Origin of the sequence: Nonomuraea sp. NPDC059007 (genome assembly GCF_042740555.1) — a bacterium.
Lineage (GTDB): Bacteria > Actinomycetota > Actinomycetes > Streptosporangiales > Streptosporangiaceae > Nonomuraea.
The window spans coordinates 168548-395011 of sequence record NZ_JBHYJD010000005.1 but is presented as its reverse complement, the minus strand read 5'-3'; the positions used below and the strand labels follow the sequence as shown (position 1 = coordinate 395011).

General features: G+C 71.6%; 208 protein-coding genes (2 of these 208 only partly in view). 112 read left to right on the top strand and 96 right to left on the bottom strand.

Translation table 11 applies throughout. From position 1 onward, the window contains the following. From ACFWY5_RS11115 to ACFWY5_RS11095, 5 genes are all read right to left on the bottom strand, one after another. Positions 1-616 carry the 5' portion of a LysR family transcriptional regulator gene (locus tag ACFWY5_RS11115; RefSeq protein ID WP_379625667.1) on the bottom strand. 317 nt of this gene lie to the left of the window's left edge, so the window shows 616 of its 933 coding nt (coding positions 1-616); it begins with the start codon at positions 614-616; the stop codon falls past the left edge of the window. A gap of 239 nt (positions 617-855) precedes the next feature. Further along, complete coding sequence (locus ACFWY5_RS11110; protein ID WP_379631415.1) at positions 856-1530, bottom strand: hypothetical protein; 675 nt, start codon at positions 1528-1530, stop codon at positions 856-858. Further along, positions 1527-2579 carry a VWA-like domain-containing protein gene (locus tag ACFWY5_RS11105; protein ID WP_379631413.1) on the bottom strand — a complete coding sequence of 351 codons (1053 nt, stop codon included), beginning with the start codon at positions 2577-2579 and terminating at the stop codon, positions 1527-1529. The genes ACFWY5_RS11110 and ACFWY5_RS11105 overlap by 4 nt, the downstream gene beginning before the upstream one ends. Beyond that, positions 2576-3640, bottom strand: a complete 1065-nt coding sequence (locus tag ACFWY5_RS11100) for an ATP-binding protein (RefSeq protein ID WP_379631411.1) — start codon at positions 3638-3640, stop codon at positions 2576-2578. Before ACFWY5_RS11100 ends, ACFWY5_RS11105 begins: the two co-directional genes overlap by 4 nt. Positions 3641-3708: 68 nt before the next feature. Continuing rightward, positions 3709-4626, bottom strand: coding sequence for an NADP-dependent oxidoreductase (locus ACFWY5_RS11095; RefSeq protein ID WP_379631409.1), 918 nt, complete (start codon positions 4624-4626; stop codon positions 3709-3711). A 67-nt stretch (positions 4627-4693) separates the two neighbouring features. Between ACFWY5_RS11095 and ACFWY5_RS11090 the strand changes: the two genes are divergently transcribed. The 4 genes from ACFWY5_RS11090 to ACFWY5_RS11075 all read left to right on the top strand — a co-directional run bounded on the left by ACFWY5_RS11090 (position 4694) and on the right by ACFWY5_RS11075 (position 8319). Further along, complete coding sequence (locus tag ACFWY5_RS11090; protein WP_379625656.1) at positions 4694-5104, top strand: winged helix-turn-helix transcriptional regulator; 411 nt, start codon at positions 4694-4696, stop codon at positions 5102-5104. A gap of 77 nt (positions 5105-5181) precedes the next feature. Next, positions 5182-6300: a sugar ABC transporter substrate-binding protein gene (locus ACFWY5_RS11085; protein WP_379631407.1), complete on the top strand. Its 1119-nt coding sequence runs from the start codon at positions 5182-5184 to the stop codon at positions 6298-6300. A 1-nt stretch (position 6301) separates the two neighbouring features. Continuing rightward, positions 6302-7072 (top strand): ATP-binding cassette domain-containing protein, encoded by a 771-nt coding sequence (locus ACFWY5_RS11080; RefSeq protein ID WP_379625652.1) that lies wholly within the window; start codon positions 6302-6304, stop codon positions 7070-7072. Continuing rightward, on the top strand, positions 7069-8319 hold the full coding sequence (locus tag ACFWY5_RS11075) for a sugar ABC transporter permease (protein WP_379631405.1): 1251 nt from the start codon (positions 7069-7071) through the stop codon (positions 8317-8319). Before ACFWY5_RS11080 ends, ACFWY5_RS11075 begins: the two co-directional genes overlap by 4 nt. A gap of 9 nt (positions 8320-8328) precedes the next feature. On the opposite strand, the gene ACFWY5_RS11070 is transcribed toward ACFWY5_RS11075, so the two are convergent. Beyond that, positions 8329-9771: a hypothetical protein gene (locus tag ACFWY5_RS11070; RefSeq protein WP_379631403.1), complete on the bottom strand. Its 1443-nt coding sequence runs from the start codon at positions 9769-9771 to the stop codon at positions 8329-8331. A gap of 47 nt (positions 9772-9818) precedes the next feature. Here ACFWY5_RS11070 and ACFWY5_RS11065 point away from each other — a divergent pair, with 47 nt between their 5' ends. After that, positions 9819-10592 carry a putative hydro-lyase gene (locus ACFWY5_RS11065; protein ID WP_379631401.1) on the top strand — a complete coding sequence of 258 codons (774 nt, stop codon included), beginning with the start codon at positions 9819-9821 and terminating at the stop codon, positions 10590-10592. Here the strand turns inward: ACFWY5_RS11065 and ACFWY5_RS11060 are convergent. Continuing rightward, positions 10555-12726 carry an excinuclease ABC subunit UvrA gene (locus tag ACFWY5_RS11060; protein ID WP_379625644.1) on the bottom strand — a complete coding sequence of 724 codons (2172 nt, stop codon included), beginning with the start codon at positions 12724-12726 and terminating at the stop codon, positions 10555-10557. The two genes, ACFWY5_RS11065 and ACFWY5_RS11060, sit on opposite strands and share 38 nt — an antisense overlap. 48 nt (positions 12727-12774) lie before the next feature. Here ACFWY5_RS11060 and ACFWY5_RS11055 point away from each other — a divergent pair, with 48 nt between their 5' ends. Beyond that, positions 12775-13386, top strand: coding sequence for a TetR/AcrR family transcriptional regulator (locus ACFWY5_RS11055; RefSeq protein WP_379631399.1), 612 nt, complete (start codon positions 12775-12777; stop codon positions 13384-13386). Here ACFWY5_RS11055 and ACFWY5_RS11050 read toward each other — a convergent pair. Further along, positions 13328-13924, bottom strand: coding sequence for an AAA family ATPase (locus tag ACFWY5_RS11050; protein WP_379631397.1), 597 nt, complete (start codon positions 13922-13924; stop codon positions 13328-13330). The two genes, ACFWY5_RS11055 and ACFWY5_RS11050, sit on opposite strands and share 59 nt — an antisense overlap. A gap of 85 nt (positions 13925-14009) precedes the next feature. Here ACFWY5_RS11050 and secY point away from each other — a divergent pair, with 85 nt between their 5' ends. Beyond that, entirely contained in the window at positions 14010-15275 is a 1266-nt protein-coding gene (gene secY, locus ACFWY5_RS11045) for a preprotein translocase subunit SecY (protein ID WP_379625638.1), read from the top strand. Here secY and ACFWY5_RS11040 read toward each other — a convergent pair. The 3 genes from ACFWY5_RS11040 to ACFWY5_RS11030 are packed head-to-tail and all read right to left on the bottom strand — an operon-like array spanning position 15268 to position 17810. Further along, complete coding sequence (locus tag ACFWY5_RS11040; RefSeq protein WP_379631395.1) at positions 15268-15921, bottom strand: response regulator; 654 nt, start codon at positions 15919-15921, stop codon at positions 15268-15270. The genes secY and ACFWY5_RS11040 overlap by 8 nt on opposite strands. A 30-nt stretch (positions 15922-15951) precedes the next feature. Next, entirely contained in the window at positions 15952-16896 is a 945-nt protein-coding gene (locus tag ACFWY5_RS11035; protein ID WP_379631393.1) for a sensor histidine kinase, read from the bottom strand. Positions 16897-16916: 20 nt separating this feature from the next. Next, positions 16917-17810 (bottom strand): phosphotriesterase, encoded by an 894-nt coding sequence (locus tag ACFWY5_RS11030; RefSeq protein WP_379631391.1) that lies wholly within the window; start codon positions 17808-17810, stop codon positions 16917-16919. 130 nt (positions 17811-17940) lie between these two features. Between ACFWY5_RS11030 and ACFWY5_RS11025 the strand changes: the two genes are divergently transcribed. Together ACFWY5_RS11025 and ACFWY5_RS11020 are read left to right on the top strand one after the other, a co-directional pair. Beyond that, on the top strand, positions 17941-18375 hold the full coding sequence (locus ACFWY5_RS11025; RefSeq protein WP_379625630.1) for a TIGR02611 family protein: 435 nt from the start codon (positions 17941-17943) through the stop codon (positions 18373-18375). Between the two features lie 53 nt (positions 18376-18428). Next, positions 18429-19346, top strand: coding sequence for a hypothetical protein (locus ACFWY5_RS11020; RefSeq protein WP_379631389.1), 918 nt, complete (start codon positions 18429-18431; stop codon positions 19344-19346). A 7-nt stretch (positions 19347-19353) separates the two neighbouring features. On the opposite strand, the gene ACFWY5_RS11015 is transcribed toward ACFWY5_RS11020, so the two are convergent. Continuing rightward, entirely contained in the window at positions 19354-19674 is a 321-nt protein-coding gene (locus ACFWY5_RS11015; protein WP_379625626.1) for a GroES family chaperonin, read from the bottom strand. A gap of 263 nt (positions 19675-19937) precedes the next feature. Here ACFWY5_RS11015 and ACFWY5_RS11010 point away from each other — a divergent pair, with 263 nt between their 5' ends. Genes ACFWY5_RS11010 through ACFWY5_RS11000 form a run of 3 tightly spaced genes read left to right on the top strand, consistent with a single transcriptional unit; the run spans position 19938 to position 22358 of the window. Further along, positions 19938-20810 (top strand): NAD-dependent epimerase/dehydratase family protein, encoded by an 873-nt coding sequence (locus tag ACFWY5_RS11010; protein WP_379631420.1) that lies wholly within the window; start codon positions 19938-19940, stop codon positions 20808-20810. Continuing rightward, on the top strand, positions 20807-21790 hold the full coding sequence (locus tag ACFWY5_RS11005; protein WP_379631388.1) for a spherulation-specific family 4 protein: 984 nt from the start codon (positions 20807-20809) through the stop codon (positions 21788-21790). Before ACFWY5_RS11010 ends, ACFWY5_RS11005 begins: the two co-directional genes overlap by 4 nt. A 4-nt stretch (positions 21791-21794) precedes the next feature. Then, positions 21795-22358 carry a DUF1349 domain-containing protein gene (locus ACFWY5_RS11000; protein WP_379631386.1) on the top strand — a complete coding sequence of 188 codons (564 nt, stop codon included), beginning with the start codon at positions 21795-21797 and terminating at the stop codon, positions 22356-22358. A 21-nt stretch (positions 22359-22379) separates the two neighbouring features. On the opposite strand, the gene ACFWY5_RS10995 is transcribed toward ACFWY5_RS11000, so the two are convergent. After that, the gene (locus ACFWY5_RS10995; RefSeq protein ID WP_379631384.1) at positions 22380-23291 is read right to left on the bottom strand and encodes an endonuclease/exonuclease/phosphatase family protein; all 912 of its coding nucleotides are present in this window, start codon (positions 23289-23291) and stop codon (positions 22380-22382) included. A 41-nt stretch (positions 23292-23332) separates the two neighbouring features. On the opposite strand from ACFWY5_RS10995, the gene ACFWY5_RS10990 reads away from it, so the two are divergent. Then, on the top strand, positions 23333-24586 hold the full coding sequence (locus tag ACFWY5_RS10990; RefSeq protein WP_379631382.1) for an ArgE/DapE family deacylase: 1254 nt from the start codon (positions 23333-23335) through the stop codon (positions 24584-24586). Between the two features lie 18 nt (positions 24587-24604). Here the strand turns inward: ACFWY5_RS10990 and ACFWY5_RS10985 are convergent, their stop codons facing one another. Next, positions 24605-24940, bottom strand: coding sequence for a rhodanese-like domain-containing protein (locus tag ACFWY5_RS10985; RefSeq protein ID WP_379626770.1), 336 nt, complete (start codon positions 24938-24940; stop codon positions 24605-24607). 36 nt (positions 24941-24976) lie between these two features. Here ACFWY5_RS10985 and ACFWY5_RS10980 point away from each other — a divergent pair, with 36 nt between their 5' ends. Further along, a complete protein-coding gene (locus ACFWY5_RS10980; protein ID WP_379631380.1) occupies positions 24977-25618 on the top strand; it encodes a TetR/AcrR family transcriptional regulator in 642 nt (213 codons plus the stop codon). Here the strand turns inward: ACFWY5_RS10980 and ACFWY5_RS10975 are convergent. Together ACFWY5_RS10975 and ACFWY5_RS10970 are read right to left on the bottom strand one after the other, a co-directional pair. Further along, positions 25602-28001: a helicase-associated domain-containing protein gene (locus ACFWY5_RS10975; protein ID WP_379626766.1), complete on the bottom strand. Its 2400-nt coding sequence runs from the start codon at positions 27999-28001 to the stop codon at positions 25602-25604. The genes ACFWY5_RS10980 and ACFWY5_RS10975 overlap by 17 nt on opposite strands. Positions 28002-28089: 88 nt before the next feature. Then, a complete protein-coding gene (locus ACFWY5_RS10970) occupies positions 28090-28593 on the bottom strand; it encodes an ATP-binding protein (RefSeq protein ID WP_379626764.1) in 504 nt (167 codons plus the stop codon). Between the two features lie 223 nt (positions 28594-28816). On the opposite strand from ACFWY5_RS10970, the gene ACFWY5_RS10965 reads away from it, so the two are divergent. The 6 genes from ACFWY5_RS10965 to ACFWY5_RS10940 all read left to right on the top strand — a co-directional run bounded on the left by ACFWY5_RS10965 (position 28817) and on the right by ACFWY5_RS10940 (position 32196). Then, the gene (locus ACFWY5_RS10965) at positions 28817-29638 is read left to right on the top strand and encodes a helix-turn-helix transcriptional regulator (RefSeq protein WP_184970964.1); all 822 of its coding nucleotides are present in this window, start codon (positions 28817-28819) and stop codon (positions 29636-29638) included. Continuing rightward, on the top strand, positions 29639-29875 hold the full coding sequence (locus ACFWY5_RS10960; protein WP_184970552.1) for a DUF397 domain-containing protein: 237 nt from the start codon (positions 29639-29641) through the stop codon (positions 29873-29875). 87 nt (positions 29876-29962) lie between these two features. Beyond that, positions 29963-30208, top strand: coding sequence for a hypothetical protein (locus ACFWY5_RS10955; protein WP_379626762.1), 246 nt, complete (start codon positions 29963-29965; stop codon positions 30206-30208). Positions 30209-30253: 45 nt separating this feature from the next. After that, positions 30254-31030 (top strand): hypothetical protein, encoded by a 777-nt coding sequence (locus tag ACFWY5_RS10950; RefSeq protein WP_379631378.1) that lies wholly within the window; start codon positions 30254-30256, stop codon positions 31028-31030. A gap of 24 nt (positions 31031-31054) precedes the next feature. Next, positions 31055-31930: a maleylpyruvate isomerase family mycothiol-dependent enzyme gene (locus ACFWY5_RS10945; protein WP_379626758.1), complete on the top strand. Its 876-nt coding sequence runs from the start codon at positions 31055-31057 to the stop codon at positions 31928-31930. Next, positions 31930-32196 (top strand): sigma factor, encoded by a 267-nt coding sequence (locus ACFWY5_RS10940; protein WP_379631376.1) that lies wholly within the window; start codon positions 31930-31932, stop codon positions 32194-32196. The genes ACFWY5_RS10945 and ACFWY5_RS10940 overlap by 1 nt, the downstream gene beginning before the upstream one ends. Here the strand turns inward: ACFWY5_RS10940 and ACFWY5_RS10935 are convergent. Both ACFWY5_RS10935 and ACFWY5_RS10930 read right to left on the bottom strand, forming a co-directional pair. Then, positions 32189-32776 carry a histidine phosphatase family protein gene (locus tag ACFWY5_RS10935; RefSeq protein WP_379626755.1) on the bottom strand — a complete coding sequence of 196 codons (588 nt, stop codon included), beginning with the start codon at positions 32774-32776 and terminating at the stop codon, positions 32189-32191. The two genes, ACFWY5_RS10940 and ACFWY5_RS10935, sit on opposite strands and share 8 nt — an antisense overlap. Positions 32777-32819: 43 nt before the next feature. Continuing rightward, entirely contained in the window at positions 32820-33716 is an 897-nt protein-coding gene (locus ACFWY5_RS10930) for a TIGR03621 family F420-dependent LLM class oxidoreductase (protein WP_379631374.1), read from the bottom strand. 78 nt (positions 33717-33794) lie between these two features. Between ACFWY5_RS10930 and ACFWY5_RS10925 the strand changes: the two genes are divergently transcribed. Together ACFWY5_RS10925 and ACFWY5_RS10920 are read left to right on the top strand one after the other, a co-directional pair. Then, on the top strand, positions 33795-34562 hold the full coding sequence (locus ACFWY5_RS10925; RefSeq protein ID WP_379626751.1) for a phytanoyl-CoA dioxygenase family protein: 768 nt from the start codon (positions 33795-33797) through the stop codon (positions 34560-34562). A 34-nt stretch (positions 34563-34596) separates the two neighbouring features. Next, entirely contained in the window at positions 34597-35547 is a 951-nt protein-coding gene (locus ACFWY5_RS10920; protein WP_379631372.1) for a phosphotriesterase, read from the top strand. 32 nt (positions 35548-35579) lie between these two features. Here ACFWY5_RS10920 and ACFWY5_RS10915 read toward each other — a convergent pair whose 3' ends face one another. After that, a complete protein-coding gene (locus tag ACFWY5_RS10915; protein WP_379631370.1) occupies positions 35580-36770 on the bottom strand; it encodes an RNA-guided endonuclease InsQ/TnpB family protein in 1191 nt (396 codons plus the stop codon). A gap of 154 nt (positions 36771-36924) precedes the next feature. Between ACFWY5_RS10915 and ACFWY5_RS10910 the strand changes: the two genes are divergently transcribed. The 7 genes from ACFWY5_RS10910 (at position 36925) to ACFWY5_RS10880 (ending at position 43183) form a co-directional block, all read left to right on the top strand. Beyond that, the gene (locus ACFWY5_RS10910; RefSeq protein ID WP_379631368.1) at positions 36925-38109 is read left to right on the top strand and encodes a cytochrome P450; all 1185 of its coding nucleotides are present in this window, start codon (positions 36925-36927) and stop codon (positions 38107-38109) included. 1 nt (position 38110) lies between these two features. Further along, entirely contained in the window at positions 38111-38971 is an 861-nt protein-coding gene (locus tag ACFWY5_RS10905; protein ID WP_379631366.1) for a Gfo/Idh/MocA family protein, read from the top strand. 197 nt (positions 38972-39168) lie between these two features. Then, positions 39169-40131: an ABC transporter substrate-binding protein gene (locus tag ACFWY5_RS10900; protein WP_379626741.1), complete on the top strand. Its 963-nt coding sequence runs from the start codon at positions 39169-39171 to the stop codon at positions 40129-40131. Next, positions 40131-41168 (top strand): FecCD family ABC transporter permease, encoded by a 1038-nt coding sequence (locus ACFWY5_RS10895; protein ID WP_379626739.1) that lies wholly within the window; start codon positions 40131-40133, stop codon positions 41166-41168. Before ACFWY5_RS10900 ends, ACFWY5_RS10895 begins: the two co-directional genes overlap by 1 nt. After that, the gene (locus ACFWY5_RS10890) at positions 41165-41938 is read left to right on the top strand and encodes an ABC transporter ATP-binding protein (protein WP_379631364.1); all 774 of its coding nucleotides are present in this window, start codon (positions 41165-41167) and stop codon (positions 41936-41938) included. The genes ACFWY5_RS10895 and ACFWY5_RS10890 overlap by 4 nt, the downstream gene beginning before the upstream one ends. After that, positions 41935-42573 (top strand): adenosylcobinamide amidohydrolase, encoded by a 639-nt coding sequence (locus tag ACFWY5_RS10885; RefSeq protein WP_379626735.1) that lies wholly within the window; start codon positions 41935-41937, stop codon positions 42571-42573. Before ACFWY5_RS10890 ends, ACFWY5_RS10885 begins: the two co-directional genes overlap by 4 nt. Before the next feature lie 22 nt (positions 42574-42595). Beyond that, entirely contained in the window at positions 42596-43183 is a 588-nt protein-coding gene (locus tag ACFWY5_RS10880) for a Uma2 family endonuclease (protein WP_379631362.1), read from the top strand. Here ACFWY5_RS10880 and ACFWY5_RS10875 read toward each other — a convergent pair. Together ACFWY5_RS10875 and ACFWY5_RS10870 are read right to left on the bottom strand one after the other, a co-directional pair. After that, positions 43132-44814 (bottom strand): hydantoinase B/oxoprolinase family protein, encoded by a 1683-nt coding sequence (locus ACFWY5_RS10875; RefSeq protein WP_379631360.1) that lies wholly within the window; start codon positions 44812-44814, stop codon positions 43132-43134. The genes ACFWY5_RS10880 and ACFWY5_RS10875 overlap by 52 nt on opposite strands. Further along, a complete protein-coding gene (locus tag ACFWY5_RS10870; RefSeq protein WP_379631359.1) occupies positions 44805-46796 on the bottom strand; it encodes a hydantoinase/oxoprolinase family protein in 1992 nt (663 codons plus the stop codon). Before ACFWY5_RS10870 ends, ACFWY5_RS10875 begins: the two co-directional genes overlap by 10 nt. Positions 46797-46902: 106 nt before the next feature. On the opposite strand from ACFWY5_RS10870, the gene ACFWY5_RS10865 reads away from it, so the two are divergent. After that, entirely contained in the window at positions 46903-48351 is a 1449-nt protein-coding gene (locus ACFWY5_RS10865) for a hypothetical protein (RefSeq protein ID WP_379631357.1), read from the top strand. Then, a complete protein-coding gene (locus ACFWY5_RS10860; protein WP_379631355.1) occupies positions 48348-49937 on the top strand; it encodes a serine/threonine-protein kinase in 1590 nt (529 codons plus the stop codon). Before ACFWY5_RS10865 ends, ACFWY5_RS10860 begins: the two co-directional genes overlap by 4 nt. Positions 49938-50413: 476 nt before the next feature. Here ACFWY5_RS10860 and ACFWY5_RS10855 read toward each other — a convergent pair whose 3' ends face one another. Continuing rightward, positions 50414-50833: a DUF1761 domain-containing protein gene (locus ACFWY5_RS10855; protein WP_379631353.1), complete on the bottom strand. Its 420-nt coding sequence runs from the start codon at positions 50831-50833 to the stop codon at positions 50414-50416. 51 nt (positions 50834-50884) lie between these two features. Here ACFWY5_RS10855 and ACFWY5_RS10850 point away from each other — a divergent pair, with 51 nt between their 5' ends. After that, positions 50885-51565: a winged helix-turn-helix transcriptional regulator gene (locus tag ACFWY5_RS10850; protein ID WP_379631351.1), complete on the top strand. Its 681-nt coding sequence runs from the start codon at positions 50885-50887 to the stop codon at positions 51563-51565. Between the two features lie 395 nt (positions 51566-51960). On the opposite strand, the gene ACFWY5_RS10845 is transcribed toward ACFWY5_RS10850, so the two are convergent. The 3 genes from ACFWY5_RS10845 to ACFWY5_RS10835 all read right to left on the bottom strand — a co-directional run bounded on the left by ACFWY5_RS10845 (position 51961) and on the right by ACFWY5_RS10835 (position 55205). Then, a complete protein-coding gene (locus ACFWY5_RS10845; RefSeq protein ID WP_379631349.1) occupies positions 51961-52599 on the bottom strand; it encodes a hypothetical protein in 639 nt (212 codons plus the stop codon). A 514-nt stretch (positions 52600-53113) separates the two neighbouring features. Further along, entirely contained in the window at positions 53114-54340 is a 1227-nt protein-coding gene (locus tag ACFWY5_RS10840) for a serine hydrolase domain-containing protein (protein WP_379631347.1), read from the bottom strand. A gap of 190 nt (positions 54341-54530) precedes the next feature. Continuing rightward, entirely contained in the window at positions 54531-55205 is a 675-nt protein-coding gene (locus ACFWY5_RS10835) for a helix-turn-helix domain-containing protein (RefSeq protein WP_379631345.1), read from the bottom strand. Between the two features lie 181 nt (positions 55206-55386). On the opposite strand from ACFWY5_RS10835, the gene ACFWY5_RS10830 reads away from it, so the two are divergent. The 5 genes from ACFWY5_RS10830 (at position 55387) to ACFWY5_RS10810 (ending at position 62344) form a co-directional block, all read left to right on the top strand. Continuing rightward, positions 55387-56535 (top strand): serine hydrolase domain-containing protein, encoded by a 1149-nt coding sequence (locus ACFWY5_RS10830; RefSeq protein ID WP_379631343.1) that lies wholly within the window; start codon positions 55387-55389, stop codon positions 56533-56535. Positions 56536-56867: 332 nt separating this feature from the next. Then, positions 56868-58331, top strand: coding sequence for an alpha/beta fold hydrolase (locus ACFWY5_RS10825; protein ID WP_379631341.1), 1464 nt, complete (start codon positions 56868-56870; stop codon positions 58329-58331). Between the two features lie 280 nt (positions 58332-58611). After that, a complete protein-coding gene (locus ACFWY5_RS10820; protein WP_379631339.1) occupies positions 58612-60672 on the top strand; it encodes a DUF6421 family protein in 2061 nt (686 codons plus the stop codon). Then, entirely contained in the window at positions 60669-61298 is a 630-nt protein-coding gene (locus ACFWY5_RS10815) for an SDR family NAD(P)-dependent oxidoreductase (RefSeq protein ID WP_379611452.1), read from the top strand. The genes ACFWY5_RS10820 and ACFWY5_RS10815 overlap by 4 nt, the downstream gene beginning before the upstream one ends. Then, the gene (locus tag ACFWY5_RS10810; protein WP_379631337.1) at positions 61295-62344 is read left to right on the top strand and encodes a threonine aldolase family protein; all 1050 of its coding nucleotides are present in this window, start codon (positions 61295-61297) and stop codon (positions 62342-62344) included. Before ACFWY5_RS10815 ends, ACFWY5_RS10810 begins: the two co-directional genes overlap by 4 nt. Before the next feature lie 4 nt (positions 62345-62348). Here the strand turns inward: ACFWY5_RS10810 and ACFWY5_RS10805 are convergent, their stop codons facing one another. Continuing rightward, entirely contained in the window at positions 62349-63743 is a 1395-nt protein-coding gene (locus tag ACFWY5_RS10805) for a phytoene desaturase family protein (protein WP_379631335.1), read from the bottom strand. Next, on the bottom strand, positions 63740-64348 hold the full coding sequence (locus ACFWY5_RS10800) for a DUF305 domain-containing protein (protein WP_379611455.1): 609 nt from the start codon (positions 64346-64348) through the stop codon (positions 63740-63742). The genes ACFWY5_RS10805 and ACFWY5_RS10800 overlap by 4 nt, the downstream gene beginning before the upstream one ends. A gap of 117 nt (positions 64349-64465) precedes the next feature. On the opposite strand from ACFWY5_RS10800, the gene ACFWY5_RS10795 reads away from it, so the two are divergent. Beyond that, positions 64466-65173, top strand: a complete 708-nt coding sequence (locus ACFWY5_RS10795) for a DUF3105 domain-containing protein (RefSeq protein ID WP_379611456.1) — start codon at positions 64466-64468, stop codon at positions 65171-65173. Between the two features lie 2 nt (positions 65174-65175). Here ACFWY5_RS10795 and ald read toward each other — a convergent pair whose 3' ends face one another. Continuing rightward, positions 65176-66291, bottom strand: a complete 1116-nt coding sequence (gene ald / locus ACFWY5_RS10790) for an alanine dehydrogenase (protein WP_379631333.1) — start codon at positions 66289-66291, stop codon at positions 65176-65178. A gap of 173 nt (positions 66292-66464) precedes the next feature. Here ald and ACFWY5_RS10785 point away from each other — a divergent pair, with 173 nt between their 5' ends. After that, positions 66465-67439: an excalibur calcium-binding domain-containing protein gene (locus tag ACFWY5_RS10785; protein ID WP_379611459.1), complete on the top strand. Its 975-nt coding sequence runs from the start codon at positions 66465-66467 to the stop codon at positions 67437-67439. Positions 67440-67506: 67 nt separating this feature from the next. Beyond that, positions 67507-70425 (top strand): BTAD domain-containing putative transcriptional regulator, encoded by a 2919-nt coding sequence (locus ACFWY5_RS10780; protein WP_379631331.1) that lies wholly within the window; start codon positions 67507-67509, stop codon positions 70423-70425. Positions 70426-70465: 40 nt separating this feature from the next. Here ACFWY5_RS10780 and ACFWY5_RS10775 read toward each other — a convergent pair whose 3' ends face one another. Genes ACFWY5_RS10775 through ACFWY5_RS10765 form a run of 3 tightly spaced genes read right to left on the bottom strand, consistent with a single transcriptional unit; the run spans position 70466 to position 74347 of the window. Continuing rightward, positions 70466-71845, bottom strand: a complete 1380-nt coding sequence (locus ACFWY5_RS10775) for an NCS2 family permease (protein WP_379611462.1) — start codon at positions 71843-71845, stop codon at positions 70466-70468. Positions 71846-71905: 60 nt separating this feature from the next. Beyond that, positions 71906-72139 carry an EF-hand domain-containing protein gene (locus ACFWY5_RS10770; RefSeq protein ID WP_379611464.1) on the bottom strand — a complete coding sequence of 78 codons (234 nt, stop codon included), beginning with the start codon at positions 72137-72139 and terminating at the stop codon, positions 71906-71908. Positions 72140-72148: 9 nt separating this feature from the next. Then, the gene (locus tag ACFWY5_RS10765) at positions 72149-74347 is read right to left on the bottom strand and encodes a xanthine dehydrogenase family protein molybdopterin-binding subunit (protein ID WP_379631329.1); all 2199 of its coding nucleotides are present in this window, start codon (positions 74345-74347) and stop codon (positions 72149-72151) included. Between the two features lie 94 nt (positions 74348-74441). Between ACFWY5_RS10765 and ACFWY5_RS10760 the strand changes: the two genes are divergently transcribed. The 5 genes from ACFWY5_RS10760 (at position 74442) to ACFWY5_RS10740 (ending at position 80757) form a co-directional block, all read left to right on the top strand. Beyond that, positions 74442-75929 (top strand): PucR family transcriptional regulator, encoded by a 1488-nt coding sequence (locus tag ACFWY5_RS10760; protein WP_379631327.1) that lies wholly within the window; start codon positions 74442-74444, stop codon positions 75927-75929. A gap of 378 nt (positions 75930-76307) precedes the next feature. Next, the gene (locus ACFWY5_RS10755; RefSeq protein WP_379631325.1) at positions 76308-77591 is read left to right on the top strand and encodes a helix-turn-helix domain-containing protein; all 1284 of its coding nucleotides are present in this window, start codon (positions 76308-76310) and stop codon (positions 77589-77591) included. A gap of 51 nt (positions 77592-77642) precedes the next feature. Next, positions 77643-78218: a copper resistance protein CopC gene (locus tag ACFWY5_RS10750; protein ID WP_379631323.1), complete on the top strand. Its 576-nt coding sequence runs from the start codon at positions 77643-77645 to the stop codon at positions 78216-78218. After that, entirely contained in the window at positions 78215-80191 is a 1977-nt protein-coding gene (locus ACFWY5_RS10745; protein WP_379631321.1) for a cytochrome c oxidase assembly protein, read from the top strand. The genes ACFWY5_RS10750 and ACFWY5_RS10745 overlap by 4 nt, the downstream gene beginning before the upstream one ends. A gap of 176 nt (positions 80192-80367) precedes the next feature. Further along, positions 80368-80757 (top strand): sensor histidine kinase, encoded by a 390-nt coding sequence (locus ACFWY5_RS10740; protein ID WP_379611472.1) that lies wholly within the window; start codon positions 80368-80370, stop codon positions 80755-80757. Here ACFWY5_RS10740 and map read toward each other — a convergent pair. Further along, positions 80744-81592, bottom strand: a complete 849-nt coding sequence (gene map, locus ACFWY5_RS10735) for a type I methionyl aminopeptidase (RefSeq protein WP_379611473.1) — start codon at positions 81590-81592, stop codon at positions 80744-80746. The genes ACFWY5_RS10740 and map overlap by 14 nt on opposite strands. A gap of 73 nt (positions 81593-81665) precedes the next feature. Here map and ACFWY5_RS10730 point away from each other — a divergent pair, with 73 nt between their 5' ends. From ACFWY5_RS10730 to ACFWY5_RS10715, 4 genes are read left to right on the top strand one after another with little or no spacing between them, the layout of a single operon-like run. Continuing rightward, positions 81666-83060 (top strand): DsbA family protein, encoded by a 1395-nt coding sequence (locus tag ACFWY5_RS10730; protein WP_379631319.1) that lies wholly within the window; start codon positions 81666-81668, stop codon positions 83058-83060. Continuing rightward, positions 83057-83842, top strand: coding sequence for an NAD(P)H-binding protein (locus ACFWY5_RS10725; RefSeq protein WP_379631317.1), 786 nt, complete (start codon positions 83057-83059; stop codon positions 83840-83842). Before ACFWY5_RS10730 ends, ACFWY5_RS10725 begins: the two co-directional genes overlap by 4 nt. A gap of 3 nt (positions 83843-83845) precedes the next feature. After that, positions 83846-86476 (top strand): AAA family ATPase, encoded by a 2631-nt coding sequence (locus ACFWY5_RS10720; RefSeq protein ID WP_379631315.1) that lies wholly within the window; start codon positions 83846-83848, stop codon positions 86474-86476. A 42-nt stretch (positions 86477-86518) separates the two neighbouring features. After that, positions 86519-86698 (top strand): hypothetical protein, encoded by a 180-nt coding sequence (locus ACFWY5_RS10715; protein WP_184970998.1) that lies wholly within the window; start codon positions 86519-86521, stop codon positions 86696-86698. A gap of 9 nt (positions 86699-86707) precedes the next feature. On the opposite strand, the gene ACFWY5_RS10710 is transcribed toward ACFWY5_RS10715, so the two are convergent. Together ACFWY5_RS10710 and ACFWY5_RS10705 are read right to left on the bottom strand one after the other, a co-directional pair. Further along, positions 86708-87358, bottom strand: coding sequence for a cyclase family protein (locus tag ACFWY5_RS10710; protein ID WP_379611477.1), 651 nt, complete (start codon positions 87356-87358; stop codon positions 86708-86710). Next, complete coding sequence (locus ACFWY5_RS10705) at positions 87355-87606, bottom strand: hypothetical protein (RefSeq protein ID WP_184970658.1); 252 nt, start codon at positions 87604-87606, stop codon at positions 87355-87357. The genes ACFWY5_RS10710 and ACFWY5_RS10705 overlap by 4 nt, the downstream gene beginning before the upstream one ends. Positions 87607-87679: 73 nt before the next feature. Between ACFWY5_RS10705 and ACFWY5_RS10700 the strand changes: the two genes are divergently transcribed. Next, complete coding sequence (locus tag ACFWY5_RS10700; RefSeq protein WP_379631313.1) at positions 87680-88642, top strand: LysR family transcriptional regulator; 963 nt, start codon at positions 87680-87682, stop codon at positions 88640-88642. Here ACFWY5_RS10700 and ACFWY5_RS10695 read toward each other — a convergent pair. Further along, positions 88583-89161: a hypothetical protein gene (locus tag ACFWY5_RS10695; protein WP_379611479.1), complete on the bottom strand. Its 579-nt coding sequence runs from the start codon at positions 89159-89161 to the stop codon at positions 88583-88585. The genes ACFWY5_RS10700 and ACFWY5_RS10695 overlap by 60 nt on opposite strands. Before the next feature lie 127 nt (positions 89162-89288). On the opposite strand from ACFWY5_RS10695, the gene ACFWY5_RS10690 reads away from it, so the two are divergent. Beyond that, positions 89289-90419: a lipase family protein gene (locus ACFWY5_RS10690; protein WP_379611480.1), complete on the top strand. Its 1131-nt coding sequence runs from the start codon at positions 89289-89291 to the stop codon at positions 90417-90419. A gap of 127 nt (positions 90420-90546) precedes the next feature. Here the strand turns inward: ACFWY5_RS10690 and ACFWY5_RS10685 are convergent, their stop codons facing one another. Next, complete coding sequence (locus tag ACFWY5_RS10685) at positions 90547-91482, bottom strand: threonine/serine dehydratase (protein ID WP_379631310.1); 936 nt, start codon at positions 91480-91482, stop codon at positions 90547-90549. 40 nt (positions 91483-91522) lie between these two features. Next, positions 91523-92692 carry a trans-sulfuration enzyme family protein gene (locus tag ACFWY5_RS10680; protein WP_379631308.1) on the bottom strand — a complete coding sequence of 390 codons (1170 nt, stop codon included), beginning with the start codon at positions 92690-92692 and terminating at the stop codon, positions 91523-91525. A gap of 59 nt (positions 92693-92751) precedes the next feature. Between ACFWY5_RS10680 and ACFWY5_RS10675 the strand changes: the two genes are divergently transcribed. From ACFWY5_RS10675 to ACFWY5_RS10650, 6 genes are all read left to right on the top strand, one after another. Continuing rightward, complete coding sequence (locus ACFWY5_RS10675) at positions 92752-94173, top strand: PLP-dependent aminotransferase family protein (RefSeq protein ID WP_379631306.1); 1422 nt, start codon at positions 92752-92754, stop codon at positions 94171-94173. A gap of 480 nt (positions 94174-94653) precedes the next feature. Beyond that, on the top strand, positions 94654-95358 hold the full coding sequence (locus tag ACFWY5_RS10670; RefSeq protein ID WP_379611485.1) for an alpha/beta hydrolase: 705 nt from the start codon (positions 94654-94656) through the stop codon (positions 95356-95358). Positions 95359-95377: 19 nt separating this feature from the next. Further along, entirely contained in the window at positions 95378-96259 is an 882-nt protein-coding gene (locus ACFWY5_RS10665) for an ABC transporter ATP-binding protein (protein WP_379631304.1), read from the top strand. Further along, a complete protein-coding gene (locus ACFWY5_RS10660) occupies positions 96256-96981 on the top strand; it encodes an ABC transporter permease (protein WP_379631302.1) in 726 nt (241 codons plus the stop codon). Before ACFWY5_RS10665 ends, ACFWY5_RS10660 begins: the two co-directional genes overlap by 4 nt. Before the next feature lie 12 nt (positions 96982-96993). Beyond that, complete coding sequence (locus tag ACFWY5_RS10655; RefSeq protein ID WP_379631300.1) at positions 96994-98079, top strand: sensor histidine kinase; 1086 nt, start codon at positions 96994-96996, stop codon at positions 98077-98079. Then, positions 98076-98681, top strand: coding sequence for a DNA-binding response regulator (locus ACFWY5_RS10650; protein ID WP_379611489.1), 606 nt, complete (start codon positions 98076-98078; stop codon positions 98679-98681). Before ACFWY5_RS10655 ends, ACFWY5_RS10650 begins: the two co-directional genes overlap by 4 nt. Positions 98682-98929: 248 nt before the next feature. Here the strand turns inward: ACFWY5_RS10650 and npdG are convergent, their stop codons facing one another. Together npdG and panB are read right to left on the bottom strand one after the other, a co-directional pair. Beyond that, positions 98930-99577 carry an NADPH-dependent F420 reductase gene (npdG, locus tag ACFWY5_RS10645; protein WP_379611491.1) on the bottom strand — a complete coding sequence of 216 codons (648 nt, stop codon included), beginning with the start codon at positions 99575-99577 and terminating at the stop codon, positions 98930-98932. A gap of 78 nt (positions 99578-99655) precedes the next feature. Continuing rightward, entirely contained in the window at positions 99656-100477 is an 822-nt protein-coding gene (gene panB / locus ACFWY5_RS10640) for a 3-methyl-2-oxobutanoate hydroxymethyltransferase (protein ID WP_379631297.1), read from the bottom strand. 129 nt (positions 100478-100606) lie between these two features. On the opposite strand from panB, the gene ACFWY5_RS10635 reads away from it, so the two are divergent. From ACFWY5_RS10635 to ACFWY5_RS10615, 5 genes are all read left to right on the top strand, one after another. Beyond that, on the top strand, positions 100607-101857 hold the full coding sequence (locus ACFWY5_RS10635; RefSeq protein ID WP_379631295.1) for an MFS transporter: 1251 nt from the start codon (positions 100607-100609) through the stop codon (positions 101855-101857). Between the two features lie 30 nt (positions 101858-101887). Next, entirely contained in the window at positions 101888-102289 is a 402-nt protein-coding gene (locus ACFWY5_RS10630) for a BlaI/MecI/CopY family transcriptional regulator (RefSeq protein WP_379631293.1), read from the top strand. After that, positions 102286-103251: a M56 family metallopeptidase gene (locus ACFWY5_RS10625; protein WP_379631291.1), complete on the top strand. Its 966-nt coding sequence runs from the start codon at positions 102286-102288 to the stop codon at positions 103249-103251. Before ACFWY5_RS10630 ends, ACFWY5_RS10625 begins: the two co-directional genes overlap by 4 nt. Before the next feature lie 101 nt (positions 103252-103352). After that, on the top strand, positions 103353-104072 hold the full coding sequence (locus tag ACFWY5_RS10620) for a DsbA family protein (protein ID WP_379611496.1): 720 nt from the start codon (positions 103353-103355) through the stop codon (positions 104070-104072). Next, entirely contained in the window at positions 104053-104628 is a 576-nt protein-coding gene (locus tag ACFWY5_RS10615; RefSeq protein WP_379631289.1) for a vitamin K epoxide reductase family protein, read from the top strand. Before ACFWY5_RS10620 ends, ACFWY5_RS10615 begins: the two co-directional genes overlap by 20 nt. Before the next feature lie 59 nt (positions 104629-104687). Here the strand turns inward: ACFWY5_RS10615 and ACFWY5_RS10610 are convergent, their stop codons facing one another. The 7 genes from ACFWY5_RS10610 to glnA (ACFWY5_RS10580) all read right to left on the bottom strand — a co-directional run bounded on the left by ACFWY5_RS10610 (position 104688) and on the right by glnA (ACFWY5_RS10580) (position 113061). Then, positions 104688-105242: a TetR/AcrR family transcriptional regulator gene (locus tag ACFWY5_RS10610; protein ID WP_379631287.1), complete on the bottom strand. Its 555-nt coding sequence runs from the start codon at positions 105240-105242 to the stop codon at positions 104688-104690. Continuing rightward, positions 105239-106465, bottom strand: coding sequence for a hypothetical protein (locus ACFWY5_RS10605; RefSeq protein WP_379631285.1), 1227 nt, complete (start codon positions 106463-106465; stop codon positions 105239-105241). The genes ACFWY5_RS10610 and ACFWY5_RS10605 overlap by 4 nt, the downstream gene beginning before the upstream one ends. After that, on the bottom strand, positions 106462-106842 hold the full coding sequence (locus ACFWY5_RS10600; protein WP_379611500.1) for a hypothetical protein: 381 nt from the start codon (positions 106840-106842) through the stop codon (positions 106462-106464). Before ACFWY5_RS10600 ends, ACFWY5_RS10605 begins: the two co-directional genes overlap by 4 nt. Then, positions 106839-109253: a right-handed parallel beta-helix repeat-containing protein gene (locus ACFWY5_RS10595; RefSeq protein ID WP_379631283.1), complete on the bottom strand. Its 2415-nt coding sequence runs from the start codon at positions 109251-109253 to the stop codon at positions 106839-106841. Before ACFWY5_RS10595 ends, ACFWY5_RS10600 begins: the two co-directional genes overlap by 4 nt. A gap of 150 nt (positions 109254-109403) precedes the next feature. Next, positions 109404-110006 carry a TetR/AcrR family transcriptional regulator gene (locus ACFWY5_RS10590; RefSeq protein ID WP_379611502.1) on the bottom strand — a complete coding sequence of 201 codons (603 nt, stop codon included), beginning with the start codon at positions 110004-110006 and terminating at the stop codon, positions 109404-109406. Positions 110007-110013: 7 nt separating this feature from the next. Further along, positions 110014-111552: an MFS transporter gene (locus tag ACFWY5_RS10585; protein ID WP_379631281.1), complete on the bottom strand. Its 1539-nt coding sequence runs from the start codon at positions 111550-111552 to the stop codon at positions 110014-110016. A 147-nt stretch (positions 111553-111699) separates the two neighbouring features. Further along, complete coding sequence (glnA, locus tag ACFWY5_RS10580; protein WP_379611505.1) at positions 111700-113061, bottom strand: type I glutamate--ammonia ligase; 1362 nt, start codon at positions 113059-113061, stop codon at positions 111700-111702. A gap of 152 nt (positions 113062-113213) precedes the next feature. Between glnA (ACFWY5_RS10580) and ACFWY5_RS10575 the strand changes: the two genes are divergently transcribed. Genes ACFWY5_RS10575 through ACFWY5_RS10565 form a run of 3 tightly spaced genes read left to right on the top strand, consistent with a single transcriptional unit; the run spans position 113214 to position 115249 of the window. Then, positions 113214-113759, top strand: coding sequence for an EF-hand domain-containing protein (locus tag ACFWY5_RS10575; protein ID WP_379631279.1), 546 nt, complete (start codon positions 113214-113216; stop codon positions 113757-113759). A 14-nt stretch (positions 113760-113773) separates the two neighbouring features. Continuing rightward, a complete protein-coding gene (locus ACFWY5_RS10570) occupies positions 113774-114730 on the top strand; it encodes a terpene synthase family protein (RefSeq protein ID WP_379611507.1) in 957 nt (318 codons plus the stop codon). A 30-nt stretch (positions 114731-114760) separates the two neighbouring features. Then, positions 114761-115249, top strand: coding sequence for an expansin C-terminal domain-related protein (locus ACFWY5_RS10565; RefSeq protein WP_379631277.1), 489 nt, complete (start codon positions 114761-114763; stop codon positions 115247-115249). On the opposite strand, the gene ACFWY5_RS10560 is transcribed toward ACFWY5_RS10565, so the two are convergent. Beyond that, positions 115193-116179, bottom strand: a complete 987-nt coding sequence (locus tag ACFWY5_RS10560) for a DUF5937 family protein (RefSeq protein WP_379631275.1) — start codon at positions 116177-116179, stop codon at positions 115193-115195. The two genes, ACFWY5_RS10565 and ACFWY5_RS10560, sit on opposite strands and share 57 nt — an antisense overlap. A gap of 59 nt (positions 116180-116238) precedes the next feature. Here ACFWY5_RS10560 and ACFWY5_RS10555 point away from each other — a divergent pair, with 59 nt between their 5' ends. Both ACFWY5_RS10555 and ACFWY5_RS10550 read left to right on the top strand, forming a co-directional pair. After that, complete coding sequence (locus ACFWY5_RS10555; protein WP_379631273.1) at positions 116239-117453, top strand: MDR family MFS transporter; 1215 nt, start codon at positions 116239-116241, stop codon at positions 117451-117453. Between the two features lie 67 nt (positions 117454-117520). Next, the gene (locus ACFWY5_RS10550; RefSeq protein ID WP_379611511.1) at positions 117521-119290 is read left to right on the top strand and encodes an NAD+ synthase; all 1770 of its coding nucleotides are present in this window, start codon (positions 117521-117523) and stop codon (positions 119288-119290) included. Here the strand turns inward: ACFWY5_RS10550 and ACFWY5_RS10545 are convergent. Then, complete coding sequence (locus ACFWY5_RS10545) at positions 119287-119850, bottom strand: TetR/AcrR family transcriptional regulator (RefSeq protein ID WP_379631271.1); 564 nt, start codon at positions 119848-119850, stop codon at positions 119287-119289. The two genes, ACFWY5_RS10550 and ACFWY5_RS10545, sit on opposite strands and share 4 nt — an antisense overlap. A 63-nt stretch (positions 119851-119913) precedes the next feature. Here ACFWY5_RS10545 and ACFWY5_RS10540 point away from each other — a divergent pair, with 63 nt between their 5' ends. Further along, positions 119914-120312 (top strand): nuclear transport factor 2 family protein, encoded by a 399-nt coding sequence (locus ACFWY5_RS10540; protein WP_379631269.1) that lies wholly within the window; start codon positions 119914-119916, stop codon positions 120310-120312. On the opposite strand, the gene ACFWY5_RS10535 is transcribed toward ACFWY5_RS10540, so the two are convergent. Next, positions 120309-121946, bottom strand: coding sequence for a right-handed parallel beta-helix repeat-containing protein (locus ACFWY5_RS10535; RefSeq protein ID WP_379631267.1), 1638 nt, complete (start codon positions 121944-121946; stop codon positions 120309-120311). The two genes, ACFWY5_RS10540 and ACFWY5_RS10535, sit on opposite strands and share 4 nt — an antisense overlap. A gap of 68 nt (positions 121947-122014) precedes the next feature. Between ACFWY5_RS10535 and ACFWY5_RS10530 the strand changes: the two genes are divergently transcribed. Beyond that, positions 122015-122827, top strand: coding sequence for a TetR/AcrR family transcriptional regulator (locus tag ACFWY5_RS10530; RefSeq protein ID WP_379611515.1), 813 nt, complete (start codon positions 122015-122017; stop codon positions 122825-122827). 16 nt (positions 122828-122843) lie between these two features. Beyond that, positions 122844-123329, top strand: a complete 486-nt coding sequence (locus ACFWY5_RS10525; protein ID WP_379611516.1) for a methylated-DNA--[protein]-cysteine S-methyltransferase — start codon at positions 122844-122846, stop codon at positions 123327-123329. On the opposite strand, the gene ACFWY5_RS10520 is transcribed toward ACFWY5_RS10525, so the two are convergent. Next, positions 123286-124497, bottom strand: a complete 1212-nt coding sequence (locus ACFWY5_RS10520) for a helix-turn-helix domain-containing protein (protein ID WP_379611517.1) — start codon at positions 124495-124497, stop codon at positions 123286-123288. The genes ACFWY5_RS10525 and ACFWY5_RS10520 overlap by 44 nt on opposite strands. A 196-nt stretch (positions 124498-124693) precedes the next feature. Here ACFWY5_RS10520 and ACFWY5_RS10515 point away from each other — a divergent pair, with 196 nt between their 5' ends. Further along, a complete protein-coding gene (locus tag ACFWY5_RS10515) occupies positions 124694-126754 on the top strand; it encodes a SufS family cysteine desulfurase (RefSeq protein ID WP_379631265.1) in 2061 nt (686 codons plus the stop codon). A gap of 263 nt (positions 126755-127017) precedes the next feature. On the opposite strand, the gene ACFWY5_RS10510 is transcribed toward ACFWY5_RS10515, so the two are convergent. Both ACFWY5_RS10510 and ACFWY5_RS10505 read right to left on the bottom strand, forming a co-directional pair. After that, positions 127018-127770 (bottom strand): class I SAM-dependent methyltransferase, encoded by a 753-nt coding sequence (locus ACFWY5_RS10510; RefSeq protein WP_379631263.1) that lies wholly within the window; start codon positions 127768-127770, stop codon positions 127018-127020. Between the two features lie 32 nt (positions 127771-127802). After that, positions 127803-128744 carry a D-2-hydroxyacid dehydrogenase family protein gene (locus tag ACFWY5_RS10505; protein ID WP_379631261.1) on the bottom strand — a complete coding sequence of 314 codons (942 nt, stop codon included), beginning with the start codon at positions 128742-128744 and terminating at the stop codon, positions 127803-127805. Between the two features lie 158 nt (positions 128745-128902). Between ACFWY5_RS10505 and ACFWY5_RS10500 the strand changes: the two genes are divergently transcribed. Beyond that, on the top strand, positions 128903-131170 hold the full coding sequence (locus tag ACFWY5_RS10500) for a collagenase (RefSeq protein ID WP_379631259.1): 2268 nt from the start codon (positions 128903-128905) through the stop codon (positions 131168-131170). On the opposite strand, the gene ACFWY5_RS10495 is transcribed toward ACFWY5_RS10500, so the two are convergent. Beyond that, complete coding sequence (locus ACFWY5_RS10495; protein ID WP_379631257.1) at positions 131167-132411, bottom strand: serine hydrolase domain-containing protein; 1245 nt, start codon at positions 132409-132411, stop codon at positions 131167-131169. The genes ACFWY5_RS10500 and ACFWY5_RS10495 overlap by 4 nt on opposite strands. A gap of 254 nt (positions 132412-132665) precedes the next feature. Between ACFWY5_RS10495 and ACFWY5_RS10490 the strand changes: the two genes are divergently transcribed. Beyond that, positions 132666-133379 (top strand): PaaI family thioesterase, encoded by a 714-nt coding sequence (locus ACFWY5_RS10490; protein WP_379611524.1) that lies wholly within the window; start codon positions 132666-132668, stop codon positions 133377-133379. Positions 133380-133383: 4 nt separating this feature from the next. Here ACFWY5_RS10490 and ACFWY5_RS10485 read toward each other — a convergent pair whose 3' ends face one another. Both ACFWY5_RS10485 and ACFWY5_RS10480 read right to left on the bottom strand, forming a co-directional pair. Beyond that, on the bottom strand, positions 133384-134253 hold the full coding sequence (locus tag ACFWY5_RS10485; protein WP_379631255.1) for an alpha/beta hydrolase: 870 nt from the start codon (positions 134251-134253) through the stop codon (positions 133384-133386). Positions 134254-134262: 9 nt separating this feature from the next. Continuing rightward, on the bottom strand, positions 134263-137703 hold the full coding sequence (locus ACFWY5_RS10480; RefSeq protein WP_379631253.1) for a protein kinase: 3441 nt from the start codon (positions 137701-137703) through the stop codon (positions 134263-134265). 51 nt (positions 137704-137754) lie between these two features. Between ACFWY5_RS10480 and ACFWY5_RS10475 the strand changes: the two genes are divergently transcribed. Continuing rightward, positions 137755-138468: a type 1 glutamine amidotransferase gene (locus ACFWY5_RS10475; RefSeq protein WP_379631251.1), complete on the top strand. Its 714-nt coding sequence runs from the start codon at positions 137755-137757 to the stop codon at positions 138466-138468. Here the strand turns inward: ACFWY5_RS10475 and ACFWY5_RS10470 are convergent. Continuing rightward, on the bottom strand, positions 138425-138955 hold the full coding sequence (locus ACFWY5_RS10470) for an HXXEE domain-containing protein (protein WP_379631249.1): 531 nt from the start codon (positions 138953-138955) through the stop codon (positions 138425-138427). The genes ACFWY5_RS10475 and ACFWY5_RS10470 overlap by 44 nt on opposite strands. Before the next feature lie 76 nt (positions 138956-139031). Between ACFWY5_RS10470 and ACFWY5_RS10465 the strand changes: the two genes are divergently transcribed. Both ACFWY5_RS10465 and ACFWY5_RS10460 read left to right on the top strand, forming a co-directional pair. Beyond that, positions 139032-141995: a bifunctional [glutamine synthetase] adenylyltransferase/[glutamine synthetase]-adenylyl-L-tyrosine phosphorylase gene (locus ACFWY5_RS10465; protein ID WP_379631247.1), complete on the top strand. Its 2964-nt coding sequence runs from the start codon at positions 139032-139034 to the stop codon at positions 141993-141995. 79 nt (positions 141996-142074) lie between these two features. After that, positions 142075-142722: a GPP34 family phosphoprotein gene (locus ACFWY5_RS10460; RefSeq protein WP_379611530.1), complete on the top strand. Its 648-nt coding sequence runs from the start codon at positions 142075-142077 to the stop codon at positions 142720-142722. Here ACFWY5_RS10460 and ACFWY5_RS10455 read toward each other — a convergent pair. Genes ACFWY5_RS10455 through ACFWY5_RS10445 form a run of 3 tightly spaced genes read right to left on the bottom strand, consistent with a single transcriptional unit; the run spans position 142719 to position 145067 of the window. Continuing rightward, complete coding sequence (locus tag ACFWY5_RS10455) at positions 142719-143246, bottom strand: GNAT family N-acetyltransferase (protein ID WP_379611532.1); 528 nt, start codon at positions 143244-143246, stop codon at positions 142719-142721. The two genes, ACFWY5_RS10460 and ACFWY5_RS10455, sit on opposite strands and share 4 nt — an antisense overlap. 4 nt (positions 143247-143250) lie before the next feature. Next, positions 143251-144015 (bottom strand): aminoglycoside phosphotransferase family protein, encoded by a 765-nt coding sequence (locus ACFWY5_RS10450; protein ID WP_379631245.1) that lies wholly within the window; start codon positions 144013-144015, stop codon positions 143251-143253. A gap of 20 nt (positions 144016-144035) precedes the next feature. After that, a complete protein-coding gene (locus tag ACFWY5_RS10445; RefSeq protein ID WP_379611534.1) occupies positions 144036-145067 on the bottom strand; it encodes a hypothetical protein in 1032 nt (343 codons plus the stop codon). 101 nt (positions 145068-145168) lie between these two features. Here ACFWY5_RS10445 and ACFWY5_RS10440 point away from each other — a divergent pair, with 101 nt between their 5' ends. Next, positions 145169-147211 (top strand): tetratricopeptide repeat protein, encoded by a 2043-nt coding sequence (locus ACFWY5_RS10440; protein WP_379631243.1) that lies wholly within the window; start codon positions 145169-145171, stop codon positions 147209-147211. A gap of 49 nt (positions 147212-147260) precedes the next feature. Here the strand turns inward: ACFWY5_RS10440 and glnA (ACFWY5_RS10435) are convergent, their stop codons facing one another. Together glnA (ACFWY5_RS10435) and ACFWY5_RS10430 are read right to left on the bottom strand one after the other, a co-directional pair. Next, a complete protein-coding gene (gene glnA / locus ACFWY5_RS10435; protein WP_184970754.1) occupies positions 147261-148685 on the bottom strand; it encodes a type I glutamate--ammonia ligase in 1425 nt (474 codons plus the stop codon). Between the two features lie 94 nt (positions 148686-148779). Further along, positions 148780-149706, bottom strand: coding sequence for a hypothetical protein (locus ACFWY5_RS10430; protein ID WP_379631241.1), 927 nt, complete (start codon positions 149704-149706; stop codon positions 148780-148782). 90 nt (positions 149707-149796) lie between these two features. On the opposite strand from ACFWY5_RS10430, the gene ACFWY5_RS10425 reads away from it, so the two are divergent. Next, a complete protein-coding gene (locus tag ACFWY5_RS10425; RefSeq protein ID WP_379611538.1) occupies positions 149797-150258 on the top strand; it encodes an RDD family protein in 462 nt (153 codons plus the stop codon). A gap of 1 nt (position 150259) precedes the next feature. Here the strand turns inward: ACFWY5_RS10425 and ACFWY5_RS10420 are convergent, their stop codons facing one another. The 8 genes from ACFWY5_RS10420 to ACFWY5_RS10385 form a co-directional block, all read right to left on the bottom strand. After that, a complete protein-coding gene (locus ACFWY5_RS10420; protein ID WP_379631239.1) occupies positions 150260-151123 on the bottom strand; it encodes a GNAT family N-acetyltransferase in 864 nt (287 codons plus the stop codon). After that, positions 151123-152001, bottom strand: a complete 879-nt coding sequence (locus ACFWY5_RS10415) for a carbohydrate ABC transporter permease (protein WP_379631237.1) — start codon at positions 151999-152001, stop codon at positions 151123-151125. Before ACFWY5_RS10415 ends, ACFWY5_RS10420 begins: the two co-directional genes overlap by 1 nt. Further along, the gene (locus ACFWY5_RS10410; protein ID WP_379611541.1) at positions 151998-152846 is read right to left on the bottom strand and encodes a carbohydrate ABC transporter permease; all 849 of its coding nucleotides are present in this window, start codon (positions 152844-152846) and stop codon (positions 151998-152000) included. The genes ACFWY5_RS10415 and ACFWY5_RS10410 overlap by 4 nt, the downstream gene beginning before the upstream one ends. After that, on the bottom strand, positions 152843-154063 hold the full coding sequence (locus ACFWY5_RS10405; RefSeq protein ID WP_379631235.1) for an ABC transporter substrate-binding protein: 1221 nt from the start codon (positions 154061-154063) through the stop codon (positions 152843-152845). The genes ACFWY5_RS10410 and ACFWY5_RS10405 overlap by 4 nt, the downstream gene beginning before the upstream one ends. A 13-nt stretch (positions 154064-154076) precedes the next feature. Further along, entirely contained in the window at positions 154077-155303 is a 1227-nt protein-coding gene (locus ACFWY5_RS10400) for a Gfo/Idh/MocA family protein (protein ID WP_379631233.1), read from the bottom strand. Then, entirely contained in the window at positions 155304-157391 is a 2088-nt protein-coding gene (locus tag ACFWY5_RS10395; protein ID WP_379631231.1) for a hypothetical protein, read from the bottom strand. Positions 157392-157425: 34 nt separating this feature from the next. Next, a complete protein-coding gene (locus ACFWY5_RS10390; RefSeq protein WP_379631229.1) occupies positions 157426-159375 on the bottom strand; it encodes a hypothetical protein in 1950 nt (649 codons plus the stop codon). 172 nt (positions 159376-159547) lie between these two features. Then, positions 159548-160288 carry an IclR family transcriptional regulator gene (locus ACFWY5_RS10385; RefSeq protein WP_379611546.1) on the bottom strand — a complete coding sequence of 247 codons (741 nt, stop codon included), beginning with the start codon at positions 160286-160288 and terminating at the stop codon, positions 159548-159550. Positions 160289-160506: 218 nt separating this feature from the next. Here ACFWY5_RS10385 and ACFWY5_RS10380 point away from each other — a divergent pair, with 218 nt between their 5' ends. The 5 genes from ACFWY5_RS10380 (at position 160507) to ACFWY5_RS10360 (ending at position 165700) form a co-directional block, all read left to right on the top strand. After that, on the top strand, positions 160507-161847 hold the full coding sequence (locus ACFWY5_RS10380) for an aspartate aminotransferase family protein (protein ID WP_379611547.1): 1341 nt from the start codon (positions 160507-160509) through the stop codon (positions 161845-161847). Further along, positions 161847-163028: a mandelate racemase/muconate lactonizing enzyme family protein gene (locus tag ACFWY5_RS10375; RefSeq protein WP_379611549.1), complete on the top strand. Its 1182-nt coding sequence runs from the start codon at positions 161847-161849 to the stop codon at positions 163026-163028. Before ACFWY5_RS10380 ends, ACFWY5_RS10375 begins: the two co-directional genes overlap by 1 nt. Further along, the gene (locus ACFWY5_RS10370; protein ID WP_379611550.1) at positions 163018-163860 is read left to right on the top strand and encodes an amidohydrolase family protein; all 843 of its coding nucleotides are present in this window, start codon (positions 163018-163020) and stop codon (positions 163858-163860) included. Before ACFWY5_RS10375 ends, ACFWY5_RS10370 begins: the two co-directional genes overlap by 11 nt. After that, entirely contained in the window at positions 163857-164615 is a 759-nt protein-coding gene (locus ACFWY5_RS10365; protein WP_379631227.1) for an SDR family NAD(P)-dependent oxidoreductase, read from the top strand. The genes ACFWY5_RS10370 and ACFWY5_RS10365 overlap by 4 nt, the downstream gene beginning before the upstream one ends. Before the next feature lie 407 nt (positions 164616-165022). Next, on the top strand, positions 165023-165700 hold the full coding sequence (locus ACFWY5_RS10360) for an SMP-30/gluconolactonase/LRE family protein (protein ID WP_379631225.1): 678 nt from the start codon (positions 165023-165025) through the stop codon (positions 165698-165700). A gap of 11 nt (positions 165701-165711) precedes the next feature. Here the strand turns inward: ACFWY5_RS10360 and ACFWY5_RS10355 are convergent, their stop codons facing one another. Continuing rightward, complete coding sequence (locus tag ACFWY5_RS10355; protein WP_379631223.1) at positions 165712-169995, bottom strand: GH92 family glycosyl hydrolase; 4284 nt, start codon at positions 169993-169995, stop codon at positions 165712-165714. A 119-nt stretch (positions 169996-170114) separates the two neighbouring features. Between ACFWY5_RS10355 and ACFWY5_RS10350 the strand changes: the two genes are divergently transcribed. After that, complete coding sequence (locus ACFWY5_RS10350; protein ID WP_379611554.1) at positions 170115-170726, top strand: TetR family transcriptional regulator; 612 nt, start codon at positions 170115-170117, stop codon at positions 170724-170726. Beyond that, on the top strand, positions 170723-171643 hold the full coding sequence (locus ACFWY5_RS10345) for a hypothetical protein (RefSeq protein ID WP_379631221.1): 921 nt from the start codon (positions 170723-170725) through the stop codon (positions 171641-171643). Before ACFWY5_RS10350 ends, ACFWY5_RS10345 begins: the two co-directional genes overlap by 4 nt. On the opposite strand, the gene ACFWY5_RS10340 is transcribed toward ACFWY5_RS10345, so the two are convergent. From ACFWY5_RS10340 to ACFWY5_RS10290, 11 genes are all read right to left on the bottom strand, one after another. Further along, positions 171627-172388, bottom strand: a complete 762-nt coding sequence (locus ACFWY5_RS10340) for a class I SAM-dependent methyltransferase (protein WP_379611557.1) — start codon at positions 172386-172388, stop codon at positions 171627-171629. The genes ACFWY5_RS10345 and ACFWY5_RS10340 overlap by 17 nt on opposite strands. Then, the gene (locus ACFWY5_RS10335) at positions 172388-173062 is read right to left on the bottom strand and encodes a DUF4191 domain-containing protein (RefSeq protein ID WP_379611558.1); all 675 of its coding nucleotides are present in this window, start codon (positions 173060-173062) and stop codon (positions 172388-172390) included. Before ACFWY5_RS10335 ends, ACFWY5_RS10340 begins: the two co-directional genes overlap by 1 nt. 92 nt (positions 173063-173154) lie before the next feature. Beyond that, positions 173155-175530: a beta-glucosidase gene (locus ACFWY5_RS10330; protein WP_379631219.1), complete on the bottom strand. Its 2376-nt coding sequence runs from the start codon at positions 175528-175530 to the stop codon at positions 173155-173157. Positions 175531-175646: 116 nt separating this feature from the next. After that, complete coding sequence (gene lipA / locus ACFWY5_RS10325) at positions 175647-176576, bottom strand: lipoyl synthase (protein WP_379611560.1); 930 nt, start codon at positions 176574-176576, stop codon at positions 175647-175649. A 47-nt stretch (positions 176577-176623) separates the two neighbouring features. Then, a complete protein-coding gene (locus tag ACFWY5_RS10320; protein ID WP_379611561.1) occupies positions 176624-177607 on the bottom strand; it encodes a hypothetical protein in 984 nt (327 codons plus the stop codon). A gap of 467 nt (positions 177608-178074) precedes the next feature. Continuing rightward, a complete protein-coding gene (gene lipB, locus ACFWY5_RS10315; RefSeq protein ID WP_379631217.1) occupies positions 178075-178749 on the bottom strand; it encodes a lipoyl(octanoyl) transferase LipB in 675 nt (224 codons plus the stop codon). A gap of 38 nt (positions 178750-178787) precedes the next feature. Next, a complete protein-coding gene (locus ACFWY5_RS10310; protein WP_379611563.1) occupies positions 178788-179525 on the bottom strand; it encodes a Type 1 glutamine amidotransferase-like domain-containing protein in 738 nt (245 codons plus the stop codon). Between the two features lie 31 nt (positions 179526-179556). Next, a complete protein-coding gene (locus ACFWY5_RS10305; protein WP_379631215.1) occupies positions 179557-180441 on the bottom strand; it encodes a TIGR01777 family oxidoreductase in 885 nt (294 codons plus the stop codon). Between the two features lie 645 nt (positions 180442-181086). After that, a complete protein-coding gene (sucB, locus tag ACFWY5_RS10300; protein WP_379631213.1) occupies positions 181087-182577 on the bottom strand; it encodes a 2-oxoglutarate dehydrogenase, E2 component, dihydrolipoamide succinyltransferase in 1491 nt (496 codons plus the stop codon). 21 nt (positions 182578-182598) lie between these two features. Beyond that, on the bottom strand, positions 182599-183963 hold the full coding sequence (lpdA, locus tag ACFWY5_RS10295) for a dihydrolipoyl dehydrogenase (RefSeq protein ID WP_379611567.1): 1365 nt from the start codon (positions 183961-183963) through the stop codon (positions 182599-182601). A gap of 48 nt (positions 183964-184011) precedes the next feature. Further along, positions 184012-185463, bottom strand: a complete 1452-nt coding sequence (locus ACFWY5_RS10290) for a leucyl aminopeptidase (RefSeq protein ID WP_379631211.1) — start codon at positions 185461-185463, stop codon at positions 184012-184014. 105 nt (positions 185464-185568) lie between these two features. Between ACFWY5_RS10290 and ACFWY5_RS10285 the strand changes: the two genes are divergently transcribed. Genes ACFWY5_RS10285 through ACFWY5_RS10275 form a run of 3 tightly spaced genes read left to right on the top strand, consistent with a single transcriptional unit; the run spans position 185569 to position 187753 of the window. After that, positions 185569-185916, top strand: coding sequence for a GntR family transcriptional regulator (locus ACFWY5_RS10285; RefSeq protein ID WP_379611569.1), 348 nt, complete (start codon positions 185569-185571; stop codon positions 185914-185916). Beyond that, positions 185913-186875: a hypothetical protein gene (locus tag ACFWY5_RS10280; protein ID WP_379631209.1), complete on the top strand. Its 963-nt coding sequence runs from the start codon at positions 185913-185915 to the stop codon at positions 186873-186875. The genes ACFWY5_RS10285 and ACFWY5_RS10280 overlap by 4 nt, the downstream gene beginning before the upstream one ends. Further along, positions 186875-187753: a CPBP family intramembrane glutamic endopeptidase gene (locus ACFWY5_RS10275; protein WP_379631208.1), complete on the top strand. Its 879-nt coding sequence runs from the start codon at positions 186875-186877 to the stop codon at positions 187751-187753. The genes ACFWY5_RS10280 and ACFWY5_RS10275 overlap by 1 nt, the downstream gene beginning before the upstream one ends. A 13-nt stretch (positions 187754-187766) precedes the next feature. Here the strand turns inward: ACFWY5_RS10275 and ACFWY5_RS10270 are convergent, their stop codons facing one another. Then, positions 187767-188546, bottom strand: a complete 780-nt coding sequence (locus tag ACFWY5_RS10270) for an adenosylcobinamide-GDP ribazoletransferase (RefSeq protein WP_379631206.1) — start codon at positions 188544-188546, stop codon at positions 187767-187769. 2 nt (positions 188547-188548) lie between these two features. Beyond that, positions 188549-189859, bottom strand: a complete 1311-nt coding sequence (locus ACFWY5_RS10265) for a phosphotransferase (RefSeq protein ID WP_379631203.1) — start codon at positions 189857-189859, stop codon at positions 188549-188551. 24 nt (positions 189860-189883) lie between these two features. On the opposite strand from ACFWY5_RS10265, the gene ACFWY5_RS10260 reads away from it, so the two are divergent. Continuing rightward, positions 189884-190684: an ABC transporter ATP-binding protein gene (locus ACFWY5_RS10260; RefSeq protein WP_379611573.1), complete on the top strand. Its 801-nt coding sequence runs from the start codon at positions 189884-189886 to the stop codon at positions 190682-190684. On the opposite strand, the gene ACFWY5_RS10255 is transcribed toward ACFWY5_RS10260, so the two are convergent. Then, complete coding sequence (locus ACFWY5_RS10255) at positions 190631-191569, bottom strand: LysR family transcriptional regulator (RefSeq protein ID WP_379631201.1); 939 nt, start codon at positions 191567-191569, stop codon at positions 190631-190633. The genes ACFWY5_RS10260 and ACFWY5_RS10255 overlap by 54 nt on opposite strands. 71 nt (positions 191570-191640) lie before the next feature. Here ACFWY5_RS10255 and ACFWY5_RS10250 point away from each other — a divergent pair, with 71 nt between their 5' ends. Together ACFWY5_RS10250 and ACFWY5_RS10245 are read left to right on the top strand one after the other, a co-directional pair. Next, positions 191641-192495, top strand: a complete 855-nt coding sequence (locus tag ACFWY5_RS10250; RefSeq protein WP_379631199.1) for an NAD-dependent epimerase/dehydratase family protein — start codon at positions 191641-191643, stop codon at positions 192493-192495. Next, complete coding sequence (locus ACFWY5_RS10245) at positions 192486-193340, top strand: aldo/keto reductase (RefSeq protein WP_379631197.1); 855 nt, start codon at positions 192486-192488, stop codon at positions 193338-193340. The genes ACFWY5_RS10250 and ACFWY5_RS10245 overlap by 10 nt, the downstream gene beginning before the upstream one ends. Here ACFWY5_RS10245 and ACFWY5_RS10240 read toward each other — a convergent pair whose 3' ends face one another. Both ACFWY5_RS10240 and ACFWY5_RS10235 read right to left on the bottom strand, forming a co-directional pair. After that, a complete protein-coding gene (locus ACFWY5_RS10240; RefSeq protein ID WP_379631195.1) occupies positions 193341-194327 on the bottom strand; it encodes a bifunctional adenosylcobinamide kinase/adenosylcobinamide-phosphate guanylyltransferase in 987 nt (328 codons plus the stop codon). 63 nt (positions 194328-194390) lie between these two features. Further along, positions 194391-195074: an SCO2322 family protein gene (locus ACFWY5_RS10235; RefSeq protein ID WP_379631194.1), complete on the bottom strand. Its 684-nt coding sequence runs from the start codon at positions 195072-195074 to the stop codon at positions 194391-194393. Between the two features lie 82 nt (positions 195075-195156). Between ACFWY5_RS10235 and ACFWY5_RS10230 the strand changes: the two genes are divergently transcribed. Then, positions 195157-195363 carry a hypothetical protein gene (locus ACFWY5_RS10230; RefSeq protein ID WP_379611580.1) on the top strand — a complete coding sequence of 69 codons (207 nt, stop codon included), beginning with the start codon at positions 195157-195159 and terminating at the stop codon, positions 195361-195363. A 62-nt stretch (positions 195364-195425) separates the two neighbouring features. Here ACFWY5_RS10230 and ACFWY5_RS10225 read toward each other — a convergent pair whose 3' ends face one another. Then, positions 195426-196424: an aldo/keto reductase family protein gene (locus ACFWY5_RS10225; RefSeq protein WP_379631192.1), complete on the bottom strand. Its 999-nt coding sequence runs from the start codon at positions 196422-196424 to the stop codon at positions 195426-195428. Positions 196425-196504: 80 nt separating this feature from the next. On the opposite strand from ACFWY5_RS10225, the gene ACFWY5_RS10220 reads away from it, so the two are divergent. Next, positions 196505-197455 (top strand): hypothetical protein, encoded by a 951-nt coding sequence (locus ACFWY5_RS10220; protein WP_379631190.1) that lies wholly within the window; start codon positions 196505-196507, stop codon positions 197453-197455. 25 nt (positions 197456-197480) lie between these two features. On the opposite strand, the gene ACFWY5_RS10215 is transcribed toward ACFWY5_RS10220, so the two are convergent. Continuing rightward, complete coding sequence (locus tag ACFWY5_RS10215; protein ID WP_379611583.1) at positions 197481-198092, bottom strand: DUF3043 domain-containing protein; 612 nt, start codon at positions 198090-198092, stop codon at positions 197481-197483. Between the two features lie 126 nt (positions 198093-198218). Between ACFWY5_RS10215 and ACFWY5_RS10210 the strand changes: the two genes are divergently transcribed. The 8 genes from ACFWY5_RS10210 to ACFWY5_RS10175 are packed head-to-tail and all read left to right on the top strand — an operon-like array spanning position 198219 to position 208424. After that, complete coding sequence (locus ACFWY5_RS10210) at positions 198219-199043, top strand: PspA/IM30 family protein (protein ID WP_379611584.1); 825 nt, start codon at positions 198219-198221, stop codon at positions 199041-199043. Next, a complete protein-coding gene (locus tag ACFWY5_RS10205) occupies positions 199040-199318 on the top strand; it encodes a hypothetical protein (RefSeq protein ID WP_379611585.1) in 279 nt (92 codons plus the stop codon). The genes ACFWY5_RS10210 and ACFWY5_RS10205 overlap by 4 nt, the downstream gene beginning before the upstream one ends. Before the next feature lie 3 nt (positions 199319-199321). Beyond that, on the top strand, positions 199322-200218 hold the full coding sequence (gene htpX, locus ACFWY5_RS10200; protein WP_379611586.1) for a zinc metalloprotease HtpX: 897 nt from the start codon (positions 199322-199324) through the stop codon (positions 200216-200218). Beyond that, positions 200215-200772: a hypothetical protein gene (locus ACFWY5_RS10195; RefSeq protein WP_379611588.1), complete on the top strand. Its 558-nt coding sequence runs from the start codon at positions 200215-200217 to the stop codon at positions 200770-200772. Before htpX ends, ACFWY5_RS10195 begins: the two co-directional genes overlap by 4 nt. A gap of 51 nt (positions 200773-200823) precedes the next feature. Further along, positions 200824-202188, top strand: a complete 1365-nt coding sequence (locus ACFWY5_RS10190) for an alpha/beta fold hydrolase (RefSeq protein ID WP_379631188.1) — start codon at positions 200824-200826, stop codon at positions 202186-202188. Positions 202189-202205: 17 nt separating this feature from the next. Continuing rightward, on the top strand, positions 202206-205403 hold the full coding sequence (lysX, locus tag ACFWY5_RS10185) for a bifunctional lysylphosphatidylglycerol synthetase/lysine--tRNA ligase LysX (RefSeq protein WP_379631186.1): 3198 nt from the start codon (positions 202206-202208) through the stop codon (positions 205401-205403). A 58-nt stretch (positions 205404-205461) separates the two neighbouring features. Further along, a complete protein-coding gene (locus ACFWY5_RS10180; protein WP_379631184.1) occupies positions 205462-207768 on the top strand; it encodes a protein kinase in 2307 nt (768 codons plus the stop codon). Between the two features lie 44 nt (positions 207769-207812). Then, positions 207813-208424: an SIMPL domain-containing protein gene (locus ACFWY5_RS10175; protein WP_379631182.1), complete on the top strand. Its 612-nt coding sequence runs from the start codon at positions 207813-207815 to the stop codon at positions 208422-208424. 4 nt (positions 208425-208428) lie between these two features. Here the strand turns inward: ACFWY5_RS10175 and nadA are convergent, their stop codons facing one another. Beyond that, positions 208429-209562: a quinolinate synthase NadA gene (gene nadA / locus ACFWY5_RS10170; protein ID WP_379631180.1), complete on the bottom strand. Its 1134-nt coding sequence runs from the start codon at positions 209560-209562 to the stop codon at positions 208429-208431. Between the two features lie 185 nt (positions 209563-209747). On the opposite strand from nadA, the gene ACFWY5_RS10165 reads away from it, so the two are divergent. Beyond that, entirely contained in the window at positions 209748-210101 is a 354-nt protein-coding gene (locus ACFWY5_RS10165) for an iron-sulfur cluster assembly accessory protein (RefSeq protein ID WP_184970832.1), read from the top strand. A 174-nt stretch (positions 210102-210275) separates the two neighbouring features. After that, the gene (locus ACFWY5_RS10160) at positions 210276-211262 is read left to right on the top strand and encodes a carbohydrate kinase family protein (RefSeq protein ID WP_379611594.1); all 987 of its coding nucleotides are present in this window, start codon (positions 210276-210278) and stop codon (positions 211260-211262) included. Between the two features lie 61 nt (positions 211263-211323). On the opposite strand, the gene ACFWY5_RS10155 is transcribed toward ACFWY5_RS10160, so the two are convergent. Genes ACFWY5_RS10155 through ACFWY5_RS10145 form a run of 3 tightly spaced genes read right to left on the bottom strand, consistent with a single transcriptional unit; the run spans position 211324 to position 213190 of the window. Next, positions 211324-211758 carry a CBS domain-containing protein gene (locus ACFWY5_RS10155; RefSeq protein WP_379611595.1) on the bottom strand — a complete coding sequence of 145 codons (435 nt, stop codon included), beginning with the start codon at positions 211756-211758 and terminating at the stop codon, positions 211324-211326. Positions 211759-211814: 56 nt separating this feature from the next. Then, positions 211815-212060: a sulfurtransferase TusA family protein gene (locus ACFWY5_RS10150; RefSeq protein ID WP_379611596.1), complete on the bottom strand. Its 246-nt coding sequence runs from the start codon at positions 212058-212060 to the stop codon at positions 211815-211817. Beyond that, on the bottom strand, positions 212057-213190 hold the full coding sequence (locus ACFWY5_RS10145; protein ID WP_379611597.1) for a cysteine desulfurase family protein: 1134 nt from the start codon (positions 213188-213190) through the stop codon (positions 212057-212059). Before ACFWY5_RS10145 ends, ACFWY5_RS10150 begins: the two co-directional genes overlap by 4 nt. A gap of 199 nt (positions 213191-213389) precedes the next feature. On the opposite strand from ACFWY5_RS10145, the gene ACFWY5_RS10140 reads away from it, so the two are divergent. The 5 genes from ACFWY5_RS10140 to ACFWY5_RS10120 all read left to right on the top strand — a co-directional run bounded on the left by ACFWY5_RS10140 (position 213390) and on the right by ACFWY5_RS10120 (position 219187). After that, positions 213390-214166: a cytochrome c oxidase subunit II gene (locus tag ACFWY5_RS10140; protein ID WP_379611598.1), complete on the top strand. Its 777-nt coding sequence runs from the start codon at positions 213390-213392 to the stop codon at positions 214164-214166. Beyond that, positions 214163-215815, top strand: a complete 1653-nt coding sequence (gene ctaD, locus ACFWY5_RS10135; RefSeq protein ID WP_379611599.1) for a cytochrome c oxidase subunit I — start codon at positions 214163-214165, stop codon at positions 215813-215815. Before ACFWY5_RS10140 ends, ctaD begins: the two co-directional genes overlap by 4 nt. Continuing rightward, positions 215815-216228 (top strand): cytochrome c oxidase subunit 4, encoded by a 414-nt coding sequence (locus tag ACFWY5_RS10130; RefSeq protein WP_184970847.1) that lies wholly within the window; start codon positions 215815-215817, stop codon positions 216226-216228. Before ctaD ends, ACFWY5_RS10130 begins: the two co-directional genes overlap by 1 nt. Before the next feature lie 141 nt (positions 216229-216369). Further along, the gene (locus tag ACFWY5_RS10125) at positions 216370-217566 is read left to right on the top strand and encodes an Ig-like domain-containing protein (protein ID WP_379631178.1); all 1197 of its coding nucleotides are present in this window, start codon (positions 216370-216372) and stop codon (positions 217564-217566) included. Between the two features lie 79 nt (positions 217567-217645). After that, a complete protein-coding gene (locus ACFWY5_RS10120; protein ID WP_379611601.1) occupies positions 217646-219187 on the top strand; it encodes an MFS transporter in 1542 nt (513 codons plus the stop codon). Positions 219188-219532: 345 nt separating this feature from the next. On the opposite strand, the gene trpD is transcribed toward ACFWY5_RS10120, so the two are convergent. Both trpD and ACFWY5_RS10110 read right to left on the bottom strand, forming a co-directional pair. Then, a complete protein-coding gene (gene trpD / locus ACFWY5_RS10115) occupies positions 219533-220579 on the bottom strand; it encodes an anthranilate phosphoribosyltransferase (RefSeq protein ID WP_379611602.1) in 1047 nt (348 codons plus the stop codon). A 10-nt stretch (positions 220580-220589) separates the two neighbouring features. Continuing rightward, positions 220590-220988, bottom strand: coding sequence for a hypothetical protein (locus tag ACFWY5_RS10110; RefSeq protein WP_379611732.1), 399 nt, complete (start codon positions 220986-220988; stop codon positions 220590-220592). 207 nt (positions 220989-221195) lie between these two features. Between ACFWY5_RS10110 and ACFWY5_RS10105 the strand changes: the two genes are divergently transcribed. The 4 genes from ACFWY5_RS10105 to ACFWY5_RS10090 are packed head-to-tail and all read left to right on the top strand — an operon-like array spanning position 221196 to position 225413. Continuing rightward, positions 221196-221843, top strand: coding sequence for a heme-copper oxidase subunit III (locus ACFWY5_RS10105; RefSeq protein WP_184970856.1), 648 nt, complete (start codon positions 221196-221198; stop codon positions 221841-221843). 14 nt (positions 221844-221857) lie between these two features. Next, the gene (locus tag ACFWY5_RS10100) at positions 221858-222667 is read left to right on the top strand and encodes a c-type cytochrome (RefSeq protein ID WP_379611603.1); all 810 of its coding nucleotides are present in this window, start codon (positions 221858-221860) and stop codon (positions 222665-222667) included. Then, a complete protein-coding gene (locus ACFWY5_RS10095; RefSeq protein WP_379611604.1) occupies positions 222664-223764 on the top strand; it encodes a Rieske 2Fe-2S domain-containing protein in 1101 nt (366 codons plus the stop codon). Before ACFWY5_RS10100 ends, ACFWY5_RS10095 begins: the two co-directional genes overlap by 4 nt. Then, the gene (locus tag ACFWY5_RS10090) at positions 223761-225413 is read left to right on the top strand and encodes a cytochrome bc complex cytochrome b subunit (protein WP_379631176.1); all 1653 of its coding nucleotides are present in this window, start codon (positions 223761-223763) and stop codon (positions 225411-225413) included. The genes ACFWY5_RS10095 and ACFWY5_RS10090 overlap by 4 nt, the downstream gene beginning before the upstream one ends. Positions 225414-226074: 661 nt before the next feature. Here the strand turns inward: ACFWY5_RS10090 and ACFWY5_RS10085 are convergent. Continuing rightward, a complete protein-coding gene (locus tag ACFWY5_RS10085; protein ID WP_184970864.1) occupies positions 226075-226362 on the bottom strand; it encodes an Lrp/AsnC family transcriptional regulator in 288 nt (95 codons plus the stop codon). Between the two features lie 10 nt (positions 226363-226372). Continuing rightward, positions 226373-226464 carry the 3' end of a DEDD exonuclease domain-containing protein gene (locus ACFWY5_RS10080; protein WP_379631174.1) on the bottom strand. The gene runs 1615 nt beyond the window's last position, so 92 of the gene's 1707 nt are visible here — the last part of the coding sequence; its start codon lies off the right edge, out of view; the stop codon is at positions 226373-226375.

Sequence of the window (226464 nt, the reverse complement as noted above, 5' to 3'; positions counted from 1 at the left end):
CGAAGCAGTCGGCGAAGCAGCCGTCGCCGGGCGTGACCGACCACTGCTCGTCGGCCAGGTCGCCCAGTTCGAGCTCCTTCTCCTCCGACAGCCGGTGGCCGGCGCCGAGCAGGACGAAGACGGGATCGACGCTGATCGTCTCCCATTCGAGCGAACCGGTGGGCGCGCCGCTGTCACCGCAGGCGCCGATCAGCACGTAGTCGAGGCGGCCGAGGTCGGCCATGGTGGTCAGTTCGTGTTCCGACCAGGAGGTGTGGGTGGTGACGGGGCGCTCGGCGGCGAGGCGGTCGACGAGCCCGCCGAGGACGGGGCCGTTGGTGGCGCCGATGCGGTAGCGCACGGAGGGGGTGCTGGCGAATCGCAGGGCTTCATCCTGAAGTTCTTTGGCGGCGGGGAGCAGGACGCGGGCGCGTTCGAGTACCAGTTCGCCGAGGAGTGTTGGCCTGGCGCCGCGCCTGTCACGTTCGAACAGGGAGCCTCCGAGCACCCTTTCGATCCGTTTGAGCTGGGCGGTTAACGCGGGCTGCGCCAGGCCGAGCAGGTTCGCGGCCTTGCTCACACTGCCCGCGTCGGCGACGGCGCGGACGATTCTGAGGTGCCTGAGCTCGAGGTCCATAACGGGAAGGTAAGACGGCCTTTCTTGGGTCGCAATGGGGATAAGTCAGGAAATATGACAGATATTGTTGAGGCCTCCTAGGTTAGCCGGTTAAGCACGACTATACGGGGAGGATTTGCACATATGTGGGCATGACGTGCGGACCCGGTCCGACGTCGGCATTCATGTCCGCGTCACTTGCCATCGCCCCCGAAACTGGCGGCCACACCGCCGCTGACCAGAGCGGTGGTCTAGATGAGTCAGGGCCGCTGAAGAGCGCGCAGGACGGCCGCCTGCTCGGCGGTGACCCCCGCCGCCCGCTGGGCCGCCGCCTCCCGCGGCCCGAGCCCGGCGGCGCACCAGGCCGCCACCTCCTCCAGGGGCACCGCGCCCCACCAGCCGGCCAGCACCTCCATGGGCGGTCGTCCCATACGTGCGGCTTCGGGCGCGGTGAACCCCATCGCCCGGAACACCTCCGCCTGCGCGGGCGGGATCCGGCGCTCGGCCCAGTCGCGGGCCGCGCCGCCGTCCCACCCGGCGTCGGTGTAGGCGCGCGCCACGTCCACCGGGACTCCCGCCCGGAGCAGGGTACGCAACGCCGCCGCCTGCCCGGGTTCGAGATCGCTCAGCCGTATCCCCGGAAACAGCCGGGCCATCAGCGGCACCCGGTGCGGGGGTTCGCCGGCCAGGTGGCGGGCGGCGGCCTCCCGGGGCTTCACCCCGTGCTCGTGCCAGCGCACCGCGTCCCCGGGCGTCAGCCCGCCGCGCTGCCAGGAGATGACGCTGGAAGGGGTGGCGCCGGTGGTACGCCAGAGCCGCGCGTCGTCCGGATCCTCCACCCCGGCCTCCCGCCAGGCCGCCGCCTCCACCTCCGCGAACCCGGCCCGCCGCCATCGGCGCGTCTCGCCCTGCGTGAACCCCTTCCAGGCGCTCACGACTCCACCCGCACGACGTGCGCCCACGCGGGGACCTCGACCGGATCGGGAGGGGTGATCAGGCAGATGACGACCGGGTGGCGGGGGCGGGAGACGGGCCAGGGGGTGTCTCCGTCGGTCAGGACGACGGTCAGGCCGGGGCGGAGGGCGCCGGCCGCCTTCAGGCCTTCGCGCAGGTCGGTGCCGCCACCGCCGGTCAGGGTGACCTCGCTCGCCCGCCGTACCCGCTGAGGGGGGTGGGCGGCGGCGTCGCAGCAGATCACGTCCACCTGCGCGCCCGCCCGCAGCACGCCGTCCACCTCGGCCAGCACCCGGCGCAGTGCCTCCTCCCGGACGCTGCCGGAGGTGTCCACCACGACGGCCACGCGCGGGACGGGCTGGACCAGGGACGGCAGCACCACGGACGGGACGGATCGGCGTGACGGGCGGGCGTAGCTGTAGTCGACGCGGCCGGTGGCTCGGGCGAGGCCGTGGCGGACGAGGGTGGCCAGGAGGGCGCGCCAGTCCACTGCCGGGCGGAGCACCTGCTCTGCCCATCGCCGCCAGCCGCCGGGCGCCGTGCCGCGGTGGGCGTCGATGTCGGCGGCGACCGCGCGTACCAGCAGGGAGCGTTCGACGTCGGTCATGACGGCGGGGCCGGTGTACGGCGGCGCCGAGCACGCGACCAGCTCGGGCGGGACGTCGATCAGGTCGACCAGCTCCAGGTACCGCTCGGCGAGCAGTCCGGCGGGCAGGCCCAGGGTGTCGGGGGAGACGGCGGGAAAGGGCGGCGGCGGGAGGTCGTCGTTGACCTCGGCGTCGGAGGCCAGCGGCCAGGCCTCGCCGCGGGCACGGGCGGGATGGTCGCGCAGGAGGTGGCCCACGTGGTGGATCAGCCACCACCCGGCCTCCTCGGCGGGCAGGTCGCCGGAGAGGTGGACGTTCCAGTTGGGGTCCACGCTCAGGCCGGGCGGGCCGTCAGGGTGCTCGATGGGGCGCAGGGCGAACAGGGCGGAGGCCAGGTACGGCGCCCGGGTGACGGCCCACAGGCGGGCGGCGGCGATGCTCATGGCATCAGGCCGGCGGCGCGCAGGATCGGGGCCAGCTCCAGCATCGCGGGCGGGAGCGGGGTGCCTTCCGGGCGGCGGGCGGCCAGCGAGCGTGCGGCCCCCGCGGCCACGTCCGGGGTACGGCGGGCCACCCGGGCGACCAGGTTCCAGGCACGTTGCCAGGAGTCGCCGCCACCGTCGGCGCGCACGTGGGCGACGACCGAGCCGAGTACCGCGTGCAGCCGGTCCACCCGGTCGGGCAGGGGCGCCGCCGGGTCGGACAGCAGGGTCTCGGGGTCGGGAAGGTCGAGGTCGCGTACCCACGACAGCAGTTCGAACCCGGCCGCCTCGCCCACCGCGCCCACCACCAGCTCGGCCCGCACCCGTTCCGCCCACTCGCCCGGCCGGGAGGAGGTGCAGGCGAGGGCGGTCGCGGCCAGTTCCCACGTGCGGGGGCTGGGCCACGCCCGCCCGCTCTCCTCCGGCACCGCGAGCACCAGCGACGGCCGCACCCGCAGAAACGCCCCCACCAGCGCTCGGGCCGCACCCACTTCCGCCGCGGTGGGCGCCCCGGCCCCCGCGAGATCCGGTACGGCGAAGCCCCCCATGAACCCGTCGGCCACCGAGGCCGCACTGATCGACCAATCCAGATGAACCAGCCGGTTGGCCAAAGGAGCCGACAGATCCCACCCGTCGGCCGCCAGCGCCGGCGGATTGGCCGCGGCCACGATCCGCACCCCCTCTGGCAGCGCGAGATCCCCGACCACCCGTTCCAGTACGACCCGCAACATGGCCGCCTGTACGGCGGGCGGCGCCGTGGTCAGCTCGTCCAGGAACAGGATGCCGTGCCCGGCGGCGGCGAGCCGTTCGGCCCAGCGGGGCGGCGCGAACCAGGTGCCGCCCTCCCGTACGACGGGCAGCCCGGCGAAGTCGCTCGGCTCCCGGACCGACCCCACGACGACCTCGACGGGCAGCCCCAGCTGCTCGCCGAGGGCGAGCACCGACGAGGTCTTCCCGGTGCCGGGGGCGCCCCACAGGATCACGGGCAGGTTCGCGCTCACGGCCATGGCCAGCGCATGCATGCGGACTCCTCTCGCGTCAACCTTCATTGACGAGTCTAGGTCAACGTAGATTGACGCGAGGGCGGATGTCAAACCTCCAGGACGATCTTGCCGACGAAGTCCGAGCCCTGCGCCAGCTCGTGCGCCTTGGCCGCCTCCTCCAGCGGGAAGGTGCGGTCCACGTGCACGTTCAGCACCTTGGCGAGCTCGGCCAGCGCCGCGTGGTCCGGCTCCACCTGGAAGCGCCGCCACCGCACGCCCCGGGCCGCGTACCGGGCGCCGTCCTCGTCGGAGATGTCGGCCGCGCCGAGGTAGGCGCCGCCCTCCTTCACCAGCGGCAGCGAGCGCCGCGGGTAGTCGCCGCCGACGATGTCGAAGACCATGTCCACCGGCTCGACCGCCTGGGCGAAGTCCACGGCGCGGTAGTCGATCACCTCGTCGGCGCCCATGCGCCGGACGAAGTCGTGCTTGCCGGCGCTGGCCGTGCCGATCACGTACGCCCCGCGCCGCTTGGCCAGCTGGACCACCAGGTGGCCGACCCCGCCGGCCGCCCCGTGCACGAGCAGGCGCTCGCCGGGCCGTACGTCCCAGGAGTCCTCGAAGCCCTGCCAGGCGGTCAGGCCGGACATCGGCAGCGCCGCCGCCTCCACGTGGCTCAGGCCCGGCGGCTTGCGGGCGAACTGGCGGGGCCTGGCCACCACGTACTCGGAGTAGGCGCCGGCCGGGTTCGGGAACAGGATCATGCCGAAGACCTCGTCGCCCGGCACGAACCTGCCCTGGTAGGCCCCGGACGCCTCCACCACGCCGGAGACGTCGAAGCCCGGGACCAGCGGCGGCGTCATCCAGTGCGGCGGGTACGGCCCGCGCCGCAACTTCCAGTCGGGCGGGTTGACCCCGGCGGCGTGCACCTTGACCAGCACTTCGTTCGCCTCGGGGACGGGCCGGTCGACGTCGGCGAGCTCCAGGACCTCGGGCCCGCCGAAGGAGCGGTAAACGATCGTTCTCATGGCTGCCATCGTGGCCGCGGGCGGTATCACTTGTGAAGAAGGCACCCTTTTGATATCCAGGTTCCTGATGGATACCACCTTTCCCGACCTCCGCGGGTACGGCGGCGCCGACGCGTTCCTGCGGGCCTGCAAGCCCCGCGCGATCCTCGACATGCTGACCGGCAAGTGGTCCACGCTGGTCATGGGCGCGCTCCTGGACGGCCCGCGCCGCTTCAACGAACTGCGGCGCATCCTCGACGGCATCACCCAGAAGATGCTCAGCCAGACCCTGCGCGCCCTCGAACGCGACGGCCTCGTCCGGCGCACCGTCTACCCGACGATCCCGCCGCGCGTCGACTACGAGCTGACCGAACTGGGCCGCAGCGCCGGCGGCCTGCTCGCGGCCATCGCGGAGTGGTCGGCCGAGCACGCCGACGAGGTCTTCGCCGCCCGCCGCGCCTACGACGAACGCGCCGCGGAGCCCGTCCAGCCCATCTGATCAAGACCCCGGCATCACCCGGGCAAGGATTGGCAAGCCGGCGCGCGCCGCTCTTCCGCCTGGGTACGGCTCGCCGTGTGAAAGCACAGGTTATCGGCGGTCTCCTGGCCGTCCTGGCGTTTGCGGTGGCCTGCGGTACGGCGGGCCAGTCGGGCGGTGGCAGCACCGGCGGCCCCGCGCCGGGCGGCCCGAGCGCGATCGGCACCGTGGAGCAGGGCTTCAAGATCGGCCTGCTGCTTCCCGAGTCCAAGACCGCCAGGTACGAGAAGTTCGACCGGCCGTACATCACCGCGGGCATCAAGGCCCTGTGCCCCAAGTGCGAGGTCGTCTACAACAACGCCAACCAGGACCCGAACCTGCAACAGCAGCAGGTCGACACCATGCTGACCAACGGCGTGAAGGTGCTGATCCTGGACGCCGTGGACGCCAAGGCCATCGCGGGCGCGGTCAAGAAGGCGACCGACCAGGGCGCCAAGGTGATCGCCTACGACCGGCTGGCCGGCGGGCCCGTCGACGCGTACACCTCCTTCGACAACATCCAGGTCGGCAAGATGCAGGGCCAGGCCCTGCTGGACGCCGTCAAGGCGGGCGGCGACCCCAAGCGCGGCCCGATCGTCATGATCAACGGCTCGCCCACCGACCCGAACGCCGGTGACTTCAAGAAGGGCGCCCACTCGGTGCTCGACGGCCAGGTGACCATCGGCAAGGAGTACGACACCCCCGACTGGAGCCCCGACCAGGCCAACACCGAGGCCAACGGCGCCTTCACCGCCCTCGGCGCGCAGAACGTCATCGGCGTCTACGCCGCCAACGACGGCATGGCCGGCGGCATCGCCAAGGCCATGCAGAACTCGGGCGTCAAGCCGGGCACCCCGCTGACCGGCCAGGACGCCGAACTCGCCGGCATCCAGCGCATCCTGCTCGGCACCCAGACCATGACGATCTACAAGCCGATCAAGCCGGAGGCGCGCAACGCCGCCGAGATGGCCATCGCGCTCGGCACCGGCGAGGACGTCAAGGGCACCGCCACCGTCAACAACGGCACGAACGACGCGATCCCCGCCCAGATCATCCCGCCGATCGTCGTCATCAAGCAGAACATCGACGACACCGTCGTCAAGGACGGGTTCTGGACGGTGAAGGAGATCTGCACCCCGCAGGTCCAGGCCGCCTGCAAGGCCGCCGGACTGGAATGACGTGGCACCGGTCCTGGCCCTGGAGGGGGTCTCCAAGCGCTTCGGCGCCGTGCAGGCGCTGACGGAGGTCTCGCTGGAGGTCAACGCCGGCGAGGTCCTCGCGCTCGTCGGCGACAACGGCGCGGGCAAGTCCACGATGATCAAGGTCATCGCCGGTGTCGGCCCGGCCGACGAGGGGGAGATCCGCTGGCAGGGCCGCCCGGTCACCATCCACAGTCCGGGCGAGGCGCAGTCGCTCGGCATCGCCACCGTCTACCAGGACCTCGCGCTCTGCGACAACCTCGACGTCGTCGGCAACCTGTTCCTCGGCAACGAGATCCGGCGCTTCGGCGTGCTCGACGAGGTCGCCATGGAGAAGCGCTCGCGCGACCTGCTCAACACGCTGTCCATCAAGATCCCGAGCGTGCGGATCCCGGTCGCCTCGCTGTCCGGCGGCCAGCGCCAGACCGTGGCGATCTCCCGCTCGCTGCTCGGCGAGCCCAAGGTGGTCCTGCTGGACGAGCCCACCGCCGCCCTCGGCGTCGAGCAGACCGCGCAGGTGCTCGACCTCGTCGAACGCCTGCGCGCCCAAGGACACGGCGTGATCCTGATCAGCCACAACATGGTCGACGTCAAGGCGGTCGCCGACCGAATCGCCGTCCTGCGGCTGGGCCGGAACAACGGCGTCTTCGACGCGCGGAGCACCACGCAGGAGGAGATCATCGCCGCGATCACCGGCGCCACGGACAACGCGGTCTCCCGCCGCCGGGCCCGTTCCGAGGAGGGCGAATGACGCAGGAGAAGCCGGCGGGCCCCGCGGCCGAGGCGCAGGTGGACCCCCGGCTGCTGGTGCGCGAGAAGGGTTTCGCCGGCTACCTCGGCGAGTTCAGGCGCCGGATCAAGGGCGGCGAGCTCGGCCCGCTCCCCGTGATCGTCGGGCTGGTCGTCATCTGGCTCGTCTTCCAGACGCTCAACGACCGCTTCCTGTCGCCGCAGAACCTGTCCAACCTCAGCGTCGACATCGTCGCCACCGGCCTGATCTCGGTCGGCATCGTCTTCGTGCTGCTCCTGGGCGAGATCGACCTGTCGGCGGGCGCGGTCAGCGGCGCCTGCGCGGCCGTGCTGGCCGTGCTCAGCGTCGGCCAGGGCTGGGACCCGCTGCCGTCGATGATCGTCGCGGTCGCGGTCGGCGCCGCGATGGGCCTGTTCCACGGCTTCTTCTTCGCCAAGATAGGCGTGCCCTCCTTCGTGGTCACGCTGGCCGGCATGCTCGCCTGGACCGGCTTCCAGCTCTGGGTACTCGGCCCGAACGGCACCATCAACCTGCCCGACGGCCTGATCTCCAACCTCACCGACACCTACTTCGCCTACGTCATCGCCGCCTACGGCCTGGCCGCCGCCGCGACCGCCGGATTCCTGCTCGTCTCGCTCGTGGGCAACGCCCGCCGCCGCGCCGCCGGCGTCCCCTCCCGCACGGTCGGCGACATCGTCTTCCGTACGGCGGTGCTGGCCGTCGTGGCGTTCGGCGTGGCCTACGTCCTCAACCTCTACCGCGGCCTCCCGCTCGCCCTGCTGATCTTCCTGGCCGTCGTGATCGTCACCGACTTCGTCCAGCGGCGTACCAAGTACGGCCGCAGCATCTTCGCGGTCGGCGGCAACATCGAGGCCGCCCGGCGGGCCGGCATCAACGTGGCCTTCATCCGCATGTCCGTCTTCGCCATCTCCGGCGCCTTCGCCGCGCTGGGCGGCATCTTCGCCGCCTCCCGCATCTCCAGCGCCAGCCAGGCCACGGGGCAGAGCAACGTGCTCATGATGGCCATCGCCGCGGCCGTCATCGGCGGCACCTCCCTGTTCGGCGGCCGGGGCAGCGCCTACTCGGCGTTGCTCGGCATGCTGGTCATCCAGTCGATCGCCTCGGGCATGGCGCTGCAGGGGGTGAGCAACGCGATCCAGTTCATCGTGACCGGAGCGGTGCTGCTGGCCGCCGTGGTCATCGACTCGGTCAGCCGCCGCAGCCAGAAGGCCAGCGGCCGCGCCTGACCACCGCGCTCACGGCCGGGTCAGGGCGCGGGCGGCCGCGGCGGCGATGGTCGTCACCAGGGCCCACCCGGCCACGATCACCACCAGGCTGACCGCCTTGGCCAGGCCCAGCGGGTTCCAGACGCCGTCGTGGCCCAGGTTGGCGAGCGGGATCAGCAGGTCGAGGGTGTAGAGGAACGGGTCCCAGGCCGGATGCTCACCGGCCTTGATCGGGCACAGGGACGGGCAGCTGACCGTGGCGAAGTAGACCGTACCGGCCGCCAGGATCGCCACGAACGCCACGACGGCCCGCCAGGGCTGGTAGCCGTACCCGAGCACGAGGTCCTGCAGCGCGCCCCACGCCCGCGCGAGACCACCCCGCGCCCGCGCGGTACGGCGCAGCTTCTCCCGCAGCACGCGCCCCGCCTCCCGGTGCAAACCGGCGGCGCGGTAGGCGGCGGCGAGCTGCTCGTAGGGCTGCGGCGTGCTCGGCGCCGCCCCGCGTTCCAGCCAGGCCAGGCGCTCGTCGGCGCACTCCGGCGACAGGGGGCCGAGCCGCTGGTAGGCGAAGCCGTCCAGGTCGGTCTCGTGGCCGGCGCCGGGCTGGTCGGCGTACGCGGTGATGCGGGCGTTGCGCAGCGAGACGCGGCCGGAGCTGCCGGGCGCGGGGGTGACGACGGCGGTGGCCACCTCCGCGTCCGTGAGGTCGATCATGGTGGGGTCGGACGAGGGGCGGATGAGGACGGCGTCGAGGTCGAGTTCCCCGGTGATCCGGGCGGCGCGCAGGCTGAGCGGGCCGCCGATCTCGGCCGTGGCGAGGCAGGCGTAGCCGATGACGGCGCCCCTGGCCCACACGCCGTCGCCGATCCTGGCGCCGTGCAGGTCGAGGCCGCCGAGCTGGGCGCCCACCAGGTCGAGCTCGCCGCCGATCGTGAGGCCGGGTCCGTCGTCGTCGTGGCGCGGGGAGGCGCGGCCGTTGAGCCAGCCGCCGGTGACGGCGAGGTTGGCGTTGAGGAACCCGGCGACGCGGGTGCGGTCCAGGTCGATGTCGATGTCGACCCGCGCGCCCTGGATCCAGAGGTTCCCGTCGAGCACCGCGTCGCGCATCATGAACGTCCGGGCCCTGAGCAGCTCCGCCGACAGTTCCGGGAGGTGGGAGTCGTTGAGGCAGATCGCGCCCGCGGTCGCCGTGGTCAGGTTCACGCCGTGCTCGAACGTGCAGCCCACCAGGGCCAGCGCGGGCTCGATGACGGCGCCCTCCAGGTCGAGGCGGCCCTGGATCTCGGCGCCGGTGAGCTTCAGCGCGGCGACCCTGCCGGGCAGCGCGTCCGGGCCGTGCAGGAGGAGTTCGGCGACGACGTCCGCGCGGACCTTGCGCTCGGCCTCGTCCAGGGCGCCGAGGTCGAGTTCGGCGCCCTGGCGGAAGGAGTGCCAGAGGCGGGTCTCGGCGGGGTTCCAGTCCGTTGGGGGCACGAGTCACTTTCTACTCGCGCCCGACCGAAAAGCCCAGGGGAGATGACATGCGGGAATCGGCGCTCGACCCGGCGCAGGCGCGGGCCAGGTTCAGGCAGGGGGAGCGGGTGCCCACGGCGGGCTGGTGCGCGGGCTGGATGCAGGCGAACCTCATCGCGCTGCCCGCCGCGTACGCCGCCGACTTCCGCCGGTTCGCCGAGCGCAACCCGAAGCCCTGCCCGATCCTGGACGCCGGTGAGCCCGGCGCCACCGCCACCCGGCTGTTCCCCGGCGACCTGCGTACCGACCTGCCCGGCTACCGGGTCTACCGAGGCGGCCGCCCGGTCAAGGACGCGACGGACGTGCTGGCCGACTGGCGCGAGGACCTGGTCGCGTTCCTGCTCGGCTGCAGCTTCACCTTCGAGGCGGCGCTCATGGCGGCGGGCGTCCCGGTCAGGCATGTGGAGCTGGGCGTGAACGTGCCGATGTACCGCACCGCCGTGGCCTGCGAGCCGGTCGGCGTCTTCGCGGGGCCGCTGGTCGTCTCGATGCGGCCCGTCCCCGAGGAGCTCGTGGAGGTCGCGCGGGAGGTCACCGGCCGCTACCCGGCGGTCCACGGCGCGCCCGTCCACGTGGGGGATCCGGCAGCTCTGGGTATCCAAGACCTGAAAAATCCGGACTTCGGGGATCGGGTGCCGGTCGGCCCGGGGGAGGTGCCGGTGTTCTGGGCGTGCGGGGTGACGCCTCAGCTCGCGATCGGCGCCGTGGACTTCGCCATCGGCCACCTCCCGGGGCACATGGCGATCATCGACGCCCGCGATGAGGACTTTCGAGTGACTTAGCGAGATATTTCGCCGTATGGGTGGAGGCGTCGGCCAGCTCGGCCGGCGTGCCCGTGAACACCACGCGGCCGCCGTGCTGGCCCGCCTCCGGCCCCATGTCGATCACCCAGTCGGCGTGCTTGACCACGTCCAGGTCGTGCTCGACCACGATCACCGTGTTGCCGCCGTCGACCAGCCGGTCGAGCAGCGCCAGCAGCGTGTCCACGTCGGCCATGTGCAGCCCGGTCGTCGGCTCGTCGAAGACGTACACGTTGCCGCTCTCGCGCAGCCGGTGGGCCAGCTTGAGCCGCTGCCGCTCGCCACCCGACAGCGTGCTCAGCGGCTGCCCGACGGTCAGGTACCCGAGGCCGAGCTCGCTCAGCGCGCCGAACATGCCGAACACGCCGTCGGCCTCCTCCGCCGTCATCGCCAGGACGTCGGCGATCGTGCGGCCCTCGTAGCGGTAGGACAGGGCCGCCGGGTTGTAGCGGCTGCCGCCGCAGGCGTCGCAGACCGACGTCACCGGGTCCATGAAGGCGAGGTCGGTCTTGATCAGGCCCTTGCCCTCGCAGGCCGGGCAGGCGCCCAGCGCGTTGAAGCTGAACCAGCCGGGCTCCACGCCGTTGGCGGCGGCGAAGAGCTTGCGGATGGAGTCCATGGCGTTGAGGTAGGTGGCGGGCGTGGAGCGGATCGAGCCGCCGATCTGCGACTGGTCGATCGCGATGCCGTCGGCGAAGGCCATGAGCGTGCTCTTGCCCGATCCGGCCACGCCGGTGACCGCGGTCAGCACGCCCAGCGGGACGCGTACCGAGACGTCGTGGAGGTTGTGGCGGGAGGCGCCCGCGATCGTCATCCAGTCCGACGGCGTGCGCACCTCCGCTTTGAGCCCGGTGGTGCGGCGCAGCATGCGGCCGGTGAGCGTCGTCGCGGCGCGCAGGCCCGGCACGCCGCCCTCGTAGACGACCTCGCCGCCGGACGCGCCGGCGCGCGGGCCCATGTCCACCACGTGGTCGGCCAGCTCGATGATGTCGCGGTCGTGCTCGACCACGATCACCGTGTTGCCGCTGTCGCGCAGCTCCAGCAGCAGCTCGCCGAGCAGGTGCACGTCGCGCGGGTGCAGGCCGACGCTCGGCTCGTCGAAGATGTAGGTGAGCCCGCTCAGCGAGCTGCCCAGGTGGCGCACGGTCTTCAGCCGCTGGGCCTCGCCGCCGCTCAGCGTGCTGGTCTGCCGGTCGAGGCTGAGGTAGCCGAGGCCGACCGTCTCGATGCGGCGCAGCGCCGCCACGGCCGGGCCCGCGACCGGGTTGCCGAGGCCCTCCAGCACGACGATCAGGTCGGCGACCTCCATCGCGCCGTAGTCGGCGATGTTGTGCGCGCCGATGCGCGAGGCCAGCGCGGCCCGGTTGAGCCGGGCGCCGCCGCAGGTCCGGCACGGGCCCTCGGCCAGCATCTTCTTCGCCGACACCAGCTCCTTGTCGCGCTTGAGGTAGAGGCGGTCGAAGCGGTCGGCCACGCCCTCGTAGGTGCCGCGCTCCATCTTGAAGCTCTCGCCGTGGAGCAACTGGCGCGTCTCCTCGGGCGTGAACTCGCCGACCGGCTTGTCCATGTCGAACAGGCCGGACTGCTCATACAGCTTCCACGTCCACGAACCCACCGACCACAGCCGCAGCGCGCCCTCGTTGAGCGACAGGCTCTTGTCGATGGCCAGGTCCAGGTCGAGCTGGACGGTCTTGCCCAGGCCGTCGCACTCGGGGCACATGCCCTGGGGGTCGTTGAAGGAGTAGGCGCTCGCCGGGCCGGCGGAGGGCCGGCCGTACCGGGAGAAGAGCACGCGCAGGATGGGGTGGATCTCCGTCATGGTGCCGACGGTCGAGCGCGCGTTGCCGCCGACGGGCTTCTGGTCGACGACGACGGCGGGCGTCAGGTGGGCCAGCCGCTCGGCGCGCGGCCGCTCGAACTTGGGCAGCCGGTTGCGGATGAACGCGCTGTAGGTCGCGTTCATCTGCCGCTGCGACTCGGTGGCGATCGTGCCGAACACCACCGACGACTTGCCCGAGCCCGACACGCCGGTGAAGACGGTCAGGCGCTCCTTGGGCAGGCTCAGCGAGATGTCCTTGAGGTTGTTCTGCTTCAGTCCGGCCAGAATGATGTCCACGGGCACTCCTCATAGCTTTAGCTACTACCTATAGCTTATGCTATGGCTGTGACAGATCGTCGAGCCCGCCGCCGGACGGAGACCCAGGAGGAGATCCTGCGGATCTCCCTGGAGGTGATGGCCGCCGACGGCGTGGCCGCGCTGAGCATGACCACCGTCGCCCGACGGCTCGGCATCCAGCCGCCCTCGCTGTACAAGTACTTCCCATCGCGGGCCGCGGTCTACGACGCGCTCTTCGAGCGCGGTCAGAAGGGCTACCTCGACGCCGTACGGCAGGCCGCGGAAGGCCTGGAACCGGGCCTGACCGCCATGGGCGCCTCCCTGGAGGCCGGAGCCCGCTGGATCATGGCCAACCAGATCCTCGCCCAGCTCCTGTTCTGGCGCCCGGTGCCCGGATTCACCCCTTCTGAGCGGGCCTACGCCCCGGCCCTCGCCATCCGCGGGCACTTCGCCACCCTGATCGAGGGCGCGGTCGCCCGCGGCGAGGTCGCCCCGGAGGCCGCGGGGGAGGAGGGCCTCGCCCTGGCCGCGAGCCTGATCGCCGGGGTCGTCTCCCAGCAGCTCGCCAACCAGCCCGGGGCCTCCTACGACGACGGCGTCTTCATGCGCCTGGTCCCGCGCCTGCCCGAGGTGTTCGCGGGGGCATACCCGCCGCGGTGAGCTGCTCGCCGACGCCGGGCGCGCCCCGCCGGTTGTCGATCTCCAGATACGGTACGGCCGGCGGCTCGTGCACCCGGATCGCCGCCAGGTAGTCCTCGAACGCGCCCAGCTTGCCCGCGTCCCGGTCAAGCCCCCGCGCCACCAGCCGCTCGCGCAGCGTCGGCCCGTCGGAGCGCACCCACACCAGCCGCGCCGGGCCGCCGCCGAGCTCCTCCACCCAGCGCTCCCACAACGCGGCCGAGTGCACCTGCGAGGTGAACGGGCCGTCCAGCATCACCGGGCAGCCGTGGCTCCTGATCGTCCGGGCCAGACCGGTCAGGCCGCCGTACTCGTGCCGCTTGACGTGCTCGTCGTACCAGGGGCCCTCGCGCTCGCCGGGCGGCCGGTCGTACGCCCGGAGGGTCTCGGTGACGAAGCCGCCGTAAACGGTGTCCTTGTCCAGCAGCGCCGGGACCGGCGTCAGGCGGGCCAGGAGCGCGGCGGCGACGGTGGACTTGCCCGCGCCCGGCGGGCCACTGATCACCCAGACAGGAACCACGAGGTCAGAGCCTACGCGGATCTGCGTATCCGACAGCCTCCTGCCGTCGGACGCCCTTCGCGCGGCGCATGGCCAGACTCGGCGCATGCTCACCCTGTTCGTGCGCGCGTTCCGCATCGCGGATCTGCGCCGGAAGCTGCTGTTCACGCTCGGCCTCATCGTCCTGTTCCGGCTGGGCCAGATCGTGCCCTCGCCGGGCGTGGACGTGGTCGCCGTGCAGCGGTGCCTCGGCAGCGTCAAAGGCGGGCTGGCCGAGATGGTGCAGCTGTTCAGCGGCGGGGCGATGCTGAAGCTGTCGGTGTTCGCGCTCGGCGTCATGCCGTACATCACGGCCAGCATCATCATGCAGCTCATGGCGGTGCTCATCCCGCGGCTGGACGCGCTGCGCAAGGAGGGCAAACAGCAGAAGATCACCCAGTACACCCGCTACCTCACGGTCGCGCTGGCCGTGCTCAACGCCACCACCGTGGTCGCGCTGGCCAGGAGCGGGCAGCTGTTCCCCGGCTGCCGGGAGCCGGTGCTGCGCGACGACGGCCTGCTGAGCATCGCGGTGCTGGTCAGCGTCATGGTCGCGGGCACCTGCGCGGTCATGTGGCTCGGCGAGCTGATCACCGACCGGGGGATCGGCAACGGCATGTCGATCCTGATGTTCACGCAGGTCGTCGCGGTCTTCCCGTCCTACATGTCGACGATCTTCACGATGAACGGCTTCGCCGCCGTCGTCATCCTCGTCTCCGGCGTCTTCCTGGTGGCGGCGGTCGTCTTCATGGAGCAGGCACAACGGCGCGTGCCCGTGCAGTACGCCAAGCGCATGGTCGGCCGCAGGACCTACGGCGGCACCAGCACCTACATCCCGCTGAAGGTCAACCAGGCGGGCATCGTGCCGGTCATCTTCACCTCCTCGCTGCTCTACATCCCGACGCTCTTCGCCGGCCAGGTGCCGTGGCTGGCGCCGTACCTCGAAGGCGACCATCCGCTCTACATGACCGGATACTTCGCGCTCATCGTGGCCTTCGCCTACTTCTACGTGTCGATCACCTTCAACGCCGTCGAGGTGGCCGACAACATGCGGCGCTTCGGGGGTTTCGTCCCGGGCATCCGGCCTGGCAAGCCGACCGCCGGATACCTGTCGTACGTGCTGTCGCGGCTCACCGCGCCCGGCGCCGCCTACCTCGGCGTGCTCGCCCTGCTGCCGCTGGTCGCCTTCGCGCTGCTGCGCGACCCGTCCACGCAGCAGAACTTCCCCTTCGGCGGCGCCAGTGTGCTCATCATGGTCGGCGTCGGCCTCGACACCGTGAAGCAGATCGAGGCCCAGCTGCAGCAGCGCAACTACGAGGGGCTGCTCAGGTAGGCAGGACCAGGCCCGCCCGCATCGCGAACACCACCAGCTGGGCGCGGTCGCGGGCGTGCAGCTTCACCATCGCCCGGCTCACGTGGGTACGGACCGTGTCCGGGCTGATCACCAGCTCCCCGGCGATCTCCTCGTTCGAGCGCCCGGTCGCCACCCACGCCACCAGTTCCCGCTCGCGCGGCGTCAGCGTCTCCACGCCCGCGACCGGCTCGGCGCCCGCGTGGCGGCCGAACAGGCCGATGACCTTGCGCGTGATGGACGGCGACAGCAGCGCCTCGCCGGCCGCCACCACCCGGATCGCGCTGACCAGCTCGTCGGGGGCGCTGTCCTTCAGCACGAAGCCGCTCGCGCCCGCCTGCAGGGCGGCGAAGACGTACTCGTCGACCGCGAACGTGGTCACCACCACGATCCGCGTGCCGCTCAGGCCCGGGTCGGCGGCGATGGCCCTGAGCGTCTCGACGCCGTCCATGCCGGGCATGCGGATGTCCAGCAGCAGCACGTCGGGGCGGGTGTCGCGGAGCAGTCTGAGCGCCTGCGCGCCGTCGGCGGCCTCGCCCACGCACTCCAGGTCGCCCTCGCGCTCGATCAGCGCCCGCAGCCCCATCCGCACGACCGCCTGGTCGTCGGCCACGGCGACCCTGATCACGCGCCGCCTCTGTTCACGCGTCGTCTCGGTTCACGCGCTGTCGCCGGTGCGGGGGAAGTGGGCGATCACCCGGAAGCCGCCGCCCTCACGCGGGCCCGCGGCGAACCGGCCGCCCGCGGACTGCACCCGCGCGCGCATCCCGGTCAGCCCCCGGCCCTCCGCCGCGCCCGACCAGCCCGCGCCCCGGTCGGCCACCTCCACCACGTACACCCCCGGGTCCGCCGACAGCCGCACCAGCGCCCGGGTCGGGCCCGCGTGGCGCAGCACGTTCGTCAGCGACTCCCGCACCACCTTGTAGACGGCGCCGCTCAGGTCGGCGGGCACCTTCGGCTCCGCCGGCTCGACGTCCACCGGCAGCCCGGCCGCCCGCACGCCGTCGATCAGCCCCGGCAGGTCGCCCTCGGCCTCGATGCCGTCGAGCGCGGCCCGCAGATGGGCCAGCGCCTGGGTGCTGGTCTCCTTGATGGCCAGCAGTGAGGCACGCGCCTGCTCGGGATTCTCGTCGAGGGTGACCAGGGCCAGCCCCGCCTGCATGGCGATCGCCGCCAGGCCGTGGCCCGCCGCGTCGTGCACCTCTCCGGCGATCCTGGCCCGCTCCATCGCGACCGCGTCACGCCGCGCCGCCATGCCCCACGTCTTGTACGGCCCGGCCTGGCGGACCGTTTCGGCCGGCCGTACCGGATCATCGGCAGGAGCGGCCCCGAGCGCCTCCACAACCGCGGCGCGCACCTCGGCGGCCGGGGCGCGGACCTCCGCGGTCAGGGCACGGACCTCGGCGGGAGCGGCGGCCTCGCGGATCTCGGCGGCGACGCGGGCGGGATCGTGGGGGACGGTCTGGGCGGCGGCCTCCGCGGCGGCGGCCTGCGCCTGGGCGAGGCCGCTGAAGGACCACGGGACGGCCAGCCAGCCCGCCCACGCCAGCACGACGACCGCGGGCAGGTCGCTCAGCTTGGACAGGCGGGGGAGCTTGCTCACCCCACGATCCTAACCAGTCGTCAGCCGGTCCCGGTGAGCCAGCGCAGCGGGTTGGTGTGCGTGAGGAGGCGGCGCGTCTCGTCGGGCACGCCCGCCTCGCACAGCCGGGGCAGCAGCGCGTGGAACAGGTGCGCGTAGCCGGGACCCTCGTAGCGCTGGAGCTGGGCGACGCGGCTCATGCCGGAGCCGAGCAGGATCCTCTCGGCGTGGCCGTCCTCGATGAGGCCAAGGACGAGACGCGCGGCCTGCTCGGGGCCCTGGGCGAGGGAGGACAGGCCGACGTACGCGCCCGCCTCGGCGATCTTGCGGGCGGCGCCCAGGTCGGTGCCGGTGTAGCCGACGCTGACGCGCCGCGCGGGCAGGCCCTGGCCGAGCATGATCTCCAGGATGCCGGTGGGGTCCTGGCCGTGGGTGGCGACCGGCAGGCGCGAGGACTGCGAGGCTCGGGCGGCGGCGACCAGGCAGCGCTCCTCGACCGCGGTGGGCTCCTCGCCCCAGCAACCGACCGCGCCGATGACGCCGGGGAAGACGCCGGTGCCGTCGAGACCGGAGGTGATCTCGCTCATCAGCCGGCCGGTCAGCTCCTCGACGCTCGCGTCGCGGGCGTCGGCGAACGGCTCGGCGTACAGGCCGGTGGCGGCGATGACCGGGACCCGGCTGCCGGCGGCGATCCTGGCCAGGGAGGCGGCGTCGCGGCCCATGCCCATGCAGGTGAGTTCGACCACGAGGCCGAGCCCGTCCTGCTGGCGCAGCGAGCGCAGTTCCTCGGTGACGGGACGCTCCTCGTCGAGCCAGCGGTGCGGGTCGGAGTCGACGCCGACCGCCCAGCGCATGTCGTTGCGCAGGTGCTCATGGGGGAGAACGGCACCGGTGATCGCGGCCGCGCGTATGGGGCCGGTGACGGTGCGAAGCATGACCTCGGGCATGCCAGACATTAACCGATATTTGCCGCTCAATGCCTGTTTTGAGGCGAAGATCTACCTGCAAGGAGAATGAAAGCGGCACCGGTATCGTGGTTCGCACACCGACAGTCGCGGGGGGATCGTGCCTATCCAGAACTCCGAGACCGGCGACGCCGACAAGCTCAAGGACGAGGCGGCGCGCAGGTCCGGCATACACGGGTGGCTGGACGGAGTCAGGTCGACCCGATCCGGCGCGCTCACGCTGAAGATCGTCATCGGGGTCATCGGATCCGTCATGGTCATCGGCGGCCTCATCATGGTGCCCTTCCCCGGACCCGGCTGGCTGGTCGTCTTCGCCGGCCTCGCGGTGCTGGCCACCGAGTTCCACTGGGCGCACAAGGTGCTGGAGTTCGGCAAGCGCACGCTGCACGCCTGGACCCAGTGGTACAAGCGCCAGGGCTGGACCGTCCGCATCCTGGTCGCCGTCGTGACCGTCGCGGCCGCCGGCGTGATCGTCTACCTCGGCCTCAGGACCCTCGGCGTCGACCTCCTGCAGATGGCCAAGGACTACCTCTAGACCCGTTCGGCATCACGCGGGACTTCGGTCCCAGGAGTGTCTAATCTGCGGGCGTGCTCGTCAAAAGCGTCCTCGCGGTGATCGCGCTGCTCGCCCCTGCGGGCGTGGCCGCCAACGTGCCCCTGCCCGGCACGGGCGTGACCGTCCAGGAGCAGGCAAACGATCCGGTACGCCTCAGCTCCTACGGATTCGGCACCAAGCGCACCTACCTGAGGGCGCTGACCGGCGACACCTTCGTCCGGCAGAAGGGCTTCTCCGAGGCGGCGCTCTCACCCGACGGCCGCAGGGTCGCCGCGGTGCCCGACGCCTACCGCTCCGGCTGGGACTCGGTGGTCGTCACCGACCGGGTCGCCGGCAAGCCCGCCCGCATCCGCACGGTCAGGAAGCCGCTCACCGCCTCCTACGCCTCGTGGTCGCGCGACGGCACCAAGGTCGTGCTGACCGTGGAGAAGAAGGTGAGCGGCAAGTGGCGCACGACCGGGTTCACCGTCGTCGACGCGCTCGCCTCCACCGCCCGCACGGTCACCGTGACCGGCGCCGCGGCGCGCGCGGGCTTCTGGTGGACGCCCGACGGCAACCTCGTCGCCGAGTACGGCAGGGGCCTGCGCGTCTACAACCCGGCCGACGGCAAGGTGGTGCGGACGTTCCCCTCGATCGGGCTGCCGACCGGCCCCGAGGACGCCTTCTCACCGTCGGGCAGGCAACTGGCCATGTGGTGCCCGTCGTCGTTCACCGAGCAGCTGTGCGTCGTCGACCCGGCCAGCGGGAAGATCGTCCGGCGGGTGCGGGCCGAGCCGGAGGCGCTGTTCGGGTGGTGGGACGAGAGCCACGTGATCGCGGTCACGGCGTGGCAGGGCGCGTACCGGCTGGTGGTCCTGGATCTGACGGGCAAGACCAAGCGCGTGCTCGCCGGGGTCCCGGCCAAGACGTGGCGCGGGGGGCTCTGGCTGCACTTCGTCCGCGACCAGTGACGCGTGCCTACAGGTAGAGGCCGGTGCCGTGGTCGGTCTCCGTGGTGGCCACGGCGTGCAGGTCGCGCTCGCGCATGACCAGGTAGGTCTGGGCGTGCAGTTCGACCTCGAACTGCTCCTCCGGGTTGAGCAGGACCTTGTCGCCGACCTTGACCGTGCGCGCGCTCGCGCCCACGCCGCAGACCTGGCCCCAGGACAGCCGGTTGGCGAGCTTGACCGTCGCCGGGATGACGATCCCCGCTCCGCTGCGCCGCTCTTCGGCCTCGCGCTCCAGCCGGATCAGCACCCGGTCGTGGAGCATCTGGATCTCGAACTTCGGTTCTGCCACATCCGCAGTTTACGTCCATCGGGAACCTCGGCCCGCCCGCACGCCCCGGACGGCCGGGCGCTCTGACCGGGGGACATACGTCGCTTCAGTCCTTTAACGCGAAATTTGCGGAAATGTCGGTGGATGGTGTTAGCGCAGGTCAGGGCATTGTTTGCGGGAACTTCCGGCGGGCCTTCCCGCGGCTCGGCTATAACTTGCTCAGCCGCGGTGTCAAGGGGGGCACGTGGCTGTGGTGATATGGGGAGCGGCTCACGGTGATCGTGATGTTCGGCGCCGCCGGCTTCATCGGCCGGCACGTACGGGCCGCGCTGGGGGAGCGGAACGTCGTCGCCGTCCCGCGCGGCCGCATCGATCTGGCCGCCTCCGGGCACGCCGAGCTCACCGGGCTCATGTACGAGATCGCCCCCGACGTCGTGATCAACTGCGCCGGCGCCACCGGCGGCGACCCCGCCACCCTGGCCAAGGACAACGTCGTCGCCGTCGCCCGCCTGCTGGCCGCCCTCGCCGTCGCGGCCCCGCGGGCCAAGTACGTGCAGGTGGGCAGCGCCGCCGAGTACGGCCGGGTGCCCATGGGCCCGCCCATCTCCGAGGACGACGCCTGCGACCCCCTCGGCGCCTACGGCCTGGCCAAGCTGGCCGGGACCGAACTCGTCCGCGCGGCCGCCGCCGACGGCCTCGACGCCTCGGTCCTGCGCGTCTTCAACGTCATCGGACCGGGCGCGCCGCCCGGCTCGCTGCCCACCAAACTCGCCCTCGCCCTGCGCGACGGCGGCGACCTGGTCGTCGGCGGGCAGGACGTCTACCGCGACTTCGTGGACGTACGCGACGTCGCCGAGGCGGTGGCGATGGCCGCCGGGGCCGGCGGGCCGCTGCCACCGGTGCTCAACATCGGCAGCGGGCGCGCCACCCCGGTTCACGACCTGGTCTCCACCCTCGTGGAGGTCGCCAGGCCCGGCGCGCGCGTGCTGCCCGGCGGGCAGGGCTCGCCCGCCGTACCTTGGCAGTGCGCCGACATCACCCGCGCGGCCGACTCGCTGGGCTGGCGGCCGCGCACGACGCTGCGCGACTCGCTCCAGACCCTGTGGTCGGCCCTGAACGCGCCGGCCCGGCCGGTGGAGAGCGGCACACCATCATGAGCGGGAACGCGGCACGGGACTGGACGCCGGGCGGCACGCCGCCCGGCCACGAGCGGCCCAGGACACCGATGACACCTGCCGGCCCGGACGTGCACGTGCTGCCGGACACGCTCGCGACGCCGGCCGCGCAGCTGACGGCGGACACGCACCTGACGGTCGGCGCCCGCGATCTGCCGGGCCCGCCCTGGTTGTCCGGTCAGGCCGAGCCCGGTGAGCCGTGGTCGCGCGGGCACGGGCGGGTCGAGACCTGGCCGGAGCCCCCCGGCCAGAGGAGAAGCGCGCCGGTTCTGGGGAGGAGTGGCGGAAGGGTGAGCGAGCAGGAGGAGGTGCGCTTGCTGGAGGTCGGGGAGGCGCTGGTCGGGGCCTGTGTGCCGGCCTACTTCAGCCCTGGGGAGGCGGCGGACACGTGGCGTCGGCTGCTGGCCGTACCGCCGAGGCTGGTGGTGCTCGACCTCGGTGAGGAGCGCGAGGCCGCCTACGCGCCGATCGTGGGCCGGCTCGTCGCGGCGGGCAGCGAGGTGCTGGCGCGGGTGGACACCGACTTCGGGCTGCGCGCCGCCGCCGACGTCCGCGCCGACCTGCGCAGAATCAGGTCCTGCTACGGCCTGCGCGGCGTCTTCCTCGACCAGGTCGCCGCCGACGCCGACCGCCTGGAGCACTACCGCGAGATCGTCGACGGCGTCCGCGGCACGATCGTCCTCAACCCGGGCGTCTACCCCGACCCCGGCTACGCGGCGCTGGCGGACGTGCTGGTGACGTTCGAGGGCCCGCTGGCCGCCTACCGCGCGATCAGGGAGCCCGCCTGGGCGAGGGCGCTGGCGCGGGGCCGCTTCTGCCACCTGATCCACGGGGTGGGCGAACGCGTCCGCGTGGCGACGTTGCGGAAGGCGGCCAGGCTGGCGGGAACGGTCCACCTCAGCGACGGCCCCGGTTGGACAGACCTGCCCGCTTACTACGGTCGGAGGATCGTGGCAGGATAAATCCATGATCATGGCCTTCGGCGCCACGGGCTGGCGGTGGCTGAACCCTCCACGGGAGTGGACCGCCGACGACGGCCTGACCCTGTTCTGCGACGGCGGCACGGATCTGTGGCGGCGTACCCGCTACGGCTACACCTTCGACAACGCCCATGTGTTCGGCCGCACGCAGAGCGGCGACCTGCGGCTGTCGGTGACCTTTACCGGCGAGTACGCCGAGCAGCACGACCAGGCCGGCGCCGTCCTGCGGATCGACGAGACGACCTGGATCAAGGCGGGGGTGGAGTTCACCGACGGCGCGTTCTGCCTGGCCACGGTGGTGACGCGCGACTACTCCGACGCCTCGATGCTCCCGCTGCACGAGAGCCCGGACGGGGTCACCTTCGAGCTGGACCGGGTGGGCGACGCGGTCAGCATCCGGTACGGCCTGGCCGGCGAACCCCCTGAGCACCTGTTACGCGTGGCCTACTTCCCACCCGAGGCCCCCGTCCTGGCCGGCGCGATGGCGGCCGCCCCGGTGGGCAAGGGCTTCCCGCTCCGCTTCACCGACGTCCGCGTCGCCACCGCCTGATCCGCTGCGCGTCGCCGCCGGTCACGGGAGCCTGAGACCGGCGAAGACGGGCCGGTGGTCGGTGCCGGGCAGGTCGTGGATGCCGAACTCCGTCACCGCGATCTCCCGCGAGGCCAGGATGTGGTCGATCTGCACGCCCGGCAGAAACTTCCACCCCACCACCGGCCACGTGTGCGTGAACCCCTGCCCGCTCACGTCGGCCGCGTCGCGGTAGCCGGAGGTGAGCAGGGTGCGCATGGGCGGATGGTCGAGGGTGGCGTTGAAGTCGCCGGCCAGCACCCGCAGCCCGCCACCGCCCCGTGGCAGGGCGTCGAGACCCTGGCGCCAGCAGGTGACCCGCCCGTCGTACCGGGGCGCGCACGGATGCACCGACACCACCTCGACCGGAACCCCCGACACGGTCAGCTTCGCCCGGGTCTGCCGGAAGTTCCCGTACGCGATCATCGGCAGCTCGGTCACCGGATACCGGGCGTACACGGCCGACCCGCTCGCCCCCGGCGCGGAACGGTCCACCCGGTGCGGCAGCAGCCGACCGAGCCCCAGCGCGTCGACCCGCTCGCGGGCCGCCGCCGTGAACTCCTGCAGCGTCAGCACGTCGGGACGCAGCCGCCGTACCAGCGCGAGGAGGGCCTCGGGCTCGGCCTGGCCCACGCGGAGGTTGACCGACAGCACCCGCAACCGCGTCCCCGCGGCGGGCGGGTTGGCCTCGGGCAACTGACGGGGCAGCACGCTCCCGGCCAGGGCAAGGCAGCTCACCGCGGCCACCCCGGCCGCCGCCCAACGCCGGCGCGCGGCGGCCAGCGCCAGCGGCACCACCGACGCGATCGCCACGTACGGGGTGAACGCCACCAGCGGCACCCACGGCCAGGCGGGCACCACTCCGGCCACCCGCAACACGGCCCACCCCGCGAACGGGACCACCAGAATCCACATCACATCGCTGTATCGCCAGACAAGCCGGATACGGTTCACGTATGCGTGATGTGGAAGCCCGCGTCCTGGACGCCATCGACGACGCGGACACCGTGAACCTGCTGGCCGAGGCGGTCAGGATCCCGAGCGTCACCGGCACCGACGCCGAGTCCGACCTACAGCACCGCTTCGCCCGCCTGCTCACCGAAGCGGACATGGACGTCGACGTCTGGAAGCTCGATCTCGACGACCTGCGCGCCCGTGACGGCTTTCCCGGCACCGAGGCCCCGCGCGCCGAGGGCTACGGCGTCGTGGGCACCACCTCGGGCGAGGGCCCGCCCGCGCTGATCCTTCAGGGTCACGCGGACGTCGTCCCCACGGGCGACCTGGCCAAGTGGGCGGGCAGTGACCCCTTCGCCGCCCGCGTCACCGGCGACACCCTGCACGGCCGCGGCGCCTGCGACATGAAGGCGGGCGTGGCCGTCAACCTGGCGGTGGTCCGCGCGCTCCACCGCTCCGGGGTACGGCTGGCCAGGCCGCTGGCCGTCCACTGCGTGGTCAGCGAGGAGGACGGCGGCCTGGGCGCCTTCGCCACCCTGGCCAGAGGGCACACCGGCGAGGCCGCGGTGATCACCGAGCCGACCGGCGGCGCGGTGATCACGGCCAACGCCGGCGCGCTCACCTTCCGGCTGGAGCTCGCCGGTCGCGCCGCCCACGGGGCCACCCGGTACGAGGGGGTCAGCGCGATCGAGGTGTTCTGGCCGGTGTTCCAGGCGATCCGGCGCCTGGAGGCCGAGCGGAACCGGAATCTGCCGGTCATCTTCGACGGCAACCGCATGCCGTACCCGATCGAGGTCGGGACGGTGCGGGCCGGCGACTGGGCCAGCAGCGTGCCGGACCTGCTGGTGGCCGAAGGCCGGATGGGCGTGCGGCTGGACGAGGATCCGGCCGAGGCGCGCGAGGCGTTCGAGGAGGCGGTGCTGGCCGCGGCCGACCCGTGGCTGCGGGCCAACCCGCCCGTCGTCACCTGGCCCGGCGGGCAGTTCGCCAGCGGGCGGCTGCCGGCCGGCCACCCGCTACTGGCCGAGGTCTCCTCCGCCGTGGCCGCCGTGCGCGGGGCCGGGCCCCCGGAGACGGCGGCGCCGTACGGGAGCGATCTGCGCCTGTACAACGGCGGCGGGATTCCCTCGCTCCACTACGGGCCGGGCGACGTGGCCTTCGCGCACGCGCCGAGGGAGCAGGTCGAGCTGGCCGAGGTGCGCGAGGTGACGCGCGCGCTGGCCCTGCTCACCCTGCGCCGCTGCGGCGCGCTCTGAATCAGGCGTGCTGCCGAATCAGGCGAGCACCCCGGACTCGACCGGGAGGCCGGCCTCGACCCAGTCCTGGATGCCCTCGCGGTACTTGCGGACGTTGGTGTAGCCGAGCGCCTCCAGCCGGTTGGCGACGGCCTGGCTGTTGCCGCAGGCCGGGTTGGAGCAGTAGGTGACGATCGCGGCGTCGCGGTCGGGCAGCAGCCCGGCCGCGCGCTCGTTCACCTCGTCCTCGACCAGCGCGATCGCGCCGGGCAGGTGCTGCTGCTCGTAGTACTGCCCGCCCAGCGCGTCGAGCACGGTCACGGCGCCGTCCTCGATCGCGGCCTTGAGTTCCTCGCGGGAGATGAGCGCGGTCATTGCGACCTCCAAAGTAAATGGACTACAGTCCGTTTTGTGGATGGCTCGAAAACTAGCGGACCGCAGTCCGCTTCGTCAAGTGAGACGCTGGAGATCCTGCGTACCCGCCCGGTCGCCGAGCGCGCCGACGCGGCCAGGAACAGGGAGAAGGTCCTCAAGGCCGCGGCCCGCCTGTTCGCGGAGAAGGGCGTCGAGGCGGTCTCCATGGACACGATCGCGGCGGAGGCGGGAGTCGGAAAGGGCACGTTGTTCCGCCGGTTCGGCGACAAGTCGGGCCTGGCCGTGGCGCTGCTCGACCGGCGGGAGCAGGAGTTGCAGGAGCGCATCCTGTCGGGCCCGCCGCCCCTGGGCCCCGGCGCGCCCGCCGCCGAGCGCCTGGCCGCCTTCATCGCCGCCTACCTGGACTACCTGTTCGCCCACCTCGACCTGGTACGCATGTCGGAGACCGCCAGCCCCGGCGCCCGCTACCGCATCGGCGCCTACCGCTTCTGGCACCGCCACGTCGTCATCCTGCTGACCGAGGCCCGTACCGGCGCCGACGCCGAGGCCCTGTCCCACCTCATGCTCGCCGCCGTCGGCGGCGAACTGGCCCACGTGCTCCAGCAGGAGTACGGCGAGGCCCGCGCCCGCCAGGCGGCCATGGAACTGGCCCGATCCCTGGCTAGTACGTCGCCCTGACCTCGACGATCTCGGCCAGCGGGAACTCCAGGTAGTCGCCGGCCTCCTCGCACCACGCGTCGAGCGCGCTGCCGCGCAGTTCCCCGTGGCTGATCGTGGCGGTCAGCCCGTCGGTGAGCGTGATCCCTGCCCGCACCCCGCGGTCGACCACGAAGCCGAGCAGCGACTGCTGCGCGGTGGGCAGCCGCGAGGCCATCCGGCCGATGACCGCCCAGGTCCGCCCGGCCTGGCCGGTCTGCGCGGAGGAGGCGACCAGCCGCCTGGCGTGCTCGTGGGGGTCGGGCCCCGGCTCGGGGATGAGGTGGGCCGGGTCGTCCATCTCCGACAGTTCGGCGACCTGGCCGCCGGGCAGCAGGATGAGCTTGCCGCCCTGGCGCTCCTCGACGCGGGTACGCCGGATGGCGATCTCGCCGGTGTCGGCCACCGGCACGGGGGAGTAGCCGTGCTCGCGCAGTACCGCCAGCGTGCGCTCGGCCGGCTCGGAGCTGACCAGCACGGTGGGCGCCAGCAGCCGCAGCCCCAGCCTGGCCAGGCGGCGGTGCCCGGCGATCTCGGCCAGCAGCGCCGGGTCGCCGGCCTGCACGATGCAGCCGACCGAGGTCACCGTCACCTCGCCGTGGCGTCTGGCCACGTCGCGGACCATGTACTCCAGCGGCTGCGGGATGGAGCCCACGCCGCTCAGCTCCTCCAGCAGTTCGTCGGCCTCGTAACCGTCGTCGAGCGCGCGGCGCACGCTCTCGGTGGTGAAGCGCCACACCGAGGCGGCGCCCCTGGACTCCCGCTCGGCCACCCGGTCGAGCAGCGCGGCCAGCTCCGAGGAAGGCGGCCCGGTCACCACCGCGGTGAGGTCGGGGCCGAACAGCGCGCTCCTGCGCACGCTGGCCAGGGCCCGCGTGGACGCGCCGACCAGCACCGGATCGTGCTCCACCAGCGGGACGGAGTCGTCGTTCTCGTCGCCCGCCTGGGCGGCCAGGCCGGCCAGGGCCCGGCCGAGGTCGGTCAGGCCGTCGTTGGCCAGCAGTCCGAGCAGCCGCGCCTCGTCGATCACGCCGGCAGCGCACTCGGCCAGCAGCGCCTGGTCGAGCAGGGGCGCGTGCCAGTGCACGTTGCGCACCAGGCTGCCCCGGTCGGCGAAGGCGGTGCCGGAGGGCAGGTGGGCCAGGCCGGTCAGCACGGCTCTGCGTACCCTGGCCACGGAGGAGCCGGACTGGTCGTCGCCGAGCACCGTGCCGTACTTGCCGTCGATCTTCCGCAGCGACGAGCGTTCCATCCGCCACCAGGCCGACAGCAGCACCCGCAGCCGGGCCGAGCCCTCGTCGAGGCGCCAGCGGTCGAAGCGGTCGGTGGGCACCATGCCGCCCGACTGCTCGTCCCAGGCCAGCAGCCTGGAGACCGCGCAGACCTCCAGCAGCAGCCGGGTCTCGTCCTCGTCGCAGCCGGTCTCCTTGGCCACCCTGCGCACCTCGCGGACGCCGACGCCGCCGGTCTTCAGCAGCGGCAGCGGCGTCTTGGAGGTGTTGTCGAGGATGGCGGCGCAGCGCTCGACGACGTGGGGGGCGGCCAGCGTCATCAGGTGGTCGACCTCGGCCGGGTCGATCGGGATCGTGGCCACTTCCGGCGGGTGCGGGGTGAAGGGCGGGTGGTAGTCGGGGCCGCGCAGGCACAGGGCCACCTCGCGGGGCATCTCGGCCAGGTCCCAGCGGGGGCGGTAGAGCAGGCCGTGGTCGGCGGCCCACTTCTCCGGTGTGCCGGGCAGCACGAAGCGGCCGCCCTCGACGCCGCGGACGGGCCCGTCCCAGGCGAACGACTCCAGCAGCTGCCTGGTGCCCTCGGGTGCGTTGGCCAGCATGGCCTCCATGCGGGCCGGGTCGGCCAGGACCTCGGTGGCCCGCACGATCGTGCGGCGCTTGTTGCCGTGGGGCGGCACGCCCAGGTTGCGGGCCATGGCGCGCAGCGCGTCGTTGCTGATCGTCCAGGAGTTGAGGTAGTGGTCGAGCGGCTCGCCCAGGCCGAGCGGGGCGGCCCACCAGCGCGAGACCGCCTCCGACAGATGGATGACGCCCTCGCCGTCGGGCCAGGCCAGCGCGTGGTCGTAGAGGCAGTCGAGCCAGGGGGTGGTCTCCTCGACGGGGACGCCGAGCAGCGCGGAGACGGTGCCGGGCGTGGGCGCGTGGACCACCAGGCAGGCCTGGGCGAGTTCGAGGCAGGGCAGGGGCAGGCCGCGCATCGACTCCATGACGGCGAAGCCGTTGCCGAGGCGCTGCGCCAGCAGGTCGAGGCGGCGCGGCCATGGGGGAGCGATGGCGTCGGGCCGGTTGGCCAGGACGCGGCCGAGCCTGTCTTCGTCGAGTGTTCGCAGCCAGCCGAGCAGGTGATCATCCATCTGTCAGCACTCTCATGGGGGTCGCGCGGGACTCACCGTGAGCCATGACCAACCACGGTAGTGCAGATGACCCGCCGGGATGGGGCTGTCAGGACAGGACTGCCCAGACGATCTTCCCGTGCGGGGCCAGGGCCGACCATCCCCAGCGCAGGCTGAGCGAGTCGACGATGTGCAGGCCCAGGCCGCCGGCGTCGAGGGGGCCCGGGTAGCGCAAGACCGGGACCGACGAGCCCGGGTCGGTGAAGGCGCAGGTGACCAGGGGGCCGCGCCGTACCAGGGACATGTGGACGGGGCGCCGGCCCTGGGGCTCGTTGAGCCGCAGGCCATGGCGCAGGGCGTTGGTCGCCAGCTCGGAGACGACCAGCTCCATGTTCTCGGCCAGCTCCGGCAGGCCCCAGCCGCTCAGCGAGCCGGAGGTGAAGACGCGGGCGGAGTGCACGGAGGGTGCGGCGGGCGGGAGTACGAAGGTGGCGCTCGCGTGGGGGCCGGACACCAGCAGATCACGCGCCGCCTCTGGCCACCAGCCGACCGGGGGCCACCAGTCGAACGTGGTCCATTGGCCGTGCGCCAAGGTGGATTGCACGTTGATCATTCTGGGGCAAACTATCGTGCAGGTGCAAGAGCGAATGCACGTGCAGAAGCACGCGCTGCGCGCTACGGTTGGCCATCAAATGGTCAATCGGCGGGAAAGGGGATCTTGTCCGCGGCCCATGATCTTTCGGCCGTGAAGTGACAGACTGTGTGACAAGGAATCGACCAAGGAGCAGCACGTGTCCATCGATCCGCCGGGTTCAGCTTCGACAGTTCGGCGCATCATGCTCGGGGCGAGCCTGAGGCGCCTGCGCGAGGATTGCGGACTTGACCGCGGCCAGGCCGGCTTCCACATCCGGGCGTCCGAGTCCAAGATCAGCCGGATGGAGCTCGGCCGCGTCGGGTTCAAGACACGTGACGTTGAAGACCTGCTCACGCTGTACGGCGTCAGCGACGACGCCGAGCGGCGAGCGCTGCTGGAGATGGTCCGCGAGGCCAACACCCCGGGATGGTGGCACAAGTACTCCTCCGTCCTGCCCGGTTGGTTCACCACATATGTGGGGCTGGAGGAGGCCGCGAGCGTGATCCGCACCTACGAGGTGCAGCACGTGCCCGGTCTGCTGCAGACGGCCAACTACGCGCGGTCCGTCTACCGGCTCGGCAACCCCGATGCAACCTCCGAAGAGATAGAAAGCCGCGTGCATCTGCGCTTACAGCGGCAAGAGCGCTTCACCCAGAAGGACGGCCCGCGTCTGTGGGCGGTCATCGACGAAGCGACGCTCATGAGGACCATCGGCGGGAGAGACATCATGGCCGAGCAGCTCCAGCACCTGCTGGAGGTCGCCGCCCTCCCCAACATCACCATTCAGGTGATGCCCTTCAGGTACGGCATGCACGCCGCTGAAGGTGGCGCGTTCAGCATCTTGCGGTTTCCCGAGTCCGATTTGTCGGACGTCGTATACGTCGAACAGCTCTGGGGTGCCCTGTACCTCGACAAGCGTGAGGACGTCGACCCGTACCTCACCGCTATGGAGCAGTTGTGCGTGGAGAGCACCACGCCAGGGGGCACCGTGGAGCTCATCGGCGGTCTTCTCAGAAAGATCTAGATGAAGCACACGTATAACGGCATGCCCGCGGCCGACCTCAAGCAGGTGGCCTGGCGCAAGAGCCGCTACAGCAACTCGCAGGGCAACTGCGTGGAGCTCGCCGAGCTCCCCGACGGGGGTATCGCCATGCGCAACTCGCGTTTCCCCGACGGGCCGGCCCTGATCTACACCCGCGATGAGATCCGGGCGCTCATGCTCGGGGTGAAGGACGGAGAGTTCGACGGCCTCCTGGTTTAACGTCATTTTTACCTCCGGCGCCGCCGCGTAACGGCGGCGCGCCGGGGGTGTAATGGGCCGGACCTCGCGCGCTGTGAGGATCGCTCCATGCTCGACCAGCTGACCCTTTACCCGATCGCCGACGACGTGCTCTTCGCGCCCGGCGGCAAGGTCGTCGTCCGCACGTACGGCGTGGCCCCGGCCCACGGTTCCGTCTCCTATCGCACGTGGGTGACCGGCATCCGCGACCAGCCGCGCTACTGGCACTGGGGGCACTTCGAGGACGCGGCCTCGGGTCACCGGCGTGTCCTGGAATGGCTCACCGGGCGCGGCCCGCAGCCGGTCCCGGCCTGATAGCGTGTCTGCCAAGCAAACGCTTGGCAGAGGCGAGGTGGCGTGGTGCGGCGTGGCATCTACCTGCTCGAAGAGGTCGACTTCCGGCCCATGAACTCCCGCAGGCCGATGGAGTACCTCACCTGGCTGACCCGCTACAAGCGCGAGGACCAGAGCAGGCGCGAGCCATCCCTGACCGAGGGCATGTCGATCCGGTCACGCGAGATCGACCTGGTCGGCGCGTTCTACGCGGTCGGCATCACCGGCCACCCGCAGTTCAAGGCCGTCACGCTCTGGGACTGCCACGGCGGCTGGGACGGCGGCTGGCGGCAGATGATGGAGATCTACCAGGGCGTCGACGACCGGCTCTTCCTGTCCGACATCGACGACCTGCGCTTCTCCGCCTTCTCCCGCCCGCTCGGCGCCGCGCCCGGCTCGCCCGCCCTGTCCGACCTGGTGGCCGAGGGCTACGGGGCGGAGTTCTACCTGTTCGAGAGCTCCCGCGTACGCCCCGGCGCCGCCCTGGACTACCTGGAGGCGGTCCGCACCGAGCGCGCCCCGATCCTCGCCGACCACGGCCACCGGCTGGTCGGGCTCTACGAGGTGCTGTTCTGCGACACCGAGGCGGTCACCGTCTGGGGCATGTCGCTCGACGCCCACCTGGCCGCGCAGCGCGCCCACGACGCCGCGCTGGGCCTGGACGACGAGGCCGAGGCCGACGACCGGCTGCCCGGCTGGCGTAAGCGCGCCCGCGACTTCCTGGAGGGGCCCTGGCGGGAGACCGTGCTCTCGCCCTTCCCCGGTAGCAAGCTGGCACTCGACGCGGAGCGCCCGCGGACGTAGCGTCGGGCTGCGGAGGTGTCCCCAATGACGGACCCGTACCTCTTCAACGGTCGCAGTCCCGACGAGCACGTGGCCGAGTGCGCCGAGTGCACGGCGGCGATCGCGCTCGTGGAGCGGCCCGGCCACGCGCAGGCGCCGCCGGCCAGGTTGCGCGAACGCGTGCTGTCCAGGGCGCGGGGGCGCAGGCAGCCGGCGACGGCGGAGGTGGCGGCGGTAGCCGTACCGTACGCCACGCAGGTGGCGCTCATGGACGAGCTGCTCGCCGAGCTGAGCGTGCCCCAGTGGGACGCGCCGGTGCCCAAGCACGGCACCGTGCGCGCGATGGTCGAGCACCTGGCCGCCAACGACGCGCGGGTGGCGCAGTTCATGGGCGTGCGGGCGCGGGAGGCGCCGGTGCACCGGCGCTGGCGCGAGCAGGCGGGCGCGCTGCTCGAACGGGTCGCCGGGGGCGCGCACGCGCTGCTCGGCGTCGAGGTCGCGCTGGCCGGGACGCGTCCCGCGCGCGGGTCGCTGCGCCAGGCGATGGTGCAGCGGGCGTTCGAGACCTGGACGCACGCCGAGGACATCAGGGCCGCCGTCGGCCGCCCCCGCGGCGCGCCGCCCGCCGGCGAGCACCTGCGGCAGATCGTGGAGTTCGGGCTGGGCATGCTGCCGAGGGCGCTGAAGGGGCCGCGCCGGCACGTCTCGGCCACGTTCGTGCTGACCGGTCCCGGCGGCGGCACCTGGACGGTGCCGCTGGCCGAGCCGTCCGAGCGGGTCGCGGTCCTGCTGTCGGCCGAGGCCGCCGGGTTCTGCACGCTGCTGGCGGGGCGGGCGCGCGAGTTCCCCTACGCCGCCGAGGGCGACCCCGGGCTCGCCCGCGACCTCGTCGCCGCCGCGGCCACGCTGGGCTGCGACTGATGGCCGAGGACGAGGATCTGCGCGCCCGGCTCCTGTGCGGGGACCTGCTTGCGCTGGAGGCCGCCTACGACCTGCACGCCCCTTCCGTGTACGGCGTCGCCGTCCGGGTCACCGGCAGCGCGGCGACCGCGGAGGAGATCACCGAAGAGGTGTTCGCCGCCCTGTGGGAGCGGCCGGGCTCCTACGACCCGCGGCACGGCACCCTGCGGGCCTGGCTGGTCACCAGGAGCCTGCACGAGTCGGCCCTGCGCAGCACGGTCAGCTGAGTACCGGGGCGTTCCAGTTGAGCACCACCGGCTCGGCGTGTTCGAAGCCGAGCTTGGAGTAGGTGCCGGTGTCCAGGCGGAACAGGCGCCCGTCCTCGGGCGGGAGCCCGAGCCAGCGCGCGGCCAGCACGCGCAGGAAATGACCGTGCGCCACCAGGGCCACCTCGCCGTCGGCCGCCCTGGCGCGCGCGATCACCCGGTCGGCGCGGGCGCCCACCTGGGCGGCGCTCTCGCCGGGATGCTCGGCGTCGCCGGGGATCACGCCGTCACGCCACAGGTACCAGCCGGGCCGGGTCTCCCGGATCGTGGCCGTGGTGATGCCCTCGTAGCCGCCGTAGTCCCACTCCCACAGATCCGGATCCACCTCGTAGTCGGTCAAACCGGCGAGCTCGGCCGTACGTCTGGCCCGTTGCGCCGGGCTCACCAGCGCCAGGTCGAAACCGTTGCCCTTCACCAGCGGTGCCAGGGCCGCGGCCTGGCCCTCGCCGTGCGTGGTCAGCGGCAGGTCGGTGCGGCCGGTGTGCCTGCCGTTCTTGCTCCACTCGGTCTCGCCGTGCCTGAGCAGCAGTAGTTCCCTCATGCACCCATCAAACCAGGACGCCATCGGCCGACTTCCCGCCAGGTCAGGCCAGGTCCTCCACCACGGGGGCGAACGTGTCGAGGTCCCGCTCGTGGTGGAGGACGAAGTAGGTGAGGCCGTGCTCGTCGCGCCAGTGGCGTAGCTTGTCGCGGATGTCGTGGCGGGTCCCGCGCAGCACCTGCGGGGTCTCGGCCATGGCCGAGGTGTCGGCGTGGCTCCACGACTCCGGCCCGCCCTCGCCGAGCTCCAGGATGCTCGTGCCCAGCTCGACCGGGCGCGACGCGGCGGCCTCCCGGACGGCGGCGATCTTGGCCACGAAGGCGTCCAGGCCGCCGTCGGCGGGATCGGGTCCCGAGCCGTCGGCGCGCACGCGGGTCGCCAGGTTGATCGAGTCGGCCTCGCGCGCGGCCAGGCGCAGCAGGCGCGGCCCGCCGCCGGCCAGCAGCAGCGGCGGGTGCGGGCGCTGGACCGGCTTCGGGTGCAGGTCGAGGGCGTCCACGCGGTAGTGGGCGCCCTCATGGCTGAACGGCCCCTCACCCCACAGCCCCTTCAGTACGGCCAGCGCCTCCGCCAGCCGTTCCACCCGCACCCCCGGCGGATCCAGGACCCGCCCGGCCGCCGTGTAGTCGGCGGCCAGCCAGCCCGTCCCGATGCCCGGCTCGGCCCGGCCGTCGGAGAGCACGTCGAGCGTGGCCAGTTCCTTGGCCAGCGCGGCCGGGTGGCGGAAGTCGTTGGCCAGGACCATCGTGCCGAGCCGCAGCCGGGTGGTGGCCGTGGCCGCCGCCGCGAGGGCGGGCAGCGGGGCGAAGCGCGCGCCGACGAGGTGGTCCGGGACGAGCATCACGTCGAAGCCCGAGGACTCCAGCCTCCTGGCCTGCTCGGCCCACGCCTTGGCCGAGTCCGCGTGCCGTACGACCGCACCGAACCTGAAGGGACGCATGCGGCAATCCAAACAAGCGCTTGGCTGAGAAGCAAGAGTGGCTAGACTTACCAAGCGCTTGCTACCAATATCGGGTACATGGACATCCAGGTACGGCAGGCGACCGCCGACGAGATCACCGCCTTCCAGGACCAGGGGTGGGTACGGCTGGCGCGCCTGGTGGACCCGGCCGGCGCGGCCGAACTGCGCGAACGCGCCCAAGCCCACCTGGCCGCCCGCCCGAAGGACGGAACCACCGCCGTCGACCAGGCCTTCGGCCAGTCCCGCGACATCGCCGAGCGCGACGCCGCCTTCGGCGCACTGGCCAGGAGCCCCGCCATCGCGGCGAGTGCCGCCGCCATGCTCCACGGCGTCGCCGCCGTGCGCGTGCAGGTCACGAACCTACTGGTCAAAGAGCCGGGCGAGCACGGCTCCACCGTGTTCCACCAGGACTTCCCGTGGATGCCGATGGACCGCTCGGCCATGCTCACCGTCTGGCTCGCGCTCGCGGACGTGCCCGCCGACATGGGCGCGCTGCGCTTCTACACCGGCTCCCACCGGCACGGCCTGCTCGGGCGCAGTTTCGTCGGCGCCGGCGACGACCAGCTCAGCCAGCACCCCTGGCTGAAGGAGCTGGAGCTGTCGCCGCCGCTCGACCTCAAGGCCGGCGACGCGACCGTGCACCACGCGCTGACCGTGCACGGCGCGCCGGCCAACCGGCGCGAGGCGGCCCGCCTGTCGTTCACCGCCACCTACTTCGACGCCGACGCCCTCTACACCGGCGCGCCGTACGGGCAGACCGACGGGCTCGGCCTGACCGTCAACCGGCCCTTCGACCACCCGAGGTTCCCGTGCCTGAGACCGTGAGAGGTTCCCGTGCCTGAGACCACCCGAGGTTCCCGTGCCTGAGACCGTCAGAGGGCCGGTCGCCGATCTCGGGGCGACGCTGATGCACGAGCACGTCTTCGGCCTCAGCCCGGAGATCCTCTGGAACTGGCCGGACATCCCCGAAGGCTGGGACCTGGAGGCCCGCGCCCGCGAGGCCGCGGCCAAGCTCGACGCGCTGAAGGCCGAGGGCATCGACTCGATCGTCGACCTGACCGTGCTCGGGCTGGGCCGGTACGTGCCGGCCGTCCAGCGGGTGGCCGAGCTGACCTCGGTCAACATCGTGGCCGCCACCGGGCTCTACACCTACGACGCGCTGCCGCCGTACTTCGGCAACCGGGGGCCCGGCTCGTTGTTCGGCGGGCCCGACCGGCTGGCGGAGTTCTTCGTGCGTGACATCGCCGAGGGCATCGGGCGTACCGGCGTGAAGGCCGCCATGCTCAAGTGCGCGACCGACCGGCCGGGCATGACCGCGGGCTGCGAGCGGGTCTTCCGCGCGGTCGCCGAGGCGCACGCGGAGACCGGCGCGCCCATCACCACCCACAGCCACGAGCCGGGCGGCCTGGACCAGCAGCGCCTGCTGGCCGCCTGCGGCGTGGACCTCACGCGCGTGGTCATCGGGCACGCCGGCGACTCCACCGACCTGCACTACCTCGAAGAGCTCCTCGCCGCCGGCTCCTACCTGGGCATGGACCGCTTCGGCATCGCGACCATCAGCACGTTCGAGGACCGCGTGGCGGTCGTGGCCGCGCTCTGCGAGCGGGGCCACGCCGGGCGGATGGTGCTGTCCCACGACTCCTACTGCTTCAACGACCGCTTCGACGCCGACGTCGTACGGCGCCGCCACCCCGACTACCACCTCCTGCACATCTCCCGCGACGTCCTGCCCGAGCTGCGCAAGCGCGGCGTCACCGAGGACCAGATCCGCCAGATGCTGGTCGACAACCCGCGAAGGATCTTTGGGTGACTCCTCCGTTCCCCGAGGGGAGCGGCTTCTCGCTAAGCCGCTTCCGCTGCCTGGCGAAGGGCAAGCCCTGCCCTCAGAATGTTCGTGGCCGCGTTCACGTCGGCGTGTGCGGTGTGCCCGCACGCCGTGCATCGGAACGTGGCTTGGGTGAGGCGGTTCTCCTTCGCGCTGTGCCCGCAATGTGGGCAGGTGCGGGAGGTGTTGCGGGGATCGACTGCGATCAGCTCTCGACCGGCGCTTTCAGCCTTGTGCGCGAGGATCGTCAGGAACACCCCCCAACCCGCGTCCAGGATCGAACGGTTGAGGCCGGACTTCTGGGCCACCTTGCGGCCGGGCGCCTGGATCGTGCCCGAGGCGCAACGGGTCATGTTCGCGATCCGCAGGTTCTCGTGCACGATCACGTCGTAGGCGCGGACCAGCGCGAGCGCCGTCTTGTGCGCGCCGTCGAGCCGTTGACGACGGACCTTGAGGTGCAGCGCTGCGACACGGGCCACGGTCTTGCGCCGCCGTTTGGACCCGCGCCTTTTGCGAGCCAGGTCCTGCTGTGCGGCGGCGAGTCGGCCGGCGGTCGCCGCGAGGTGGCGCGGGTTGGTGACGTGCTCGCCGTCCGACGTCGTGATCAGCGACGCCACGCCCATGTCGAGGCCTGCGGCCGCGCCGGTTGCGGGCAGTGGTGCGGCAGGTACGTCGTCGCACGACAGCACCACATACCAGCGCGGGCCCTCCCGCTTCACGCTGATCGTCTTCACCGTGCCCAGGACGCGGCGGTGCCGATGGACCCGCACCTGCCCGATGCCCCGCAACCGCACGTAGGTCGCGGCCGGGTGCTCGGGCTGGGAGTCCCACCGGCAGCCATCGCCGTCCTTGGGCCACTCCACCGAGTTGAACCAGCCCTTGCCTTTGAAGCGTGGGAAACCCGGCGTCCGGCCCTTGCCGACCCGGGTGAAGAACGCGCGGAACGCCTTGTCCAGACGTCGCAGAGTGGACTGCTGGGAGGAGAACGACCAACGTGCCTGCCCGTCGGGATCGTCGGCGCGGATGTGCGTCAACTCACCCGACTGCTCGCCGTAGCGGATCGAGACACCCGCCCTGCGGAAGGCGATGCGGCGGTGTTCCAAGGCCGCGTTGTAGAGCTGCCGGTGGTCCTCCAGGCACGCGGCCAGTGCCGCGGCCTGCTTGGCGGTGGGACGCAGCAGGAACTTAAACGACCTGCGCACATCCACCTCCCCCGCCCGGCCTCGTCCACGTCACGCTATCGCCACGCACCGACAAAACCGGAAAGAGATCTGCGATGCGCAGACCAGGCAGGCCAAAGCATTGGCCTCTCACTCACGATTCCCCGACGGCCAGAGCCTTCACTCCCCTCAGGAGGATCTGATGGACTTCGACGTCAGCTCCGACTGGCACGTCGCCGACCCCTACGGCTTCCTGAGACGGCTGCGCCGCGAGGACCCCGTCTTCCGCAGCGAGCACCTGGGCGCGTACGTGCTGACCAGGCACGCCGACGTGCGCGCCGCCTACGGCGACCCCAGGCGTTTCTCCTCCGAGGGGTCGCTGACGATCTCGCGCAGCCTCACCGAGCGCACGCGCGAGAAGCTGGGCGAGCACGGCTCGTTCCTGTCCAGCTTCGTGGCCAACGTGGACCCGCCGGACCACACACGGCTGCGCAGGTCGGTCTCGCGGGCGTTCACGCCGCGCGCGGTCGCCGCGCTGGAGCGGCGCTTCCGCGAGCTCAACGAGGACCTTCTGGACCGGATCGAGGCCAGGGGCGAGGCGGACTTCGTGCGCGATCTCGGCCACGAGCCGTCGGTCAAGCTGACCGCCGGCTTCATCGGGGTGCCGGAGGCGGACGAGGGGTTCGTGCGGGCGCATGTCAAGGACTGGTTCCAGCTCTTCCTGTCGCCGCAGCCGCCGGAGCGCCAGCTCGTGCTGGCCGACAGCTTCCTGGAGTACCTGGACTACGTGGACCGCCTCGTCGCCGCCCGCGCCCGCGAGCCGCGCGACGACTTCACCTCGCTGATGACCGGGCTGATCGGGAAGGAGCTGTCGCACCGTGAGGTGGTCGAGCTGATCTCCACGATCCTGCTCGGCGGCAACGACACCGTCCCCAACCAGCTCGGCAACAGCGTGCTGCGGCTGCTGCGCGAGGGGATCTGGCCGGTGCCGCCGGAGAAGCTGACCGCCGCGGTCGAGGAGTGCATGCGCATCGACGGGGCCTCGCTGGGTTCCTTCCGGTACGCCACGTCCGACATCACGCTGCACGGGGTGACGATCCCGGCCGGGTCGCTCGTGCTGCTGTCCACCGACTCGGCCGCCCACGACGAGGCCGTCTTCGCCCATCCCGACACCTTCGACCTCGACCGGCCCAACGCCGACGCGCACATGGTCTTCGGCTACGGCATCCACTTCTGCGTGGGGGCGGCGCTGGGGCGGCTGCAACTGCGTACCGCGCTGGAGGTGCTGGGACGGCGGCTGCCCGGCCTGCGCCTGGTTCCGGGGCCCGTGGTCTACCGGACGTCGATCGTCGGTCGAGGGCTGACCGAATTGCCGGTTAAATGGTGACATGGAACCGGTGAGGGTCGGGTTGGTCGGGGCAGGTCCGTGGGCGGAGATGGCGCACGCGCCGATGCTGGCCCAGAGCCCGGAGATCGAGTTCGCCGGGGTCTGGGCCCGCCGGCCGGAGGCCGCCGCCCGGCTCGGGGCGCCGGTGTTCGAGCGGATCGAGGACCTGTTCGACGCGTGTGAGGCGGTGTGTTTCTGCGTGCCGCCGGCCGTACAGGCCGAGCTGGGGGTGAAGGCGGCGCGGGCGGGCAAGGCGCTGCTGCTGGAGAAGCCCCTCGCCGACTCCCTGGACGGCGCCCAGCGGCTGGCCGACGCGGTCGCCGAGACGGGCGTGGCCTCCCAGATGCTGCTCACGCTGCGGTACGCCCCGCAGGCCCGCGAGTTCCTGGCCCGGTGCGCCGAGATCGAGCCGTTCGGCGGGCACGCCGTCAACGTCAGCGACGTGCTGAACGGCGAGCATGCGTTCGGCACCCCGTGGCGGCTTCAGCGCGGCGCGCTGCTCGACGTCGGCCCGCACGTCATCGACCTGCTCGACGCCGCGCTCGGCCGGGTGACCGGCGTGCGCGCGCACGGCGACCCGCTCGGCTGGGTCGGGCTGCTGCTCGACCACGAGGGCGGCGCCGTGAGCGAGATCTCCCTGAGCATGGCCGGCGCCGGCGACCTGCCGCCCTCGACGTTCGCCGTCTACGGGCGCAAGGGCAACGTGACGCTCCCGCACTTCGACGACGACCCCCTGGACGTGGTGGCCGCCGAGTTCGCCCAGACCGTACGGCAGGGCGGCGGGCACCCCCTGGACGCCGCCCACGGACTGCGGCTGCAGCGCATCATCTCCGAGGCGGAGAATCAAGTCACCACCCCTTGACTCCGACCAGCTTCGGAGAATTGATAGCGTTTGTCCGACGCGCAGTGTCGCAGCGAAGTCCGGTGTGAGTCCGGCGCTGTCCCGCAACTGTCAAAGCCAGGTCGCCTGCCACCGCGCCGACGTCATCAACCCTCGTGGAAAAGGGTGATCCGTCGCTTGACCGCGGGTCTCTCGGTTCCGATCTGAAAGGACTCCTCGTGAGGCCCGTACGCACGGCCTTCGCGGGCGCGCTGCTGGGAACGCTCGTCCTGACCGCCTGCGGTCAGACCGGCACGACCACCACCTCGTCCGCCCCGCCCACCAGTTCGTCGGCCACGCCCGCCCCCGCCGCCGCGGCCGGCTTCCCCGTCACGATCGAGGCGGGCAACGGCTCCGTCACGCTGGCGAAGAAGCCCGAGCGGATCATCTCGCTGTCCGCCGCCCACACCGAGACGCTCTTCGCGATCGGCGCCGGCCCGCAGGTGATCGCCGCCGACGACCAGTCGAACTATCCGCCCGAGGCCCCCAAGAGCGACCTGTCCGGGTTCAAGCCCAACGTCGAGGCCATCGTCGCCAAGAAGCCCGACCTCGTCGTGCTGTCCAACGACCAGGACAAGATCGTCGCCGAGCTGGGCAAGCTGAACGTGCCCGTCCTGCTCGAACCGGCTCCCACGAAGATCGACGAGGCCTACGACGAGATCGCCGACCTCGGCGCGGCCACCGGCAACAAGGACAAGGCCGACCAGGTCGTGACCGGCATGAAGGCCGAGCTGGACAAGCTCGCCGCCGCCGCGCCCAAGGACAAGAAGCTCACCTACTACCACGAGCTCGACCAGACCCCCTACGCCGCGACGTCCAGCACCTTCATCGGCCAGATCTACTCGATCTTCGGCATGACCAACATCGCCGACAAGGCCCCCGGCGCCGCCGGCGGCTACCCCAAGCTCTCGGCCGAGTTCGTCGCCCAGTCCGACCCCGACCTGATCTTCCTGGCCGACGTCAAGTGCTGCCAGCAGAACAAGGACACGCTGGCCAAGCGGCCCGGCTGGAAGGGCCTGTCGGCCATCAAGAACGACCAGGTCGTCCTGCTCGACGACGACATCGCCTCCCGCTGGGGCCCGCGCGTCGTCGACCTGGCCAAGGCCATCGGCGACGCGGTGAACAAGGCGGCCGCGAAGTAGTGCTCGACACGCAGCTCAGGCCCGCACGGGCGCGGCCGCTCTGGGTGGCGGGCGCGCTCGCCGTGCTCGCCGCCAGCATGGTCGCCGGCCTGCTCGGCGGCGCCGCCGGCATCTCGCCGTGGCAGGTCGTGCTCCAGGCGCTGGACTGGCTGCCGTTCGTCGAGATCGACTCCGGCCTCGCGCCGATCGAGAAGGGCCTGTTGTACGAGCTGCGCCTGCCCAGAGTCCTGGTCGCGGCCGTGGTCGGCGGCCTGCTCGCCATGGCGGGCGCCGGGTACCAGGGCGTCTTCCGCAACCCGCTGGCCGACCCGTACCTGCTCGGCGCGGCCGCGGGCGCCGGGCTCACCACGACCCTGGTGATCGTGATGGTTCCGGCGCCGGTCCTGACCATCCCCGTCGCCGCGTTCGTCGGCGCGATCGGCGGCGTCATGCTGGCCTTCGCGCTCGGCAACACCGCCGGGCGCTCCGGCGGCACCGCCACCCTGGTGCTGGCCGGAGTCGCCGTCACCTCCTTCCTCACCGCCATCCAGACGTTCGTGCAGCAGTTCAAGGTCGAGGAACTGCAGCGCATCTACTCCTGGATCCTCGGCGACGTCGGCGGCGGCTGGGACCAGTTCTGGCTCGTTCTGCCCTACGCCGCCGTCTCGTCGGCCGCGCTGCTCGTGCACGGGCGCATGCTCGACGTGCTGTCCGTGGGCGACGACGAGGCGACCGCGCTCGGGGTGCGCGCCTCCCGCGTACGGCTGGCCGTCCTGCTGGCCGCCTCCCTCGCCACCGCCGCGGCCGTCGCGGTCAGCGGCCTGATCGGCTTCGTCGGCATCGTCGTCCCGCACGTCGTGCGCAGGCTCGCCGGCGGCTCCTACCGGATCGTGCTGCCGCTGTCGCTCATCGGCGGCGCCGCCTTCCTCGTCCTGGCCGACCTGCTCGCCCGCACCGTCATCGCCCCCGCGGAACTCCCCATCGGCGTGGTGACCATGTTCATCGGCGCGCCGTTCTTCGTGGCCGTGCTCCGCATGACCCGCAGGACCTCGACATGATCGGCGTCTGCGGCCTGTCGGTCACGCTCGGCGAGCGCGAGGTGCTCTCCGACGTCACCCTCCAGGTACGGCGCGGCGAATGGCTGGCCGTCATCGGCCCCAACGGCGCCGGCAAGTCGACGCTGCTCAAGGCCGTCATGGGCATCGTCGGCCACCGCGGCGAGGTGTCGATCGACGAGCGCCCCGCCGCTTCGCTCAAGCCCAGGGCCAGGGCCCGCCTGGTCGCCTACGCCCCCCAGACGCCGGCCCTGCCGCCCGACATGACCGTCTCGGAGTACGCGCTGCTGGGCCGCACGCCGTACATCCCCTATCTGGGGCGGGAGAGCCGCCACGACCGGGAGGTCACCGCGTCCGTCCTGGAACGGCTCGACCTGGGCGCCTTCGCCGGCCGGCGGCTGGGCGAACTGTCCGGCGGCGAGCGCCAGCGCGTCGTCCTGGCCAGAGCCCTGGCCCAGCAGGCGCCCATCCTGCTGCTCGACGAGCCGACCACCGCCCTCGACCTCGGCCACCAGCAGCAGGTGCTCGAACTCGTCGACCGCCTGCGCCTGGCCGACGGCCTCACCGTCGTCTCCACCCTGCACGACCTCACCGTCGCCGGCCAGTACGCCGACACCCTCCTCCTGCTCGCCGAGGGCCGCGCCGCCGCGCACGGCAAGCCCGTCCAGGTGCTCACCGAGGCGCTCGTGGGGCGGCACTTCGACGCCCATGTCAAGATCGAACCGGGTCCGGACGGGCGCCCCGTCGTCCACCTGATCCGAGGAGGACCGTGAACCTCTCCTACCGCGCCGAGGACGGCGTCCGTCTCGGGTCGCTGCTGTGGGAGCTGGGGCCCGGCTGGCGGACGATCTCCTCGGCCATGCTCGGCGGCGGCATCGGCCCCCGCTCCTGGATCCTGAACGCCCAGGTCGTGGCCGGGTACTCACGCATGGACCCGGTCGACCACCTCACGGCGCTCGGCCCAGGCGGCTCGGGGGTCGGCATGATGACCGCCGCCTCCGTCGACCGCGTCGAGACCGCCGCCGACGGCGGCGCGACCGCCTGGGCCACGGTCGGCCTGCGCGTCCCCACCTGGGCCGCCGCGCCCCCCGACGTCGTGGACCCGGAACTCGCCCCGATCCGCGTGGGCACGATCAACATCGTCGTGGTGGCGCCGGTGGCGATGACCGACGCCGCCCTGGTCAACACCGTGATGACGGTAACGGAGGCCAAGGCGCAGGCACTGGCCGAAGCCGGCTTCCCCTGCACCGGAACCGCCTCGGACGCGGTCTGCGTGGCCGTCCGCTCCTCGGGCCCGGAGGAACTCTTCGGCGGCCCCCGCTCCGACTGGGGCTCCCGCATGGCCCGCGCCGTCCACACCGCCGTCCGCACCGGCGCCGAAAAGTGGCGACCCCATGACGGAAAGTGACGGAAACCCGGATACTGAGTAGATGACCACTAGGGCAGTTCCCGAACCGACCGAGACGAGTACGGTTCTTCCGGGAAGACCGCCGTTCACCGTCGATGACCTGCTGCGCTTCCCCGACGACGGGAACCGCTACGAGCTCTTCGACGGGAGCCTACTGGTAAGCCCTGCCCCCACTCCCCTCCACCAGTTCTCCATCCTCCGGCTGGTGCGCTTGCTCGAAGAAGCCGCGCCGCCGGCGCTGGAGCCATTGTCGACGGTGAATCTCAGGGTGACCGAGAGGGATTGCTTCATCCCTGACGTCGTGGTTGTGCCGCTGGCTGCGGTGGAAGCCAATGAGTTGATGTTCGCCCCGGCGGACATCCTGCTCGCCGTGGAGGTGGTCAGCCCGAGCACGAGAACGCGTGACCGCTCCACCAAACCCACGGTGTATGCCGAGGCGGGTATCCCCTCCTACTGGCGGATCGAGCCAGAAGCTCTCTACGTCTACACCCTCGACGACGCCACCTACGCGGGCCCCGAGATCTACAAGGCGGGAGAGGTCGCGCGGCTCAACGCGCCCTATGAGGTCGCCTTCGACCCCGGCGATCTGGTCAAGCCGCGCGGGGCGTAGTCCCGGTGGGCGCCGTGTTCGGTGATGTGGCCCGAACGGAGGTCGGCCTCCACCTCCTCGCGGGGGCGGTCAGAGGGCGGGCCCAGGCCGCCGCCGCCCGTGGTCTCGACGATGAACGCCTCGCCCTCCGTGAACAGGACGTTGTTCACCTTTGACGCCAGGCGTTCGACCGTTCCGTCCAGGTTTCGTCTGAAGAAGCCGCCCAGACGGCCCGGCCTGCCGCCTTCGCGGCCCGGGGGCGGGATGCGCAGGCGGTCGCCGCGGGTGGTGACGTGGCAGGCCGTAAGGAAGCGGTAGACGGTGCGCGTGCCCAGGCCGCCTCGCCAGCGTCCCGGGCCGCCGGAGTCCGGGATGGTCTCCACCGACTCCACCACCAGCGGGCACCGGCTCTCCACCGGCTCGGCCTGCGGCACCGAGTTGCGGCCGATGCCGAAGTGCACGCCGGTCGCGTCCGGGCCGTCCAGGCCGCGCCGCGCGCCCACGCCGCCGAATTCGTAGGAAAGGTGGATCCAGTACGGCGCGCCCACCGCGGCGATCGAGAACGGCTGCAGAATCCCGCTGGCCGCGATCGCCCGTTCCGGCACCGCCTCGGACAACGCCTGGATGACCGCCTCCATCGCCGCGTAGATCGGTACGAACCGGCCGCCGCACGGGTAGGGGGAGCGGGCGTTCAGCAGGGAGCCCTCGGGCAGGCGGATGTCCAGGGCGCGCAGGCAGCCCTCGTTCATGGGGATCGACGGGTCCAGGAAGCAGCGCAGCGCGAACACCGCCGCGGCCAGCGACTGCGACGCCGAGGCGTTGATGGCCGCGGGCACCTGCGGGCCGGTGCCCGCGAAGTCGAGCACGGCGCCACGGCCCGTCAGCGTGACCGCGACCCGGACGTGGTGCGGGGTGTCAGGGTCCAGGCCGTCGTCGTCGATGGGGTACGCGGCGGTGAAGCGGCCACGCGGCAGCGCGGCCAGGGCTGCCCGGGTCCTTTCCTCGGTGTAGTCCAGATAGCCGGCTATGCCGCCGGCCAGGCCGGCTTCGCCGTACTCCTGGATGAGGGCGCGCAGGCGGGTCGCGGCGACGGCGGTCCCGGCCACGAGCGCGCGGACGTCGCCCATGACCTTGTCCGGGGTACGGCTGTTCGCGCGCAGCACCGCCTCCACCGCCGGCACCACGCCCTCGTCGGTGGCCAGGAGGATCGGGGGGAGTTGCAGGCCCTCCAGGAAGATGTCGGTGGCCAGCGGTGCCATGCCGCCCGCCGACAGCCCGCCCAGGTCGGAGACGTGGATCATGGTGGCGGTGAAGTAACGCGGGACGCCGCCGACGAAGACGGGGCGGAAGACGAGCAGGTCGTTGGTGTGGACGCCGCCCCGGTAGGCGTCGTTGGTGACGTAGACGTCGCCGTCGCGCATGTCCGGGTGGTCCTTGCGCACCTCGGGCAGGGCGACCTTGAGCGCCATGCTGTTCATGAGCGTGGTGGCCATGGAGTGCGCGATCAGGGCGCCGCCGGCGTCGAGGATCGCGGCGGAGGCGTCGGAGCCCTCGACGATGAAGGTGGAGTAGGCCGAGCGCACGACGACGATGCTCGCCTCCTCGGCGGCCACGACCAGCGCGTGGCGCAGCACTTCGGCGGTCAGGTCCATGCGGCCGGGTCCAATGCGTGCTTCAGGTGTACGGCTCCCGCCCCGCCGAGGCGGGCGCGCCAGCCGGGCGGGACGACGATGGTGGCCTCCGGGTCCTCGATGACGGCCGGGCCGTCCAGGGTGGTGAAGGTGGCGCGCGTGTGCACCGGGACCTCGACGAGGCCGCCGAGGTACACGGTCCTGCTCGCCGGAGACGCCGCGGGGCTCTCCGCACGGATGCCGCCCGGCGCAGGGGTCTCGGCTTCGTGGGTCACGCGGACGCGGTAGCCCACGTGCTCGGTCGGGCCTTGCTGGGCTATGCCGTACACCTGCGTGTATTTCGCGAAGAAGCGGGCGGACAGCGTGCCGGGGTCGTCGCTCCACTCCACGGTCAGGTCGTGCGCCTGGCCCGTGAAGCGCACGTCGGCCAGCCGCGTGACCTTCAGCTCTGGCAGGGGGAGGCCGAGGTCGTGCGCCGCCTCCTCGGCGAGTTCGGCGAAGATCCGGGCCGGGTCGGGCGCGGACAGGGCGGAGCGGACACGTTCCGTCGCCGGCACCGCCGTCAGCAGGCCCGCCGCCGAGGCCACGCCGCAGTGCGCGGGCACCAGCACGTCCGTGATGCCGAAGCGCTCGGCCACCCGGCAGGCGTGCATCGGACCCGCCCCGCCGAAGGCCACCAGCGTGAAGCCGCGCGGGTCGATGCCGCGCTGCACGGTGACGACGTGCACCGCCGACGCCATCGACGCGCACACGATCTCGTGCACGGCCTGCGCCGCCTCCTCCGCCAGCACCCCGAGCGGCACCGCCAGCCGTTGCATGGCCTTCACCGCCAGCGCCCGCGACAACGGGATCGACGCCGAGGACAGAAAGCCGAGCACGAGGTTGGCGTCGGTGACCGTCGGGTCGGAACCGCCCAGGCCGTAGCAGGCGGGCCCGGGGGAGGAGCCGGCAGACCGCGGACCAACGCGCAGCGCGCCCGCCTCGTCCACCCACGCGATGCTGCCGCCACCGGCACCCACCTCGGCCAGGTCGATGGCGGGTGTCTTGATCGGCACGCCGGTGCCGGCGCGCCGCCCGCCGAAGCTGCCCTTGCCGCCGACGTGGAACTCGCGGGTCAGTTCCGGGACGCCGTCGCGCACCAGGCAGGCCTTGGCGGTGGTACCGCCCATGTCGAAGGAGATGACCGCGGGCAGCCCGCTCGCCGCGGCGGCCAGGACTCCGGCGGCCGGGCCCGACTCGATCGTGGCCACCGCGCGGCGGGCGGCGAGCTCGGCGGAGATGACGCCGCCGGCGGAGTCCATGACGTGCACGGGGGCGTCGATGCCCAGCTCGAGCAGGCTGCCGCGCAGGCGGCTGAGATAGTCGGACATGAGCGGGCCGATGTAGGCGGACATGATCGTGGTCGTGGCGCGCTCGTACTCGCGGATCTCCGGCCACACCTCGCTGGAGACGGCCACGTTCGGGACGCTCTCGCGCAGGATCGCGGCGACCTGGCGTTCGTGCACGGGGTTGGCGTAGGAGTGCAGCAGGCAGACGGCGGCCGAGGTGATGCCCCGGGCGGCGATGACGGTGGCGGCCCGCCGTACCGAATCAAGATCCAGGGGAGTGAGTACGGCGCCGCGGCTGGAGACGCGCTCGGCCACCTCGAAGCAGTCCTCGGCGGCGACCGGCGGCGGGGGCGGGGTGAAGCGCAGGTCGTAGCGGTCCTCCTCGACGCGGGCGTAGCGGCCGAGGGGGATGACCGAGCGGAATCCGCGGGTGGTGACGAAGGCGACGCGCGCGCCCTTGCGCTCCAGGACGGCGTTGGTGGCCAGCGTGGTGGCGTGGACGACCCTGGTCACCTCGGACGGGTCGGTGAGGACCCGGCGGATGCCCGCCGTTACGCCTGATACCGGATCGTCATGGGTGCTGAGTACCTTGGCCACCACGGTCCGGCCGTCGGATCCGCGCCGCACCACATCGGTGAAGGTGCCGCCCACGTCGACGGCGATCACGTAGCTCATCGGGTTCACCGTAGGTTGCCTAGCAAGCGCTTGTCTATGTGCCGGGACCTTGACTTATGCCGGGTGGTTGGGACGCTGTTCCTATCCATTTCGTAGGGGAGCGGAAATGTCGCGTCTCACGGCTCTGGTGGGCGCCACGGCGATGACCGTGGTCGTGCTCGGCCTGCCCGCGCTGGCCCACGAACACCCGAGCGGCATCACCGATCTGGTGACGCCCGCGGTGGTCAGGATCGAGGCGACGGCGCACGTGGAGATCACGCTGCTGGACCACATCGGCGACCTCGTCCATGTGGAACGTGCCTACGATCTGCCGATCGGCAAGGGCACCGGCATCGTGGTCAATCCCGAGGGCGCCATCGTGACGCTCACCAGGATCGTGCAGAGCCCCGACGACGTGCGTATCTATGCCGCGAACAAGGTCTTCTCCGAGCACCACAAGGTGAAGGTCCCGGCCGACTTCAAGCGGCACAAGCTCGACGACCCGCAACTCGACCGGCACCTGCGCGACTGCTACCCGCCCAAACGCCCCACCGCGACCTGCATCATCAACGCCACCACCAGCATCACGATATTTCCGAACATCTCGCCGCCCGACGCCAAAGGCTTCACCGCCGAGGTCGTGAAGGCGGGCGCCGGCCCCGACACCCCCGCCGTGCTCGTCCCCACCGGCCGCGCCGACGGCAGCGTCGGCATGCCCACCGCGCCCCTGGCCGACAAGGTGCCCGACAAGCCGGGCTCGCCGACCAACGTCGCCGGATTCCTCGGCCGCCCCGCCGCCAAGGTCCAGCACACCGTCGAGATAGCCCACCTCGGCCAGGGCGGCTCCGGACAGGGCGGGCGCCCCTTCTCCGACCCGGAGAAGAAGGTCGACGAACCGGTCAAACTCGGCGGCCTCGCCGACCGCGGCATGATCGGCGCCCCCGTCATCGGCGACAAGGACGGCCACGTCATCGGCATGCTCGTCGGCGGCGGCAAGGACGCCAGGATGATCGGCGTCAGGGAGATCACCACCGCCCTGGCCGCGGCCGGCGTCACGCCCAGGCGCGGCGCGGTCGACTCCGCCTTCGAGGCCGCGCTCACCCGCTTCCACACCAAGTACTACACCGAGGCCGCGCCCGGCTTCCAGCGCGTGATAGAGCTCTACCCCGGCCACATCGTCGCCGGAGCGCACCTGAAGACCTCGCTGGCCAAGCGCGGCACCTCCGAGGACGCCGGCACCAAGCAGGCGCCCATCCGGCAGGGGAGTTCCGTCCCGCTGTGGCCGTTCATCGCCGCCGCCGGGGTGCTGTTCGTGGCGGCCCTGGTGGGCGCGTACCTCCTGTGGCGCCGCGGCCGCGGGCCCGCCCCCGTGCCCCGTCCACCGGACGGCCTCGCCGCGGTACGGCCCCGCCTCGACGAAGGCTCCACCGAGACCGTCGTGGTCCGCCGCGACCAGGCGCTCCAGGCGGCGCCCAACCCCGTGCTCATCGCCTCGGAGCAGCGCTACTGCACCGGCTGCGGCATGAGGCTCGGACACGGACACCGCTTCTGCGGCTACTGCGGGCTGCCGACGTGAACGACAGATCGTTGATCGGGCAGGAGGTCGCCGGGTACCTCATCGAGAACATCGTCGGCAAAGGCGGCATGGCCGTCGTCTACCTGGCACTCGACCCGCGCCTGAGCCGGCGCGTGGCCCTGAAGATCCTCAACCCGATCCTCAGCGTCGACGACCGCTTCCGCCAGCGCTTCATCCTGGAATCGCGCACCGTCGCCAGCATCGAACACCCCAACATCATCCCCATCTACGAGGCCAACGCCGACCCCTCCGGCGTCCTCTACATCGCCATGCGCTACGTCGACGGCTCCGACCTGCGCCGCCTCATCTACGACCGCGGCCCGCTGCCCGTCGCCCAGGTCAACACGGTCCTCGCCCAGGTGGCGGCCGCCCTCGACGCCGCCCACGCCCACGACCTGATCCACCGCGACGTCAAACCCGCCAACATCCTGCTGGCCGCCGACCACGTGTACCTGACCGACTTCGGCATCACCAAGCACCGCACCTCGATCTCCGGGCTGACGCAGACCGACCAGTTCATCGGCACGCCGCGCTACATGTCCCCCGAGCAGATCAACAAGGAGACGGTGGACGGGCGGTGCGACCAGTACGCCCTCGCCTGCGTGGCCTACGAGGCGTTGGCGGGGCGGCTGCCGTTCCAGCGTGACAACGACATCGCGCTGCTGTGGGCGCACCTGGCCGAGCAGCCGGCGCCGTTGTCGCAGGTACGGCCCGATCTGCCGCTCGAGGTGGACGGGGTGATGATGCGGGCCCTGGCCAAGGCGCCGGAACAGCGCTACCCGAGCTGCACCGCGTTCGTGGCCGCGCTGCGCGACGCGATCAGCGGCCACGTCTCGGAGACGGCGCCGCGCGCGCAACCCTCCGCCTTCCGCGCCGCGGGCCGCGCGCCCTTGGGCGGCGGCGCGCTCTCGGGCGGCGGCGCTGCCTCGGGTGGCGGCGCGCTCTCGGGCGGTGGCGCGGACTCGATGCCGGTACGGCGGGGCGGCAAGCTGCCCATCGTGCTGGCCGCCCTGACGGCGGCGGTGGCGGCGCTCGTCCTGGTGGTGCTGTTGCTCATGAACCAGCGCTCCGACGCGTGGACCGGCTACCGGCAGACGGCCGCGGCCCCGCTGACGTTCGACCACCCGTCGGGCTGGACCGCCATCACGCACGGGGACCTGTTCGCGGTGGTGTCGCCGAGGGCGGCCGAGTTCGAGTCGCTGTTCGTGTCGGGGGCCAGCGCGGACTGGTCAAGAGTGGCCCCGATCATCTCCGAGGACCCGGAATCGGCGTCCGGGGTGTACGTCCAGCTCTCCGACACCCTGGACGGCACCGCGACGGCCGACCAGATGAAATCGACGCTGGAAGGCTTGCTGCCCGGCCAGGTGACCATCCCGCGCAACCCGGTCGAGGACCAGGCGGGCAGCAGCCAGGCCCGCAGCTTCCAGGGCACGTTGCAGGACCCGAGGGGCGGATCGAGACTGGGCTTCGTCGGCTACGTCGTCGACCGCCCGGCGAAACCGATGCTGCTCCTGTACTTCTGCGCCCGCGCCACCTGCGACGACGCCACCCAGGTCCGGGTACGGCAGAGCGTCCGCGTGAACTGACCTGGCACGGTCCTCGCGCTTCGCGCTCGGGCTCCCCTCACGGGGGAGCCCAGCTCCCCCGAACCCCCTCGCCGGTGGCCTTCCGGCCCCCGGTCCCCCGAGTCTTGGCCGGGTTCCGTGGCTCACAAGCATGGAGCTCGCTCCGCTCGCGCGCCCTTCCTGCCTAACCCACCCGCTGCCCCGATCGATGGCCGGCCAGTTGGATCCCACCCGACCAGCTAGAGCCCTGTAGAAAGCCTCCGAAACGGTCCTGCAACGCCTCCTGGAGCCAGGGGATGTCGCGGGCTGACCAGCGTCCCAGGACTCGTCGATCGCAGGAGCAGGTCAAGGTGGAGCGCCCGCAGGCGAAGCCGGCGAACGACCTTGACCTGTGACGGGAACCGATCCCCACGGCGCGGGAGCGCGGACAACTCGATGGCCGGCTTCATCCAACGAGAGTTCCCGGCCGTCGGCTGACTCACCGGCATTCGCCACTACTACTGCAGCAACCCGATCGCGAGAGCCATCCCCAAGAACAACGTCAGCTGATACGCGCTGTTGATCACGGTGAGCTGTGCCGGCTTCTGCTCAAAGGCGTTGTGCTGTGTCAGGGTGGTCAGCGAGAACCCGAGCCAGGTCGCGAATCCGACGGCCACATCAAGCCAGAGCGCGTCGCTGCCTACAAAGCCCGACACGATGGAGCACGCGGCTGCGAGCACCAGCGCCGTGACGATGATCGACGCCACGAGGACGGCGAACGGGCGCTTGCCGGCCCGCTTCGAGTCCTCCTCGGATATCCCGGTCAGCCTCCGCCAGATGGCGCCGAAGAGCCCCCAGTCGCTGTACCACACCCAGGCGATCGCCATCCCGACCACGATCGCGGCCACAACGGCGGGCCAGCTGATACCCATCTCCATGCGGATCCCTCTGCTCGACGCCCCTCAGGTCAGTTGATATAATCAACCACGATGGACAACGTCAAGCAAACCTCGAAGAGGCCCCGTTCCTACGGGCAGTTCTGCGCCCTCGCGCGTGCCCTGGACATCGTGGGCGAGCGCTGGACCCTCCTGATCGTCCGCGAACTGCTCCCCGGCCCGATGCGCTACACCCAGCTGAAAACCTCGCTCGCGGGGATCGCTACCAACCTCCTTGCGGAGCGGCTGCGGGCTCTGGAGTCGAATGGCATCGTCGAGCGCCGCCTGGAGCAGGCGGGTGTCGTCTATGCGCTCACGCCCTGGGGCGCAGGGCTCCGCGAGCCGATGGAGGCGCTCGGCCGATGGGGCGCGCCGCTGGTGACGACAGGGCGTGACGGCGATTCGTTCCAGCCGCGCTGGCTGACGCTCGCTCTCCCCGGCCTGCTCCGGGGAATCACCGCGACTCCTCCGGTGGAGCTCGGCATCGAGACGGACGGATTCCTCATGGTCCTGCGCATCGACGAGCACGGACCCAGCGCGATCATCCGGCCCGATCGGCAACCGGACACGGTCTTCACCGCCGAGCCTGAGGTCGTCATCGGGCTCGCGGCCGGTGCGCTCACGATCGACCAGGCTCTCTCCCTGGGGGCTGTCCGAGGCGACCGGCAGGTCCTTGACAGGGCCTTCCTTCCAGGGCGGGAGACCACGGTGACACCCCCACCGATGGCCGGTTGACGGCCCTCACGATTCCCGCGCCCGGACATGGAGCCCGATGTCCCCGTCCACCACGACTCATCGGCGCCTACCGCACGCTCCGCCCGGTAGTACCGAGTCAACACATCCGACGGGCCTGACGGACCCCCAGAGACCGCGAGGAAACTAGGTGCTCGCCACATGCCGCACGGCCCCAGATGGCCACCGGAAGATCAGAGCGGTACCAGGCTCGCCTTCAGATCACCGCGAGTTGATCACCAGGTGAAGCCGAATGCCCTGTGACAGAGAGCCGTGAATGGTGACAACAACGTTTGAGCGGTCAGAGCATCGTCGGGTTGTGGGCATAAAGTCTGATCAGGCTGCGGCCGACGAACCCCGCGCTTCCTCCCGGCCGACTTGGCCTAAGCGCACAAGCTCTAGCTCAGGTCGTCGTAGACGTCCCGGCTGATGGCGATGAGGGCCTTCGCCATCTTCTGCTCGCTGAGGCCGGCGCCGTTATCGGTGGTGGCGGCCTGGTAGTGCCAGTAGTAGACCAGCAGGGAGGCGTTGCCCCAACTGGACACGAGCACTCCCTGGGTCATGCTGAGGTTGTTTTCCGCCTCGGCTCCTGCCCTGTAGTAGAGCTCCGCCCGGTCGCCGACCCCGGCGACGGGGCGTTGGCTGGAGCCCGCACCGGAGGTTCCCCGGGCCGCCGATGCCTGGTTCTCGGCGTAGGTGTCCTGGTTGAGCTTCAGGCCGACCTCGACGACGGCGCGGAACCCGCCCCGGCCGGCGAGGCTCGCGGGCTCATAGCGCGGCCACCTCTCAAGGATGGGCTCGCCATCGCCGTTCTGGGTCTGGGAGTCGTCCTGGAGCTTGAGCGAGCAGGACGCCGCGGGGGCGTACTTGGCGATGGTCTCCCGATCGAGGAGTTCACACCCGTCGGCGACGGTGGTGAACTTCGTGGTGGGCTTCGGAGCGGCTGGCGAGCTGCTGGACGAAGCCTCCTTGGTGGCGGCCGTACAGGCGCTTCCCAGGAGCATGAGCACCGCTACCACCAGTAACACTCGTTTCATAACAAACAGACGTTAGTGTCCGTCAAGACTGCCCGCGACCCGGCCCTGGTACGGCAGCGTACGTATGGGTGGGAGGCGGCGACGCCCTGACCGCTCAAGCTTCGTTGTCAGAGGACAGAAGAGACCGACGAAGGCGCGACTCGCCGGACCCGCGGGCCGGAAATATCCGGCACTACGCGGGTCTGGCGACGCCTCGCGCGTCCGTGGATGCATTGCCGCCGGTCAGGCTTCAGCGAGGGGTCCGATCTGGTTGAGCGCATTCCGGTCGGGCAACCACTGGCTGGGGTGAGGAGGCTCCTGGTCGGGTGGGATCCAACTGGCCGGCCATCGATCGGGGCAGCGGGTGGGTTAGGCAGGAAGGGCGCGCGAGCGGAGCGAGCTCCATGCTTGTGAGCCACGGAACCCGGCCAAGACTCGGGGGACCGGGGGCCGGAAGGCCACCGGCGAGGGGGTTCGGGGGAGCTGGGCTCCCCCGTGAGGGGAGCCCGAGCGCGAAGCGCGAGGACCATGCCATTCAGGGGATGGCCTGGTAGAGGGTGGTCCAGAAGTCGTTCATCAGCCGCGCCGGGGCCGGGACGGTGTAGCCGACCTGGGTGAGCAGGATGCCGGTGATGCCGGTCTCCGGGTCGGCGTAGGTGGAGGTGCCGCTGCCGCCGTCCCAGCCGAACTGGCCGATGGGGGCGTAGTCGCTGCGGTGGGTGCGGACCGCCATGCCGTAACCCCAGCCGCCCTGCTGGCCCTGGCCGAAGGAGATGTGGACGTTCTCCGTGGCCATGGCGTGCCTGGCCGCCTGCTGCTCGGGGGCGAGGCTGTTGGTGGTCATCAGTTGTACGGCCGGCCGCGACAGGATGCGCCGGCCGTCGTGGGTGCCGCCGTTGAGCAGCATGCGGAAGTAGGCGTGGAAGTCGTCGGCGGTGGAGACCAGGCCGCCACCGCCGCCCTGGAACGCCGGCGGCTGGCTCCAGCGTCCGCCCTCGGCCTCGTCCCACACCTGGAACTCGCCGGTCTGCGGGTCGGGGGCGTACAGGGTCGGCAGCCGGTCGATCTGGTCGGCGGGCACGTGGAAGCCGGTGTCCTTCATGCCCAGCGGCTCGAAGACACGCTCGCGCAGGAAGTCCTCGAACGACCGGCCGGTGACCCGGGAGACGAGGACGCCGACGAGGTCGCTGCTGATCTGGTACTGCCAGCGCGCGCCGGGCTGGTGCATCAGCGGAAGTTCGCCCAGGCGGCGCATCCACTCGTCCTGCTCGGGCACCGGCGTCGGCAGGTTGGGCGTGAGCCCCCGCTCGAAGATCGCGCCCATGATCGGGGTGCCCAGGACCGTCATGTCCATGCCGAGCCCGAAGGTGGAGGTGAGCACGTCGCGGACGGTGATCGGCCGCCGGGCCGGCACGGTGTCGTCGAGCTGGCTGTCGATGCTCTTGAGCACCTGCCGGTCGGCCAGCTCCGGCAGCCACTCCTGGACCAGGTCGTCGAGCCGCAGCCCGCACTCGTCCAGCAGGACCATCGCCGCGGCGATCGTGACCGGCTTGGAGGTGGAGGCCATCCGGAAGATCGTGTCCCGGCGCATCGGCGCGCCGCCGTCGTGACGCATCGTCCCGATCGTCTCGACGTGCGTCTCTTCGCCACGGCTGACCAGGGCGACCAGCCCGGGGATCTTCCCGGACTCGACGTGCCGCTCCAGCACCCCGCGCACTCGCCGCAGGCCCGCCTCGGTGAAGCCGCTCTTACCGTGTTCCATCGTCGTTCTCCTGGTGTTCAGTGTTCGGTTCGCCCGGGGCCGGGCCCGGAGGCCGCGATCGCCGCGCTGTTCATGGAGGAGACGATGGCCGACTGTATTGACGCGGGGCTGTCGCCGTACTGACACGGCCGCTGACACGCCGCCGCTCAGCGGCTGATCCCGTGAGGAGCCGCTGGCGTGGACATCGCGGTCACTTCAGGAGGATGCGCCAGCGGCCGGCCAGTTCCATGATGTCCAGGCTGACGCGTTCCAGGTAGTTCGCTGCCTTGGCCAGTCGTTGCCCCACGGGGCTGTCGAGCCCGTACCTCTCGGCCGCCGCCATCGTGGCCCGCGCCGCCTCGAGCGTCTGCCGCTCGCTGATCATGATCGCGTGGTACCAGGCGTCGTCGTCGATCACATAGATGTCGCGCCGCCGCCGCGGATCGCGCTCGCGCCGGATGAATCCCTGCTGGAGCAGGAAGTTCACGGCCACGGAGATGGAGGCCGGGCTGACCTTCAGCCTGCGGGCCAGTTCGGCCGCGGTGCGCCTGCCGTTCTCGGAAAGGATCAGGTCGTGGTGCACGCGCGCGGTGATCCGCGGCATCCCCGCTCTGACCGCCCTCTCCAGGAGTTCCTCTTCCATCAGGCCGTCGGGCGGCGTGTCCACGCGTGGGGGTGCCGGTGTGCTGCGCCGGGCTCGCTGGATCGTCGCCTGCTGTGCCTGCTGGGGCCGGTAGCCGGTGGGGCCGCCGTTGCGTGCGATCTCCCGGGTGACCGTCGAGGTCGCCCGGTCGAGCCGCCTGGCGATCTCACCGTAGGAGAGCTTGTCGGCGAGTCCGGACGCGATGCGCTCGCGGTCCTGCTGGGTCAGTCGTCCTCCTGGCATACCTCCAGTGTTGTCTTCGCCGTCAGTCAATGCAACAGCCTTGCATTCGGGTTCAGCGTCATTGCTTCAATTTTTGGCCGTTTACCTGCGCTTACGCATTCTCCGAGATTGACGGAATTGCGAATGCAACGTAGCTTTCGAGCAGCACAAGACGCGTACTATCGTGAAATGAGGAACGGTCATGAGTGAATCCCTCCCCACCGCCGAGAACACCGGAGGCGGGCGCCCGGAACTGCAGAAGGCCATCGAGGCGATCGTCGACGCCGGATTCCTCGGCGTCCAGGCGCGCGTGAACGACGAGCGGGGCGAGTGGGTCGGCAGCGCCGGGCGGCGCAAGCTCGGTGTGAACGTCAAGCCGCCGGCGGACGGACGGTTCCGGATCGGCAGCAGCACCAAGCCGTTCGTCGCGACCCTGGTGCTGCAGCTGGTGGCCAGGGGCAAGATCGAGCTGGACGGCCCGGTGGCCGACCACCTGCCCGCGTTCGAGCTGGACCGGGGGATCACGGCGCGGATGCTGCTGCAGCACACCAGCGGTCTGTCCAACTACACCGGCGAGTTTCGTGTCGACGGGTCGGTCGAGCCGGGGATCCCCGCCGGGGGCGCGGAGTGGGCGGACGCCCGGTTCAAGACCTATCGGCCGGAGGAACTGGTGCGGTTCGGACTGTCCAAGGGGCCGAGGTTCGAGCCGGGCGAGAAGTGGAGCTACTCCAACACCGGCTACACGCTGGCCCAGTTGCTGATCGAGGAGGTCACCGGCCACTCGCTCGCCGAGGAGATGAAGCTGCGGATCCTGGGTCCGCTCCAGCTGCGCGGCACGGTACTGCCGGGCGCCTCGCCCGAGCTTCCCCGGCCGTACTCCCACGGCTACTTCAGCTACCAGGACGCCGCGGGGAAGGGGAAGGTGATCGACGTCACCCGTCAGAACCCCTCCATGACGGCCGCCGCCGGTGACATGATCTCGACCACCGAGGATCTGGCCACGTTCTTCTCCGCGCTGAACCGTGGCAAGCTCCTGCCCGCCGAACTGCTGACCGAGATGCGCAGGACGGACCCGAAGAGCGCCGGCCCCTTCGGCAGCTACGGCCTCGGGATATACGTGCAGGACCTGGGCCCGGACTGCGGTACCGTCCTCCATCACAACGGCAGCACCGCCGGGGGTTACGTGTCGGTCCTGTACGGCACGCCCGACGGCCAGAAGACCCTCGCCGCCTCGATCACCTACGGCGACGCCGTACCCGATCTGGCAGGGGCCTTCCCGACGGCGCGCGACAACCTCCTCAAGGAGGTGTTCGGCGACGGTACGGCCGAGGAGGCCAAGCCGGCCCAGTAGAGCGCCTCAGGCCCTGGGAAGGCCGGGCGTGGACACTCCTATGGCGAGTCCGACCTGCGAGAGCACGGCGGATGGCGGCTGGTGGGGCCGGCTTCGCCGACGGCCGGCAACGGCGGGATCAGAGCCCGGTGAATCAGGGTCCGGCGACGGGGGGACAAGCGGACGCACCGACGTGTCCTACCACGGTGGACCATGCGGCTGGGAGCGGGCTCCCAGCCGGCAATCCTCCGCGCGGACGACGAGAACCGGCCCCCACCGGCGGAGGATGAAGTCATGATCACAAAAGCATCCCCTGGACATCCCCATGGGGCGACGAGATCCGTGACGCCGAGATGAGAATCCTGAAGAAGACTTTCGCCATCCTCGCCGCCACGGCGGCCGTGGCAGCGCTCGCACCGGCGGCGCCGGTCTCGGCGGCGGCCGAGGCCGGGCGGCTGACCTGGGGCGAGTGCTCAGACAAGACACTTCCCGCGCCCACGGAGTGCGCCTCGATCGAGGTGCCGGTGAACTGGGCCGAGCCCGGCGGCAGGAAGATCCGGCTGGACCTGGCCCGGCTGCCCGCCACCGAGCCCGCCCGCCGGATCGGCAGCGTCCTGGAAGTCACCGGCGGACCCGGGAGCAGCGGCATCCCCGAGGTGAAGATCGCCGCTTCCCATCTCAAGGAACTGGGCCGCCGCTTCGACCTCGTCTTCTTCCAGACGCGCACCAGCCTGTGGTTCAAAACCATGCCCAAAGTCTGCTGGAAGCCCGGCACCAAACTGGAGGACCCTCGCAGCCGCAAGGCATACGCCGCCCAGACCGCCGCGATGACCAAGGCGTTCCTCGCCTGCCAGAAGGCGGACACCACCGGCCTGTTCGCCCATGTGGACTCCATGTCGATGGCCAGGGACATGGAGGCGATCCGGTCGGTGCTGGGCGAGGAGCGGCTGAGCATCGTGGCCCACTCCTACGGCGGGGTGCCCTCCATCGCCTACGCTCGCCTGTTCCCGCAGCGGATCCGGGCGCTGTACGCCGACGGGGTGATCAACCAGGCCGCGGGCTTCAACGACCAGATGCTCCGGATATCGACCGCCTTCGAGGAGACGTTCGGGAAGTTCGTCACCTGGTGCGCGGACACCCCCGCCTGCGCGCTGCACGGCGAGGACGCCGGAGCGGTCTGGCGCGCGCTCGTCCGCGCGGCCGACCGCAAGCCGATCCCCGGCACCTCCGCCGAGTTCGGCAAGGGCGAGATGACCGGATGGATGCTGCGGCAGTTCGCCTTCACCCCGGCGGCGGTCGAGCCGGGCAAGGACCACGCGAACAGGCTGGCCTTCGCCAAGTCGGTCGACTTGGCGCGGCGCGGGGACGGGTCCGGATTCGGCGACGCGGTCATCACCGGCACCAGCGTCTGGAGCACACCCGGCGTCCTGGCGATGAGCTGCGGCGACGGTCGCGGCTTCGCCGGCTACGACGAACTGCGGAACTACCGTCGCACGGCGGAGAGGACCCTGCCGAATCTCGGCTCCGCCCGGACCGAAGGCGTCGCGTGCACAGGCTGGCCACTGAAGGTGGCCAACCCGGTCCGTCCGCTCCCGTCGCGCGGCCTCCCGCCGATCTTGGGCGCGGGGAGCACGTCCGGCGACGTGGTGACGACCCGGACCCTCACCGACATGATCCCGGGTTCGGTGACCGTCACCTACGAGGGACCCGGCCACGTTCTGTGGATGATGGGCAAGAAGTGCCCGATCAGGCACGCGACCGCGTACCTCACCGACTTGACGCTCCCCCCGCCCGGCACGACCTGCCCCGAGGAGTGATCCCGGCGGGGATGATCAGATGAGCACGGCCCCGAAGCAGGGGCCGTGCGTCGCGGCCATGATGACCAAAAGGTCTTCACGGCCGCCGGCCGTAGCCGGCGCGTATGTCCGGGGATCTCGCGGATGCCGTCACCATCGGCATGCCGCGGGCGCGGGACCGCCGCTGCCGCCAGCATCGACGTCTTCGGTGCACACCCTCAGATCATGAAGGGACTAGCGTTGCACCCCCATCTATCATGTATATTTTCCGTCAATAGGTGACTTTGGCAGGAGATATTTCATGAAGTCCTTCCCCAAGGTGCTCTTCGACGAGGCCCACAGCGAGTCGTGGACCATCCGGCGCGACGTCGCCGAGGCGATGAACCCCGGCCACCCCGACGACAACAGCTACGCGCGCGCCGCCGCTCAGCTGCGGCACCTTGGGCACACGGTCGGCGCCCACACCACCGGCGCCCTCGACACGGGAACGCTCCAGGACCAGGACGTCCTGGTCATCGCGCACCCGTCGGGCGAGCGCTGGGAGCGCACCACCGGCCACGGCAGCCCGGTCTTCTCCGCCGCCGAGCTGGACGCCATCACCGCCTACGTCCAGGACGGCGGCGGCCTGGTCGTGCTGGCCGAGGAGGAGCAGGACAAGTACGGCAACAACCTCAACGACCTGCTCGCCCGCTTCGGCGTGGCCGTCGAGCACACCACGGTCCGCGACCCCAAGAACGCCCACCGGGACGTCGCCACCTGGGTCCTGGCCGCGAAGAACACCTCTGACGGTCTGCTCGCGGGCGTCGGGAAGGCCTGCTTCTACCGGTCGGGCGTGCTGGCCGCCGACGGGGCCACCGTCCTGTTCGCGTCCTCGCCGTCCGCCACCCCCGCCGGCGCCCCGCTGGCCGTGGCGCGCACGTACGGCAAGGGCCGCGTGGTCGTCTTCGCCGACTCCGACCTGTTCGGCGACGACTCCATCGAGGACTACGACCACCGCCGGCTCTGGGGCAACGTGGTCACCTGGGCCGCGCGCGTACCAGGTGACGACCGGGCGGGAACGGGCACCGACGAGGCCAAGGCGGCCGGGTTCGCCGAGCTCAAGGCCACGGTCGAGGAGCTGCGACCGCTGCAGGTCAAGGACGGCTCGGTGCCGGAGGAGAAGGATCGGGCCAAGGAACTGGTCGGCTCGATCGCCCGGCAGGTGGGCGAGATGGCGGCGCACTTCCCGCATGACGCCGCCTACCTTCAGGCGGTTCAGGCCGACCTGCGCCAGTGGTCGGAGCAGGACCTCGGCGTCCCCGACTTCCTCCGGTCGCTGGAGCTCTTCCACCCCGACACCCAGCGCGTGGACGGGCTGGAGCACCTGGTGGTGTTCCCGATGTACACGCAGAACGGCAACCCCAACCGCAACGTCGAGGCCGTCTGGATCCGCACGATCTGGCCCGACTGGCTGGCCGGGCTGGAGGCCGGCGGCTACGACAACCCGATGTTCGTGCCGATCGCCTTCGAGGACTTCACCTCCGGCTACGACACCCACTCGGCCGTGCTGTTCCCCGAGACCGTCGCGGTACGGCAGGCACCCCAGCGGTTCACCTGGGGCGGCATCTTCGCCGACCGCGAGGCGGCCAGGTTCCGCGCGGTCTCCGGCGCCGCCGCCACCACGCTCAAGCTGGCCCTGCCCCCGGACGCCGCCCGGCTGCTGGCCTCCCAGCAGCTCGCCCAGGACACGTTCGTCATGTGGGACCTGATCCACGACCGTACCCACAGCCACGGTGACCTGCCGTTCGACCCGTTCATGATCAAGCAGCGGATGCCGTACTGGCTCTACTCGCTGGAGGAGCTGCGCTGCGACCTGACCGCGTTCGGCGAGGCGGTGAAGCTGGAGAAGGACGGTGTGCCGCACGCCCGCTACGTGCAGCACGCGATCCTGTTCGACCGGCTGTTCCGCTTCCCGATCACCGGTGAGCGGGTGCGCAACTACGACGGGCTCGGCGGCCAGCTGCTCTTCGCGTACCTGCACCGCAACGACGTCGTGCGCTGGACCGACAACCGGCTCACGATCGACTGGGAGCGGGTCGCCGACGGCGTCGCCGACCTGCGCGGAGAGGTGGAGAAGCTCTACCGCGACAGCATCGACCGGTCCAAGATCGCGCACTGGCTGGCCGCGTACGACCTGGTCAGCGCCTACGTGGAGCCGAACCCCGCGTCGACCTGGGCCAAGGGCATCCAGGCGCTGCCGGAGGAGCAGAAGGCCAAGGTGGACGCGGTGCTGTCGGACGAGTTCCCCCTGAGCATGTTCTACGAGGCGCTGCGCCGTAAGCTCGCAGACGTCGTCGAGAGCACCAAGGGGATCCGCGCATGATCATCCTCATCACCGGCGCCGCCGGGCCCACCGGCCAGGCGGTCGCCGAGTACTTCGAGAAGAACGGCCACACCGTCGTCGGCGTGGACAAGGACGACGTCGACCTGCTGGACCGCGCCGCCGTACAGGCGCTGGCCGAGCGCATCGACATCGAGCACGGCCGCGTCGACGGGGTGGTGCACCTCGTGGGCGGCTGGCGCGGCGGGAAGACGTTCGCCGACACCGACCTGGACGACTGGAACCTGCTGCACGACCTTCTCGTGCGCACCCTCCAGCACGTCACGCTGGCCTTCGAGCCGCTGCTGCGCAAGAGCGCCAACGGCCGGTTCGCGATCGTCTCCGCCAAGGCCGCCGAGTCGCCCACCGCGGGAGGCGCCTGCTACGCCGCGGCCAAGGCCGCCTCGGAGGCGTGGACCAGGTCGCTGGCCGACGCGCTCGCGGGCACCAACGCGGCCGCCGTCATCCTGGTGGTGAAGGCGCTGGTCAACGACTCCATGCGGGCCGCCAAGCCGGAGGCCGCGTTCACCGGCTTCACCGACGTGCGTACCCTCGCCGAGGCCATCGGCGGCCTCTACGAGCGCCCGGCCGCGCAGATCAACGGCACCCGATTGGACCTCACCGCGTGAATCCCCGGCACGACCCAGAGCTGAAGGCGTTCGCGAGCGACAACTACGCGGGCGTCCACCCGGAGATCCTGGAGGCCATCGCCCGCGCCAACGGCGGCCACCAGATCTCCTACGGCGAGGACGTCTACACCGAGGCCCTCCAGGGCGTCTTCCAGCGGCACTTCGGCGAGCGGGCCCAGACCTACCCGGTCTTCAACGGCACCGCCGCCAACGTGGTCTCGCTGCGCGCCATGCTCGACACGTGGCAGGCGGTCATCTGCGCCGACACCGCCCACATCCACACCGACGAGGGCGGCGCGCCGGAGGTGGCGGGCGGCATCAAGCTGTTCACCGTCCCCACGCCGGACGGCAAGCTCACCCCGGAACTGATCGACACCCAGGCGTGGGGCTTCGGCGACGTGCACCGTGCCCAGCCCGGCGTCGTGTCGATCTCCAACACCACCGAGCTCGGCACCGTCTACACCCCCGCCGAGATCACCGCGATCTGCGAGCACGCCCACGAGCGCGGCCTGAAGGTCCACCTGGACGGCTCGCGCCTCACCAACGCCGCCGCCGCGCTGGACGTGCCCCTGCGCGCGCTGACCACCGACGCGGGCGTGGACGTGCTCTCCTTCGGCGGCACGAAGATCGGGCTGCTGTACGGCGAGGCCGTCGTCGTGCTCGACCCCGACGCCGCCCGCGGAGTCGACTACATCCGCAAGACGTACATGCAGCTGTCGTCGAAGATGCGGTTCGTCTCGGCCCAGTTCGAGGCGCTGCTCGGCGGTGACCTGTGGCTGCGCAACGCGCGGCGGGCCAACGCCATGGGCCGCCGCCTGGCCGAGGCCGTGCGCGACATCCCGGGCGTCGAGGTGCCCAGGCCGGTGGAGGCCAACGCGGTCTTCGCCATCCTGCCGCCGGAGGTGACGGAGCGGCTGCAGAAGCGCTTCCGCTTCTACACCTGGAATCCGGCGATCGGCGAGGTGCGCTGGATGTGCTCCTTCGACACCACCGAGGCCGACGCGGACGCCTTCGCCGCCGCCGTACGCGAGGAGATGTCGGCCTGAGCCGTCAGGGGTGCTCGCGCAGTGCCAGGCGGGCGGCGTGGTAGCCGCCCATACCGTGCGCCCCTCCGCCGGGCGGGGTGGAGGAGGAGCACAGGTAGACGCCGGGCAGCGGCGTGCGCCACGGCGCCGGTGACCACACGGGCCGTTTCACGAACTGCCCGAGGGAGCCGGTGCCGCCGTTGATGTCGCCGCCGACCAGGTTCGGGTCGAACCGTTCCAGGTCGGCGGTGTTCATCGTGTGCCGGGCCAGGACCCGCTCGCGGAAGCCGGGCGCGAACCGCTCGATCTGCGCCTCGATCGCGGCGCTCATGTCGGCCGACGAGCCGCGCGGCACATGGCAGTAGGCCCACAGCGTGTGCCCGCCCCGCGTGGGGTCGGCCGCGTAGGGCTGCACCAGCAGCACGTACGGCCGCGGCGAGTGGCGTCCCGCCGACACCTCGGCCTCGCTCAGCGCGATCTCCTCCAGCGTGCCGCCCAGGTGGACGGTGCCCGCCCGCGCCACCCGCGGGTCACACCAGGGCACGGGGCCGTCGAGCGCCCAGTCCATCTTGAACACGCCCGGCCCGTACCGGAAGCGCCGCAGCCGGTCGCGGTAGCCGGTGGGCAGCTCGGTCATCCGCAGGAACTGCCGGGGCGTCACGTCCAGCATCATGATCGGGGCGTCCAGCTCGCGCAGGTCGTGCACCCGGTGGCCACTCACCGTGGTGCCGCCGAGCCTTCTCAGCCGCTCCACCAGCGCGTCGGCCAGCACCTGCGAACCGCCTCTGACCAGCGGCCAGCCCACCATGTGCGCGCTGGCCGCGAGCAGCATGCCGTACCCGCTCGTGATGGGCGAACGCAGGTCCAGCACCGAGTGCGCGGCCATGCCCGCCAGCAGCGCCCGCCCCTCGACGGTCCGGAACAGCGCCCGCCCGAGCACGGTCGCGGGCAGCGCCCCGAGCAGCCCGAACCGCGCCGCCGCCAGCGGAGCCCTGGGCGGCGAGAGCGGCGACAGCAGCGTCTCCACGAGCGGCGCGCCCGCGCGGGCCGCCGCCCCGACCGACGCGCGCCACGCCGCCCCGTCCCGCCCCAAGCCCTCCGCGGTACGGCCGGCGTCGCGATGGACCAGCGCGGCGGGCCGGTCGTCCAGCGGATGGGCCACGGCGACCTCGGGCTGCGCGAACGGCGCGATCGTCGTCAGCCCGAGCGCCCGGAAGGCGGGCGAGACCAGCGCCATGGCCAGCACGGTGGCGCCCACGTCGTGGACGCGGCCGGGCAACGTCAGCTCGGCCGAGCGCAGCGCGCCCCCGAACCGGCCGGCCGCCTCCAGCAGCAGCACCCGGCGTCCCGCGGCGGCCAGCGTGATCGCGGCCACGAGCCCGTTGGGACCGGAGCCGACCACCGCCGCGTCGTAGGTCACAAGATGGACGGCAGCGGCTGCGCCCCGCGGTGCCCGAGCATGTCGGTCATCAGCTTGATCTCGCCGTTCTGGCCGTCGATGATCTTCTGCGCCATGCTGGTCACCTCCTCACGCTCCGACAGCGGCAGCAGCCCTCTGGCCATCTGCACGCCGCCCTCGTGGTGGCGGATCATCAGCTGCAGGAACAGCACCTCGGCCGCTTTGCCCTGCAGGCCCTTGAGCTTGTCCAGCTCCTCGCGCGTGGCCATGCCGGGCATCACGCCCGCCTTGAGCGGCTGCCCGCCGTGCCCGTGCCCGCTCATCCACGTCATCGGCCGCAGATCGGTCGACTGGCCGAGATCCCACTGCTGCAGCCAGCCGAGGAACATGCCGCGCTGGTTCGCCTGAGTGTTGATGATGTCGAAGGCGAGGTTTCTGACCTCGGGGGCGGGGCCCTTGTCCCTGATCGTGAACGACATGTCCACGGCCTGGGCGTGATGGGTGGCCATGTCGCGGGCGAACCCGGCCTCCGCGGAGGTCTCGGACGGCGTGCCTCCCCGGCCGAACAGCAGGAAAGCGGCGATGGCCGCGAGAGCGACCGCGCCGACGGCGATGAGCTTGTTCATGTCGCTCCCAGCGTACCCAGGGCCGGCGTGAGCTCGTCGTTAAGCTTCTTATTCTCCATATACGCCCGGAGGGCATAGGGTGACCCGCAGTTGGCATGCCGATGGAGGAAAATCGCGATGACGAAGGAGAAAGCGCAGGCGCGGCGCGAGCATCTGGACAAGATGCGGGCCGCGCAGAGGCGTAAGGAGCGCCGCACCGCGTTCCTCATGTGGGGAGCGGGTGGCGCGGTCATCGTGCTGCTCGTCGGCGTGGTCGGCTTCTACCTGATCAACCAGTCGAGGGCCAGTTCGCTCGACGCCGTCACCAGTGTCAAGTACGACGCCGGACAGCACGTGTGGAACGCGGTCACCTACAAGGAGACCCCGCCGGTGGGCGGCGAGCACAACAACTACTGGCAGCAGTGCGACATCTACGACAAGCCCATCCATCCCGAGCACGCGGTGCACTCGCTGGAGCACGGCGCGATCTGGATCACCTACCGGCCCGATCTTCCCAAGGCCGAGATCGACGCGCTGAAGAAGGTCGCCAGTGAGACGGGCAGCCTCGAGTACATGCTCGTCAGCCCGTTCCCGAACCTGCCCGCGCCGATCGTGGCCTCCTCCTGGGGACACCAGCTGAAGCTGGAGAAGGCGGCCGACGAGAAGCTGCCCGCGTTCATCAAGAAGTACCAGAACGGCAAGGACACCCCCGAGCCGGGCGCGACCTGCGGCGGCAACCAGGCGATCACGACGACCGCCGATCAGCAGCCGCTGCCGCCCGAGCCGCAGCAGCAGGGGCAGCCGAGCGGCAGCCCGGCCCCGACGCCGTCGTCGTCGAACCAGTAGGGCTAGCCGAGCACGTCCTCGATGGGCACCCACTCCAGCCCGTGCGCCTCGGCCACGGGCCGGCTGGTGAGGTGCCCTTCGTGTGTGCTGAGGCCGTGCGCCAGCGCGGGGTCCTCGCGTAGCGCCCGCGCCCAGCCCAGGTCGGCGATGGCCAGGGCATAGGGGAGGGTCACGTTCGTCAGCGCGTACGTGGAGGTGTGCGGCACCGCGCCGGGCATGTTGGCCACGCAGTAGAAGATCGAGTCGTGGACCCGGTAGGTGGGGTCGGCGTGGGTGGTCGGGCGCGAGTCCTCGAAGCAGCCGCCCTGGTCGATGGAGATGTCCACCAGCACCGAGCCGGGTTTCATCCTGCGTACGAGGTCGTTGGAGACCAGCTTCGGCGCCCTTGCCCCCGGCACCAGGACCGCCCCGATGACCAGGTCGGCCTCCAGCACCGCGAGCTCGACCTCCAGTGTGTTCGAGGCGACCGTCTGGCAGTGGCCCTGGTAGATGGCGTCGGCCTGGCGCAGCTTGTCGATGTTGCGGTCCAGCAGCAGCACCTCGGCCTGCATGCCGAGCGCGATGGCGGCCGCGTTCATCCCGGAGACGCCGGCGCCGATCACCACGACGTTCGCCGCCCGCACGCCGGGCACGCCGCCCATGAGCACGCCTCTGCCGCCCTCGGAACGCATCAGATGGTAGGCGCCGACCTGGGGCGCGAGCCGTCCGGCCACCTCGGACATCGGGGCCAGCAGCGGCAGCGCGCCGTTCGCCGTCTGCACGGTCTCGTACGCGACGCCGGTCACGCCCGACTCCAGCATCGCGCGGGTGCACGGCTCGGAAGCCGCCAGGTGCAGGTACGTGAACAGCACCTGGCCCTTGCGCATCCGGTGATACTCCTCGGCCACCGGCTCCTTGACCTTCATGACCAGGTCCGCCTCGGCCCAGACGGCGTCCGCGCCGTCCAGGATGAGCGCGCCCGCGGCGGCGAAGTCGGCGTCGGGGATCGCCGAGCCCGTGCCCGCGTCCCGCTCGACGAGGACCTGGTGGCCGTGCCGTACGAACTCGTGGACGCCCGCGGGGGTGAGAGCCACGCGGAACTCGTTGTTCTTGATCTCGCGGGGTACTCCGACCTTCATGAGACCACTCTCGGCTCGCCAGTCAAACAGAACTATCGACAATCTGTAATTGTTCTTCCATTCTTCCTCACACCATGGTGGAAAGTGGAGAAATTCCGGCTGATTACCCCGGTCCGGCTTGTCCTCGATAAGCTCACCGGCAGCCCGCGAACGCCAGGATGGGGTCGTCGTCCATGTCGATGGAGAATCCACCGGTCTCCGACACGCCGCGGCCTGAACAGCCGCAGGCCAGCAAGCTCACCACGATCGTCCTGATCGTCTCGCTCGTCCTGGTGATCGTGATCGCCGGGGTGCTGGGGGCGGTGGCCGTCCTCATGACCAGGAGCCCCGACGCCCCGCTGCTGGGCGCGGTGCCGCCGCTGCAGCTCGCCACCCCCATCCACTTCGCGCCCGTGCGCGAGTCGAAGGAAGCGCCCTGCCCCGGTGAGGAGGCGGTCCTGGACGAGCTGAAGACCACCTGCTACCTGATCGGCAAGGGCGTCACGGTCAACGCCGTGCAGCAGATCGAGACCGTGGCCGAGGACGACGGCACGTACTCGGTCCGCATCGCGATGGCGCCCGCCTTCAAGACGCGGGTGGCCACGATCATCCAGGAGCTCGCCGGCGACCAGCGCCCGCTGGCCGTGGTGCTGACGCCGCCGAACGTCGTCGTGGCCGCGCCGTCCGTCCTGCAGGCGATGGACGGCGACAGCGTGAGCATCGGCCCGTTGCCGAAGGCCGAGGCCGAAGCCCTCGCCGCCCGCCTGGGCGCGGGCGGCACGGGCGCCCCTACCGGCGCCCCGGAGACCGGCCTCCCCGGCACCGGAGCCCCGACCACAGGGTTGCCGGACACGGGGACGCCGAACACCGGCGCGCCCAACACCGGGGCGCCGAACACCGGGGCGCCCAACACCGGCACCGGCGCACCGAACGCGACCACGCCCCCGGGCACCGGCAACCCGAACGCGACCACGCCGGCCGCCAACACCCCGGTCGGGGCCAACCCGACCGGCGGCTCCCTGCTGCCCGCCAAGGACAAGCGCCACCCGTCCTGCAAGGAGGCGGTGGCCGCGGGTCTCGGCCCCTACACCAAGGGCCGGCACACCGAATACACCTGGTACGTGGACAAGGACAACAACGGCACCGCCTGCAACTCCGCCGACCTCTGAGCCGCGCCGGACTGTCGGGGGCGGTGGCTAGGCTCCTGGTTGAGTCTGGCCTTCGGAGGGTTGTCAGGTGCGGATTCTGTTGCTCGGCCCGGTGGGTGTGCGCACGACGGCGGGGGCGTTCGTCGCGGGGCCGCCCCGCCGGCAGGCGGTCCTGGCGATGCTGGCCGCGCACGCGCCCCACCCGGTCACGATGACGGCGCTGATCGAGGGGCTGTGGGGCGCACGGGCTCCGCGCTCGGCGGGGCAGAGCGTCTACACCTACGTGGCCGGCCTGCGCGCGGTGATGGAGCCGGTGCGCGGACGGCGGGAGCCGCCGAGCGTGCTGGTGGGCGGCGCGGGCGGCTATCAGCTGCGGCTGGATCCGCGCCTCGTGGACGCCCGCGAGTTCACCGCTCTCGTCGAGGAGGCCAGGCGGTTCGGGCGGCACGACGAGCACCCGGCCGCGCTGTCGGCTCTGGACCGCGCGCTGGGGCTGGTCAGGGGCGACCCGCTGTGCGGCGGCGTGCCGGGCCCGTTCGCCGGGGCGGAGCGGCACCGTCTGCAGGAGTTGGGGCTGTCGGCTGCCGAGCTGCGGGCCGGCGTCCTGCTGAAGACGGGCCGCGCGGACGCCGCGGTCGACTCCCTCGACGGCCTGCTGGCCCACCACCCGTTGCGCGAACGGCTGCGCGAACTGCTCATGCTCGCCCTCTACCACTGCGGACGTTCGGCGGAGGCGCTGGAGGTCTTCGCCGACGGCTGCCGCGTCCTGGCGGACGAGCTGGGAGTGGACCCGGGCAAGGGTCTGCGCCACTGCCACGAGCTGATCCTCCGCGGCGACCCCGTCCCCGGGATCGCGGGCGAGAACCCGCCCGGGGAACCACCGGACCGGAGCGGGCTCGTGAAGGCGCCGGACACCGAGGAGCCCGTGTCGGTGCGGGGCAGCGGGGAGCGCGTGACGGCACCGGACGCCGAGGAGCGCGTGCCGGCGCGGGGCAGTGGGGAGATCGTTCCCGGGAGCGCGGAGCCGCGGGCCGGCCGGGATCCGGTGCCGCGGCAGCTTCCCCGTGCGCTCATCGGGTTCGTGGGCCGGGCCGGGGAGCTGGCCAGGCTGACGACGCTGCTCGCCGAGCAGGGGCATCCGCTGGTGGCGATCTCCGGGCCGCCCGGCATCGGCAAGTCCGCCCTGGCGCTGAAGCTGGCCCACGCCGTCAAGGACCGCTTCCCCGACGGCCAGCTGTTCGTGAACCTGCACGGCAGGACGCCCGGCGTGCCACCGCTGACTCCGCTGGAGGTGCTCGGCCGGTTCCTGCGGGCCCTGGGTGTGCCGGGCAGTGCCGTACCGGTGGATCAGGACGAGGCGGCGGCCGAGTGGCGCAGCAGGATGGGCGGCAGGCGCGTCCTGGTGGTCCTCGACGACGCCGCCGGTCTCGGTCACGTGCGGCCGCTCCTGTCAGCACCGCTGGGCGCGGCCCTCATCGTCACCAGCAGGGAGACACTGGCCGCGGGCGACGACTGCGCGCAGGTCCGGCTGGAGGGGCTGCTGCCCGCCGAGGCCACCGCGATGCTCGCCACACTGGCGGGCGCCGACAGGGTGGCGGCCGACCCGGCCCAGGCGGAACGGCTGGCGCGCCTGTGCGACGGGCTGCCGCTGGCCCTGCGCATTTCCGGCGCGCGCCTGGCCGACCATCCGGGCTGGAGCGTCGCCGACCTGGTGACGCGGCTCGGCGACGAGCGCCGCCGCCTGCACGAGCTGCAGATCGGCGACTTCGCGGTCCGCTCCGCGCTCACGTCGAGCTGGCGCGCGCTGCACGACAGCCCGCATCCCCGCGACAGGGCCGCCGCCCGCCTGCTGTCCCTGCTCGGCGAGCTCCACTTCCCCGAGATCACGGTCGCGTTCTCCGCCGCGCTGCTGGGCTCGGGCACGGCCGAGGCGGCCGCGGCCCTGTGCCGCCTGGCCGACGCCCATCTGGTCGAACGCGGCCGTGCCGACCGTTTCCATCTGCACGATCTGGTCCGCCTGTTCGCCGCGGAGCTCCGGCCCGAGGGCGCCCAGGCCGCGGTGGCCAGGGCTCTGGCGTTCTGCGTGGCGTCCGCCCGGCACGCCAGCGTTCTGGTGGACCCGCATCGCCTTCAGCCTGTCATCCCGCCCGTGGCGGCCGAGCCCGCGGCCCTGGACACCCCGCGGCAGGGCCAGGATTGGCTGACGGCCGAGTCGGCCAACCTCGTCTCCGCGGCGAAGCAGGCGATGTCCGGCCAGGACGAGGAGATCGCCAGGCTGGGCGTCGCGCTGACCTTCTCCTTCATGTGGTTCCAGAGCATGGCCTACCACACCATCGACATGCTGGAGTGCAACGAGCTGGCGCTGGCCGTGACCCGGCGGCTGGACGAGCCGGCACTCGCCCAGCAGGCCCACGCCCACGTGGCGGAGGCCCTGTGGATGGCCGACCGGCTGGGCGAGTCGGCCGGACACCACGAGGCCGCGCTCGAACTGGCCAGGCGGCTCGGCGACCGCTTCGGCGAGCTGCGCGCCCTGGGCAACCTCGCCAACCTGAACCTGATCTCCGAACGCCATGGCCAGACCCTGGCCTTCGCGCGGGCGCAGCTCGTGATCGCGCGGGATCTCGGCATCCGGGTCGGCATCCGCTACGCCCAGCTCATGATCGGCAGCGCCCTGCTGGGGCTGGGCCGGCCGGAGGAGGCGGCGGAACCCCTGGCCGAGGTCATGGCCGGCGCCGTGAGCGATGGCGACGCCCTACAGGAGGGCCTGGCCCACCTGATCATGGGCGAGACCTGCCTGGCTCTGGGCCGGCCCGAGCGGTCGCTGAGCCGCTTCGACCGCGCCGCCGCCCTGATCGGCAGCGTGTCCAACCGCATCGGCGAGCTGCGCCACATGGTCGGCCGCACGCGTGCCCTGCGCGAGCTGGGCCGCCTGGAGGAGGCCGAGGAGCTGGCCGAGCGGGCGGCGGCCCTGGCCGCCGTACTGAAGAACCCGCGTTGGGAGGAGTAGGTCCGGGTGGAACGGCACGCGGTCCACGCGGCTCTGGCCGTCAGCCGAACAGCCCCTCCAGCGCGGTGATCCCGAAGTACGCCACGAAGATCACCGAGACCACCCAGAGCAGCCAGGGGATCTCGGAGAACCTGCCGCGGGCCGCCTTGATCAGCGTGTAGGAGATCACCCCGGCGCCGACGCCGTTGGTGATCGAGTACGTGAACGGCATCAGCGCGATCGTCAGGAACGCCGGGATGGCCAGGTCCAGGTCCTCCCAGGGAACCTTGCGCGACTGCGTCATCATCAGCGCCCCGACCAGCACGAGCGCGGGCGTGGCCGCGGCGGGCGGCACCACGGCGGCCAGCGGCGTGAACAGCAGCGTCAGCCCCAGCAACGCCCCGGTCGCGACGCTCGCCAGACCGGTACGCGCCCCTTCCCCGACCCCGGCCGCCGACTCCACGAAGACGGTGTTGGCCGAGGCGCTCATGGAGCCGCCCACGACGCCGGCGACGCCGTCCACGGTGAGGATGGCGCCGAGCCGGGGCACCCGGCCCTGGGCGTCGACCAGGCCCGCCTCGTCGCTGACCCCGATGATCGTGCCCATCGCGTCGAAGAACCCGGACAGCACCAGCGTGAACAGCACCACGGTCGCGGTGACCACGCCCGCCCGCGCGAAGCCGCCGAACACGTCCACCTGCCCGACCAGCCCGAAGTCGGGCGCCGCGACGAGCGACTCGGGCAGCCGGGGCACCACGATGCCCCAGGTCTTGGGGTCGACGACGGCCAGCGAGTTCACGATCACGGCCACGATCGTGGTGACGACGATGCTGATGAGGATGGCGCCCGGCGTCTTCCTGACGTACAGGATGATCATGAGCAGCAGCCCGAAACAGAACACGGCCACGGGCCAGCCGGTCAGATGGCCCGTCGCGCCGAGCTGTACGGGCGTCCCGGTGCCGCGTCCGACGAATCCGGCGTCCACGAGGCCGATCAGGGCGATGAACATGCCGATGCCGACGCTGATCGCGTGCTTGAGCGCCAGCGGGATCGCGTTCATGATCAGTGTGCGCAGCCCGGTCACGGCCAGGATGATGATCACGACGCCTTCGAGCACCACCAGCCCCATCGCCTGCGCCCAGGTCATGAACGGCGCCGCCTGGTAGGCCACCACCGCGTTCAGCCCGAGCCCGGCCGCCAGCCCGAACGGCGCGTTGCCCGCCACGGCCATGAGCAGCGTGCAGATGGCGGCGGCCAGCGCCGTGGAGGTGGTGAGCTGGGCGATGGTGAGCTGCGCGCCGGTGACGTCCTTGGCGCCGCCCAGGATGATCGGGTTGAGCAGGATGATGTAGGCCATGGCCATGAACGTGGTGATGCCACCGCGTACCTCACGGCCGACGGTCGTCCCCCGCCCGGACAGCTCGAAGAAGCGGTCGAGCACAGCGGTCCCCCCCTAGCGATCAAGGGGGATTGCCGGTTGCCTACCCGGCGGGGGAGCCGGTCATGCCTTCTCGTGCCGTCCGCCGCCGACCATGGCGACGAACTCCTCCAGTCCGATGTGCCCGTCCCCGTTCTTGTCCGCCGACCTGATGAACAGCTCGATCTCGGTGCGGTCGAGGCCGTGCGTCCCCAGTGCCTCGTTGACCTTCCGGATCTCCTCGACGGTGATGACGCCATCGCCGTCGGTGTCGAATCTGGCGAATTCTTCTCTCGCCTCAGCCTCGATGTTGCTCATCCGGACAACCTATAGGAGGGCTATCTCCTCGGGCCGGATCGGCACCCGGGCAAGCGCCAGGCCGGTCGCGTCGCGCACCGCCGCCGCGATCGCGGGCGTCGAGGACAGCGTCGGCGGCTCACCGGCCCCTCTCAGCCCGTACGGCGCGGCCGGGTCGGCGTTCTCCAGGATCTCCAGCCGCATCGGCGGCATGTCGAGGATGGTCGGGATCAGGTAGTCGGTGAACGACGGGTTCACCACGCGCCCGTCCCTGACCTGGATCTCCTCCATCAGCGCCAGCCCGAGCCCCTGCGCGGTGCCGCCGTGGATCTGCCCCTCCAGCGCGAGCGGGTTGAGTATGCGCCCGACGTCCTGCACCGCCGCCAGCTCCACCACCTTGACCAGCCCGAGCTCGACGTCCACGTCCACGACCGCCCGGTGCACGCACAGGGCGAGCTGGGTGTGCGAGTCGCCCTGCCCGGTCACCGGGTGCAGCGGGTACGTCGGCCGGTGCCGGAACTCCCGCGTCTCCTCGATCGGCCCGAACTTCTCCAGCGCCGCCCGCGCCTCCAGCCCCTGGAACCGCGCCCGCACCGCCTCGCACGCCGCCTTCACCGCGCCGCCGGTAACGTAGGACTGCCGGGAGGCCGACGACGACCCCGCCGAGCCGACCGCCGTGTCCGCCGTGGCCACGGTGACGTCGTCGACGCCGAGCTCGGTCCTGGCGATCTGCGCCTGTACGGTCACCAGCCCCTGACCGACCTCGGCGGCGGCGGTGTGCACGGTGACGTGCGGCTCGCCGTTGACCAGTTCGGCGCGGACCCTGGCCGTGGAGTAGTCGTCGAAGCCTTCGGAGAAGCAGATGTTCTTGATGCCTACGCCGTAGCCGACGCCCCGCCGTACCGACTCGCCGTGGGTGGTCTGTGAGACGCCGCCCGGCAGGTCGCGCAGGTCGGCGCGGTCGTCCGCGGCGGCGGGCAGCGGCATCGACTCCAGCGTGCGCAGCATGTCCGCCAGCGGGGCGGGCGCGTCGATGAGCTGGCCGGTGATGAGCCGCGAGCCCTGCGAGACGGCGTTGCGGACGCGGATCTCGACCGGCGACAGGCCGCAGGCGGCGGCGAGTTTGTCCATCTGCGACTCGTAGGCGTAGCACGCCTGCACGGCGCCGAAGCCGCGCATCGCCCCGCAGGGCGGGTTGTTGGTGTAGACGCCGGTGGCGACCACCCGCACGTTCGGCACCTCGTACGGGCCGACGCCCAGCGAGGCCGCGTTGCCGACGACGGCGGGAGAGGAGGAGCAGTAGGCGCCGCCGTCCAGGAGGATCTCGGCCTTGACGTAGACGAGCCTGCCGTCGCGGGTGGCGCCGTGCTCGTAGCGCATCCACGCCGGGTGGCGGTGCACGTGGCCGAAGAACGACTCCTCGCGCCCATAGGACATCTTGACCGGCCGGTTCAGGTGCAGCGCGAGCATGCTGGCGTGGACCTGCATCGACAGGTCCTCCCTGGCGCCGAACGCGCCGCCGACGCCCGACAGCGTGAGCCGTACCCGCTCCGGCGGCAGACCCAGGCAGGGGGCGAGCTGGTCGCGGTCGACGTGCAGCCACTGGGTGGCGATGTAGAGGTCCACGCCGCCCTCGCCGTCGGGCACCGCCAGCCCGGACTCCGGGCCGAGGAAGGCCTGGTCCTGCATGCCGACCTCGTACTCGCCGCTCACCACCACGTCGGCCTCGAACGTGTCCCCGACCGTGACGGGCTGCCTGCGCAGGATGTTGCCGCCCGGCTGCACGTGCGGCTGGCTCGGATCGCCGGCCGCCGCCCTCGGGTCGGTGACCGCGGGGCGCGGCTCGTACTCGACGGAGATCGCCGCCGCCGCGCGCCGGGCCGTCTCCGGATGGTCGGCCGCCACCAGTGCCACCGGTTCGCCCTGGTAGCGCACCTGGTCGATGGCGAGCACCGGCTGGTCGTGGTGCTCCAGGCCGTAGAACTTCTCGCCCGGCACGTCCTCGTGCGTCAGCACCGCGTGCACGCCCGCCATCCGCAGCGCCGGGCCCACGTCGATCGACCTGATCCAGGCCGAGGCGTGCGGGCTGCGCAGCGTCACGCCCCAGACCATGCCGTCCAGCCACAGATCGGACGCGTACGCGAACTCGCCCGTCACCTTCAGCGTCGCGTCGGGCCGCTGCGCGCTCTCACCGACGCCCTGCCGCGCCGTGCCGACCGTCTCCGTCATCTTCCGAGTACAGCACCGGCCGGCGCGGGCGTCCTATGCGCGACAGGTGAAATCACGGTCAGCGGTTGGCGGGCACACTTGTATATTCCTCCAAGTGCGCATCAGTGATTTGCTGGAGATCTCGGAGCTGCGCCTGAACCTGCTCACGGGCGACCCGTCCGCCGAGTTCGGCACCGTGCACATCACCGACCTGCCCGAGCCCGGCCGTTACCTGTCCGGCGGCGAGTTGGTCCTCACCGGCATGCTGTGGCGCCAGGGCCCCGGCGACTCGCCGCGCTTCGTCGCCGCGCTGCGCGAGGCGGGCGTGGCCGCGCTCGGCGCCGGGCAGGCCTGGCTCGGCCATGTCCCCGACGACCTCGTCGCCGCCTGCACCGCCGCCGGACTTCCGCTCATCGAGGTTCCCACCGAAGTCTCCTTCCGTACGCTCAGCGAGATCGTCGTGCCGCGCCTGTCGGGTGACGTGCGCGAGGAGCTCGGCCGCCATCGCCGCATCGTCGCGGCCGTCGCCGAGGGCGCCGACCTGCCCGAGCTCGTCGCCCTCACGGCCGCGGAACTCGGCGTCACGGGCGCGGTCGTCTCCGCCTCCGGCGAGCTGATCGCCGGCACCCTCGACGATCCGGTACGGCTGGCGCGCGCCTACCTGGCCGCGTCCCGGTTGCCGTTCGTGACCGGCGGGCACACCGTCTTCGCCGTCGGCCGCGGCCATCGCGCCGCCGGATGGGCCCTCGCCTGCGACGGCGACCTGCTCGACCGGGCCGACCTCGGCTACGAACTGGCCGCCTGCGTCGCGCTGGAACGGATCCGCATGGACGCGGGCCGCCGGGTTGAGCGCCGGCTGGCCGGGCAGCTGATCGCCGCCGCCCTGGCCGAGAGCGACGCCGCCGAGCTCAACGCCGGGCTGCGTACCTGCGGGATCGACGCTGCGGAGCCGTACACCATCGTGAACGCCACCGCGACCGGCGGGCAGGGACGCGACCCCGGCCCCGTGACGCTCGGCGGCCAGGTGATCGAGGAGCTGCTGGGGCGCGAGGTCGTGGCGGCGGCAGGCGCGGACGGCGCGGACGGCGCGATCGCCGTCGTGCCCCTGCGCGGGAGGTCCGTCAGCGACCTGGCCGACCGGCTGCGCGCGGGCATGGACGTGCTGTCGTCGCTGCCGGGCACCGGCGTGTGCGCCGGGCTCAGCAGCGCCTTGTCCGGGGCGGCGGGGCTGCGCGGCGGGGTTACGGAGTCCGGCCACGCCCGCCGGCTGGCCGAGACCCGCGGCGGCGGCGTGGTCACCAGCGCCGAGATCTACACGCACGGACTGCTGCTGGCCACCGTGCCGGCCGACATCAGCCGCTCGTTCGCCGCGAGCCTGCTGGGGCCATTGCGCGACTACGACCGCCGGCACCAGTCCGACCTGATCCGCACCCTGGGGATCTTCCTCGACACGGCGGGATCGTGGCAGCTGTGCGCCGAGCATCTGCACGTGCACGTGAACACGGTCCGTTACCGCATCAAGCGCATCGAGGACCTGACCGGCCGCGACCTGTCCACGATGCCGGACCGCGTCGACTTCTATCTGGCCCTGCGCGCTCCTTGACCCCAGGGCATCCCGAGCCGTGAGCGCCCGAAATGTAGGGAAAATATAGACCGGCGGCCTACGGTGGTTCCATCCGCGTGCGAGTGGGGGCGCACGCTCCGGGGAGTGAAGCGTGCGCCCCCACTCGCGAGGTACCGCGTGCGGTGCGGTAGACGCGGAGTGGTGCCTGTCGGTCTAACAGCAAGTAGGAGTGTCGAACGCAGAAGATATGACCGCCGTCGATGGCGTTCCCGCAGTTGCGGCCGTAGCATTGCCTGCAACAACCACAATGGTTGCGATCACGGCAGCTACTGCGGACATGGCAAGACGCGTGCGCATGGGGGGTTCTCCCTCGCCTGTGTGTGATGCTCGGACATATCATTTCAGGGAGCGGCAGCAGTGACCACATCTGACCTGGTCGGTCTGCGAATTAAGACCGTGCGACGACAGCGTGGCCTCTCACAGGCCCAGCTAGCGCACCCCGAGTTGTCGGACAGTTACGTCTCCCTGATCGAGAGCGGCAAGCGTACTCCCACTCCGGCTGTTCTCGAGCTTCTCGCCCAGAAGCTGGACTGCTCGCTGTCCTATCTCCTCAACGGCGTGACCGCCGAGCAGATGGAGGACATCGAGCTGGCGCTCGGCTACGCGAGACTGGCGCTGGAGAACGGTGAGGTCTCCGAGGCCAGGAACCGCTTCGCCGAGCTGATGGCGGACAACAACCTGACAGGGCTCACGTCCCTGCGTCAAGACGTGCAATTCGGGCTCGCACACGCTACGGAGGCGTGCGGTGACCTCGACGGGGCGATCACGCTCCTGCGCCGGCTGGCCCAGGAGGAGCTCGCCGCCGAGCGGCAGATCGAGGTGGCCAGCGCGCTGGTGCGCGTGTACCGCTCCAGTGACCGCCTGACCGAGGCCGTCGAGGTGGGCGAGGCCATCCTGGGCGGGGTCAACCGCCCGGTCTGGTCGGACACCCTGGTCGAGCTCGGCGCGAACCTGCTGGCCGTCTACCTCTACCGCGGCGACCTCCTGCGCGCCCGCCAGTACGCGGCCGAGCTGCTGAACGCCGCCGACGCGCTGGGGACTCCCCGCTCCACGGTCGCCGCCTGCTGGAACGGCGCCGTGGTCGCCGAGAGCCTGGGCCACGGCGAGGAGGCGCTGTCGCTGGCCGAGCGCGCGCTCGGCATGCAGTCCGAGTACGGCCAGCCGCGTAACCTCGCCCGCATGCGCCTGGCCCTGGCGTCGCTGACGCTCAAGGTCCGGCCGCAGGCGGTCGCGGAGGTCCGCGCGCTGGTGCAGCGCTCGATCCAGGAGCACGCCGAGACCTCGGCCGGCACCTTCGACCGCGGGCACGCCCTGATGGAGCTCGCCCGTGCCGAGATCATCGCGGGTCTGCCGGAGGCCGCCGCCCAGCACGCGGCCGAGGGGCGCGACCTGTTCCCGACGACCGCGCGACGGGCGGAGGCGGAGGCGCACCTGCTGCTCAGCCGCGCCTACACCGCCCTCGACCGCACGAGCGAGGCCTCCGCCGAGGTCGACGCCGTCCGGGCCTGGCTGAGCCCGCTGCCCGACTCCCGGGTCACGGCCGGCATCTGGTTCGCCGCCGCGGAAGGGCTGGAGCAGCTCGGTGACACGGAGGGGGCGGTCGGGGCGTACCAGCGGGCGCTGGCGTCGGCCGGGTTGTAGCCCGGCGCGGCGGCGGGACCGGGCGGCGTCGTGGGTAGCCTTGGGGGTGCCATGAACAGATCCCCGCTCGCGGCGCTCGCCGCGCTTCTCGCCGCCCTGATCCTCCTCGGCACCGCTTCCCCCGCTCTGGCGCACGACGCGCTGCGGACCAGCGACCCGGCCAAGGGCAGCACGGTCAAGTCCGTGGACCAGGTGAAGCTGGAGTTCACCGCCAAGGTGCGCATGCCGTTCGTCATCGTGAGGGGTGACGGCGGCGAGTTCCACGAGGGCAAGCCGGCGCTCGACGGCAAGGTGGTGACGCAGGCGCTCACGGGCGCGCTGCGGGACGGGAAGTACACGATCGCCTACCGGGTGGTCTCCTCCGACGGGCACCCGATCGAGGGTGAGATCCCGTTCACGGTGAAGGGCGCGCCCAAGCCCGAGACCTCGGCCACGCCGTCGGAGAGCACGAGCGCCGCGGCGCCGGCGCAGTCGCCGTCCGAGCAGGTGCAGACGCCGGACCAGACTCCGGCCAGCGCCGAGCAGGACCAGCCGGCCGGGTTTCCGATCTGGTTGATCATCGTGGTCGGCGCCCTGGCGGGCATCGGCATCGGGTTCCTGCTGAGCATGCGGAGAAAGAAGCCGTGAGCAAAACCGCCCGGGTGGCGCTCGGGACCGTGGCCGCAGCCGTCGCCGGGCTGGTCATCGCGCTGATCGCCGGTGGCGCGGCCTTCCCCCGGGTCATTCCCGGCATTCCGGTGGCGGGGGCGCTGACGCGCTGGGGGCTGCCGCTGTCGAAGCTCGGCATGGACGCGGCGGCCGTGGCGACCGTCGGGTTGCTGCTCGTGGCGGCGCTGCTGCTGCCCAGCGACAAGGGGATGCTCGGCAAGAGCGCGCTCGGCTACGTCAAGGCCGCCTCGTGGACGGCGCTGTCGTGGTCGGGCTTCGCGTTCCTGCTGATGCTCTTCCAGCTGTCCGACCTCTACACCGACTCGGTGGCGAACGTCGTTCTCAAGAACTACATCCCGAGCTACGCCACCCAGGTCGGCAACGGCATCGCGCTGACGCTGGTGATCCTGTTCGGGGTGGCCATCGCGCTGTTCTCGCGGGGCGCCATCACGGCCGGGGCGGCAGCGGGGCTGCTCGTGCTCAGTCTGGTCGCGCTGCTTCCCCCGGCGCTGACGGGGCACGCCTCCTCCTCGCCCAACCACGACCTGGCCACGGCCGGGCTGTCGCTGCACCTGACCGGCCTCGCGCTGTGGGTCGGCGGGCTGGTCGTGCTCGTGGTCCACGCGGTGCGCAAGGCGCCGCAACTGGAGCAGACGGCGGCCCGCTTCTCCCGCGCCGCGCTCTGGTTCTACGTGGTCGTCGGCCTGTCGGGGCTGCTCAGCGTCGTCGCGCGGCTGACCGCCGTCTCCGACCTGTGGACCTCCAGCTACGGCGTGCTGATCGTGGCCAAGACCGTGGGCTTCGTGCTGCTCGGCTACATCGGCTGGTATCACCGCCAGCGCACCCTGGTCAGCCTCGAAGCCGGTCAGCCGAGGGCGTTCACCCGGCTGGCGGCCGGCGAGGCGCTGCTGATGTTCGCCACCGTCGGTCTCGCCGTGGCGCTCTCCCGCACCCCGCCGCCGGTGGTGAGCCTGCCCGCCGACCGCGCGTTCGAGCTGCTGGGCTTCGCGATGCCGCCGCCGATGACGCTGCAGACGCTGGCGTCGATGTGGTGGTTCGATCTGTTCTTCGCCGCCATCGCCGCCGCCCTCGCCATCCTGTACGGCGCCGCCGTCTACCGCCTGCTGAAGCGCGGCGACAAGTGGCCCTGGGGCCGCACGGCGTCCTGGTTCATCGGCGTGGCCATCCTGGTGATCGCCACCCAGAGCGGCGTGGCCCGCTACGCCAAGGTCATGTTCAGCGTGCACATGGTCGAGCACATGACGCTGTCCATGATCGTCCCGATCTTCCTGGTGCTGGGCGCCCCGGTGACGCTGGCGCTGCGCGCGCTCAAGCCCGCCGCCCGCCGCGGCGACCGGGGCCCGCGCGAGTGGCTGACGACGATCCTGCACAGCAGGGCGGTGAAGGTCATCGCGCACCCGGCGATCGCCACCGCGATCTTCATCGCCTCCACCTACGCGCTCTACTTCACCCCGCTGTTCGCCGGCGCGATGGAGGAGCACCTGGGCCACATCGCGATGACGCTGCACTTCCTGCTGAGCGGCAGCCTGTTCTTCTGGGTGATCATCGGCGTGGACCCGTCGCCGCACAAGCTGCCGTACGTGGGGCGGCTGCTGTTGCTGTTCGTGACCATGCCGTTCCACGCGTTCTTCGGCATCGCGCTGATGATGATGGGCACGGTGCTGGCCGCCGACTGGTACGAGCAGCTCGGGCGCACGTGGGGCGGGCCGCTGCTGGCCGACCAGAACAACGGCGGCGCCATCGCGTGGGGGTTCGGCGAGATCCCGACCCTGATCGTTCTGCTGGCGATCGCCGTCCAGTGGTATCGCGACGAGGATCGCACGGCGCGGCGGGAGGACCGGCGCGCGGACCGCAACCCGGCGGGTGACACGGCGCTCAACGACTACAACGACTACCTCGCGCGGCTCAACAAGGCGGACAAGGGCGACTAACTCCCGCGTCACAGAACCTTGTCACCCCCCACGGCGCCGGATGCCCTAGTAGGCTTTCACGTGGGGGAGCCGGGCAGTTCTCATGGCCGCACGCTGTGGCCTCGGGGTGCCGGAGTCAGGTCCGGTGCGTTGCCCGCTTGTTGGAAGGGCGAGATCACTTGGCGGAAGAGACGCGCATGCGCGGGGGGCGGAGCCTGGCCGAGGAGCTGGAAGGCTGTCTCGGCGACTGGGGCGAACGCACCGGGATCACGGTGGAGACCTGGGCGTTGCCCACGGTCGAGGTCCCGCAGCCCATCGCGCGGGCGGTGCTCGCGGTCGTTCAGGAGGCGCTTGCCAACGTCGAGCGGCACAGCGGAGCACGGGTGGTCTCCGTCGCCGTGACAGCGGGCAAGAGCGGCCTGCGGATGACGGTCAGCGACGACGGAGACGGATTCCACGCGGCCAACGTGGGGCGGGGCATCACGCGGATGCGGGCCCACTTCGCCGAGATCGGCGGCAGCCTGTCGGTCAGCAGCGTCCGCGGCGAGGGCACGACGGTGACCGGAGTGGTGCCTAGGCGAGGGTGAGGATCTCGCTGCCGCCGTCGGTCACCAGGATCGTGTGCTCGAACTGCGCGGTGCGCTTGCCGTCCTTGGTCACCGCGGTCCAGCCGTCGGCCCAGATGTCGTAGTCGATGGTGCCGAGCGTGAGCATCGGCTCGATCGTGAACGTCATGCCGGCTCGCAGCTCCACGCGCAGCGAGGGGTCCTCGTAGTGGGGGACCATCAGGCCGGAGTGGAAGCTCGTGCCGATGCCGTGTCCGGTGAAGTCGCGGACGACGCCGTAGCCGAAGCGCTTGGCGTAGGACTCGATGACGCGGCCGACGACGTTGAGCTGGCGGCCGGGGGCGACCGCCTTGATGGCGCGCATCATGGCCTCGCGGGTGCGCTCGACCAGCAGCCTGGACTCCTCGTCGACCTCGCCGACCAGGTAGGTGGCGTCGGTGTCGCCGTGGACGCCGCCGATGAACGCGGTGATGTCGACGTTGACGATGTCGCCGTCGCGCAGCACGGTGTCGTCGGGGATGCCGTGGCAGATGACCTCGTTGATCGAGGTGCACAGCGACTTGGGGTAGCCCTTGTAGCCGAGCGTGCTCGGGTAGGCGCCGTGATCGAGCAGGAACTCGTGGCCGACCCGGTCGAGCTCGTCGGTCGTGACGCCCGGCCGTACGTGCTTGCCGACCTCGTCGAGCGCCTGGGCGGCCAGCTTGCCGGCGACCCTCATGCGCGCGATGACCTCCGGCGTCTTCACATCGGACTCGCCGGTCTTGGGGCGTTTCTTGCCGACGTACTCCGGCCGCTCGATGTGGGCGGGGACCTTACGCATCGGCGAGATCCGTCCGGGCTGGAGCAGTGTCGTCATGGGACACGAGTCTACCGAGCCCCAGTCGGTTGACAGATGTTGCGTCAGGCCCCCGGCTCGTACGGTCGCAGACATGATTCTTGTTACCGGAGCTACCGGAAAAGTCGGCGGCCAGGTGGTCGCCCAGTTGCGTGAGCAGGGTGTCGAGGCGCGGGCGCTGACCCGCGATCCGAAGCGGCCCGGTGAGGTGTACGGCGACCTCGCCGACCCCGCCACGCTGGACGCCGCGCTCGACGGCGTGGACAAGGTGTTCCTCGTGTGGCCGACGCTGTCGGCCGACGAGCGGGCCGCCGAGGTGCTGAAGAAGATCACGGAGCGGGTGCGCCGGGTGGTCTACCTGTCCTCGGCGGGGGCGGAGGAGGAGGCCGATCCGGTGAACTCCTCCCACCGGATGATCGAGGGCCTGATCAGGGAGTCGGGCGTCGAGTGGACTTTCGTGCGGGGCGGCGGCTTCGCCGGCAACGACCTGGGCTGGGCGGCGGGCATCCGGGCCGGCGGGGTGGTGCGGGAGCCGTTCGGCGGGTGGGCCAGGTCGCTGGTGCACGAGGCGGACCTGGCCGCCGTGGGAGTGCGGGCGCTGCTGGACGACGACCACGTCGGGGCCGCGTACGACGTGACCGGGCCGCAGGCGCAGACGCAGCGGGAACGGGTGGAGATCATCGGCGAGGTCATCGGGCGGCCGCTGCGCTTCGAGGAGATGCCGCGGGAGGAGGCCAGGGCCTACTTCGAGACGTGGCTGCCGCCGGAGGCCATCGACGACACCTTCGAGGACATGCGGAAGCTCACCGCGCGGCCCGAGCCCGTGACCACCGCGGTCGAGGAGATCACCGGGCGGCCGGCGCGCACCTACCGGGAGTGGGTGGCCGACCACCGCGCCGACTTCGCCCCGCCCACGGTCACGATGACGCTGGACCTGGCCTGCTCCTGGTCCTACCTGGGCTTCAACCGGCTGCGGATGGCGCTGGAGCGGCGCAGGGCCGAGGGCGCCCGGGTGGAGGTCGCCTTCCGTCCGTACCAGCTGGCTCCCGACGTGCGGGAGGTCGAGCCGCTGACCCTGGTGCACGAGCGGGCCTTCGGCCCTGAGGCGGCCAGGTCGACCGAGCGGATGACCCGCCTGGGCGCGGCGGAGGGCCTCGACTACCGCTTCGACCGCGCCCGGTTCGCCAACACCTTCCAGGCGCACCGGCTGATCGCCCTCGCCTCCGCCCAGGGGCTCGGCGAGGAGATGACCGAGCGGTTGTTCCGCGCCTACTTCACCGACGGCCTGGACCTCTCCGACCTCGCGACGCTCAGGGAACTGGCCGCCGAGACCGGCGTGACCTGGCACGACGGGGGCGAGGACGAGCTGCGGGCCAGGCTCGCCGAGGTCACCGTCACCGGGGTGCCGGTGTTCGAGGCCGGATCGCGCACGCTGTCCGGCGCCCAGTCCGTCGAGACCCTCTACGAGCTGATCGGGCAAGCGTCATGATCCTGGTGACCGGAGGAACCGGAAGCGTCGGCGGCCAGGTGGTCGCCCAGCTGCGTGAGCGGGGCGCCGAGGCACGGGCGCTGACCCGCGACCCGAAGCGCCCGGGGGAGGTCTACGGCGACCTGACCGACCCCGCGACCCTGGACGCCGCGCTGGACGGCGTGGACAAGGTCTTCCTCGTCTGGCCCGTCCTCGGCGACCCCGCCATGGCCGAGGCGGTCGCGAAGATCGCCCGGCCGGGCCGGCACGTCGTCTACTTCTCCTCGGCCATGGCCGGCGCGGCCGACCCGATCAACAGCGCGCATGGGGAGATGGAACGCCTGGTCAGGGAGTCGGGGGCGGACTGGACGCTTCTCCGCATCACCGGTCTGGCCACCAACGACCTGCGCTGGGCCCCCAGCCTGGCGCGGGGCGAGGTGGCCCGCGGGCCCTTCGGCGGCTGGAAGCGGACGCTGATCCACGAGGCCGACCTGGCCGCCGCCGGGGTCCGGGTACTGCTCGAACCGGGCCACGCCGGGCAGACCTACGTGCTGACCGGCCCGGAGCCGCTCGACTCCGGGCAGCGGGCGCGCGTGCTCGGCGAGGTGCTGCGGCGCCCGCTGCGCTTCGAGAACATGACCCGCGAGGAGATCGCCGCACTCTACGGCGACGTCGCCGACGCGCTCCACGACTTCCCGCCCGAGCAGGTCACCGACACCGTCGAGAAACTGACCGGCAGGCCCGCGCGCACCTACCGGGAGTGGGCCGCCGATCACGCCCGGGACTTCGCGGGTAGCCTCTGAGGCATGCTGCACGGGCGGACGGACGAGACGGCCATGATCGAGCGGCTGCTGTCCGGAGCCCGGGAGGGCACCAGCGCGGCGCTGGTCATCAGGGGTGAAGCGGGCATCGGCAAGACGGCGCTCCTGGAGGCCGCCGCCGCGCGCGCCGGGGAGCTGCCGGTGCTGCGGGGCGCCGGGATCGAGTCGGAGCACGAACTGCCCTACGCCGGTCTCAGCCTGCTGCTGGGGCGTACCGCCGATCGGCTGGACCGGCTGCCGGACGGGCAGGCCAGGGCGCTGGCCGCCGCGCTCGGCACCGGACCTGCGGGGGAGGGCGAGCCGTTCCTGGTGGGGCTGGCCGTGCTGACGCTGCTGGCCGAGGCGGGGCCGCTGGTCTGCCTCGTCGACGACGCCCAATGGCTCGACCACGCCTCCGCCGCGGCGTTGCTGTTCGCCGCGCGGCGGCTGGAGGCCGAGGGGGTGGTGATGCTCCTGACGGTACGCGAGCCGCACGCCCCCGGCTTCCAGGCGGCGGGCCTGGACGAACTGCGCCTGGGCGGCCTGGCCGACGAGAGCGCCCAGGCCCTGCTGACCGAGCGCGCGGGCGAGCTGTCGGCCCGCGAGCGCGAGGAGGTGCTGGCCGAGTCGGCGGGCAACCCGCTGGCCCTGCTGGAGCTGTCGGCCGCGCGGCGGCAGTCCGGGCCCTACTCCATGGGGATCGTGCCGGTGCAGAGCCGGATCCAGCAGGGGTTCGCCGAGCGGGTCGCCGCCCTCCCCGCGGCCACCCGCACGCTGATGCTGGTGGCCGCCGCCGACGACACCGGCGAGGCGGCCGCCGTGCTCGCCGCCGCGGGGCTGCTCGGCGCCGGGCCCGCCGACCTCGAACCGGCCGAACGCGCCGAACTGCTCACCTCCTCCGGCGCCCGCCTGGCCTTCGGCCACCCGCTGATCAGGAGCGCCGTCTACCAGCGCGCGCCGCTGGCCCAGCGGATGACCGCGCACCGGGCGCTGGCCGACGTCCTCGACGGCGACCGCGGCGTCTGGCATCTGGCCGCCGCCACCCAGGAACCCGACGAGGACGTCGCCGCCGCGCTGGCCGCCACCGCCGAGCGGGCCAGAGACCGGGGCGGTTACGCGGCCGTCGCCGCCGCCTACACACGGGCCGCCGAGCTCACCCCGGACCCGGCCGTACGCGCCCGCCGCCACATCGCCGCCGCCCGCGCGGCCACCGACGCCGGGCAGTTCGAGAAGGCCGGCGAGCTGCTGCGGCTGACCGGGATGGAGGAGCGGGTGCACGCCGCCAAACTGCGCGCCGTGCTCGCCGAGTCCCGCGACGACGCCCAGGACGCCTACCGCATCCTGCTCCACGAGACCGATCCGGCGGCCCCGGACGACTCCGTCGTCCTGCTGCGCGACGCGGTCGCGGCGGCCTGGCGCAACAACGACTTCGAGTGCGTCGAGATGATGGGCGGCTTCGCACGCACGCTGAAGGGCGGCGCCCCGGTCGCCACGCTGGCCACCGCCGCCCTGGCCGCCAACCGCGTCGAGCGCGGCGAGGTGGCCGACGGCCTGGCCGCCCTGCGCGACCTGCTCGCCGACCCGCCGGGTGAGGACGCCGACGTGCGCGACCGGCTGCTGTTCGCCCGGATGCGCCTGATCACCGGTGACATCGCCGGCGCCTACGGTGAGGTCTCCTGGCTCGAACGCGACGCCCGCGAGCACGGCGCGCTCGGCACGCTGCCCGCCGTCCAGGTCATCCTGGCCCGCTGCCAGTTGTTCACCGGCGCGCACCGCGACGCCCGGCTCACCGCCGAGGACGGGCTGCGCATCGCCGCCGACACCGGGCAGACCCGGCCCGCGCTGGAGCTGCGGGCCGTCCTCGCCGAACTGGCCGCCATCGAGGGCGACGAGGAACGCTGCCGCGAGCTGTCGGCCGAGGCGCTGGAGCGCGGGCTCGCCCCCGGTTCGGTGCACGCCGCCGCCGCGCTCAGCCTGCTCGACCTCGGGCTCGGCCGCTACGAGCCGGCCTTCGACCGGCTGGCCGCCGTCCTCGCGGGCTCGCGGCCGATGGGGATGTTGTCCGCGCTGCCCATCATGGTCGAGGCCGCGGTACGGCTCGGCCGCCCCGCCGACGCCGCCGATCCGGCCGCGACCTACGAGCGGTGGGCCCACGAGAGCGGCCAGGCCTGGGCCCGGGGCGTGTCCCTGCGCAACCGGGCGCTGCTCACCGACGACCTGGACGACTACGCGCGGGCCGTACACCATGAGGCCTTTCCGCTCGATCGGGCGCGCGCCGGGCTCCTGTACGGCGAGCGGCTGCGGCGCGAGCGCAGGATGAGCGAGGCCCGCACGTGGCTGCGGACCGCCGCCGAGGCCTTCGAACGCCTGGGCGCGCCGCCGTGGGCGGAGCGGGCGCGGCGCGAGCTGCGCGCGACGGGGGAGAGCCGCGCGGTGCGCACGCACGCGCCTGACCTCGCGGAACGGCTCACCGCCCAGGAACTCCAGGCGGTACGGCTGGCCGCCCAGGGGCTCAGCAACCGGGAGATCGGGGCTCGGCTGTTCCTGAGCCCGCGCACGGTCGGCTATCACCTGTACAACGCCTTCCCCAAGCTGGGCGTGGCTTCGCGGGGGGAACTGGCCGGACTCGGCCTGTGATGTTCATGCTTGGGAAGGGATCAAAGGGGCATCATTGCTCACGTGAGCGAAGGCCAGTGGTGGTTCTGCCTCAAGCACATGAGGGTGGAGCCCGACCAGGGATGCCCCAACAAGGACCGGATGGGTCCCTACGCCACCCAGGAGGAGGCCGCGGGCGCGCTGGAACGCGCCGCCGCCAGGAACAAGGCGTGGGACGAGGCCGACCAGGACGAGGACGACTGAGACGCCGTCTTACGGGATGACGGCGTAGGCGCGCACCGGGAAGGTGCCCATGCCCGCCACCATGGGCGGCGCGGCGTGGAAGCGGAAGCCGCCGGCTGGCAGCGCGGACAGGCCGGTGAGGTGCTCGACGATCGGGATGCCCGCGGCGAGCAGGACGGTGTGCGCGGGGCGTTCGCCGCGTGGCGGGGTGTCGTCGATGTTGAGCGAGTCGATGCCGACCAGCGCGGCGCCCTGCTCGGCGAGCCATTCGGCGGCCTCGGAGGTCAGGAACGGGTGGCCGCTGGTGTACGCGTCGGTGCCGAAGTGCGCGTCCCAGCCGGTCCGTACGAGGACGGCGCGGCCGCGGACGAACAGGCCGTCGAAGGCGTCGAGGCCGATCGCGCGGCGGCCCTCGGCGGGGACCACCAGCCCGGGCAGGTCGGCGAGCTTCTCGATCGGGACCCGCGCCAGGTCCGCGCCGCCGGCGTAGCGGTGGTGCGGGGTGTCCAGGTAGGTGCCGGTGTTGGCGGCCAGCGTGATCACGCCGATCTCGAACTCCGTGCCCGGCGCGTAGACCTCCCGGGAGTCCTCCCTGCTCAGGTGGAGGCCGAGCACGGGCCCCGGCACGCCCGGGTAGGTGGTCATGCCTTCGACGATGCGGTGGCTCAGTTCGACGATCATCGGGCGACTCCCAGACGGTAGAGCTTGACGAGGGCGACGATACCGATCCCGGCCCAGATGAGGTTCAGGGCCGCCGACGGCCACGCCGCCTTGTACCCGCTGTTGATCATCAGGCTGACCGATCCGAACAGATTGATCACCTGGTACGGCAGGCCGTCCCCGGACATCTTCCCCGAGGAGACCATGGCGTAGCCGTACAGCAGGGTGGCCGCGCCCAGCCAGCCGAGGGCGTCGAGGAGTAGCTCCATGGCGCACATTCTCCGGATTTCCCCAGCTAAAGCACAAGTAACGAGATCTAAATCTGCGCGTAAGCTGACCTGCATGGACATCGATCCTCGGCGCCTGCGTGTCCTGCACGAGGTGGCCCGCCGCGGTGGCGTCATGCGTGCGGCCGAGGCGCTCTTCCTCACCCCCTCAGCCGTCTCCCAGCAGCTCGCCCACCTGGAGCGCGAGGTCGGCCTGGCGCTCATCGACCGTTCCCAGCGCCGCGTGTCGCTCACGCCCGCCGGTCGCGTGCTGGCCGGGTACGCCGAGCGCGTCGAGGACGAGCTCGCCGAGGCCCGGCGCGAGCTCACCCGCTTCACCGAGCGGCTGGCCGGGCCGGTGCGGATCGCCGCCTTCCCGACCGTGATCACGCACATCCTGGTCCCGGCGATCCAGCGGCTCGCCGTACACCATCCGAAGATCATTCCGATCATCCACGAGGTGTACGGCCCGCCCGCCCTCCAGGAGCTCAGGCTCGGCCAGGTCGACGTGCTGATCACCGAGCAGGACATGAGCCTGCCCGCGCTGTCGCAGCCGTCGCTGTCCACGCGGACCCTCTACGTCGACGAGTACCGCATCGTCGCCCCGCCCGGCTGGCCCGAGGCGCCGCGCACGATCGGCGAGCTCACCGGGATGCCCTGGGTGGCCGGCGAGCCCTCGCAGGCCTGCGGGCAGGCGCTTGACCGGCTGGCCGCGATCCACGGGTTCGAGCCGCGCAAGGTGCACGTCATCACCGAGTTCGGCCCGACGCTGTCGCTGGTCGTGGCCGGGCACGGGGTCGCCATCGTGCCCGAACTGGCCCTGCTCGACGTGCCGGAGGGCGAGGTGCGGGTCAGCTACATCAAGGACGTCGGGGCCCGGCGGCTGGACGCCGTGACGCGCGTCAGCCGTACCCGGTCGGGGGAGCCCGACCCCGTGCAGGCGGTCGTGATCGGCGCGATCGAGGACGCAACGCGGGAGCTAGTCGGTCACCTGCGGTCCGCTCACGCGGTCGAGGAGCCTGGCGAGCCGGTCACGTAGGCTCGGCCGCTGCGGGATCTCGCCCGCGGCGGTACTGACCAGGTGCTGCGCGCCGTCGAAGGTGATCAGCCCGTGCTGCGGGATCGCCAGCGCCTCGTGCGCGAGGCCGGTCAGCTCCGGGTCGCCGCTCTCCAGCGCGATGATCGTCGCGCCGATCCGGCGGGCGTCGTCCACCCGCTCGAGAAGTGGCACCGGCGCCTGCTGCTCCGCGACCACGAACAACGTCTCGCCGCGCCGTGCCGCCTCGATGCGCTCCAGCCCGATCCGCAGGTGGGACGGGGCGTCGGCGGGTGGTTGCCAGCGCACCAGCGTGGGCGCGAGCTGCGGCAGGCCGGACAGGCGCGCCTCGTCGCCCAGGTGGGCGGTCAGGTGCCACGGCTCGTCGCCGGGGGTGCCGACCAGCAGCAGGCCGCCGGGGGATCGGGTGGCCCGCAGGGCCATGCCGAGTTCGCGGGTGCGCTCGATCCAGCCCGTGTCGGCGAGGAGCTCGCGGAGGAAGGCCACAGACCCTGAGTCCATCCGACCATACTGCCGGACGGATGTCCTGACCGGCGTTATTTCGGGCCTTGACAGAAGGTTACCGCCGGGTAACGATCAGCGTGGTTTCCACGCTGCCAGCGTGGTCTTCGCGCGGGAGGACGGCGCCATGAGACTGTCCGTGATCTTATCCCTGGTCATCTCGCTCATCCTGCTCCCGGTACCCGCTCAGGCGGCCTCGGCCGGAGACGTGATCTCCGCCCGGCCGACCACGGTGTACCTGCTGCCGGGCAAACTCCTGGAAGTCCCGGTGAACGCCTGGAATGTGCTCTACCGCTCCACCTCCGCGACCGGCGCGCCCAATGCCGTCTCCGCGACCGTGCTCGTGCCCAAGGCCTCCTACCCGTTCGGCCGCCGCCCCGTCATCGGCTACGCCGTCGGCACCCACGGCCTCGGCGACCAGTGCGCCCCGTCCCTCGCCATGCGCGAGGGCAGGGAAGCCGAACTCGCCCTGGTCAGCCTGTTCCTGCTCAAGGGCTTCGCGGTGGCCGTCACCGACTACGAGGGGCTCGGCACGCCCGGCCAGCACACGTACATGGCCGGGATCTCACAAGGACAGGCCGTCCTCGACTCCGTACGCGCCGCGATCCGGCTGCCCGGCTCCGGCCTGTCGGCCAGTGCGCCCGTCGGCATCATGGGCTACTCGCAGGGCGGCGCCTCCGCCGGGTGGGCCGGCCAGCTCCAGCCCTCCTACGCACCCGACCTCCGGCTCAAGGGCGTCGCCGCCGGTGGCGTACCCGCCGACCTGAAGGCCGTCGCGCAGAGCCTCGACGGCGGCGCCAACTTCGGCCTCGCCGCCGCGGCCGGTGTCGGCTTCGACGCCGCCTACGACGAACTCGACCTGTTCAACGACCTCAACGACCGCGGCAAGGCCCTGATGACCGACGCCGCCGACGACTGCGTGGGCGACCTCGGCAAGCTCGCCGGCCTGCGCTTCTCCGACCTGTCGCCCATCGACCTCATGAACCAGCCCAAGTGGCTGGCCCGCCTGGCCGAGAACCGCCTGGGCGCCAGGCCCCCGCGGGTGCCCGTCTTCCTCTACCACGCCCGCGGCGACGAGATCATCCCGCACGCCGTCGGCTCCACCCTGCGCTCGGAGTACTGCCGGGCCGGCGTGAACGCGCGCTGGCTGTCGATCCCCGGCGGCAACCACGTGCTGGGCGCCGTCGAGGGCGGTCCCCTCGCGATCGAGTGGCTGGCCCTGAGAATGTACGGCCTGCCCGCCTTCGGCAACTGCTGAAGCCCGCCCGCCTTCGGCAACCGCTGAAGCCCGCGAACCAAGGGGTCGCGCCCCACACCCCCCAGCGCGACCCCTTCCCGGGCCTTGTGACGCGTGATGACCCGTGGAGGTCTTTCGTCAGGTGTTGTCAGCCGGTCAGCGTGGCCGGGTCGGTGTTGGAGCCACAGAGCACCACGGCCACGCGTTCCCCGTCCGCGGGCCGGTACGCGCCGCTGAGCAGGGCCGCGTAGGCGGCGGCGCCGGCGTGCTCGACGGCCAGCCGGTGCTCCGACCACAGGCGGCGGCGGGCGTCGATGATGGCCTCGTCCGAGACCAGGACGCTCTCCACGCCCGCTCCCGGCAGCCCGCCGCCCGCCGCCGACAGGATTCCGAAGGCCAGGTCGCCCACCTGGGTGGCGCCGAGCGCGTCCGCGCCCACGCCGCTGACCTCGACCGGGACGGGGTGGCCCGCCCGCAGCGCCCGGTGCAGGGCGGGGATCAGCTCGGGCTCCACCGCCACCAGCTTCACGCCTTCGCGCAGGCCGAGTGAGACGCCGGACGCCAGGCCGCCGCCGCCCACCGCGACCAGGACGGTGTCGACGCCGGGCGCCTGCTCCATCAGTTCGAGTGCCAGCGTGCCCTGACCGGCGATCACCTCGGGCTGGTCGTAGGCGTGCACGGGCAGCGCGCCGGTCTCCGCGGCCCGCTTCGCCGCGGCTTCAGCGGCCGCGGAGTAGATGGCTCCGGTCTGGGTGATCTCGGCGCCCAGGGCGCGCAGCCCGGCGACCTTCACCGGGCTGGCCACCGTGGGCACGAAGATCTCGGCGCGGACGCCGAGCGCGCGGGCGGCGTAGGCGACGGCCAGGCCGTGGTTGCCGCCGCTGGCCGCGATGACGCCCGCCGGCGGCAGGGTTCCCGCCGACAGGATGCGGTTGAACGCCCCGCGCACCTTGAACGAACCGGACCGCTGCACCTGCTCCAGCTTGAAGATCAGCCCCGGGGAGATCTCCAGGACGGGCGTGCGCAGGACGTGGCCCGCGACGCGTTCCCCTGCCGCCTGCACGTCGGCGTGCGTCACCGTCATCGTCGTCCCCCTCGCTACGGAATCGTCGTTCCATCCGACCTTAGGACAGTGCCTGTTCGAGGTCGGCCCAGAGGTCCTCGGGGTGCTCGATGCCGACGGCCACGCGGACGGTGCCCTCGCCGATGCCGTGGCGGGTCAGCTCCTCGGGGCTGAGCGAGCGGTGGGAGGTGGTGGCCGGGTGCATGACCAGGGTCTCGACGCCGCCGAGCGAGGGGGCGAGCAGGGCCAGCCGTACCGCGCTCATGAACTTCTCTCCCGCCGCGCGCCCGCCGGCGAGCTCGAAGGAGAAGACGCCGCCGAAGTCGGGCAGCAGCTTGCCGGCCAGCTCGTAGGAGGGGTGCGAGGGCAGGCCGGGCCAGTGGACGGCGGACACGGCGGGGTGGGCGGCCAGGCGGGAGACCAGGTAGCGAGCATTGGAGCAGTGGCGCTCCATGCGCAGGTGCAGAGTCTGGAGCCCGCGCAGCGTCAGCCACGCGGCGAACGGGTCCGGCGTGGCCCCCAGCTCCACCGAGAAGTGCCACACCTTGCGGTAGAGGGCGTCGTCGGCGAAGACCGCGAGGCCGCCGACGACGTCGGTGTGGCCGGACAGGTACTTGGTGGTGGAGTGGACCACGATGTCGGCGCCGTGCTCGATCGGGCGGCAGAGCAGGGGCGTGGCGAAGGTGTTGTCCACGACCGAGACGACGCCGAGCTCGCGGGCCACGGCGCACATGCCGGGCAGGTCGGCCACCTGGAGGGCGGGGTTGGCGAGCGTCTCCAGGTAGACGAGCTTGGTCTCCGGGCGTACGGCCGCGCGCAGGGCCGCCGGGTCGTCCTCCGGGACGTAGGTGACGGTGACGCCGAAGCGGTGGACCAGCTCGTTGATCATGGCGGCGGTGCCGCCGTAGATGGCCTTCTGGGAGACGAGGTGGTCGCCGGGGCCGAGCAGGCCGAGCAGCACGCAGTTGATGGCGCCCATGCCGGAGCCGGTGGCCAGGGCAGCGACGCCGCCTTCCAGGCCGGAGACCGCGCTCTCCAGGGAGCGGACCGTGGGGTTGGCGAGCCGGCCGTACACGAAGGAACCGTCGGGGCGGCCCATGGCGTCGGCGAAGACCGCGGGATCGTCGAACACGAATCCGGACGTCTGGTAGATCGGCACGGTGATCGGCCGGCTGCCGGTGATCTCCGGCTGGGGCAGGTGGACGGCACGGGTCTCGGGACGAAGTTCCATGTCAACAGCATCTCCAGAAATGTCCTGCAATGTCAGATCCAATGGTGGAGAATTGGTCCATGGATGGAGCCAATCTGGTGGACCTGCTCGGCCGGTGGGCGACCGGCCGGGGGCCGCTGTACCTCCTGCTCACGGCCCGGCTGCGCGCGCTCATCGACGACGGCGTCCTGCCGCCCGGCCACCTGCTCCCGCCCGACCGCGCGCTGGCCAAGCTGCTGGCCGTCGGGCGCGGCACCGTCGTGGCCACCTACGACCTGCTCCAGCAGGAAGGCCGTGTCGTACGCCGCCAGGGCAGCGGCACCCGCGTCGCCGCCGCCCAGCTGTCGGCGGCCCGCGTCGTCGACGGCGTCCCCGCCAACCCGCTGATCCAGCACATGCTCCACCCGCCCGACGGGGTCCAGCTCCTGACCTGCGCCGCCCCGGACGTGCCGCCGCCGTTCATGGTGGAGGCCTACGCCGAGGCCGCGGAACGGCTCGCCGCCCGCCCCCACGACCTCGGCTACCACCCCGCGGGCCAGCCCGCGCTGCGCGAGGCCGTCGCCGCCTACTACCGCGGACGCGGCCTGCCCACCACCGCGGACGAGATCGTCGTCACCACCGGCGCCCAGCAGGCGCTGTCGCTGCTCACCGGCCTGCTCGTGCAGCCCGGCGACACCGTCCTGACCGAGACGCCCACCTACCCGGGCGCGCTGGAGGTCTTCCGCCACGCCGCCGCCGTCGTGCGCGGCGCCGAGCACGGCGTGGCCAGCGCGCTGCGCTCACGCCCCGCCCTCGCCTACACGGTCCCCACCGCCAGCAACCCCTCCGGCGCCGTCATGGACGTGCCCTCCCGCCGCCGCCTGGCCACGCTCGCCGCCGAGCACGACGTGCCGCTCATCGACGACGAGGTCTGCGCCGAGCTGTGCTTCTCCGGCGAGACGCCGCCGCCGCTGGCCTCGTTCACCTCCGGCGAGCAGATCATCACGATCGCCTCGCTGAGCAAGGTCGTGTGGGGCGGGCTGCGGATCGGCTGGATCCGCGCCGCCGCCCCGCTCGCCACCCGCCTGGCCCGGCTGCGCGCCATCCACGATCTGGCGGGCGAGGCCGTCTCACAACTGGCCGCCGTCGCGCTGCTGCGCCGCCTGCCCGAGATCCGCCGCGACCGCACCGCCGTACTGCGTGAGCGTCACGACCACCTGTGCGCCGAGCTGCGCGAGCGGCTGCCGTCGTGGTCGTTCGAGCCCGCCCTGGGCGGCCAGACGATCTGGGTACGGCTGCCGCACGGCGACACCGACGCCTTCGCCCAGGTCGCCCTGCGCCACGGCGTGGCCATCCCGCCCGGGCGCGCCTTCGACCCGGTGGGCGGGCAGGGCTCCTACACGCGGCTGCACTTCCTGTTCACGCCCCGCGAGCTCAGCCGGGCCGTGGCCGGGCTGGCCGCCGCCTGGCACTCCTACGACGGCACCCACCACCCCACCACCACCCACGCCCTGATCGTCTAACCCCTTCCTCCCAACCCCCTTACGCACGGACACCGCTCCGGGGACACCCCTCCGGAAGACCGCTCCAGGACACCTCTCCGGACGCTGCTCCGGAACACCGCTCCGGGAGGCCCCTCCGGGACACCGCTCCCGCCTCCTCCTCGTGGGCGCAACTCCGGGACACCTCTCCCGAGGCGCCCCTCCGGGACACTCCACGACGCACCGCTCCCGGGCGCTGCTCCCGGCCCTTCCCACGCCCTCGTCCTCCCGGCCCCGACCCAGGGGCGCGAGCCCGCAGGGGCGCGAGGGGCCGTGGACCAGGGGGCGGCGTTGCCCAGGATGGGCGGCTCCTGAGGCGTGGTCGGGAGGGCGGCGAGCCGGGAGGGTGGCGAGCCGGGAGGGAGCGGCGTCCCGGGGGTGTTCGCTCCTGGAATGTCCGGCGGGCATCGCTGGGAGCGATATCGCGGCGGAGGGCTCCGCGGGCGTGGGAAGGTGGCGGGCATGCAGGCGATCTTCGTGCTCGTGCACAGCCCCTCGGTAGGTCCTTCGACGTGGCGGCCCGTGGCGGAGGCGCTCGGCCGGCGGGGGCGGCGGGCCGTGGTGCCGGATCTGACCGCGGTGACCGAGGGCGGCCCGCCGCACTGGCCGAGGGTGGTCGAGGCGGTGCGCTCGGCCGTACCGGAGGAAGGGCCGTTGGTGCTGGCCGGGCACAGCAACGCGGGGCTGTTCCTGCCGGTCGTGAAGGAGGGGCTGGGGGAGCGGGTGGTGGCCTGCGTGTTCGCGGACGCGCATCTGCCCCCACGTGACGGGCTGGTGAAGACGGCGGAGGAGGCGTTCCTGCCGTTCCTGCGCGACCTCGCCGGACCGGACGGGCTGCTGCCCCGCTGGACCGACTGGTGGAGCGAGGAGGACGTCGCCCCGATGCTGCCCGACCCCGAGGTCAGGCGGCGTGTGGCCGATGAGCAGCCTCGGCTGCCGCTGGCCTACTACACCCAGCTCGTGCCGGTCCCGGCCGGGTGGGACGCGGTTCCGTGCGGCTATCTCTGGTACGGCCCGCCGTACGACAAGGTGGCCGAGCGGGCGGCGGGCCGCGGCTGGCCGGTCACCCGCGTCCCCGGCGCCCACCTTCACCAGGTCGTCGACCCGGACGGCGTCGCGGACACGCTGCTGCGGATCGTGAATTCTTCACTGTTCCCCGAACGCTGACCCCGCGACGATCGGAGGCATGACAGCCATCCAGGTATCCGGCCTCGTCAAGCGCTACGGCGCGTTCGAGGCCGTGAAGGGCGTCTCCTTCGAGGTTCCGGAAGGGGAGATCTTCGCGCTGCTCGGCCGCAACGGCGCGGGCAAGACGACGACGGTCGAGGTGCTGGCCGGGTTCCAGCGGCCGGACGCGGGCACGGTGCGGGTGCTCGGGCTCGATCCGGCGGGGCAGCGGGGGGAGGCGCGGCGCCGTACCGGCGTGATGTTGCAGGAGGCGGGGTTCTTCCCCGACCTGACGGTGGCCCGCACGATCGACACGTGGCGGGACTTCACCGCGGCCGCCCGTCCCCGCGACGAGGCGCTGCGGCTGGCGGGGCTCGCGCACAAGGCGGGCACCAAGGTGCGCCAGCTGTCCGGCGGGGAGAAGCGGCGGCTGGATCTGGCGCTGGCCACGCTGGGACGTCCCGAGGTGCTCTTCCTCGACGAGCCGACGACCGGCATGGATCCGCAGGCCCGCCGCGACACCTGGGAACTGGTGCGCGGCCTGGCCGCCGAGGGCGTCACGGTGCTGCTGACCACGCACTACCTGGAGGAGGCGCAGCGGCTGGCCTCGTCGCTGGCGATCCTGGACGGCGGCGCGATCATCGCCGCGGGCGGGATGGCCGAGACGCTGGCCGCCCAGAGCGGCCGGGTGGCCTTCCGGATGCCGCCGGGCGTCGCCCCCGGCGAGCTGCCGCTGCCCGTCACGCTCGACGGCGAGCTGGCCGTCTGCCGCGCCGAGGACCCCGACCTGGCCGCGCAGACGCTGCTGAGCTGGGCGGCCGGGCGCGGCCTGCGGCTGACCGGGCTCGACGTACGCGCCGCCACCCTCGAAGACCTCTTCCTCGACAGGAGCACCTCATGAGCGTCGCCGCCACCTACAAGCTCGGCGCCCGCCTGTTCTGGCGGGACAAGTCCATGCTGGCCGGGTCGGTGATCACGCCGGTGGGCCTGACCATCGGGATGCCGCTGCTCATGCGGCACGTCCAGGCGGACGGCGTCGCCTGGGCCACCCAGACCTTCTACGGCTCGACCGCCCTCGTGCTGTCGATCACCGGGTTCATGAACATCGCCGTGGCGCTGTCCATGCGGCGCGACCAGCTCGTGCTCAAGCGGCTGCGCTCGACCATGCTGACCGACGCGCAGATCCTGGCCGGGGAGATCGCCAGCACGGTCACGCAGACGGTCGCGCTCGTGATCGGCTGCCTGCTGGCGGTGCGGTTCCTGGCGGATGTGCCTTTCCCCGATAATCCGGTGGTCTTCGTCGCGGCGGTGCTCGGCGGCGCGGTCTGCGTGGCGGTGCTCGGCGCCGCCTACACCGTGGCGATCCCGCGGGCGGAGCTGGCGGCGGCGATGACGGTGCCGGTGTTCCTGGTGTGCGGGATCGGGGCGGGCGCGATGGGGCCGCTGCTCGACCTGCTGCCTTCCTGGGTACGCGCCGGGTTCGACCTGCTGCCGACCAGCGCCGCCGTACACGCGATGAAGACGGGGGAGTTCGCGGCGCCCGCCCTGAATCTGGCGGTCTGGACGCTCGCCGGGCTGGTCGCGATCCGGCTCTGGTTTCGCTGGGAGCCGCGGCGCTCGTAGATTTGTCGGACAATGACCGCTTCCTCCGCTCAACGCCTCGCCACCTGGCTGATCGCGGTGATCTCCGTCGGCTACCCGATGCTCGGGCTGATCTACCTGAGCTCGGGCCGGCTGGACGTCACCCTGCTCGTGCTCGCCTCGCTCGCCGGCTGCTGGATCCCCCACGTCCTCAACATGCGGGCCGCGCTCAGGGGCGCGCGGCCCCCGCTGTTCCCGCTGACGGTCGTGGTCCAGGCCGTGGCGACCTATCTGCCCGACCCGTTCCTGCCGAGCGGCTGGTCGGGGGTGACCGCGCAGCTGCTCGCCGGCACGCTCCTGCTGTACCTGCCGCTGTGGGCGGCCGGTCCGCTGCTCGCGCTCATGACGGTGGTGCAGGCGGGCGGCATCATGGTCACGCTGAACATCCCCGTCGTCGCCGCCCTCTACGCGGTGACGATCCCGATCAGCGGCATCATCGTGTACGTGGTCGTCCGCCTGGTCGCCGTCAGCCGCGAACTGGAGTCCGCCCGCGCCGGGCTGGCCGAGGCGGCCGTGCTGAAGGAACGGCTGCGCATCTCGCGCGACCTGCACGACGGTCTCGGCCGCAGCCTCACCGCGATCGCGCTGAAGGGCGATCTGGCCGCCCGTCTCATGGACCGCGATCCCGGTACGGCCCGCACCGAGGTCGGCGACCTGGTGAAGGTGGCCAGGGAGGCGGCCCAGGACGTACGGCAGGTGGCCCGCGGGTACCGGGAGCTGACGCTGCGGGGCGAGACGCAACGGGCCGCTTCGCTGCTGGAGGCGTCCGGGGTGAGCGTGCAGGTCAACCTCGCCGACGCCGTGCCGCCCCGGGCGTCGGAGGAGGCGCTGGCCTGGGCCGTACGCGAGGGCGTCACCAACGTCCTGCGCCACAGCGCCGCCACGACCTGCACCATCACCACGGCGGCCCAGACGGGCCGGCTGCGCCTGGAGATCGTCAACGACGGCGCGCCCGGCACGCCCCGCGAAGACGGCAGCGGGCTGACGGGCCTGGCCGAGCGCGCCGGGCAGGCGGGCGGCAGCGTCGCCGCGCACGCGGACGGCGGCGCGTTCCGGCTGGTCGTGGAGGTGCCGGCGTGATCAGGGTGCTGCTGGCGGAAGACATGCTCATGATCCGTGCGGCGCTCTCGGCGCTGCTGCGGCTGGAGCCCGACCTCGCGGTGGTGTCCGAGGTGACGCGCGGGGACGAGATCGTGCCCGCCGCGCTGGAACACCGTCCCGACGTCGCGATCGTCGACATCGACCTGCCCGTCGTGGACGGCATCACGGCCGCCGCCGAACTGCGCGAACGGCTGCCGCAGTGCCGCATTCTCGTGCTGACCGCGCTCGGCCGGCCGGGTCAGGTGCGCAGGGCGCTGGCGGCGGGGATCACCGCGTTCCTGGTGAAGGACGCGCCGGGGGAGCGGCTGGCCGACGCGGTCCGCCGTACGCACGCGGGGCTGCGGGTGCTGGACCCCGAGCTGGTGAGCTCGGCCATGGAGTACGGCGAGAGCCCCCTTAGCCAGCGTGAGACCACGGTCCTGCGGGAGGCGGCCCAGGGGGTGAGCGCGGAGGAGACGGCCGGGCGGCTGCATCTGTCGCCGGGCACGGTACGCAACTATCTGACCTCGGCCATCACCAAGACCGGGGCGCGGAACAAGATCGACGCGGTGCGGATCGCCGAGGATGCCGGGTGGTTGTGAACCACTTGGCCGGTGCACGGGCCTCGTGGCGGCGGGGAGTGTGTCCGACGTGAGAAGCGCCCGATGACCGGGGGCCGCTCACGTCGGCGGGAGGCGGGTTGGGGGCGGGAGCCGTAGGGGATGGGCCGGGTTTGTCAGGGACGGCTCGGACGTCGGCGCGGGAGCCGTCGGGGGACGGCTCGGACGTCGGCGGGGGAGCCGTCATGAGGACGGTTCGGACGTCGGCGCGGGAGCTGTCAGAGGATGGCTCAGACGTCGGTGACGCGCAGGCCGGCGTGGGCCTTGTAGCGGCGGTTGATGGAGATCAGGTTCGCGGTGAACGCCTCGACCTGGTGGGCGTTGCGCAGGCGGCCGCCGTAGACGCCGCGCACGCCCGGGATGACCGCCGCCAGCGCCTGGACGGTGTCGGTGGCCTCGCGGTCCTCGCCCAGGACCAGCACGTCCAGGTCGACCTTCTCCACGGTCTCGTCCAGGAGCAGCACGGCCGAGACGTGGTGGAAGGCGGCCACCACGCGGCTGTCCGGCAGCACGGCGGCGGCCTGCTGGGCGGCGCTGCCCTCCTCGACGGGCAGTGCGTAGGCGCCCTGCTTGTCGAAGCCGAGTGGGTTGACGCAATCAATCACGATTTTTCCGGACAACTCGGTGCGGAGGGATTCCAGCAGCTCCTTGTGGCCGTCCCAGGGGACCGCGACGATCACCACGTCCGCCTGGGCGGCCACCTCGGCGTTGCCCGCGCCCCGCGCGCCGATGGGCTCGGCCGCCTGCTGTGCCCGTTCCGCACTGCGTGACCCGATGAGGACGGTGTGCCCGGCCAGCACGAACCGCCGCGCCAGCCCCTTGCCCTGGTCTCCGGTGCCGCCCAGGATGCCGATCGAAAGCCCGCTCACGTCTGTCATGGCTCAGATCATGCCAGCCCGGCCGCCGGGAGCCGCCTCCAGGTACCGCCCTGCGGAACTGCGGACGCCAGATGGACGCTAGGTGTAGGTGTGCTCGGCGGACGGGAACGCGCCCGACACCACCTCGTCCGAGAACGCGCGGGCGGCGCGGTCGAGGTCGGCGGCCAGCGTGCCGTAGGCCTTAACGAACTTGGCCGGATGCTCCGTCAGTCCCATCATGTCCTGCCATACCAGGACCTGGGCGTCAGTGGCGGCACCCGCGCCGATGCCGATCGTCGGGATGGACAGCGACGTCGTGACCCGCTCGGCCAGTTCGGCGGGCACGCATTCGAGCACCACCGCGAACGCGCCGGCCCGTTCGAGGTCCTTGGCGTCGGCCATGAGCTCGTCGCCCGACTGGCCGCGCCCCTGGACGCGGTAGCCGCCGAGCGCGTTGACCGACTGCGGGGTCAGCCCGAGGTGCCCCATCACCGGAACCCCCGCCGACACCAGCAGCTCCACCTGGGGCAGCACGCGGCGCCCGCCCTCCAGCTTGATCGCGTGCGCGCCCGCCTCCTTCATGAAGCGGGCCGAGGTCTCCAGGGCCTGCGCCGGCGAGCCCTGGTAGGAACCGAACGGCAGGTCGGCGACGACCAGCGCGCGCGAGGACCCGCGCACCACCGCCGCCGTCAGCGGCAGCAGGTCGTCGACGGTGACGGGCAGGGTGGAGTCGTAGCCGTAGACGACCATGGCCGCCGAGTCGCCGACCAGCAGCACCGGCACCCCGGCCCGGTCGAACGCGCGGGCGGTCATCGCGTCGTACGCGGTGAGCATGGGCCACTTCTCGCCCCGCTCCTTGGCCTGGGCCAGATCGCGGACGGTGACGCGGCGGCCCGTGACGCCGCCATACAGAGAGGACATGGAACAACCCTCCTGAACAAAGCCTCGAGTCGCCCCAGTGGCGTACCCGGACACCATCGATGATGCCTCACCCGGGCGGAAAGTGTCAGTGCGACCCGTCACAATAGGGGCTGGAGGTAAGTAACAATCATGGCGATCGAGCCTTACCGGCGCCTGCTGCGGCTGCCCGGTGTCCGGAACCTGCTGCTGATCGGGCTGTTCGCCCGTGTCCCGTCCACGGCGACGGGCATGGCGCTGACCCTGCACGTGGCATACTCCCTCGACCTCGGATTCGCCAAGGCCGGCCTGGTCACGATGGCCAGCACGGTCGGCATGGCGGTGGGCTCGCCGCTGTCGGGACGCTTCGTCGACAGGTACGGCCTGCGCCCCGTCCTCATCACCACCACCCTCGCCCAGGCGGTGTTCTGGGCCACCGCGTGGGCGCTGCCGTTCCCCGTGCTGGCGGTCGCGGCGGCGGTGGCCGGGCTGCTGGCGCTGCCGGTGTTCAGCGTGATCAGGCAGTGCCTGGCCGCCCTGGTGCCGCCGGAGCAGCGCCGGATGGGTTTCTCGCTCGACTCGATGCTGGTCGAGCTGGCGTACATGGCCGGGCCCGCCCTGGCCGTCGCGGGCGTCACGACGCTCGGCAGCACGTGGACGATGACGGTCGTCGCCGTCGGCCTGGTCGGCTCCGGCACCGCCCTGATCGTGCTCAACCCGCCCACCCGCTCGGCCGAGGAACTGCTGGTCGACCAGGTCCGGGTGCCGCGGCGCCAGTGGCTGACGCCCGCGTTCGTGGCGCTGCTGGGCACGACCGCCGCGGCCACGTTCATCCTCACCGCCTCCGAGCTCGCGATGGTGGCCACGATGAAGAACGCCGGCCACGTCGGCTGGGTGGGCCTGGCGGTGGCGATCTGGTGCTTCTACTCGCTGGCCGGCGGCTTCGTCTACGGCGGCCTGTCGCGGGGCTTCTCGCCGCTGCTCCTGATCGGGCTGATGGGCGCGCTGACGATCCCGGTCGGGCTGGTCGGCGGCGACTGGCGCCTGCTGCTGCTCGCCCTGGTCCCGGCGGGCGTCCTGTGCGCGCCCGCCCTGTCCAGCACCGTCGACACGGCCAGCCGCTGGGTCCCGGCCGCGGCCAGGGGCGAGGCGATGGGCTTCCACGGCACCGCGCTGCTGATCGGGGGCGCGTCGTCCGCGCCGATCGCGGGTGCCCTCATCGACGGGTACGGCCCCGCCTGGGCGTTCGTCGCCGCCGGTCTGGTGGGCGTGGTCATGGTGCTGATCGCCCTCCCGCTGTGGCGGCGCCGCCCGGCCGCCTTCGCCCCCGCCCCGGTCCGCGAGGAGACGGTCGCCACGACCCTCACCTCTGCTCCGTCCATCGCGGGCGAGCGTCTACCGTAGAGCGGGACATCTCGCGAGAGGGGTACGGCGGTGCGGCTCGGCAACCTGGAGCGCTCGGTCATGGAGGCACTCTGGGCGCACCCGGAGGGGATCCTGGCCCAGGACCTCGCCGCCACGCTGCCCTCCTCACCCGCCGTGACGACCGTGCTGACCGTGCTGGTACGCCTGTCGCGCAAGGGACTGGCGACCAGGGAACGGGCGGGCCGGGCGCATCTGTACCGCGCGGCGGCGGGCAAGGACGCCTTCGTGGCCGAGGCCATGCGGGAGGCGCTCGACGAGGCCGGTGACGTGGAGGCGGCGGTGAGCCGGTTCGTGGGCGCGGTGTCACCGGAGGTGGCGGCCGCCCTCCGGGCCGCACTGGTGGACCGCCCCGACCTGACGGCGACCAGGGAAGCCGACCGCGGCGATACGGACAGGGGCGGCGGGTCGTGACGTTCTGGCTGGTCGTGGCCGGGATGGCGCTTCTGCCCGCGGTGTTCGGCGGGCGGGTGGCCGCGGCGCTGGCCGGGGCGGAGTGGGCGCGCCGGCATCCCCGGGCGGCGTTGGTGCTCTGGCAGGCGATCGGGCTGGCCGGTGGGCTGGGGGCCGTGGGGGTGGGGCTGGTCGCGGCGGTCGCCCCGCTGGCGGCGGCCTTTCCGCATGGGATGCACACGTTCGGGCATCAGGTGGTCGACGGGCGCGGCCTGGACGGGCTCGGTCCCGGTCATCACCTGGCGCTGGCCTGGTCGGCCGCGCTGATCGCCTGGCTCGTGGCGCACACGGCCCGCACCGTCGTCAGGACCGTGGCCGGGCAGCGCCGTCAGCGCACGCTCGTGGACATCCTGGCCGACCGGGTCGACGAGCGTGAGGTGGGCCTCGGCCTGCCGGCCGGCCGCGAGGTGTACGTGCTGCCGGGCGCCGCGCCGGTGGCCTACTGCGTGCCCGGGTGGCGGTCCCGGGTGGTGCTGAGCCGCGGGGCGCTCGATCTGCTGGACCCCGCCGAGCTCCGGGCGGTGCTCGCGCACGAGCGGGCCCACGCGCGGGGCCGGCACGACCTGTTCCTGATGCCGTTCGCGGCGCTGGCCGCCGCCTTTCCGTGGCTGCCGGTGGTGAAGGCGGCGCGGCGGGCCGTACCGGTGCTGCTGGAGATGCTCGCCGACGACCGGGCGCGGCGGGTGAGCGGCGATCGTACGCTGGCCCGCGCGATCGTGCTCATGGCCGTCCCGAAGGGGCCCGAGGGTGCGTTCCGGCTGGCCGACGAGGGCGTCGCGCAGCGCGTGGAACGCCTGCTCGGCACGTCGCGTGGCCGGAGGTGGATCCCGGCCGCGGTGTACACCGCCGCGCTGGTCCTGATGAGCGGCCCGGTGGCGGTGCTGGTCGCCCCGGTGGCCTGCGGCGCCTTCTGGCCCGGCTGAGCCCGATGTTCGCCTGACCGCCGGACCGACCACTGCCCTCATCTTCTACGCTAGGTAGAAATACAACTTTCTACGCGACGTAGAAACTCCAGGGAGGCCACGTGTCGGACGAGCAGGATCGGGCTCAGGCGCGCCGCGCCAAGGTCGAGGCCATGCGCGAGGAAGACGACCGCCTGCGCGCCAGAAAGCGCAACACCGCCTTCGTCCTGACCGCCATCGCCGTCTTCGCGGTCGTGGTCGCCGCCGTCCTGGTGGTCAGCAGGTCCGGCGGGGAGGCGCCGGCCGCACAGGCCCAGGTGGTACGCGCCGACAGCCACCGCCTCCAGACCGCCCCGGACGGCAAGGTCACGCTGGTGGAGTTCCTGGACTTCGAGTGCGAGGCCTGCGGCGCCGCATTCCCGGTGATCGAGCAACTGCGCAAGGAGTACCAGGGCAAGGTCACCTTCGTCGCCCGCTACTTCCCGATCGCCAGCCACTTCAACGCCGAGCGCGCCGCGCGGGCGGTCGAGGCCGCGGCCCGGCAGGGCCGCTTCGACGCCATGTACCAGCGCATGTACCAGACGCAGAAGCAGTGGGCGGAGAAGCAGACCCCGGCCGACAAGCTGTTCAGGGAGTTCGCGCAGAGCATGGGCCTGGACATGGCCGCCTGGGACAAGGCCTACGCCGCCGAGGACACGCTGGCCCGCATCAACAAGGACGTCGCCGACGGGCAGGCGCTCGGCGTCGAGGGCACCCCGACGTTCTTCCTGAACGGCCAGAAGCTCCAGCCCAAGTCCACCGACGACATCAAGGCGGCCATCGATGCGGCTCTCGCCAAGTGAGCGGCGGGCGGAGCCGTTCCCGCGGCTGCTGCCGTACCTGCTGCTGATCGGCGGCGGGATCGGGCTGGTCGCCGCGTTCGTGCTGGCGGTCGAGAAGATCGCGCTGCTGAATAACCCCGAGTACGTCCCGAGCTGCAGCATCAACCCGGTCCTTTCGTGCGGCTCGATCATGTCCACGCCGCAGGCGGAGCTGTTCGGCTTCCCCAACCCGCTGCTGGGCGTGGCCGGGTTCGCGATCGTCACGACCACCGGCGCCGCGCTGCTGGCCGGGGCGGTGCCGAAACGGTGGTTCTGGGCGGGGCTGCAGATCGGGGTCACCGCGGGCGTCGTGTTCGTGCACTGGCTGATCTACCAGAGCCTCTACGTGATCGGCGCGCTCTGCCCGTACTGCATGGTCGTGTGGGCGGTGACGATCCCGGTCTTCCTCTACGTCACGCTCAGGAACCTCGCCCGCCCCTTCGCCCGCAACCACGTGATCGTGCTGACGCTGTGGTACCTGGCCGTCCTCGCGCTGATCACCATCCGTTTCTGGACATACTGGAGCAGCCTGGTCTAGGTGGACCCGGTGACCTCAGGACAGCTCAGCGTTTCCCGCCCGGAGGTGCTTCTTGCCGATCAACTGCTCCTGGAGCCGGGATCTTGGGCGGGTGTGTCGAGGCGTAGCGCGAGGTAGGCGCGCAGCATCGCCTTGGTCTCGGCGATCAGGTGCGGCTCGTCGTGGTGGGCGCGCAGCAGCGCGTCCGCCGCCTCCACCGCGACGAGCAGCACGCCGCTGTCACAAACCAGCCCAGCCTGTACGGCCAGCACCTCCGCCAGCGCCTCGGCCACCTCCGCGTTCGCCCCGAAGTCGACCACCGCGAACCCCGGCACCGTCCGCTTCATCTCCAGGTACTCGTCGACCACGGCCTCCACCAGCGGCTCCCAGTGCGTGATCCCGCGCCCGCGCACCCGGCGCACGAACGCGGCCAGGTTCCGCGCCGCCAGCGCGTCGGCCAGTTCCCGCTTGTCGCGGAAGTACCGGTAGACCGAGCCGATCGGCAGCCCGGTCACCGCCGCGACCCGGCGGGTGCTGAGCCCTTCGTACCCGCTCTCGTCGAGCAGCCGGGCGGCGGCGTCGAGGATGCGCTCGACCCGCTCGGCGCTGCGCCGCTGGACCGGTGCCCGCCTCATGCGGCCAGCAGCAGGGTCAGGCCGCCGATGGTGTAGCAGATCATGAGCACGAACATCGGGATCTGGCCGGCGACCGCCCGCGCGGGCGGCAGCAGGCGTACCGACCGGTCGTGTGCGGCCACCACGCCGGCCACGTGCCCGATGACGATGGCCAGCACCTGCACCGCGGCGATCGTCGCCGGGCTCACCGCCTCCAGATCCACCTCGGCCCTCAGCCCCAGCGCCAGCACGAACGCCCGCTGCCCCTCGATCACCAGCAGCGAGAAGTAGTGGGCGACCAGGTAGCCGACGGCGATGGGCACCAGCGAGTGCGCGAACCTGGGCGCCAGCCCGCGCGCGCCGCCGATGCGCCCGGCCAGCCACAGGCAGCCCGCGTACAGGGCCGCCACCAGCACGATCGCCCCCACCAGCCCCGCCGTGCCCAGCACGAGCCGGCCCGGCGTACCCGACTGCAGTGCGTCCACCCAGACCGGCGCGCCGGAGAACCCGTCGTACCCGGTGCTCCCCAGCAGCACGCACACGGTCGCGACCAGCCCCGGGGCCGGCCGGACGGCGTCCAGCCCGTCGAACGGATTGCGCAGCACCAGCCGCCCGTCACCCCGCCGGCCGAACGGGGCGAGATGCCCGATCAGCGTTGAATACACCTCGAAGGCCTCGCCTCGGGCCAGCCACGCGTGGCCGTACCGGAGCGTGGCGAGGATGTGCGCGCCGCCGTACACGAGCAGAAAGACCAGCAGCGTGTACGGCGCGGCGGGCTCCGGCGAGACGAGCTCCACCCACGTGAACGCGAGCAGACCGGCGGCGGCCGGCCAGTACCCGAGCCGTGGGGGCAGCGGGCGGCGCGCGCGGTCCGGCAGCAGCCGCAACGGGCTCAGCACCCGCCACACCGGCCCGAACACCAGCGAAGCCGGCATCAGGCCCACCCAGAAGATCACATAGACGAGATGCGGCCCCGCGTTGCCCTCCTCGGGCCCCAGGACGAGCCACCCCACCGTGTACGCGACCACCAGAAGTGTGACCAAGCGCAACATCCGCGACATCGCGGGCAGACGCAGCGGCAACACGCGGCCCGCGACCTCACCGCGGAAACGCGAGTCCGGCCAGAGCAGCCCCAGCGCCAGGAACGACACCACCAGCGCCGCGAACGCCCCCGCATACGCGTAGAACAGCGGGATCGGCAGATCACCCCGGCTGCCGACCCCGTGCGCCAGAATCCCGCTCACTTCACCGCCAGCTGGGTGAGCACCAGCTTGTTCTCATGCGTCTCCACCTGGAACACCCCGGCCACGTCCGCCGTGAACCGCACCGTGACCGCCTTGCCCGCCAGCAACTCCGCCTCGACGTCGTAGCCGTGCACGTGGACCTCGTCGGAGACATCGCTGGTCACGGTGATGGCGACCCGCTGGCCCTTCCTGATCTCCACCCACCCCGACGGCGGGCTGACCTTTCCTTGCGCGATCGTGATCGGCACCACGACCTCGCCGTCGACCGTACGGGGCGGCGCGGTGGCCACCTCGTGGCTGTTGCCGGGCCGATGGTGCGTATCGGACAACTGCCCGCACCCCGCCACCAGCACGACCGCCACCAGCAGCCACCTCACCCGACCACCCCCCGCTCTCCGGTACGGCGGCGCGGCGCCAGCACCACCACCGCCCACAGCACCCAGACCCCGGTGAGCAGCCCCCGCACCCAGCCGGGACCCAGCGGAATGAACGGAATCAGGTGAACCGCCCGATCAAAGGCATCGGCCGCGGTCAGTACCCCGAGCACCACCGTGAACCACCCGAACACCGGCCTGACCCGCCGTGCGACGGCACCCAGGCAGACCAGCCACCCCGCCACCCCGGCCAGCGCGACGGCGGTGAGCAGCGGCGAGTCGACGGAGGCGGCCACGACATCAAGCACCAGCCCAGCCACCCCAACCACCGTCCCCACCACAAGCCCCACCCCACGCGCCCTGCGGCCACCCACCAAGCCGGGACCACCCGCCTCTGCCGGACCCGCCCCGCCCGCAGCATCCGAGACCACCGCGCCCGAAGCGTTCCCCGCACCCAGAGCACCCTGATCCGCCACGTCTGCGGCATCGGCGGTCACCGCGCCCGGAGCGCCCGGTGCATCCGCGGCGCCCAGGGCGTCCGGGGCTGCCGTGACCCTCGGGTCTGCCACGATTGCCGGGTTCGCCGCCACCGCGGCGTCTGCCGTGATCGCTGGTTCGGCCGCCGCGGGGACCGTCACCTCGGCGGGCGCGCTCTTCCCCGGACCAGGTGTCTCGGGAGGCGGCATGGGGAGTGCCTGGGCTTCGTAGGCCGGCTTCTGTGAGGTCGCGTCGGTGGACTGCCGGGTGGCGGGCGGGCGGGCCGGGTTGCGGTACCAGAACAGTACGGCCAGCAACCCCAGCACCAACGACCCACCCAGCGCCAGCTGCGCCTCCACCTTCCCCAGCCCCGCCGCCCCGAACCAGTCGCACCCCGCGGGCAGCCGGGCGTCCTGGGCCGAGAAGTCCGAGCACAGGTACAGCTTGAGGATCTTCACCGGCTCCGCCACCCACCGATGCGACCCGCCCGACACCCCCGGCGCCGCAGCCGCGCACACCGGCAGCGCCTGCGGTGAGGACGCCCCGGTGTCGGCCTGGAAGCAGTTGCCCGTGCCCTGCCCGTCCCACCACACGTCGCGCCCGTTGGGACGGTGTTCGCCGGTCGGGCTGACGCCGAAGACGTTGCCCTCGTAGCGGTTGTGGTTGGAGGTGTCGGCCTGCTTGGCGAGCGACTCCTCGCCCCGGATGAACGCCGGCACCCCGAACAGGTGGAACGCGCTGCCGTCGTGGCCCCAGATCCGGTTGTTCTTGAAGACGTTGTAGTTGCCGCCCGCGACGAGGATGCCGGTGCCCGGTGGCACGCCGACCTGGGGGCAGACCACGCCCTTCTCGTAACCGCGTTCGGCGGGCGGTTTCGCGCAGGTGCCGTCGCGTGTGTACCGGTAGTAGTCGCGGTTGTTGTTGTAGATCTTGTTGTTCTCGAACTTCGCGTGGTTCTGCGGCAGTCCGGGGTGGTCGGGCCAGAGGCTGTCCATCGTGGCGCCGACCATGTTGTCGTAGAACTCGTTGTCGTGCACCCACATCGAGTCGCCCGCGGTGCCCGAGTAGCCGAGCGCGTTGTCGTGGCTCTTGCAGCGGCGGATCTCGATGGCGTAGCGGGGGACGTCGTGGCCCCGGCCGTCGTTGATGTTGGAGGCGCTGCCGGGGTAGAGGCCGCCGTCGCCGTTGCCGTAGGACTCGCAGTCGGTGTAGAGGCCGTGGTCGCTGGCGAAGGTGAGGAAGCCGTACTCGTCGTTCCAGCGGGTCAGCACCTTGTCGATGACGAAGCCATCGGTCTCCAGGACGTACAGGGAGTTGAAGGTGGTGCGCTGGGCGGTGAAGTTGCGGAAGTAGATGCCGTTCGTGCGGTCGGCGCGGATGGCGTTGAGCTTGCGGTACTCCGCGTCGATGACCACGTCCAGCGGCCCGGCGCCGGTGCCCTCGATCTGCAGGTCCTTCTTGCCGAGGATCGCGACGAGGTTCTGGTTGTGCGGGCAGGCCTGCTGTTGTTCGAAGGAGAGGATCTGGTAGCCCCAGTCGGACCAGCGGGCGGGGAGTTTCGCGCACGTGCCGGTGGGGGCGGCCCTGCTGGGCTCTTCCAGGTAGAGCCCGGGGAGGATGGCGATCGTCATGCCCGGTTTGTCGACCTTGTCGACGGCTTCCTGGAGGTTCCTGAAGCCCTTTTGCTGACATAACTCGTAGAGCTGGATATTTCGCTGCTTGAGGGCTGCGGGGAAGTTCTCGATGCGGCGGTCGAAGTCGGGCCGGTCACTCTTGCAGACCAGCAGATCGGGCTCGGCCTGCCGGTAGGCCGGGACACTGCCGCTGCCGTCCGGGAGCGTGACCTCGCGCTCCTCGTGGGCCAGTGCGGCGGCGGCGGGTAACAGGAGCCCTAATGTCAGGGCGCCTAAGGCCACGATCCTGCGCATGGGGGGCATGGCCGCGAGACTAGAACATTGCTCACGTTCTGCCCAGCCCCGGCGACGCCATTCCCCATCCCTCGTACCGCGCCATTCCCCGTCCCTCGTGCCGCGGGAGTCCCCATCCCTCGTACGGCGGGCCGCCCCGCCGTACGAGCAAGGGATGGTTCAGGGCGCGATCCCGGCCAGGACCTGATCGACGATGCCCTCGGCCAGTTCGGGCCCGCGCTCCGCGGTGTCGCCCCACTTGGTGAACCAGACCATCGTGCCGGTCAGGATGGCCATGGCCAGCTCGACCTCCAGCGTGGAGCGGAGCTCGCCGCTGGCCATGCCCCGCTCCAGGACCCGGCGCATCGCGGCCCGGCGTGGCTCGATCGCGATCTTCCTGAACTTCTCGAACAGGTGCGGATACCGGTCCGACTCGCTCAGCGCGATGTTCATCACACACCTGGTCCTGACATGTCCGGACTCGTCGCGCATCTGGTCGAGCAGCGTGACCAGGTCGTCGCGCACCGACTCGCCCGCCAGCGGCGGCACCGGCGCCTTCAGCGTGGCCAGCGCGTCGACCACGAGGTCCTCTTTGTTCGACCAGCGCCGGTAGATCGTCGTCTTGCCGACCCCGGCCCTGGCCGCGATCGCCTCGATCGACAGCTCGGAGATGCCCATGCCCTCGCCGATGAGGTCGAGGGTGGCCTCGAGAATGGCCTTCTCGGCCTTTTCGCTACGCGGCCGGCCCGCCGGACGGGCCGCCCCTGCATCCTGAATCGTCATCGCGGCCTCACACTACCGCTGGTTCCTTGTCGTCCACGGGCAGGACCGCCGTGGCCTTGCCCGGCATCCACTTGGCGACCACCCCGACGCCCACGAGGGCGATGACGGCCGAGACCAGTGCGGTCACGTGCATGCCGTCGATGAAGGCGGTGAAGGCGGGGCCGAGGATCGCCGGGTCGCCCTGCGCCGCGGCGACCGTGTTGGTGATGGATTCGCCGGCCGCGTGCCGTACCGCCTCGGGAAGGGCGGTCAGGGCCGGGGCCACCTCGCTGCGGTAGGCGGAGGACAGGACCGCGCCCAGGACGGCCACGCCGAGCGCGCCGGCGACCTGACGGACGGTGTTGCTCATCGCCGAGCCGACGCCCGCCTTCTCGCGGGGCAGCGCCTCCATGATCGCGGTCGTCGCGGGCGGCATGATGTTGGCCATCGCGGCACCCTGGATGAAGAAGACGATCTCGATGAGCACGATCGGGGTGTTCTGGTCGAACAGCGCGTAGCTGGCCAGGATCAGCGCGATGATCGACATGGCGACGGTCGAGGAGAGCTTGGCGCCGAAGCGTTCGTTGATCCGCTGGCTGAGCGGCGCGAAGATGAGCTGCGCGGCGGCGAACGGGATCATCATGGCCCCCGCCTGCAGCGCGCTGAACCCCAGCACGATCTGCAGGTAGAAGGTCAGGAAGAACATCCCGCCCATCATCGCGAAGAAGACGATGCCCATCATGCCGATGGCCGAGCTGAAGCGGACGTTGGAGAAGTTGCGGACGTCGAAGGCGGGGTGCTCGACGCGGCGCTCCCACCAGACGAAGGCGCCCAGCACGAGCAGGCCGAACAGCGTCGGCAGCAGGACCTCGGCGTTGACGACCGAGCCCAGCTCGCCGCCGCGGATGATGCCGTAGACGACCGCGACCAGACCGATGATCGACAGGATCACGCCCACCGGGTCGAGCTTGGAGGGCTTCGGGTCACGCGACTCGGGCACGATCGTGCCGATGAGGACCATGCTGATGACCACGATGGGCACGTTGATCAGGAAGACCGAGCCCCACCAGAAGTGCTCGATCAGCAGGCCGCCGGTGATGGGGCCGATCGCCACCGCCAGGCCGACGCCGCCGGCCCAGACGCCGATGGCCTTGCCGCGCTCGTGGGGCGGGAAGACGTTGGAGATGATGGCCAGCGTGGCCGGCATGATCGCCGCGCCGCCGATGCCCATGGCGGCCCTGGCCAGGATCAGCTGCGTCGGATCCTGGCTGTAGGCGGAGGCCAGGGAGGACAGCCCGAACAGCAGCATGCCGATGAACAACATCCTCTTGCGCCCGGTACGGTCACCGATGACGCCGAAGGTGAACAACAGACCGGCGAACACGAGGGTGTAGGAGTTGATCGCCCACTCCAGCTCGCTCTGGGTGGCGCCGAGTCCTTGGACCGGATCGGCGATCGTCTTCATCGCCACGTTCAGGATGGTGTTGTCGAGCACGACCGCCAGCAGGGCGAAGACGAGCACGCCAAGGATCGCCCATCTGCGGGGGTGTCCGTTGGTGGTTTCCATGGGGGAAGGGGTCCTTAATTTCGATACGGGAAAGTTTCGCAACGTCACCGTATCGCAAGAGATTCCGATACGCAACGGTCCCGTTTCGTAACGAAGCTCACAAAAAAGGGGCCGAGGGGATGCACCCCTCGGCCCCTCCGAAGCCCGCTACAGAACCGGCAGGTAGCGGCCCAGCTCGAACTCGGTGACCTGGCGCCGGTAGTCGCGCCACTCCGCGCGCTTGTTGCGCAGGAAGAAGTCGAAGACGTGCTCGCCCAGCGTCTCGGCGGCCAGTTCGCTCTGCTCCATGACCCCGATGGCCTCGTCAAGCGACTGGGGGAGTGGCCGGATGCCCAGGGCGCGGCGTTCGGCGCTGGTCAGGGTCCAGACGTTGTCCTCGGCGGCCGCCGGGAGCTCGTACCCCTCCTCGATGCCCTTCAGGCCGGCGGCGAGGATGACGGCGAAGGCGAGGTAGGGGTTGCAGGCGGAGTCCAGCGAGCGGAACTCGATGCGGGTCGAGCCGCCCTTGTGCGGCTTGTACATGGGGACGCGGACCAGCGCCGAGCGGTTGTTGTGGCCCCAGCAGATGTAGGAGGGGGCCTCGCCGCCCTGGCCGGCGATGGCCTCGGCGCCGCCCCACAGGCGCTTGTAGGAGTTGACCCACTGGTTGGTGATCGCGGTGATCTCGGCGGCGTGCCGCAGCAGGCCGGCGATGAAGGAGCGGCCGGTCTTGGAGAGCTGGTACTCCGAGCCCGCCTCGTAGAAGGCGTTGCGGTCGCCCTCGAACAGCGACATGTGGGTGTGCATGCCGGAGCCCGGGTGCTCGGTGAACGGCTTGGGCATGAACGAGGCCCAGATGCCCTGCTCCAGCGCCACCTCCTTCATGACCAGGCGGAAGGTCATGATGTTGTCGGCGGTGGTGAGGGCGTCGGCGTAACGCAGGTCGATCTCCTGCTGGCCGGGCGCGCCCTCGTGGTGGCTGAACTCCACCGAGATGCCCATCGACTCCAGCATCATGATCGCCTGGCGCCGGAAGTCGTGGCCGGAACTGTGCGGGGTGTGGTCGAAGTAGCCGCCCGCGTCGATCGGCTCCGGCTTCTCCCCGGTCACCGGCCGGTTCTTCAGCAGGAAGAACTCGATCTCGGGATGGGTGTAGAAGGTGAAGCCCATGTCGGCGCACTTGGCGAGCGTGCGCTTCAGCACCCAGCGCGGGTCGGCGTGGGAGGGCGAGCCGTCCGGCATCAGGATGTCGCAGAAGATACGGCCGGCGCCCGGGTTCTCGCTGCGCCAGGGCAGGATCTGGAACGTCGACGGGTCCGGCTTGGCCAGCATGTCCGACTCGTAGACGCGGGCGAAGCCCTCGATGGCCGAGCCGTCGAAGCCGATGCCCTCGGCGAAGGCGCCTTCCAGCTCGGCCGGGGCGATGGCGACGGACTTGAGGAAGCCGAGGACGTCGGTGAACCACAGCCGGATGAACCGGATGTCGCGTTCCTCGAGCGTGCGGAGCACGAACTCCTGCTGGCGGTCCAAGGCAGCCCCTCGTGAAGACATTGGTGGTCGCTTACAGGATGCCGTGTCCGTGTTTCGCACACGTTACGTGCCCCTCCGGTGCGTGGCTCACTGACAAACCACCCGCGCCCACCTAATGTGAGCACGCAGATCAGTCTCGGGGGAGGCATTTCGTGGCTATCGACCTGCGCAATCACAAACTCGACCGCGCCTTCGACCACATCGACGTGAGCGGCGGCGGCGAGATCGAGCGTGCGGACCTTCTGGGTCTGGGCGCGCGCATCCTGGTGGGCTTCGGCGAGTCGCCGACCTCGGCGACCGGCACCAAGCTCGTCGACAGCTTCGACGGGATCTGGGCCGCCCTGTCCGGGGCGCTGGACCGCGACGTGGACGCGCGCATGACCCGGGAGGACTTCCACAAGGCGATGGCGGCGGCGTTCATCGACGGGGAGCGCTACGAGCCGGTCTTCCGTCCCGCGATCCAGGCGGTGGCGGAACTCTGCGACGCCGACGGCGACGGGTTCGTCAGGCCGGGCGAGTTCCGCACGATGCTGAGCGCCTTCGGCACCGCCTACGACGACGTGGACGAGGCCTTCGACCGCCTCGACCGCACCGGGCGGGGGGTGCTGTCGGTGACGGACCTGGTCGAGGCGGCCAAGGAGTACTACACCGGCGAGGACCCGCACGCCTGCGGCAACTGGCTCTTCGGGCCCCTGTGATGGTGATCGCCTCCATGAGGGACGCGCTGCGTTCCGTGCTCGCGAGGAAGCCGGTGCTTCCCGCGCCCCGCCGCGGCGGCAGTCCGGCCGAGGCGCTGCTGCCGCTGGTCGAGCGGGTCCCGGCGATGGCCGCGCCCTGCCGTATGCATCCGTCGGTGTACGCGATCGAGGCCGCCGTCCTCGACTGGGCCCGCAGGACGGGGCTGCGCGCCGACCCGGGCGTGGGCTTCCACCGGATGGCCGGGCGGGCGTTCGCGGAGTTCGACGCGGCCGCGGCGGCGTTGTTCGCGCAGTGGCTGACGTGGCTCTACCACTTCGACGACGAGCTCGACGAGGGCCCGTGCCCGCTGGAGATCTTCCAGGGCCTGCTCCAGGGTACGGCGCAGCATCCGCTGGAGTCGGCGTTCGCCGATCTGTGGCGGGTGACCAGCGCCAGGATGAGCGACCGGTGGCGGGCCAGGTTCGCGATGGGGCTGCAGCGCCAGCACGACGCCTGCCGTACCGAGGCCAGGAACCGGGCGACGGGCCGGATCCCGACGATCGAGGAGTACCCGGCGCTGCGCAGGGGCACCGTCGGCCCCTACCTGTACGACCTGGTCGAGCCGTGTCTGCGCGTCGAGGTCCCGGACTGGGTGCACGCCTGCGACGCCTGGCGCGAACTGGTGGAGGCGTGCAGCGACACGATCGCCTGGTGCAACGACGTGGCCTCGCGCCCGAAGGAGCAGGGCGACGCGCACAACCTGGTCGTCATCGCCGTGCACGAGCTCGACCTGGACGAACGGGCGGCGACGGCGTGGGTGCTCGACCGCGTCGAGGAGCGCTGCGCCGACATGCGCGCGGCGGCCCGCATGCTGCCGCTCGACGAGCTGGAGCCCAAGGAGGCCCGCGACGCCAGCAAGGTGGCCTGCGCCTACCTGGCCGCGCCGCGTGCCCACCTGGACTGGCTGCTGGAGTCGGCACGCTATACGTAACGTGATCGCGCGATTTCACTATGTACTCATGTGGCGCGGCACAGACGGCGTAGGCGGCGGGGGCTCGGCGCGATCTCGGCGCTGGGCGCGGCGGGCGTGGTGTTGTGGACGGTCAACCTGCTGAACGGGCCCGCCTGCGCGGCGCCGCGGGCCGATCCGCAGCTGGAGCGGTCGCTGGGCTTCGTGGTGAAGCCGGGCTCGGACGAGGAGTGGCTGGCCGTACAGGTGCTCGATCATGGCGGGCCGCTGCGCAGCGTCGAGGTCCGCGTGGACGGCCACTGGCGCGACCTGCGGCGGCGCGACGACGGCTACTGGGTGGCGCGCGACGGCGCGGGCGACGGCCCGTTCGCGTTCCGGGTGACCGACGTGCGCGCGCACCGCAGGACCGTCGACGACCTGGACCTGGTTCCCGGCGAGGTGCAGCGCACGGGCGTCTTCCTGTACGGCCCCGCACCCGTTCCCTCACCCGCTCCCACGCCGGCTCCCGCCGCTGCCGACAGCCAGCGCGTCGCCTGTTGAGGTGCGCCGGTAGACGACCTGCTTGCCGACCCGCATGCCGACCGCGAGTCCGCCGTCGCTGAGCACGCCGAGGTGCTGGCTGACCGCGCCGGCGGTGAGTGCCATGCGGCGGGCCAGCGCCGAGGTCGTCGCCGGCTCGGCCAGCGCGAGCAGGATCTGCGCCCGGCTCCTGCCGATGAGGGCGGCCAGCGCGCCGGGCGCGGGCGGCGGCCCGTCCTCCCACAGGGTGCCGACGCCCAGCACGGGATAGATGAGCGCCGACTGGTACGGCGCGGTCATCACGGCGACCGACGGCCAGTAGAAGGCGCTCGGCACCAGGACCAGGCCGTCGCCGTGCAGGCCGCTGTCGTCGCACCAGGGGCGGTCGACGAGCAGCCGCTCGCCGGTCCAGACGACGGCGGGGTCGAGGGAGGCGAACAGCTCGCGGGCGCCGCCGGTGGCCAGTTGCCGCGAGCGGCGCAGGACGTCGCGTTCGAGCAGGCCGTAGACACGCGGCCAGTACTCGGCGAAGCAGGCGTCCCAGTACGCCTGGAGCGCGTCGGCGGTCCGCCGCAGGCCGGCGGCGGGGTCGGCGCGGAAACGTTCGGTCACCGCCCGGTCGACGTTCGCGACCTTGGACGCCTCCTGGGCGGCGGTCTCGGGCGGCGTTCGCCGTACCCGGTCGAGTTCCTGCGCGAAGTCGGGCAGCGGGGTGTCGGGCGGCGGCGTGAGGAAGTCGGCGAGGTAGCCCTCGGCGGGCACGAGCGCGAAGAGCTCGTCCATGTCGAGCTGGGCCAGGCGGGGGCGGACCGCCTTGATCCACGGCAGGTGGACGAGCTGGCGGGCGGGGTCCTGGAGCGTGCGCAGGCTGGCCACGAGTTCCCACAGCGGGGAGAAGCCGAAACGGATCCTGGCGACGTCTTCGCTCTTCAGCTTCCAGGCCACTCCCATAGGTTTTAGTGTGCCCTAAATCGTTGGAGCCCCAAAAGCGGATATTTCATGCTCTGGGGGTGACTAATGCACTTGCCGAGAAGCCGTCCTTCCTGCGATCGAAGGTCGGCGGGCTGCCCAGGCCCTTCTGGGCCCTGTGGAGCGGTACGCTCGTCAACCGCCTCGGCACCATGGTGCTGCCGTTCACCGGCGTCTACCTGACCCAGGCGCGCGGGCTGTCGGTCGCCGCCGCCGGACTCGTGATGGCCCTGTTCGGCGCGGGGTCGCTGATCTCCCAGTTGCTGGCCGGGGTGCTGACCGACCGGATCGGCCGCCGCGCCACGCTGGCCGGCGGCATGCTGGCCACCGCCGCCGCCATGATGTGGCTCGGCTACAGCACCTCGTTGCCGTCGATCCTGGCCGCCATGTTCGTGCTCGGCATCGTGATCGACGCCTACCGGCCCGCCTCCAACGCGCTCGTGGCCGACCTGGTCCCACCCGCCGAACGGCCGCGCGCGTACGGGCTGCTGTTCTGGGCGATCAACCTCGGATACGCGGTGGGCATGACGGCGGGCGGCTGGCTGGCCGAGCTCGGGTTCGTCTGGCTGTTCTGGATCAACGCCGCCACCAGCGTGGCCTTCGCCGTCCTGGTGTGGCGGGCGGTGCCGGAGACCGCGCCGCCCCCGGCCGAGGGGACGGCCGGCGGCGGGTTCGGCACGGTGCTGCGCGACCGGGTCATGGTGGGCTTCACGCTCGTCGTGCTGGGCAACGCGCTCATGTACTCGCAGACGTTCACCATGCTCCCCGTCGCCATGACCAAGGTCGTCGGGCTCAGCACAGGCGAGTTCGGACTGGCCATGGCGCTCAACGGGGTGCTCATCGTCGTGGTCCAGCCGCTGGTGTCCAACTGGCTGGGCCGCCTGGACGCGCCCGTCACGCTGGCCACCGGGCTGGCCGTCATGGCCGTCGGCTTCGCCCTCACGGCTTTCGTCACCAACGTGGCCATGCTCGCGTTCACCATCGTCGTCTGGACCGCCGGCGAGATCGTGACCGCGGGCATCGTCGGCACCATCGTCGCCGCCCTGGCCCCCGCTCACCTGCGCGGACGCTACTCCGGGCTGTTCGGCTTCGCCTGGTCGGTTTCGACCGTGCTCGCGCCGCTGGCCGGCAGCGCGCTGCTCGGCGTGAGCGCAGGCGCGCTGTGGTTCACGCTCGGCGGCGTCGGCATCCTCTCGGCCGCCGGGATGATCGCCCTCGGGCCGGCCGTCCGCCGCAGAAGCGCCCTGGCGGCCTAGAGCCAGGGACATCCCGGCAGGGCAACGCTTCCGCAGGTACGAAAGCGACGCAGACTAGGCTGGTCACGTGGCTCAACTGCGCATCGCGCTCGTCCAGACGAACCCGACGGTCGGCGACCTGTCCGCCAACGCCGGCAAACTGCTCGCGTGGACCCGCGAAGCGGCCGGGCGCGGCGCCCACCTGGCGGTCTTCACCGAGATGTTCCTCACCGGATATCCCGTCGAGGACCTCGTGCTCCGCACCTCCTTCGTGGAGGCCAGCATCCGCACGCTGGAGGAGTCGGCGGCCCGCCTGGCCGCGGAGGGGCTCGGCGAACTGCCGGTGCTGGTCGGCTACGTCGACCGCGCCGGGCTCGCGCCGCGGGCCGGCCGGCCGAAGGGCGCGCCGCTCGACGCCGCCGCGCTGCTGCACCGCGGCGAGGTCGTCTACCGTACGGCCAAGCACCACCTGCCCAACTACGGCGTCTTCGACGAGTACCGCTACTTCGTCCGCGGCGACCGGCTGCCGATCTTCCGGCTGCACGGGGTCGACGTGGCCGTCGCGGTCTGCGAGGACCTCTGGCAGGACGGGGGGCCCGTGGCCGTCGTCGGGCAGGCGGGGGCCGGGCTGCTGGTCGCGCCGAACGCCTCGCCGTACGAGAAGGACAAGGACGACGTGCGGCTGGAGCTGTGCGCGCGGCGCGCGCGCGAGGCCGGTTGCCCGCTCGTCTACGTCAACCAGGTCGGCGGGCAGGACGAGCTGGTCTTCGACGGCGACTCGCTGGTCGTCGACGCGACGGGCGCGCTGGTGGCGCGGGCGCCGCAGTTCCAGGAGGACCTGCTCGTGGTGGACCTGGAGCTGGCCGTGTCCGACGCGCCGCCCTCGCAGGTCGCCTACGACGCGGGCGACGGCTCCACGATCACCGTCGACCGGTTCGTGCTGTCGGGCGAGCCGCTCGCCCCTTACGAGCCGGTCCCGGCGCCGCTGGCCGCGCCGCTCGACGCGCCCGCCGAGGTCTACCACGCGCTGGTGCTGGCCGTACGCGACTACGTGGCCAAGAACGGCTTCCAGTCGGTCATCCTGGGCCTGTCGGGCGGCATCGACTCGGCCCTGACCGCGGCCATCGCCTCCGACGCCGTCGGCCCCTCGCGGGTCCACGTCGTGCTCATGCCCTCGCGCTACAGCTCCGAGCACTCCATCGGCGACGCGGAAGAGCTCGTGCGGCGGCAGGGCGTCCACTCGCGCGTCGTGCCCATCGGCGACATCGTCAACGGCTTCGAGAAGGAGATCGAGCTGTCCGGCCTGGCCGCGGAGAACCTCCAGGCCAGGGTACGCGGCATGATCCTCATGGGCCTGTCCAACGAGCACGGCCACCTGGTGCTGACCACCGGGAACAAGAGCGAGCTCGCCACCGGCTACTCCACCCTCTACGGCGACTCCGCCGGCGGCTTCGCGCCCATCAAGGACGTGCCGAAGACGATGGTGTGGGAGCTGGCCCGCTGGCGCAACGCCCATCACAGCCCGCTGTTCGCGATGGACGCGCCGGCCCCCATCCCCGAGAACTCCATCACCAAGGAGCCGAGCGCCGAACTCCGCCCCGACCAGCGCGACACCGACTCGCTGCCGCCGTACGAGGTGCTGGACCGGCTGCTGGACGACTACGTGGAGAAGGACATGGGCTCGGCCGAGCTCATCGCCGCCGGTCACGATCCGGCGCTGGTCACCAGGATCATCAGGCTGGTCGACCTGGCCGAGTACAAGCGCCGCCAGTATCCGCCCGGCCCCAAGATCACCCCGAAGAACTTCGGCCGCGACCGCCGCCTGCCCATCACCAGCCGCTGGCGTGAGGAGGTCTAACCCGCGGCCAGGACGGCCCGGCAGGTGGTCAGGATCAGGGCGTCCAGCTCCGGGGGAGGGGGGCGCCCGGCCAGGAGATGACGGCGGACGGCGCCGTAGGGGACGTCGGCCAGGACGAACATCAGGTGCTGCCGGTCCGCGCCGGGGTGGCGCGCGAGGTAGGCCTCGACGGCGCCGGCCGTCCGCCGGTTCACCTCCGCCAGTTCGGGTCCCAGCTGATCCGGCCACCGGGCGGCCAGGTCTTCCCTGCGGTGCAGGAGCAGGGCCGCGGCCGCTGCGGGGTTCGCGCGGCACCAGCGGGGCGTGTGCAGGGCGGCCGCCTCGACGTCGTCATCGGCCATGGCGGCGACGAAGCCCTCCTGGAAACTGTCCACGCACCGCAGCCACAGCCTGGCCAGCAGCAGGTCGCGGGAGGCGAAGCGGTGGTAGAGGGATCCGATCGGAGCGCCGGTGCGCGCCGAGACGGCGGCCATGGTGACGGCGGCGGGGCCGTCGGCGCCGAGGATGGCCAGCGCGGCGTCCAGCATCTGGTCCTGGGTGAATTTCGCCGGTCTTCCCACGCTCGCCCTTCGATGGTATTAGTGGAGAGGTTCTAGAATTTACCATCTAATTGAGGGGCAGGCATGTCCGCCGCGAGCCACGTCGTCAAGGGTTTCTACAGCGCCGCGCAGGCCGCCGACGGGGGCGCGATCCTGGCGTTGCTGCATCCGGGCTTCGAGGCGCGCACCGCGCCGGGCATGCCGTGCGGCGCCGGCGGCCACTTCAGCGGGCCGACGGAGGCGCTGACCCGGGTGTGGGGCGCGGTGTTCGCGGAGTACGACACCGCGCCCTACGACGAGACCTGGCAGGAGACCGCCGACGGGACGGTCGTGGTCACCGGGCGCTACCGGGGCCGCGCACGGGCCACGGGCCGGGAGTACGAGGCAGAGTTCGTCCACCTGTGGCGGGTGGCCGACGGCCGGATCTCCCGGCTGCACCAGTACACCGACACGGCCCGCTGGCACGAGGCGCTGGCCGCCTAGATCCCGGCGCCCGCCACGATGTCGGCCACCGCCGGGTCGGACTCCAGCGCACCCTCACCGAGCACGGTGTTGTCGGACAGCGTCACACTCTTCGGCGGCTGGCCCGGGTCGGCGTCCCAGAAGTTGCCGATGAACGCCACGTGCTCCAGCGGCGGCGACACCTCCAGCACCACCGGGTTGTCGGCCCGGTGCACCACGTTGCCCTGCACGGTCACCCAGGCCGCGCCGTAGTCGGTGTAGAGGCCGTAGTTGTACGGCGTGATCGTGTCCTTGATCACGTTGCCGCGGATCAGGGCGCCGCTGGCGTAGGAGGAGCCCTGGGGGCCGGAGACGTACAGGCCGCCGCCGTCGGCCAGCACCTGCATCGTGTCGTGGATCAGGTTGCCGAGCACCTGGGTACCGCGGCCCGCGTTGACGACGATGCCGTTGTGCGGCACCTCGCCGACGTCGTTGCGCGCCACGACCGTGGACTCGGTTCCGGCGATCAGGATCGCGGGGGAGCCGTGGTAGTCGAGGCCCACGCGGCGCAGGCGGGTGCGCTCGATCCGGTGCTCGCGGGCGCCGTCGCGGATGACCACGCCACCGCCCGCCACCTCGTCGATCTCGCTGCCGAGCAGCACGTTGCGCGCTCCGGCGCCGCGGAACTCCAGCGCGACGCCGCCGAGCCGGGTGAACCGGCAGCCCTCCACGCGCACGTCCGAGGCGCCGTCGACGACCACGTTGCCGGGGATGTCGGCCGGGTCGCCCGGCACGGTGACCTGGCCGCCGTCGAACGTGACGACCTGGAGGTCGCCGCCCGCGTAGAAGCCGTTGCCGTGGTAGTGGAGGAAGCCTTCCTGCCCGCTCGGCCGGGTCCACGCCGCCTCGGCGAAGGTGATGCCGCGAAAGGCCGCGCCGCGTACCCCGCCGGCGTGCACGAGCGTCTCCAGGACCGGCGCCACCACGTCGTCCAGGCTCTCGCCGGGCAGCGGCAGGTAGTGGAGCACGCCGTCGCTCACCGCGAACGTGCCCGGGGTCAGGAAGGCGGGGCTGTTCTCCGCCGCGGTCGGCGCGTCCACGGCGTAGTGCTCGCCGCCGCCCTCCCAGGTGATGATCGAGTGGTAGAGCTTCCGCGCCCAGCCGAAGGCGGGCTGGGCCATGGTGATGCTCGTGCCGGCGATCGACGCCACCGGGATGCGCGCCTCCGACCAGGGGTAGGCGCCGCGGTAGACGAACTCGACCGCGCCCGGCCAGTCCACGGCCTGCTCCAGGACGTAGCCGGTCTCGGTGGCGGTGATCGCCGTCTCGGCGAGTGAGAGCGAGGCGCGCTCGGCGCGGCGTCCGCCCACGTAGAGCTGGCGCACGGGGGTGGCGGGCGCCGTCGCCCGCCACACGCCGCCGTCGCCCTCCTGCCAGCCGGTGATCGGCGTGCCGCCGCTGACGACCACCTTTTCCGGTACGGCGGTGCCGTACCCGTGGGCCTGAAGGACGATCCCGGAGTCGGCCTCGGTCAGCCGGAGCGTCTCGGTCAGCCGGTGGACGCCGGCCCGGAGGGTGATCACGCCGCCGGCGGCGCGGGCGCGTTCCAGGGTGGCGAAGGGGCGCTCGATCGTGCCGGGGCCCGAGTCGTCGCCGGAGGGGTCGACGAAGATCATAAGAAGTCCCTTCAAGTATGCGGTGTACACTTCTGGTATACAGCATAGACAGGGAGAGGAGTCAAGAGGTGGCCGATCCGGAGCGCAGCACGGAACTGCTGTGGGGCGCCCAGGGGCGCGGCGGGCTCAACCTGGAGCGCATCGTGCGCGCCGGGATCGAGATCGCCGACGCCGAGGGGCTGGCGGCGGTGTCGATGCGGCGGGTGGCCGAGCGGCTCGGCTACACCACGATGTCGCTCTATCGTCACGTTCCCGGCAAGGCCGAGCTCGTGGACCTCATGCGCGACAGCGTGCTGGGCGACGAGCCGGACCTCGGCCCGCCGCGCGGGTGGCGGGCGGACACGGAGGAGTGGGCGCGCTCGGGCCTGGAGTTCTACCGGCGCCATCCGTGGCTGCTGGAGTCGGCGGGCGTGCGGCACGTGCCGGGGCCGAACGCCATCGCGTCCTTCGAGTCCGCGCTGACGATCATGGCGGCGACCGGGCTGCCGCCGGCCCAAGTGGTGGCGGTGGTGGGGCTGGTCGGCGCCTTCGTGGAGAGCGCGGCCCGCGAGGTCGTCGAGACGGCCAAGGTCGAGCGGCGGACCGGCGTCGGCCACGACGAGTGGTGGGGCGCGCGCGACTCGCTCTACCAGCACCTCGACCGCTATCCCACGCTCACCCGCATCTACGAGGAAGGCGGCTTCGACGAGCCGCTCGACCCGTTCGAGTTCGGGCTGCGGCGGGTGCTCGACGGGATCGAGACACTCATCCGTGATGAAGTGCGTGACGAAACTCGATGTGCAGTCTGTGGGAAGGTGATCGATCCGGCCGAGACCGGACGGCCCCGCGCCTACTGTTCGCGGGCCTGCCAGCAGAAGGCCTACCGCCGCCGCAAAGTATGAAACGCTGGCAGATGCCATGATCCGCACGCATACCATCATCGAGAGCCCCGTCGGGCCGCTCACGCTGGTCGCCCTCGACGGGCTGCTGACCGGCCTCTACATGCACGAGCAGCGCTACCGGCCGCCGGAGGAGTTCTTCGGTCACCCGGACCCCGAACCCTTCGGCGAGGTGACCGCCCAGCTCCAGGCGTACTTCGCCGGTGACCTGAAGGTCTTCGACCTGCCGATGAACCTCGTCGGCACGCCGTTCCAGAAGGAGGTCTGGACGGCGCTCATGGAGATCCCGCACGGCGAGACCCTCACCTACGGCGGGCTGGCGCAACGGCTCGGCCGCCCGCCCAGCGCGGCCCGCGCGGTCGGGCTGGCCAACGGCCACAACCCGGTCAGCATCATCGTCCCCTGCCACCGGCTCGTCGGCGCCAACGGCGACCTGACCGGTTACGGGGGCGGGCTGCCCGTCAAGCGCTACCTGCTCGACTTCGAGCGGGGGACGCTCTTCTGAGCCGTGTCGACAGCGTGATCTCGCGCAGTTCGCCGCGGGTCGTGGCGCAGTCGACCAGGCGAAGCTGCTCCATGACGCGGGCGGCCTGCGGGTTGTAGGTCAGTTCCTCGGGGCAGCCGTCCAGAACCCTGCGCAGCATCGCCGTGGCGCCGGCCGCGTCGCGCTCCATCGAGTGGGCCCTGGCCAGCGCCAGGAAGTAGCGGGCCTGGCGGTCCCTGGCGCGCAGGCGGGCGGCGTCGATCCCGCCGGACAGGCGGATGGCCTGCCGGTAGCGTCCCAGGCGCACCGCCACGGCCACCGCCTGCGCCTCCACCTCGGCCGCGCCGAACGGGGCGTGCAGGTCGTCGCGGTCCTCGCCCAGCGACTCGCCGATCTTCCTGGCGCGATGCAGCAGCTCCTCCGTGTGCGGGACGTCGTTCTCCTCGGCGGCGGCCTGCGCCGCGGTCAGGTAGCAGCCTCCGGCCACCGCGATCGCGGACGGCCCCGCCTGCCCGACGCCGTCGATCGCGGCCAGGCAGAGCTGGCGGGCGTCGCCGTACCTGCGCAGGTGGATGAGGACCTCGGCCAGCTCCGCGCGCGCCACCGCCGACAGCAGCGGGTCGCCCGCGCGCCCGGCGGCGGCCACGCCCCGGTCGGCGGCGAGCAGCGCGAGCGCGTGCTGGCCGCAGCCGCGCAGGAACGTGGAGAACAGCCGGTAGACCTGCGTGAGCCCGGCCGCCGCGGGCTCCTCGTCCGTCGGCGCCGTCTCTGCCATCACCAGCAGCTCCGGCAGGCGCCTGCGCACCTCCGAGTAGCGGCGCGGCGAACGCTGCCAGACGTCCCACGCGGCCGAGACGTGGCGGGCGATCCGGTGCGCGCTCTCGCCCGGCTCGCCGGACAGGCGCCTGGGGTAGAGCAGCGCGTGGCCGATCTCGTCGTACTCGCCCTGCGCGCCCATCGCCGGCAGCGCCACGTCGCCGCCGACCAGCTCCGACAGGTCGCTGATGCGCAGGACGTCGGCGATGCGCAGGATGGTGGACAGCCGGTCCAGCGGCCGGGCGCCGTTCTCGATGAGGCGCAGCCACTCCTCGCTGCAGCCCACGAGGTTCGCCAGGATCCGCCGCGAGATGCCGCGCGAGCGGCGTACGGCCATGATCCTGGCTCCGTCGACCATGAAGTCGCTGGTCATGATTTCACCGTAGGCGAGGATCCGGCGGCGCCCCGCGGCTCCCGGCGGCCAGGAAGGGCGGCCACTTGCTGCCGGTTCCGCGGGGCCGGATCCGGGTTACCGTGGAAAGGATCGCCTGCCGTACAACAGCAGTTGGATCTAGCCCGATCTCCCGTGCCCAGACTGCCCCTACACCTTTCGGCAGAAGGAGATCACGATGGGGCTACTGGACGTCGAAACGATTCGGAAGTCATTCCCCTTCTTCGACCCGGCCGCTGACGGCTCCCGCCCACCGGTCTACCTGGACAGCGCGGCGACCACGCAGAAACCCGCGGCGGTGCTGGACCAGCTCAACGCCTACTACACACGTTCCAACGCCAACGTCCACCGCGGCGTCTACCGCCTCGCGGTCGAGGCCACCGAGCTGTACGAGGGCGCCCGCAGCAAGGTGGCCGCCTTCGTCGGCGCGCGGCGCAGCGAGGAGATCGTGTTCACGAAGAACGCGACGGAAGCCGTCAACCTGCTGTCCAACTCGCTCATGTGGGCCGCCGGCGAGCACCGCATCGGCCCCGGTGACGAGATCGTCGTGACCGAGATGGAACACCACTCGAACCTCATCCCGTGGCGGCTGCTCGCCGAGCGGGTCGGCGCGAAGATCAGCTACCTGGGCATCACGAACGACGGCCGCCTCGACCTGTCCGCGCTCGAAGAACGCGTGACCGAGCGCACCAAGCTGGTCGCCGTCGTCCACGCCTCCAACATCCTCGGCACCGTCAACCCCATCGCGCCCATCGCCGCCCGCGCCGCCGAGGTGGGCGCGCTGCTCGTGGTCGACGCCGCCCAGTCGGTGCCGCACCTGGGCATCGACGTGAACGCGCTCGGCGCCGACTTCGTCACGTTCTCCGGGCACAAGATGTGCGGGCCCACCGGTATCGGGGTCCTGTGGGGCAAGTACGACCTGCTCGCCGAACTGCCGCCCTTCCTCGGCGGCGGCGAGATGATCGAGACCGTCACCCTGGACGCCATGGCCTACGCGCCGCCGCCGCTGCGCTTCGAGGCGGGCACGCCGCCGGTCGCCCAGGCCGTCGGGCTCGGCGCCGCCTGCGACTACCTCGACTCCCTCGGCATGGACGCCATCGCCGCCCACGACCAGGCCCTCATCGAGCACGCGCTCGACCGGCTCGCCCAGGTCCCCGGCATCCGCTTCATCGGCCCTGAGAACACCGCCGACCGGCTGCCGCTCATGTCCTTCGTCCTGGACGGCGTACCGCTCCAGCAGGTCAGGACCGCCCTCGACCAGGCCGGCATCGCCGTACGCTCCGGGCACCACTGCGCCCAGCTCGCCTGCAGCCGCTTCGGCATCCCCGCCGCCGTGCGCGCCTCGTTCTACCTGTACAACACCCCCGACGAGGTCGACTTCCTGGCCGACACCCTGGAGCGCACCCGCTCCACCACCACCGTCTACGCCACCCCGCCCGAGCTGACCGACACCCGCCCCGTCCGCCCGTACAAAGAGATCCTCATGCCCGGGATCTTCGAGCCGTGGGGCCACGCGCTCGTCGGCGCCCTCGCCCCCGCCCCCGGCGCACGGGCCCTCGACGTCGGCACCGGCCCCGGTACGGTCGCCCGCCTCCTGGCCGCCGCCGTAGGCCCCACGGGAGCCGTCGTCGGCACCGACATCAGCGCCGGCATGCTCGCCCTCGCCAAGGAGGAGCCGCCCGCGGCGGGCAGCGCCGCCATCCAGTACGTCGAGTGCGGCGCCGCGCCACTCCACGTCTCGGACGAGGCGTTCGACCTGGTCACCATGCAGCAGGTGCTCCAGTACGTCCCCGACCGCCGGGCCGCCGTCGCCGAACTGCGCCGCGCGCTGCGGCCGGGGGCGCGGCTCGCGATCGCCACCTGGCTGCCCCTGGACCGCAACCCGCTCTTCCAGGCCCTGCACGCCGCGCTCACCTCCGTGCTGGGGGCGAAGGCGGCGGCGCTGTTCGAGGAACCGTGGTCGCTGGGCGGCGAGGAGGTCGCCGACCTGGTCGCCTTCGCCGGGTTCGGGCAGGTGCGGCTGGACCGGTGGACGGTGCCGGTCACGGTGGCCGGTGGGGCCGAGGCGCTGTCGTGCCTGTACTCGTTCTCGGCTGTGGGGCCCGAGGTGGCCGGGCTGGGGGGCGAGCGGCGTACCGCCTTGCTGGACGCGGTCCGCGCCAACCTCGCCGACCGCACCGACGCCGACGGCGTGCACGCGCTGACGGCGTCAAGCGTGGTGACGGCCACAGCCATCTAGCGGCTCCGCCGGCCCTTGGGCCAGGCCGGTCCTGGCGTCGGGAGCCGGGGGTACGGCCGGCGCCGGTCTGGAAGGCGGTTCGTGGGCTGAGAACCCGCACCGCCACCAGACCGGCCGGCACGTGCACCCCCGCCCCATAGCCGTCCAGCAGCGGCGCTGCACGAAGCCAGCCCTTGATGACGCGAGCCTGGGGGCGCGAACGCGTTGGCCCGAGTGCGTAAAAGGTGTGTGAGTCAGGGGGTGTAGGCGGGCGGCCAGGTGGGTTAGGCGGGGATGTGGGCGGTCAGGGCGAAGCGGTGGGCGGTGGCGGTCAGCGGGTGGCCAGTGCGCATCTGGTCGTGGAGTTCACGGAGGCGGTCGCCGTACCGGATGATGTCGAAGTCGGGAACGTGCCACGGCGTGATCCGCAGAAACAACACCAGCGCCCCAATGTCATGGAACGTGGACGTCACCAGCGCCTCGTCCCGCCAGGAGACCTCGAACCCTTCCGCGGCCAGTTCCTCGACGGCCACGGCGAGATCCCACTCGGTGTACTCGTGCCCCGGCGCCCCCAGCACCCGGTTGATCTCCGCGAGGTCCTGCCCGCCGACCTGCTGGGTGATGAACGTTCCCCCAGGCTTGAGCACCCGCCGCAGCTCGGCGGGATCGTAGGACTCATGCCGGCTGACGATCAGCTCGAACGACCCGTCGGGAAGCGGCAGCCGATCGTCATCACCCACCTCCACCACCTCGACCCCCAGCGGCTCCAGCCGCTTCCTGGCCACCGGGACATTGGGCGCGTACCCCTCGGTGGCCGCCGTCCGGGCAGGCAGCGGAGCCAGTGAGGCCAGCAGCTCACCCCCGCCCGTCCCAAGATCCAGCAGCGTCCCCGTGTACGGCAGGCGCCCCCGAACCAGCTCCACGTAGTCCCAGGGCAGAGCCGCGGAGTCCTCGACCATCCGCCCCCGCAACACCCCGAAGTCCCAGCCCTCGAAGGGCATGGTCAGCGCCTGCGCGATCAGCTCGTCGTATTCCACCCCCCGATCCTGCCACCCAGCGGGTGGGGTGGTCAGAGCCGGCGGATGGGGGCGCCGGTCAGGTAGGCGTGGATGTCCTCCACCGCCTCCCTGAAGTACGTCGTGTAGTTGCCCCTGGTGACGTAGCCCAGGTGCGGGGTGGCCAGGACGTTGGGGAGGGTGCGGAAGGGGTGGTCGTGGGGGAGGGGTTCGGTGTCGAAGACGTCCAGGGCGGCGCCGGCGATCCGGCCCTCTCGCAGCGCGGTGATCAGGGCGTCCTGGTCCACGATGGCGGCCCGGGAGGTGTTGACGAGGTAGGACGTGGGGCGCATGCGGGCCAGGTCGGGGCCGGAGATCAGCGAGCGGGTGCGGGGGCTCAGGACGACGTGGACGGAGACGATGTCGGCGGTTTCCAGGAGGTCCGATTTTGAGGTGGCCAATCGCACGCCGGACGCCGCTGCTCGCTCTGGCGTCAGGTTCTCGCTCCAGGCGGTGACGTTCATGCCGAACGCCTGTCCCACCCTGGCCACTTGCGTGCCGATCTTGCCGAGGCCGATCACGCCCAGTGTGCTGCCGTGGAGGTCCGTGCCGATCGTCTGCTGCCAGGGGCCGTTGGCGCGTATCGACGCCGACTCCACGGCGATCTGGCGGGTGAGGCCGAGGATGAGGGCCCAGGTGAGTTCGGCGGGCGGGGTGGAACTGCTGGCGGTGCCGCAGACGGTGACGCCGTGCTCGCGGGCGGCGGCCAGGTCGATCGAGGCGTTGCGCATGCCGGAGGTCACCAGCAGGCGCAGGTTCGGCAGGCGGGCGAACAGCGAGGCGGGGAACGGCGTGCGTTCGCGCATGATGACGACGACCTCGCAGCCGGCGATGGCGGCGACCAGGTCGTCATGGCCGGCGAAGCGTTCCCGGTAGGTACGGACGGCCAAACCTGACCAGTCGGCGAGGGTCAGGGCGACGCCCTGGTAGTCGTCCAGTACCGCGCAAGTAACCACGCCGCGCAACGTACCAGGCGGGATCGGTCCCACCGGGATCCGCCTCCGTCGTCTCGGCGTGGGCGCCGGATTTTACGTGAGGTTTGGTCTTGATTCGCGCATGCGCAATGTGAAATTTTACATATCACATTACCCACCCCCCAACTCAGGAGTATGCGATGCGAGTCGCAGGATCCTTACTCGTGGCGGCCGGGCTGGTGCTCGGCGGCCTCGCCGTACCCGCCAATGCCCAGACGCCCGCCCAGCAGACCGTCACCCAGCGCACGGACCTCGCCCCCCGCACGGAGCCCGCCCGCACGGAGCCCGCCCCCCGCACCGACCCGGCCCCCCGTCCGGCCACCGAAGCCACCGAAGCCCGGCACCAGCAGGACGAACCCCTCAAGGCCGATGTCCGCCCGCCCCTCCCGGCCACCACGGACCAGCTCAAGCAGGACTACGACGAGCCCGCCCAGCAGCAGAGGTCGCTGGCCGCCTGCGATGTCGAGGGCCGCACCGGAGCCGCCCTCGTCACCGCCGTCAAGGCCGCCGACATGAGCTGTCTCAACGGGCTCTTCTCGCTCACCGGCTCCCGGGCCCGCGCGGCCTTCCAGGAGCCGCAGATGGTGACGATCGCGAACGCCCTGCGCGACACCGCCGCCGCCTACCCCGGCGACAACAGCACCAAGACGCTCCAGCTCGTCCTGTACCTGCGCGCCGGCTACTACGTGCAGTGGTACTACCCGCAGGACGTCGGCCAGTACGGCGCCGCGCTCAGGACCGCCATCCGCGGCGGGCTCGACGCCTTCCACAACAACTCCCGGTCCGGCACGGTCAGCGACGCCAACGGCGAGGTGCTCGGCGAGGCGGTCATCCTGATCGACAGCGCCCAGGAGAACGCACGCTACCTCCCCGTCGTACGCCGTCTGCTGACCGCCTACAACAGTTCCTACGACGCCTCGTGGTACATGGTGAACGCGGTCAACAGCGTCTACACCGTCCTGTTCCGCGGCCACCAGCTGCCGGAGTTCGTCACCGCCGTCCAGAACGACCCCAGCACGCTGACCACGCTGCGCGACTTCGCCGTCAGGCACCTGAACCTGCTGAGCACCGAGCGCGCCTACCTGACCGGCAACGCCGGCCGCGAGCTGGCCCGCTTCGTGCAGCACGCCCAGCTCAAGGCGGCGGTCCGCCCGATGCTGCGCGACCTGCTGCAGCGCTCGCGGATCACCGGCCCGACCGCCAAGCTCTGGGTGGGCGTGGCCGAGATGGCCGACTTCTACGACCGCGCCAACTGCGCCTTCTACGACATCTGCGACCTGCAGAACCGCCTGACCGCCGCCGCCCTGCCCGTGCGGCACACCTGCGGCCCCACGCTCAGGATCCGCGCCCAGCAGATGACCGCGGCCGAGCTGAGCGGCACGTGCTCCAGCCTGAGCGGCCAGGACGCCTACTTCCACAACCTGGCCGCCGACAACGGCCCGGTCGCCGGTGACAACAACACGACGCTGGAGGTCAACGCCTTCGACTCCAGCGACGACTACCAGACCTACGCCGGCGCCATCTTCGGCATCGACACCAACAACGGCGGCATGTACCTGGAGGGCGACCCGTCGGCCGCCGGGAACCTGCCCAGGTTCATCGCCTACGAGGCCGAGTGGCTGCGCCCGGCGTTCCACATCTGGAACCTCAACCACGAGTACACGCACTACCTCGACGGCCGCTTCAACATGCACGGCGACTTCGGGGCAGGCGTGAGCACGCCGACGATCTGGTGGATCGAGGGCTTCGCCGAGTACGTCTCCTACGGCTACCGCCGCCTGGTCTACGACGCCGCGATCGAGGAGGCGGCCAAGCACACGTACCAGCTGAGCACGCTCTTCGACACCACCTACGACCACGACACCCAGCGCGTCTACCGGTGGGGCTACCTCGCGGTCCGCTACATGTTCGAAAAGCACCGCGCGGACGTCAACACCGTCCTTGGCCACTACCGCACCGGCAACTGGAACGCCGCCCGCACCCACCTCAGATCGCTGAACTACAACGCCGGCTTCGACGCCTGGCTGACGGCCTGCGCGGCCGGAGCCTGCGGCGGCGACACCGGTGAGCCGCCCGTCCCCGAGTGCACCGGCTCGGACGCGCGGGCGCTCGGCCAGAACTGCCGCCGCAGCGGCCTGTCGGCCACCCAGGGCAACTACGCCTACCTGTACATCCACGTCCCGGCCGGTACGGCGAAGCTCACCATCAAGAGCGACGCCGGCACCGGTGACGCCGACCTCTACTACAGCTCCTCGTCGTGGGCCACGACCGGCTCCTACACCCAGCGGGCGACCGGCGCCGGCAACGCGCACACGCTCACCGTCACCAACCCGCCCGCGGGCTACCACTACGTCAGCCTGTACGGCTCCGCCGCCTTCACCGGGGCGGCGGTGACCACGAGCTTCTAGAAGTAGCGCGACGTGAGGTCCCCGGTGGGCCACGAGCTCACCGGGACCTTGTTCATCTGCTCGGAGAATCCGTCGAAGTCGGGCGAGCCCTGCTCCTCACGCCGGTTGAAGCAGGCGGCGTAGCTGAAGCCGTTCTGGATCCGGCACAGGTAGGTGTAGGTGCCCGGCATCGAGCCGTTGTGCCAGGTGTTGATGTTCCCGGGAACCTGGCGCACCCAGATGCCGCCGCCGTACCAAGAGCCGTACTCGTTGATCCCGGTCTCCGGCTTGGCGATGAGCCGGGCGATCGAGGCCGAGCTGAGCACCTTGCCGGGCCGGTCCATGGCCAGCGTCCAGCGCACGAGGTCGACGGCGGAGGCCAGCCAGCCGCCGTTGGCGTCCTGGTTGGGCATGTTGAACCCGCCGTACGGGTAGGGCAGGACCTTGCCCGAGTCGTCCACGACGCTCTTGTTGGTGTACTTCGACTCGTAGATCGCCTCGCCGGGGAACGCCTGGGCGCGCAGGCTGCGCCCGAGCCGCATCCGGGTGATGCCGAGCGGCGCGAGGAGCTTGGTGCGCACGTACGACTCGTAGGACTGGCCGGAGACCTTGGCGATGATCCGGCCAAGCAGCATGTAGCCGTAGTTGCTGTAGACCATCTTGGTGCCGGGGTCGTGGTCGAGGCGGCGCTGCGAGCCGTACTTCATGATCTCGGCGTGCCCGATCGGGAGCGGCACGTCGAGGGCGGCGGCGATGGTGTGGTCGAGCCAGAGCTGGTCCTTGGAGACGTCGCGGTCCCAGCCGCCCAGATGGTGGATGAGCCGGAGCACGGTCACCTGGGCCAGCCGCGGGTCGGTGGTGGTGGACAGGCCGAGCAGCGGCGCGACCTTCGCCGACAGGGTGAGCTTGCCGTCCTGGACCAGCCGCATGATCGCGGCGGCGGTGATGTTCTTGCTGAGGCTCGCGATGCGCATCGGCGACGTCGGCGTGATCGCGGGCACCGCGCGGGAGCCGTCGTTGTAGCGGTAGGCCCGTGCCAGCACGATCCGGCCGTTCTTCATGATCGCCAGCTGGGACTGCGAGATGTTGCGGTCCTTGACGAACTTCTTCATCAGGTTGTCGAACCCGGCCAGTTGCGACGGGGCGACGCCGTTCGCCTCGACGACGGGCACGGGCGCGGCCTGCGCGGGGCGGGTGACGAGCGCGGCGGCGGGCAGCAGTCCCGCGCCGGTCTTGAGCAGGGTCCGGCGGCTGACGGTCATCGGGTGGGATCTCCTAGGGGTACGACGGGTCAGCTGCGACCCGGCCGCGGCCGGGTAGTCTCACAGGTGACCCCCGAGTCACATCCGTCTCAATGAGGTCCGTATATTACGGACCTTTCCGGATGTTCCGCACACCAGGGGTCCCCGGTCGGCCTGGGGCGAGCGCAATGGCCCAGGCAAGACACCCTAAAATAGGTCTGTTTGAAATGAACTTTCTGGCGTGGGCGTTATATCGCGATGAAGGAGGATGACGCATGACGACGGCTGCTCTGCAGACTGTTTTGACCGTTCCTGAGCGCTTCCAGGGTCCCCAGGGGATCGTCAACGGAGGCTGGCTGGCCGGTACGGTCGCCGAAGCTCTGGGAGGCCGAGGCAACGCCGTCGAGGTCACCCTCCACGCACCCACCCCCGTGGAGACCGAACTGCGCCTGGAGCACGTGGCCAACACCGCCTCGCTCTCCCACGGCGACAAGCTGCTGGTCGAGGCCATCCCCGTGCACGAGGACCTGAAGGCCCCCGAGTACGTGCGCTTCGCCGACGCCGCCCGCGCCGAGGCCGGATTCCCCGGCTGGCAGGGCCACGCCTTCCCCGAGTGCTTCGTCTGCGGCCTGCGCGCCCCCGGCGACGGCCTGCGGATCTACCCCGGCCCGGTCGAGGGCACCGACCTGGTGGCGGCCGGCTGGCGAGTGCCGTACAACGTCGCCGGCCCGGACGGCGTGCCCGACGCCGTCGTCGGCGCCGCCCTCGACTGCGTCACCGGCTGGGCGCACTTCGGCCCCGGCGAGTCGGCCCTGCTCGGGCGGCTGGCCGTACAGATCCACCGCCGGGTCTACCCCGACGGCACCTACTCGATCGTCGGCCGCGCCACCGGCCGCGAGGGCCGCAAGCTCTTCGGCGAGAGCGCCATCTACGACGGCGACGGCACCCTGGTCGCCGCGGCGCGCGCCACGTGGATCGCTCCACGCTGACCCGTCAAGGGGTACGGCCCGGCCGTACCCCTGACAGGCGGGCGGCCACCAGCGCCGCGCACCGCTCGTCGAACATGATCGTGTAGTGGTTGCAGTCCGGCACCAGCTCGTCGCGCAGTCCCGGCACCCGCTGCGCCCAGTGCGCGGCCAGCGGGCCGGGCAGCATCCCGACCTCCTGGTCGAGCAGCCCGCGCGGCGCCCGCAGCAACGTCACCGGCGCCTCGATCGCGGCCAGCGCCGACCCGATCTCCGCCCCCTTGAGCCGCATCCACCGGCCGTCCTCGCGCACCGCCGTACCGGCGGCCCGTGAGCGCAGCGCCCCCTCGGGCCCGGTCAGGTCGTAGCGGACGTACTGCTCGGCCGCGGGCGTCCAGTGGCCGGCGAAGGCCGGATGCGCCTGGAAGAAGGCCACGTAGTCGTCCGCCGACGGGAACGTCCGGCTCAGCCGGGCGATCGCCGGGCCGAGCGTGGCCTCGATCTCGGCGTCCACGTCCGCCCCCGGCGCCAGGGGCGGGAACGGCAGCCCGCCGTCCACCAGCACCACCCGCTCGAACGCGCGCCGCGCCGCCGCCAGCACCGCCACGTACGCGCCCATCGAATGCCCGGTCAGCACCGCGCCGGGACCGGCGCCCACGTGCCCGGCCACCCGCAGCACGTCCTCGGCGTGCCGGTCAAGACCGTAGGGGCCGGGCAGGTCCGCGCTGTGGCCGCGCCCGCGCAGGTCCATCGCGACCAGTGACCACTCGCGCGGCAGGTGCGCGGCCACCGCGTTCCACGCCATCAGCGAGGCGGTGATGCCGTGGACCGCGACGATCAGCTTCGGCCCGGATCCGAAGACCGCGAACCGCATACCGGCCACCTCGTCGTATCGCATGACGTGATCCTAGGAGCAGCCTTTCGTGTAGGGGAGTCCCGGATTCACGTAGGTCCGCCATTCCGCCTCGCTGAGCGAGCGGCCGGCGCGGGCGCAGACGGCGGCGGCGACCTTGGCGGGGGCGACCGGGTGCTCGTTCAGGTGGCCGTCGCGGTCCAGCGTCAGCAGGGTGGAGCCGTCGGCGCTGAAGGCCAGCGAGAGCACCTCGCGCACCTGGGGGTCCATGGCGCCGCCGGTGTCGCGCAGCGTCGCGAGCTCGGTGCCGCTGACCGGGTCGTACAGGCGGATCCTGCCGTCGGCGGTGGTCCAGGCCGCGATCACGTCCTCGCGGGGCGAGCGCGCGCTGATCGCGCCGACGCCGGTGGAGACCCCGCCCGTACGCCGCCAGGTGGCCAGGTCCCAGCCGGTCATGCGCTCACGGGAGTCGATCACGAACAGGGTGCCGCCGGCGCGGTCGAAGTGCAGGCCGACGACGGCGCTGTCCCTGCCGCTGCCGCCGAACGGCGGGCCCATCGGGTTGCCGGTGGCGACGTCCAGCACCGTCACCTGCCGCCCGCCCAGGGCCAGCCGCCGGCCGTCGGGGGAGAAGGTCGTGAGCGGCTGACCGTCGTGCCTGAACTGCCACAGCATCCGGCGGGTCCGCCAGTCCCAGACCTGAACCAGATAGTCATCTTTTCGCTTGAACCCCGGCGAGGTCATCGACAGGGCGAGCAGGGCGCCGTCCGGGCTGACGGAGACCAGGTCCGGCCCCAGCTTCGCGTCCGGGCTGAACGTGTGGACCGTGCCGTCCTCCACCACCGTCACCCGCCGTCTGCCCAGGTCGGTGCTGACCATCAGGCGGCCGTCCGGGCTGAAGTGGGCCGTCTCCAGCTCCAGCGCCCCGCCCTCGGACCTGCCGTCGGACACCCGCCGGATCCGTACGCCGTCGTCCAGGCCGCCGATCGCCATCCTGGCCCCGCCCGGCGCCAGCTGCCCCACCTCCACCGGGTTGACCGGCTCGCCGCGCAGGTCGGTGACGTCGAGCGAGAAGACCTGGTCGGCCTGCAGGTAGCGGAAGGTCGTGCCGTCGAAGCCGCCGGCCGGCCGCGACGCCTCCTCCGCCTCGCCCCTGACCGGCACCGAGGCGAGCAACTGGGTGTCGGACATCCGCCAGAACTGGACGCTCTCCTCCGCCACGGTGGCCACCAGCCGCCCGTCGCCGTCGAAGACCGGGGCGCCCTTGTTCCAGCCGCCCTGCGTGCCCGCGCCGTCGAGGTCGCCGAGCTCCTCCACCCGCCCGCGCCCGGTCAGCCGCACCCGATCAGGGTCGGGCACGCCGGTCTCCTCGGCCCGCCAGCGTCCGTCCTGGCTGAAGACCGTGCCGTCGCGCACCCGCGAGGGCCCGCTCGCACCCGTGCGCAGGTCCCACCGCAGGCCCGTGTCGGGGCCGACCACCACGGGCGTGTCCTCGGTGCGGAAGACCACGCCGGCCCATTCGTCGATCAGGTCGAACGGCTTGGCGAAGGCCAGGCTCCGCACCGGACGGCCCGAGCGCGCCTCCCACGCCTTCGCGCCCTTCGCCGTCACGACGACGAGCGTGCGCCCGGACGGCGACAGCTCCACCGCGCCCACCAGCTCACCCTTGAGCCCGAGCGCGCGCACCCCGCCCGCGCGCCGCCCCGTCCGCAGGTCCCACAGCCGGGCCTCGTCGTCGCCGACGCTCACCAGCCAGCGGCCGTTCGCGCTGATGGCCCGCATCGTGTCCGGGCTGGTCGCGGGATCACGGAACATGCCGGTCTCACGCTGGTTGGCGGAGACCGTCAGCTCCGCCCGCGTGCGCGGCGTCTGGTCCAGCTTCCACGCCGTCGCGCTGAACAGCGCCGCCAGCATCGGATCGGCGCGCCGCGTCGAGGCGGCGAGCGTGGCCAGCCGGTCCGCCTCCGACCTGCGTAACTGCCCGGCGATCTGCTCGGCCCGCTGGTCGGCCAGCCGCCCCTGGTAGATCGCCAGCCCTCCGGCCACCAGCGCGATCACCAGCAGCCCCGCCAGGCTCAGCGCGGCCAGCCGCGAGCGCCTGGCCCGGCTGCGCGACAGCCGCGCGGCCGCCTCCAGGAAGTCGCGCTCGGCCGTGGACAGCGTGATGTTCCTGCGCGCCGTGGCCGCCCACTGCAGGGCGTTCTCCAGGCTGCTGCCCTGGAACAGGTCGCCGTCCCTGCGTCCCGCCGCCTCCCACCGGCTCGCCGCGGCGAGGATCTCCCGGTGTACGGTCAGGCCGTCGCGGTTGGCCTCGATCCAGCGCCGGTAGCGCGGCCAGGCGTGGGGGAGCGCCGGGCGGGCCAGCGTCACCTCGTCGTCCGTCCTGGTCAGGAGGTAGCCGAAGACCTCCAGCAGGCGCTTGGCCGCGGCCGCCTCCGGCAGGGGGCGGCCGTCGAGGATCTCGGCCAGGGCGGCCCGCCGTACCGTAAGCTCGCCGCGCGCGCCGACCGTGACCAGCCGCAGGAACACCTCGGGAGCCAGCTCCCGCACGGCCGGATCGAGGAGGCCGTAGGTCTCCTCGGCGAGCGTGCCCAGAGCGGGGTCGTCGGCCTCGGCGCCCATCCGCGCCGCCTCGCGCCCGCCCGCGGCCAGCAGGCGCCCGGTGTCGAAGCCGCCCGGCCCGCCGCGGCTCAGGTGCGCGGCGTCCAGCCGGGTGTCACCGCTGACCAGCGCGAGCAGCAGCTCCCGGGCACTCGGCCGCTCGGACGGGTCCTTTCTCATCGCCGCCTCGGCCATCGGGCGCAGCGAACCGGGCAGCACGCCCAGGTCGGGCGTGGACGACAGCACGCGGTGCATGATGGCGCCCAGGCTGTCGGCCTCGTACGGATCGGCGCCGGTGGCGGCGAAGACGAGCACACCGGCCCACGCGAACACGTCGGCGGGCGCCCCCGCCCGCTGTCCGGTGAACACCTCGGGCGCCATGTAGGCGGGCGTCCCGGTCACCAGCCCCGTCGTCGTGAGCGACATCTCGGCGGTCCTGGCGATGCCGAAGTCGATCAGCCGGGGCCCGTCGGGCCCGAGCAGCACGTTGTCCGGCTTGAGGTCGCGGTGCACCACCCCGGCGTCGTGGATCGCGGTCAGCGCGGTGACGATCGCCGTGGCCAGCCGGTGCAGGTCCCCGCCCGCGAACCGGCGCCCGCCGGCGACCGCCGCCCGCAGGCTCGGCCCCTCGACGTACTCACTCACGATGTACGGCCGCGGCCCCTCCAGATCGGCCCCGACCACCTCGGCGATGCAGAAGGACGCCACCCGCTGGGCCGCCTCCGCCTCCCTGACCAGCTGGGCGGTCTGGTCGCCGTGCAGCACCTTGACCGCCACCCGGCGGCCGTCCTCGCCGTACCCCTCGTAGACGACGCCCTGCCCGCCCGCGCCCAGCCGCCCCGCCAGCCAGTACGAGCCGAGCCGCTGCGGGTCCCCGTCGATCAACTTCCCCATGGCCACTTGGATGCGTCTGATCTGGGGAAAGTTGCCGGTAAATTACGCAATATGCGGATCGATAGGCGGATCACTGTCATCGAACACGAGGCCGACGCGCCCCTCGGGTACTTCGCCGGCTGGCTCGGCCTGCCCTGTGACATCGTCCGCCCCTACCTCGGCGACCCGATCCCCGCCGAAGCCGCCGACGGCCTCATCGTGCTCGGCGGCGAGATGGCCGCCTGGGAGGACGAGGCCTACCCCTGGCTGCCCGCCACCCGCGACCTGATCCGCCGCTCGGTCGCCGCGCAGACCCCGGTGCTCGGCATCTGCCTGGGCGCCCAGCTCATGACGCTGGCCTGCGGCGGAACGGTCGAACGCGGCGCCGCCGGCCTGGAGATCGGCGCCTGCCGGGTGACCCTGCTCCCCGTCGCCGACCCCCTTCTGTCCGGCTCCGGCCTGGCGGGAACGGTCCCCGCCGCGCAGTTCCACCGCGACGCCATGACCACCCTGCCGGAGGGCGCGACGCTGCTCATGACCGGCGAGCGTTACCCCCACCAGGCCTACCGGCTGGGCGCGAGCGCGTGGGCGGTGCAGTTCCACCCCGAGGTCACCCCGGAGATCTTCGACCGCTGGATCGCCGCCTCCGGGCAGGACCAGAAACCGGCGACCGAGGTGAAGGCCGCCGACGCGGCCCTGGTCGCGACCTGGCGGCCCGTCGCCGAGGCCTTCGCCGCCGTCGTCAGAACCAGCGGTCGTTCTCCCGGCGCTTCCGCGGCCGGGTGAGCAGGTGGGCCAGCGCGTGGACCCCGCCCAGCACCACGGGAAAGTACAGCAGCCCCGCCGTGCTCCCGCGCACCGGAACCCCCTCGGCCTTCAACCGCCGCCACGCCCAGGCGGCGAACGGCAGCACCACCAGCGGTGAGGTCACCAGCCCCGGCGTGTAGCCGCGGGTGATCGCGGCCTGGGCCAGGTGCACCAGCCCGTGCAGCCCGAACCCGGCCAGCACCGACTGGAACAGCGGGCTGCGCCCGCCCGTGCGCGCCCCGTCGGCCGAGGCGAGCGCGATCACCCCGGCCATGAGCCCGATCGCCACGTTCACATGCTGTTGCGACATCTCCAGCCGCGCCCACGGCACCTGCGGGAACCGCTCCTCCAGCCGATCCCGGTTGTCGCGCACCCACCCGGCCATCGTCGCCAGCTCCTCGGCGTCGTGCACCGCCCACGCCGCCAGCAGCCCCCACGTCACGGTCTTCGGAACCCGCCCCATCATCACCCTCCCGATAAATGCAACGCACCGTTGCGTTTCACTTTAAGCGTTTCACGAGGCCACCTGTCAAGATGGGGAGGTGCCCAGGATCGAGTCCACCGCAGCCCGCCTGGCCAAGCTCGGCTTCGCCGACGGCGCCCGCGCGGCCCGCCTGGTCGCCGGTCTCACCGAGAACCCGTCCGCCGCGTCCGTCGTGGAGGAACTGCTCGACGACCTGGTGCGGGTGGCCGACCCCGACCTGGCGCTGACCTCGCTCACCCGGCTCGCCGAACGCGACCCCGCCGTCCTGGCCACCCTCCACGCCGACCGGCCGCTGCGCGAGCGCCTGTTCGCCGTCCTCGGGGTGAGTGCGGCGCTCGGGGAACACCTGGTGCGCCATCCCGGTCAGGTGGGGCTGCTGGCCGTACCGGAGCCGGGAGAAGCGCGCGCCGAGCTGCTGCGCGCGGTCGGCGCCGAGCCCGCCGCGACCGAGCCCCGCGCGAGCACGGCGACCGGCACCCTGGTGGCGCTGCGGGTCGCCTACCGCGGCCGCCTGCTCCACCTGGCCGCGCGCGACCTGACCGGGCAGGCCGCGCCGGCCGAGGTCACGGCGGAGCTGTCCGACCTGGCGGGCGCGGCGCTGGAGGCGGCGCTCGCGATCGCCCGCGCCGAGGCCCCGGGCGGCCTGGACACGGTACGGCTGGCCGTCATCGGCATGGGCAAGTGCGGCGCCCGCGAGCTCAACTACATCAGCGACGTCGACGTCATCTTCGTGGCCGAGCCGCGCGACGGCGCCGACGAGACCAAGGCGATGCGCACCGCCACCCGCCTGGCCCAGGCGATGATGCGCGCCTGCTCCGCCGCCACCTCGGAAGGCGCCCTGTGGGAGGTCGACGCGGGCCTGCGCCCGGAGGGCCGCTCGGGCCCGCTGGTACGCACGCTCGCCAGCCACCTGGCCTACTACCGCCGCTGGGCCAAGACGTGGGAGTTCCAGGCGCTGCTCAAGGCCCGCCCGGTCGCCGGCGACCTGGAGCTGGGCGCCTCCTACGTCGCCGCCGTGAACGACCTGGTCTGGTCGGCCGCCACCCGCGACAACTTCGTCGAGGACGTCCAGGCGATGCGCCGCCGCGTCGAGGAGCACGTGCGGGCGGAGGGCGAGCGGCAGATCAAGCTGGGGCCCGGCGGCCTGCGCGACATCGAGTTCGCGGTGCAACTGCTGCAGCTCGTCCACGGCCGCCTCGACCCGCTGCTGCGCCGCAAGGCCACGCTGCCCGCCCTGGCCGCGTTGTCCCGAGGCGGGTACGTCGGCCGCGAGGACGCCCGCCAGCTCGCCGAGGCCTACACGTTCCTGCGCCAGGTCGAGCACCTGCTGCAACTGCACCGGCTGCGCCGCACCCACGTCCTGCCGACCGCCGAGGAGGACCTGCGCCGCCTCGGCCGCGCGCTCGGCACGCAGGTGAACCCGGTGGGCGAGTTCACCGCGCGCTGGCGCCGCCACGCCATGGAGGCCAGGCGGCTGCACGAGAAGCTGTTCTACCGGCCGCTGCTGCAGGCGGTCGCCCGGCTGCCCGAGTCGGAGGCGCGCCTTTCCACCTCGGCCGCGGCGGCCAGGCTGGCGGCGCTCGGATACGTGGACCCCGCCGGCGCCCTGCGCCACATCGCCGCGCTGACCAGCGGAGTCTCCCGCCGCGCCGCCATCCAGCGCACGCTGCTGCCGGTGATGCTGGGCTGGTTCGCCGGCACCCCCGACCCCGACGCCGGCCTGCTGGGCTTCCGCCAGGTGAGCGACAAGCTGGGCTCGACGCCGTGGTACCTGCGGCTGCTGCGCGACGAGACCGCCGTGGCCGCGCGCATGGCCCGCGTGCTGGGCACCAGCCGCTACGCGACCGGCCTGCTCACCAACGCCCCCGACGCCGTCGCGCTGCTGGGCTCCGACGACGAGCTCGCCACCCGTCCCGCCGCCGCGCTGCTCGCCGAGGCCTCCGCGGCGGTCTCCCGGCACGACGACGCGGAAGCGGCCGTGGCCGCCGTGCGCGCGCTACGCCGCAAGGAGCTCTTCCGTACGGCCGTCGCCGACCTCTCCGGCCTGATCGACATCGAACAGGTGGGCGTGGCCCTGTCGGAGCTCAACGACGTCACCATCCAGGCGGCGCTCGACGCGGCCGTGGCCAAGGTCACCCTGGAACGCCGGACCCCGCTGCCGACCCGCTTCGCGGTGATCGCGATGGGCCGGCTGGGCGGCATGGAGTGCTCGTACGCCAGCGACGCCGACGTCATGTTCGTCCACTCGCCCCCTGCGGGCGCGGCGGAGCGGGAGGCGTCGGAGGCCGCGTTCGCGGTGGCCAACGAGCTGCGCCGGCTGCTGGCGCTGCCCGCGCAGGATCCGCCCCTGCTGATCGACCCCGACCTGCGGCCGGAGGGCAGGCAGGGCCCGCTGGTGCGTACGCTCGCCTCCTACGCCGCCTACTACGCCCGGTGGTCCTCGCCCTGGGAGTCGCAGGCGCTGCTGCGCGCCCGCTTCTCGGCGGGGGACGCCGTCCTGGGGGCGGAGTTCACCGCGGCGGCCGACGGCCTGCGCTACCCGGAGGGCGGCATCGGCGAGGACGCGGTCAGGGAGATCCGCCGGCTCAAGGCCAGGATGGAGTCCGAGCGCCTGCCCCGCGGCGCCGACCCGGCCCTGCACACCAAGCTGGGCCGCGGCGGCCTGTCCGACGTGGAGTGGGTGGCCCAGTTGCTCCAGCTCCAGCATGCCCACGAGCACCCGTCCCTGCGTACCACCCAGACGTTGCGCACGCTGCGCGCGGCGGTGGAGGAGGGCCTGCTCGACGCGGCCGACGAGGCGGTGCTGGGCGAGGCGTGGCGGGCCGCCTCCCGCATCCGCGACGCCATCATGCTCGTCAAGGGCCGTCCGGGCGACAGCCTCCCGGCCGGAGCACCGGAACGCCGCCTCATCGCCCGCACCCTCGGCTACCCGCCGGACGGCTCCGAGGACCTCCTGGACGACTACCGCCGGGTCACCCGCCGCGCCCGCCAGGTGGTCGAACGCGTCTTCTACGGCTCCTGAGCCGGGATGACGTTTGTCAGGCGGGATCGATGACGGCGGAGTCTGCACCCGCCCCTGGGGAAGGAGGCACACTCAAGGCATGACGCTGAGCATCGCCGAGGAGTTCGTACTCCTCGCACACGGGGACGAGGACGGCAAGCCGCTGGTCAAGGAGGAGCGGGTCAAGCTCATTCTCGTCGCGGCGCTGATGTCGGAGCTCGCGCTCAGGGAGCGGATCGAGCTCGACGAGGACGGCGGCGTCCTGCTGCTGGACGGCACGCCCACCGGCGACGCCGCGCTGGACGCGATGCTGGCCGGAATCGGCGAGGTCGAGACCACTCTCCTGCCGCGTACGTGGTTCGCCAGGCTGCACGCCGAGCAGGACCCGGCCCCGATCCTGGAGAGCCTGGCCCGGACCGGCGCGCTGCGGGCCGACCGGCGCCGGAGCTTCGGCATCTTCACCAGCACCCGCTACCCGCAGGGCGACCCGGCCGTCGAGCAGGAGGTACGGGCGCGGATCCAGGCGGGGCTCGACGGCGCGGAGGTCACCCCCCGCACCGCCGCGGTGCTGGCCCTGGTGTACGCCGCGCGCCTGCTGCCCCAGCTGTTCCCCGGCGCCGACACCGCGCGGGCCGACGAGCTCGTCGCCGGCGACTGGGTCGGCCAGGAACTGCTCGCCTACTACGGCACCAAGGGCGACCTGGCCACGACGGCGTTGAACTCGATCCTCGGGGACGGCGCGATCTAGGGACGACTCAGCCGGTACAGGACGGTACGGCGCAGCGGGCTGCCCTCGGGGACGTTCGGGTGGTCGAAGTCGTCGGCCGGGTCGCGGGTCATGCCCAGGCGCTCCATGACGGCGCGCGAGCGGACGTTGCGCACCGCGGTCATCGAGACGATCTCCTTCAGGTTCAGCTCGGCGAAGCCGCGGGCCAGCGCCGCCCCGGCCGCCTCGGTGGCGTACCCGTGGCCCCACGAGGACCTGGTCAGCCGCCAGCCGATCTCGACGGCCGGGGTGAAATGGGCGGGGAAGTCCCAGTAGATCAGCCCGGTGAAGCCGACGAACTCCCCGCTCTCCCGCACCTCAAGGGCCCACAGCCCATAGCCGTCGCGCTCGAAGCCCCGCTCCATGCGGTCGATCATCATGTCGCTCTGCGCACGCGTCAGCCGGGCCGGGAAGTGCTCCATCACCTCCGGGTCGGCGTTCATGGCGGCGAACGGCTCGCGGTCCTCCTCGCGCCAGCGGCGCATGATCAGTCGCTCGGTGTCCATCCTGTCAACGATAGGACGAAAGCCCCGCCTCCACAGCCTCCCGCTCCTCGTGCAGGAGCCCGTGCACGGCCTCCTGGAGGGCGAAGGTCGCGGCATAGACGCGCGCCCGTTCCGCGAGATCGGGAAACCGTACGGCCAGCCGCCGCGCGACCGGCTCCGGCGAGGAGACCGACAGCGCCGCGAAGTCGACCGCCGGATCGCCGGGCCCCGCCTCGTCCCAGTCGAGGACGCCGCTCACCCGGCCGTTCTCGATCAGGACGTTGGCTCCGCCCAGGTCGCCGTGGACGAACCCGGTCGGGGCACTCGCGGCGGTCTCGGCGGCGGCGGTGACCTCGGCCAGCGCCCTGCGGCCCGCCTCGGGGGACAGCAAGGGGACGACGCGGTGCCGTACCTCGGTGGCGAGGGTCTGCCACTCCGCGCGCCAGGACGTGGCGCCGTCGTGCGGGACGGCGGCCAGGCTTTTCAGGAGCGCGGCCAGCGCGTCCGGCTCCACGGGCGTCAGCGCCGACAGCGGCGCACCCGGCAGCAGGCGGGTCACCAGGCACCCGGCGCGCACGGACACCACCTCGGGGGCGGGCAGGCCGTGCGCGCGCACCAGGCGCACCCGCTCGGCGAGCGGCTCCACCGGGGCGCCGTAGCGGGGGAAACGCCAGGCCAGCCCGGCGTCGTCGTCGAGCACCACGTCGGCGTGCTCACCGCGCACCAGACGCAGGCCGCCGGGGGCGCGGCCCATCGCGCGGGCGTAGTCCTCGATCACGATCGTCCTCACTGCCGGGAGTGAGGACGATCTTATCGGCGGCCCTTGAGCCCGGTGACGCGGCGGAACAGGTCCCACCAGAACGGCGCCCCGAACAGCAGCGCCACGTAGGTCAGCAGGTAGCCGGGCCAGTGGCTGAGCGTGGTGAGGCGCTCCCACCACACGCCGCCGTTCCAGTGGACGCTGGGGTCGCCGTCGGCCGGGATGGTGATGCTCATGATCGCGTTGTCGAAGATCTTGACCAGCGCGGGCGAGCTGAGGGTCTCGGTGAGGCAGTCGGTCAGCTGGATGTTCTCGGTGCACTTGGCCTTGAGCTCGTTGACGGTGGCCGGGTCGCCGGCGGCCACCGCCGCCACGCCGGCGCGCAGCGCGTTGTCGCGCAGCAGCGTCTTGGCGTACTCCAGGCCGTCCATGCTGAACAGCAGCGTCACCACCAGCCCGAGCGCGGCCATGACCCACTTCACGTAGCGCTTGTACAGCATCGACAGGCGCTGCATCTCGCCGTCGAACCAGGTCTCGACGCCCTGCCTGAAGCGGTCGAGGTCGCGCTGGGCGCCCTCCCAGACGCCCATGAGGTGGCCGTACAGCGGGCTCTTCATCGCCTTGAGCTTGGCCAGCCAGCCTTCGACGCCGTTGGGGTCGGTGGCCGCCAGTTCCATCAGCGCCACGGCGAAGCGGGCGGGCGGGATGTTGGAGATGCTGGTCTTGCCGGTCTTGGGGTGGTCGATCTCGCGGACGCGCTCGTACAGCAGCTTCGTCATCGCGTCGTCGCCCGCCGACTCGTGGGCCGGCATCGTCGACTCCACCGGCGCCGGCTGGTCGCTGTGCTTGGGCCGCGGGTCACGCAGGAACGGCAGCGCCGTGAAGACGTCACGGATCTTGGCCGGCAGCCACGCCCTGCCTTGGGAGGAGCCGTCCAGGGTGTCACGCAGGTAGGCCCACAGAAACTTGCTGCGGATGGCCAGCAGCCGCACGATGCCCTCGTTGATGCCGCTGACCAGCAACGACAGCAGCAGGAACGACAGGATCAGCCCGATCGCGAGATCAACGTAAAGAGACAGCAAAATGGATCACCCCGCGCCTTGATACACCCCGGCGCGTCCGGCACGCAATGCGATCGGCGGATCACGCCCGCGACGGACCCCCGAAATGCGCATACTGGGCTATGACCCAGGACGCGGCGGGCGACCGGGCCGTGGCCGCCGGCTCTGTCGGCGAGCGCGCCATCGTCATCCCAGGCGATCACAACACCGTCCAGGTGGGGGTGCCTCCGGCTGCCGCCGGACGGCTCGTCGTGGGGAACATCCCCCAGCTCCCGGCCTCCTTCCAGGAGCGTCCCTGCATCATGTCCGGGCTGCGCGGCGAGGATCGGGTGAGCGTGGTCCGCTCGGTGAGCGGGGCGCCGGGCGTCGGCAAGACCACGATGGCCGCCGCGTACGCCCGCGAATGCCAGGCCGCCTCGTTCGCCGTCGTCGCCTGGGTCCACGCCGAGACCCACGAGCAGATCGTCGCCGGGCTCGGCCGCCTCGCCGACCGGGCGGGGCTGCGCGGCGCCGGCGACTCCACGGCCGAGGCCGCCGAGAAGGCCCGCGACTGGCTGGCCGCCGCCCGCGAGCCGTGCCTCCTGGTCTTCGACAACGCGGCCAGCGTACGCGAGCTGCGCCGCTGGGTGCCCGCGACCGGCAACGTGCGGACGGTGATCACCACCAGGGACCGGGCGTTCGACCGGCTGGGCGCGCGGGTGCCCGTGGACGTGTTCACCGAGGCCGAGGCGGTGGCGTTCCTGGAGCGGGCCACCGGCCTGGACGACCCCGCCGGCGCCGCCGCCCTGGCCGGCGAACTGGGCCACCTGGCGCTCGCCCTGGCGCAGGCCGCGGCCCTGATCGAGGATCGCGGCTCCACCTACGCCGCCTACCTGGCCACGCTGCGCCGCGTACCGCTGGCCAGGAGCCTGCGCAGCTTCGACAGCGACGCCTATCCCGACAGCGTCGTGCGGGCCGTGACCCTCGCGGTGGAGGCGGCGGAGGCCGAGATCGACGGCGCGGCCGACCTCCTCAACGTCCTGTCCGTGCTGTCCCCGGACGGCGTCCCGCGCTGCCTGCTCTACCCGGCGATCGACGACGACGCCCTGGACCGGCTGGCCGCCCTCGTGCGCAGGTCGCTGCTGACCTGGAGCCAGGACCGCCTGTCCGTGGTGATGCACCGGGTGACGCAGCGCGTGCTCAGGGAACGCCACCCCGGCGCCACGGGCCGCTCCCTCGACCACGCCGCCGAACTCCTCCAGGCCTACCGCCCGCCGGACACCTGGGTGAACCGCGACAAATGGGAGTCATTCGCGGCCCAGACAGAGGCGGTCTACGCACATGTGGGCGAGCGCGCGGCGCCCGTGCTGGCCGCCCTGAGGCAGATGGGCGTGGGCTACCGCGCCCGCCACTCCAGCAACGCCGACGCCGTGACCCTCTTCGAGCAGTGCCTGGCCGACTACGAACGCGTCCTCGGCCCCGACCATGAGATCACCCTGAACACCAGGGCCGACCTGGCCTTCTCCTACAGTCACCTACGCCAGCCGGAACGGGCGGTGGAGCTCTACGAACGCACCATCGCCGACCACATCCGCGTCCAGGGCCCCGACCATCCCGGCACCCTCAAGTGCTACGCGGGCCTGGCCGACGTCTACAGCCTGAACCACGACCCGGCCGACGCGGTGCCGTTGCAGGAGCGGGCGGTGGCAGAACACATCCGGGTCCTGGGCCCCGGCCACCGCACCACGCTGGCCCGGCGCGGCCTGCTGGCCCTGACCGTCAGCCACGCCGGCCGGCACGAAGAGGCGATCTCCCTCATGGAGTCGGCCTGCGCGGACTGCCTCCAGGCACTGGGCGAGAACGACTCCGACACGCTGATGGCCCAGCGGGGGCTGGCGATGGTGGTGGGCAACTCCAGAGACGACGACCGCGCGACCCGGCTGTATCGCGCCTGCTTGGCCGGATACGAGCGCGTACTCGGCGCCGACAACGTCTTCACCCTGCAGACCAAGCTGGTGTTCGCCGACTTCCTGGCCGTGACCGGCTCCCCGGCCGCCGCCCGCGCCCTGTACGCGGACCTGCTGGAAACCGGCGAACGTGTCCTCGGCCCCGGCCACGTGGTGACCGAACAGGCCCGAGCCAACCTGTCCACTCTCGCTCAGCGGCCCGATCCGGCCGGGCCCTGAACAGGCGAACGGCCCGGCACCGTGGTCGATGCCGGGCCGTGGCCGCCGCCTACACGTCGTAGTACAGCTCGAACTCGTGGGGGTGGGGCCGCAGGCGGATCGGGTCGACCTCGTTCTCGCGCTTGTAGGCGATCCACGTCTCGATCAGGTCGGGCGTGAAGACGCCGCCCTCCAGGAGGTAGTCGTGGTCGGCTTCCAGGGCGTTCAGGACGTCGGTCAAGGAGCCCGGGACCTGCGGGATGTTGCGGGCCTCCTCGGGCGGCAGCTCGTAGAGGTCCTTGTCCACCGGCTCCGGCGGCTCGATCTTGTTGCGGATGCCGTCGATGCCGGCCATCAGCATGGCGGCGAAGGCGAAGTACGGGTTGCACGACGGGTCGGGCACCCGGAACTCGATGCGCTTGGCCTTCGGGTTGGAGCCGGTGATCGGGATGCGGACGCACGCCGAGCGGTTGCGCTGGCTGTAGACCAGGTTGACCGGGGCCTCGTAGCCGGGCACAAGGCGGTGGTAGGAGTTCACCGTCGGGTTGGTGAAGGCCAGCAGCGAGGGGGCGTGCTTCAGCAGGCCGCCGATGTAGTAGCGGGCGGTGTCGGACAGGCCGGCGTAGCCCACCTCGTCGTAGAAGAGCGGGGAGCCGTCCTTCCACAGCGACTGGTGGCAGTGCATGCCGGAGCCGTTGTCACCGAAGATCGGCTTGGGCATGAAGGTGACCGTGTGGCCGTACTCCAGGGCGGTGCTCTTGATGATGTACTTGTAGAGCATCAGGTTGTCGGCGGTCTTGAGCAGCGTGCCGAACCTGAAGTCGATCTCGGCCTGGCCCGCGGTGCCGACCTCGTGGTGCTGCATCTCGACGTCGATGCCGCACTCGATGAGATTGCGGACCATCTCCGAGCGCAGGTCGGTGAAGTGGTCCATGGGCGGGACGGGGAAGTAGCCGCCCTTGTAGCGCGGCTTGTAGCCCAGGTTGCCGCCCTCGGTGGACTTGCCGGTGTTCCAGGCGCCCTCGATGGAGTCGATGTAGTAGTAGCCGGCGTTCGCGCTCGTCTCGAAGCGGACGTCGTCGAAGATGTAGAACTCCGCCTCGGGGCCGAAGAAGACGGTGTCGGCGATGCCCGTGCCCTTGAGATATTCCTCCGCCTTGCGGGCGACGTTGCGCGGGTCGCGGCTGTAGGCCTCGCCGGTCAGCGGGTCGTGCACGAAGAAGTTGATGTTGAGCGTCTTGTGCTGGCGGAACGGGTCCACGACCGCGCTCGTCGGGTCGGGCAGGAGCAGCATGTCCGACTCGTGGATGGCCTGGAACCCGCGGATCGACGAGCCGTCGAACATGAGGCCGTCGGTGAAGACGCTGGCGCCGAAGTTCTCGACCGGGAAGGTGAAATGGTGCGTCGTCCCCGGCAGGTCGGTGAACCTGACATCGACGAACTGCACCCCTTCGTCCCGGATGAACTTCAGGACGTCGTCGGCGGAGTTGAACACTCTCGAACCTCCCTGGGGACGGGTATCAGCCCGACGTTAGGGGGAGGCGATTTCCGCGCCGTGTCTCGCTTGTTTCGCCGGTGTTAAGGGGGCCTCACTTGGCCGACGAAGCCGTGCATCCGTCGCCCTGGGGCTGATGCAGGTCATAGGGGTCGCTTGGCGCGCCGGTGCCGCGTACCTGGCCCGGGTCGGAGGCGGGGAACTGCGGGTGGATGTAGTCGTCGGTGTCGCAACGCACCGGGGTGGCGGCGGCGCCCAGGCTCTCGACCCACACGCGGACCTTGCCCGCCGACCCGAAGATGTCGAACGAGCCCCGCGCGTGCGTCACCAGCCGGACCACCTGGTCGGGGCGTCCCGGTGGCTGGACGGCGTAGACGACCAGGTAGGTGATCTTCACGCGGGCGCCCTCGCGGTAGCGGGAGAGCGTGGCCTCACCGCGGACCTTGATGACGTCGGTGGCCAGCTCGGTGGTGCCGGGCGCGAAGCTGTTGACCCAGGCACGGGTGACCTTCCTACGCTGCTCGGCGTCGGCCAGGGCGGCGAAGGCCCTGGGCTCGCCGCCCATGAGCGTCGCGGGGTCGAGGTAGGCGGCGGTCAGCAGGTCACGCACCCGAGCCAGCCCCTTGCCCACCTCCTTGGCCGACAGCCCGCCGATCGCCTTGGGCGCGGGCAGCTCGAAACCCGCCGCTCCCGCGGCGTATCCGGCGGCGGGCGAGCCCTCGAAGGGGTCGGCGGGCGCGGGCGGCTCCGGCGTGCTCGTGGGCGGCGGCTGGGTCCGCCGTACGGCGGGCTCGGGCGTCAGCAGTTCGGGACGGAAGGCCAGCACGCTCGCCGCGGCGACCAGCACGGCCAGGACCAGGACGACGGCCAGCGCCCACCGCCGCCCGCGTGTGGACGGCCGCCGGGAAGAGGGCGGCGCGGCCTGGCGCGCGGCCTTGGCGGCGGCCTCGCGCATCCTGCGCTGTTCGCCCTCCCCGATCTGGGACACCAGCTCGTGGAAGCGTGCGTCGAGGTCGTCCATGAGGAGACATCATGCGTGCGGAAACGCCCAGGCAGAAGCGCGATTGGGTCACAATCGCGACCGGCGCCCCCGCCGGATACCGTGGTGGGCATGAGTGAGAAGCAGCCGCGCTGGACGCAGACCTGGCTCGGCGGCGTGCGCGCCGCCGGGGTCGACCTCGGGTACCCGGGTCAGCGGCTGGGACTGCCGGAACGGGGCAGCGGGTCGGTGGCCGGGTGGGGGCGGCGGATCGGGGCGCTGGTCATCGACTGGATGATCTGCACCTGGGCGATCGCGCAGCTCATCCTGGGCATCAGCCCCACCGCCTCGCCGTGGGCGCCGGTGCTCATCTTCGCCCTGCAGTACCTGCTGCTGGTGGCCTTCCTGGGCCAGACGTTCGGGCACCGGCTGATGAAGATCAAGGTCGTCGCCATGGACGGCGGCATCCCGCGGCTGCTGCCGGTGTTCGTGCGGACCGTGCTGCTGTGCCTGGCCGTGCCCGCGGTGATCTACGACCGCGACAACCGCGGCATGCACGACCGCGCGTCCAACACGATCACCGTCACCATGTAGCTCAGAAGTAGTCCGCGGGCCAGTGGGCCGCGCCCGGCGCCCGCACGACCGGGTCCGGGTCGGCCAGCAGCGCGCGGGCCATCCCCGTCCGGTCGCTGTCCCGCCGCACACTCTCCAGCAGGTACGGTACCGCCGGATCGTCCCACGCGAGCCGCGCCCGCGCCCGCCGGATCCCCCGGCGCAGGGCCTCCCCGGCCAGCGCGGGCAGCAGCGTCTCCAGGTCCCCGGCGACCTCGAGGATCTCCAGCTCGCCGGCGTGCCAGCGCACGGCCGCGTAGGCGTCGTGGGTGCGGAGCAGCTCGCCGTACCAGAGGGGCACCCTGACCCGCCAGTGCGCCGGGTCGCGGACGGTGGTCAGCGGACGGCGGCGGTTGTGCGCCGCGTGCAGGGCGGCCAGCTCCCCGGGAACGGCGGCCCGCAGCGGCGCGCACACCCCGCCGGGCACGGCCAGCGGCCCGCTGACCAGCGGCAGCTCGAAGGAGCGCCAGCCGGAGTAGACGGCGGGAGTGCCGGTGAACAGCAACGACCACGCGCAGCCGTCGGCGGCCATCGCCGTCACCGCGGCCGCCAGCAGGCGCCGGACGTGGCCCTGCCCGCGGGCGTCGGGGCGGGTGGCGACGTTGGCGACGCCGCCCACGCGGAGCACCCCGCCGCGGCCGTCGCGGATCGGGCGCGGCAGGTAGTACACACTGGCCAGCAGGCCGCCTGGGCCGGGCACGACGAAGGTGCGCTCGTGGCGGCCGGGATCGCTCTCGTACAACGGCACGATGTGCGGGGCGTCGAAGCAGGCCGCCCACAGCGCGTAGAGCGCGTCGCGGTCGCCGCGGCGGGCCGTCCTGACCGGCCCATCCACCCGTCCGGCCATCAGCCCTTGATCCCCGACATCGTGACGCCTTCGGTGAAGTAGCGCTGCCCGACCAGGTACGCGGCGAAGATCGGCACGAACGCCACCGTCGCCCCGGCCAGCACCACGCTGAGCGGCACGTTCTCCTGGTGCAGCGAGGCGATGCCGACCGTCAGCGTCCGCATGTCCGCGCTGCCGCCCACGATCAACGGCCACAGCAGGTCGTTCCAGTGCCACAGGAAGACGAAGACCCCGAGCGTGGCCAGGATCGGCTTGCACAGGGGCAGCACGATCCTGGTGAAGATCCGCCACTCGGAGGCGCCGTCGAGCCGCGCCGCCTCGAACAGCTCGTCCGGCAGGCCCATGATGAACTGCCGCATCAGGAACACCGCCTGCGCGTTGGCGAGCGTGGGCAGGATCAGCCCCCAGTAGGTGTCCACGCCGCCGAGCTGCGCGATGAGGACGAAGGTCGGGATCAGCGTGACGTGGTAGGGCACCATCACCATCGCCAGGAACGACCAGAACATGGGCTCGCGCCCGGGGAAGCGCTTCTTGGCGAAGGCGTACCCGGCCAGCGAGGCCAGCAGCAGCACGGCCACGACGCTGACCACGGAGTAGACGAGCGTGTTGAACGTCCACTTCAGCAGGTCGCGCCCGCCGAGCACCTCGCCGTAGGCGCTGAAGTCGACCGGCCAGGGCAGCATGCTCTGCGGGAAGGTGACCGCCGCCCCCGGCTTCAGCGACAGCACGACCATCGCGTAGAAGGGGAAGAGCGTCACCGGCGTCGCGATCGCCAGCAGGACGATCCTGGCGATCCTCCCGCCGCGTGTCGGCTCCAGGGCCTTGTAGGACGGACGTTTCGAGCGTACGGCGGGCGGCCGCGTGGCCAGCAAGGTCACTTGCTCCTCCCGATGATCAGGCGCTGGATGAGCGCCACCACGAGGGTCATGACGAACAGGGCGACGCCGATCGCGCTGGCGTAGCCGAACTCGAAGTTCTTGAACCCCTGCTCGTACAGGGCCATCACGAGCGTGAAGCTGCCGTGGGCGGGTCCGCCGCCGGTCATCACGTAGACGAGGTCGAAGACCTGGAACGAGGTCGTCGTCTCGATGACGGCCACGAAGAACAGCGCCGGGCGCAGCTGGGGCAGGACGATGTGGCGGAAGCGCTGCCAGGTCGAGGCTCCGTCGGACAACGCCGCCTCCTCCAGTTCGCGGGGGAGATCCTGCAGGCGGGCCAGGACGATGAGCATGCCGTACCCGAATCTCGACCAGACCGAGACGATCACCAGCGCGGGCAGGACCAGCGTCGGCGAGGCCAGCCAGGACAGGCCCGTCAGCTTGGTGATCGGGCCCTCGGAGGAGAACAGCCAGGTGAAGACGGTTCCGGCGAGCACGAGGCTGGTGACGACCGGCAGGAAGAAGACCGAGCGGAAGAAGCGCGCGCCGCGGAAGGATCGGCGCACGAGCAGCGCCATGCCGACCGAGGCGGCCATGGAGACGGGCACGTAGAGCACGGTGTAGATCAGCGTGACCTGCAGCGAGTCCCAGAACACGGGGTCGCCGGCCATGCGGCGGAAGTTGTCCAGGCCGGTGAACGCCGGGCTCTCGCCGATGCCGAACTCGAAGAAGCCGAGCAGCACTCCGGCGATCGACGGGCCGAAGCGGAAGGCCAGGAAGAGCAGGAGGCACGGCAGGACGAACAGCAGTCCGGTCCGCGCCTCCCAGCGCAGCGTGAACCTCATCGGCCCAGCAGGGCGTCGGCGGCCTTGGTCGCGTCGGCCAGCGCCTGCTCGGGCGTCTTCTTGCCGATGAGCGCGGCCTGGATCTCCGGCGCGAGCACGCCCATGACGTCACGGGCCTTGTCGTGCAGCGGCCCGGCCGTGGTCAGGTCGAGCGTCTTCTCCACCCCGGACTGGACCGGGTCGGCGGCGTACAGGGCGCCGGTCGTGGTGCGCGGCGAGAAGAAGCCCGAGGCCAGGTTGAACGCCTTGCTCGGCTCGGCCCCGGTGGCGAAGGCGATCCACTTGCCCGCCGCCTCCTTGTTCTTGCTCGCCTTGAGCATGCTCAGCGAGCCGACCGTGCCGTATGCGACCTGCTTGGCGCCGGTCAGCGGCGGCACCACCTTGATGTTCTCCTTGCCCCAGAACGACTCGACGTCGGCGGGCAGTTGCTGCCAGGTGCAGGCCACCTTGTTCTGGGCGGTGCGCGTCTGCTCGAACTTGGGCAGCCCCGTCAGCAGGTCCTTCTCCACGAAGCCGCCGTCGGCGAGCTGCTTGAGGAAGGTCAGCGCCTTGACGCCCTCGGGGCCGCCGAACGCGCTGGCCTTGCCGTCGGCGGTGAAGACGTCGCCGCCGGCCTGCCACAGCAGCGGGTAGAACGACTGGTTGAGCGTCGCGGCCGGGTCGGCCCAGTAGTTGGTGACGTCCACGCCCTTGGCCTTGAACTGCGGGGCCAGGCGCAGCACGTCCTCCCACGTCTTGGGGAAGTCCTTGATCCCGGCGGCGTCGAAGGCCTTCTGGTTGCACACCAGCGGGTTGGCCGACATGAGGACGGGCGCGCCCATGGCCTTGCCGTCGACGGTGACCGCCTGGAGGGCGTTGGGCCGGTAGCCGGCCTTGTCGGCGAGGTAGGCGTCGACCGGCTCCAGCGTCTTCACGTACTTGGGGAGCTGGTCGGGGATGAGGTAGACCACGTCGGGCGCCTTGTTGCCGGCGATCGCCGTGGACAGCGCCTCGTCCCGCTTGGCCCACGGGTAGATCTCCACCTTGACGTCCACGTCCGGGTTGGCCGACTCGAAGGCCTTGATCTGCCCGTCCCAGAACGCCTGGTGCTTGGCCTGGTCGGCGATGATGGGGTAGATCCACATGGTCACGGTCTGCTTGCCGTCGCCGCCGGACCCGCCGCAGGCGGCGAGCGTTCCGACGGCGAGCAGCGCGGCTGCCAGTGCGCGAGGTCGCATGATCGTTCCTCTTCTATGATTCGGGCACGGTGACGACCGTGCCGGTGTGACGGGCCCGCTCGGCGGCGAAGACCGCGAGGTGGCTGTGGAGCGACTCGGTGTGGTCCGAGCGCACGAACGAGCGGTCGCCGGTGGCCAGCGCGCTCACGAAGGCGTCCATGACGCCGGCGTCGCCGCCGCCGTGGCCGTCGCCGGCGTTCGACCCGCTGCTCACGCCTTCCCACCTGGTGGTACGGCTGTCGCGGAAGTCGAGGACCTCCACCGACTCGCCGTCGCCGATCAGCCGCCCGTGGGTGCCGAAGATCTTCGTCTGCCGGTGGGTCTGCTCGGTGAAGGCGGTCATCGTGAACGTGGCCGTGGCCCCGCCGGTCAGCTCCATGGCCAGCACCTGGTGGTCGACCACGTCGTTGTCGCTCGCGTAGACGCACCTGCCGTACGGGCCGGTGCGCAGCGCGTCCATGACCTCGGCCTCGGTGCCGCCGAGCACGCTGGTCGGCCAGTCGTAGCCGCGGTTCAGGTAGAGCTTGGGCGCGGAGTAGGGGCAGGCCGGCTCGATCGGGCAGTCGAGGCAGCGGTCGGCGGCCCCGGCCGGGCGCCGGTCCGGCCGGAAGTGGCCGAGCGAGCCGAAGCTGGAGACCCGCCTGATCCGGCGGCCGGTGACGTAGGTGAGCCAGTCGAGGTCGTGCGAGGACTTGGCGAGCAGCATCGGGCTGGCCAGCCGTTCGCTGCGCCAGGGGCCGCGCACGTAGGAGTGGGCGTGGTGCCACCAGCCGACCGGCTCCAGGTGCTCGACGCTCATGATCTCGCCGATCACCCCGCTGCCGGTGACCCGCTTCACCAGTTCGGTGTAGGGCGTGTAGCGCAGCACGTGGCAGACCGCGAACAGCACCCCCGACTCGGACACGGCCCGCACGATGCGCCGGCACTCCTCCTCGGTGGGGGCCAGCGGCTTCTCCATGAGCAGCGCGTAGCTGGCGCCCGCCAGCGCGATGGCGGGCTCGACGTGCATGCGATCCTGCGTGGACAGGATGACCGCGTCGGCCACCCTGTCCGCGAGCAGGTCCCGCCAGTCGCCGAACTCCCTGACGCCGGGGCTCCGGGCGCCGACCGCGCGGCGCCTGGCCGGGTCGGGGTCGGCGACCGCGACGAGCTCGGCCCGGTCGGGATGGGCGGCGATCCAGGAGGCGTAGGTCTGCCCCCTGTTGCCCGCTCCCGCGATGGCCAGCGTGACTTTCCGCACCTAAATCACCAGATTTCCGGAAGTGAGAACCTTCGGGCCGTCCGGCGGCAGCTCCCTGGTCACCGCCTCCTCGACGTTGCCCGTGTGCTGGACCAGCTCGAACTGCTTGATAGTGAGCCTGCCGCCGCTGAACTGGCAGCCGGTCGCGGTGTAGCGGTTGCGCCCCGCCTCCAGCAGGACGTGCGCTCCGGTGGTACGGCTGCGCATGCCGTACAGCTCCCAGGACACGAGGCCGGCCGGGTCCGCGCGGGAGAGCAGCGCGCCGCCCCCGCCCTCGCCCCCGCCCGAGATGTCCGTGCCGCCGTCGAGTCGCAGGCGCTGGTCGGCCTTGCCGGCGGCGCGCAGGCCGAGGCCGTTGAGCGTGCAGCCGGTCAGCGTCGCCGAGCCGGAGAAGGTCAGCGGCGCGGCGTTCTGGGCGGCGTTGAAGACGACGTGGGTGAAGACCGCCTGCGCGCCGTTGAACGTGTTGCCGTCCAGGCCGTGCAGGACCGAGCGGCTGATGTGCACCGGGCCGGTGACGTTGGCCTGGACGATCTCGCTCTTGGCGGGCAGCGTGAACGTGCAGCCCTCGATGAGGTTGGGGCGGCCCGACAGCTTCGACTGCTGCGAGACGATCAGCGTGTGACTGGCCGAGCAGCCGCGCATCTGCACGCCGTCGGCGTTGACCCAGATCATGCCCGAGCCGTTGAGCGAGGGCTTGCCGATGACCTGGACGTCCTCCAGCGTCAGATCGGTGATCTTCACCCGGGCCACGAACCACGAGCAGACGTGCTTGCGCACGGTGATGCGCTTGGCCGCCGAGCCCCAGGCGGCACCGGAGTTGGCGAAGGTCATCAGGCCGGAGTTGCCGGTGTAGGTGAGGTCGTGCTCGTACTGGCCGTGGGTGACGAAGGGGCCCTGGTCGTCGCCGTCGCCGTGGCAGTTCTCGACGTAGCAGTACGCGCTGGCGGTGAAGTCGTTGAGATGGCGGGAGTTGGCCACGTGGCAGTCGGCGACGTGGCCGTACAGGCAGTAGATCTGCTGGGTGAGGTAGCCGGCGCCGCCCCACGTGACGCTGGCCGGGTTCTTCAGCGTGCAGCGGTCGGTACGGAAGTGCGTGGCCCAGCGGCGCATGATCACCGGCCAGAACGTGCCTTCGGCGTGGATCGACTCGACGTCGCAGTGGACGGCGTACTCGTAGGCGAGGGGGTGGGAGCCGGTGTACTGGTCGCCGGGCACGACGCCGCGGAAGCGCAGGTTGCGGACGTGGACCCGGGCGACCGGCTCGACCAGCGTCCAGGTGACGCTCCGGCCGGCCTTCAGCTCCCAGCCGTTCTTGTAGTTGACCCGGATCTGCGTGGGGCTGACGATCTGCGTGACCTCGACGAGCTTCTGCAGTTCCTTCTCCCAGCGGCCGGCGCCCTGGTCGACCTCGGCCGCCCACCACTGGCCGACCTTGAACCGGCCGGAGTCGCCGACCTCGAAGACGTCCGACAGGTCGGGCATGACCTGGGTGAGCTTGTGGGTGACCTTGGTCTCGGTGACCTTGCCGCGGAACAAGAGCACGGCGGCGAAGGGGTCGTCGGCGCCGGCCTTCTCGATGCCGTCGGTGGTCATCAGGTGGCCGCCGAAGTCGAGCACCAGGCCGGAGCGGGAGAAGGTGTGGCGCTTGGTGAAGTTCAGGTCGGTGTGGGCTTCGATCCGGCTGACGTTCGGGTCGTTGACCATGGCGTCGAGTGCGGCGTCTGCGGGGGTTTTGGCGTCGAAGATGCCAAATTTCCGGAAATCTAGGCATCCGTCGTGAATCTGGAGCCAGCGGCCCTTCGCGGCGGTGCCCAGGACGGTGCCGCCGTTGGCCGTGGCGGTGGAGTTCGCGTCCCAGCGCGCCAGCATGCCGCCGCCGTCGCCGGGGGAGCGGTAGCCGGCGACCTGGGCCAGGGTGCCGTCCGTCAGCTTCGCCGCCTCGTGGGCGAGCAGTTCGGCGACGGTGGCGACCGCGCGTACCTCCTCCTTGGGCTTCTTGCCCGGATCGGCCAGCGCGGGCTGGGCGAGCAGAAGGGTGCCGGCGGCGGCCAGGCCGGAGGCGCGCAGGATGTCACGACGTTCCATGGGTGGTTCCTTGCTGGGAGTGGGGGTGATCGGCTCAGAGCGTGACGGTGTGGCTGACCAGCACGCGCGGGCCCGACGGCGGTAACCGGCGCTCGACGCCGTCCTCGGCGCAGCCGGTGTGCAGGACCTCGGCGGCCCCGGTCAGGGTGAGCGTGCCGCCGGTGAAGGCGCAGCCGGTGGCCCGGTAGCGGTTCTCGCCGCCGGTCAGCTCCAGATGGGAGCGCTCGGCGCGGCTGCGCACGCCGGCCAGTTCCCAGGTGACGGCGCCGGGGCCGTCCGCCCTGGTCAGCGGGGAGCCGTCCAGCTCCACGCCCTCCAGCCTGAGCACCTGGTCGCGGACGGCGGTGAGCTGGATGGGCGTGTTCTTCACCCGGCCGCCCCTGACCGTGACGCTCGCCGAGCCCAGCAGGAGGGGGCCGGCGCCGTCCAGGACGCAGTCCGTGAACGTGAGCGGGCCGGCGCCGCGCAGGGTCGCGCCGTCGAGGCCGGTGAAGACGCAGTCCTTGAAGTGCACCGCGTTCGTGACCGGCGTCTGCACGACCACCTGGCCCTTGGGCAGTTCGAAGGAGCAGCCCTCGATCACGTTGGGCCGGGTGGAGCGGCTGGAGCGCTGGCCGATCGCGAACGTCTTCGCCGAGCAGCCACGCATCTGGACGCCGTCGGCGTTCACCTGGAGCGTTCCCGCCGGGTCGAACGTCGAGCGGGGGATGACCTTGACGTCCTCCAGCGTCAGATCCGTGATCTTGGTTCCGGCCACGAACCAGGAGCACAGGTGCTTCCTGACCGTGATCCGCTTGGCGCTGGTGCCCCACGGGGCGCCGCTGTTGGCCAGGTCCATGAGGCCGGAGTTGCCGGTGAAGACCAGGTCGTGCTCGTACTGGCCGTGGGTGGTGAAGGGGTTGCCGCCCTCGTCGTCGCCGTCGCCGTGGCAGTTCTCGACCGTGCAGTACGCGCTGGCGGTGAAGTCGTTGAGGTGGCGGACGTTGGAGGTGGTGCAGTCGGCCACGTGGCTGTAGAGGCAGTAGATCTGTTGGGTGAGGTAGCCGGCGCCGCCGTACATGACCGTGGGCGGGTTCTTGAGCCCGCACCGCTCGGTACGGAAGAACGTGCACCAGCGGCGCATGATCACCGGCCAGAACGAGCCCACGGCGTGCACGTCGGCGACGTCACAGTGGACCGCGTACTCGTAGGCCAGCGGGTGGGAGCCGGTGTACTGGTCGCCGCCGGGGACGCCGGTGAAGCGGAGGCCGCTCACCTGGACGCGTTCGACCGGTATTACGCGCGTCCAGGTGAGCGACCGGCCGGGAGCGAGCTCCCAGCCGTTCTTGTAGTTCACGCGGACGTGGGAGCCGTCCACGACCTGCGTGATCTGTACCAGGCGCTGGAGCTCACGCTCGTACGTCCCGGACAGGGCGTCCACCTCGACCGCCCACCACTGGCCGATCGCGAAGCCGGCCGAGTCGCCCACCTCGAAGACGTCGGACAGATCGGGCAGGACAGTGGTGAGCTTGTGGACGTGGGTGGTCTTCGTGCGCCCGCCCTGGAAGAACAGGACGGCGCCGAAGGGGTTGTCATGGGAGTTCTTCTCGATGCCCTCGGTGGTCATCAGGTGGCCGCCGAAGTCGAGCACGAGGTCCGAGCGGCGGAAGGTGTGCCGCTTGGTGAAGTTCAGGTCGGTGTGGGCTTCGATCCGGCTGACGTGCGGGTCGTTGACCATGGCATCGAGTGCGGCGTCTGCGGGGGTTTTGGCGTCGAAGATGCCAAATTTCCGGAAATCTAGGCATCCGTCGTGAATCTGGAGCCAGCGGCCCTTTCTGGCCGTGCCCAGGACGGTGCCGCCGTTCGCCTTGACGGTTGAGCGCGCGTCCCATCGGACGAGCATGCCGCCGCCGTCGCCCGCGGCGCGGTAGCCGGCGACACGGAGCACCGTGCCGTCGGCGAGCTTGGAAGCGTCGAGCGTGAGAAGGCGCGCGACGCTGGCCACCTGTTTCATGGTTCTGGCCTCAAAGGGGGTGGAAGGCCGGGCGACACGCATTGAGGCGTGCAGGCGGCGGTGCTGCTGGCCGTACTTCCCGGCGCCGGGGCTGCGGCGGCGGGAGCCAGTGATGCGCCCGAAACGATTAGCCGTGGACGCTAGACAGCGTCCGAGGGTTCTGTCAAGCGCCGAGTTCCCCCGAGATCCGCTCGGCGGCGGCCCTGACCTGGCGGCCGAGCTCCTGATAACGCCAGGCAGGCAGGTCGCGTTTCAGCGAGGTGATGCTGATCGCGCCGACGCAGGCGCCGTTGTGGTCGCGCAGCGCGCTGCCGATACAGAAGATCCCGTCGGCGTCCTCCTCGTCGTCGACCGCGTAGCCGAGCTCCCTGACCGTCTTGAGGTGCGCGAGCAGCACCGGCAGGTCGGTGATCGTGTGTCCCGTCCGGTACGGCAGGCCGACCCGCCCGACCAGCGCCGTCACCTCCTCGTCGGCCATCTCGGCCAGCAGCGCCTTGCCCAGGCCGGTGCAGTGGGGCAGTTCGCGGGTGCCCATGCGCAGGTCGACCTGGATGCGCTCGCCGTTGCTGACCTGGTCGACGACGACCGCCTGGCCCTCGTCGGGCACCGCGAGCCGGGAGTTCATCCCGGTCTGCCGGGTCAGCTCGACCAGCGCGGGCCGGGCCACGTCACGCAGGCTCAGCTGGTCCTGGGCGCGGGAGCCGAGCCTGGCCAGCGCCATGCCGAGCCGGTAGCGGCGGTTCATGCCCTCGCCGTCGTCGGCCACCAGGCCGTACTGGCGCAGCGTGTACAGGGTCGCGAAGGCGGCGCTCTTGCTCAGCCCGCAGGCGGCGGCCAGGTCGGTCACGCTCACGCCGCCGTCGCTCTTGCTCAGGGCCTCCAGGACCTCGGCGGCGCGGGCCACGCTCCGCACCCAATATCGCGAATCCTCAGCAGGAGTGTTCGTCACAACCGAACAGCTTAGCGGAGTTCGTCGTTGACACCCAGGCCTTGGGCTGTTTATGGTCCTTCCAAGCTGTTCGGTTATGCCAAACAGTGTTCGGCAAATGCACATCAGCGGTGGATCGTCAGTGCTCGCCGCGGCCGGGCTGGGCCGCGACGTGCGCGCTTCGAGGAGAGATCTTGAATCAGCGTGTCCTTTCCGAGCGCGCCCGCCGGGTCATCCCCGGCGGCGTCAACAGCGGGCAGCGCAACGTCCCGGGACTCGGCGACCTCGTCATCGCCAAGGCCGGTGGCGCCCGCTTCCGCGACCGGGACGGCCGGGAGTACGTCGACTACCACGCGGCCTTCGGCCCGCCCCTGCTCGGTCACAACGACCCCGACGTCTCGGCGGCCGTCGCCGAGGCCGGCCGTACCGTCGACCTGTGCGGGGTGGGCGTCACCGAGGACGAGGTCGAGCTCGCCGAGGCGCTGACCGAGCTCGTCCCGAGCGTCGAGCAGGTGCTGCTGACCAGCACCGGCAGCGAGGCCACCTTCCACGCGCTGCGCGTGGCCAGGGCGGCCACCGGGCGGCGGCTCGTGGTCAAGTTCCAGGGCTGCTACCACGGCTGGCACGACGCGGTCAGCCTCAACGTCATCTCCGCCCCCGACCGCGTGGGCGGCAAGGACCCCATCTCCGCCGGAATCCTGCCCGAGGTGCTCGACGCGACGCTCGTGCTGCCGTTCAACTCCGCGGAGGCGGTACGGCAGGCCTTCGCCGAGCACGGCGCCGACATCGCCGCGGTGATCGTCGAGCCGGTGCCGCACAACGTCGGCTGCCTGCTGCCGGAGCAGGAGTTCCTGCGGACGTTGCGCGAGGAGTGCACCCGGGCCGGCAGCGTGCTGGTCTTCGACGAAGTGATCACCGGCTTCCGTCACCACCTCGGCGGCTGGCAGGCGATCAGCGGGATCACGCCCGACCTGACCACGATGGGCAAGGCCATCGCCAACGGCTACCCGGTGGGCGCGCTCGGCGGCCGCGCCGACCTCATGGACCTGTTCAGCTCCAGGCCCGGCGGGCCCGCCTTCTTCGCCGGCACCTACAACGGCCACCCCGCCGTGGTCGCCGCCGCACTGGCCACCCTGCGCAAGCTGCAGTCCGAGCCGGTGCACGAGCACGTCTTCCGGCTGGGCGAGCGCATCCGCACCGGCCTGTCCGAGGTCTTCTCCTCGCTGGGCGTCGCCTCGCTGGTGACCGGATACGGCTCGGTCTTCGTCGAGTACTTCATGGACGGACCCGCCCGCACCTACGACGACCTGCTGCGCAATGATGCCAGCATGTTCATCGGCTACCGGCGCCGGCTGCTCGAACACGGCATCTTCGAGCTGCCGCTGAACCTCAAGCGCAGCCACGTCTCCTACGCCCACACCGACGCCGACGTCGACCACCTGCTGGAGGCGGCCGCCCTGGCCGCGAGCGCCCAGCTCGCCACCGGCGCCGACCTCGACCTGAGCGGCGCCAGCACGATGGGCGGGGCCCGCTGATGCTGACCGTCGACAAGAGCCGCCCCACCGGACCGGCCGGGCGCATCAGCCGCGTGGAGACCCTCTCCCTCGGTACGGCGTGGCGCGACTTCTCCTACGTCCGCGTCCACACCGACGAGGGACTGTCCGGCGTCGGCGAGATCACCCACCCCTACCGGGGCCGCGAGACGTGCTCGCTGGCCGAGTCCATGGCCGAACGCCACCTGATCGGCGCCGACCCCTTCGACGTGGAGGAGATCTGGCTGCGCATGTACCAGGGCGACTTCCTGCGCGGCGGCGACGTGGGCGGGATCGTGGTCTCCGGGATCGACCAGGCGCTCTACGACATCATGGGCAAGGCGCTCGGCGTCCCCGCCTACCGGCTGACCGGCGGCGCCTGCCGCGAGCGCGTCCGCGTGTACGCCAACGGCTGGTACACCGGCGAGCGCGACCCCGAGACGTTCGCCGCCAAGGCCCGCGAGGTCGCCGCCCGTGGCTACACCGCGCTCAAGTTCGACCCGTTCGGGGCCGGGCTGGGATCCCTGTCCAGGCAGGAACTGCGGCTGTCGGTGGAGATCGTGGCCGCCGTGCGCGCGGCCGTACCGGATGCCGACCTGTTCGTGGAGGGGCACGCGCGCTTCGCCATGCCCACCGCCCAGCGGCTGGTGCGGGAGCTGGAGCCGTTCGACCTGGGGTGGTTCGAGGAGCCGCTGCCCTGGACGCACATCGAGCGCTACGCCGAGCTGCGGCAGCGGGCCACGATGCCGATCTCGGGCGGGGAGCACTTCCACAACCGCTACGAGTACGCGCGGCTGTTCGCGACCGGCGCGGTGGACATCATCCAGCCCGACCTCTCGATGGCCGGCGGGTTCACCGAGGTCAGGAAGCTGGCGGCGCAGGCGGACGTGCACGCGATGCTGGTCGCGCCGCACAACTCCAACTCGCCGGTCTGCACCACGGTCAGCGTGCACGCGGTCCTCGGGATGCCGAACTTCCTGATCCTGGAGACGTTCGACGGCATGGTGGACCCGCATGTCCACGACGCGGTGCGGGGCGCACTGCCCGTCGAGTCCGGATATATCGGCATTCCTGAGAGGCCGGGGCTCGGGATCGAACTGGCCGACGAGGTCTTCGCCGAGCACCCGCCGTCCCACCGCTTCTGGAACATGTTCGCCGAAGGCTGGGAAAAGCGTGATCGTTGACGTCCACTCGCACCTGTTCTCCTGCCCCGGCGACCTGGGCGACCCGTTCGCGGCCGAGTCGGCCAGGGCCCACGGGGGAGAGGTGGACCTGACCGTGCGCTGGGCCGGCTACGCGGCCACCGCGCCCGAGGACACGACGACCGTCGTCGTCGGCGGCAAGGCGCGCCGGTCGGGCCTGTGGGTGGACGACGCCGAGGTGGCCGCCTACGCCGCGGCCCACCCCGGCCGCCTCATCGGCTACCTCGCGCTCGACCCCACCCAGCCCGGCTGGCGCGACGAACTCGTCCACGGCCACCAGGACCTGGGACTGCGCGGCATCAAGCTCATGCCGATGTACGCCGGATTCGACCCGGCCGACCCGGAACTGGACGACCTCTACACCTACGCCGAGACCCACGGGCTGCCCCTGCTCGTGCACACCGGCACCACGTTCGTCTCGGCCGCGCCACTGCGGTACGCGCTGCCCGTCCACCTCGACGAGGTCGCGATCCGCCATCCCGGGCTGCGGATGGTCCTGGCCCACCTCGGCCATCCGTACGAGGGGGAGTGCATCGCGGTCATCCGCAAACACCGCCACGTCTACGCCGACGTCTCCGCCCTGCACTACCGGCCCTTCCAGCTCTGGCACAGCCTGCGGCTGGTCCAGGACTACGGCGTCTGGGACAAGCTGCTGTTCGGCAGCGACTACCCCTTCACCACGGTGAACGCCTCCGTGGACGGCCTGCGCGCGGTGGGCGCGGTACCCGGCATCCCCGGCCTTCCCCCACTGGACCGCGAGGAGATCGAGAAGCTCATCCACCGCCCGTCGCTCGACCTGCTGGGCCTGTCATGAGCGCCGAACTGGCAGTGGTGACCGGCGCCGCCCGCGGCCTGGGCCAGGCGATCGCCGCCGACCTGCTCGCCGCCGGCCTCCGCGTGGTGACCATCGACCTGCCCGGCACAGAACCCCCGCCCTCCTACGCCTTCGACCTCGCCCACACCGAGGCCATCGCGGCACTGGTCGACCGCGTCCGGCGCGAGCACGGCCCGATCGGCGTCCTCGTCAACAACGCGGGCATCGCCTCGCTGCGCCACTTCAACGAGATCACCGTGGCGGAGTGGCGCAGGGTCATGCGGGTCAACAGCGAGGCGCCCTTCTTCCTGGCGCAGCGGGTGGCCGAGCACATGATCGCCGACGGCGTCCGGGGCCGGATCGTCAACATCTCCTCCAAGAACGGCCTCATGGCCGAGGCCGGACTCGCCCACTACAACGCCTCCAAGGCCGCCCTGGAACTGACCACCAAATCGCTCGCCGCCGAGCTGGGCCCGCACGGCATCACCGTCAACGCGGTCGCCCCCGGCATGATCGCCACCCCCATCGACGGCGACTTCCCCCTCGACCGCGCCGCCTTCGAGCAGGCGTGGGAGGAGCGCATCCCCCTGCACGGCGGGTACGGCACGCCGCGGGACGTGGCAGGGGCGGTCCGCTACCTGGTCTCGGAACAGGCCCGCTACGTCACCGGCGCCACCCTCGTGGTGGACGGCGGCGTCCTGGCCGACCAGATGCCACGGCTCCGCTTCATGCCGCCCTACCGCAACTCGTTGTGAGGCGGCTCCGGGCCGAGGTCGTGGTACCGGGGACGGCCGAGCTGGGGGAGTGCCCGGTATGGGACCAGGACCGCGGCCTCCTGCTCTGGGTGGACCTCCCGGCCGGCCTGATCCACACCTTCACCCCCACCCCCTTCACCCCCACCCCCTTCACCCCTCGCACCTCCACCCACGGCCGCCCGCCCCCAACCCCTCCCAGCACCTCCACCTCCCTCGACCCCACGAGCTCCACCCCCTCCGGTCGCACTCCCGCCACCCCTGGGCGCGCTTCCCCCGGCTCCATGGGTTCCGTCCCTCCCGGCTCGGCCCCTCTCCTCGGCCGCACAACCTCCTCTCCTCACGGCCCGCTCACCGAGCCCTTTGCCCCCGGTCTTCTCGAAGGCACTGGCCGGGGGACCTCGGGCACGGTGTTCCGAGCCGGGAACTCCGGTGACGATCCCCGGGGCGGGATGGTCACGGCGGTCGCCCTCCGGCGGGACGGGGGCTTGGTGGTGGCCCGCGGTGACCGGCTGACCCTGGAGCCCGGGGGAGTGCCGCTGGGGCGGTGGAATCTGCCGCACGACACCCGGTTCAACGACGGCGCCGTGGACCCGTGGGGACATTTCTGGATCGGCACCATGTGCACCGACCGCCCCGGCGCGGCCGCCCTCTACCGGGTGGCTCCCGACGGCCGTACCACCACCGAGCTCACCGGCGTCACCTGCTCCAACGGCCTCGGCTGGTCCCCGGACCACCGCACCATGTACTACGTCGACACCCCTTCCCGCACCCTCGACGCCTTCGACGTCCACGACGGCCGCGTCACCGGCAGGCGCGTGGTGGCCCAGGTCCGGGGCGGGCTGCCCGACGGTCTGGCCGTCGACGAGGACGGCTGTGTGTGGGTGGCGGTCTGGGACGGCGCCGCCGTACACCGTTATACGCCTGAAGGGCGTCTCGACACGGTCGTCGAGACGCCCTGCGCCCGCCCGACGAGCTGCGCCTTCGGCGGCGGCACGCTCTACGTGACCACCGCCGCGCCCGACGGGTCGTTGCTGGCGGTGACCGGTGCGGGCGGGGGAGTCCCGCCCACACCGTTCGCCGGGTGAGTCCTAACGGGTCAGAGTGAACGGCACTGCCCCGTCACCGGCCCGCCCACGGTGCTGGGCAGGCCGTTGGCGGTCGGGGCAGGCTGGTTGCCCGTGCAGGTCAGCGGCCCCCGCACGGCCGAGGCGGCGATCAGCGGTCCCGTGTTGCCGGTCAGCGCCGCGGGTCCGCCGATGGTCACCGCCTCCAGCGACAGTGCCGCCACGCCGGTGGCCGACAGCGGGCCGCCGATCGACGTGCCGAGCAGCGCCAGCGTCTCGGCGCCCGCCGCGCTGAGCGGGCCGCCGATCGTGGCCGAGTCCAGCGCGTACAGGCCGGCGCCCTTGCGGACGGTCACCGGCCCCGTCACCTTCGCCCCGGCGGCCAGGCAGGTGACGCCGGAGCTCACGGTGAGCGGGCCGGGACGGGTGCCGGTGACGGTCTGGGTGCAGGCGGGATCGGGCTGGGCCAGGAGTTCCAGCTCGGCCAGTGTTCCCGTGGCGGTCAGGCGGTAGTGGGCGTAACGGCCCGGGTTGGCGATCTTGAAGGGGCGGGTCTGGCGGGACCAGGTGAACGGCTCGTTCTGCCGCCGGTCGGCGACCGTCCAGGTGGTGCCGTCCAGGGAGCCCTCCAGCGTCCACGACGACGGCCCGGTCTGCGCCGAGGTGAGCGTGTAGAAGGAGACCTTCTCCCTGGTGCCCGCGCGCAGCGTGACCGGGCCGGACAGTTGCGCGGTCGTGGCCGAGGTGTCGTCGGACAGCGCGGCCGGGCCGCCGCTCACGGGGATGTCGCGCAGCGGGCGCGGCGTCGCGCCGTCCGGGGTGATCGAGTTCAGCGGCTCTCCCCAGGACGACGGCTCCGGTCCCATCGCGAAGTCCAGTACGGCACCGCGGGCCAGCACGTCGTGCGGCAGCGAGGTCGACGACCACGCCTTGCCGTTGACCTTGAGCCCTTGGACGTAGACGTTCTTCGCGCTGTTGGCCGGTGCGTTGATCACCAGGTCGCGGCCCGAGGGCAGGTGGACCGTGGCCTTGGTGAACAACGGCGAGCCGACCGTGTAGTGCGGGCTGCCGATCTGGAGCGGGTAGAAGCCGAGCGCGCCGAACAGGTACCAGGCCGACATCTCGCCGTTGTCCTCGTCACCGGCGTAGCCCTGGCCGATCTCGCTGCCGAGGTACAGGCGGGACAGGGCCTCGCGGACCTTCGCCTGCGTCTTCCACGGCTGCCCGGCGTAGTTGTACATGTAGGGAATGTGGTGGCTGGGCTGGTTGCTGTGGCCGTACTGGCCCATGCGCACGTCCCTGGCCTCGCGCATCTCGTGGATGACGCCGTTGTAGGAGCCGGGGAAGGTGGCGGTCTCCGGGCTGGTGAAGAAGTCGTCGAGCTTCTTGGCCAGGGCCGGGCGGCCGCCGTACAGACCGGCGAGTCCCACGCCGTCCTGCGGCGCGTGGAAGGCCATGTTCCAGCCGTTGGTCTCGGTGTAGTCGAAGCCCCAGACGCGGGGATCGTAGGTGGCCTTGGTGTGGCGCCACTTGCCGGTGGAGTCGCGGCCCTGGAAGAAGCCCGTGGCGGGATCCCACATGTTCAGATAGTTGAGCGCCCGATTGCCGAAATATTCGGCTTCATCGAGATATTTCGTCTTCTCTGGGCCGGTGGCGGTCTTGGCCAGTTCCTTGGCCATCTCGGCGATGCCGAAGTCGTTGATGTAGCCGTCCACCGCCCACGACAGGCCCTCGCCGACCTCGTTGAGCGCCGTGTACCCGCGGAAGACCGACGTGGCCATGCCCTTGCGGCCCACCGAGGCGTTCGGCGGCACCGTGGTCGCGTTGCGCAGCGCCGCCGCGTAGGCGGCCTTGGCGTCGAACCCGCGCACCCCCTTGGTGTACGCGTCGGCGAAGGCCACGTCCGAGCTGGTGCCCACCATCAGGTCGGCGTAGCCGGGCGAGGACCAGCGCGCGATCCAGCCGCCGTCGCGATACTGCTGGACGAAGCCGTCCACCAGCTCACCGGCCTGCGGCGACAGCAGCGCGTACGCGGGCCAGGTGGTGCGGTAGGTGTCCCAGAACCCGTTGTTGACGTAGATCTTGCCGTCCACCACCTTCGCCCCGGTCTGCGTGGGCGTGTTCTGCCCGGCCGGGGGCGAGACCGGACTGGCGTACCTCGGCCCCTGCGGAGTGTTCTCGAAGCCCGAGTTCGGATACAGGAACAGCCGGTACAGGTTGGAGTACAGCGTGGTGAGCTGGTCCTGCGAGGCGCCCTCCACCTCGATCACGCCCAGCTTGTCCTCCCACGCCCGCTTGGCCCGCGCCTTCACCGGCTCGAACCCGTCCGCGACCTCGGCCAGGTTCAGCCTCGCCTGCTCCACGCTGATGAACGAGGTGGCGATGCGCATGGTCACCTGCTTGGCGCCGAAGGCGGTGTAGCCGGTGACGTTGTCGCGGCCCGCGCCGGTCAGCTTGCCACCGGCGGTGACGGGCTGGTCGAACACGGCGTACACGAACATCCTCGTCGCACCCGCGGACAGCCCGCTGCGCGCGTCCGTGAAGCCGGTCACCACGCCGTCGGCGCCGACGGTGAGGCCGCCGTCGTTGTTGTAGTTGTCGAAGATCAGGCTGCCGCCGTCGCCCGGGAAGGTGAAGCGGAAGACCGCCGCGTGGTCCGCGGGCGCGATCTCCGTGCGGATCCCGTTCAGGAGATCCACCCCGTAGTAGTACGGCCGCGCCGTCTCCTTGTCATGCGAGAACGGCGTCGCCCTGGCCACCCGGTCCGCGTTCGGCCTGGCCAGCAGCGACGGCATCACCTGGAACGACTGCCGGTCGCCCATCCACGGGCTCGGCTGGTGCGAGGCGGCGAACGCCTGGATGGTCGGCACGTTGTCGGCGTTGCCGTTGCGGTGGTACTCGTACAGCCACGAGTTCGACCCCGACCCGGTCATCGGCGTCCAGAAGTTGAACCCGTGCGGCACCGCCGTGGCCGGGAAGTTGTTGCCCCGCGAGAAGCCGCCCGTCGAGTGCGTGCCCCGCGTGGTCAGCGCGTAGTCCGCCACGCTGCCCGGCTTCTCGTCGTCGGCCGGGGCGAGCGTGACGTCGTCCAGCCACCCCTTGAACGACAGCGGCCCCACCGGCGCGTCGAAGCCGACGAGGATGCGCTTGATCCGCTTGCCCTTGGCCACGTCCCCGACGCGTACCTTTTTGTGGTTCCACTGATCGGCGTACAGCGTCTTGGACGCCCCCTGGGCGCGCGGGCTCAGGGTGATCCCGTGATGGTCGGCCGCCTTGAGGTCGCTCAGATAGGTCCCGTCGCCGAAGGCAAGATCGACCGCCCCGAACGTGCTCGGATAGGCCATCGACGCCCCCGTGAACTCGGGGAAGATCTTGTAGGACAGTTCGGTGTCGGCCGCCACCTCGATGTCGGTCTCGAACACCTTGTTCGTGGCCCGCCCGCCCTGCTCACGGGTGGTGCTGCCCGAGTACCGGAAGGCCTGCAGCCCCGTGTACCCGGCGCGCAGCTTGGCCGCGAACCCGCTGCCCGGCCCCGGCCCGATCACGCTGCGCATCGGCGAGGGCGGCTTCGGCGACGTGTCCCCGTCGGACAACTGCAGCTCGGCGAGCTGCACGATCCCGCCGGACCCGTTGCGGGTCACGTTCAGCCGATAGTGCAGGTACGGCGCCGCGTTCGCCACCTCGAACTCCCGCGTCTTCAGCCGTGCGTCGAACACCTCGCCCGCACGGGTGTCGACGGCCGTCCAGCTCCGCCCGTCCTGGGATCCCTCCAGAGCCCAGTCGCGCGGATCCCGCTCCGCCGCGTCGTTGGCGCTGGCCAGCGCGTAGCGGACGACCTTGATCGGCTTGGTCAGCCTGACCGAGACCCAGCCGGTCGAGGTGAACACGAGCCACTTGGTGTTGACGTCCCCGTCGAGGAGGTTCTCCTTGACCTCGCCCGCCTGGGAGTACTCGCCGCTGGCGGCCACCTCGGCGATCTCGTCGGTGATGTTGCCCGGAATCCCGCCCGTGCTGCTCCCGGTGACTCCTTCGCCCGGCCTACCCTCCTCGGGCGTGTTGACCCAGTCGGGCGAGGGTTGTCCCGTCTCAAAGGAGGTGTGGAACAGCGCCCCTGGCGGCGCCGCGCCGACCCGGCTCCGGCCCGCCGCCCGCTGGGCCGCGGGTTGCTCCTCGATCGGGGCCGGATGGGTGGGGGCCGCGGACGGAGCGTCCGACGGCAGCGGTGACGGCGGTGGATCGGCCGCCGCCACCCCGGATAACCCCGCGAACACCGCCATGGCGACGGCCGTCACGACCGCCAGATGCGTTCTGCGCATACAAGCCTCCCTGACAACGTTGTCACCAGAAGAAACCCAAAAGACAACGTTGTCAATGGCCGATCCGCAGAACCATACCAGGTTTACTTTTGAACCCGGTATGGATTACCGTTCCTCTCATGGTCGGGGTGAGCAAAGAGAAGAAGGCCCAGCGGCGCAAGCACATCGGCGACACCGCCCTGCGCCTGTTCGCCGAGCGAGGCTTCGAGGCCGTCACGGTCAACGAGATCGCGCAGGCGGCCGGCGTGGCCAAGGTGACGTTGTTCAACTACTTCCCGAACAAGGAGGGCCTGGTCCTCGACGACGTGGAAGAGGACATCGCCGGTGTCGTCTCCTGCCGCCGCCGTGGCCAGACCCCCCTGCGCGCCCTGCGCGAGCACTACCTGCTCTTCGCCGAGCACCTGGAGGCGGAGGCGGACATACCGGAGCTCATGACCAAGATGAAAGTGATCATCGCGAGCCCCACGCTGACCGCCGCCATGCAGGAGATCCAGTACGGCCAGCGCGCCGCCCTGGCCATGGTCCTGGGTGGCCGCGACACCTGCCACCTGCCCGCCGACGACCTCACCGCCGACCTGATGGCGGCCCAGATCACCGCGACGATCCTGCTCCTGCAGGAGGCCTTCTTCGATCGCCTGGCCGCGGGCATGAGCCTGCGCGAGGCGGGGGAGTCGCTGCGTCCCGACGTGGATCGGGCCTTCGACCTTCTGGAAAGGGGACATGGGACATGAAGAAAGGCATCAACTACGACACCGGCTTCCTGCCGGAGCCCGGCACGCGAGCGGTGTTCGACCGGGAGACGGCCCGCGCCGACATGCGGGTCATCGCCGGTGACCTGCACTGCTCGACCGTACGCGTGTCGGGCAGAGACCCCCAGCGGCTGAGCGTCGCGGCGCAGGAGGCCGTGGCGGCCGGGCTGGAGGTCTACTTCGCGCCGTTCCCGGTGGATCTGTCCACGGCCGAGATGCTCGACCTCTACGCCGAGTGCGCCCGCCGCGCCCAGGCGCTCGACGGCCGGACGGTCATGGTGACCGGCTGCGAGACCAGCGCCTTCGGCCAGGGTTTCATGCCCGGCGACACCTACTCCGAGCGCCTGGAGGTGATGGCCGACGCGGACACCGCCTGGTGGGAGAGCCTCGGCCCGATCATCGATCGGCTCAACACCTTCCTGGCCGAGGCCGCCCAGACGGTGCGCAAGCACTTCGACGGCCCGGTCACCTATGCCAGCGCGCCGTGGGAGCCCATCGACTGGACGCCATTCGACCTGGTGGGCGTCGACGCCTACCGCGCGGAGTACAACCTGGAGAGCTTTCCCGCGGAGATCCGCGCCCACGCCCGCCACGGCAAGCCCGTCGTGGTGACCGAGTTCGGCACCTGCGCCTACCGGGGCGCCGGTCTGCTCGGCGGCATGGCCTGGCAGCCGCCGGCGGACGCCGTACCCGATGAGCAGGAGCAGGTCCGCTACCTCGAGGACCTGATGGACGTCTTCGAGCGGGAGGGCGTCGACACCGCGCTGTGGTTCACCTTCGCCGGCTACGCCCGCCAGGGCGTCGGCGACCTCGGCTCCTACGGCGTGGTCAGGATGCTCGACGACACCCGCTGGGAGCCGAAGGCGGTCTTCCACGCCATGGCTAGGCGCTACAGCTGAAGATCGCGGTGCCGGGCAGGTTGCGCCCGCGCAACGGGCTCCAGCCACCCCACACCCGCTCGTGCCCCGGCGGCCACTCGGGCTCGGTCAGCCCGTCGATCCGCAGTCCCGCCGCGGCCATGAGCCCGATCCAGTCGCCCAGCGTGCGATGGTGCTCGACGTAGGTGACCTCGCCGCGTTCGCCGGTCTCGGTGTACGGCGCACGGTCGAAATAGGACCGGTCGGAGGTCAGCCCCCGCGGCCCGGGATCATCGGGGAACGCCCACCGGATCGGGTGGCTCACCGAGAAGACGAACCGCCCGCCCGGTCGCAGCACCCGGCGCACCTCACGGAAGACGGCCGCCGGATCGGCCACGAACGGCAGCGCCCCGAACGCCGAGCAGACCAGATCGAACCGGGCGTCGAGGAACGGCAGTTCCTCGGCGTCCGCCTGGACGGCCGGAACCGTCACCCCGGTCTCCAGGTCGATGCGCTGGGAATGGCGCAACTGCCGGTGGGAGATGTCGAAGGCGGCCACCCGGGCGCCCTGCCCGGCCAGCCACCGCGCGCACTGCGCGGCCCCGCACCCGATCTCCAGGATCTCGCGCCCGCGCACCTCGCCCAGCAGCCGGGCCTCGGCCTCGTCGAGACCCTCCGGGCACCACACGAACCGCGCGTCGCCGAGGAAGTGGCCGTGCTCGACCTGGTATTCGTCGGCGTTGCCGTCCCACCACCAGCGGTTGGCCCGCGACGACGGCGACGGCACTAGCGCATCTTGGGGCCGCGCGGGACCCGCGCGCCCTTGGGCATCGGGCCCTTGGGCAGCGGCATGTTCTTGGGCAGCGAGCGCAGCCGGTCCTTGACCTCGTTGACCGCGGGCTTCTTCAGGTTGCGCGGCAGCTTCATGATGTGCCGCTGCAGCTTGGCCAGCGGGATCTGGCCCTCGCCGTCACCGCACTGGAGGTCGTAGATCTCGATGCCGAGCGCCACGCGGGAGATGCGCTTCTTCTCCGCGGTGAGCATCTTGGCCACCCGGTTGCCCGGCCCTTCCGAGACCAGCACGACGCCGGGGAAGCCGACGACCATGTGGATCAGGTCCTGGTCGCGGTTGACCGAGATGGCCGGGGTGACCTGCCAGTTGCCGCGCATGCCCTGCAGGACCGCGGCGGCGGCGCCGGTCTGCCCGTGCAGGATGGAGTACTGCGCCCGCTGGGCGAGCTGGCCGAAGACCACCAGGCCGACGGTGAAGGCCAGCATGATACCGAGGATGATCGAATAGATCAGCTGGTCGATGACCAGGCCGATGACGACGGCCACGGCCAGGGTGGCGACCGCCGAGAGAAAGACGATCGGCAGCCCCTTGGGGTTGGCCTGCTTGATGATCTGCGCGATCATGCGGAGCTGCTTGATACGCCCCGGCTTCTCTTCTGCGGTTGCCATGCTTTGAAGGATACAAAGCCCAGCCCCCCGAGATGAAAACGTGACCACGGGAAAGGGGCGCGCCCGGTCCGGGCGCGCCCCTCTTTTCGGTCTCAGACGCTGATGTCCGCCGTCAGCCGCCGGTCGGCGACACTCGCGCCCACCTCGACCGTGTACGCGCCGGGCACGGTCGTCCAGCCGTCCCCGCCCCACACCTGGAACGTGCGCTCGGGCAGGAACACCGTGCTCACGACGCTCTCACCGGGGTCCGCCTCGACCACCGCGAACCCGGCCAGCCAGCGTGCCGGCCGCTCACCGGGCCCGGCCGGTGCCACGTACACCTGCACGACCTCCCGCCCGCGCCGCTCACCGGTGTTGGTGACGGAAACCGTGACCGATTCGGTGTTGGCGTCCACGGCGTCGTAGGTCCACGACGTGTACCCGAGGCCGTGCCCGAACCAGAAGGCCGGAGTCCGCCCCGCCTTCTCCCAGCCCCGGTACCCGATGAAGGCCCCCTCGTCGTACGGCACCGCCCCGTCGCGCGGCGTGACGTCGACCACCGGGCTGTCCTCCAGCGACACCGGCCAGGTCGTGGGCAGCCGCCCGCCCGGCTCGGCGTCGCCGAACAACACGTCGGCCAGCGCGAGCCCGGCCTCCTGACCGGGGAACCAGGTCAGCAGGACGGCCGCCACGTCACCCGCCCACGGCATCTCGACGGGGGAACCGGTGTTGACCACGACCACCGTGCGCGGGTTGGCCGCGGCCACGGCGGCGATCAGCTCGTCCTGGCGGCCGGGCAGCTTGAGGTCCTTGCGGTCGAAGCCCTCGCTCTCCACCTCCAGCGTGGTCGAGGCCACCACGACCGCGACGTCGCTCCCGGCGGCCAGCCGTACCGCCTCGGCCAGCAGCTCGTCCTCGCCGGCCGACGGGTTGGCGTGCCCGATCGCGAACATGATCAGCGTCATCCCGGCGAAGCTGGCCACCTCGTGCTGGCGCAGCGACAGCTCGACGGTCTGACCGGCCTCCAGCACGTGCGTGAAGCGCCGCTCGGGCGCGTGCAGGAGCGCGGCCCCCGGGTCGTCGCCCTCGAAGACGATCGCGTCGTCGAACACGGTCGTGCCGTCGATCGTGAAGGTGTAGCGGCCGACGCCCGTGACCGAGAACTGGTGCTCCCCGGCGACGTCCGCCGTGTACCCGGCGCGCAGTTCCACCGCGGCCAGCCGGTCGAGGTCCACCCCGGCGGGCGGCTGGCCCACCCAGCGCGCCTCGGCGATCGGCACCGCCGCCTCGGCCAGCAGTTCGCCTTCGCCGTCCAGGAAGAGGGCGGTGGCGGGGGCGTTGAGCGGCGAGAAGCGCAGCCGCGGGTCGGTGCCGAGCGCGTAGCGCACCTCGACGCCGTCGCGCTCACGCAGCCCGCGCAGCGGCGAGACGATCCGGTCGGGGAAGACCTGGGCGCTGCCGCCGCCCATGATCCGCGCCTCGTCGGCCGCCGACCCGATGAGCGCGAGCGTCCGCACGCCCGCGAACGGCAGCACCCCGCCCTCATTCCTGAGCAGCGTGAACGAGCGCGCGGCCACCTCGCGCGCGAGCGCCACCCCGTCGATCGAACCAGCCGATCCGCCGGTACGGCCCGCGCCCCCGCCGAGCGCGCCGGTGCGCTGGGCCAGCCGCAGGATACGGCGGACCCGGTCGTCCACGGCCGACTCCGGCACCCGCCCCTCGCGGACCGCGGCCTCCAGCTTCTCGCCCCACGGCCCGTTCGGACCCGGCATGGCCACGTCGGTGCCGCCGAGCGCGGCCGCCTCGGTGGAGCGCACCGCCGTCCAGTCGGACACCACGTACCCGTCGAAGCCCCACTCGTCCTTCAGCACCCCGTTGACCAGCTCGGAGTGCTCGGTCATGGTCGTGCCGTTGACCGAGTTGTAGGCGCTCATGAGACCCCACGCGCCCGCCCGGACGACCCGCTCGAACGGCGCCAGGTACATCTCCCGCAGCACCTTGCCGGTCACCTTGACGTTGACGGTGAAGCGGTCGGTCTCGAAGTCGTTGGCCACGAAGTGCTTGGGCGTGGTGCCGACCCCGCCGTCCTGGACGCCTTCGACGTAGGCCGCGCCGACCTCGCCGGTGAGGAACGGGTCTTCGGAGAAGCACTCGAAGTGCCGTCCGCCCAGCGGCGTGCGGTGCAGGTTGATGGTGGGGGCCAGCAGCACGTGGACGCCCTTGCGCCGGGCTTCCTGGGCGAGCAGCCTGCCGACCTGCCTGACCAGGTCAACGTCCCACGTGGCGGCCAGCGCGGTGGGGCTGGGCAGGGCGATCGACGGGTCCACGGCGCTCCACTGCTCGCCGCGTACGCCGATCGGGCCGTCGCTCATCACGAGCCGGTCGAGCCCGATCTCGGGGATCGCGGGCAGCGACCACATGTCGGCGCCGGTGAGCAGGCGGATCTTGGTGCTGAGGTCCAGCTTGTTGATCAGTTCGTCGAAATCCACCCCGTCAGTGTTAACCAGAAAACCGACCGAGAGCTAGGTTTGTGACCTTTGCGTTATATAGAGGGCACGAAAAAACCGCACCCCTCGACCAGGGATGCGGTTTCCCGTCAGCCGGATCAGGCGCTCTGCCGCGCCTCGATCGCCTGCTTGTAGAGCTTGCCCGCCCGGTACGACGAGCGGACCAGCGGACCGGACAGCACACCGGCGAAGCCGATCGCCTCGGCCTCGGCCTGCAGCTCCACGAACTCCTCCGGCTTCACCCAGCGCTCCACCGGGTGGTGGCGCGGCGTGGGCCGCAGGTACTGCGTGATCGTGAGCAGGTCGGTGCCCGCCTCGTGGAGGTCGCGCATCGCCTGCACGATCTCCTCGCGCTCCTCGCCCATGCCCAGGATCAGGTTGGACTTGGTCACGAGCCCCGCCTCGCGGGCCATCGTGATGACGCCGAGCGAACGCTCGTACCGGAAGGCCGGTCTGATCCGCTTGAAGATGCGCGGCACGGTCTCGACGTTGTGCGCGAACACCTCCGGCTTGCTGGAGAAGACCTCCTCCAACTGCTCGCGGTCGCCGTTGAAGTCGGGCACCAGCAGCTCGACGCCGCAGCCGGGCAGCAGGGTGTGGATCTGGCGGGCGGTCTCTGCGTAGAGCCAGGCGCCGCCGTCGGGCAGGTCGTCACGGGCGACGCCGGTCACGGTCGCGTAGCGCAGGCCCATCTGCTGGACCGACTCGGCGACCCTGCGCGGCTCGTCCTTGTCGTACTCCTTGGGCTTGCCCGTGTCGATCTGGCAGAAGTCGCACCGGCGGGTGCACTGGTCGCCGCCGATGAGGAAGGTCGCCTCGCGATCCTCCCAGCACTCGTAGATATTGGGACAGCCCGCCTCTTCACAGACCGTGTGCAGGCCCTCCCGGCGCACGAGCGATTTGAGCTCGGTGTACTCGGGGCCCGTCTTCAGCTTGGTCTTGATCCACGGGGGCTTGCGCTCGATGGGGGTCTCGGCGTTGCGCACCTCCAAGCGGAGGAGCTTTCGGCCTTCAGGGGCAACGGTCACGGACCCAGCTTACGTCCCCGCGAGAACATCCCATGACCCGACCTGTATCACGAAATCAGCCCGAACCCGCGGATGGCCCGCGTGTAGTGCTTCAGCAACTCCTCGTCGATCAGCCCGGACTCCCGCGCCCCCAGCAACTCCGAGCCGGGCGCCGAGGTCAGCACGCCGTCGTCGGAGAGCCTGGCCCTGGTCAGCGCGTCCTGCCTGATCGCCGCGACACTCTCCCCGCGCAGCGCCGCCGCCTGCATCGGCGCGAGGTAGCGGCCGCTCGCCATGAGACCTTCCAGCTCGTCCAGCTCCTCCGCCGACGTCACCCTGGCCGTCAACGCCCGCCTTTCTTCCCGGGTACGGCTGTCGCCCGCGCGTACCAGGCGGGTCAGCGCGTACTCGGCCAGCAGCACCGGGCCGCCGAGCACCCGCCCGAAGATCCGGCCGAGCAGTCCCGCCGCCTCGTAGGAGGCGCCCGGCGCGTGCATCACGCCCAGGGAGGCGCGGTCCATGACCACCCTGGCCTCCTCGCGCTGCTTGAGCGGCGCCGCGCCGACCAGGCCCATCCGCCACTCGGCCAGCGTGGACAGCGCCTCACCCACGACGAGCCCTTCACCGATCTTGCCCGCGGCATAGGCCCTGGCCAGCAGCGTCACCCGCTGCCTCGGCGTCAACGCCAGCCACAGCGGCAACCCGACGACGATCACCGGGGTACGCCGCAGGCCGATCCGCGCGTAGGTGGCGTCGACGCCCAGGTCCATGATGGCCACGGTGGCCGGCGGCTTGACGGCCAGCGCGCCGGCCACGCGGGTGGCGGCGCCGTACAGCTCGGGGGCCGACGAACGCGCCAGTACCTCGGCGTCGGCGGGCAGCCGCCCCAGTCGCGGCCGCAACATGACCCCGACCGCCAGCAGAAGGGCCCCGGCGACCCAGGCGGGGACCTCGCCGGGATTGAAGGCGATGAGCGCGCCACCGGCCAGAACGAAGGCCAGGGTCAGCGCGTGGACGATCAGCGACAGCACGAGAGCTAAGAGGCGCTTCACAGGCCCGATCGTAGAAACGCGTTATCCGGAATCAACCGCAATTAGATGCCGATTCGATTACCAGCCCGACATTTCCCCACCCCAGACTTTCCCACCCCGTCCCATCCCACCACCCCAGCCCTAGCCCCACACCCTCCAGCCACCCCAACCCCACCCGGCAGCCGGCACCCTGCGTCCGGCCTCACGCCTGTGCGGTCTCACTCCTGCGCGGCGTCACACCTGCGCGGTCCCATGTCTGTGCGGCTCCACCGCTTTCCCGTCCCGCGGCCCGGGTTTGATCCACGCCACCCCTCGACCCCCTCGCCCGGCCCACTGTCCATCCGGCCGGGCCCGCGCCTTTCCGATGGCCGGAGCCGCGGGCCCATCCCTGGGGGTTTGGCCCACTTGGCTCGGCCGTCCGGGCTGGTCGGCTGGGTCGGGCACGTCCCGCCCGTGCGCATCCCGCCCGTGCACATCCCGCCCGGGGGTCAGCGGTGGCGGAGGAGGTCTTCTTCGTGGACGTCGTGGGACTCGAGGCCGAGCACGTCCGCCAGCCGCTTCTCCATGATCGGCATGACCTCCTCGACCACGATGCGGCGGCCGGTCTCGGCGGAGAGGGTGGAGACGCCGGCGCCCGGGATGCCGCACGGGTCGATGCGGTTGAACCAGCGCGGGTCGTTGGCGCAGTTGAGGGCGAAGCCGTGCATCGCCACCCCGCGCGTCACCCGGATGCCGACCGCGCCCAGCATGCGGTCCGGCAGGCCCAGGGCGGCGTCCCCGACCGCCCACACCCCGCCCCTGCGCGGCACGCGCCGCGCGCTGACTCCGAAGTCGGCGCAGACCAGCACCATGGCCTCTTCGAGCCGGCGCACGTAGTCGCCGACGTCGGAGACCGCCACGATCGGGTACCCGACCAGCTGGCCGGGCCCATGCCAGGTGATCCGGCCGCCCCGGTCGACGTCGATGACCGGGGTGCCGTCGGCGGGGCGCTCGTGCGGGGCGGTGCGCTTGCCCGCGGTGTAGACGGGCGCGTGCTCCAGGATCAGGGCGGTGTCGCCCAGCTCTCCGGCGAGATGCTTCTCGTGCACCCAGCGCTGGAGGTTCCAGGCCTGCTCGTAGGGGACATCGACACCGAGCCGCACAATGGCCAAGGCGTGGCGCATGTGTCCATTGTGCCGTTCCCTCACCTATGAAGGGTAATTCAGGACGTCAGCAGCCGGGGCTCGATCCTGAACTCCTTCACGCCGCTGTCGCCGTCGTGCTCCAGGCGATACGCGTAGGCCCGGGGGTCGGCGGTGACCGCCTGGATGAACTCCGTGCCCACGTAATGCAGGGCGACGCCCTCGTCGGCGGCGTACCCTCCGGGCAGTTCGCCGCCCGCCACCGAGGCCTGCAGCATCTCGCGGCGCTGCGGCTCGGAGTTGTAGTGCACGCCGCACGAGTAGGGGAGCAGGCCCATGCCTTCCGCCCATACGTGCAGGTCGGGGCCGAACGAGTCGGTGTTGCCGCCCACGTGCCAGCACAGCGCGCCCGCGCTCTGCCCGGACAGCACCACACCGGCCTGCCAGGCCTCCTCCAGCATCTCGTCGTAACCGTGCAGCCGCCACAACGCCATCAGGTTGGCCACGCTGCCGCCGCTGACGTAGATCATGTCCTGGTCGAGCATCCAGGCCCGCGGGTCCTCCAGGTTGGGCATGGGGAACACCGTCAGGTGGCTCACCTCGACGTCCCAGTGGGAGAAGGCGCCGTACATCTTCAGCAACCAGTCGGCGTCATCGCCCATCGCCGTGGCGAGGAGACCCAGCTTGGGACGGTCCTGCCCGGTGAGGTCGAGTCCGTAGCGCAGCAGCGGGCTGGCTTCGATGAAGCCGTGGCGCCGCGTCGCCCGGAACGATCCACCACCGATGGCAAGGATGTGTGACTGGCCGGTTCTGGTCATGACTGTGCTCCCCCACATCGTGTCGGACAGACTAGATTACGGCGGCCAGTGCCTGATCGAGACGCGTATGGATGAAGCCGTAGCCGCTGTCCACCAGCTTCTTCGGTACGATGCGGTGGCTCGGGAGCAGCGCTTCCTTGGCGAATTCGCCCAGCCCCAGCTCCAGCGCGAACCCCGGCACCCCGATCGGCATGGTCGGCCGCCGGAGCGCCCGCCCGAGAGTTTTCGTGAACTCCGCGTTGGTCAGGGGAGAAGGCCCCACAAGATTCACCGGTCCCGAGATTTCCCGATTTTCCAGGACATGGAGCACGGAACCCACCCAATCCTCCACGGCAATCCACGACCAGTACTGCCGCCCAGAACCGAGGGGAGCCCCCAGCCCCATCCGGAAGATCGGCAGCATGGGCCCGAGCGCCCCGCCCTTCCCGCTCAGCACCAGCCCCGTCCGAAGCTGCACGTTCCGCACCAGCGCCTCCCGGGCAGTCCCCTCCCAGGCCTCACACAGCCGGGCGAGAAACCCACGCCCGAGCGGCGCGCTCTCATCGATCACCCGATCCCCGGTATCCCCATAGAAATCCACCCCAGAGGCCGAAACCAGCACCTCGGGCGGCGCCGAGAGCCTCCCGATCGCCTCGACGAGCGTGGAGGTGCTACGAACCCGGCTCTCCACCAGCAGCCTCTTGTACGGCCCGCTCCACCGCTTGCCCGCGATCGAAGCCCCGGCCAGATGCACAACCGCACCAGCCCCTTCAAGCGCACCCGGATCGACAACCCCCGCACCCGGATCCCAGAAGGACTCATGCTCGGCCCGCACCGGCCGCCGCACCAACTGCCGCACCTCGTGCCCACGCTCCCGAAGCGCCCCCATCAACGCCGGCCCAAGCAGCCCAGAACCCCCGGTCACGGTGATCACCATGCCCCCACCCTACGCTCCACCCACCCCACGACCCGGTCAGGACAACCCCCAAAGAAACCGAGACACGACAGCCACACCCGCCACGGCCCTGCCCTCCGAACACACGGCACGCAGGGCTGACGGGTGGGCGTGGCGCGCAGGGCTGACGGGTGCGGGCGTGTCGGCAAGGTGGACGGGCGGGGTGTGGTGCGTGGAGGTGACCAGATGGCCGTGGTCCCTGGAGGGGTTCGAGGGGCCGTGTGGGGCCCGGCGGCGGGGGCGTGAGGTGGCGAGCGACGGGTGGCGGGCACGGGTGGCGACTGGCGGGGCCTGGGGCCGCAGGCCGTGGGTGTGTGGCGCCGCGCGGTGGGGTGTGGTGGGGCTCGGCGCCCTTGTGCGGTGCTGAGCCGGGCCATGGTGTCCGGCCAAGCGTGCCTTGTGGCGGCGGGAACCCCGTCCGGCTGCCGGCCGCTCGGAAGAGGCCGCCCGCCCACGGCGGCGGTCGGTGGCCTGCTGGGCTTGCCGTAACGGAAAAGGCGCCGGAAAGGACCACACAGACAGGGCTTGCCGTGACGGAAAAGGCGCCGGAAAGGACCGCACAGAGCCCAGCGTAGGAAAAGAGCAGGGCCGTCCGACGGATCGTCGGACGGCCCTGATGGCGAGCGACTACGCCAGGCCGAGCTGGGCCTCGAAGCGGCCTTCTTCGAGGCGACGCTTGATCGTCGTCAGGAAGCGGGCCGCGTCCGCGCCGTCGACCAGGCGGTGGTCGTAGGTGAGCGCCAGGTACACCATCGAACGCACCGCGATGACCTCGCCCTCAGGCGTGTCCACCACCACGGGACGCTTGACGACCGCGCCGGTGCCCAGCATGCCGACCTGCGGCTGGTTGAGGATCGGCGTGTCGAACAGGGCGCCGCGGCTGCCGGTGTTCGTGAGCGTGAAGGTGCCGCCGGTGATCTCGTCGGGCGTCACCTGGTTGTTGCGGGTGCGCTCGGCGAGGTCGGTGACCTTGCGGGCCAGGCCGGCCAGGTTGAGGTCGCCGGCGTTCTTGACGACGGCGGCCAGCAGGCCGCGCTCGGTGTCCACCGCGACGCCGAGGTTCTCGACGTCGAAGTAGGTCACCTCGTTGGTCTCGTTGTTGATCGTGGCGTTGAGCTTCGGGTGCTGCTTGAGCGCCTCGACCGTGGCCATCGCGAAGAACGGGGTGAAGGTCAGCTTCACGCCCTCGCGGCGCAGGAAGTCGTCCTTCGCCTTGGCCCGCAGGCGGGCGATCTTCGTGACGTCCACCTCGACGACCGAGGTGAGCTGCGCCGCCGTCTGCAGCGACTCCACCATGCGCTTGGCGATCGTCTGACGCAACCGCGTCATCTTCTCGGTACGGCCCCGCAGCGTCGTGTCCACCTCGACCGGCTCGGGCGAGGCGCTGACCGGAGCCGGAGCCTGCGCGGCGGCCGGAGCGGCAGCGGCAGGGGCGGCGGCGGCCGGAGCGGCGGGCTGCGCCGGCGCGGCGGGAGCAGCGGCGGGAGCGGGGGCGGCGGCCTCGCGCTGGGACTTGGCGGCCTCCAGCACGTCCTGCTTGCGGATGCGGCCACCCACACCGGTGCCCGAGATCGCCTCCAGGTCGACGCCGTGCTCGTTGGCCAGCTTGCGCACCAGCGGCGTCACGTACGGGCTCTCACCCGACGACGGCAGCGGAGCCTGGGCCTGCGCGGGCGCCGGAGCCGCAGCGGCGGGCTGCGCCGGAGCGGCGGGAGCAGGAGCCGGGGCGGCGGGAGCGGCCGGAGCCGGAGCGGCCGGAGCCTGGGCGACGGGCGCCGGAGCCGGGGTGGGCTCGGGCTGCGGGATCGAAGAGGCGGGGGCCGGCTCCGGCTGCGGCGCGGGGGCCTCCTCGGCCGGGGCCGCCGGGGCGCCCGCCTGGCCGTTCTCGTCGATGATCGCCAGCTCGGCGCCGACCTCGACGGTCTCGTCCTCAGCCACGACGATCTTGGTGATGACGCCCGCGGACGGCGACGGGATCTCGGTGTCGACCTTGTCGGTCGACACTTCGAGGAGCGGCTCGTCAGCCTCGACGCGCTCGCCCTCCTTCTTCAGCCAACGGGTTACCGTGCCCTCGGTGACGCTCTCGCCGAGCTGGGGCATCTGTACGGAGACCGGCATGGGTATGTCTTCCTCGAGTTCTTAGTTGTGGACGTGCAGGGGCTTGCCGGCCAGTGCCAGCATCGCCTCGCCCATGGCTTCTGACTGGGTGGGATGCGCGTGGATGAGCTGGGCGACCTCTGCTGGCAGCGCCTCCCAGTTGTAGATGAGCTGAGCTTCGGTGACGAGCTCGCCGATGCGGCGCCCGACCATGTGGACGCCCACGACCGGCCCGTCCTTCTGGGCGATCACCTTGACCGCCCCCGAGGTGCCGAGGATCTGGCTCTTGGGGTTGCCCGCGAGGTCGTAGACCTGCTCGACGATCTCGATGCCCCGGTCGGCGGCCTGCTTGGAGGTGATGCCGACGGAGGCGACCTCGGGGTCGGAGTAGGTGATCCGCGGCACGCCCGCGTAGTCGATGGGCGGCGGGTTGAGCCCGGCGATGTGCTCGGCCACCAGGATGCCCTCGGCGAAGCCCGCGTGGGCCAGTTGCGGGGTGTCGATCAGGTCGCCGATGGCGTAGACGCCGGGGACGGAGGTCCGGCAGTGCTGGTCGACCACGACGGCGCCGCGTTCGATCTGGACGCCCTGCTCCTCGAAGCCCATGCCGGCCGATACGGCGCCGCGGCCGACGGCCACGAGCAGCTGCTCGGCGTCGAGGGTCTTGCCGTTGGCGAGCGTCACCACCACGCCGGTGTCGGTGGTCTTGACGCCGTCGAAGAAGACGCCGAGCTCGTACTTGATGCCGCGGCGGCGGAAGGCCCGCTCCAGCAGCTTGGAGCTGGACTCCTCCTCGGTGGGCAGCAGGTGCGGCAGCGCCTCGACGATGGTCACCTCGGCGCCGAACGAGCGGTAGACGCTGGCCAGCTCGACGCCGATGACGCCGCCGCCCAGCACGACGATCGAGCTCGGCACGCGCTCCATCGTCAGCGTGTGCTCGCTGGTGATGACGCGCTCGCCGTCGATGCGCAGGCCGGGCAGCGACTTGGGCGCCGACCCCGTGGCGAGTACGACGGCGCGGCCCTCGTAGACCTCGGAGCCGACCTGGACGCTGTTGGCGCCGGCCAGGCGCCCTTCGCCCTCGACGACCGTCACACCGGCCGACTTCAGCAGGCCCTGCACGCCCTTCCAGGCACGCGTGACGATCTTGTCTTTGAAGGCGTGGACGCCGGGCACGTCGATGCCCTCGAAGCGCGCCTTGACGCCGAAGGACTCGCTCTCGCGGGTCTCGTCGGCGACCTCCGCGGAGTGCAGGAGGGCCTTGGTGGGGATGCAACCCCGGTGCAGGCAGGTGCCGCCGATCTTGTCTCGTTCGATCAGGGCGACCGACTTGCCCAACTCGGCCGCCCGGAGCGCGCAGGCGTAACCGCCGCTGCCGCCACCTAGGACGACGATGTCGTAGGCCACAGGAAGGCTCCTTGTCGGGATCGTGATGCCGTCATCTTTTCATTTGTTTCAGGCGCTCGCGTGCCGCTCTGCGAGTCCGATGAGGGTCCGGGTGATGGCGCCGGTCCCGCCCTTGGGGGTGTAACCGTGCGGCTCGCCCTTGTTGAAGGCGGGTCCGGCCATGTCGATGTGCGCCCACTTGACGCCGTCGGGCACGAACTCCTTCAGGAAGATTCCCGCGGCCAGCATGCTGCCCCAGCGCTCCGGCTGGAGGTTGGCGATGTCGGCGATGGGGGAGTCGAGGCCTTTGCGCAGTTCCTCGGGCAGCGGCATGCCCCAGGCGCCCTCGCCGACGGAGCCGGCCACGTCGACGACCAGTTCGCGCAGGTCGTCGTCGTTGGCCATGACGCCGGCGGTGCGCCAGCCGAGCGCGACGATCTGGGCGCCGGTCAGCGTGGCCACGTCCACGATGAGGTCGGGCTCGTCCTCGGCGGCGCGGGCGATGCCGTCCATGAGGACCAGGCGGCCCTCGGCGTCGGTGTCGAGCACCTCGACGGTCTTGCCGCTGTAGCTGTGGATGATGTCGGAGGGGCGCTGGGCGGTGCCGCTGGGCATGTTCTCGGCGAGGCAGAGGTAGCCGACCGCGTTGACCTTGAGGCCCAGCTTGGCGATGCCGAGCAGGGCGCCGAGGACCGAGCCCGCGCCGCCCATGTCGGATTTCATCCAGTCCATGGAGGCGGAGGGCTTGAGGTTGAGGCCGCCGGTGTCGAACGTGATGCCCTTGCCGACGAAGGCCAGCGTCTTGGCGGCGTCGGCGTGGCTGTAGGACAGGCGTACCAGGCGGGGCGGGTTGACCGAGCCCTGGCCGACGGCGACGAGGCCGCCGAAGCCACCGTTCTTGAGCTGGACCTCGTCGAGCACCTCGACGTTCAGCCCGGCCTTGCCGCCCTCTTCCTCGGCGATCTCGGCGAAGCGCGCGGGGAACAGGTCGGAGGGCGGGGTGTTGACGAGGTCGCGCACCAGCGTGACGGACTCGGCCAGGACGCCGGCGCGCTCGGCGACGCCCGCGGTCTCGGCGGCCAGCACGGTCAGCTCGGCGACCGGGTTCTTCTGCTCGCCGTTGGTGCGGTAGCGGGCGAAGGAGTAGGCGCCCAGCAGGCCGCCGAGCGCGACGGCCTCGGGCTCGCCGCCGAGCGCGAGCGCGGCGCGCGTGGTTCCGGCCAGCGATCGTACGGCGGCGCCCGCCGCCCGCCGCAGCGCCTCGGCGCCGGGGTCCTCGCCCAGCCCGATGGCGACCAGGAGCGGCGCGGTGATGGCGCCGAACGCCGGGATCTTGGCCAGTTCGCCGGCCTTGCCGGTGAAGCCCACCGCGGTGAGCGAGGCGGCCAGCTTCCCGCCGAACGCGGCGTCGAGCCCTTCGGCGACGGGGCGCGGGCCCTCAGCGCCGGGGTGGAAACCGACGATCAGTGCGTCGGTGTCGAACGAGACGGGATCTGCTGAGTTCAGCCGCACAGTGGTCACGTAAACCGATGCTATCCGCGCTTTCAGTGTACCCACAAACAGGGGTTCATCCCATGAATCGTGGGTACGCATCATCAAGTGAATGGTGCTAGTGTCATTAGCACCATGTTGCTCACTCTCGACCTCAACGACGCCCGCCCCCTGCACGAGCAGGTGGCCGGCGCGATCAGGCGCGCCATCGGCGACGGCTCCTACGCCCCCGGCGACCGGCTGCCGTCCGCCCGCGACCTGGCCGACGTGCTCGGCATCAACGCCAACACCGTGCTGCGCGCCCTGCGCGACCTGCGCGACGAGGGGTTGCTCGAGTTCAGGAGAGGGCGCGGCATCAGCGTGGCCGGCCAGGCGGACGGCCGGGCACTGCTCGTACAGCGCGCCCGCGAGCTGCTGGAAGAGGCCAGACGATACGGCTACCGCCGTGACGACCTCATCGCGATTTTGGAGGAACTGCCATGACAACCCGGATCTTCGGCGCGGTGTGGGGGATGATCATCACCGCCGTGCTCGTCACGGTGCCCCTCTCCTTCCGGGACCGCCTGCCGGATCCGCTCGCCACTCACTGGTCCGACCGGGCCGACGGATACTCGTCGTTCACCGAGTTCATGCTGACGTCCACCCTGGTGTGGGTGGTGACGTGGGCGGTGATGCTGGGCATGGCCGTACACGGCCGGATGCTGCGCCGCCGCCTCAGCCGCGGCTACTGGTGGGGTTTCCTGGTCGGGGTCGGCCTGTTCGCCGCGGGCATCTCGCTGACCACCGTCTACGCCAACTTCGACCGGCCCGTCTGGACCGAGGCCGAGCTGCCGGGCTGGGTCGTGCTGGCCGTCGTCGTGGCGGCCGTGAGCGGCGGGCTGGCCGCGGGCTTCCTCGGCAGGGGCGAGCCCGACCAGCCGCCGCCCGCCGGTGAGGCGCCGCCCAAGCTGCGCCTGCGCGCCGGCCAGCGCTCGGTGTGGGTGAGCCGGGTCAGCAACCCCTGGCTGCTGGCCCTGACCGTGGCCGGCGGGGCGGTGTTCATCGTGGCCGCCGGCGTGGCCTTCATCGGCGCCACTCCCGGCATGGCCTGGGGATCGCTGTTGTTCGCCAGCGCGTTGGTGTTCGTGTCCGGCCTGTTCACCAGCGCCGCCATCGTGCGGGTCACCGACGACGGGCTGGCGCTGGGCTTCGGCCCGTTCGGGTGGCCGGTGCGGCGGATCCGGCTGTCGAAGATCGAGAAGGCGTGGTCGGAGGTGCGCTACCCGAGCCAGGTCGGCGGCTGGGGCATCCGCGGGGTGCCCGGCATGGCCGCGATCATGCTGCGCGGCGGCGACTGCCTCGTCCTGCGCTACCACTCGGGCGGCCAGCTGCTCATCAGCGTCGACGACGCCCGGCGCGGCGCCTCGCTGATCAACGCCCTGATCGAGGAGAGGGTGGCGTGATGGCGCTCTTCCTGGTGGTCGCGTTCGGGCTGGCATGGGCGTTCTGCCTGCCGCTGTGGCTCGGCGACGGGCTGGCCTCGCCCGCGTTCATGATCTGCGCCACGGCGCTCATGTTCACGCCCTCGCTGGGCGTGCTGGCGGTGTGGGCCAGGACCCGCACGCCGTTCCGTCAATGGGCGCGCGAGAACGGCCTCACGTTCGGCCCCGACCGCCGCCGCACGCTCCTGCTCATGGCCGCCGCCTGGATCGGCACGCCGCTGGTGGTCGCGCTCTGCCTCGCCCTGAGCGCGGCGCTGGGGCTGGTCTCGCTGGACCTGGGCGGGCTCAGCCTGTTCAGGCAGGGCATGGAGGCGGCGGGCGTCCCGGTGCCCGCCGAGGCGAGCGGCCTGCTGATCGCGCAGATCGTGTTCGCGGTGGTGGCCACGCCGCTGCTCAACGCGCTGCCCGTCCTCGGCGAGGAACTGGGCTGGCGGGGATGGCTGCTGCCGCGCCTGGTGGCCGCGCGCGGGGTGCTGGGCGGGTTGCTGCTGTCCGGGGTGATCTGGGGCGTGTGGCACTTCCCTGTCACCTTGCTCGGCTACAACTACCCGGCGCTGGGTCCGTGGGCGGGGCCGTACTTCGTCGTCACCTGCGTCCTGCTCGGGGTGGTGATGGGCTGGCTGCGGCTGCGCACCGGCAGCGTGTGGCCCGCCGTGGTGGCGCACGGCGCGCTCAACGGCGTCACGGGCACGTCCCTCCTGCTGGGCGATGCCGCCGCCCCGCCCAACCCGGCCGTCATCGGCGTCACCGGCCTCGTGGGCTGGGTGGTCCTCGCCCTGCTGGGCGTGGCCCTCCTCAAGCTCTATCCGGTACGGCCCGCCGAACCGGCCACCACCTGAAACCCCCGGCCCCTCAGGCGAGCAGGGCGCAGGTGACCAGGGCGGCGGTGGTGGCCGTCTCCACCAGGGTGCCGAGAACGTCACCGGTGATCCCGCCCAGCCGCCGCCTCGCGTGCCCGAGCAGGGCCATGGCCGCCGCCAGCCCCGCCACGACGGCCAGGGGCAGCGGCAGCCAGCCGTGATCTGGCCGGGCAGCGGGCGAGACCAGGAACCCGGTGGCCAGGGCGAGGGCCAAGGCCAGGGTGGCGACGGTGGCGGTCAAGCGGGCGGCGGGCCGTACCGTGCCGGCGACCATGGCGCCCAGGCCGTCGGGGCGGGCGGCGGGGACGCCCGCCCGGCAGGCCCACGTGAGCGCCAGCCGCCCCGTCGCACAGGCCGTGACCAGGGACGCCGCCCCCAGCCACGCGGGCAGGCCGGACAGGGCGGCGGCCTGGATGAGCAGGGTGACGACCAGCGTCAGCACCCCGAAGGGCCCGATGTCCGACTTTTTCATGATGTCGAGGGCCTGAGGCGCGGGCTTGCCGCTGCCCAGCCCGTCGGCGAGGTCGGCCAGGCCGTCCAGGTGCAGGCCCCGGGTGAGGACGGCGAGCAGCCCCAGCGACAACGCGGCGGCCAGGAGCGGCGGCGCCGGCGACACCAGCGGCAGCAGCAACGGCACCGCCGCCACCACGCCCAGGGCCAGCCCGGCCAGGGGCGCCAGCGCCATCGCCCGCCCGGCCACCTCCCGGTCCACCCGGGAGACCCGCACCGGGAAGATCGACAGCGTGCCGATCGCGAACCTCAGCCCGTCCACGGTCAGAACAGCTCGTCGATCAGCCGGTAGTAGGCCAGCTTGGCCTCGTCGGGCGCCTCCAGCCCATAGGCGGACAGGAAGGCGGCCACGGCCCGCGGCCCGAAGTCGCCGCTCAGGTCCCGCAGCGCGATGGCCAGGTCCCGGTAGCGGTCGGCCACGCCCAGCCGCGCCAGGTCGATGAGCACGCCGTTCGCCATGACGTTGGACGGGGTGAAGTCGCCGTGCGCCACGACCAGGTCCTCCCCCTCCGGCCGCTCGGCCAGAAGCCGCTCGTAGACCTGCATGGGCGTGCGGCCGAGGTTGTCGTCGTCGAAGTCGCCGGCGTCCACCCGCCCCTCGACGACGTTACGCCGCGCCTGGGCGAGCAGCACGTCCAGCCGCCCGTCGAAAGGACACTCCGTCACGGGTACGGCATGCAATGCCCGCAACGCCCCTCCCATGGCCGCGCCGACGCCCGGATCATCGGTTCCCTCGCCGGCGGCCAGCGTCTCCACCCCGATGTCGGCGGTGACCAGCACGTCCCCCTCGAACGCCGCCACCTCCGCCACCCCCGCCCACTCCCGCAGCCACACCAGCCGCGCGTGCTCGGCCACCGCCTCCGGCCCCCGGCGGACGAAGTGCGAGCCCGCACGGGCCAGCGACCCGCTGGCGCCGTCGTGGTCGAGGTCCCACTCGGGCTCCGCACCCAGAAGGGCGGCGACGGAGGGCGGCAACGGCACCGCGAGCCCCTCCACATCCACCTCCGCGAACAGCTCCGCCTCCGGCGCTCGGCCGACCTCCAGGTCCGGCTCCGACATCCCGCCGAACTCCCGGCCCGGCTCAGGCGCGTGGCCGGACTCCCGGCGTGGATCGGGAACCTCGCCGGACCGCCGGCGGAGCTTCAGCGCCTCGTCAAGTGCCTGCCTGGCCGCCTCGGGGCGCCCCTGCCCGGCCAAGGTCCAGCCCAGGTGCAGTAGCGGCAGGGCGGCCATCTCGGGAGCCTGCGCCCCGGCCAGCTCCAGCGCCATCCGGCAGATCAGCTCCGAGCCCGGCAGGTCGCCGCAGTGCCGGTACACATCCGCGAGGCCGACCCGGGCGGCGATCACCTGCTCCGGCGACCCGGCCAGCTCCACCGCGCGCCGCAGGTGCCCGGCCGCCCGCTCGTACTCGCCCAGCGCCAGCAGCGCCACACCCAGCGCCCGCAGCGACTCATGATCGGCGGCCCCTTCGACCGGCGCCCGCTCCACCAGCGCGCGGAGTTTCGGGCGGTCCGCAACGGCCAGCCGCCGCCGCGCGTCGTAGGTGATCAGTTGGCGGACCTTGTCACTCAGCATGATTTAGGACGTTATCGTGGCCGGATGCACGTGCTGGAACTCGAAGGTGTCGGTGTCCGTGTCGTCGGCAAGACTCTGCTGTCCTCGATCGACTGGCGGGTCGAATTCGGCGAGCACTGGGTCGTACTCGGCCCCAACGGCGCGGGGAAGACCACCCTGTTGTCGCTGGCCTCGGCCGTACGCCACCCGACCGAGGGGTCGGTCCACGTGCTCGGCCACCGCCTCGGCCGGGTGGACCTGCGCGAGCTGCGCCGCCACATCGGCCTCGTCGCCGCCAGCCAGCGGCTCGTGGACGAGAGCCTGATGGAGGACGAGGACGCCACCGCGCTCACCGTGGTCCTCACCGGGCACACCGGGACCAGCGTCCCGCTGTGGGACAAGCTGGGCGAGGCCGAGCGCGAGCGCGCCCTGCGCCTGCTGGCCGACCTCGGCTGCAAGGACCTGGCCGACCGGGAGTTCCGCGTCTGCTCGCAGGGGGAGCGGGCGCGGGTGCGCATCGCCAGGGCGCTCATGGCCGACCCGGCCGTCCTGCTGCTCGACGAGCCGGCCGCCGGCCTCGACCTGCCCGCCCGCGAGGACCTCATCTCCGCGATCGAGGACCTGGCCGCCACCCGCCCCGTCCTCACCACGGTCACGGTCACCCACCACCTGGAGGAGGTGCCGGCCACGACCACGCACGCGATGCTCATGAAGGACGCCCGCGTCCTCGCCGCCGGCCCGGTCGACGCGGTCCTGACCCCGGACAACCTCTCGGACTGCTTCGGCCGCCCGCTACACGCCGACCGTCTCGACGGCCGCTGGTACGCCCGCGCCGTCCGCCCCTGACAGCAACAGCTCGGTCAGCCTGTCCACGTACGGCCGCGCCGCCCCGCCCCGCCGCCGGGAGGTGGCCACCCCGATGAACCGCGACGGGCTGGGCGCCTCCAGCGCGAGCGCGACCAGATCGGCAGTTCTGTTCAGGGCGATCTCCGGGACGAGCGCCACCCCGACGCCCGCCGACACGAGCGACTGCGCGAAGAGGTAGTCGGTGGCGCTGCACGAGACCCGCAGCTCGAACCCGGCCAGTGCCGCGTAGTGCCGCAGCAGGTCCAGGGTCTTGAGGCAGCCGAGCACCCAGCGTTCCCCGCTCAGCTCGCCCAGGGCGACCCGCTCCCGCTCGGCCAGACGGTGCCCGCGCGGCAGGACCACGCGCAGGGGATCGCGGGCCAGCGGCGTCCAGTCGAGTCCCGAGCGGTCGCCGGGCCGGGCGGGCGGCAGGCCGTCGAAGTGGTAGCCGAGCGCCAGGTCGGCCCGGCCCGCGCGGACCAGCGGGAGCGAGTCCTCGGGCTCGCGTTCGAGGATGGTGAGCTCCACCTCGGGGTGTTCGGCCACGAACGTGGCCAGCGCCTTGGGCAGCACCGCCCGGCCGCCGCTGGTGAACGCGGCCACGGTCAGCTGGGCGCGCTCGGCCGACAGGCGGTCGATGCGCTCCTGGGCGTCGCTCAGCTCGGCGGCGATGGCGTCGGCCGCCTCCACGAGCATGCGGCCGGGTTCGGTGAGCGTCACTCCCCGGGTGCTGCGCTCGACCACGGCGATGCCGAGCCCGCGTTCGAGCGCGGCGATCTGCTGCGAGACCGCCGACGGCGTGAAGCGCAGGGCGCCGGCGGCGCGGTTGAAGCTGCCGTGCCTGGCCACCTCGCGCAGGATGCTCAGCCGGTGAACGTCGATCAACAGTTCTCCTAATGACCGATTGAGTAGGTCGTCACTACCGCTTTCGACTATACGGTCGGCATGCTGGCCGCATGAACGAGATCTGCGTCATCGGCGGCAGCCGCTACTTCGGCCGGCGGCTGGTCGAGAACCTGCGCGACCACGGAGCTCGCGTCACCGTCGTCAACCGGGGCTCGTCCGCGCCGCCCGAGGGGGTCACCCACCTGCGCGCCGACCGGGGTGACGAGGAGGGGATGCGGCTGGCGCTGGCCGGCCGTACCTTCGACGCCGTCGTGGACCAGGTCTGCTACACCCCGGGGCACGCCGCCGTCGCCCGCCGGGTCTTCGAGGGCAGGACCCGGCGGTACGTGATGACCTCCACGGTCGAGGTCTACGCCGATCTCGGCGGCGGCGGGCCGTACCGGGAGGACGCGCTCGACCTCACGGCGGGGACCATCCGTGCGGACCCGCCCCCGAGCGGGGAGCTCACCTACGGCGAGGGCAAGCGGCTGGCCGAGGCGGTGCTGGCGCGGCCGGCGGAGTTCGTGTTCGCGTCCGTGCGGACCGCCCACGTGCTCGGCGGCGACGACTTCACCGGGCGGCTCGAGCACTACGTGCGGCGGGTGGACGCGGGGCTGCCCGTCGGGATCTGCGCCGACCCGCGTCCCGCCTCCTTCATCGAGGAGCGTGAGATCGCCGCCTTCCTGGCCTGGGCCGCGCTCGGCGACTTCGGCGGGCCGGTCAACGCCTGCTCCCACGGCACGCTCGACGTCAGGCGGCTGTGCGAGGCGATCGGGCGGCCGCTCTACACGCGCGGGGAGTCGCCGTACTCCTTCGAGCGCGACTACACCATGGACAACGGCCGGGCCACGGCACTCGGCTTCACGTTCTCGGACGTCGGCGACTGGCTGCCCGGCGTCGTGGAGGAGGCACGCGCATGCGTCTGATCGGAGCGGTCAAGGCCGGGGCGGTGGGGTTCGGGGCGATGCCGTTGTCCATCGAGGGGCGGCCGGAGGAGGCGCGGGCGGTGGCCACCGTCCACGCGGCGCTGGACGCCGGGGTCACGCTCATCGACACCGCCGACTCCTACCACTGGCACGCGGGCGAGACCGGGCACAACGAGCGGCTCATCGCGCGGGCCCTGGCCGCCTACGGGCCCGCCGACGTGCTCGTGGCCACCAAGGGCGGGCGCGGGCGGCCGGGAGACGGCTCGTGGACCGTCGACGGCGACCCCCGCCACCTGCGCCGGGCCTGCGAGGCGTCGTTGCGGCGGCTGGGGGTGGAGGCGATCGGCCTCTACCAGTTGCACAAGCCCGACCCGGCGGTGCCGTTCGCGGAGTCCGTCGGGGCGCTGCGCGACCTGCTGGACGAGGGGAAGATCCGCATGGCCGGGATCTCCAACGTGGACACCGGCCAGATCCGGCAGGCCGCGGCCATCCTCGGGGGACGGCTGGCCTCGGTACAGAACCGCTTCTCGCCCGCGGCGCCGGAGGGGATCAGAGAGCTGCGGCTGTGCGCGGAGCTGGGCATCGCGTTCCTGCCCTGGAGCCCGCTGGGCGGCATCTCGCGCAGCGCGCTGGACGCCGGGGCCGCCGCGCCGGGGCCCGGCGCCTTCCACGAGGTCGCCGCCGAGCGCGGGGTCAGCCCGCAGCGGGTCTGCCTGGCCTGGCACCTCGCGCTCGCGCCGAACGTGATCCCCATCCCCGGCGCCACCCGGCCCGCCTCCATCAGAGACTCGGCCGCCGCCGCCGACCTGGTGCTGACCTCCGGCGAGCTGGCCCGCCTGCCGTGATCACAGGGGCAGCGGCCGCCCGGCGACCACCAGCGCCACGTACTCGGACTCGGCCGCCAGCCGTTCGTTGAGCTTGCCCAGGACGTCGCGGAAGGCCCGCCCGCTCGCCGTCGCGGGCACCACGCCCAGGCCCACCTCGTCCGAGACGGCCACGATCGCGACCGGCGTCCGCCGCCACGCCTCGACCAGCTCGTCGCAGCGCCGCCGGACCGGCTCACGCGGGCCCTCCCAGGCCCCGTGCTCGTCGAACACCGCCGCCACCCACGTCCCCAGCCCGTCCACCAGCAGCGGCGTGGTGGCCGCCGCGATGGTCCCGGCCAGGTCCGTGGTCTCGGCGGTCGCCCAGTGCGCGGGCCGCCGCTCCCGGTGCGCGCGCACCCGCGCCGCCCACTCGCCGTCACCGGCCCCCGACGGCCCGGTCGCCACGTACGTCACGTGCGGCTCGGCCGCCAGCCGCAGCTCGGCCTCGGCCGACTTGCCCGACCGCGACCCGCCCAGCAGCAGCGTCCTGCGCGGGTGCGGGACCCGCGCGGGGCCGGGCAGGTCAAGGACCGTTCCATCCGGTACGGCCCGCGCCCCCCACAACTCCAGCCGCCTGCCCAGCTCTTCCTCCGAGCGCACCCGGTGATCGAGCCCGACGGCCACGACCTGCGCGCCCTCGGCGACCATCCCGGCCCGGCGCAGTTCCCCGAGCCGCTCCGGCCGGCCGAGCAGATCGAGCAGCACCACGTCGTACGGCCCGCCCGCCGCACCATCCGGCACCACGTCGTACGGCCCGCCCCCCGCACCATCTGGCAGCGCGGCGTCCGGCTCGAACAGCAGCCGCGCCCCTCCGAGCACGTGCGAGCCCGGTGACAGGGGCCGGCCGTCCACGAGCACCTCGGCGGGCCGCCGGTGGCCGCCGGGCAGGGTCAGGCAGGAGGCGCACGGGCAGCCGGGTTCCGGGTGGCCGTGCGGCCCCGCCGTACCGGAGAGCACGATCTTCACTGTCCGGAGCCTAGCGCCGGACAGGCCGGCGTCAGGAGCGGGTGGCGTCAGGAGCGGGTGGCGTCAGGAGTGGGTGCTGTGTGCGGCGGGCCTGGCGCGGCGGCGGGTCGCGACGAGGGCGCCGCCCGCCAGCAGGACCAGGACGCCGGCGCCACCGAGGATCAGCGGCAGCGGCGGCCCGCCGGAGGAGGACGCGCCGGCGGGCGCCGAGGCCTCCGTGCCGCCCTTCTCCTGCGCGGGGTAGTCGTTGACCGCCACGACCCGCCCCTGGGCGTCCACGCGCGTCCTGGCGGCCTGGGCGAGCAGTTGCGCGGCGGTCGCCTCCGCGGCGCCCCGCACACAGGTGCGGATCGGCGCGAGAGGACGCTCGCCCGGGTAGGCGTCGTTGTCGGCGTCGCCGAAGTCCACGAGGACGGCCACGCGCTTGCCGTCGCCGCCGGCCTGCTGCCCGCACACGGCGGTGAAGCCGGCCAGTTCGCCGCTGGGCGGCTCGGCGGCGGTGCCGTCGGGGGAGGCGGCGAAGCGCCAGCCGACCACGTCGCCGTCGGAGGGCACGTCAGCGGGCGCGGCCGCCAGCCAGGCGGTGCCGTCGCTCACCCAGACGCTCCAGATGCGCACGGCGTTCGGATCGGGCGCCCCCGGCACGGGACCGCCGGGAGAAACCGGCGAAGTGCCGAGGGCGGGAACGGTGAGGAGCGTCAGCGCCGCCGCCGCACTTCCCGCGGCAACACGAATTCTGCGCAGCATCGAATGACCTCCAGCTGGGGAGTAGGGTTCCATAACCGTCGGAGGGTGCACCGGCGAACCCGCGGAAAAAGGAGCGTATGGCATGACATGGCGGTGGCGTTATGAAAATGCAAATGGTGGTGAGGTAACCGACCGCCCATTGCCGCGAGAAGTCTTTCCGAGCCAGGCCGATGCCGAGTCCTGGCTCGGGGAAAACTACCGTGAGCTGCTCGAAGCCGGTGTCGAACAAGTTGCGTTGCTGGAAGAGGACCGCGTCGAATACACGGGAATGGCATTGCGCACGGAGTAACGAAAAACCCCTTGAGTGACTCAAGGGGTTTTTGTTTTTCGCCGGGACGACGTCAAAAGACGTCAGGGGCGCTTCTCCGGGCTGACCGTCTTGGCCGGGTCGCGCTCCACGATCGGGCCCAGCGCGTCGTCGATGCGCTTCAGCACTTCCGCGTCGAGCTTGACGCCGACGGCCTTCACGTTGTCGCGTACCTGCTCGGGGCGGGTGGCGCCGACGATGGCGCTGGCCACGTTCGGGTTCTGCAGGACCCAGGCGACGGCGAGCTGGGCCATGGTGAGGCCCAGGTCGGCGGCGATCGGCTTGAGCTCCTGCACGCGGGTGAGCACGTCGTCCTCGAGGAAGCGGGAGATGAACCCGGCCCCCGACTCGGAGGTGGCGCGCGAGCCCGCGGGCGGCGGCTGACCGGGCAGGTACTTGCCGCTCAGCACGCCCTGGGCGATCGGCGACCAGACGATCTGGCTGACGCCTTCCTTCTCGCTCAGCGGCACGACCTCCGCCTCGATGACCCGCCACAGCGCCGAGTACTGCGGCTGGTTCGACACGATCCGGTCGAAGCCCATCTCGTCGGCGATCTTCAACGCCTCCGCGATCTGGCCGGCGGTCCACTCGCTGACGCCCACGTACAGGACCTTGCCCTGGCGTACCAGGTCGTCGAAGGTCTTGAGCGTCTCCTCCAGCGGCGTCTCGTTGTCGAAGCGGTGCGCCTGGTAGAGGTCGACGTAGTCGGTCTGCAGGCGGCGCAGCGAGCCGTGGATGGACTCGGTGATGTGCTTGCGGGACAGGCCGCGGTCGTTCGGCCCGGGGCCGGTGGGCCAGTAGACCTTGGTGAAGATCTCGAGCGACTCCCTGCGCACTCCCTTGAGCGCCCGTCCGAGGACCTCCTCGGCCTTCGTGCCCGCGTAGACGTCGGCGGTGTCGAAGGTGGTGATGCCCTCGTCGAGCGCAGCCCGCACGCACAGCTTGGCGGCGTCCTCCTCGACCTGTGAGCCGTGGGTGATCCAGTTGCCGTAGCTGATCTCGCTGACCAGGAGACCGCTGCGGCCGAGGTGACGGAATTCCATACGTCCGACCTTAGGCGCTCTGGGCGGGGCGCCCCACCACGGGGCCGTCCGGGTGGGGATTTCGGGATAGGGTGCCCGGCGTGCTGAAGCTCGTGCGGGTCGCGCTGACGGCCGCGATTCTGGTCGCACTGGGGGTACGGCTGCGCCGCCGCGCCCGGAGACCGAGCCCGGTGCCCCCTCCCGCTCCCCGGCCGGTGGAGGTACGGGAGAAGACGGGCATGTGGCTCGCCTGGGCGGTCATCGCGGCGGTGGTCGCGGTGACCCTGGCCGTGGCGCTGACACCCGACTACGACCGGGAGCAGGCCGAACTGACCCTGGCCCTGAACGCGCACGAGCAGGCGCGACCGGCCGGGACGCCCTCCGGCCCGGAGACGACGCCGTCCCTCGCGGAGGCGACACCGTCACCCGCGGAGGCCACGCCGTCCCCTCCGGAGGCCACGCCGCAGGCGCTGGCCGGGCCGGCCACGTGCACCCCCGCCAGGCGCCCGGTGGCGGTCCGGCCCATCGACGCGGCCGTGAAGCGGCAGGTCACCAGGGAATGGCGCAGGATCGAGCGCTGGCTCAAGGCGAACGCGCCCACCACCTACCGCACGCTCGGCGGACCGGGCAGGGCGCGCACGATCGCGGTCGCCGAGTCCCAGATGGGCGTGGACTTCCCCGACGACCTGCGAGCCTCCCTGCTGCGCCACAACGGCGGCAACAACGACGTGCTGTCCGGCGGCCTCGACCTGACGATCAGGCAGATTCGCGACACCTGGCGCGGGCGGTGCCTTGTGGACGGGGAGTGGTGGCAGGCTCCCCGGATGATCCCGTTCCAGTACCGCGGCGAAAAGCGCTGGGGTGTGGTTGACGCCGCGTCGGGCGCGGTGGCCTGGGACGACGAGACCACGGTCGCGGGCGTGGAAGAGCCGCCCGCCTCCTTCACCCTCCTGCTGCGCACCACCGCGGACGTGCTGGAGCGCGGTGGTGGCCTCTCGGGCTGGATGCCACGGGTGAAGGGCGGGGTGCTCCAGTGGGTGCCGGAGTTCTGACCGCGCCGTACCAGAAAAAGATCTCCTACTTCTTGGGCGGGACGGGCTTGCCGCCGGGAAGAAGCTGGGGGGGCGGGAAGCGCAGCTTGCGGATCTGCAGCGCCCGCATCGCGGCGTAGAATCCGACGCCCTTCATGGGCTCGTTCGGGAACTTGGCCGCCGCCTCCTTCTTGACCTTCCAGGAGACGTACACCGACGTGAACAGCACGCCGACCATCATGATCGGCCAGCCCGTCAGCATCACCCAGTAAAGGACGACCTCCCGCTGGCCGGCCGGCCAGGGAATCCAGGTCAGCAGCAGGATGAGCAGGGAGAACGGCAGGAAGTACTGGCTGGGCAGGCGGCGCGAGTCGACCCAGTCACGGGCGAACTTGCGCGCGGGCCCCCGGTCACGGACCGGGAAGTACTTCTCGTCTCCGGCCAGCATGCCCTTTCTGGCACGGTCGCGCTCGGCGGCCTGTTTCGCCCGCGCGGCGCGGTAGGCCTCCTTGCGGTCCTTCGGCGCGGAGACCGGCTGGCGCCTTCTGCCTTCGGCATCCCGGCGCTTGGGTGTGGGACGACCCTTACCCTGGGGTTTAGGATCGTCAGCGGGGACGGGGGTGTCGTCCACGGAGGTCTGGGAACGGCGTCGCAACACGTCGTCAACCCTACCTGTACTGCAACTTAGTGACGCCCTCGTGCGTTATGCGTAGGGTAATCCCAAGGCGGCTGCGCTGCAGTGGGTGACCAACAGCACGACCTAAGAAGGGGACGGCCGACGCGCATGAGCGTGATGAAGAGACTTTCGATGATCTTCAAGTCCAAGGCCAACAAGGCCCTGGACAAAATGGAGGATCCACGCGAGACCCTCGACTATTCGTACCAGCGCCAGCTTGAGCTGCTGCAGAAGGTACGCAGGGGCGTGGCCGACGTCGCCACCTCCCGTAAGCGGGTCGAGCTGCAGATCAATGGACTGGAGCAGCAATCCAGGAAGCTGGAGGACCAGGGCCGCAAGGCGCTGTCCGTGGGCCGTGAGGACCTCGCGCGTGAGGCGCTGAGCCGTCGCTCCGGTCTGCAGACGCAGATCGCCGATCTGCGTATCCAGCACGACAACCTTCAGGGCGAGGAGGAGAAGCTCACCACGGCCTCCCAGCGCCTGCAGGCCAAGGTCGACTCCTTCCGCACGAAGAAGGAGACGATCAAGGCGACCTACACGGCCGCCGAGGCGCAGACGCGCATCAACGAGGCTTTCTCCGGCATCTCCGAGGAGATGGGCGACGTCGGCCTGGCGATTCAGCGTGCCGAGGACAAGACCGCGCAGATGCAGGCGCGGGCGGGGGCGATCGACGAACTGCTGGCCAGCGGCGCGCTCGACGACTTCAGCGGCACCCGTGGCGACGACATCCAGAACGAGCTCGACCGGATGGGCGGCGGCATGGACGTCGAGCTGGAGCTGGCTCGCATGAAGGCCGAGCTCGGCCAGGGCCCGGCGCCGCAGGGCTCGATCGAGCAGGGGCAGCCGCAGCAGGCCCAGCAGCCTCAGCCGCAGGCCCAGCCGCAGCAGCAGCCCCAGACCCAGCAGCTTCCCAGGCAGGGGGACGGAGCATGATCGTACGGATCATGGGCGAGGGTCAGGTGGAGATCTCCGCCGACGACATCGCCGTCCTGAACCAGCTGGACAGCGAGCTCGAGTCGGCCATCGAGGCCGACGACGAGGAGAACTTCCGGGTACGGCTGCACGCCCTGCTCGACAAGGTGCGCCACGTGGGCAAGGCGCTTTCCGACGACAGCCTTGAGCCGTCAGAGCTGATCCTTCCCCCCGCGGACGCCTCGATCGAGGAAGTCCGGGAGATGCTGGGCGACCAGGGCTTGATCCCTGGTTAACCCGTGCGCACGCGGTTCGCGTCCGACAGCGGCCTGACTCGCCGCATGGTCGTGACGATGTTCCTGCTCGGGTTGCTTTACGTCGCTTTCGTCGGCGTTCTCATCGCCTTGGGGGTGAGGGCGCTGACCGTGTTGGTCATCGCCGGTGTCATGCTGTTCGCGCAGTACTTCCTGTCCGACCGGATCGCCTTGTTCGCGATGGGCGGGCGGGAAGTATCGCCGCAGGAGGCGCCCGAGCTGCACGGCCTGATCGACCGGCTGTGCGCGCTGGCCGACATGCCCAAACCGCGCGTGGCCATCGCCGACTCCGACGTGCCGAACGCCTTCGCCACCGGCCGTAACCAGAAAAAGGCCGTGATCTGCGTCACGACCGGCCTGCTGCGCCGCCTTGAGCCGCAGGAGCTCGAAGGAGTGCTGGCCCACGAACTCTCGCACGTCGCCCACCGCGACGTCGCGGTGATGACGATCGCCTCGTTCCTCGGCATCGTGGCCGGGCTGATGACCCGCTTCGCCCTCTACGCCGGCCTCGGCGGGCGCGGCCGTGAGGACCGGGGCGGCCTGCCCATCGGCCTGATCATCCTGCTCGTCTCCATCCTCGTCTACGCGGTCAGCTTCCTGCTGACCAGAGCGCTGTCGCGCTACCGCGAGCTGGCGGCCGACCGTGCCGGGGCCCTGCTCACGCAGCGGCCGAGCGCGCTGGCCAGCGCCCTGACCAAGGTGAGCGGGGAGATGGCCAGGATCCCGACCCGCGACCTGCGCGCGGCGGAGCCGTTCAACGCCTTCTACTTCGCCCCGGCGCTGTCGAAGGGGGAGTCGCTGGCGAACCTGTTCGCCACGCACCCGCCGCTTCAGAAGCGCCTGGACAACCTGGCCAAGATTTCGGCGGAGCTGGGCCGATGAAGTGGCTCGACTCCCTGCTGGGCCGGACGAAGGCCGTCAAACCCAACCTCGACGCGCTGTTCGCGCTGCCGTCGGCCGCGGTGACGCTGCAGGCCGCCACCGGGCTGGCGCCGACCGGGCTCGGCTCGGTGAGCTTCCGCGCGGCCGAGGGCGGCGCGTTCGCCACGCTGGAGAGCGACGTGCGCGCGCTGCTGGGCGAGCGCGTCGAGCGCTCCACCGACGCCTACGGCTACACCTGGCTCCTGGTACGGCGGGCTCCGTCCGACCTCAGCGACCTGGTCACCGAACTCCACGCGGTGAACTCCTCGCTGGAGGGCGCCGGGTTCGGCCCGTCGCTGCTGTGCTCGCTGGTGTCCTTCGCCGACCCGGCAGACCGCCGCATGGCCGTGGTCTACCTCTACAAGCGCGGCACCTTCTACCCGTTCGCCCCGCAGCCGGGCGAGCGCCGCGACAACGCGCTCGAACTCCAGGCCAGGGGCGCGCTGGCCGGTGAACTGCCGATCGAGGAGGATCTGTCGCGCTGGTTCCCGGTCTGGGGCGCGCCCGGTCTCTGAGACGGTGCCCCGGAGCGCCGGAATTGTCACGCAGAGTGATCTAATGGCGACGTGGAGCGTCGTCTGATCATGGTCTCGGCCTGTGCCTTCTTCGTCGCGGGCGTGGTGTACAGCGCCTGGGTGCCGGGCCAGTTCGCCAGCCCGGCGGTCGACCCGGCCGAGGGCTACCTCAGCGAACTGGCCGCCCGCGACCAGCCCTGGTCGCGGCTGTTCCGGCTGGCCGACGTGCTGGCCGGGCTGGCCGTCGTGGTCGGCGTCGCGCTCGCGCCCAGGGCGCCCGCCGCGTGGGGCGGCTGGCTGGCCCTGGCGCTGTTCGGCGTGTTCACGATCGCCGACGGCGCGCTGCCGCTGGACTGCGCGGTCGTCAGCGATCCGGCGTGCGAGCGCGGCCCGCTGTCGCTGCCGCACCACCTCCACACGCTCACCAGCACGCTCGCCTCCGTCGCCGTCCTGGCCGCGATGGTGGAGCTGGCCAGGAGCTGGCGTACGCGCACCGCCGTCCTCCTGGCCGGCGCGTACGTGCTGGCCAGTGTGCTCACGCTGGTCGCGGTCACCGCCGCCCACCTCATCGGGGTGGCACAGCGCTTCCAGGTCCTGGTGATCGCGCTCTGGCTGGTGTACGTGGCCGCGCGCCTGCTGGCCGCGCCCCAGCCCGTGCGGGACGAGAGCCGCCCGCACGTGGTCGAGGACGGCCGCGGCCCCGCCGTCCTGGTGGCCGCCGGGATGGGCGGCGCCTGGTTCCATTGGGATGCCGTGGCCGCCGGGCTCGCCTCCGCGCACCGCGTGATCCGCTTCGACCGCCCCGGACTCGGCCGCAGCCCCGCCCCCCAGACCCCGCCCACCCTGTACGGCGAGGCCGCCCGCCTGGCCGCGCTGGCCCCCTCCCACCCCGAGAAGGTGGCGGTGATCGCCCATTCGGTGGCCGCCTGGCACGCCGAGGCCTTCGCCCGCCTGCACCCGCTGCGCGTCTCCCGCGTGGTCCTCGTGGACCCGAGCTGCCGCACGAAGCCCGGCCGCGGCACCTCGGCCCCCGGCAGGGCGCTGGGCCGCTGGCTGCCGGCCTTCGGCGGGACGTGGGCCGCCGCGGCGCTGGCGCGCTGCTTCGGTCCGCTGGCGCACCGGCTGGCCGGTGGCGGGCCCGACCGGGCGGGCGTCTACCGCGAGGGCAAGGTGCTGGCGGCGGTCGCGGGGGAGTGGCTGGCCTACCGGGACATGGCCGCCGAGCTGGAGCTGATCCGGCGGGAGCATCCCTATCCGCGGGTGCCGACGCTGGTGATCACGGCCGGGCGTACCGACGGCTGCCAGGAGCGGCTGGCCGACGCGCTCGGCGCGGACCTGTTGCGGCTGCCGCGGGTGGGGCACCAGGTCCAGCTTGACGCTCCCGAGGCCATCACCAGGTCATTTAACGGAAAGTAGCCGGGTATATCCGGCCAATGACGACGCGCTGGAGGTGGGTGCCGAAGGTCCTGGCCGGGATCCTGGCCGCCCTGGCCGTCTACTGCGCGCTGATCGCGCTGGTCCGGCCCCTGCGCGCGCTGCTGCGGCCGGTCACCGACACCTTCAACGACCTCGTCTTCCCCGCCGAGCCCAACCTGGCCTACGCCGTCTTCCTGGCCCTGCTGGCCGGGGCCGTCGCCCGGCGCAAGCGGGCCGCGTACCGGCTGATGCTGGTCTTCCTGATCTTCACGCTGGTCCTGCTGGCGCTCTACGGGCTGATCGTCTGGCTGGAGCCGGCGGCGGGCGAGGACTATCCGGCATGGAGGGTCGCGGTCAACTTCGGCGTGACGCTCGTCCTGCTCCTGCTGCTGGTGGCCGCGCGCGCGGAGTTCTTCGCCAAGACCCAGCGGGCCGCCTTCCGCAAGGCCCTGCTCACGCTCGTGGCCGGGCTGCTGGTCTCGGTCGGCGTCGGGTACGCGCTGATCAGCGCCTTCCACGGCACGCTCCGGCGGCAGGACCGGCTGCCGTGGGTGATCGAGAAGGCGCTCGGCGGCGCGATCACGCTCGACTTCGACCGTGAGGGGTACGGGCCGGCCTGGGTGGCGTTCACGATCGGGCTGCTGAGCGCGATCGCGCTGCTGTGGGCGTTCGCGGTGCTGTTCCGCTCGCAGTGGGCCATCGCCGAACTGCTGCCCGGCGACGAGGCCAGGCTCCGCGAACTGCTGGCCGCCGAGGGCGAGCGCGACTCGCTCGGCTACTTCGCCACCCGCCGCGACCGGGCCGCGATCTTCTCGCCGAGCGGCAAGAGCGCGGTCTCCTACCGCGTCGTCAGCGGGGTGAGCCTGGCCGGCGGCGACCCGATCGGCGACGTCGAGGCCTGGGAGCCCGCCATCGCCCGCTGGCGGCGCCAGGCAGAGGAGTACGGCTGGACGCCCGCCGCCATCGGCGCCGGCGAGGAGGGCGCCCGCGCCTACGCCCGCGCCGGGCTCAAGATCCTGCAACTCGGCGACGAGGCGATCCTGCACGTGGCCGCCTTCACCCTCGACGGCCGCGAGATGCGCGGCGTACGGCAGGCGGTCAACCGGGTCGGGCGCGCCGGATACACGCTGCGGATACGCCGGCACGCCGAGCTGTCACCCGAGGAGATGCGCAGCGTCATCGCCAAGGCCGACGCCTGGCGCGACACCGAGACCGAGCGCGGCTTCTCCATGGCGCTCGGCCGGCTCGGCGACCCTGCCGACGGCCGCTGCGTGCTCGTCGAGGCGCTCACCGCGGGCGGCGACGAGGCGGCGATCCTGTCGTTCGTCCCGTGGGGCGAGCGCGGGCTCTCGCTCGACCTCATGCGCCGCGACCGGGGTGCCGACAACGGGCTCATGGAGTTCATGGTCACAGGCTTGGCCGAGCGGGCGCCCGAGCTGGGCGTCGAGCGGATCTCGCTCAACTTCGCCGTCTTCCGCGCCGCCTTCGAGGAGGGCGCCAGGATCGGGGCGGGGCCGGTGCTGCGGGCGTGGCGGCGGCTGCTGCTGTTCTTCTCGCGCTGGTGGCAGCTGGAGTCGCTCTACCGGTCGAACGTGAAGTACCGGCCCGAGTGGGTGCCGCGCTTCCTCGCCTACGCCGACAACCGCGACCTGCCCAAGGTCGGGCTGGCCTCGGCGGTGGCGGAGGGGTTCCTGGCCGGGCCGAGCCTGCCCACGCTGCTGCGGCGCGGCGAGGGCCGGGCGGTCGCGTCCGTGACGCCGGTCGCCCTCGAAGCGCCCGCCGCCGAGGCCGCGCCCGCCGCTTCCGCCGGGCCGCCGGAGCAGGACGGGGTCCGGGCGGGGAAGCTGGCGCTGGTGGCGGAGCCGTACCCGGTGAACTTCCCGCGCACGCACACGACGGCGCAGGCCGGTCAGGTCGGCGAGATGGTGGCGGTGGCCGGGCGGGTGATGCTGGTGCGCGACCACGGCGGCATCCTGTTCGCGACGCTGCGCGACTGGGCGGGGGAGCGGCAGCTCATGATCACCGACCCGGAGCTGCGGGCCCGCTGGCGGCGCGTCGTGGACCTCGGCGACCACGTCGGGGTCCACGGGCGGGTCGAGCGCTCCGGCACGGGCGAGGTCTCCGTGCTGGCCCGGGACTGGACGCTGACCGGCAAATGCCTGCACCCCCTGCCCGACAAGCACCGCGGGCTGACCGACCCCGAGGCCCGCGTGCGCCGCCGCCACCTCGACCTGATCACCTCACCCGCCGCGCGGGAGATGCTGCGGGTACGGGCCGCCGCCATCCGGGCCCTGCGCGACGGCCTGGTACGGCGGGGTTTCCTGGAGGTCGAGACCCCGATCCTGCAGCCGGTGCACGGCGGGGCGAGCGCGCGCCCGTTCCGCACCCACATCCATGCCTACGACCTGGACCTGTACCTGCGGATCGCGCCCGAACTCTACCTCAAGCGATTGTGCGTGGGCGGGGTGGAACGGGTGTTCGAGCTGGGCAGGACGTTCAGGAACGAGGGGGTGTCGCACAAGCACAACCCGGAGTTCACCATGCTGGAGGCCTACCAGGCGTACGCCGACTACCGGGACATGCTGGACCTCACCCGCTCGCTGATCCAGGAGGCGGCCCAGGCGGCGCTGGGCGGACTGATCGTGCAAGGGGTGGACATCTCGGGCGAGTGGCCCGTCGTCCCGGTCAACCAGGCGATCTCCGCGGCCGCCGGTGAGGAGGTGAGCGCGGCCACCGGGGCGCCGGAGCTGAGGAAGCTCTGTGACCGGCTCGGCGTGCCGTACCACCCGAAGTGGCGGCGTGGGGAGCTGGTCCTGGAGCTGTACGAGCGGCTGGTCGAGGCGCGGACCACCGCGCCCGCCTTCTACGTCGACTTCCCCGCCGACGTCTCGCCGCTGACGCGCCCGCACCGCGACGACCCCCGGCTGGCCGAGCGCTGGGACCTGGTGGCGTTCGGGGCGGAGCTGGGCACCGCCTACTCCGAGCTGACCGACCCGGCCGAGCAGCGACGGCGGCTGGCCGAGCAGTCGTTGCTGGCCGCCGGGGGCGATCCCGAGGCGATGGAGCTGGACGAGGACTTCCTGGCCGCGCTGGAGTACGCCATGCCGCCGACCGGCGGGCTCGGCCTCGGCGTGGACCGGCTCGTCATGCTCCTGACCGGCGCGCCCATCCGCCAGACGCTGCCTTTCCCGCTGGTACGTCCCGCAAAGAGATGACGAGATTGCCAGACACCCACCACAATGGCCGGGAAAGTCGCCAAATGTGGGGGTGGGGATGCCGGAGCTCGTTGCCCTGCGGGCGGGAGACCCCGGCAGGGTCGGGGCCTACGACCTGACCGGCCGCCTGGGCGAGGGCGGGCAGGGCACCGTCTACCTCGGCGAGAACTCCGCCGGAGTCAAGGTCGCCGTCAAGCTGCTCCGCGCCGACCTGGCCGGGGACGAGGACGCCTCCGAGCGTTTCGTCCGCGAGGTCGCCATGGCCCGCCGGGTCGCGCCCTTCTGCACCGCCCAGGTGATCGAGACCGGGCTGCTGAACGGCCGGCCGTACATCGTCAGCGAGTACATCGACGGGCCGACGCTGCACGAGGTCGTCCAGCGGGAGGGGCCGCGCTCCGGCCCCGCGCTGCACCGCCTGGCGATCGGCACCGTCACCGCGCTGGTCGCGATCCACCAGGCCGGGATCGTGCACCGCGACTTCAAGCCGTCCAACGTGGTGCTCGCCCCCGACGGGCCGCGGGTGATCGACTTCGGCATCGCCAAGGCGCTCGACCTCACCTCCACGCTCACCGCCACCGCCATCGGCACGCCCGCCTTCATGGCGCCGGAGCAGCTCACCGACGCGGTGCCCGGTCCACGGGCGGACATGCACGCGTGGGCCTCCACGATGCTGTACGCCGCCACCGGGCACACGCCCTTCGGCGCCGACAGCCTGCCCGCCATGGTCAACCGCATTCTCAACGCGGCGCCCGACATCAGCGGCATCGCCGATCCGCAACTGCGCGCGCTGGTCCAGGACTGCCTGGCCAAGGACCCGAGCCGGCGGCCGAGCGCGGGGGACGCGCTGATGCGCCTGCTGGGGCACGCGCCGGGTGGTCCCTTCGGGCAGGCGCCCGACTCGGGCCCGTCGGCGCCCGGCCTGCTGGTCGAGGGCACGGCCGTGGCCGCGGGGCCGGGCGGGACGCCGTTCGCGCCCCCGGACGCCCGCCCCTCCACCGGCCCCACCGGGATGCCGCCGGGCCACGGGACGCCGCAGCACACCGGGCCACCGCAGAACATGGGCATGCAGCCAGGCCACGGGATGCAGCAGGGCCACGGGATGCAGCAGGGCGCCGGGATGCCGCCGCGGCAGGGAGCCCCGCAGACGCCATCGCCGCAGGGGATGCCGCACGGGCAGCGGATGCACGGAGTGCCTCCCGGGCAGGGGACGTGGGTGGGGCCGCCGGCCGTACCGGCCGCTCATCTGCCGCCCCCGCAGCACTCGCGGCCCATGCGTCAGCCACCGGCCACCGTGCCGCGCGGCATGCGCACGGGCTGGGTGATCGCGGCGGCCGCCGTCGCGGTGCTGGTGCTGGCGGTCGTCGGCGTGGTCACGGCCACCCGGCTGGCGGGCGGCCCGGTGACGACCTCCGCAACCCCCAGGACGTCGCGCCCGGCCACGCCCGCCCCCACCACCCGGAACCCCTCATCGCCGCCGGTGGCCACCAAACGGTTCACGCTGCCCGGAACGGTGATGACGGTCGAGGAGCACGAGGACGACCCGATCAAGCTCATCTCCTACAGCGCCGACAGCGGCAAGCGCGTCTACGTCAGAAAGGCGGGCGCCGACCGCTTCGTCCTCAACCGCGCCTACTTCGAGTACGCGCTCAACACCACCGGCGCCCGCGCCCTGGCCACCGACGCCGACTACAGCAGCGACGGCTACTCCCAGGTCTCGATCGTCGAGCACGTCACCGGCGTCAAGCGCACGATCAAGCTGACCGCCGCCCCCGTCTACCCGAGCGCGCCCCGCTGGTCGCCGGACGGCAGGCTGGGCCTGTTCACCCTGTACAAGGCCACCGACAACGACAGCGTCCCGTACGGCTACGCCATCCTCGACATCGCCACCGGCAAGCCCCGCGTCTTCCAGATCAAGGACGTCGACACCAGCACCTACGACTACTTCTGGGACGGCGACGGCGAGTCCGTCGGCACCTGGGCGAACGGCGACATGCGCTTCTTCGACCTCGAAGGCAAGCCGGTGGCCCGCACTCTGCCGGACGGCGGCCACCCGCTGTGGGTCGAGAGCGACGTGCTGTCGCCCTCGGGCACCCACTACCTCGCCTACTGCGACGAGGCGGGCAGCAGCCTGTGCGCCAAGCCCGTCTCCGGCCAGGGCGGGAGCAGACCGCCCATCCCGGTCCAGACCAACCGGCTGATCGGCTGGTGGGACGAGGACCACGTCGCGATCTGGCGCGTGCACGCCGGCGGCTACCAGGCCGTGGTCGTCGACATGAAGGGCGACACGAAGCGGGTCCTGGCCACGGCGCCCAGGAAGAAGGACTTCGACGCCATGGGCTTCCTCTACACGCGAGGAGCACACTAGGCGCTTAGGATCAAGAAGCTCCGGACGCCTCAAAGGGGGTACACGTGGACAGCCAGCAGATCACCGTGCTCGGTCAGGGCGCGGTCTCGGCCGCCCCCGACGCCATGCGGCTCAACGTCGGCGTCGAGGTGCGCAAGGCGAGCGCCGGTGAGGCCTTCGCCGCCGTCCGCGCCGCCGCCGTCCGGCTCCTGCGGACGCTGGGCGAGGCCGGCCTGGCCGCCAAGGACCTGCGCACCAGCGAGCTGTCGCTGGGGCCCGAGTACGAGAACTACCCGAAGATCTCCGCCTACCGTGCCGCCCAGGGCGTCGAGGCGATGGTGCGCGACCTGTCGCAGGCCGACCGGATCATCGACCTCGTGGCGGGGGTCGGCGAGGAGGCCAGGCTCAACGGCGTGAGCTTCGAGATCTCCGACCCGGTCGCGGCGCTCAAGGACGCGCGCGACCGGGCCTTCAAGGACGCCAGGGCCAAGGCGGAGCAGTACGCGGGCCTGGCGGGCCGTCCGCTCGGCCAGGTCGTGTCCATCAGCGAGGAGGCCGACGCCCCGCCGCGGCCGATGATGATGGCCGCGGCGGCCATGGCCGACCAGTCCTCGATCAGCCCGGGTGAGCAGTCCGTCACGGTGTCGGTCCGCGTCGTCTACGCCTTCGGCGGCTGATCCGTTACGGCAGCGCCAGCATGCGGTCGAGGGCGACCTTGGCCCAGTGGGCGGTGTCCGGCTCGACCGTGATCTGGTTGACCGTCTCACCGAGGGCGAGCGACTCCAGCGCCCACACCAGGTGGGGCAGGTCGATCCGGTTCATGGTGGAGCAGTAGCAGACCGTCTTGTCCAGGAACGAGACGCTCTTGTCGGGGAACATCTGGGCCAGCCGCTTGACCAGGTTCAGCTCGGTGCCGATGGCCCAGCTGGACCCGGCGGGAGCGGCCTGGAGCGTCTTGATGATGTACTCGGTCGAGCCCACGTAGTCGGCCTTCAGCACGACGTCATGCCGGCACTCCGGGTGCACCAGCACGTTGACGCCGGGGATGCGGGCCCGCACGTCGTCCACGGACTCGGCGGTGAAGCGCCCGTGCACCGAGCAGTGGCCCTTCCACAGGATCATCTTCGCCCCGGCGACCTCGCCGATGTCGTTGGGCCGGTGCGGATTCCACACCACGCAGTCCTCCAGCGACATGCCCAACTCCAGCACCGCGGTGTTGCGCCCGAGGTGCTGGTCGGGCAGGAACAGCACCTGCTTGCCCTGCTCGAACGCCCACTCCAGAGCCCGCCTGGCGTTGGAGGACGTGCACACCACGCCGCCGTGCCGTCCGCAGAAGGCCTTGATGTCGGCGCTGGAGTTCATGTACGTGACGGGCACGACGTCGCCGGCCAGCCCCGCGTCCTCCAGCGCCTCCCAGCACTCCTCCACCTGGTCGAAGGTGGCCATGTCGGCCATCGAGCACCCGGCCGCCAGGTCGGGCAGCACCACGCGCTGATCCGGCCCGGTCAGGATGTCGGCCGACTCGGCCATGAAGTGCACGCCGCAGAAGACGATGAACTCGGCTTCCGGCCGGGCGGCCGCCTGCTGGGCCAGCTTGAAGGAGTCACCGGTCACGTCGGCGAACTGGATGACCTCGTCGCGCTGGTAGTGGTGGCCGAGCACGAACACGCGCTCGCCCAGCGCCTCCTTCGCCTTGCGCGCCCGTTCGACCAGGTCAGGGTCGGAGGCGGCGGGAAGCTCGCCGGGACAGTCGACGCCGCGCTCGCTGCCCGCGTCGGCGCTCCTGCCAAGGATGAACAGCTGGGTGGTGGTCATGGCCGAACCCCTTATCGTCGGATTGACGATACTCATGATGGCATATCCCTTCCCTGTGCTTTGCCGTACCCCACCCCTTTTGCGGGGGTACGGCCGCCCGCACGGACGGTGGGGAATGTGAAGAGGCCGGCCGGTGTTGCTAACGTCTTAGTAGGAAGTCAGAAACAGACCGCGGGAGTTCGCACATGACGGTTGAGAGCAGCGAGACCACGACGCAGGGCCTGATCCTGACCGACGCGGCCTCGGCGAAGGTCAAGAGCCTGCTGGAGCAGCAGGGTGAGGAAGGCCTGCAGCTGCGGGTGGCCGTCCAGCCCGGTGGCTGTTCCGGCCTGCGCTACCAGCTCTTCTTCGACGACCGTTCGATGGACGGCGACGTGGTGACCGACTTCGGCGGCGTCGGTGTCGTGACGGACCGGATGAGCGCGCCGTACCTGCTGGGCGCGACGATCGACTTCGTCGACACCATTGAGAAGCAGGGCTTCACCATCGACAACCCCAACGCCACCGGCTCCTGCGCCTGTGGTGACTCCTTCAACTAAGAAGGCGTCCGCCGATCCGCCCCGGACCGCCTGACGGCGCCGGGGCTGTGGTCGTCGTCCAGCCGGCCTGGTGGCCGGTTGGTGGGAGGCCGCGTTCACCTTGGTGTGGACGTGGCCTTCGCATATCCTCGTGAGGCTCTACTTGGCCTGCAGACAACGAGGAAGAAGAATCCCGTGCGCATCGCCGTCACCGGCTCCATCGCGACAGACCATCTGATGACGTTCCCAGGAAGCTTCGGCGATCAGCTCATCGCCGAACAACTGGATCGGGTGTCACTTTCGTTCCTGGTCGACGACCTGCAGATCCGGCGGGGAGGCTGTGCGGCGAACATCGCGTTCGGCATGGGCTGCCTGGGCTTGGCCCCCATCCTTGTGGGCGCGGTCGGGCCCGACTTCGCCGACTACCGCTCCTGGCTGGAGCGCCACGGCGTCGACTGCGACTCGGTGCACGTGTCGGAGACTCACCACACCGCCAGGTTCCTGTGCACCACCGACGAGCACCACAACCAGATCGCCTCCTTCTACACGGGCGCGATGGCCGAAGCCAGGAACATCGAGCTGCAGCCGACCGCCGCCCGCGTGGGCGGGCTCGACCTGGTGCTGATCAGCCCCAACGACCCCGACGCGATGCTCAGGCACACCGACGAGTGCCGCCAGCGGGGCATCCCGTTCGCCGCCGACATCTCCCAGCAGCTGGCCCGCATGGCCGACGAGCAGATCCGTCAGCTCGTCGACGGGGCCGCGTACCTCTTCTCCAACGACTACGAGAAGGGGCTCATCGAGCAGAAGACCGGCTGGTCCGACGAGGAGATCCTGGACCGCGTGGGCGTGCGCATCACCACGCTGGGCCCGAAGGGCGCGGTCATCGCGCGCAAGGGCGAGCCGTCCATCCAGGTCGCGCCCGCGCCCGAACTCGGCAAGGCCGACCCGACCGGCGTCGGCGACGCCTTCCGCGCGGGCTTCCTGTCGGCGCTGGCGTGGGGCCTGTCGCTGGAGCGCTGCGGCCAGGTGGGCAACCTCACCGCCACGCACGTGCTGGAGCGCGTCGGCGGCCAGGAGTACGAGCTGGGCCAGAAGTCCTTCCTGGAGCGCTTCACGGCCGCCTACGGCGCCGAGGCGGCCGCCGAGATCTCCGGCCACGTCAAGTGCCACTACGCCTGATCCAGGCGACGGGCGCGGCCGTCAACGCCGCGCCCGCTCCCTCCCCGGTACGGCCCGGCCGTCACACCCCCGCGTAGACGCGGTGCACGAACCCGGCGAGCTGGTCGTCCGGCAGGTGCTTGGCCAGGTCCGCCTCGCTGATCATTCCGATGATGCGGTGGTTCTCGATCACCGGCAGCCGGCGGATCTGGTTCTCCTCCATCCGGGCCAGCGCCTCCTCCACGGTGGCGTCGGCCGGGACCCACACCAGCCCGGTGGCCAGGTCGCCGGCGGTGACCCTGGACGGGTCGTGGCCCTCGGCGATGCACTTGGTGACGATGTCACGGTCGGTGATGATGCCCTTGAGCCGGTCGTCGGAACCGCAGATCGGCAGCGCCCCGACCCCGCGGTCGCGCATCATCTGCGCCGCCCGGTCCAGGGTCTCGTGGGCGGCGATGCACTCCACGCCCGCGCTCATCAGGTCGCGGGCGGTCTCGTGCGGGTGTCCAGCGGTCATCGGATTCCCCCCGAAATGAGATGACATTCCCGCACGGTTCTACCCAAAATCGCAGGTCAGTAATTGCGCCGCACGTGGATCGCCCAGCCGCCGCCGGGCAGCTCGTACGTGCCCACGTGCGGATGCGATTTCAACCGGCACCAGGCGGGCACGTCGGTATAGGCGGCCGGATCGTCGGCCAGCACCGCCACCACCGCGTTGAGCGGAACGTAGTTGATCTGCTCGGCGAGCATGATGATCGGGATCGGGCACTTCTTCCCGAGCGCGTCGATCGTCAGTGCGGGCTGAGTCACTTCTGTCATGCCACTCCTGCGTCCTGCCGGATCCGGCGCACCATGTCGGGAAGGACCTCCAGGAACCTGTCCACCTCCGCCGCGGAAGCGCCACGGGGCAGCGAGACCCTGACGTTCCCGTGCGTGAGCACGCCCATCGCCTCCAACACATGCGATGGTCGAAGCGTACTAGCGGTGCACGAACTCCCGGACGATACCGCGAATCCCGCCTTGTCCAGCTCGGTGAGCAACACCTCCCCGTCGACGTACAGACAGGAGAAGGTGACGATGTGCGGCGCCCGCTCGACCGGCTCCCCGATGACCTCCACGTCGGGGACGATCTTCGGCACCGTGTTCCTGATCCGGTCCACGAGGGCCGACAGCCGCGCGTGCTCCTGCGCCGCCTCCGCGCTCATCGCGCGCAGCGCCGCCGCGGCCGCCACGATCGCCGGAACGTTCTCGTAGCCGGGCACCCGGCGGCGCTCGCGCTCGTCCTCCGGCAGGAACGAGCGGAACCTGGTGCCCTTGCGCACCGCCAGCACGCCCACCCCGGCCGGCCCGCCCCACTTGTGCGCGCTGGCCGTCAGCACCGACCAGCCCTCCGGTATCGGCAGCCGCCCCGCCGTCTGGGCGGCGTCGACCAGCAGCGGCACCCCGTGCTCGCGGCAGGCCGCCGCCGCCTCGGCCACCGGCTGGAGCGTGCCGACCTCGTGGTTGGCGGTCTGCAGGCAGGCGAGAGCCGTACCCTCGGCCGCGACCGCCGCCGTGAAGGCGGGCAGGTCGACGCGGCCGGTCAGCCCGACGCCCACGGTCTCGACCGTGCCGCCGTCGCGCTCGTGCACCCCCGCCGCGTGCAGGACGCTGGAGTGCTCCACCGCGCTGGTGATGAGATGGCGGCCGGTACGGCGCCGCCCGTGTAGGGTGCCGAGCACGCCGAGATGCACGGCCTGCGTGCCGGAAGAGGTGAACGACACCTCGTCAGGACGCGCGCCGAGTGCCTCTGCCACCTCCGTGCGGGCCTGCTCCAGCAGCAAGTGCGCGCGGCGGGCCTGGTTGTAGAGCCGTGCCGGATCGGCCCAGCCGACGTCCAGGGCCGCCAGATACGCCTCGCGTGCCTGGGGGTGAAGCGGCTCGGTGGAGGCCGCGTCGAAGTACGCCACGCGACTTATCGTCCCACTCCCGGCGCGCCATCGAGGGGGCGGGCGGGAGGGCGGGGCCCCTCCGCGCTAATGTGTCTGCAATCAGCTGTGCATTTGGAAATACGAGCGCCCAGGAGTGACTCCTGGGCTTCATCTGTGGGGTAGGCGATCCGTGAGTCCGACTCGCCGTTCGACGCGGCGTTCGTTGGTCCGGGGCAGAGTGCCACGCGCCGCCGCTTTGGCGTTGCTGCTGGCCTCCGCTACGGCGTGTGCGAATGATGTTCCCGAGGCCGACTGGTCCAGCGGCCTCCTGCCGAAGGGCGTAACCGAGCAGGGAAATGTCGTCGAGAGCCTCTGGAACGGGGCCTGGATCGCCGCTCTCGCCACCGGTGCCGTTGTCCTGGCCTTGATCCTTTGGGCATGCATCTTCCACCGTAAGCGGAAAAAGTCGGCCGAGCTGCCGCCGCAGGTTCGCTACAACCTGCCGATCGAGATCTTCTACACGCTCGTTCCGCTGGTCATGGTGTCGGTGTTCTTCTTCTACACCGCGCGTGACAGCAACACGCTGGAGAAGGTGTCGGCCACTCCCGACGTCAAGGTGAAGGTCGAGGCCTTCCAGTGGAGCTGGCGCTTCACCACCGAGGTCGGCGGCAAGAAGCTGACGCCCGTGGTGGGCCAGCCGGTCAGCGACTACAGGCAGGGGCCGCAGCTCGTGCTGCCCGTCGGCAAGACGGTCCAGTTCGACCTGTCCTCGCCTGACGTGATCCACTCCTTCTGGGTGCCCGCGTTCCGGTTCAAGCGTGACGTGATCCCCGGCATCAAGGAGGGCAACCCCGGCCGGGTCTTCGAGGTCAAGACGCTGAACGAGCCCGGTGTCTACGCGGGCCGTTGCGCGGAACTGTGCGGCGTCGACCACAGCCGCATGCTGTTCTCGGTGAAGCTCGTTGCGCAGGATGACTACGACAAGTACCTCGCACAGGCCGGGAGCACCCAGTGACCGCCATCCAAGAGCCGATCACCACGGCGCGTCCGACTCCCAAGGGCCGGATCATCGCGAAGTGGCTTTCCTCGACCGACCACAAGATCATCGGTCACCTGTACCTCATCACGTCGTTCGCGTTCTTCCTGATCGGCGGCGTGATGGCGCTGATCATGCGCGCCGAGCTGGCGCAGCCGGGCCTGCAGTTCACCTCGAACGAGCAGTTCAACCAGCTGTTCACCATGCACGGCACGATCATGCTGCTGATGTTCGCGACGCCGCTGTTCGCCGGCTTCGCCAACGAGCTGATGCCGCTGCAGATCGGCGCCCCCGATGTGGCCTTCCCCCGGCTGAACATGGTCAGCTACTGGCTCTACCTGTTCGGCAGCATCATCGCGGTGTCCGGGTTCTTCACCCCGAACGGCGCGGCCAGCTTCGGCTGGTTCGCCTACACGCCGCTGTCGAACGCGATCAGCTCGCCGGGACTCGGCGGTGACCTGTGGATCATGGGCCTGGCGCTGTCCGGCCTGGGCACGATCCTCGGCTCGGTCAACTTCATCACCACGATCATCTGCATGCGCGCGCCCGGCATGACCATGTTCCGGATGCCGATCTTCACCTGGAACGTCCTGCTCACCAGCATGCTCGTGCTGATGGCCTTCCCGGTGCTGGCCGCCGCGCTGCTCGCCCTGGAGGCCGACCGCAAGCTCGGCACCCACATCTTCGCCAGCGAGACCGGAGGCGCGCTGCTCTGGCAGCACCTGTTCTGGTTCTTCGGCCATCCCGAGGTGTACATCATCGCGCTGCCGTTCTTCGGCATCGTCACCGAGGTCCTGCCGGTCTTCAGCCGCAAGCCGATCTTCGGTTACATCTCGCTGGTCGCCGCGACCATCTCCATCGCGGGCCTGTCGATCACGGTCTGGGCGCACCACATGTTCCCGACCGGGCAAGTGCTGTTGCCGTTCTTCTCGTTCATGACGTTCCTCATCGCGGTGCCGACGGGCGTGAAGTTCTTCAACTGGATCGGCACGATGTGGCGGGGACACCTGTCGTTCGAGTCGCCGATGCTCTATTCGGTCGGCTTCCTGGTGACCTTCCTCCTGGGCGGCCTGACCGGCGTCATCCTGGCCTCGCCGCCGCTCGACTTCCACATCTCCGACACCTACTTCGTCGTGGCCCACTTCCACTACGTGGTCTTCGGCACCGTGGTGTTCGCGATGTTCGCGGGCTTCTTCTTCTGGTGGCCCAAGTTCACCGGCAAGATGCTCGACGACCGGCTCGGCAAGCTGCAGTTCTGGCTGCTGTTCATCGGCTTCCACACGACGTTCCTGGTCCAGCACTGGCTCGGCGTGCTCGGCTTCCCGCGCCGCTACGCCGACTACAGCCCGGCCGACGGCTTCACCGACCTCAACATGATCTCGTCGGTGGGCGCGTTCGTCCTGGGCATCTCGGTGCTGCCGTTCTTCTACAACGTGTGGAAGACCGCGCGCAGCGCGCCCAAGGTCACCGTGGACGACCCGTGGGGCTACGGCGGCTCGCTGGAGTGGGCCACCTCGTGCCCGCCGCCGCGGCACAACTTCACCTCGCTGCCGCGCATCCGCTCCGAGCGGCCCGCGTTCGACCTGCACTACCCGCACGTTTCGGCCAAGCAGGAGGTTGAGGCCTGATGAAGGTACAGGGTTGGCTGTTCCTGCTCTGCGGCCTGTTCTTCGCCGCCGTCGACGTCGCCTACTGGTTCTGGACCAAGTCGGCGACCGGGCAGGGCGAGCCGGTCGGCACCACGGCCATGGCCATCTCGGTCGGCTTCGCGTTCATGATCGGCTACTACCTGATGTTCACGGCGCGCCGGATCGGCGACCAGCCGGAGGACAACAAGCAGGGCGAGATCAGCGACGGCGCCGGTGAGATCGGCTTCTTCAGCCCGAGCTCCTGGTGGCCGCTGTTCCTCTGCCTGGCGGCGGCCTTCGCCTTCGCCGGGTTCGCGATCGGCCTCTGGATGTTCCTGATCGGGCTGTTCATGGTCGTCATGGCCATGATCGGGTTCGTGTTCCAGTACTACCGGGGCAACTTCTCCCACTGAGTCGGCGAAACGGGTGTTCTCCTCCGAACCGGGGGAGGGCACCCGTTTTTCGCGTTTTTTACCGCTTGCCATACGTGGCGTTTCGCTCACTGAGGGTAGTAACGGGACGTGAGCGGAGTGATCACATACGGGGGAGTTGTCGTGGGGCGCGTAACGACTGGATCGGCCGGGCTGCTTGCCCTGGCACTGGCGACCGCGTGCTCGGCGAGCAACGCGGCCGGAGCGGACGAGGGCGCGAGCCCGGTGGCGGCCGCGGCGGGAACCACCACCGTGTCGGTACTTCCGGCCAACCAGGCCGTGAACATCGGCACCGACGAGACCGTGATCGTCGCCGCGCCGGGCGGCGGCACGCTGAAGAGCGTCCGCGTCACCGGCCCCGGCACCACGCTGGCCGGCGTGCTCAGCGGCGACGGCACCCGCTGGCGCAGCACCCGCACCGCCAGGCCGGGCACCACCTACACCGTCTCCGTCACGACCGGCGACGGCAAGCAGACCACCAGCACGTTCACCACGGTCAAGGCCACCAAGAGCTTCGAGATCGAGCAGCTGACCCCGCACAAGGACAACACCGGCCTGACCGTCGGCGTCGGCATGCCCATCATGATCGTCTTCGACCGGGACATCACCGACCGGGTCAGCGTCGAGCGCAACCTGTACGTCAAGGCGAGCAAGCCCGTCGAGGGAGCCTGGCACTGGTTCGACGACCGGCACGTGGACTTCCGCCCCAAGACGTACTGGCCCGCGCACACCAAGGTCCGCCTCGAAGCGCGCCTGGCCGGCGTACGCGGCGGCCCCGGCATGTACGGCAAGCGCGACCACGTCCTCGACTTCAAGATCGGCCGCGAGCAGATCACCAAGGGCAGCACCGACACCCATTACCTGACCGTGCGCCGCGACGGCAAGAAGATCCGCGACATCCCGATGAGCGCCGGCCAGGGCGGCGTCTGGAAGTACCACACGACCTCCGGCGTCCACCTGGCGATGTCCCGCGAGCCGGTCACCATCATGATCTCGCCCGGCATCGGCCCCGGCTCGGCCGGCTACTACCGCATGACCGTCTACAACACCGTCCGCATCTCCAACAGCGGCGAGTACGTCCACAGCGCCCCCTGGTCCGTCGGCTCCCAGGGCTACTCCAACGTCAGCCACGGCTGCGTGAACATCAGCCCGACCAACGCCTCCTGGTTCATCAGGAACACCCTGATCGGCGACCCGATCATCATCACGGGCACGCCGCGCAAGCTGGAGCCCACCAACGGCTGGGGTCACTGGCAGGAGGACTGGAAGCAGTGGCTGCAGTGGAGCTCGATCAAGGCCGGCCGCACCGACGCGATGTAGGTCGCCCGGTCATGTAGAGAACGCGCGTGCCGTTCCGACTCTCCCGTGAAAGCAGGAGAGACAACGGAAAGGACGCGCCATGACGGCGACGAAGGCGGGACGCCGCGAATGGATCGGGCTGGCGGTGCTGGCCCTGACCTCGCTGCTGGTCTCCATCGATGTGTTCGTGATGCTGCTTGCCCTGCCCCACCTGGCGGCCGACCTGGGCGCGAGCAGCACACAGCAGTTGTGGATCACCGACATCTACGGGTTCGTGCTGGCCGGGTTCCTGGTGACGATGGGCACCCTCGGGGACCGGATCGGCCGCCGCAGGCTGCTGCTGATCGGCGCGGCCGCCTTCGGCCTCGCCTCGGTCGCGGCCGCCTACTCCACCAGCCCCGGCATGCTGATCGCCGCGCGGGCGCTGCTGGGACTGGCCGGGGCGACGCTGGCGCCGTCCACGCTCGCGCTGATCAGCAACATGTTCACCGACGCCCGCCAGCGCGGCCTGGCCATCGGAGTATGGCTGGCCTGCTTCATGGGCGGCGCCGCGCTGGGCCCGATCGCGGGCGGCGCGCTGCTCGAGCACTTCTGGTGGGGTTCGGCGTTCCTGCTGGGCGTACCGGCGATGGTGCTGCTGCTCGTCCTCGGCCCGGTGCTCCTGCCCGAGTACCGCGCCCCGTCGGCGGGCCGGATCGACCTCACCAGCGTCGCGCTCTCGCTGGCCGCCATCCTCCCCGTGGTCTACGGCCTCAAGGAGATCGCCAAGCACGGCTGGCAGCCCGTCGCCCTCGCCTGCCTCGCCCTGGGCCTGGCCATGGGCATCCTCTTCGCCCGCAGGCAGGGCAGGCTCGCCCACCCGCTGCTGGACCTGAAGCTGTTCACCCGCCACGCCTTCAGCACCGCCCTCGCCGGCATGATGGCCGCCACCCTGCTGATGGGCGCCCTCATGTTGTTCCTCACGCAGCACCTGCAGCTCGTCGAGGGCCTGTCGCCGCTGGCCGCCGGCCTGTGGATGCTGCCCGCCGTGGCCGCCAACGGCGTCAGCTTCCTGCTCTCGCCGCTGCTGGCCCGCCGCGTGCGCCCCGCCTACCTGATCGGGTACGGCCTGGCCGTCTCGGTCACCGGCCTCCTGGTCATCACCCAGGTGGACACGGTCTCGGGCCCGCTGACGCTGGCCTGCGGCTGGATCCTGATCAACCTGGGCGCGGGCCCGCTGGTGACGTTGAGCACCGACCTGATCGTGGGCTCGGTCCCGCCCGAGAAGGCCGGCTCGGCCGCCGCCCTGAACGAGACCAGCGGCGAACTCGGCTTCTCCCTGGGCATCGCCATCCTGGGCAGCCTGGGCGCCGCCCTCTACCGAGGCACCCTGGCCCTGCCCGACTCCCTGGCCCCGGCCGTGGAGACGGCCTCCAGGGACACGCTGGCGACCGCACTGGCCGCAGCCGAGGGAGTGGGCGGAGAAACGGGCGCAGCCCTCGTGACGACCGCCAGAGAGGCCTTCACGACCAGCCTGAACGTCGTGGCACTGGTCGCCGCGGTGGCCCTGGCCGCGATGGCGATCCTGATAGCCCGCCTCCTACGCCACGTCCCACCCACCCAGCCGGCCCCTACGGAGGAACTCACCCAGGCAACCCACTAACCCCTCGAACCGGCCGAGACCGTCCCGGGGATACGAGCCCTCGGGGGCGTGACCGGGAGGCCACTGGAGCCTTGGCGGAAGGCGCGGGGAAGGTCTGTGGGTGGGGTGCCCGTGAGACGGGCACCCCACGCGGGGTTCGGGGCGCCGCGCGGTGGGGTGGGGGTCGGTGGGGCTCGGCGCCGTTGGGCGGTGGCCGGGGTGGGGCACGGTGGCCGGTCAAGGGCGGAGTCGTAGCGGCGAGTACCCCGTGAGCCCTCACGACCGGCGCTCGACAGACCTCAGCTCACGGCGGCGAGTCCGGGCAACCACGGCGGAAGCCGTAACGGATGGAAATGCCCTTGAAAGTCACAGAGGACGATGAGAACGACTGGTCTCGATCCAGCGGTCCAGGGTGGCGGCGGCGCGGCCGGAGTCGATGGCCTGGACGGCGCGCGCATAGCCGTCGATCATGGCCGAGTCGAGGTCGTCGCCCGCGCCGTCCAGCGCGACCAGTGCCGCGGCCGTGTTGAGCAGGACCGCGTCGCGGATCGGGCCCTTGTCGCCGCGCAGCAGGTTGTGCACCGCCTGGGCGTTGAAGTCGACGTCGCCGCCGCGCAGCGCGCCTACCTCGGCGCGCGGGATGCCGAGCACCGCCGGGTCGAACGTGGTCTGTGTCGCGGTGCCGTCCCTGACCACCCACACCGTGGACGTGGTCGCGATCGTGAGCTCGTCGAGGCCGTCGTCGCCGCGGAAGACCAGCGCGGAGACCCCGCGCTCGGCGAACACGCCGGCCAGGACCGGCAGCATGTCCGGGTCGTAGACGCCGATGGCCTGCGCGGTGGGGCGGGCGGGGTTGGTGAGCGGGCCCAGGAAGTTGAAGACGGTGGGGACGCCCAGTTCCTTGCGCGGGGGACCGGCGAAGCGCAGCGCCGGGTGGTAGACGGGCGCGAAGCAGAAGGCGATGCCGGCCTCGTGGGCCACGCTTGCCGTCTGCTCGGGGGTCAGGTCGAGGCGGATGCCCAGGTGCTCCAGCACGTCGGCGGCCCCGCACGAGGAGGACGCGGCCCGGTTGCCGTGCTTGACGACGCGGGCGCCCGCCGCGGCGGCCACGATCGCCGCCATCGTGGAGACGTTCACGGTGTGGGCGCGGTCGCCGCCGGTGCCCACGACGTCCACCACGGGACCGTCCACGTGCAGCGGGGTGGCCAGGTCGAGCATGGTGCGCGACAGGCCCACGACCTCGGCCACGGTCTCGCCCTTGGCCCGCAGCGCGATCGCGAACCCGGCGATCTGGGCGGGTGTCGCCGACCCCGACATGATCTCCCGCATGGCCCAGGCGGTCTCGTCCGCGGTGAGGTGCTCTCCGGCGAGGAGGGCTGACAGCAGGGCGGGCCAGGTCGTGCGGGAGTCCATCGTCGGGTACCTACTTCGCGTTGAGTCGGGAGGCGGAACGGCGGCGCATGAGACCGGCGACGGCGTCGGCCAGCACGATCGGCTCGATCGGCTGGGGGACCACGGCGTCGGCCTTGGACCAGTCGGCCAGCCAGCGGTCGTCGCGGCGGGCGATGATGAGGCAGATGGGCGGGCAGTCGTAGACCTCGTCCTTGGCCTGGCGGGAGACGCCCATGCCGCCCGCGGGCTGGGTCTCGCCGTCGAGTACGGCCACGTCGATCTCGCCGGAGCCGAGCCACTGGTGCACCTTGGGCTCGGTGGCGCACTCGACGATCTCCACGAACGGCACGTCGGCCGCCGGGCGGCGCCCGATCGCCTGCCGCACCTTGTCCCGGGTGCCGGCGTCGTCGCTGTAGACGAGGACCTTCATGGTCTCGTCGGTGCTCCCAGTGGTGCTCACTGCTGCGCTCGCTATCGGTCGTAGAGGTAGGGTCAACTGGATCGTACCGGGGGCGCGGGACGGAATCCCAGGCCGCCGGGCCTGGCGGGTGATTTGCCCTAATTATCCCTGGTTGGTGGCATGTTTGTTCCTGCTAACGGGGGGTCGTGCGCCGGACCGACCACAGGAACCGCAATAATGCTGCCCGTGGCGACAGCATCCGCAATAACTTCGACGACGACAGCACATTCGTCGCGCAGACCGAACCTGGTCAGCGTCGGGACGATCGTGTGGCTGTCCTCTGAGCTCATGTTCTTCGCGGCGCTGTTCGCGATGTACTTCACCATCCGGTCGGTGAGCATCGGTGACGGCTTCGAATGGGGCCCGTCCCTCCAGCCTGCGGGCACGGAGGCGGCTGCTCACCTGAACATCCCGTTCGCGACGGTCAACACGATCATCCTGGTTCTGTCTTCCGTGACGTGCCAGCTGGGCGTGTGGGCCGCGGAAAAGGGCCAGGTCGGCAAGCTCCGGTTCTGGTACTTCGTCAGCTTCCTCATGGGCGCGGTCTTCGTGGCCGGTCAGCTGTATGAGTACGCGGAGCTGGCGAGCGAGGGCGCGACCCTGTCGGCGAACGCCTACACCTCGGTGTTCTACCTGACGACGGGCTTCCACGGCCTGCACGTGACCGGTGGCCTGATCGCGTTCCTGTTCATGCTGGGACGCACGTACGCCGCGAAGCGCTTCACGCATGAGCAGGCCACCAGCGCGATCGTCGTGTCCTACTACTGGCACTTCGTCGACGTCGTCTGGATCGGTCTTTTCGCGACCATCTACATCATTCGTTAAGGAACGGGATCTCTGTGACTAGGACCACCGCCTGGCGGCGGCATCCCCTCGCGAGATATGCCGTCCTGGTTCTGGCCTTGGCGCTGATCGGGGTGGCTTACGCCACGCTCGTCCAGGGAAGCCGGCCGGCGGACGCGGCTCTCGCGTCCGGCAAGCTCGACGACGTCGCACAGGGCAAGAGCCTCTTCCAGGCCCACTGCTCCAGCTGCCACGGCCTCAACGCGGAGGGCACCTCCACGGGCCCCACGCTCGTGGGCGTGGGCGCCGCGGCCGTCGACTTCCAGGTGAGCAGCGGCCGCATGCCGGCAGCCAACCCCGGCGCCCAGGCGCCGCGCAAGCCCACCCCCCGGTGGGTGAACGAGGAGACGACCCGCCAGCTGGCCGCATACGTGCAGTCGCTGGGCGGCGGGCCCACGATCCCCTCCAAGGACCAGATCGACCCGGCCATGGGCAACGCGGCCAAGGGCGGTGAGCTCTTCCGCGCCAACTGCATCCAGTGCCACAACTGGGGCGGCGCCGGTGGCGCGCTGACCCGCGGCAAGTACGCCCCCAGCCTGAACGAGTCCTCTCCTCAGCAGATCTACGAGGCGATGGTCACCGGCCCGCAGGCGATGCCGGTCTTCAACGACACGACGATCACGCCGCAGGAAAAGCGCGACATGATCGCCTACATCACCGAGGTCCGCTCCCAGAGGGACCCCGGAGGCTTCGGCCTGGGCCGCATCGGCCCGGTCACCGAAGGACTCGTGGCGTGGGTCGTGGGTATCAGCTTCATGGCGCTCGTCGCCATCTGGATCACCGCGAAGAAGCGGAAGAAGTCATGACAGACAACGAGCACGAGAACGAGCAGCCGGACGAGCGCGTACCCAAGCGTGTCATCGGCACCCCCGCACCGGGCACCTCGATGCTCGGGGCGAAGGAGACCGTCGAAGACGCCGACGTGCCCGGCGTGATGATCCCCGACGAGAAGTCGGCGCGTAAGGCGGAGAAGGTCGTGGCGCTCTGCTTCACGATCACGTTCCTGTCGGCGATCGCCTTCATCATCCTGTACGTGCAGATCCAGGTCGGCACGCCGGAGTCGACGGGCCAGTCCAACCTGGCCCTCGGCGGCACGCTGACGCTGGCGCTGCTCGGCCTGGCCGTCGGCGTCACCGTGTGGGTGCGGTCGATCATGCCGAAGTACAACCTGATCCAGGAACGCCACGACCTCGCCACGGACGAGACGACCCGTGAAGAGGTCGCCGACACGTTCCTGCAGGGCGCCAACGAGAGCGGCTTCGTCAAGCGGCCGCTCCTGCGCCGCACGCTGCTGCTGGCCTCCGCGCCGCTCGGCCTGCTGCCGCTGGTACTGCTGCGCGACCTCGACAACTCCAAGATGACCGGCGCCAACTTCAACAAGCTTCTGCGCCACACCGTGTGGGCGGAGACGCTCAAGAAGCCGATGAAGCTGATCGTCGAGGGCACCGGGCAGCCGATCCGCGCCGCGGACTTCAACTCGCCCGGCGGCATCCTGTCGGTCGTGCCCGAGGGTTACGAGCACGACATGAACGCCCTGGCCAAAGCCACGCTGATCCTGATCAAGTTCAGGCCGGAGGACCTCAAGCCGGGCACGAACAAGAACTGGACGCACGACGGGATCGTGGCGTACTCCAAGATCTGCACGCACGTCGGCTGCCCCGCGGCCCTCTACGAGCAGACCACGCACCACATCCTGTGCCCCTGCCACCAGTCGACGTTCGACGCGGCCGACGGCGCCAAGGTCATCTTCGGCCCGGCCGCGCGGCCGCTGCCGCAGCTGCACATCGGTGTCGACGCCGAGGGTTTCCTCATCGCCAAGGAAGACTTCAACGTCCCCGTCGGCCCCAGCTACTGGGAGCGCGGTGACGCCGAGCAGGCGGCCAGGGAAGGGAGCACGGCATGAGTGAGCTCACGTCAGTGCCCAAGGCCATCAGCGGGCCGTCGAGCTTCCTCGACGACCGGCTGGGGGCGGGCAACTTCCTCAAGCGCAACCTTCGCAAGATCTTCCCGGATCACTGGACGTATCTGCTGGGCGAGGTCGCGCTCTACTCGTTCATCATCCTGTTGCTGACCGGTACGTTCCTGACGCTGTGGTTCAAGCCGGGCATGGAGCACGTGATCTACGACGGCTCGTACGCCCCGCTCAAGGGCGTCGGGATGTCGCAGGCGTACGCGTCGTCGCTGGAGATCAGCTTCGACGTGCGTGGCGGTCTGCTGATGCGGCAGATGCACCACTGGGCCGCGCTGCTGTTCGTGGCCAGCATGATGGTGCACATGCTGCGGGTGTTCTTCATGGGCGCCTACCGCAAGCCGCGCGAGCTGACCTGGCTGATCGGTGTCATCCTGCTCACGCTGGCGCTGGCCGAGGGCCTGACCGGCTACTCGCTGCCGGACGACCTGCTGTCGGGTGCTGGTCTGCGTATCACCGAGGGTGTGGCGATCTCGCTGCCGCTGGTCGGTACGTACATCACGTTCTTCCTGTTCGGTGGTGAGTACCCGGGCATGGATGTCATCTCGCGGTTCTACTCGCTGCACATCCTGCTGATCCCCGGCATTCTGCTGGCGCTGATCGGCGCCCACGTGGTCCTCACCTGGGTGCAGAAGCACACGCAGATGCCCGGTCGCGGCGCGAACAACCACAACGTGGTCGGCGCGCCGTTCTACCCGGCGTTCATGCTCAAGGCCGGGGCGATGTTCCTGTTCACCTTCGCGCTCATCGCGGGGCTGGGGACGTTCGCCCAGATCAACCCGATCTGGATCTTCGGGCCCTACAACCCGGCGGACATCTCGGCGGGATCGCAGCCCGACTTCTACATGGGCTTCCTGGAGGGCTCGCTGCGGCTCATGCCCGCCTGGGAGATCAACCTGTTCGGCACGTCCCACGCGGGCACGCTGCCGCTGAGTGTGATCATTCCGGCGTTGTTGCCGATGGGCATCATCATGACGGGCCTGGCGCTGTATCCGTTCCTGGAACGCTGGGTGACCGGCGACCACCGCGCCCTGCACGTCTCCGACCGCCCCCGCAACAACCCGCACCGGACCTCGATCGGCATGTCGGCCATCGTGTTCTACGGCGTGTTGTGGCTGCTGGGCGCCAACGACGAGATCTCCAACGTCTTCCAGATCAGCCTCAACGTGACCACGTATGCGGGCCGGGTGCTGGTGCTCATCGGGCCGGTGCTGGCGTACATCATCACCTACCGGATCTGCCTGGGGCTGCAGCGTTCCGACGCCGCGGTCATCGGCCACGGCGTGGAGTCGGGCGTCATCAAGCGGCTGCCGCACGGTGAGTTCATCGAGGTGCACACGCCGCCGATCGACACGGTCGAGGACTCGCTGCGGGCCAAGGAGCCGGTGCCGATGGTGGCGGTCGCCGAGGACAGCGCGGGCATCCCGCCCAAGGGGATGCGCGGGCCGCTCGGCAAGCTGCGCGCGGCCATGTCCAAGTCGTACGGCGGGGAGAAGATCCCCCTCGACGACGGCCACGAAGACGACCACGCCGCCGTAGGCGCCGGCGACAGCGGCGGTGACAAGTCCATCACGCGCCACTAGTTCACCAGCAACTCCGTTAAGGGCCCGAGCCATGCGTTCGGGCCCTTTGCGTGTTTCTGGCTCTCCGTGTGGTCGGGCTGCTTCTGGGGCTGTCCGTTCAGGCGCACTTTCCGTTCGGGCGCACCTTCCGTTCAGGCGCACTTTCCGTTACGGCAAGCCGCCCCACCGCCACCCGCCGCCGTGGGCTAACGCCGATCGTGGGGGTCGCTTCTCACGTCGGACGTGGTCCCCACCGCAACGGCCCACCTTGACCCCTCGCCGCCGAAACCCTTCGCCGGCCAGGAGACACCGTGCAAGCGGAGGGGGAGGCGGTCAACGGGAAGATCCGGGACCGGGAGTTATGGTTCCGGGGCGGCTGATGGGCGCTGGTGCCGGGTTGGGGTTCGCGGGCGCGTGCTGGCCTTGGCCGTTGCGGTGGGGTGTTGTCCGACCTGAGATGCGATCCCCACGATCGGCCTGAGCCCACGGCGGCGGGTGGCGCGGGGCGTGGCTTGCCGTAACGGAGAAGGCGCTTGAACAGAGGCTTGCCGTAACGGAGAAGGCGCTTGAACAGAGGCTTGCCGTAACGGAGAAGGCGCTTGAACAGAGGCTTGCCGTAACGGAAAGAGGCCCTTCAGGGGCGTGCGGCGCGGAGGTTCTGAGGGCCGACAGAGAAAAGTGATCAGTCGGTCTCGGGGAGGCCGATGGAGAAGGCGGACTCCAGGTCGTGTTTGGAGTACGTGCGGAAGGCGATGTGGGTTTCGGTGTGGAGCACGCCGGCCACCTTGTTCAGGCGGCCCGGGATGACCTCGGCGATCTGCTCGTAGGCCGACACGCGGACCATGGCCAGCAAGTCGTATTCGCCGGTGATGGAGTAGACCTCGCTGACCCCGTCGATCTCGGCGATCGTCTGCGCGACCTCCGGGATGCGGTCGACTTCGGCGTTGATGTGAACGATTGCCGTGACCATGGCTGCCACCTTATCGCAGCGCCTTGTGGTCGAGTCCGCGGTAGGCCAGGTCGATGCGGGCCTTGTGGCGGGCGGCGCCGCGGGCGGGCAGGCTCCATTCGC

Bases quoted from the DNA above. Each gene is read 5' to 3' on its own strand.
- ACFWY5_RS10855 (WP_379631353.1), bottom strand. From the start codon at position 50,833: ATGGAGATGGGTATCAGCTGGCCCGCCGTTGTGGCCGCGATCGTGGTC.
- ACFWY5_RS10120 (WP_379611601.1), top strand. From the start codon at position 217,646: ATGACGGCGACGAAGGCGGGACGCCGCGAATGGATCGGGCTGGCGGTG.
- ACFWY5_RS10350 (WP_379611554.1), top strand. From the start codon at position 170,115: ATGGTCGGGGTGAGCAAAGAGAAGAAGGCCCAGCGGCGCAAGCACATC.
- ACFWY5_RS10285 (WP_379611569.1), top strand. From the start codon at position 185,569: ATGTTGCTCACTCTCGACCTCAACGACGCCCGCCCCCTGCACGAGCAG.
- ACFWY5_RS10890 (WP_379631364.1), top strand. From the start codon at position 41,165: ATGATCGGCGTCTGCGGCCTGTCGGTCACGCTCGGCGAGCGCGAGGTG.
- ACFWY5_RS11075 (WP_379631405.1), top strand. From the start codon at position 7,069: ATGACGCAGGAGAAGCCGGCGGGCCCCGCGGCCGAGGCGCAGGTGGAC.
- ACFWY5_RS11090 (WP_379625656.1), top strand. From the start codon at position 4,694: ATGGATACCACCTTTCCCGACCTCCGCGGGTACGGCGGCGCCGACGCG.
- ACFWY5_RS10250 (WP_379631199.1), top strand. From the start codon at position 191,641: ATGAACGAGATCTGCGTCATCGGCGGCAGCCGCTACTTCGGCCGGCGG.
- ACFWY5_RS10935 (WP_379626755.1), bottom strand. From the start codon at position 32,776: ATGAGGGAACTACTGCTGCTCAGGCACGGCGAGACCGAGTGGAGCAAG.
- ACFWY5_RS10660 (WP_379631302.1), top strand. From the start codon at position 96,256: ATGAGCGTCGCCGCCACCTACAAGCTCGGCGCCCGCCTGTTCTGGCGG.
- ACFWY5_RS10865 (WP_379631357.1), top strand. From the start codon at position 46,903: ATGTCGCGTCTCACGGCTCTGGTGGGCGCCACGGCGATGACCGTGGTC.
- ACFWY5_RS10410 (WP_379611541.1), bottom strand. From the start codon at position 152,846: ATGAGGTTCACGCTGCGCTGGGAGGCGCGGACCGGACTGCTGTTCGTC.
- ACFWY5_RS10965 (WP_184970964.1), top strand. From the start codon at position 28,817: ATGCTCGGGGCGAGCCTGAGGCGCCTGCGCGAGGATTGCGGACTTGAC.
- ACFWY5_RS10180 (WP_379631184.1), top strand. From the start codon at position 205,462: ATGCCGGAGCTCGTTGCCCTGCGGGCGGGAGACCCCGGCAGGGTCGGG.
- ACFWY5_RS10685 (WP_379631310.1), bottom strand. From the start codon at position 91,482: ATGACGGTGACGCACGCCGACGTGCAGGCGGCAGGGGAACGCGTCGCG.
- ACFWY5_RS10995 (WP_379631384.1), bottom strand. From the start codon at position 23,291: ATGTGGATTCTGGTGGTCCCGTTCGCGGGGTGGGCCGTGTTGCGGGTG.
- ACFWY5_RS10275 (WP_379631208.1), top strand. From the start codon at position 186,875: ATGGCGCTCTTCCTGGTGGTCGCGTTCGGGCTGGCATGGGCGTTCTGC.
- ACFWY5_RS10960 (WP_184970552.1), top strand. From the start codon at position 29,639: ATGAAGCACACGTATAACGGCATGCCCGCGGCCGACCTCAAGCAGGTG.
- ACFWY5_RS10225 (WP_379631192.1), bottom strand. From the start codon at position 196,424: ATGGAATTCCGTCACCTCGGCCGCAGCGGTCTCCTGGTCAGCGAGATC.
- ACFWY5_RS11000 (WP_379631386.1), top strand. From the start codon at position 21,795: ATGATCATGGCCTTCGGCGCCACGGGCTGGCGGTGGCTGAACCCTCCA.
- ACFWY5_RS10655 (WP_379631300.1), top strand. From the start codon at position 96,994: ATGACCGCTTCCTCCGCTCAACGCCTCGCCACCTGGCTGATCGCGGTG.
- ACFWY5_RS10665 (WP_379631304.1), top strand. From the start codon at position 95,378: ATGACAGCCATCCAGGTATCCGGCCTCGTCAAGCGCTACGGCGCGTTC.
- panB (WP_379631297.1), bottom strand. From the start codon at position 100,477: ATGTCCTCTCTGTATGGCGGCGTCACGGGCCGCCGCGTCACCGTCCGC.
- ACFWY5_RS10265 (WP_379631203.1), bottom strand. From the start codon at position 189,859: ATGCTGAGTGACAAGGTCCGCCAACTGATCACCTACGACGCGCGGCGG.
- ACFWY5_RS11100 (WP_379631411.1), bottom strand. From the start codon at position 3,640: ATGCATGCGCTGGCCATGGCCGTGAGCGCGAACCTGCCCGTGATCCTG.
- ACFWY5_RS10615 (WP_379631289.1), top strand. From the start codon at position 104,053: ATGCGGCTCTCGCCAAGTGAGCGGCGGGCGGAGCCGTTCCCGCGGCTG.
- ACFWY5_RS11005 (WP_379631388.1), top strand. From the start codon at position 20,807: ATGAGCGGGAACGCGGCACGGGACTGGACGCCGGGCGGCACGCCGCCC.
- ACFWY5_RS10230 (WP_379611580.1), top strand. From the start codon at position 195,157: ATGACATGGCGGTGGCGTTATGAAAATGCAAATGGTGGTGAGGTAACC.
- ACFWY5_RS10800 (WP_379611455.1), bottom strand. From the start codon at position 64,348: ATGAACAAGCTCATCGCCGTCGGCGCGGTCGCTCTCGCGGCCATCGCC.
- ACFWY5_RS10985 (WP_379626770.1), bottom strand. From the start codon at position 24,940: ATGACCGCGCTCATCTCCCGCGAGGAACTCAAGGCCGCGATCGAGGAC.
- ACFWY5_RS10375 (WP_379611549.1), top strand. From the start codon at position 161,847: ATGCTGACCGTCGACAAGAGCCGCCCCACCGGACCGGCCGGGCGCATC.
- npdG (WP_379611491.1), bottom strand. From the start codon at position 99,577: ATGACAGACGTGAGCGGGCTTTCGATCGGCATCCTGGGCGGCACCGGA.
- ACFWY5_RS11010 (WP_379631420.1), top strand. From the start codon at position 19,938: ATGTTCGGCGCCGCCGGCTTCATCGGCCGGCACGTACGGGCCGCGCTG.
- ACFWY5_RS10425 (WP_379611538.1), top strand. From the start codon at position 149,797: ATGAGTGAGAAGCAGCCGCGCTGGACGCAGACCTGGCTCGGCGGCGTG.
- ACFWY5_RS10940 (WP_379631376.1), top strand. From the start codon at position 31,930: ATGGCCGAGGACGAGGATCTGCGCGCCCGGCTCCTGTGCGGGGACCTG.
- ACFWY5_RS10675 (WP_379631306.1), top strand. From the start codon at position 92,752: ATGGATGGAGCCAATCTGGTGGACCTGCTCGGCCGGTGGGCGACCGGC.
- ACFWY5_RS10975 (WP_379626766.1), bottom strand. From the start codon at position 28,001: ATGGATGATCACCTGCTCGGCTGGCTGCGAACACTCGACGAAGACAGG.
- ACFWY5_RS10720 (WP_379631315.1), top strand. From the start codon at position 83,846: ATGCTGCACGGGCGGACGGACGAGACGGCCATGATCGAGCGGCTGCTG.
- ACFWY5_RS10535 (WP_379631267.1), bottom strand. From the start codon at position 121,946: ATGATCTTCGTCGACCCCTCCGGCGACGACTCGGGCCCCGGCACGATC.
- ACFWY5_RS10825 (WP_379631341.1), top strand. From the start codon at position 56,868: ATGAGAATCCTGAAGAAGACTTTCGCCATCCTCGCCGCCACGGCGGCC.
- ACFWY5_RS10770 (WP_379611464.1), bottom strand. From the start codon at position 72,139: ATGAGCAACATCGAGGCTGAGGCGAGAGAAGAATTCGCCAGATTCGAC.
- ACFWY5_RS10765 (WP_379631329.1), bottom strand. From the start codon at position 74,347: ATGACGGAGACGGTCGGCACGGCGCGGCAGGGCGTCGGTGAGAGCGCG.
- ACFWY5_RS10475 (WP_379631251.1), top strand. From the start codon at position 137,755: ATGCGGATCGATAGGCGGATCACTGTCATCGAACACGAGGCCGACGCG.
- ACFWY5_RS10955 (WP_379626762.1), top strand. From the start codon at position 29,963: ATGCTCGACCAGCTGACCCTTTACCCGATCGCCGACGACGTGCTCTTC.
- ACFWY5_RS10095 (WP_379611604.1), top strand. From the start codon at position 222,664: ATGACAGACAACGAGCACGAGAACGAGCAGCCGGACGAGCGCGTACCC.
- ACFWY5_RS10990 (WP_379631382.1), top strand. From the start codon at position 23,333: ATGCGTGATGTGGAAGCCCGCGTCCTGGACGCCATCGACGACGCGGAC.
- ACFWY5_RS10500 (WP_379631259.1), top strand. From the start codon at position 128,903: ATGCGAGTCGCAGGATCCTTACTCGTGGCGGCCGGGCTGGTGCTCGGC.
- ACFWY5_RS10420 (WP_379631239.1), bottom strand. From the start codon at position 151,123: ATGGCCGGACGGGTGGATGGGCCGGTCAGGACGGCCCGCCGCGGCGAC.
- ACFWY5_RS10205 (WP_379611585.1), top strand. From the start codon at position 199,040: ATGATCGTACGGATCATGGGCGAGGGTCAGGTGGAGATCTCCGCCGAC.
- ACFWY5_RS10485 (WP_379631255.1), bottom strand. From the start codon at position 134,253: ATGCGATACGACGAGGTGGCCGGTATGCGGTTCGCGGTCTTCGGATCC.
- ACFWY5_RS10930 (WP_379631374.1), bottom strand. From the start codon at position 33,716: ATGCGTCCCTTCAGGTTCGGTGCGGTCGTACGGCACGCGGACTCGGCC.
- ACFWY5_RS10105 (WP_184970856.1), top strand. From the start codon at position 221,196: ATGCTGCCCGTGGCGACAGCATCCGCAATAACTTCGACGACGACAGCA.
- ACFWY5_RS10730 (WP_379631319.1), top strand. From the start codon at position 81,666: ATGATTCTTGTTACCGGAGCTACCGGAAAAGTCGGCGGCCAGGTGGTC.
- ACFWY5_RS10090 (WP_379631176.1), top strand. From the start codon at position 223,761: ATGAGTGAGCTCACGTCAGTGCCCAAGGCCATCAGCGGGCCGTCGAGC.
- ACFWY5_RS10245 (WP_379631197.1), top strand. From the start codon at position 192,486: ATGCGTCTGATCGGAGCGGTCAAGGCCGGGGCGGTGGGGTTCGGGGCG.
- ACFWY5_RS10945 (WP_379626758.1), top strand. From the start codon at position 31,055: ATGACGGACCCGTACCTCTTCAACGGTCGCAGTCCCGACGAGCACGTG.
- lysX (WP_379631186.1), top strand. From the start codon at position 202,206: ATGACGACGCGCTGGAGGTGGGTGCCGAAGGTCCTGGCCGGGATCCTG.
- ACFWY5_RS10365 (WP_379631227.1), top strand. From the start codon at position 163,857: ATGAGCGCCGAACTGGCAGTGGTGACCGGCGCCGCCCGCGGCCTGGGC.
- ACFWY5_RS10695 (WP_379611479.1), bottom strand. From the start codon at position 89,161: ATGGACTCAGGGTCTGTGGCCTTCCTCCGCGAGCTCCTCGCCGACACG.
- ACFWY5_RS10210 (WP_379611584.1), top strand. From the start codon at position 198,219: ATGAGCGTGATGAAGAGACTTTCGATGATCTTCAAGTCCAAGGCCAAC.
- ACFWY5_RS10525 (WP_379611516.1), top strand. From the start codon at position 122,844: ATGATCCGCACGCATACCATCATCGAGAGCCCCGTCGGGCCGCTCACG.
- ACFWY5_RS10515 (WP_379631265.1), top strand. From the start codon at position 124,694: ATGGGGCTACTGGACGTCGAAACGATTCGGAAGTCATTCCCCTTCTTC.
- ACFWY5_RS10880 (WP_379631362.1), top strand. From the start codon at position 42,596: ATGACCACTAGGGCAGTTCCCGAACCGACCGAGACGAGTACGGTTCTT.
- ACFWY5_RS10155 (WP_379611595.1), bottom strand. From the start codon at position 211,758: ATGACCGCTGGACACCCGCACGAGACCGCCCGCGACCTGATGAGCGCG.
- ACFWY5_RS10690 (WP_379611480.1), top strand. From the start codon at position 89,289: ATGAGACTGTCCGTGATCTTATCCCTGGTCATCTCGCTCATCCTGCTC.
- ACFWY5_RS10235 (WP_379631194.1), bottom strand. From the start codon at position 195,074: ATGCTGCGCAGAATTCGTGTTGCCGCGGGAAGTGCGGCGGCGGCGCTG.
- ACFWY5_RS10970 (WP_379626764.1), bottom strand. From the start codon at position 28,593: ATGATCAACGTGCAATCCACCTTGGCGCACGGCCAATGGACCACGTTC.
- ACFWY5_RS10130 (WP_184970847.1), top strand. From the start codon at position 215,815: ATGAAGGTACAGGGTTGGCTGTTCCTGCTCTGCGGCCTGTTCTTCGCC.
- ACFWY5_RS10795 (WP_379611456.1), top strand. From the start codon at position 64,466: ATGACGAAGGAGAAAGCGCAGGCGCGGCGCGAGCATCTGGACAAGATG.
- ACFWY5_RS10635 (WP_379631295.1), top strand. From the start codon at position 100,607: ATGGCGATCGAGCCTTACCGGCGCCTGCTGCGGCTGCCCGGTGTCCGG.
- ACFWY5_RS10850 (WP_379631351.1), top strand. From the start codon at position 50,885: ATGGACAACGTCAAGCAAACCTCGAAGAGGCCCCGTTCCTACGGGCAG.
- ACFWY5_RS10740 (WP_379611472.1), top strand. From the start codon at position 80,368: ATGCGCGGGGGGCGGAGCCTGGCCGAGGAGCTGGAAGGCTGTCTCGGC.
- ACFWY5_RS10680 (WP_379631308.1), bottom strand. From the start codon at position 92,692: ATGGAACTTCGTCCCGAGACCCGTGCCGTCCACCTGCCCCAGCCGGAG.
- ACFWY5_RS10820 (WP_379631339.1), top strand. From the start codon at position 58,612: ATGAAGTCCTTCCCCAAGGTGCTCTTCGACGAGGCCCACAGCGAGTCG.
- ACFWY5_RS10280 (WP_379631209.1), top strand. From the start codon at position 185,913: ATGACAACCCGGATCTTCGGCGCGGTGTGGGGGATGATCATCACCGCC.
- ACFWY5_RS10110 (WP_379611732.1), bottom strand. From the start codon at position 220,988: ATGAAGGTCCTCGTCTACAGCGACGACGCCGGCACCCGGGACAAGGTG.
- ACFWY5_RS10470 (WP_379631249.1), bottom strand. From the start codon at position 138,955: ATGATGGGGCGGGTTCCGAAGACCGTGACGTGGGGGCTGCTGGCGGCG.
- ACFWY5_RS10460 (WP_379611530.1), top strand. From the start codon at position 142,075: ATGACGCTGAGCATCGCCGAGGAGTTCGTACTCCTCGCACACGGGGAC.
- ACFWY5_RS10150 (WP_379611596.1), bottom strand. From the start codon at position 212,060: ATGACAGAAGTGACTCAGCCCGCACTGACGATCGACGCGCTCGGGAAG.
- ACFWY5_RS10700 (WP_379631313.1), top strand. From the start codon at position 87,680: ATGGACATCGATCCTCGGCGCCTGCGTGTCCTGCACGAGGTGGCCCGC.
- ACFWY5_RS10520 (WP_379611517.1), bottom strand. From the start codon at position 124,497: ATGACCAGCGACTTCATGGTCGACGGAGCCAGGATCATGGCCGTACGC.
- ACFWY5_RS11030 (WP_379631391.1), bottom strand. From the start codon at position 17,810: ATGCTTCGCACCGTCACCGGCCCCATACGCGCGGCCGCGATCACCGGT.
- ACFWY5_RS10495 (WP_379631257.1), bottom strand. From the start codon at position 132,411: ATGACCGTCAGCCGCCGGACCCTGCTCAAGACCGGCGCGGGACTGCTG.
- ACFWY5_RS10870 (WP_379631359.1), bottom strand. From the start codon at position 46,796: ATGAGCTACGTGATCGCCGTCGACGTGGGCGGCACCTTCACCGATGTG.
- ACFWY5_RS10165 (WP_184970832.1), top strand. From the start codon at position 209,748: ATGACGGTTGAGAGCAGCGAGACCACGACGCAGGGCCTGATCCTGACC.
- ACFWY5_RS10395 (WP_379631231.1), bottom strand. From the start codon at position 157,391: ATGGAACGTCGTGACATCCTGCGCGCCTCCGGCCTGGCCGCCGCCGGC.
- ACFWY5_RS10710 (WP_379611477.1), bottom strand. From the start codon at position 87,358: ATGATCGTCGAACTGAGCCACCGCATCGTCGAAGGCATGACCACCTAC.
- ACFWY5_RS10430 (WP_379631241.1), bottom strand. From the start codon at position 149,706: ATGGACGACCTCGACGCACGCTTCCACGAGCTGGTGTCCCAGATCGGG.
- ACFWY5_RS10335 (WP_379611558.1), bottom strand. From the start codon at position 173,062: ATGGCAACCGCAGAAGAGAAGCCGGGGCGTATCAAGCAGCTCCGCATG.
- ACFWY5_RS10540 (WP_379631269.1), top strand. From the start codon at position 119,914: ATGTCCGCCGCGAGCCACGTCGTCAAGGGTTTCTACAGCGCCGCGCAG.
- ACFWY5_RS10835 (WP_379631345.1), bottom strand. From the start codon at position 55,205: ATGCCAGGAGGACGACTGACCCAGCAGGACCGCGAGCGCATCGCGTCC.
- ACFWY5_RS11065 (WP_379631401.1), top strand. From the start codon at position 9,819: ATGCGGGAATCGGCGCTCGACCCGGCGCAGGCGCGGGCCAGGTTCAGG.
- nadA (WP_379631180.1), bottom strand. From the start codon at position 209,562: ATGACCACCACCCAGCTGTTCATCCTTGGCAGGAGCGCCGACGCGGGC.
- ACFWY5_RS10085 (WP_184970864.1), bottom strand. From the start codon at position 226,362: ATGGTCACGGCAATCGTTCACATCAACGCCGAAGTCGACCGCATCCCG.
- ACFWY5_RS10815 (WP_379611452.1), top strand. From the start codon at position 60,669: ATGATCATCCTCATCACCGGCGCCGCCGGGCCCACCGGCCAGGCGGTC.
- ACFWY5_RS10595 (WP_379631283.1), bottom strand. From the start codon at position 109,253: ATGCCCCCCATGCGCAGGATCGTGGCCTTAGGCGCCCTGACATTAGGG.
- ACFWY5_RS10570 (WP_379611507.1), top strand. From the start codon at position 113,774: ATGAGGGACGCGCTGCGTTCCGTGCTCGCGAGGAAGCCGGTGCTTCCC.
- ACFWY5_RS10310 (WP_379611563.1), bottom strand. From the start codon at position 179,525: ATGACCAGAACCGGCCAGTCACACATCCTTGCCATCGGTGGTGGATCG.
- ACFWY5_RS10925 (WP_379626751.1), top strand. From the start codon at position 33,795: ATGGACATCCAGGTACGGCAGGCGACCGCCGACGAGATCACCGCCTTC.
- ACFWY5_RS10405 (WP_379631235.1), bottom strand. From the start codon at position 154,063: ATGCGACCTCGCGCACTGGCAGCCGCGCTGCTCGCCGTCGGAACGCTC.
- ACFWY5_RS10905 (WP_379631366.1), top strand. From the start codon at position 38,111: ATGGAACCGGTGAGGGTCGGGTTGGTCGGGGCAGGTCCGTGGGCGGAG.
- ACFWY5_RS10590 (WP_379611502.1), bottom strand. From the start codon at position 110,006: ATGACGATTCAGGATGCAGGGGCGGCCCGTCCGGCGGGCCGGCCGCGT.
- ACFWY5_RS10910 (WP_379631368.1), top strand. From the start codon at position 36,925: ATGGACTTCGACGTCAGCTCCGACTGGCACGTCGCCGACCCCTACGGC.
- ACFWY5_RS10785 (WP_379611459.1), top strand. From the start codon at position 66,465: ATGTCGATGGAGAATCCACCGGTCTCCGACACGCCGCGGCCTGAACAG.
- ACFWY5_RS10440 (WP_379631243.1), top strand. From the start codon at position 145,169: ATGACCCAGGACGCGGCGGGCGACCGGGCCGTGGCCGCCGGCTCTGTC.
- ACFWY5_RS10750 (WP_379631323.1), top strand. From the start codon at position 77,643: ATGAACAGATCCCCGCTCGCGGCGCTCGCCGCGCTTCTCGCCGCCCTG.
- ACFWY5_RS10875 (WP_379631360.1), bottom strand. From the start codon at position 44,814: ATGGACCTGACCGCCGAAGTGCTGCGCCACGCGCTGGTCGTGGCCGCC.
- ACFWY5_RS10725 (WP_379631317.1), top strand. From the start codon at position 83,057: ATGATCCTGGTGACCGGAGGAACCGGAAGCGTCGGCGGCCAGGTGGTC.
- ACFWY5_RS10845 (WP_379631349.1), bottom strand. From the start codon at position 52,599: ATGAAACGAGTGTTACTGGTGGTAGCGGTGCTCATGCTCCTGGGAAGC.
- secY (WP_379625638.1), top strand. From the start codon at position 14,010: ATGCTCACCCTGTTCGTGCGCGCGTTCCGCATCGCGGATCTGCGCCGG.
- ACFWY5_RS10840 (WP_379631347.1), bottom strand. From the start codon at position 54,340: ATGGAACACGGTAAGAGCGGCTTCACCGAGGCGGGCCTGCGGCGAGTG.
- ACFWY5_RS10585 (WP_379631281.1), bottom strand. From the start codon at position 111,552: ATGGAAACCACCAACGGACACCCCCGCAGATGGGCGATCCTTGGCGTG.
- ACFWY5_RS10560 (WP_379631275.1), bottom strand. From the start codon at position 116,179: ATGGGAGTGGCCTGGAAGCTGAAGAGCGAAGACGTCGCCAGGATCCGT.
- ACFWY5_RS11105 (WP_379631413.1), bottom strand. From the start codon at position 2,579: ATGAGCATCGCCGCCGCCCGCCTGTGGGCCGTCACCCGGGCGCCGTAC.
- ACFWY5_RS10305 (WP_379631215.1), bottom strand. From the start codon at position 180,441: ATGGTGATCACCGTGACCGGGGGTTCTGGGCTGCTTGGGCCGGCGTTG.
- ACFWY5_RS10705 (WP_184970658.1), bottom strand. From the start codon at position 87,606: ATGGAGCTACTCCTCGACGCCCTCGGCTGGCTGGGCGCGGCCACCCTG.
- lipB (WP_379631217.1), bottom strand. From the start codon at position 178,749: ATGCGCCACGCCTTGGCCATTGTGCGGCTCGGTGTCGATGTCCCCTAC.
- ald (WP_379631333.1), bottom strand. From the start codon at position 66,291: ATGAAGGTCGGAGTACCCCGCGAGATCAAGAACAACGAGTTCCGCGTG.
- ACFWY5_RS10455 (WP_379611532.1), bottom strand. From the start codon at position 143,246: ATGGACACCGAGCGACTGATCATGCGCCGCTGGCGCGAGGAGGACCGC.
- ACFWY5_RS10355 (WP_379631223.1), bottom strand. From the start codon at position 169,995: ATGCGCAGAACGCATCTGGCGGTCGTGACGGCCGTCGCCATGGCGGTG.
- ACFWY5_RS10345 (WP_379631221.1), top strand. From the start codon at position 170,723: ATGAAGAAAGGCATCAACTACGACACCGGCTTCCTGCCGGAGCCCGGC.
- ACFWY5_RS10830 (WP_379631343.1), top strand. From the start codon at position 55,387: ATGAGTGAATCCCTCCCCACCGCCGAGAACACCGGAGGCGGGCGCCCG.
- ACFWY5_RS10195 (WP_379611588.1), top strand. From the start codon at position 200,215: ATGAAGTGGCTCGACTCCCTGCTGGGCCGGACGAAGGCCGTCAAACCC.
- ACFWY5_RS10260 (WP_379611573.1), top strand. From the start codon at position 189,884: ATGCACGTGCTGGAACTCGAAGGTGTCGGTGTCCGTGTCGTCGGCAAG.
- ACFWY5_RS10610 (WP_379631287.1), bottom strand. From the start codon at position 105,242: ATGAGGCGGGCACCGGTCCAGCGGCGCAGCGCCGAGCGGGTCGAGCGC.
- ACFWY5_RS10490 (WP_379611524.1), top strand. From the start codon at position 132,666: ATGACGACGGCTGCTCTGCAGACTGTTTTGACCGTTCCTGAGCGCTTC.
- ACFWY5_RS10480 (WP_379631253.1), bottom strand. From the start codon at position 137,703: ATGGGGAAGTTGATCGACGGGGACCCGCAGCGGCTCGGCTCGTACTGG.
- ACFWY5_RS10670 (WP_379611485.1), top strand. From the start codon at position 94,654: ATGCAGGCGATCTTCGTGCTCGTGCACAGCCCCTCGGTAGGTCCTTCG.
- trpD (WP_379611602.1), bottom strand. From the start codon at position 220,579: ATGGACTCCCGCACGACCTGGCCCGCCCTGCTGTCAGCCCTCCTCGCC.
- map (WP_379611473.1), bottom strand. From the start codon at position 81,592: ATGACGACACTGCTCCAGCCCGGACGGATCTCGCCGATGCGTAAGGTC.
- sucB (WP_379631213.1), bottom strand. From the start codon at position 182,577: ATGCCGGTCTCCGTACAGATGCCCCAGCTCGGCGAGAGCGTCACCGAG.
- ACFWY5_RS11095 (WP_379631409.1), bottom strand. From the start codon at position 4,626: ATGAGAACGATCGTTTACCGCTCCTTCGGCGGGCCCGAGGTCCTGGAG.